The following is a 223,455-nucleotide window of genomic DNA, read 5'->3' as shown; positions in this document are numbered from 1 at the left end:
TGGCCGGTGTCCTGGGTGGGGAACAGGCCTTTGGGGATGATCATGTAGAGCACGCCGGTCAGGACCAGCGTGCCGACGGCGACGACGAGCGTCGCGACCTGGCGCTGCAGAACCCAGGCCAGGGCGACCTCGTAGCGAGCCTCGACCTTGGCGAACAGGTCCTGGGTCTTCTTGCCGATCCCCTTGGCCTCCTGGCCCTCGTGCGGCTTCAGCCAGCGGGCCGACAGCATGGGGGTGAGGGTCAGTGAGACCACGGCCGAAATCAGGATGGTGATGGCCAGGCTGATGGCGAATTCGCGGAACAGGCGCCCGACCACGTCGCCCATGAACAGCAGCGGGATCAGCACGGCGATCAGCGAGATGGTCAGCGAGATGATCGTGAAGCCGATCTCCTTCGCGCCCTTCAGCGCCGCCTCCATGGGTTTTTCGCCCTTCTCGAGGTGACGGGTGATGTTCTCGATCATCACGATGGCGTCGTCGACGACGAAGCCGGTGGCGATGGTCAGGGCCATCAGGCTGAGGTTGTTCAGCGAGAAGCCCATCAGGTACATCACCCCGCACGAGCCGATCAGCGAGATCGGCACGGCCAGGCTGGCGATCACCGTGGCGCGCAGGCTGTGCAGGAAGAAGAAGATCACCAGCACCACCAGCCCCACGGCCAGCAGCAGCTCGATCTCGACATGGTGCACCGAGGCGCGGATGCCGGTGGTGCGGTCGGCAAGCACCTGGACGTCCAGGGTGGCGGGCAGGCCGGCCTGAAGCTCGGGCAGCTTGGCCTTGATGGCGTCGACGGTCTTGATGACGTTGGCGCCGGGCTGGCGCTGGACGTTGACGATGATCGCCGGGGTCTTGCCGGCCCAGGCGCCCAGGCGGGTGTTCTCGGCGCTCTCGACGACCTGGGCGATGTCCGACAGGCGGATCGGCGCGCCGTCCTTATAGGTGACGATCAGGTTCTTGTAGTCGTCGACGCTGAGTAGCTGGTCGTTGGCGTTGATCGTGTAGCTGCGGGTCGGGCCGTCGAAACTGCCCTTGGCGCTGTTGGCGTTGGCGGCGCTGATCGCGGTCCGCACGTCCGACAGGGTCAGGCCGTAGCTGGCCATGGCCTGGGTGTCGGCCTGGATGCGCATGGCCGGCCGCTGGCCGCCCGACAGCGACACGAGGCCGACGCCCGAGACCTGGCTGATCTTCTGGGCCAGGCGGGTGTTCACGAGGTTCTGCACCTCCGTCAGCGGCAGGGTGTCGGAGGTGATGGCCAGGGTCAGGACCGGCGCGTCGGCGGGGTTGACCTTGGCGTAGACCGGCGGCGCGGGCAGGTCGGCCGGCAGCAGCGAGCCGCTGGCGTTGATGGCGGCCTGCACCTCCTGCTCGGCGACGTCCAGCGTCTCGCCCAGATTGAACTGCAGGGTGATCACCGAGGCCCCGGCCGTGCTGACCGAGCTCATCCGGGCCAGGCCCGACATCTCGCCCAGCTGGCGCTCCAGCGGCGCGGTGACGGTCTGGCTCATCACCTCGGGGCTGGCCCCGGGATACAGGGTCTGGACCTGGATGGTGGGGTAGTCGACCTGGGGCAGGGCCGACAGCGGCAGCAGCCGAAAGCCGACCAGGCCGGCCAGGACGATGGCCGCCATGAACAGGGCCGTGGCGACCGGCCGCTGGATGAAGGGACGCGAGGGGTTCATCGCGGCTGGGCCCGACTATTCCGGACGCTGCTGGCGCTGGCGACGGGCCTTGCCGTCGCCCTTGCCCTGCCCCGCCGGCTTGGCGCCCGGCAGTTGCACCTTGCCGCCGTCGCGCAGGCGGTCGCCGCCCTCGGTGATGACCTTGTCGCCGACCTTCAGGCCCTCGGTGATCTGCACCTGGACGCCCGTCGCCTGGCCGGTCTTCACCGGGGTCTTGGAGACGGTCTGATCGCCGTTCAGCAGCCAGACGAACGCGCCGTCGCCGCCCTGGCGCACGGCCGTGGCCGGCACGACGATCGCGCCCTTGATGGTGTCCAGCTCCATGCGGACATTGACGAACTGGCTGGGGAACAGGGTGTTTCCGCTGTTCGGGAAGCGGGCCTTGGCCTTCACCGTGCCGGTGCCGGTGTCCACGATATTGTCGAGCGTCGAGAACGAGCCGCGATCCAGGGTCTGGGCGCGGGTGCGGTCCAGCGCGATGACGGGCACATTGGCGCGGCCCTGGCGGGCGGCGATGCGCGGCACGTCGTCCTGCGGGACGGTGAACTCGACGTCGATCGGCGAGACGGTGGTGATCACCGCCACGCCGTTGGCGTCGCCCGCGCCGATATAGTTGCCGACGTCCGTGACGCGCAGGCCGACCCGGCCCGAGACGGGCGCGACGATGCGGGCGAAGCCGAGGTTCAGGCGCGCCGTGCCGACGGCGGCGCGGTCGGCCATGACCGTGCCTTCCAATTGCTTGACCGTGGCGGCCTGGGTGTCGACCTCCTGCCGGGCGATCGAGTCCTGGGTCAGCAGGGTCTGGTAGCGGCTCAGGGTCAGGCGAGCGGCGGTCAGTTGGGCCTCGTCGCGGGTCTGGTTCCCCTGCGCCTGCAGCAGCGCCATCTCGTACGGGCGGGGATCGATCTGGACCAGGGCCTGGCCGCGCTGGACCACCTGGCCTTCACGGAACATCACTTGGGTGATCGTGCCGCCGACCTGAGGACGCACGGTCACGGTCGCGGCCGGCTTCACCGTGCCCAGGGCCTCGATGACGATCGGCAGGTCCGTCGCGCTGGCCGTGGCCACCGCCACCGTGCTGGCCGGACCGCGCCGACCGCCGCCGCCGAAGCCGCCCCCAGGACCACCGGCTTCGCCGCTCGTGTCGCCGTGCAGCAGAGTCCAGGCCAGCCAGGCCACGCCGGCCAGGGCCAGGATCGCGATCAGTCCGCCAAGGATCAGCGTCCGGCGGCGCGGGGGCGTACGCGGGGCGTGAAAGTCAGTCATCGTCAGCCTTCGAACGGCCGCGCGCGGGGCGGCGTGAGCGGGCGGCGACTGGCCGCCCATAGGGAACGCGCCGTCGTGAGCGGACGGACCCTTAGTGCCCTAGAGGCCGAACATGTGCGCCGGTTTGCAGATCTGAAATGATCGAGCCTCGATATGGCTCCGCTTCAAGTCGGAAAGTCGCCACGGTCGCGCCGCCCGCGAGACCTCGATCAGCCCATGGGCTTGTCCAGCGTCGTCGGCGGCTTGCTGAACCACTGGGGTCCCTGCGGGGTCATGTGGATGCAGTCCTCCAGCCGCACCCCGAACTCGCCGGGGATGTAGATGCCCGGCTCGTCCGAGAAGCACATGCCCGGCGCCAGCTTCGTCGTCTCGGACATCACGAAGTTCACCGGCTCGTGGCCGTCCATGCCGATGCCGTGGCCGGTGCGGTGCGACAGGCCGGGCAGCTTGTAGCGCGGGCCCCAGCCGAGGCTGTCGTAATAGGCGCGGACGGCGCGGTCGACCGAGCCGGCCTCGACGCCGACCTGGGCGGCCTCGAACGCCACCTGCTGGCCGCGCGCGACGTCGTTCCAGACCTTGCGCTGGCGGGCGGTGGGCTCGCCGAACACGAAGGTGCGCGAGATGTCCGACTCGTAGCCGCCGACATTGCAGCCGCAGTCCATCAGCACGACCTGGCCCTCGCCCAGCACCTGGGGCTGGCGCGAGCCGTGCGGGTAGGCGCTGGCCTCGCCGATCAGGATCAGGTTGAAGCTGACCCGCGCGCCTTGCTTCACCGTGAACTCGGCCATCAGGGCGCCGATGTCCTTGGGACCCATGCCGGCTTTGACGTTGCCGTGGGTGTGGCGCAGGGCCGCGACGGTGATGTCGGCGGCGACCTGCATCAGGGCCAGCTCGGCCGGCGACTTGATCATCCGGCAGCCCCGGAACACCGCCGCGCCCGAGACCACCTGGGCCGAGGGCAGGGCGCCGGTCAGGCCGTCGACGATGAAGGTCCGGATCGTCTCCTCGACGCCGATCTTGCCGGACGCCAGCTTGCGGTCGGCCAGCAGCCCGGCGGCGATCGCGTAGGGGCTTTCGTCCTCCTCCCAGGTGCGGACCTCGGCGGGCACGCCCAGGCTCTGGCGGATCGAGGGTTCCTCGAACTTCGGCACGACCATGCCGACCTGGCCCTCGCGCGGGATGATCGCCAGGCACGGCCGCTCGCTGCGGCTCCATTGCGCGCCGGTGAAGTAGTCCATCGAGGAGCCCGGCTCGGTGACGATCGCCGACAGGCCCAGCTTGACCATCAGGGCCTGGGCGCGTTCCAGCCGCGCCTGCCGCTCGGCCGGGCCGATCAGGGCGACGCCGTCGGTCATCTTCTTGACGCCGGGCTGCCGGGCCCAGGCGGGCGCGCCCATCGCGGCCGCGCTCGCCGCGGCGCCGGCCAGGAAGCCGCGCCGGCCCAGGTCTTGAAATGCGGTCATGTCGGTCCTCGAAACCCTGTAAGCCCACGGCGACGCAGCGCGCGTCGAAAGGCCTTTTGTGAGCCCTGGAAGCTTGACCTGACAAGGCCCGGATCGACGGAGACCATCCGCCGACGGCGCGGTTCCAGCGCGCCCCTCGCACCAAGGGCGGCGCCCGGCAGGCTCCCTTCGCGGTAAGGCTTCTGCTACAGCCGCTTGCCCTTGCACGTCATCCGCGCTGCTATCGGGCGTTGTTTCGGGGGGAGTGCGTATGAACCACCAGTCGTTGTCGGCCTTCATCTGGTCGGTCGCCGACCTTTTGCGCGGCGACTACAAGCAGTCGGACTACGGCAAGGTCATCCTGCCGTTCACCGTGCTGCGGCGGCTGGACTGCGTGCTGGAGGCGACCAAGCCGGCGGTGCTGGAGGAACTGGCCAAACGCGAGGCCGCGGGGGTCAATCCCGAGCCGTACCTGCTGCGCGCCGCCAAGCAGAGCTTCTACAACACCTCCAAGCTCGACATGGGCCGGCTGATCGGCGACGCCGACAACATCGCCGCCAACCTCTACGCCTATATCCAGGGCTTCTCGGGCCCGGTGCGCGACATCTTCGAGCGCTTCGAGTTCTTCACCCAGGTCGACAAGCTGGCCAAGGCCGGGCTGCTCTATCAGGTCGCCGAGAAGTTCGCCGGCATCGACCTGCACCCCGGGGCGGTCGACAACCACCAGATGGGCCTGGCGTTCGAGGAGCTGATCCGCAAGTTCGCCGAACTGTCCAACGAGACCGCCGGGGAGCACTTCACGCCCCGTGAGGTCATCGGCCTGATGGTCAGCTTGCTGTTCGTCGAGGACGACGACGCTCTGTCCAGGCCCGGCGTGGTTCGCACCATCTATGACCCCACCGCCGGCACCGGCGGCATGTTGTCGGTCGCCGAGGAGCGTCTGACCCAGCACAATCCCGGCGCGCGCCTGACCATGTTCGGCCAGGAGCTGAACGACGAGTCCTACGCCATCTGCAAGGCCGACATGCTGATCAAGGGGCAGGACGTCGGGGCCATCATCCCCGGCAACACCCTGTCCGACGACGGCCACCCGGGGCGCCAGTTCGACTACATGCTGTCCAACCCGCCGTTCGGGGTGGAGTGGAAGAAGGTCGAGAAGATCGTCCGCGCCGAGCACGAGCAGCAGGGCTTCGCCGGTCGCTTCGGCCCGGGCCTGCCGCGCGTGTCGGACGGCTCCCTGCTGTTCCTGCTGCACCTGCTGTCGAAAATGCGCCCGGCCCAGGACGGCGGCAGCCGGTTCGGCATCGTCCTCAACGGCTCGCCGCTGTTCACCGGCGGGGCCGGCAGCGGCGAGAGCGAGATCCGCCGCTACCTGCTGGAGAACGACCTGGTCGAGGCCATCGTCGCCCTGCCGACCGACATGTTCTACAACACCGGCATCGCCACCTATGTCTGGATCGTCTCCAACAAGAAGCCCGCCGCCCGCAAGGGCAGGCTGCAGCTGATCGACGCCAGCGGCTTCTGGAAGAAGATGCGCAAGTCCCTGGGCTCCAAGCGTAAGGAGATGGGCGAGGACGACATCGCCCTGGTCACCCGGCTGTTCGGCGACTTCGTCGAGGCCAAGATCGCCACCCTGGTCGACGCCGCCGGCAAGGAGGCCGGCAAGGTCGTGGTCCGCGCCGGCGAGACGCCGCCGGCCGCGCCGGAGGGCGGCAAGGTCAAGCTGGCCCCGCTGTCGCGGATCTTCCCCAACGAGGCCTTCGGCTACCGCACCATCACGGTCGAGCGGCCGCTGCTCGACGACAAGGGCCAGCCGGTGGTCGGCCAGAAGGGCAAGGCCAAGGGCAAGCCGCTGGCCGACAGCGCCCGCCGCGACACCGAGAACGTGCCGCTGTCCGAGGACGTCGACGCCTATTTCGCCCGCGAGGTCCTGCCCCACGCCCCCGACGCCTGGATCGACGAGGACAAGACCAAGGTCGGCTACGAGATCCCGTTCAACCGCCACTTCTACGTCTTCGAGCCGCCCCGCGACCTGGCTGAGATCGACGCCGAACTGCTGCTGGTCACCGACCGGATCAAGGCGATGATCGAAGGGCTGGCGGCATGAGCTTTCCGGCCTATGGGAGCTACAAGGACAGCGGGGTCGAGTGGCTGGGGGAGATTCCTGCTCACTGGACAATAATGCCACTCAAGCGGGATCTCGATTTTCTCACGAGCGGTTCGCGGGGCTGGGCTGACCACTACGCCGACGACGGCGCCCTGTTTATCCGTATCGGTAATCTGACGAGAGATCGGCTCACGCTCGATTTGGACGATATTCAGCGCGTAGACGTCCCGCCTGGCGCCGAAGGTGAGCGCACGCAAGTGCAGCCGGGGGATCTGCTGTTTTCGATCACGGCCTATCTCGGATCGGTCGCTGTCGTGCCGGAAAAGTTGGAGACGGCGTATGTGAGCCAGCACGTTGCTCTTGCTCGCTTGCGCGCTGAGCGGCTGTTGCCGGCTTGGGTCGGCTACGTGGCGCTGTCGTGGTTGGGAAAGACCTACTTGGAAACGCGAGGGTATGGCGGGACCAAGATCCAACTAAGCCTGGATGACATCGCGGAGATGGTGATAACGGCGCCGCCGCTCGCCGAACAACGCGCCATCGCCGCCTTCCTCGACCGGGAGACCGCCAAGATCGACGCGCTGGTGGAGGCGCAGCGGCGGCTGATCGAGCTGCTGAAGGAGAAGCGGCAGGCCGTCATCTCCCACGCCGTCACCAAGGGCCTCGACCCGTCCGCCCCGATGAAGGACTCCGGCGTCGAATGGCTCGGCCAGGTGCCGGCGCATTGGGAGGTCGCCAGACAAGCTCAGCTCTTCCGAGAAATCGCGGAACCTGGAAACGACGACCTGCCGGTGCTCAGCGTTTCGATCCACACCGGGGTCTCCGACGGCGAGGTTGACCCGGAGGATGCAGATAGAAAGATCACGCGGAGTGAGGATCGCTCAAAGTACAAATCCGTCCAGCCGGGTGACCTCGTCTACAACATGATGCGAGCGTGGCAGGGGGGCTTTGGTACGGTCACCACGCTGGGGGCTGTTAGCCCAGCCTATGTCGTAGCGCGCCCGCTAGGCGATCTCGAAACACAGTTTGTGGAGTTGCTGCTGAGAACGCCACAGGCGGTTGAAGAGATGAGAGCCCGATCGCGCGGCATTACGGACTTCAGGCTGCGGCTATACTGGGAACAGTTCCGGGAGATCGTGATCGCAATCCCACCCAAGGAAGAGCGTATTGCCATTCTGGAGTTCGTCCTGGAAGAGGCGCGAAAGATGGAAGCACTTTCCACGCAAGCCGAAGCCGCCATCACCCTCCTCCAAGAACGCCGCGCCGCCCTGATCTCCGCCGCCGTCACCGGCAAGATCGACGTGCGGGGCCTGGTTAAGACGGCGGAGGCGGCATGACCCGGCTTTGGATCGTCCGCGCCGGCCGCCATGGCGAGCGGGAGCTGGACGCCATCACCCAGGGCAGGCTGCTGCCCGGCTTCAACGAGTTGGGCGACCTGTCGGGCCTGAAGGATCGCGAGGCCATCGGCCGCGTGCTGGCGGAAGCCGATCCGCTGGGCGGCAAGAACACCCAGCGCAACTTCGCCGCCCAGCTGAACCAGTTCGTCAATACGATCGCGGTCGGCGACCTGGTGGTGCTGCCGCGCAAGGTCACCAGCGGCGTCGCCATCGGCCGCGTGACGGGGCCTTACGTCTACCAGCCCGGCGGCGTGTGCCCGCACACCCGCGCCGTGACCTGGCTGAACGAAGCCGTCCCGCGCGAGGCCTTCGCCCAGGACCTTCGCCACTCGCTGGGCGCCTTCATGACCGTCTGCGAGGTCAAGCGCAACGAGGCCCTGGCCCGGGTCGAGGCGGTGCTGAACACCGGCCGGGACCCCGGCCCGCTGTTGGGCAAGCAGGGCGTCGTCGCGGTCAAGGCCGCCACCGAGGACGCCGAGGCCGAGGATGTCGAGCTGGACGTCGAGGACATCGCCCGCCAGCAGATCATCGCCCTGGTGAAGTCGGCCTTCGCCGGCCACGACCTGGCGCATCTGGTCGCCGAGATCCTGCGCATCGAGGGCTATGTCACCAAGGTCTCGCCGCCCGGCCCGGACGGCGGGGTCGACATCCTGGCGGCGGGCGGACGGCTGGGCCTGGGCGAGGACCGCATCTGCGTCCAGGTGAAGTCCGGCGACGCGCCCGCCAACCAGGAGGTGGTGCTGAAGCTGATGGGCTCGGTCCAGGCCGCCAAGGCCCGCACCGGCCTGCTGGTCAGCATCGCCGGCGTCAACGGCGCGGCCCAGAAGCTGATCGACAACGAGTTCTTCTCGGTGCGCCTGTGGCAGATGCCCGAGCTGCTGAACGCCCTGTTCGCCAGCTATGGTCAGCTCACGGACGAAACCCGCGCCAAGATCCCCCTCAAGCAGATCTGGTCCCCCGTGGCCGGCGTCGACGCCTAGGATCGCGACCATGGCCCTGCACACGGAAAACCGCTTCGAGGACGATGTCGTCGACCATCTGGCCGCCCACGGCTGGCTTTACGAGGTCGGCTCGGGCGCGCGGCACGACCGCTCGCGGGCCCTGTTTCCCGAGGACCTGATCGCCTGGGTGCGCGACACCCAGCCCGAGGCCTGGGACGCCCTGAGCAAGACCCACGGCGGCGCCGCCGAGGCGGTGCTGCTGGACCGCGTGCGCAAGTCGCTGGACGAGCGCGGCGTGCTGGACGTGCTGCGCGGCGGGCTCGACATGGTGGGGCTGCGGTCGCGGCTGTCCCTGGCCCAGTTCAAGCCGGCCATGGGCATGAACCCCGAGACCACCCGCCGCTACCAGGCCAACCGTCTGCGGGTGGCGCGGCAGGTGCGCTACTCGACCGGCAGCGAGAACAGCTTCGACCTGGTGCTGTATCTGAACGGCGTGCCGGTCGCGACCGTCGAGCTGAAGACCGACTTCACCCAGAGCCTTCAGGACGCCATCGACCAGTATCGCTTCGACCGCGATCCTCGTCCCCAGGGCCAGAGGGCCGAGCCGCTGCTCAGCTTCCCCGGCGGGGCGCTGGTGCACTTCGCCGTCAGCAGCAGCGAGGTGGCGATGACCACCCAGCTGGAAGGCAAGGCCACCCGCTTCCTGCCGTTCAACAAGGGCGACCACGGCGGCAAGGGCAATCCTCCCAATCCCGCGGGTCACGGCACGGCCTATCTCTGGGAGGAGGTCTGGGCGCGCGACAGCTGGCTGGAGATCCTGGGCCGCTACATGGTGACCCAGCGCGACGCCAAGAAGCAGATCACCGGCGTGATCTTCCCGCGCTACCACCAACTGGACGCCACCCGGAAGCTGGCCGCCAAGGTGCTGGAGGAGGGGCCTGGCGGGCGCTTCCTGATCCAGCACTCGGCCGGCTCGGGCAAGACCAACTCGATCGCCTGGGCCGCGCACCTGCTGTCGGAACTGCACGACGCCAAGGACGACAAGCTGTTCTCCAGCGTCATCGTGGTCTCGGACCGCAACGTCATCGACACTCAGCTGCAGGAGGCCCTGTTCGACTTCCAGCGCATCGCCGGCGTGGTGGCGACGATCAGGAACGAGGGCGGCTCCAAGAGCGGCCAGCTGGCGCAGGCCCTGGCGGCGGGCAAGAAGGTGATCGTCTGCACGATCCAGACCTTCCCGTTCGCCCTGGACGCCGTGCGCGAGCTGGCGGCCACCGAGGGCAAGGCCTTCGCGGTGATCGCCGACGAGGCCCACTCCAGCCAGTCCGGCGAGGCGGCCGCCAAGCTCAAGCAGATGCTGTCGGCCGAGGAGGCGGCGGCGCTGGCCGATGGCGGCGAGGTCAGCGCCGAGGACATCCTCGCGGCCCAGATGGCCGGCCGGGCCGCCGAGCGCGGCATCACCTATGTCGCCTTCACGGCCACGCCCAAGGGCAAGACCCTGCAGCTGTTCGGCCGTCCGCCGCATCCGGACCGGCCGATCGGCGAGGGCAATCTGCCGGAACCGTTCCACGTCTATTCGATGCGCCAGGCGATCGAGGAGGGCTTCATCCTCGACGTGCTGCGCAACTACACGCCCTACCAGCTGGCCTTCCGCCTGGCCCACGAGGGACGCGACCTGGACGATCGCGAGGTCGAGCGCGGCAAGGCCAAGAAGGAGATCATGCGCTGGGTGCGCCTGCATCCGCACAACATCAGCCAGAAGGTGCAGATCGTCGTCGAGCACTTCCGCGAGAACGTCCAGCCGCTGCTGGACGGCAAGGCCAAGGCGATGGTCGTGCTGGGCAGTCGCGCCGAGGCGGTGCGCTGGCAGATCGCCGTGCGGCGCTACATCGAGGAGCAGGGCTACAGGCTGGGCGCGCTGGTCGCCTTTTCCGGCGACGTGCCCGACGCCGACCTGGGCGAGGTCAGCGAGGCCAGCGCGGCGTTGAACCCCGGCCTGAACGGCCGCGACATCCGCGACGCCTTCAAGAGCGAGGCCTTCCACCTGCTACTGGTGGCCAACAAGTTCCAGACCGGCTTCGACCAGCCCCTGCTGTGCGGCATGTATGTCGACCGGCGCCTGGCGGGCATCCAGGCCGTGCAGACCCTGTCGCGCCTGAACCGCGCCCATCCGGGCAAGGACACCACCTACGTCCTCGACTTCGTCAACAGCTCCGACGAGATCCTGGCGGCGTTCCGGACCTATTACGAGACGGCCGAGCTGGAGAGCGCCACCGATCCGAACCGGATCTACGACCTGCGCGCCAAGCTGGACGGCGCCGGCCACTATGACGACTTCGAGGTCGAGCGGGTGGTGAAGGTCGAGCTGAACCCGATGGCGCGCCAGTCCGAGCTGATCGCCGCGATCGCGCCGGTCGCGCAACGCGTGGTCCACGCCTTCAACGCCGCCAAGCAGGCGCGGATCTCCGCCGAGGCGCGCGACGACGCCACGGCCGCCGCCCAGGCCAAGGACCACATGGACGCCCTGGCGCTGTTCAAGAGCGACATGGCGACGTTCCAGCGCCTCTACAGCTTCCTCAGCCAGATCCTCGACTACGGCAACACCGAGATCGAGAATCGCGCGATCTTCTACCGCCGGCTGCTGCCGCTGCTGGAGTTCGGCCGCGAGCGCGAGGGGATCGACCTGTCGGGCGTGAAGCTGACCCACCACAGCCTCAAGGCCGAGCGCAAGCGCGACCTGCTTTATGGCGATGGCGACGCGCCCAAGCTGAGCGGCATGGCCGAGGTCGGCTCGGGCAGCGTGCAGGACAAGGACAAGGCGCGGCTGGACGAGATCATCGCCCGCTTGAACGAGCTCTTTGGCAGCCAGGCCACCGACGACGACCAGCTGTACTACGTCAATGGCTTCCTGATGGGCCGCATGCTGGCGTCCGCGGAACTGCGGATGCAGGCCATGGCCAATACCAAGGCCCAGTTCGACAACTCGCCGACCCTACAAAGCCAGTTGCTCGACGCCGCCATGGACAGCGAAGAGGCCTTCACCTCGATTAGCCGCCAGGTGCTGGCGTCCGAGCGCGTTCGCGAAGAACTGCTGAAGATCCTGCTCGGACCTGGCGACCTCCACGGCGCGCTGCGGCGCATGGCCGGCGCGAACGAGGCTGAAGTCTGACGTTCGCCAGACCCGCGGCAAGTTCTGTCCAGGAATTAGGAGGACTTTCGGGGCGGCGCCCCAAGACGGCTTCAGCGGAAGCCTAGATCTCCAAGAGGAGAATGGTGGGTGTAGTAGGATTCGAACCTACGACCCGCTGATTAAGAGTCAGCTGCTCTACCAACTGAGCTATACACCCATTCGACGGTCCGAAGCACTTGCGAGCCCCGGCGGCGAGGCGCGGAACATACGCAATGATTTTGGGAGCGCAAGCGCTTTTTTCATGGCCAGACGAGATATTAGCGGAGCCGTGGATTTCGCTTACCTGGAAGGGTTCGCGGCGGGGGATTTCGGGGTCGTCGAGGAGGTGCTGGCGCTGTTCCGCGAACAGGCCGCGCTGTGGACTCCGATGCTGGATCCGACCCATGCCGGCTGGCGGGACGCGGTCCATACGGTGAAGGGCGCCGCGCGCGGGGTGGGAGCCTTTGCGCTGGGCGAGGTCTGCGAACGCTGCGAGGCGGGGCAGGACAGCCTGGAAGCGGTCAGGACGGCCCTGGACGTCGCCCTGATGGATATCGCCGCCTACGCCCACGAACAGGCCCTGCGGTCGCTGAAGGGATAGCGGCCAAAAGAAAGGGGCCGAAGCGAACTTCGGCCCCGCAGGCGAGAGGGTATCTGTTCGCGTCCTAGAACTTGGCGCGCATGGTCACCTGATAGGTGCGGCCGTCGTAGTCGATGCGGCGCGGCAGCATCGGGTCGTTCTCGTATTCCGAACGGGTCGCGTCGGTCAGGTTGAAGGCGTCGACCGAGATCGTCAGGTCCTCGGTCAGGTTGTAGGAGGCCGAGGCGTCCAGCTGGCTGCGCGCCTTGACGGTGCGGGCGTCGCCGACGAACGAGTTGCCGGCGGCCAGGTCGTACTTGTCGCGCCAGTTGTAGACCAGGCGAACGCCGAACTTGGTCGACTCGTAGTAACCGATCAGGTTCAGGTTGTTCTTCGAGACGCTGGGCAGGGTGATCTTGTTGCCCGCGGTGTCCTTGCCGTCGATCTTCGTATACGAATAGTTGAAAGCGCCACCGAAGTTCTTCCAGAAGCCCGGCAGGAAGTCGAGGTTCTGCTGGATGTTGAACTCGAAGCCCGTGACGGTCATCGGCGACTGGTTGGTCTTGCCGGTGACGTTGACCTGGGCCTGCTTGGTCGCGCCGTTGACCACGAAGGACAGCGAGCTCAGGCACTTGGGCGTGCCGGCCGAGCGGTCGACCGTCAGCGTGCCGAGATTGACGTCCAGGCCCGGGAAGCCGCCGGCCGGGCAGAGGACCGACTGGTCGGTGATCGGGCCGATATAGCCCTTGATCTCCTTGCGGTAGGCCGCGATCGAGATCAGGCCGCCTGGGCGATTGTACCACTCCAGCGACGCGTCATACGAGTCGGAGGTGTAGGGCTTCAGGTCCGTCGCGCCCAGCGTGACGGTGAACACCGGGTCGATGTTGGGGTCGACCGGCGCCTGGACAAAGCTGGTCGGCGTGTTGTCGCGCGGTTGCGGGCGGACATAGGTGCGGTAGGCGGCGGCGCGGAAGATCAGGTCGTCGCGCAGGTCGGCGACCAGGATCGCCGAGGGCAGCCAGTAGTCGTAATTGTTCTTGGTCGTCTGGGTCGACAGCGAGTGGTTGATCGCGCCGGGCAGGGCGGCCGGGCCGGTCGCGCAGTTCTTGCAGTTCAGGGCGACGATTTCCTGCTCGGTATATTCGTAGCGCATGCCGACCGTGCCGCGGACCGGGACGCTGAACAGGTCGGTCTTGAACTTGGCCGCCGCGTACGCCGAGAAGACGTCGTTCTGGTTGCTGAAGTTGTTATTCCAGTAGTTGCCGTCGGTGTAGTTGTTGACCACGCCGTAGGGCGTCAGGAACACGCCCGGCGCGCCCAGGGTGAACTGGTCGGGCAGGCCGTTCGGGTTGGTCACCGTGTTGCGGACGCCCGTGTTGACCGGCGTGATCGCCTTCAGCACCCGGTTGACGTCGACGTTCATCCAGTTGGTCGTCGGGCCGCCGGCCTTACCGCCGAAGAAGTCGTTCGCGTAGGACAGCTGGTAGGCCATGTCCGGCGTGATGTTCTGGGTCAGGGCGCCCAGGGCGGTGTTGCGCGAACCGCTCGAGGTGAACTTGTTGTGCTCGGCGCGGCCGCCGAACTGCAGGTTCGTGAAGAATGAGCTGTCCAGCGAACGGTCGAAGTCGAGCTGGGCCGCGTTCAGCACGTTTTCGGCCTCGCCGTTGGTGCCGGTGACGCCGAACTTGTCGCCAGCGATCCCGGTGGCTTGGCCCGGCATCTGGGCGCCGGCCTGGGTCGCGGAGGCCGGGGTGGACGGGATCAGGAAGCCGCCCGTCGGCAGGTGGGTGGCGTGCGGCGTAACCAGGGTGGCGTGGTAGTTCGACAGGTCCGAACCGCCCAGGTCGACCGTGGTGACGATGCCGTTCAGGCCCGCCGAACCCAGGTTGCGATAGGGATTCTGAACGACGTCCAGCTCGATCTGGTTGGCCAGGGCCTTGGCCTTCGACACGGTCAGGTTGGCCGTGGCCTTCCACTGGTCGTTCTTGAATTCCAGGGTCGGGTTGATGGCCCAGGTCCGGTTCTCGGCCGGCTCGGAACGGACCGAGTCGAACGTGTTGATGTTCTCGGCCTTGAACTTGTTGATGTAGGCGCGATTGCCGTTTGGCGTCTTGACGACATAGGGCGCACCGATGTCGCTGATCTTGGCCACGGCCGAGGTCGCGCCGAGGGCGGTGTTGGAGCCGTTGCCCGGACCGGCGTCGATATAGAGCAGGTTGTTGGTGCCCTCATCCAGCTTGCGCCTGGTGATGAAGGCGTTGGCGCCGAACTTCCATTCGTCGTTGATGCGCCACTCGAAGCCGCCGGCCGACGACAGGGTCTCGCCCTTGTTGAACTTCACCAGCTGACGGGTCTGGCTGGGATAGTAGACGCCGCCCGGATTGGCGGCGATCAGGGCGTCATAGACCGGGTTCGACCCTGCGGCGGCCTGGTTGCCGACCTGGATGGCGCCCAGGCGGTTGGCCCACGAGTTCACCGTGATCGAGTCGCGGCGGAACTTTTCTTTCTTCCAGGCCACCACGCCGAACACGGCGAAGTCGTCCGACAGGTGCTTGTTGTAGCCCAGCGAGGCCAGCGGGCTGCCGAGGTCGCCCAGGTCGTTGTACTCGTACGAGACCTTGGCGAAGCCGCCGTCCTTGCGGCTCAGGGCCGGATTGATGCGCAGGTCGACATTGCCCGACAGGCCGCCGGCCAGATTGGACGCCGACGGCGACTTGATGACGTTGATGGCGGTGAAGATGTCCGAGTTGAAGGCGCCCAGCGGGGTCGAGCCGTTCAGGATCGGGTCTGCGAACGCGCCGCCGTTCAGGGTGGTGCGGGCGAAGGTGCCGGGCAGGCCGCGCAGGCTGATGGTGGCGTTGCGGCTGTCGGCTTCGCGATTGATCTGGACGCCGGGGATACGCTGGATGGCTTCACCGACGTTCAGGTCGGGGAAGCGACCCAGGCCGTCCGACGAGATGCCGTCCGAGATTTCCAGGGTCTCGCGCTTGGTCGAGATGGCGTTGGCGTAGGCCTGGCGGAAGCCGGTGACGACGACGGCTTCGATGGTGTCCGACTCGGCCTTCTTGTCGCCGGCGGTGTCCTGAGCCTGGGCCTGGGCGGCCGAACCGACCACCAGAGCGGCGCACGACGCCATCAGCGCGGCGCGAAGAGCGAACGTGTTGCGAGCATGGTTCATGAGATTGCCTCCCCCGGCGCACTGAACTGGCGCCCTTGAGCCGAGTTATCCGACCAGTTGGGCGAATTGTCAATAATTGGTAATGCCACTTGAGCGGGGGCGGCGACCGCTTGGTCAGGCCAAACCCAAGGCGCGGGCGAACCTCCTGCGCGATAAAGACGCGACCGCGGCCAGTGCGATCCTACATGCTGAAATTTCGAAGAAAACACGATCGTTTGCGATCTTTGCAGGATGTCCGTGTGATGGGTTCGGTCGCCAATTGTCGGGCTAATGGTAAGGCCAACGCTTTCCGCCGACATAACCGGTAGCGACAGACGGCGCCGAAGTGCGGCCAAAAGGCAACGCTCCGTCCGGCCAATCCGGCGCCCGCGCCATGTGGATGAAGGATGCTTCATTGGCGCCGCGGCTGGCGGCTGGCTAGAACGGTGTTCCCCAAGATAAGGAGTCTCTCCCATGCCCCCTAGCCCCTGGAGCCATACCCGCAGCGCCAGCGTCGCCGACGACATCGACTTCGAGATCAAGGGCGAGGACCTGCAGTTCGTCGAGATCGAACTGGATCCGGGCGAGAGCGCCGTGGCCGAGGCCGGCGCTTTCGTCTGGAAGGACGCCAGCGTCCAGATGACCACCGTGTTCGGCGACGGCTCGGCCGACCAGGGCGGCGGCTTCATGGGCAAGCTGCTGGGCGCGGGTAAGCGCCTGGTCACCGGCGAAAGCCTGTTCACCACCGTCTTCACCCATCAGGGCTCGGGCAAGGCCCGCGTCGCCTTCGCCTCGCCGACGCCGGGCACCATCCTGCCGCTGAACCTGGGCCAACTGGGCGGGACGCTGATCTGCCAGAAGGACAGTTTCCTGGCCGCCGCGCGTGGCGTTTCGATCGGCATCCACTTCCAGAAGCGGGTGATGACGGGCCTGTTCGGTGGCGAAGGCTTCATCATGCAGCGCCTGGAAGGCGACGGCTGGGTGTTCGTGCAGATGGGCGGAACGCTGGTCGAGCGCGAGCTTGGTCCTGGCGAGGAACTGCACGTCGATACGGGCTGTCTGGCGGCCTACACGCCGGGCGTCGACTTCGACCTGGTGATGGCCGGCGGCGTGAAGAGCGTGCTGTTCGGGGGCGAAGGCCTGTTCTTCGCCCGCCTGCGCGGGCCGGGAAAGGTCTGGATCCAGTCCCTGCCGTTCGCGCGTCTGGCCGGTCGCATGATGCAAGCCGCCAACCATCAAGGCGGCAACCAGGGCGAAGGCTCGATTCTGGGCGGCCTGGGCCGGATGATCGACGGGAACTAGGAGCGGAAGCGCCCCTCGTCAGGGGGGCGCTTCTCGTCAGCCTTTGGTCTTGTCCCAGCTGTCGTATTCGTACGCGATGCAGCGGTCGATCAGCGTGCGCCAGACAGGCTCGGCTATGGCTTCCGACAGGCCGGACTCGCGGGCCGCGGCCTTGACCTTGGTCACCACGTCCTCGATCCGCGCGCGGTCGAACACCTTGGAGCGGTCGGCCTTGATGCGGGCCGCGGCGTTCATGAAGCCCTGACGTTCGGTCAGGAGCTGGACCAGGGCCCGGTCCAGGGCGTCCACGCCCTGGCGCACGTCGGCCATGGTCTGGCAGTCGGCGGGAGCAAGGTGCTCGTCGACGGTTAGAGTCGTGATTTTCATGCGCCCCTTTAAGCCGGTTCCGCGCCTCAAAACCAGAGCCGCAAAGGCTTAAATCCCTGAACCATTGTCCATGGTCTGGAGCGCCGCCTCGTGCGCCTCGGCCTCGGTTTTCAGCCAGGTCACGAAGGCCTTCACCTGCGGCAGGCGGCCCTTGGCCTTGGGGTGGACGACGTAATAGGCGAAGTCGACGGCCGTGGAGGCCTCGAACGGGATGACCAGGCGGCCCGAGTCGAGGTCGGCCTGGGCCAGGGTGCGCTTGGCCAGGGCCACGCCGCGTCCGTTGGCGGCGGCCTCGATCACCATGCTGGACTGGTTGAAGCGCGGCCCGCGCGCCCCGTCGACGCCCTTGATGCCGCGCGCCGCCAGCCACATCGCCCAGTCGGGGCAGCTGTCGTCGGCGTCGGGCGATCCGTCGTGCAGCAGGATGTGGTGGGCCAGATCCTCTGGACGTTCCAGGGCGTTGGTCTCCAGCAGTTCGGGGCTGGCGACCGGAACCACGGTCTCGTGCATCAGGCGGATGACTTCCAGCCCCGGATAGCGGCCCGAGCCATAGCGGATGGCCATGTCGACCTCGCCGGTGGCGAAGTCGACGACCTCCATGCCGGCCGACAGCCAGACGTCGACCTGCGGATGGGCCTGTTCGAACTTGCCCAGCCGAGGCACCAGCCACTTGGCGGCGAAGGAGGGCGCGGCGGTCAGGGTCAGGCGGCGCCCATCGACGGCGGCGGTCAGCAGGCTGGCGGCCTCGGCCAGGCGGTCGAAGGCCTCGCGCAGAGCGGGCAGGGCGGTCTGGGCCGCGTCGGTCAGCAGCAGGCCCTTGGGCGTCCGCTTGAACAGGGCCGCGCCGACATAGTCCTCCAGATTCTGGATCTGCTGGCTGACGGCGCCGGGGGTCACTGACAGCTCGTCGGCGGCGCGGCTGAAGTTCAGGTGACGGGCGGCGGCCTCGAAGGCGCGCAACGCGTTCAGCGGCGGCAGGCGGCGGCGCTCGTTGGGTCTTTCCATAGTTTTACTGAACGCCCCGGCAGAAGTCCTTGTTTGCGAATTGAGCCCTTCGCGTCGAGTTTGCAAGCGTTCGCTGGCGGATTGGCCCTTTTCGTCGGCGGGCAAAGCGGGGTGGTCCGAGAGGTCCGCCCCGTATTGCGTTTGAGCGTTTTATTCCAAGCGGCTTGATAGAGGTTCTAAACTCCATGGCCCGCCAGCCGGCCCGAAACGCTAAAGCCGGTCTCGCCAAACACGGCCTGGTGGTCGTCGGCGGGACGCGGGCCCACCGCGCGCTCGGCGCGGTGTGGCTGGTCGGCGCCGGTCCCGGTGATCCGGACCTCCTGACCTTCCGCGCCTTCAACGCCCTGCGCGCCGCCGACGTGGTCGTGCATGACGGATTGGTCTCCGACGAGATTCTGGACCTGGCGCCGCGCCGGGCCCGCCGGATCAATGTCGCCAAGCGCAAGTCGCGCCACACCCTGCCGCAGGACGACATCAACCAGCTGATCGTGGCCCTGGCCCTGGACGGCCTGAACGTGGTGCGCCTGAAAGGCGGCGACCCGTTCCTGTTCGGCCGCGGTGGCGAGGAGCTCCTGGCCTGTCGCGAGGCGGGCGTCGATTGCCATATCGTGCCCGGTGTCACCGCCGCCCTGGCCGCCAGCGCCGGCGCCGGCGCGCCCCTGACCCATCGGGGCATGGCCCAGGCCGTCACCTTCGTCACCGGCCATGCCGTTCACGGCGAGCCTGATCTGGACTGGGCCTCGCTGGCCCGACCGAACCAGACCGTCGTCGTCTATATGGGCGTCTCGACCGCCGGCCTGATCGCCGAGCGCCTGATCGCTGCGGGCCGCGCGGGCTCAACCCCGGCCCTGATCGTCGAGAACGCCAGCCGCGCCGACGAGCGCCGCGTGCTCACCGCCCTGTCGGGGCTGGCCGAAGCGGCCCAGGGCGTGACGGGCCCGGCGCTGCTGATGGTCGGCGAGTCGATGGCCATGGCCGACACATCCACCGATCTCCCTGGCGAAGGCCGGGGCTCAGGTGAAGCACAACAACCGCTCCGGATGAATCTGGGTCCCGGCCCTCGCCGGGAAAATCGGGTGAAGGAATGAAAGCGATCACCGCCAACCGCCTGCTGGACGGGGATGTCGTGTTCTGGAAAGCCGGCCAGTGGGTCGAGCGTTTCGGAGACGCCCAGCTGTTCGACGAGACCGCCGAGGCCGACCTTGAGGCCGCCGTCGCCACGGGCAAGGGCCAGCCGACCGTGGTCGTGGACGTCTATCCGATCGACCTGACCCCGTCGGAAAGCCACTGGGCGCCCGTCAGCTACCGCGAACGCATCCGGGCCCTTGGCCCCACCAACGAACCCACGCACGGCAAGCAGGCCGAGGGCGGCGACGTGGTCGAGGCTCTTCGCCACGCCTCCGGCGCGGCGCGCTCGACCGGCCGTGTCGACCTGATCCGCAGGAAGTAGGGCATGTACCAGTACGACCTCATCGATAAGGAATTCCTGGCCGACCGCTCGGCCGAGTTCCGGGGCCAGGTCGCCCGCCGCCTGGCCGGCGAGCTGACCGAGGACCAGTTCAAGCCGCTGCGGCTGATGAACGGCCTCTATCTGCAACTCCACGCCTACATGCTGCGGGTCGCCATCCCGTATGGCTCGCTGAACGCGGCCCAGGCTCGGCGTCTCGCCGAGATCGCCCGTGACTACGACAAGGGCTACGGCCACTTCACCACGCGCCAGAACATCCAGTTCAACTGGATCAAGCTGAAGGACGCGCCGGAGATCCTGGACAAGCTGGCCGAGGTCGACCTGCACGCCATCCAGACCAGCGGCAACTGCATCCGCAACACGACGTCCGATCCCTATGCCGGCGCCACGGCCGAGGAGGTCGACGATCCCCGCGTCTGGGCCGAGGTGATCCGCCAGTGGTCGACCCTGCACCCGGAATTCTCTTACCTGCCGCGCAAGTTCAAGATCGCCATCACCGCCTCGGCCAAGGACCGCACGGCCGCCAAGGTGCATGACATCGGCCTGCTGATGCGCCAGGGCCGCGACGGCCAGCTGGGCTTCGAGGTGATCGTCGGCGGCGGCCAGGGGCGCACGCCCTATGTCGGTCCGACCATCAAGGAGTTCCTGCCGACCGACCGGCTGCTGAGCTATCTGGAAGCCGTGCTGCGCGTCTATAACCGCCACGGTCGCCGCGACAATATCTACAAGGCCCGCATCAAGATCCTGGTCGCCGCCCTCGGCGCCGAAGAGTTCGGTCGCCAGGTCGAAGAGGAGTGGGCCAAGATCGACGCCGCGCGCGCCGACCTGCCGGCCGCGGAGTACGCGCGCATCCGCGCCGCCTTCGCCGCCACGCCGTTCGAGACCCTGCCGGCCCGCTCGGAGGCCTTCGAGGTCGCCAAGGCCAAGGACAGCGCCTTCGCCCGCTTCGTGCGCAACAACGTCAAGGCGCACAAGCAGCCAGGCTATGCGATCGTCGAGGTCTCGCTGAAGGCCGCCGACCAGACGCCGGGTGACGCCTCGGCCCACCAACTGGAGGTCGTCGCGGATCTGGCCGAGCGCTACGGCTTCAACGACCTGCGCGTGACCCACGTGCAGAACCTCGTCCTGCCGCACATCAAGCTGGACGACCTGCCGACCGTGTTCGCGACCCTGCAAGCCGCCGGCCTGGCCACCGCCAATATCGACCTGATCAGCGACATCATCGCCTGCCCGGGGCTGGACTACTGCGCCCTGGCCAATGCGCGCGCCATCCCGATCGCTCAGGACATCGCCCGCCAGTTCGCCGATCCCGATCGCGCCGAGACCATCGGCGAGCTGAAGATCAAGATCAGCGGCTGCATCAACGCCTGCGGCCACCACCACGTGGCCCACATCGGCATCCTGGGCGTCGATAAGAAGGGCGAGGAATTCTACCAGCTGTCGCTGGGCGGCTCGGGCGCGGAAGACGCCGCGATCGGCAAGATCCTCGGCCCGGCGCTGCCGGCCGACCGGGTCGCCACCGCCGTCGACCAGTTGGTCGGCGCCTATCTGAACGTCCGCGCCGACGGCGAGCGTTTCCTCGACACCTATCGCCGCGTCGGCCTCGAACCCTTCAAGGAGGCGGTCTATGCCCAGGCTGATTGAGCTGGCCGACGGCCAGGCCCGCTGGGCCGACGACGCCTTCGTCAACGTCACCGACGAGGACGCCATCCCGGAAACGGGCGACGTGATCCTGTCCCTGACCCGCTTCGAGGCCGAGGGGGACGGCCTGCTGTCCTCGAACAGCCGCCGTGTGGGCGTGCGGGTCGAGTCGGACCAGGAGATCGAGGTGCTGGCCTACGATCTGCCACGTATCGCGGTGGTGGCCCTGGCTTTCCCGAAATTCCGCGACGGCCGCGCCTACACCTCGGCCCGCCTGCTGCGCGAGCGCTTCAAGTATGAGGGGCAGATCCGCGCCGTGGGCGACGTGCTGCGGGAGCAGGCCGGCTTCATGGTCCGCTGCGGCTTCGACGCTTTCGAGCCGAACGACGGCGCCACGCCGGAGGCCTGGACCAAGGCCGCCAGCCGCTTCCGCCACGTCTATCAGCGCGCCGTCGACGACAAGCCGGTCGCGTTCGAGGAAAGGGCCTCCTGATGGCTTACGACCAGATCGGGGGGAGCGCCGCGGGTCTCGCCGCCCGGCTGGACGCCGAACTGCGTGACGCCCATCCGCTGACGATCCTGCGCACCGCCTATCAGCACTTCGGAAGCCGCCTGGCCCTGGTCTCGTCGTTCGGCGCGGAGTCGGCCGTGCTGCTGCACCTGGTCTCTCAGGTGTCGCCGGCCATCCCGGTCCTGTTCCTCGACACCGGCATGCTGTTCGGCCAGACGCTGGACTACCGCAAGAACCTGGCGTCGCGCTTCGCCCTGACCGACGTGCGCGACCTGCGCCCGGCGTTCGCGGACATCGCCACCCAGGACCCGAAGTCGGACCTGTGGCGCACCGACATCGACGGCTGCTGCAACATCCGCAAGGTGCTGCCGTTGGACCGCGCCCTGGGCGGCTTCGACGCCTGGATCACCGGCCGCAAGCGCTTCCATGGCGGCGACCGTCTGAGCCTGCCGGTGGTCGAGGCGGCCGACGGCAAGCTGAAGTTCAATCCCCTGGCCAACTGGGGCAAGGCCGAGCTCGAGGCCTATGTCGCCGAGCACGACCTGCCGTCCCACCCGCTGGTCGCCCAGGGCTATGCCTCGATCGGCTGCTGGCCCTGCACCCAGCCGTCGGAAGACGGTCGCTCAGGCCGCTGGGCTGGCCAGGAAAAGACCGAGTGCGGCATCCACGTCGCCCGCGCCCCGGGTGTCGCGCCGAACGTCGGCGGGGATATCTAGACTCCTTCGGCCACGAACCGCAGCTCGACCGCCGCGCCGCCTCCCCGCCGGTTGCTGATCGTGACCTCGCCGCCATGCGCGTCAGCCAAGGCCTTCACGACCGACAGCCCGAGACCCGAGCCGCCGGTGGCGCGGGTGCGCGAGAGGTCGGCGCGCCAGAAGCCTTCGAATGCTCGGTGCTCCGATGGGAAGCCGGGTCCCCGGTCGGCGACGCGAAGCAGGCAGACCCCGTCGCGCCGCTGGGTGCTGACCCAGAGACGACCGCCGTCGGCCGCGTAGCGCCTCGCGTTCTCCAGCAAGGCCAGCAGCATCTGTCGCACCCGAGCCGGGTCGGCCTGCACGAGGGTTGGGTCCAGCTCGGCCTCGACGCTCATGCCCGCCGCCTCGAACTGCGGTCGCATGGAGCGCAGCACCGAGCAGGCCTCGGCCGCCAGGTCGCAGAGGCCGATCTCCAGGGCCAGGGCCCCGGACGAGGCCAGGCTGACCGTCCGCAGGTCGTCGATGATCCGCGACAGATCCTCCACCTGGGTCAACAGGGCGCGCATGTGCTGGTCGTCGCGTGGGAAGACCCCATCCAGGGCTCCGTGGATGTAGCCGTTCAGGATGGTCAGGGGCGTGCGCAACTCGTGGGCGACGGCGGCGGTCTGGAAGCGCATGCGGCGCTCGGAGCGTTCCAGGGCCTCGGCCTGGGCGTTGAAGCCGTCGATCAGGTCTTGCAACTCGCGCGTCAGCTTGGGCGGCGGGGCGATGCGATGGCTGAAGTCGCCGGCCGCCACCTTGCGCGCGCCTTCGATGACGGCGTGGACCGGGGCGGCGAAGCGGCGAGCGATCAGGCCGGCCATCCAGACGCATACGGCGATGACCAGGAGAGAGAGTAGCGCGACGCCCATATAGCTGAGGACCGTCGCGCGCGGTTGTTCGACCGACATGGTGTTCATCAGCAGCATCATGTCCGCGTTGGACGGCACGCGATTCTGGTTCAGTTGGTCGACGGCGTGGATGAGACGAGCGGAGAGGCGGCCCTTGATCTCCAGCTCGATCAGCTTGTCGATCCCGGCCGACGCGGTGGCCACGAAGAGGACCGCGCCGGCCAGCATGGCGGCGATCGCGCTCCCCAGGCGGCGGGCGAAGGTGGGGGGCGGCTTCACGCGGCGACCAGGCGGTAACCGACGCCGCGCACATTGATCACGAAGCCCGTCGCGCCCGCCGCCTCCAGCTTGCGCCGCAGGTTGCTGACATGGCTGTCGACGGTGCGTTCCAGAGCGTCGCTTTCGGGCAGGCAGGCGTCGAGGATCTCGGCCCGGCTCAGCACCTTCATCGGCGCGCCCAGGAACTGCACGAGAATACGGAACTCGCTGAGTGTCAGGTTCAGCACCGTGGGCGGGGTCGCGCCCAGAATCACCCGCGCCACGTGGGCGGTCAGATCGGCTTCGATAGGACCTTGGCGTAGCAGCTCCGCGCGGGCGCCGCCGGCGGTCCGGCGCAGCACGGCCTTGACCCGCGCGACCACCTCGGCCGGGTTGAACGGCTTGACCACATAGTCGTCCGCGCCCATCCGCAGGCCGGTCAGGCGGTCGATGTCCTCGGCCATGGCGGTGGCGAAGATCACCGGCGTGTCGCCGCGACGTCGCACCTCGGCCAGCACGGCGTAACCGTCCTTCTTGGGGATATTGACGTCCAGCAGCATCAGGGCGGGGTTGAGGCTGCGATGTTGGGCCAGCGCCGCCTCGCCGTCGGCGGCGCAGACCACGCGCAGGTGTTCGCGCTCCAGGTAGGTCTGCAGGATGCGAGCGATGTCGGGGTCGTCCTCGACCACGCAGATCAGCGCGTTTTCCATCTTCGGGTCCTGAAGCGTGAGCGGCGGATCTTGGCGTCGGACTGTCGAAGTTTCGTGGAGGTTCGACGAACGTCGCGCGAGCCTCATGCAAGGCCCGCGGATAGGCGTTCTGGCAAATGAATTACTCTTAAGGTCGCCCCGACACGGTCTCCACACTTCCCTCGCGGACCCTCCATCACCGGCCGCCACCTAGGCTCCATCCAAGCCGGCTCCCGACCGGCGCAATCAACGAAGGTGGAGTCTCTCCCATGCTGAAAACCACGATCATCGCCGCGGCCTTGCTGAGCGCCGCGGTCGCCGCCCCCGCCATGGCCGAGGAAAGCGACGTGCTGAGCGGCTTCTACGGCGGCGCCGAGGTCGGCTATGGCAAGCCCAAGACCAAGCTGAACCTCACACCGAAGACGGGCGCGCCCGTGTCAGGCTCGGCCAACAAGACCGGCTTCGACTATGGCGGCTTCATCGGCTACGGCGCGGTGGTCGGCGAAGGGTTCTATTTCGGCGCAGAAACCAGCCTGGGCGCGGGCGGCGGCAAGGCCTCGCGCACCCTGTCAGGGACGAAGGTCACGATCGACCCGGGCCTGCGCTACGGCGTGGCCGCCCGCGCCGGCCTGGTCGTGGCCGATGACGCCCTGCTGTACGCCAAGGTCGGGCTGGAGCGTCGCAAGATCGAAACCTCGATCACCGGTTCCAAGAAGAAGGTCACCGAAAAGGGCCTAGTCTATGGCATCGGCTACGAGCAGCAGCTGACCGCCAACCTGGCCATGCGCGGCGAGCTGCTGCGCGTACGCTACGACGACAAGACCGTGAACTTCTCCACCGGCGATAAGATCAAGCTGGACGGGAACGAGACGCGCCTGAACCTCGGAGCCGTGATCCGGTTCTAAGGGCGCGTGGCGTCATCCCGCCCCCCGCCCCTCGCGGGATGGCGCCTACTCCCCCGGCTTGTACGTCTTCACCGCGTGGGCCTTCACGTCCTCCGGATAGAAATAGACGTCGCGCAGGTTGCCCAGGCTGTAGCGCAGGGCCTGGTCGTTGAAGTGCGGGGAGGCGGGGTCGCCGCTCTCACCGCCGGCCGAGACGGCGCGAGCGCGGACCTTGTCGCCGAACTCGACGACCGCCACGAAGCTGTTGCCCAGCGTGCCGTAGTACTTCTTGGTCCCCGGCCAGCGCTTGGCCCCGAACGAGGCCAGAGAGCCCCACTGAGCCGAGGTGAAGGCCACCGGGATGCTGGGCTTCTTGTCATCGAAGGTCTGGACGATCGCGCCGTCGTTGCGCTGGAAGCGGTTGATCTCGCCCCATGGCGTCTTCCACGAGCCGAAGTCGGCGGTCAGGCGATCCGAAGCCTCGGCCAGGGCGGCCAGCTTGTCGGCGGGCGAGAGCTTGTCGGCCATGTAGTCATAGACGTTCATGCCCGCAGCCTTGGCGGCCGGCGCGGCCTTGGCCCACATCGCCTCGCCCCAGAATACGGCCAGCGAGGTCTCGGTCGAGCGCGCCGACCACTTGCGGTCCCAGGCCTTCAGGGCGGCGACCTGCTCGGCGAGTTTCGGATCGGGCGCGGCGTCATACGCGGCGACCAGCGTCGGAACGAGCCGCGCGAAGGCGGTCAGGTACGGGTCGTAGGCGGCGGTGATCAGTCCGCCGAGGGTGAAGTCCTTGCGGTCCTTCAGCACCAGCGGCGCGTGGACGCCGCGCGGATTCTCACCGGCCTGGTCCATGTATTTCGGGAAGTCGGCCTTCTTCGGGCTGTAGGGCCCGGCCGCGCCGTAGGGCCAGTTGTTGCTGTTGAAGACCCAGCCGTTCTTCGGGTTCAGCACGTGCGGGGCCTTGTCCAGCGGCGTCAGGCCCTTCCAGTCGGTGTCCGGGTCCGAGCCATCCACCGGCTTGGTGTAGTCGAAGCGGTCGTCGCGCACGGGGATGAACTGCGGGTGCAGATAGGCGATCTGACCCTTGCTGTCGGCGAACAGGGTGTTGTTCGACGAATTGGCCTTCAGCTCGGCCACCTTCATGAAGCTGGCGTAGTCGGTCGCCTTGGTGCGCAGGAACGATTGCTCCAGCGCCGCCATCGGCTTGTTCATCAGGGCGATGCTGATCCACTTGCCGGCCTCTTCGCGGACGATCGGGCCGTGGTGGGTCTTGAAGACAGTGAAGCGTCTCGTGGCCAACGTCCCGTCGGCGGCGCGGTAGGGGACGGCGATCACCTCGCTCTTCAACGGGCGCAGTTCAGAGCCGTACTTGTAGAAGCGCTGGCCGTTCTTCTCGACGATGGTCTCGGCGAACTCGTCGACCACGTCGACGCCGCTGGAGGTGTGCATCCAGCCGGCCTTGGCGTTGAAGCCCTGGTAGATGAAGAACTGGCCCCAGGTCGTGGCGCCATAGGCGTTGAGGCCTTCATCGCTGGCCACCTGCATCTCCGAGCGGAAGAAGAAGCTGGTGTGCGGGTTGATCAGCAGCAGGGCGTGGCCACCCAGGGTGTTGGACGGGGCGATGGCGATACCGTTCGAGCCCTTGGGCTCCTTGAACAGCAGGCCCTTCTCGTCGGCGGTCATGGCCAGTTGGCGCTGGCCGTAGAAGGCTTCCAGCTGGGTCAGGGCGACGCGCTCGATGTCGCCGCCGATGCTGCCTTCCGAGAAGCTGAGCGCCATCCACGGCTCGAAATGGGTGATGACCTTAGGCTTCACGTCCGGATGGGTCGCCAGATAGTAGTTCAGCCCGTCGGCCCAGGCGTTCATCAGCGCCTTCAGCCAGGCCGGGCTCTTGGCGTAGTCGGCCTTCAGCACGACGGGATCGATGAACAGCTTCTGGCGCAGATCGGCCCAGATCGCCTTCTCGCCCTCGGCTTCGGCGGTGCGGCCCAGGGCGGTGATGAAGTTGGTCTCGACGCGGTTGAAGTCGTCCTCGGCCTGGGCGTAGGCCATGCCGAACACCGCGTCGGCGTCGGTCTTGCCGTGGATGTGGGCGATGCCCCAATCGTCCCGGATGATCTGGACCTTGGCGGCCCGCGTCTTCAGGCGAGAGAGGTCATCCGCCGCGTGGGCGGGAGCAGCCGCGAGCACGGCCGCCAGGGCCAGGACGCTGATGGACAGATTGCGCATGATAGACCCCGAACCGCTCATCCCCACGAAGGCGGGGATCCAAGCCGAGTCCGGAGAACAATTCTAGTGTGGACCGTGGTCCGGGCCCGCCTATTGCGGCGGGCAGCCCTTGAATTCGCCGACCTTGCTGACCGAGAGGTTGGAGAGGTCGAGACCGCGCAGAGCCTTCATCGAGCTGGCGCCGACGCCGCTGAACAGGTCGAGCTTGAGACCCTTGATCGCGCCGCCGATGTCGGAGGCGTACCAGTAGCCGTCGTGCCGGCCGCCGTCAGGCATGGGCAGGCCGACGGTTTCCTTGATGAAGATCACGGTGCGGCGCGGGATCACCTTGGGATCGACCGCGACGGTGCGCATGGCCGCGACCTTGCAGCCCAGCGAGTCGAACGCGCGGATGCCCTTGGCCCCGGCGTGGTACATCGTCGCCTTCATCGTGAACTCGACCGAGCCGGGCAGGGCGCCACCGCTGAGGGCCGAGGTGATCAGGTCGCCGAGCGGGTCTACACGCGTCGCCTGAGCGGGCGCGGAGTCCGCGGGAGCGGCATGAGCGAGGGCGGGAATGGCGAATGCGGAGATGACCGCGGTGGCCAAAATTCCGGCGAGCTTGCGTCGCATCGAGGGGGTCCTCTTATCGGCGTGTCTGTCGGTTGGCGGCTTGGATATTCGGATCACGGACCCGTGACAACCCCGAGAGTCGATACGCCGCGGGCCGCTTTCGCCAAACAGGCGAGAAAGTGACATGGATTCAGACGCTTGAAACGGGGCTGTAAGGGCGCGGATTTTTTGCTTTCGAGAGCCATCACAGATGGAACCGGGCCGAAAACCAAGCGTCCGCCGCGACTCGACTTTCCGTTCCGAAGAGCCGGGACGCGCGGAAACACCGCCGCAATACTGGACGTCTCAGGTCACTGGCGCGCGCGGCGCTGGCGGACATCGCCTCGGCGCCTTACACCCGGCTAGCCCGGCCTATCTGATCCTCGGAGCCTATCCCTTGCGACTGTCGTCCAGCCTGAAAGTCCTCGTCCTCGCCGCCGCCTTGTCAGCGCCGGCCGCCTCGGCGTTCGCCTGGGGGGCTTCGGGCCACCGCGTCGTGGGCGTCGTCGGCGCCGAGAGCTTGCCCGCCGACGTGCCGGCGTTCCTGCGCACCCCGACGGCCATCGCCGCGATCGGCGAATACGCCCGCGAGCCGGACCGCTGGAAGGGCTCGGGCAAGATCCACGACACCGATCGCGACGCCGCCCACTTCCTGGACATCGACGACCAGGGCCGCATGTACGGCGGCCCGATGTTCACGGTGGCGACCCTGCCGCCGACCCGCGCCGACTATGAGAAGGCCCTGCAGGCCGCCGGCGTCGACAGCTGGAAGGCTGGCTACCTGCCGTATGCGATCATCGACGGCTACCAGCAGTTGGTGAAGGACTTCACCTACTGGCGCGTGCTGACCGCCGCGGTGAAGCTGGAAAAGGACAAGACCCGCCTGGCCTATTACAAGGCCGATCTGATCCGTCGCGAGGCGCTGCTGCTGCGGGATCTGGGCGTCTGGGCCCATTATGTCGGCGACGGCAGCCAGCCGCTGCATCTGTCGGTGCACTACAACGGCTGGGGCGACTATCCCAACCCCAACGGCTACACCAACGCCCGCTCGACGCACTTCCAGTTCGAAGGCCCGTTGGCCAAGGCCCTGGGCGACGAGGCGTCGGTCAAGGCCCTGATCCCAGCCTACAAGGCCTGCGACTGCTCGATCGAGACCCGCGTGGTCGGCTATCTGACCGACACCTGGAAGCAGACCGAGCCCCTGTACCAGCTGGAAAAGGCCGGTGGGATGGTCGAGACCGACCCGCGCGCCAAGGCCTTCGTCCAGGCCCGCATCGCGGCCGGCGCCGCGGCTCTGCGCGACCTGGTGGTCGACGCCTGGAGCGCCAGCGCCAATGGCGCGATCGGCTATCGTCCCGAGATCAGCGTGGCGGACGTGGCGTCCGGCAAGGCCGATCCCTGGAACGACCTCTACGGCAAGGACTAAAGGATGCTGGCTTTCGGCGCGCCCGTCGCGGGCAAGACCTATATGGACCGCGCCGCCGCCTTCGGCATCGCCGAGAACAGCCTGGGCCAGATCGCGCTGGCCCAGGTCACCAAGCCCGGCAAGCCGCCGTACTTCGACCTGCCCGGTGGGGCGGTGGACGGCGATGAGACCGAACAGCAGGCGGTGGTCCGCGAGTTCGGCGAGGAGACCGGCCTGGTGGTCGAGGCCGGGGCGCTGATCGAGACGGTCTCGCAGCTCTTTTTGAAGTCCGATGGCCAGCCGGTGCGAAACTTCGGCGGCGTCTATGTCGTCCAGGTCACCGGTGAGGCGCCGGGCCTGAAGGTCGAGGACGACCACAAGCTGGTCTGGCTGGATCCGCGCGACGCGGTGGTCGCCCTCCGCCACGACGCCCATGCGTGGGCGGTCGCGGCCTGGCTGCGCAGAGGTTAGGACCGGGAGCCAGTTACGCGCCGGCGCGCTTGGCGACCCGCAGTTGGGCCGCCTGTTGCTTGGTCAGGGCGTGCCGCAGGTCTTCACGGAAGTCCATCATGCAGGCCCTGGCCGACAGGCCGCTGAAGCCCTTGGCGTCGCAGGCGCGGGTTCCGGCGGCATGGGCGCGGCGGGCGAACTCGCGCGCGTCGGCCGGATTCGACAGGGTCAGGTCGCCGACGCGGATGCGGGCGATGGGCGCGGACGACTCGGCGGCGTGGGCGGCGGTCAGGCCGATGATCGGGGTGGCGGCTAGGGCCAGGGCGGCGATGGCGGCGATGCGGTTGACGAGCTTGCTCATGATCTTGTCCCTCAATTCGTGTGGCCGCCCGTGGCGATCCGTTGAATGAGGGTGTAGTCGCCGGCGCCGCGGAACACCCGTTACGACTGCTTCATGACGTCGATTTAAGTCTATGAAACGAAAGTAATAATCAGCGCCTGCGCGTGGCCAGGGCCCAGACCGTCGCCGCGACCGACGAGGCCAGGGTCAGCGCGCCGACGACGTCCCAGGTCCCGTCGCCCAGCAGGGCGGCGACCAGGCCGAACAGGCTGAGCGCGGCGATCGCGGCCGGGGCGCGGAACACCTGCCAGAGGGTGTTGTGATGGCCGCTCTTGCTCATCGCGCGGGCTTCCGTTTGGCCAGCCACAGATAGAGACCCGAGCCCAGGATCACGATAGTGGCGATGTCCAGCAGCGCCCAAAGGATCTTCAGCGGGAGGCCGCCATAGTCGCCGAAGTGCAACGGCTGCGACAGCGACAGGGTCTTCACGTACCAGGGCGTCGGGGCGACGGCGGCGAGCTGGCCGGTGCGGGCGTCGATCAGGGCCGGGGTGGTCAGGTGCGCGGTCAGCGGCGTGTCGCCATGGAAGAACACCGCATAGTGGTGGTCGGTCGAATAGGTCGAGCCGGGGAAGGCGACGAACTGCAGCCGCATGCCGGGCAGGGCGGCCTTGGCCCGGTCGACGGCGGCCTGCAGCGAGCTGCGCTGGCGAGGGGGCGCGGACTTGTCGTAGGCCTGGGTCAGCGTCTTGAGGGCGGTGTTCTTCCAGTAGTCGATGATCGGCGTGGCCAGGGTGTTGACCACGCCCGTCGTCCCGACGACCAGCAGCCAGGACAGGGTCACCGCGCCCAGCAGGTTGTGGTAGTCCAGCCAGCGTGTGCGCGCCTGCTTGCTGGCCCGCACCGCGCCGAACGGCAGCCGGCGCATGAAAGGCGCGTACAGCACCACGCCCGAGACCAGGGCCACGATCAGCAACAGGCCCATCGCGCCCAGGAACAGCATCCCCGGCAGGCCCAGGAACATGTCGGTGTGCAGATGGAGCAGGAACTCCATGACCGGGTGGCCGGCCACCGACGGAGCGGGCTCGCCGCTGGTCTGGTCGATGGGCTGGAAGCTGTAGACGCCCGCCTTGTCGCCCGGCTTGACGCTGGTGACATTCACGACCGGCCGATCCTCGTCGAAACTCATGAAGGCCGGAACCTCGCCCGGCTTGCGGGCGAGGGCGGCGTTGAGCACCTGGTCGAGGTTCAGCCGAGGCCCGTCCGGATGAGCCGGGGCCCAGGCCTCGCGCATCAGGACGTGCTCGATCTCGTGCTTGAACACCAGCGGCAGGCCGGTGACGCACAGCATCAGCAGAAAAGCGGTCGAGACCAGGCTCGACCACTTGTGAACCCACGACCAGGCGCGGAGCGTCCGGGCCTTCATGCGGTCTAGAAGTCCGTGGTGAGCGACAGACGCAGGGTGCGCGGCGCGCCCAGCGTCAGGTAGTTGGCGTTGGGATAGCCGCCCACCGCGACCCACTGGTCCTTGTTTCCCAGGTTCTCGACCCGGGCGCGGACCGTCATCGCCTTGCCGCCGGCCTCGAAGGCGTAGCGGACGCCGGCGTCGAAGCGGGTGAACGCGGCCAGGTGGACCGTATTGGCGCCGTTGGCCGGCTGCGACCCGGTATGGACCATGCGGCCCTCGACGGTCAGTCCGGGGGCGGCCTTGATGTCCCACTCGACGTTCACATTGGCCTGGAAGTCCGGCACGCCGATCGGCGACTTGCCTTCCAGCGTGGCGTCCAGGGCGTGATTGACCTTGGCGTCCAGCCAGGTCGCGCCGCCCAGGACGCGCAGGCCCTCGGCGGGCTGGCCGTAGACGGTCAGCTCGACGCCCTTGTTCTCCTGTTCGCCGCCGGAAGTGTATTGACGGCTGCTGGCGACGAAGAATGCGTTGGGCTGCTTGACGCGGAACAGCGAGAGCGAGCCGCCGAACGCGCCGGCGTCGTACTTGGCGCCGACCTCGGCCTGCTTGCCCCGGAACGGCGAGAGGATGTCGCCGGCGTTGGCCACGGCGACGCCGTTGACCTGGGCCGGGGCGACTTGGCCGGGGACCAGGGCCTCGGCGTAGTTGGCGTACAGCGAGACCTGGCTGCTGGGCTTGAACACCGCGGCCAGGGCCGGGGTGGTGGCGTGGCCGTCATAGGCGGCGTTGCGGAGGCCGGTGTTGTAGTCGTAGGAGCGCGTCTCGACGTCCTGGTAGCGCAGGCCGGCGGTCAGCAGCAGCTTGTCGTCCAGGAACGACAGGGTGTCGGCGACGGCGACGCTGCGGTTCTTGGCGCGCTCGGTGACGTTCGGGTTCGACTTGCTGCCGCCGACGAAGAAGTTCGGGTTCGGGGCGGCGACATTGACCGGGCTATAGAGATCGCTGGCGAAGCCGGCGAAGTTCGAAAAGGCGTAGGCGTTTTTCGACTTCAGGCTGACCGAGGCGACCGAGGCCACCAGGTTGTGGCCGATCGAACCGGTCTGGAACTTGCCGCGCAGGCCGGCGTCGGCGGAGATGACCTCGTCCTTGCGGACATTGTCGAAACGGTAGGCGCTGATCACGCCGTTCGGCTGGGCCGTCGGATTGGCCAGGACGTTGCTTTCCTTGCCCTTGCGGCCGCCGATCGCGGCCCAGGCGCTGACGGCGTCGGTCAGGTCGAACTCGCCGCGCGCCGCGCCGAACAGCTGGCGCTCGTCGGTATAGGTCCAGGGCTGGGCGAAGTTGCCGCCAGCATCCGGGGCCTTGGGGATCGCCCCAGCCGGGGTGACGGTCGGGCGCGGAGCGTCGATATGGTGGTCCTGGAAGCCGAGGTCGGCCGAGAAGCGGGCGCGGTCGCCGCGACGGTCCAGACCCAGACCCACGACCTTCAGATTGCGCTTCTCGTTGTCGACGGCCGTTTCACCGTCGCGCAGGCCGAGATTCAGGCGCGCGCCATAGGCGTTGTTCTCGCCGAAGCGGCGAGAAACGTCGGCCGAGCCATAGAATTGCGAGCCGCCGTCCCAGCCGGCGGTGACGCGGGTGAGAGGCGCGGTCCCGGCGCGCTTGGGCATCAGGTTGAAGGCGCCGCCGACGCCGCTGCCGCCCGGCGCCGCGCCGTTCAGGAAGGCGTTGGCGCCGCGGAACACGTCCACGCGCTCGACCAACTCGGCCGCCACGAACTGGCGGGGCAGCACGCCGTAGAGGCCGTTGTAGGTCATGTCGTCGGAATAGACCGGGAAACCGCGAACGACGTACAGCTCCTGGAAGTTGCCGAAGCCCTTGGAGACCCGCACGGTCGGGTCGTTCTGCAGGACGTCGGCGATGCTGCGGGCCTGCTGGTTGCGGACCAGCTCCTCGGTGTAGCTGGTGATGGAGAACGGAGTGTCCAGGGTGTCCAACGCGCCGAGCAGCCCGACCCGGGCGCCGGCCGCCACCTGGCCGCCGGAATAGACGGGCGGCAGGCGCACCTGCGAGCCGGTGATCACCACCGCGTCGACCGTCGTCTCGTCCGCCTGGCGCGCGAGGGCCGGGCTGGCCAGGGCGCCGAGGAGGGCGGACGACAGGAGGAGGGCGAAGCGACGGGACATGATCGATCCTGATATTGCGAGTGCGTCGCAATATCCCCTATCTCGGACCGTGACAACAGCTCGATCCCCATCGCGAGCATCGAGCCGCGACTTCAACGACGTAAGAGGCGAGGGGCGAGGGGCGAGGGGCGAGGGGCGAGCGGCGGAGGTTAGGCCGCCACGAAGTCGCGGGCGGCTTTGTGCTCGCTCTGGCGGACGGGCAGGGTGAAGCTGACCGTGGTGCCTTCGCCGGGCTGGGAGTGCATTTCCAGCAGGCCGTCGTGCATGGTGATCAGCGACTTGGTCAGGGCCAGGCCCAGGCCCGTGCCCTGGGTGGTCTTGGAGAACTGGCTCTCGACCTGCTCGAACGGCTTGGCCAGGCGCGCCAGGTCTTCCTTGGCGATGCCGATGCCGGTGTCGGTGACCGACACCTTGACCTTGTCGCCGAACGGATCGCGGCGGAGCTCGGCGCTGACCGTGACGCTGCCGGCGCGCGGCGTGAACTTGATGGCGTTCGACAGCAGGTTCAGCAGCACCTGCTTGACCGCGCGATAGTCGGCCTCGATCTCCGGCAGGTGCGGGAACGCGACGTTCAGCTTCAGGCCGGCGGCCTCGGCGCGGTTGCGGACCAGGCGCACGGCGTCCTCGGCCACGTCCTCCAGGTGCATCGGCTCGAACTTGAGGTTCATCTTGCCGGCCTCGATCTTCGACATGTCGAGGATGTCGTTGATCAGGGCCAGCAGGTGCTGGCCCGACGAGTGGATGTCCTGGCTGTAGCCCTTGTAGCGGGCGTCACCCAGCGCCCCGAACATCTCGTTCATCATGATCTCGGAGAAGCCGTTGATGGCGTTCAGCGGCGTCCGCAGTTCGTGGGACATATTGGCCAGGAATTCGCTCTTGGCCTTGTTGGCGCTCTCGGCCTTGACCTTCTCGGTCTCGTACTTGCGGGCCAATTCGGCCAGCTGCTCCTGGCTGCGCTCCAGGCCGGTGATGGCGTTCTGCAGCTGCTCCTCATTGAGGCGGCGGGCTTCTTCCTGGGTCTTGATGGCCGTGATGTCGGCGGCGGTCATGACCAGGCCGCCTTCGGCCGTGCGGCGCTCGCTGATCTGGATCCAGCGGCCGTCCATCATTTCGGCCTCGCGCACCCCCTTGGCGCCGTCCGGCGCCGGGTAGTCCTGCTTGATGGCCAGGGCCGCGAAGCGGTTGACCTCGGCGCGGGCGGCGCCGGGCTTGAGCAATTTCGGCTCGAGCGAGAAGACGCTGCGGTAGTTGCGGTTGCACATCAGCAGCCGGCCCTGGCGATCCCACAGGACGAAGGCTTCCGACACGCTCTCGATGGCGTCGCGCAGGCGGTTCTCGGCGGCCTGGGCGCGGGCCTGGGCCAGGCGTTCCTCGGTGACGTCCAGGGCGACGCCGATGATACGGACATAGCCGTCGGCGCCGGGCTTGCCGAAGCCCTGGCCGCGGGCGTCGATCCACAGCGAGCGGGCGCCCTGCTCGGTGGCGGGCACGCGGAACGAGACGTCGAAGGCGCCGTACATGGCCGCGTTGGCCAGGGCCTGGCGAACGCGCTCGCGGTGGTCGATAGAAACCCGCTCCAGCAGGTCCTGGCCCGAGACGACGCCGCCGCCGCCCCAGCCGAACATCGCGCCGGTGACGTCGGACAGAAAGACCTGGTCGGCGTTCAGGTCCCATTCCCAGATGCCGCAGCGTGCGGCCTCGACGGCCAGGCGGAAGCGCTGCTCGCTGTCGATGAACTCGCGGTGGGCGAGCTCGGCCTTTCGGCTCTGGATCATCAGCAGCAGCGCGAGCGCGATGCCGACGGCCAGAGGGGCCAGTAGGTTGATCGCGCCTTCCATGACCTGGCGGTCGACATTGGCGACGCTGTGGGTCGGGGCTGCGGCCAGAACCAGCAGGGCGCCCTCGGCCACCGGGCGCACCGCGATATCCAGCGCCGCGCCATCGGCGGCCTGGCCGCGCAGGGCGACGGGGCCGCCGACGACATCGTCGGGCGACAGGGCGAAGGCCTCGCGGAAGGTGGTGGCGCCCTGGGCGGCGCGACCGCGGGCGGCGATCAGCGCGCCGCTGGGCAGGGCCAGGGCTCCGCTGTCGCCCTTCTCGGGTTCGTCGATCAGACGCGAGGCGTCGCCGCTGGCGATCACGAAGGCGCGGGTCTTGTCCAGGGTGGCTGTGGTGGCGACGTAGAGCCGGCCGGTCTCGCCGACCGAACCGGTCCAGGTTGTGCGGCCCGAGGCGGCGGCGGCCTGGGACGCGCCCTTCCAGTCGGCGCCGTCGTCGCGGCCGGCGACAGAGACGACGCCGGCGGGGCTGACCACGGCGACGGCCGCGGCCTCGCCGCCAGCCGCGCGTAGGGCGGTCTCGGCGGCGTCCATGGTCGCGCCCGGATCGCGCCTGAGCATGTCAGCGGCCGCTGACAGACCAGCGCGCTGAGCGGCGAGGTTGGCCTCGACGCGGCCGGCGATCAGCCCGGCCTTGGCCGACAGCGGCGCGCCGCCCGGCTGGGCCGAGGCCTCCTGCTGCAGGCGCTTGACGCCGAAGGCGGTATAGACGGCCAGCAGCAGCAGGGCCGCCAGGATGGCGATGCGGATGAACCCCTGCGACGGGGCCTGGACGGACTTGGCGCGCACGGCCGCGGGCGCGGTCGGTCCGGCGGACGCCGTCCCCCCGTGTCTCGCTAAGCCCCTGTCCAAACCGCGCGGCTCCCGTCGATCCCCGGAGCGCGCGTCGCGCGCTCCAATCCCAAATCCGAGACCTGTCAGGTACAGACCTCAGGGCGAGTCACTTCGCCGAGATGGTGAATCTACCGTACCGCAAACCGCTCCGTCACCGCCGGAAAGGCGGATTCGGTCCGTATGGGCCCATTGGTCGCAATATAGGGCCGAGCGAATCCCGAAAAGCGGCGTCAGCCAAGCGCCTTGGTCGCCAGTTCCAGCACGTTCTTGGACAGGTCCGGGTGGGCCGCGACCCGCTCCAGCTGTTCGCGCATCAGCTTGCCCAGTTCGGGTTTGTAGCGCCGCCAGTTGCCGAGCGGTTCGACCAGACGCGCGGCCGTCATCGGGTTGAACCCGTCCACCGCCAGGATCTGATCGGCCAGGAAGCGGTAGCCCGCGCCGCTGGGATCATGGAAACGCGCCGGATTGAAGTTGGCGAAGGTCGAGACCAGGGCCCGCAGGCGGTTGGGATTGGTCGGCTCGAAGTCCTTATGCTTCGTCAGGGCGATCACCCGATCAAGAGCGATTTCCGACGGATCCTGGGCCTGCACGGCGAACCACTTGTCGAGCACCAACGGCTCCTTGCGCCAAGCGCCATGGAAATTGGCCAGCGCTATCTCCCTCTGGTCGTCTCCGCTGGCCACCATGGCGTACAGGGCGCCGATCTGATCGGTCATGTTCCCGCCGGCGGTGTAGTGGCCGACCAAGCGCGACAGGTTGTCGGCGGTGGGATCGGCCGACAACATGTTGGCGCAGGCGTTACGCAGGGCGCGGCGACCGGCCGCTTCGGCGCTGACGGAAAACTCGGCGTCGCCTTGCATCTCGCCGTGCAGGCGGCGCAGCAGGTCGCCCAGGTGGATGGCGACGCGCGTGCGAAGGGCGTTCCGGGCTTCGTGCAGGGCCGGCGGGTCGGCTGGCTCGGACATCAGGGCCAGGTCCTGTTCGGACGGCAGGGCCAAGAGCAAGGCCTTGAAGGCCGGCTCGGCGGCGTCGTCGACCAGGGCGCGGCCCAGCGCGTCGGCGTAGCGCTCCTCGCCCACCTCGTCGGGGGCCCCGGCCGCGCGGGCCAGGATCAGGTCGCGGGCCAGGGTCTGTCCAGCCTCCCAGCGGTTGAAGAGATCCGGGTCGGCGGCGAACAGCACGTAGCTGTCGGGCGCTCGCGCGTCGGTCGACAGGTTCACGGGGGCCGAGAAGCCGCGCAAGGCCGACAGGACCGGTCTGCTGGGCACGTTCTCCCAGCGGACGGTCAGGGTATCCTTGTCCAGCAAGACCACCTCGGTGTCGCGCATCGGCTCACCGGCCTCCGACAGCAGGCCGATGGCGATCGGGATCGGCAGGGCCTTCTTGTCGGGCTGGCCCGGCGTTGGCGCGGTCGATTGGGTTAGGTTCAGGGTCAGGGCCTTGGCGGTCTCGTCATAGTTAGTCTCGATCGTCACCGCCGGGGTGCCCGCCTGCTCATACCAGGCGAAGAAGCCCGACAGGTCGCGGCCCGCCGCCTCGGCGAAGCAGGCGATGAAGGCCTCGACCGTGGTCGCCTGACCGTCGTGGCGCTGGAAGTAGAGATCGCTGCCCTTCCGGAACGCCTCGGCGCCGAGGATGGTCTTGAGCATGCGGATGATCTCCGAGCCCTTCTCGTAGATCGTCGCGGTGTAGAAGTTGTCGATCTTCATGTAGCTGGACGGCCGCACCGGGTGGGCGAGGGGGCCGGCGTCCTCGGCGAACTGGCGCGCGCGCAGAGCCCGGACGGCCTTGATCCGCTCCACCGTCGCGCCACGCTGGTCGGCGCTGAAGCTCTGGTCGCGGAAGACCGTGAAGCCTTCCTTCAGGCACAGCTGGAACCAGTCGCGGCAGGTGATGCGGTTGCCGGTCCAGTTGTGGAAATATTCGTGGGCCACGACCGCCTCGATGCGCTCGTAGTCCAGGTCCGTCGCTGTCTGCGGATCGGCCAGAAGCAGGGAGCTGTTGAAGATGTTCAGCCCCTTGTTCTCCATGGCTCCGAAGTTGAAGTCGCGGACGGCGACGATCATGAACAGGTCGAGGTCGTACTCGCGGCCGAAGGTGTCCTCGTCCCACTTCATCGCCCGCTTGAGGCTGTCCAGGGCATAGGCCGCGCGCGAGGCCTGGCCGGGATCAACGAAGACCCGCAGCGCCACCTCGCGGCCGCTCATGGTGATGAACTTGTCGGTCAGCACGTCCAGGTGGCCGGCCACCAAGGCGAACAGGTAGCAGGGCTTGGGAAACGGGTCCTCCCACTCGGCGAAGAACCGATTGTCCGCCAGGGCGCCCGAGTCGATCAGATTGCCGTTGCTGAGCAGGTGCGTGAACTTGCGATCGGCCTCGATGCGCACGCTGTAGCGGCTCAGGACGTCGGGGCGATCGGGGAAGTAGGTGATGGTGCGGAAGCCCTCGGCCTCGCACTGGGTGCAGAAGCGGCCGCCCGACATGTAGAGGCCCATCAGGGCCTTGTTGGCCTCCGGATCGATCTCGACCTCGGTGGTCAGGACGAACTGGTCGGGCAGGTCCGGGATGGTCAGCTGCTCGGCGTCGACGACATACTGGTTGGCGCTCAGGCTTTGGCCGTCCACGGCCACGGACACCAGCTTCAGCCGCTCGCCGTTCAGCATCAGCGGCTCGTCCTTCGCACCGGTCCGGCGCACCGCGAGCTCGGCCTTCACCCGGGTCTGGGACGGATGCAGGTCGAAGACCAGCCGGGTCGTCTCGATGGAGAACGGGAACGGACGATAGTCCGCCAGACGGACGGCTTGGGGCGTGTCGGTGCGCATCCGTCCAACTTAGTCGTACCGGACGACCTCCGCGAGAGGACCTTGACGGCCAAGCCCAAATTAATGGTCAGTGCCGGCTTGAGCTTAGGCGGGAGGGGGCTTGGCGATGACGAGCGAAATCACGGGCGGTCAGGCGGGGCTGGAAGTCGGGCGCAAGCGATTCCTGCACCCGGGGCCGCTGCGTTGGCTGCGAGCCCTGGGCTGGATGGTTCTGCTCTTCGTGTTGTTCAGCATCGTCTATGCGGGCGCCCAGATGGTGGCCAACCCGATGTTCAAGAAGGGCGGTCATCTCCTTGAAGTGCTGGAGGTGCTGGCGATCTGCTGCGCGGGCTTTGGCCTCTATGCCGGCGTGGTCAGGCTGGCCGAGGGGCGATGGCCCGAGGAGCTGGACCTGCGCCGGATGCCGGCCGAGCTGGCCATCGGCCTGGTGATCGGAGCGCTGATGCTGAGCGCGGCCGTGGGCGGGCTCTACCTGCTGGGCGTCTACGACATCAGCGGTCCGCGCGCGGCCTCGGCCTGGGCGACCATCGCCATGGCCATCGAGTCCGGCTTCATGGAGGAGCTGATCATGCGCGCCATCCTCCTGCGCCTGCTGATGCGGGCCTTCGGGATCTGGCCGGCGCTGATCGTGCAGGCGGCCCTGTTCGGGGCGTTGCACCTGGCCAACCCCAACGCCACGCCGGTCGCCGCCGCGGCTATCGCCATCGAGGCGGGGCTGATGCTGGCTGGCTTCTATCTGCTGACCGGACGCCTGTGGATGTCGGTCGGCGTTCATGCGGCCTGGAACTTCACCCAGGGCTGGGTGTGGGGCGCGTCGGTGTCGGGCATACCGGTCACCGAGAGCTGGCTGGTCAGCAAGCCCAAGCCCGGCGCGCCGGAGTTTCTCAGCGGCGGCGCCTTTGGTCCCGAGGCCTCGCTGCCGGCCATGGTCGTCGGCACGCTGGTGGCGATTATCGTGCTGTGGCTGGCCTGGAAGCAGGGAAACTTTAAGGCAAAGCCGGACGCGACTACGTAATAACCGCAAGCTTTTTGTGGTCTTTTCTTGAGCGGCGTCAACGAAACCGGCCGTACACAGGCGCAAACCCCTTTCGACACAACGAGGTCGTAAAGGGGATACCGATGACCACCAAACTCTTCCTGGCCCTGACCGTGGCGGCCGGCCTGAGCGCCGCGCCCGCCTTCGCCGCCGAGCCGGTGACGCCGAAAGCCAAGGGCGATATCGTCCTGAACGTTCGGGTGACCGACGTCGCGCCGGACGCGGGCAATCCGATCCTGACCGCCGCTGGCGCCGCCACCGGCCTCAAGGCCGACGTTAAGGACGACATCAAGCCGACGATCGGTCTCAGCTACTTCCTGACCGACAAGCTGGCCATCGAGGTGATCGCCGGCACCACCCAGCACACGGTCAAGGCCGTCGGCCCGGGCACGGACGTCGCGGTCCACAAGACCTGGGTCCTGCCGCCGGTCGTCTCGCTGCAGTATCACCCGCTGCCGGGCGCGCGCTTTAGCCCCTATGTCGGCGCGGGCCTGAACTACATGCTGTTCTACAGCGGCAAGGACAAGAACGGCTTCACGGTCGATCTGGACGACGGCTTCGGCTACGCCCTGCAGGCTGGCGCGGACATCCCGATCAACGCCGCCTACAGCCTGAACCTGGACGTCAAGAAGATCTGGTTCGACACCGACGCCAAGATCAACGGCGGCGCGCTGAAGTCCAAGGTCAAGCTTGACCCGCTGGTGTTCTCGGTCGGCTTCGGTCGCCGGTTCTAACTATCTAACTAGTCCGAGCTAGGTCCGGCGGCGGGCGCTTCCTGCAGGTAGCGCTCGATCGCCGCGATCTTATGGGCCAGGCCCGTCAGGGCCGGCGGCGCGTCCTCGGGATTGTCGGCCACCAGGGTCAGCAGTTCCCGGGCGATCGCATGCAGGCGCGGGGCGCTGGCGATCAGCCGGGCCTGATATTCCATCCTGTGCGGGTCGCGGTCGTACTCCGCGCCCGGGGTGCGCCAGCCGCCCCAGTCCTGGGCGTCGGTGACCACGACCGGATAGGTGCCCGGATAGGGATGGTGGGCGCAGTCGCCCTCCTGCTGCCATTTGTTGCGGGCCCGCAGCACCCGCCAGTTGGAGTCGAGGCCGCCATCCTGCGGATCGACCTTGTCCTCGGCCTTCAGTTCGTGGGCCTGGAACTCGCGGTTCAGCCCGACGTCGTAGGTGACCCGCACGGGCTCGTCGAAGCCCTTGGCCCAGATGGGCACGATCCTGTCGACCGTGGCCCAGCAGCCGACGCTCTCGACCCACACCCTCTGGTTCTTCTGGAAGACGGTCTTGGCCATGCCGTTGAGTAACGTCCGAATGCGCTGACAGACGCGCATAAGAACCTGAAATTCTTGACGCCGGGTCAATCTTTCCCTTCGCGTGAACGTCGTTCAGTGTGACTCCCGCGACCCGCCGAAGAGCGCGGTCCAGGGAGGCTCCAAGTGGATTTCGACTATTCCGACGACCAGAAGTTCCTGAAGGACGAGGCGCGCAAGTTCCTCGCCGGCAATTGCGACGTCGCCGTCGTGCGCGGCGTGCTGGACAATGCCGACCGTTCGTTCGACGAGAAACTCTGGAAAGGCGTGGCCGAGCAGGGCTGGCTGGGCGCCGCGATCCCCGAGGAGCACGGGGGGCTGGGCCTGGGTCGCATCGAGCTGTGCGCCATCGCCGAGGAGCTGGGCCGCGCCATCGCGCCGATCCCGTTCGCCTCCACCGTCTACATCCTGGCCGAAGGGATCATGGCCCACGGCGCGGACGGCCAGAAGGCCGCGATCCTGCCGCGCATCGCCGCCGGAGAGATGATCGGCTGCCTGGCGACCTCCGAAGGTCCGGGCGTCGTGGGTCCGAACACACTGCAGTGCCGGGTCGAGGGCGGCAAGCTCTCGGGGACCAAGATCCCGGTCACCGACGGCGACGTCGCCGACACCGCCCTGGTCCTGGCCAGCGAAGGCGGCCGCCCGGGCCTCTACCTGGTCGACCTGAAGCAGGCGGGCGTGAAGCGCGAGACCCTGAAGAGCCTCGATCCCACGCGCGGCGTGGCCAAGATCGTGTTCGACGGCGCGGTCGCCGAGCGGGTGGGGGAGGCCGGCGCGGGTTTCGACATCGTCCAGGCGATCCTCGATCGCGCCGCCGTGCTGCTGGCCTTCGAACAGCTGGGCGGCGCCGACCGGTGTCTTGAGATGGCCAAGGAGTACGCCCTGGGCCGCTACGCGTTCGGCCGCGTGATCGCCGGCTACCAGGCGATCAAGCACAAGCTGGCCGATATGTACGTCAAGAACGAGGTCGCCCGCTCCAACGCCTATTACGGCGCCTGGGCCCTGAACGACGACGCTCCCGAGCTGCCGATCGCGGCCTCGGCCGCCCGCATCGCCGCCTCGGAAGCCTTCTGGTTCGCCAGCAAGGAAAACATCCAGGTCCATGGCGGCATGGGCTTCACCTGGGACGTCGACTGCCACCTCTACTACCGTCGCTCGCGGCAGCTGAGCCTGGTGGCGGGCGCGCCGAAGCTCTGGAAAGAGCGGCTGGTGAGCGAACTCGAAAAGAAGAACGCGGCGTAAGGCGAGGAAACGACAATGGATTTCAACGATTCCCCCCAAGAAGCCGCCTATCGCGAGAAGGCTCGCGCCTGGCTGGCCGAGAACGCCGCCGCGCACCGCGCCAAGTTCGGCGAGCTCAAGCCCAACACGCCCGAGCACATGGCCGCCGCCAAGGACTGGCAGGCCACCAAGGCCGCCGCCGGCTATGCCTGCATCACCTGGCCCGCGGCCATCGGCGGGGGCGGCGGCACGCCGATCCAGTCGGTGATCTTCGGCCAGGAAGAGGGCAAGGCGGGCCTGGGCTACGGCTACTTCACGATCGGCCTGGGCATGTGCGTGCCCACCGTCATGGCCTTCGCCGACGGCGACACCAAGAAACGCTTCGTCTCCCCCGCCGTGAAGGGCGAGGAGATCTGGTGCCAGCTGTTCTCCGAGCCGGCGGGCGGCTCCGACGTGGCGGCCCTGCGCACCCGCGCCGTCAAGGACGGCGATGAGTGGGTGATCAACGGCCAGAAGGTCTGGACCACCGGCGCCCACTATTGCGACTACGGCATCCTCTTGACCCGGACCGACCCCGATGTGCCCAAGCACAAGGGCCTGACCATGTTCTGGATCGACATGAAGGACGCCGCCGTCGAGTGCCGGCCGATCCACCAGATGTCGGGCGGGCGCGAGTTCAACGAGGTCTATTTCACCGACCTGCGCGTCAAGGACAGCCAGCGCCTGGGCGAGGTCGGCGACGGCTGGAAGGTGGCCCTGGTCACCCTGATGAACGAGCGCCTGGCCGTCGGCGGCTCGGCCGGCCCGAACTATCGGGAGGTCATGAAGCTGGCTCAGGATCTTGCCGGCCCCACCGGTCCGGCGATCAAGGACCAGGCGTTCCGCGAGAAGCTGGCCGACTGGTACGTCCAGTCCGAGGGGCTGAAGTTCACCCGCTTCCGCACCATGACCGCCCTGTCGCGCGGCCAGACGCCGGGGCCGGAAAGCTCGATCGGCAAGATCATCTCGGCCAACCAGTTGCAGGAGATGGCCAACACCGCCGTCGAGATGGAGGACCAGTACGGCATCCTCGTCGATCCCGACCAGGCTCCAGCCGAAGCGGCGTTCCAGCAGAGCCTGATGTGGGCTCCGGGCCTACGGATCGCCGGCGGCACCGACGAGATTCTCAAGAACATCATCGCCGAACGGGTGCTGGGCCTGCCCGGCGACGTGCGCGTCGACAAGGACGTGGCGTTCAAGGACATGCCGACCGGACGCTGATTTCGTCGAATCTTCGTCTTCCGTCGATACGCAGAAGCCGGCAGCTGACGAGGTTAGCTGTCGGCTTTTCGATGTTTGGAAGATGTTCCGTGCGCGGTGAAGTCGCGCGAAATCCGGGAAATTCGCCTGCCGGGCGAACCCGGACTGTCGTGACAAAGTCTTCATTGCTGGATGGGTTGAGCTGAGCTTGACAGTCATCACTCCCGGGCACATGAGAGATCGTTGTTTTATGGTTAACGGGCTGGGCTGAAGGGGGATTCATGCGCGAGGCCGGCGACGCACTTGCGCGCCTTCGGATGCTCCGTGGAGCGGCCGAGCGCGCGTTCGCCAGCCGCTCCGCCCTGCTGCGTCGCGCCCCGGTGGGCGTGATCGTGGCGGCGGTGGTGATCCCGCTGGTGGGCTGCGACACGGGGCCCAGCTTCTGGTTCCACAAGCGCGCCAGCGCGTGCCCTCGTCCGCAGGCGGCGCAGGGGGTCTCGGGCCAGTTCAATCAGCAGCAGCAAGAGATTCGCGCCCTGCGCCAGGGCGGCTTCCGCGGCGACTTCTTCGCCCAGCTGGAGCTGGCCCGCCGCTACGAGGGCCAGCGCGCGGTCGACAAGAACCTCGAGGATGCGGTTGAGGCGGCCGTCTGGTACGCCATGGCCCTGTCCAACGACGGCGGCTATGCGCCGATCTCGTCCTATGAGCGCCGGGGCTCCGAATCGAAGGCTGTGTCGCGCTTCGACGACTGCCGCGCGTTCGAGCGCCGCAGCGCCTATTTCGCCCTCGACCGCCTGCTGTCGCGCATGTCGACCGAGGAGCGCGAGAAGGTCCGTAACCGGGTGATCTACGTGCTCTCGGCCCAGGGCGCCGGCGGGTTCCGAACCCTGGCGCGGATCCACGACGCCTATTTCGGCCCGTTCGGCGAGCCGTCCGACAATCTCCAGGCCATCCAGGCCTACGGCAAGCCCAGCCAGCCTGGCGCGCCGGCTGCGCTGGACCTGTTCCGCCGCAACGACGTCGACGCCTATCTCTACAACTACCTGGCGGTGCAGACTGGCGACGTGTCGGCCTATGTCATGCTCAAGGACTTCGAGCGCAGCTCGCCGCAGCGGGCCTCGTACGGTTCGTTCGTCGAGACCAAGGCCAAGCGCTGGATCCCGCCCTACGAGTTCTATCCGCCGGAGTCGCCCGACTCGGGCGTGCCGCACTCCGACGAGTCCGACCTGTCGGGCGAGGCGCGCGAGGCGGCGCTGAGCCGGATCAACGAACTGCCCTTCGTCCACGTGGCCGAGGCGCTGTCGTACCTGCGGGTGATCCCGTCGGCGGTGCTCGACGAGAAGCTGCTCAGCGTCAACGACGCCCAGACCCTGGAATCGATGCTGGGGCGGCCGGCCAACGGCCGCCTGTCCTCGATTGAAAAGGTGCGGGCGATCCAGTACGCCGCTGTCAACGGCTCGTCCAAGGCCCAGCTGGTGCTGGCGGTGATGTACTCCGAAGGCGTCGGCGTCCCGCGCGACTACGCCCGGGCCTATCACTGGTACGAGGAAGCCGAGCGCCAGGGCTCGGCCGAGGCCAAGTACGCCATGTCCACCTTCTTCTCCCTGGGCCTGCAGGGCGTGGCCGACCAGGATCGCGCCAAGGCGGTGGTCTACCAGATCGACGGAGCCCTCTCGGGTTTCAAGCCGTCGGCCTATCGGCTGCAGCAGCTGCTGGCCCAGGTCTCGCGTCCGCCCCGGCCCGCGGCCGATCGCGGCCGTCCGTACAGCGAAAGGGACTTCTAGATGCGCAGCCTCAGCCGCCTGCTGGCGCTTTGGGCCGCCTTGATCCTCGGCGTCGCGGCCGCCGCGCCCGAGATCGCGATCGCCTCGCCGGACGCCAAGATCGACCAGCAGATCCGCCCGTGCTTCGGCCTGCTGATCCAGCCGAACCTCTCGCAGGGCTGCAAGGTGCGCTACGCCAAGCCGCGCCCCTGCGCCCGCGGTTACTACCGCTCACGGGGCCGCTGCGTGGCGAGCGGCGGCTATGGTCCGGGCTATGGCGGCTACGCGCAGCGCGAGATCAACTGCGACTACGCCTATCCCGGCCAGGTCTCGCAGACCCTGGCGCGGCTCTATGACGGCGACACCCTGACCCTGACCTCGACCAATGGCGGGGCCTGCGTCGACTCGCTGAACATCACCCAGTCGGTCAGCATCGTCGTGCGCAACTACTCGCCCGGCCTGGATCGCCCGATCCTGGTGGCCCCGGCCGGCCAGCCCTGCATCCGCATCCAGCCGGGCGTGCAATATGTCGTGCTGGAAGGCCTGGGCATCGAGGCCTCGCGCGCCGGTTCTTCCTCGTGCATCACCGGCCGCGCCACCGAGATCGCCTTGAAGAACGTCACGGTTCGCTACGACGGCGACGCCTCGGCCTTCGACGTGGGCGACAGCCGCATTGAAATGGCCGGCGTGGCCTTCATCGGCCGCACCCGCTCGGCGGTGGTCAAGGCCACCGGCACGATCATGGCCCAGGACGTCGAGATCGCCGCCGCCGCCATCGGCGGGGCCTTCGAGACCTCGGGCGACAGCCGCCTGCGCGACATCCGCGTCGTCCGGCTGGGCGACTGGACCGGTTCTTCGCGCACCCGCAACTCGGCCGGCTTCGTGCTCAGCGGCATGAACCGCCAACAGTTGGTGACCATCGACGGCCTGTATGTCGATGGCTTCTCGCGCGGCGTCTATATCGGCGGCGGCGACGAGACGACCCTGCTTCGTCCCGTGGTTCGCGACAGCGACTGGGCCGTGACCGTCGAGAACGCCAATCTGCGCCTGAACGAGGGCGAGCTGGAGGCGACCGATGTCGGCCTCTACGTCGCTTCGGGGATCGTCTACGCCGCCAACAACAAGATCGTCGGCGTCATGCGCTCGGGCATCTATGCCGACGCCGGCGGCCAGATCCGGGCGGTCGACAACCGCATCTATGCCCGCCCCGAGGGCTGCAAGGCCCTGGTCAGCGGCTTCTTCGACGGCGAGCTGACCTGCCGGCCGTGGTTCGAGGCGCCGGAGCTCTATCGCACCCAGCGCGACCGCGCCCGTCTCGACTACGAAACCTACTGGCCAGCCCCATCGATCGGTCCCGCGCCGCTGGCCATGGGCTCGGGTCCCGCCGACCTCGCCAATGACGCCGCCGCGACGGGCCTGGCGGGCGCGCCGCCGCCTCGGTCCCTGGCGCCGCAACAAGGGGGAGCCCCCAAATGAGCAAGCTGGCCCATGGTCTGGTCGCCGCCGCCGTCGCGGCCTCGACCCTGATCTCGACGCAGGCCTTCGCCCAGCAGAGCGGCGGCGGCTACGCGCCGACCTACGCCGCGCCGCAGGGACAGCCGCAAGGCTACGCGCCCCAAGGCTACTCGCCCAGGCGCCGCGACATCTGCGGCGCGCCGATCACCGGCCAGGCGCCGGATATCATGACCTATGACAGCGCCACCGGCACCCAGGTGTTCGTCGGCGGCCAACGCGGCGGTGGCACGGACGTGGCCGCCTATAACGCCCAGACCGGATCGGCCGCGGGCCTGTCGGGCGACCTCAGCCGCCCGGGCCTGGTGTCGTCCTGCGCGGTCGACGGCCTGACCGGCGAGTCCTACGGCGTGACCTCCGACCGTCCGGGCCAGGTCACCCTCAGCGGCCGCGACGATCGCGGCGAGCGTTACCAGTTCACCCGCGCCGACGGCCGGACCGACGTCTGGGATCCGCGCTACGAGAACTACTGCTTCCGGTCGGGCACGGGCCTGTTCGGTCCGCCCAGCGCCGGCGGGCGTCGATGCTGAGGCCCGCGGCCCTGCTGATCCTGGCCGCGCTGACCGTGGCGGCCTGCGCGGACGGGCGTCCATACGCGCCGTACTACCCGCCGTCCGGCCCGCCGCCGCCCTCGGCCCCGAACCGGCACGAGGTCACGCCGCCCCCGCCGCCGATCGAGGTGGTCCGGCCGAAGGTCCCGTAGCCTCTACGGTGCGATCGTCTTGATGAAGGTCGGCGCCTTGCGATGGTGCGTCGCCTGCTCGTACGCGTAGCCCAGGCCCAGCAGCAGCTTCTCGCTCCAGGCCGGGCCGATGAACGAGAGGCCGACCGGCAGGCCGGTGACGGCGCCCATCGGCACGGTCAGGTGCGGATAGCCAGCCACGGCGGGCAGGGTGGTCGACGAGCCGCCATAGTTGTCGCCGTTCAGCGGATCGATGGTCCAGGCCGGGCCGGTGGTCGGGGCGACGATCGCCACCGCGCCGGTGTCCTTGAGAATCTTGTCGATACCCTCGGGGCCGGCCAGGCGCTTCGAATCCGCCAGGGCCTTCAGGTAGTCGGGATCGGAGAGGCCCTTGGTCTTCTCGGCCCGCTCGAAGCTCTCCTGGCCGAACCATTCGAACTCCTTGGGCGTCGCCTTGTTGAAGGCGATCAGGTCGGCCAGCGTGCGGCTGGGGACCTTCTTCGGATCGGTCGAGGAGAGATAGGCGGCCATGTCGGCCTTCAGCTCGGTGTAGAGCACCACGCCCTCGGCCTTGCCGATCGGGCCTTCATCGAAGTCCTTCACATCGACCAGGATCGCGCCCTGGTCCCGCAGGTCCTTCAGCGCCGCCTCGAACACGGCGTCGGTGTTGGGCGAATAGCCCGTGTAGAACCGGGCCACGGCCAGCTTGACGCCCTTCAGCGCGTCCTTGGAGAGGCCGGCCGCATAGTCGGTCTTGCGGGCGTCGGCCTCTCTGGTCGCGGGATCGGCGGGGTCGCCGCCGGCGATGATGGTCAGCACCTTGGCGGCGTCCTCGACCGTGGCGGTCATCGGGCCGGCGGTGTCCTGGCTGTGGCTGATCGGCACGATATGGGTGCGCGATACCAGGCCCACGGTCGGCTTGAGGCCCACCAGGCCGTTGATCGCGGCCGGGCAGGTGATCGAGCCGTCGGTTTCGGTGCCGATGGCCAGGGGCGCCAGGCCCGCCGCCACCGCCGCGGCCGAGCCGCTGGACGAGCCGCAGGCGCTGCGGTCCAGGACGTACGGATTGCGCACCGTGCCGCCCACCGCGCTCCAGCCGCTGATCGACTTGCCCGAGCGGATATTGGCCCATTCCGACAGGTTGGCCTTGCCCAGCATGACCAGGCCCGCGTCGCGCAGGCGCTTGGCGATCGGCGCGTCGCGGCCAGTGATGTTGTCCTTCAGCGCCAGTGAGCCGGCCGTGGTGGGCAGCGGATCGGCGCTCTCGATATTGTCCTTCAGCAGGATCGGCGCGCCGTGCAGGGGCGAGCGGACCTTGCCGGCCTTGCGCTCGGCGTCGAGAGCCTTGGCGTCGGAAAGGGCGTTTGGGTTGGTGGCGATCACCGCGTGCAGGACGGGGTTCTTGTCCTTGATGACCGCGAGATAGGCCTTGGTCGCCTGTTCGGCGGTCTGGGCTTGCGCGGTCCCGGCGAGCAGGGCGAGGGCGGCGGCGCCGGCCAGATACGCGGAAGGCAGGCAGGCGAACTTGGTCATGGACGTTTCCCCGAATTCGAGCCGGGACCGTGGCCCGAAACCTCGCCCTTCGACAAGCTCAGGGTGAGGTTTCCATCGAGCGGCTCAAAAGTAGCCCTCGCCCTGAGCTTGTCGAAGGGCGGGGGCGGCTGTTCAGGCGAAGACCGCCACGTTCTGGCGCGCCAGGACCAGCGGGAGGCCATTCCGGTCCCACAGGTGCATCTCCTGGGTGGAATAGCCTTCACCGACGGTCTCGGCCTTGGTGCGCAACAGGCGCCAGCCGTCGTCGTCCTCGGCGGGAAGGCCGACCACGTCCATCGCCCAGGTCATGGTCGAGATCGGGGCGAACTGAGTGAACAGGGCCATGGCCGGAGGCGGCGGCATGTCGGCCAGGGCGATCAGGGCCGATAGCGAGCGGGCCGCTGGGTCGCGGTGACGGATCCACAGCAGGTATTCGGGATCCCCGCCGGCCAGCGGTCGCGTGCCGCCCGCCTTGCGCACCTCGAACTGGGCCGAGAAATGCGGCGCGCCCTGGCGGCTCTCCGGAAAGAAGGATTCGCAGGCCTCGGGCGCCACGACGTCAGGGGCGGGGACCTCGCTGTGCGACAGCGTCGAGGCCCGCGCCGCGCCGAAGGTCAGGACCCCGTGGGTGGCCACGCCCTGCTCGCCGACCAGGTCGACGGCGACGAACAGGGTCGACTTGCCCTGGCGCAGCGGCTTGACCTGGATGGCCAGTTCTCCAGACGCGGGGCCGACGAAGGCGAACTGGGCCGAGCGCAGGGGCGGGGCCTCCGGGAAGGTCCGCAGCGCCGCTTCGACGCAGAGCGCCGCCGACAGCCCGCCATAGGTGGTCCGGCCCTGCTTCCAGTCGTCGGTGACGAAGGCGGAAAAGCCGGACTCGGTGGCGGCGACGGCGGCGATCAGGTCGGTATAGAGCGTCATGCGAAAGAGGTTCGTTTTCTTTCGCTACGGAAGTCAAGCGCCGTTGTCGCCCCGGATTGGGGGATCTCAGCTCGGCTTGCGCGACCGGGCTTCCAACTCGTCGGCTCGGCGCTCCATGTCCTTGGCCTTGTCCGGCAACGTCTCGGCCAAGTCGCGCAGTTCGGCGTCGGTGACCGTGCCGCCGCGCTCGCGGTTTTCGGCGATCTGCTTGGCGCGATAGGCCGGGTCGCGCAAGCGGACGGCTTCCTCGCGCATCTGCTGGGCGCCGCGCCGCATCTGCACGGCGCCGTTGGCCATGTGGATGCGGGCGTTGGCGACCTGACGCATGGCCTGTTCGCGAGCGCGTTCGCCGATGATGCGAGCCTGCTCGCCGGCGAGGCGGGCCTGTTCGGCGCCCATCCGCGCGCCCTCGGCGGCCTGGCGGGCGACGTCGGCCTGGGCGCGCGCCATGTCCGAGAGGCGACGGGCTTCGTCGGCGCGGACACGGTTCTGGTCGGCCTGGCGACGCTCGATATCGGCCTCGATACGGGCCTGTTCGGCCTCCTGGCGCGCCTGATCGGCTTCGGCGCGCGCCTGGTCGGCGGCCACACGCTCTGCGCCCGTGGGGACGCGGTAGTAGCTGTAGACGTAGCCGGACTTGTAGGTGGGCGGTTCGGGCGGCGGGGCAGGGGGCGCCGGCGGGGTCGGCGCGGCGGGCGCGCTGACCGGCGGGGCGGGGGGAGCCGGGGGCGCGGCCATCGGCGCGGGCGGCGACGGGGGAGCCGGAGCCGGAGGCGGCGGCGGAGCGACCCATTCCTGGTGCGTCAGGCCCAGGGCGGCCAGCGGCGTGGCGACGGCGGCCAGGGCGACGACGCTGAGGGCGACGGTCACGGGGCGGCGACGTAAAGCGGTATGGGTCATGATGTGGGCGATCCTTGTCTTCAGCGTGCGGGCGCTGGCGGCCATCGCGGTTGCGGGACGGGGGCTCATCAGGCGGGCGGTGGGGTGAGACGCCAGGCGCACCAGCGTCCGAGCATAGAGGGTGCGATCGACGGTCTCGAGCGCGACGGCGTCGGCGGTTTCTTCCGAGCGTTCGGCCAGCACGGCGTGCAGGCGCCAGACCAGCGGGTTGAACCAGAACAGCGCCAGGGCCAGGCGCGACAGGATCAGGAAGATCCAGTCCTGGCGACGCAGGTGGGCCAGTTCATGGGCCAGGATAGCGCGGGCGGCGTGACGCTCATCCAGGCTGGCGGGATCGACGACGATGAAGCCGGGCGCGACGCCCCAGCTCAACGGACTGGTGATGCGTTCGCTGGCGATCAGGCGCGGACGGTCTTCCTCGGGCGACAGGTCTTCCAGCGGTTCCAGCCAGGCCTGGTGCTCGACCGGACGGCCCTGGCGGGTCCAGCGGTCGAGGGTCAGCAGGCCCAGCAGCAACTGGCCGATCACGGCCGCCACGCCCAGCAGCCACAGGCCGCCGACCAACTGGGCCGACGGCGGCCAGGACGGGGCGACGGGAGTCGAAGCGGCGTCGGCGGCCATGGTCGCGCCTTCCACCGGGACGTAGGGCGCGATCGGCGGCAGCAGGGCCAGGTCCAGGGCCGGCAGAACGTTCATGATCACGGGAATGGCCAGCAGCAGGCCGACCGTGGCGCGCAGGATGTCCACGCGGTCGACCGGGCGCTGGGCCAGGAAGCGGGCGCAGGCCAGGCCCGCGCCAGCGACGACGCTGGACTTGACCAGCAGCGAAAGGAGAAGCGTCCAGGTCACGACCTGTCCTCCATGGGCCGCTCCACGGCCTTGTCGATGACCCGCTCCAGGGCGGCGGCTTCCTCGGTGGTCAGGCGCTGACCCAGGCCCAGGAGGGCGGTGGCGGCGCTGGCGGCCGAGCCGGCGAAGAAGGTGTCGATGACCCGCTTCAGCGCGCTGGCCGCGACGGCCTCGGGTTGCGGGGCGGGGCGGTAGACGAAGCCGTCGGGACCGGCCTCGCGCTCGACCAGGCCCTTGGCCTCCAGGCGCGAGAGCATGGTGCGGATGGCCGAGTCGCTGATCGGGTCGGACAGGGCGCTACGCACGTTGGCGACGGCGCCGGTCTCCAGGCGACAGAGGGTCTCGAAGACCTCGCGTTCGCGTCGGGGGAGGGATTCGATCATGGCGGCTTCCGTTATCCGGTGTCCGCTACATGTGTAGCGCTACGTCTGTAGCGCGGCTAGCCTGCGATGCGTGAATTCGGCGTAATGTCGGAGCGGCCTAGTGCAGCGTCGTGCTGGCCAGCATCCAGCTTGAGAACGTGCGGTTGTCACGTTCGTCGCGCTGTTCTTCCAGGCCCATCTCTTCCAGCATGATCGCCGCCAGCAGCCATTCCTCGAGTTCCGAGGCCGAGGCGCGGCCGTCCTCCAGCGCTTCCTTCACGGTCGCGATCAGCTGCTCGATGGCTTCGTCGGTCGTCTTCGCCACAACGCGCTCCTCGGGAATCCACTGTGGCGTAACGTAGAGCGTGGTTCGCGGTTCAGGCCTGCGACAAAGCGGCATGTGGGTGGAGCATTGAGTCGCAGGCCCCTCGCGCGCCCCTGTGTGACGGGACCGCGCGAGGGGCTTGGAGCCTACTGGCCCTTCAGCTTGCGGTCGAAGAACTCCAGGTGCGTGTTCAGCACGCTGAGTCCCTTGGTCTTGCTGCCGGGCGCGCTGTGGCGCTCGCCGGGATAGAGCGCCATCTCGAACGGGATGGCCTTCTTCTGCAGGGCCGCGATGACGCGGGTGCTGTTCTCGAAGATCACGTTGTCGTCGGCCATGCCGTGCAGCAGCAACAGGCTGCCGGGCTTCAGCTTGTCCAGGCGCGTGTTGATGTCCGAATAGGCGTAGCCGGCCTTGTTGTCGGCGGGCGTCCCCATGTAGCGCTCGGTATAGGCCGTGTCGTAGAGGCCCCATTCGGTCGGCGGAGCGCCGGCCGCGCCGGCCTTGAACGGGGTGTTGTCGGCGGTCAGCAGCATCAGGGTCATGAAGCCGCCGTACGACCAGCCCATCACGCCCAGCTTGTCGGCGTCGACATAGGGCAGGCTCTGCAGGAACTTGGCGCCCTGCAGCTGGTCGTCGACCTCCACCGTGCCGAGGTTGCGGTCGAGGGCGCGCTTGAAGGCCGCCGAGCGGTTGCCGCTGCCGCGATTGTCCAGCTTGAAGACCACGTAGCCGGCCTCGAGATAGGTGCGCTCGCTCGGGCTATGCCAGCTCTTGGTGACGCGCTGGGCGTGCGGGCCGCCATAGACCGAGACGATGGCCGGGTACTTCTTGGCCGGATCGAAGCCGGTGGGCTTGAGGATCTCGTAGTACAGGGCCGAGCCGTCGGCGGCCTTCAGCGAGCCGTATTCCGGAACCGGCAGGGTCGAGGCGTAGGGCCAGTAGGCGTGGCCCTCGGCCAGCTTGTTTTCCTCGATCCAGCGCACAAGCTTGCCGTCGGCCGAATAGAGCGCCGTCTGAGGCGGGGTCTTGGGATCGCTGTAGGAGCCGGCGAAGGCGCCGCCAGCCTCGGCCACCTTGGCCGACCACCAGCCGCCGCCCGAGGTCAGGGCCTTGGGCTTGCCGGGCTTGGCGTAGCTCACCTCATAGATGCGGCGCTCCAGCGGGCTGTCCATCGAGGCGCCGAAGATGGCGACCTTGCGGGCCTCGTCGACGCCTTCCAGCTTGTCGACCGGCCAGTCGCCCTTGGTGATCTGGGCGATCAGCTTGCCGTCGGCGGCGTAGCGGTAGAGGTGGCTGGCGCCGTCCCGTTCCGAACCCCACAGGAAGGTCCCGTCCTTCAGCGCCTTGAAGTTGTCGAGCAGCTCGATGAAGTGGGTGTCGGTCTCGGTCAGGATGGTCTTGCCCGCGCCGGTGGCCGGGTCGAAGGCGATCAGGTCCAGGGTCTTCTGGTCGCGCGAGAGACGCTGGACATAGACGGTCTTGCCGTCCTGGGCCCAGGCGACGCGGGCGACATAGATGTCCTTGTTGGCGCCGAGATCCAGCTGGACCACCTTGCCCGAGGCCAGGTCGCGGACGAACAGGTCGACGATGGCGTTGGGGCGGCCGGCGCGCGGATAGCGCTGGTTGACCACGGTGGCGCCGGTCGGGCCGATGTCCGCGCGCGGCACGATGTCGACGCCGTTCTCGTCGACACGGGCATAGACGATGCGGGCCTCGTCCGGGCTCCACCAGTAGCCGGTCGCGCGGGAGAGTTCTTCCTGGGCGATGAACTCGGCGACGCCGAACGACAGGGCGTTCTTGCCCTCGGTGGTCAGGGCCTTCTCGGGCCCGCCGTTCACGGGCTTGATGTAGAGGTTCTGGTCGCGGACGTAGCTGACATAGGCGCCCTTGGGCGAGACCTTGGCGTCGACCTCGTCGCCTGGGGTTTCGGTCAGGCGGGTGACCTTGCCGTCGGCGATGCTGTCCAGATAGAGGTCGCCATCCAGCGGCACCAGGATGAAGCGACCCTGCTTGTCCCAGCTGTATTCGACGATGCCGCGGGCCGAGACGCGGGCGCGTTCGCGACGGGCTTTCTCGGCCTCCGAAAGTTCCTTGGCCCCCGACGACAGCGCCGCCGAGTCGATCAGGCGATAGGGCTCGCCGCCCTTCACGTCGGCCGCCCACAGATCCTGGACATTGGCCGCCTCGGCCTTGCCCTTCAGATAGGTGACGCGCTTGCCGTCCGGCGACAGGGCCACGCCCTTGGCGGTCGGGCCGCTCAGGTTGGGGTCGGCGAAGACGCGCTGTGGGGTGAGTTTTTCCGCCATGGCGGGGGTAGCGAGGGCGAGGACGGCCGCGAGCGCCGTGAGCGAGGGCTTGATCATGGCGCGGGACGCTATGCGGGAGCGTCGCCGTTGTCAGCAGGGAAGTTGTTGCGACCTTGAAACGCTCAGCGGCACATTTCACCGACGGCCTTCACATCCACCGGATCGGGCGGGACCGGCAGGCCCTTGGCCTTCAGGGCGTCCTCCAGCGTGGTCGGTTCGGGCGGCAGGCCGGGGTCGACGTCGGTTCGATAGAACGGATGACCCTCGGCCTTGGCGAGGGTTGTGAAGCCGAAGCCCCTTCTGGCGTAGAGTTTGTAGAGGCGCGGCGCCATGCGCGCGTCGAAGGCGCCGCCATGCATCAGCAGGACATAGGGGATATCCGCGCCGTACAGCGTCTTGCTCATCGCCCGCGCCCGGTCGGCGACGGCGGCCGCGGCGTCCAGATAGCGCTTCTCCAACTCGGCCACGGCGGCCTTGTCGCCCTTGGCCACGCAGCGGGCATAGGGATCGTTGAAGGCGTAGTCGGCGAAGCTCATCGTCACGCTGGCGATCTTGTAGTGGTTGGCCGCCAGCCAGGCGCGCACAGCCAAGCGTTTCTCGGGCGTGTCGCCTTCGGACAGGAACGGATAGCGCAGCCAGCGCCAGTCCTCGGCGGCCATCAGGTTCTTCAACATCGGCTCGTTGCGGGCGGCCTCGGCGGCGAACTGTTCTGGCGTCAGGTCCTTCAGGTTCTGGTGCGACCAGGTGTGGTTGCCCAGGGGCTGGCCGGCGTCGCGCCACATCTTCAGCACCGGGGTCGAGGCCGGCTCGCGCTCGGTCTGGACGCCGTTGATAAACCCGAAGGCGGGAGCCTTGGCGTCGGCGGCGGCCTTCAGCAGGTCGGCGGCGATCTGGACGCGCGTCACACCCGACGGCAGGGCGCTGTGCGCGGGCAGGTCGTCCCAGGTGAAGGCGATGACGGGTTTGTCGGCCGCATGAGCGGTGGTGGCCATGAGCGCGACGCACGCAACGCCCACCCACTTCCCGATCTCCCCGGCGAAAGTCGGGACCCAGATCGCCCCTTGAGCGTTGGCGGGTTTGGCTGAGGTTTTGGGCGCGTACACGTCTGATTCCCCGGATGGATCTGGGCCCCGGCCTTCGCCGGGGAGATCGGATTATTTGTTGGTCGCGTTGAACAAACTCAGCGGCACCGCGTCCGCCATGGCCTTGTAGCCCGCCAGGTTGGGGTGCAGGCCGTCGTTGTCATAGGCGGACAGCAGGTGGGTCGGGTTGGCGGGGTCGCGCAGGGCCTTGTCCCAGTCGATCACGCCGTCGAAGTTCCCAGGCGCGCGGATCCAGGCGTTGATCGCCTGGCGGTCGGCCTCGCTCTCCGGGCCGGGATGGTAATAGGCCGAGCGGCCATAGGGCAGGATGGTCGCGCCGATGACCTTGATCCCCCGGCCATGGGCGCGGTCGATCATCTGGCGGTAGCCGGCGATGACCTGCTCAACGAGGGCCTTGTGCGCTTCGGGCGTGGCGGGCGCCTCGCGTGTCAGGGTTCCCAGATCGTTGACGCCTTCCAGCAGCACCACATGGGTGACGCCGGCCTGGGAGAGGACGTCGCGCTCGAACCGCGCCACGGCGTTGGGACCCAGGCCGTCGAGTAGCACGCGGTTGCCGCCGATGCCGAGGTTCAGCAGGCCGATGTTCTTGCCCTTCAGCCGTTCGATCAGACCGTCGGTCCAGCGCAGGTTGGTGTTGGGCTGGACGCCGTAGCCGTCGGTGATGCTGTCGCCCAGCGCCACGATGGCGCGAGCCTTGGCCGAGACCACGTCGACGCTGGAGATCTGCAGCCAGCGGTCGGCAGTCTTGGCGCCGGGCAGATCGGCGGCGGCCACGTGATCGCCGGCCAGGACGTAGGAGGTCGCCCGCGCCCCCGGATGGCCGGTCTGGACGCTGGGGGCGGCGGCGTAGTGGAGGCTGATGGCCAAGTTGGCCAGCGGCGAGACCTTCAAGGCGACCGGATCAGACCAGTAGTCGGCGCCGGCGGGAATCGTCACCTCGGCGCGGCCGGAGAAGGTGAGGACCCGGTCCGTGGCTGGGTCGATTCGGGCGCTGGCGAGATCGGCCGAGACGGCGACATGGGCGGCCTTGATCGTCAGGGGCGCGGTCCCGAAGGCGTTGGAGAGGCGCACCCGCAGCGTCTCGCCGCCCAGGGTCAGGCGCACGATCTGGCGCAGGGTGGCGTCGGGATAGTCCTCGGCGGCGAGGCGATTCTTCTCGTCCGGCGCCATCTGGGCGCTGGCCCAGGCGCCGACCCAGCGGGGGCTCTTTAGCGACTCGGCGTGGGCGGGGAGGGCCAGGACCAGGGCCGCGCCGAATACGGCTAGCCGCGCGAGCATCTTCATCGACGTTTCTCCCCACTCCGACCTTACGATATCGGTAGCGGTAACATTGGTATGACCTCTCGCGGCCGTCGTAAAGCGCCGCCGTGCGCGGACGATCGTCAAGGCACATGCGGCAGGCCGTCGCGGCCGTCGAAAAGAGGTTGCGCCATCCGAAGTGTTAGCGCTATCAGGGATCCGTGAGGTGCCGAGCGCCTCTGCCCTTCTTGGGCGTTTCCTCCCTATTGACTTCAAGCCCGGTCGTTTGGCCGGGCTTTCTTTTTGCGCGTCGCGGAAGATGATAGTCAGGGACGAACATCGCGAGGTTTCTCCACATGGCCGCTGGCAAGCCCAAGAAGAGCGAAGTGCTCGAGGTCCGTTTGCCGTACGAGACCAAGACCGCCTTCATGGCCCGCTGCCGCGAGACACACCGCACGGCCAGCGAGGTGGTGCGGGTCTTTATCGACCAGGAACTGGAAGGGCGGGTGGCCAAGTCCCGCGCCCCCGGTCTAGCGTGGCGAGCCGTGGCGGCGGCGCTGGCGGGCCTGGCCGTCGGCGCGGTGGCCGCGCCCTCGCTCGCCCGTCCGACCACGCCCTCGCACGCGGTCTTCGAACGCCTGGACGCCAACCACGATGGCAATCTGAGCTTCGAGGAACTCAGCGGGCGCTAACGGATCGGCTTCAGCAGCCGGTCCCACTGCAGGTCCAGCCACGTCCATGGCTTGAACAGCGACGCGCCCTGTCGCCACGACACCAGCACGAACTTCGCGCGGCCGACCAGGTTCTCGGCCGGCAGCAGGCCGACGCCGCCGGCTGACGGCGCGAAGCGGCTGTCCAGCGAGTTGTCGCGGTTGTCGCCCATCACGAAATACTGGCCCGCCGGCACCACATAGGCGCCGGTGTCGTCGCCCGGCTGGCCGGGCCCGCCGTCATAGGTGACATAGGCGCGGCCGTTCGGCGTCCGCTCGCCCAGTTGCAGAACGGTGCGGTCCGGCGCGTCGTGGTCCTGGGTCATGCCCAGCGGCGTCTGGGGTATGGCGACGCCATTGACGAAGACCTGACCGTTTCGCACGTGGATGCGATCTCCCGGCAGGCCGATCACGCGCTTTATCCAGGTCTGGCCGGGATCGCGCGGCAGGCGGAAGACGACCACGTCGCCGCGCTGGGCCAGGCGCTCCAGGAACCGGCCCTTGAACAGCGGCGGATTGAGCGGGAACGAGGCCCGGCTCCAGCCATACGACGACTTGGAGACCACGATGTAGTCGCCGGTCACCAGTCCCGGCTCCATCGAGGACGAGGGGATGGTGAAGGGCTGGAAGATCACGACCCGCAGGATCAGGGCGATGGCGAGCGCCAAGCCCACGGTGCGGAGAATCTCGACGAACTCGCGCCAAGCGTTGGCGGAGGGCGGGGCTATGTCGGGGGAGGTGATGTCGGTCATGTCTCGACCAAGCCTCGCGTCGACCGCCAGCGCCAGCAAAGGCCTGTCGGGACGTCCGTGAATTCGTGTCCGGACATGAAAAAAAGGGCCGGGAGACATGCTCCCGGCCCTCCACTTCTTCTTGTCATCCCGGCCGCAGCGAAGCGGAGAGTCGGGACCCAGGGGCGACCGAGGTGCGCCGGTCCTGGGTCCCGGACAGCCTCTGCGAGGCTTCCGGGATGACAAGTTTGGGTTCTAGAAACGCTTCTTGATCGTCAGGTAGCCCTGGCGCGGGGCGCCCGGCAGCAGGGTCATGGCCGTGCCGGCGCGGTCGGCCTTGGAGGCGCCGCCCGAACCGACCGTCGAGATGTAGTCCTCGTCGCTCAGGTTGGTGACGTTGGCCTGGATCTCCAGGCCGCGCAGCATCGGGGCGGCGTTGTCGCTGAAGCGATAGCCGACCGTCAGGTCCGCGACCGTGTAGCTGTCGACCTTGCCGCCGTCGTTCTCGAACGTGTACCAGCGCGAGCCGACGTAGGAGAGGCCGGCGCGGGCATAGAGGCCGCCGTTGTCGTACTTCAGCTCGGCCTTCAGCAGGTTCTTGGGCGTGTAGATCACGTCCTTGCCCTTGGTCTTCATGGCCACCAGGCCGCCGGCGCCCGGGACGTCGTCGTCGTACTTGGAGTCGTTGTAGCTGTAGGAGCCGTACAGCGACCACTCGTCCGTCATGCGGAACTCGCCGGCCACTTCGACGCCCTTGGTCGTGACCGAGCCGACGTTCGACAGCACGGCCGGCAGGCCCAGGATCGGCGGAGCCGTCGAGGCGCTGTCCAGGCGGTTGTCGAACTTGACGTGGTAGAGGGCCGCGACGCCCTGGAAGCGGCTGGTCTTGAGGCGCAGGCCGCCCTCGAAGGTCTTCGAGGTTTCCGGCTTCAGGTTCTTGGCGACGTAGTCGACGACCGTCTGGTTCTGCGAGGCGAACGGACCCGAGGTCGCGGCCGACACGAAGGCGGCCATGTTCTCGGTGTAGCCGCCGAACACTTCGACGCCGTTGTCCAGGCTGTAGACGGCGCCGACCTGGGGCAGGAAGCTGTCCTTGCTCTCGATCTTGCCGTTCATCTTGCCGACGACCGACTTGACCTCGTTCTCGACCTTCATGGCCTTGAAGCCGAAGTTGACCTTGAACGCGTCGGTCACCGACCAGACGTCCTGCAGGTAGCCGGTCGTGGTCTTGGTGTTGAACTTGTATTCCCACGAGGTGGTGAACGGGTTGGACTGGAAGTCCAGCGAGTCACGCGACGGCGCGGCCAGGGTCTCGGCGTAGAAGCGGCGCGCCTGGGCGAAGTCGTTGTCCTCGTGCCAGAAGCCGGCGCTGATCTGGTGGCTGGCCAGGTCGACGACCAGGTTGCCGATCAGGCCCTTGCGGTCGATGTCGTACTCGGTGGTGCGGATCGACAGCGGAGCGGCCGTCGAGCCGGCCGTGCCGTAGCCCGGGCTGACCGTGTAGGGCGTGTACCACAGGCCCTGGCCCTTGTTCTTGTGGCCATAGCCGGTCAGGTCGACGCGAACATTGTCGCCGATTTTCTGCTTGAAGGTGACGGCGAACAGGTCGTCGTCACGGATGCCGGCGCCGGCGTAGTAGGCGTCGTCCGGCGTGTCGACGCCGTAAGCGCGGTAGGGGTTCACGCCCGCGCCGGTCCAGTAGCCGCCGTTCAGCAGCGGCGTGGCGCCGGCGTAGTTGGCCGGGTTGTTCAGCACGGCGGCGACGCCGACGGCCTTGGCCCAGTCGGGCTGGAAGTTGTCGAAGTCGCGGCCCAGGCGCTTGATCATGTCGAACGACATGTCCTGGTAATCCTGCTCGCGGCGTTCCGAGTGATCCCACCACGCGGTCAGCGAGCCGTTGTCGCCCAGCGGCAGCTCGATCTTGCCGTCGATCTGCAGCTGCTTCTGCTTGGAGCCGCCCTTCCACTTGTCGGCCTGCTGCTCGGCGACCGAGAGATAGCCCTTCAGGCCGTTCATCGACTCGATGGCGCCGGTGTCCAGGCGACCGAACACGCGGTGCATGTTGTCCGAGCCGACCGTGGCGTTGGCCTGCAGGCCGAAGTCATCCGTCGGGTTGCGCGAGAAGAACTGCAGCGTGCCGCCCAGGTTCGAGGTCGAGGCGGTCGACAGGGCGCCGGCGCCCTGGGCCAGCTCGATCTTGCCGATGTCCTCGCTGGCGATGGCGCGGCTGATATGCAGGCCATTGTAGTTGCCGTAGCTCATGTCGCCCAGCGGCACGCCGTCCAGGGTGAAGCCCAGGCGGCTCTGGTCGAAGCCGCGGATCGAGATGCGGGTCGACCACTCGTACGCGCCGAAGGCGTCGGCCGACTGGAACGACACGCCGGGCAGCTTCTCGATGGCCTTGAGCGGGCTGGAGCCGGCGGCCTGCAGGGCGACCTGCTGGTCGTTGACGGTCTGGACCTGGCGGCTTTCGCCGCGGCCCAGGACGATGATCGCGTCGACTTCGGTGTTTTCGGGCGCGGCGGCCGGAGCGGCGGCGTCGGCGGCGGGCTTCACGTCATCGGCGGCGAAGGCCGGGTTCGCGAACAGGCCGAGCGCGCAGGCGGCGGCGCTCAGCAACAAGGCGTGCTTCTTCATGATTATCCCCAATCCGGCCCGGACAGAAGGGGAGGGGCCGGTTGGGAGCTTGCGGTAACAGCGGTCGGCGACGGCGAGGCGACGAGGCTGTGTCGACTGTCCGACAGTCTAATGACCGAACCATGACGGCCGCGCCGTCGCGATCCCGCCGCGCGGACCCCGCCACGATTGCGCGAAGCGCTCCGGACCGCTATTTCAGCGCCCAATCCCCGAAACCCTCGTCCAGCGAGAACGCGAGCCTCATGGCGCAGCAATATATTTTCCAGATGCAGGGCCTGACCAAGGCCTATCCCGGCGGCAAGAAGGTCTTCGAGAACATCTGGCTGTCGTTCTACTCCGACGCCAAGATCGGCGTGGTCGGCGTCAACGGCTCGGGTAAGTCGACCCTGCTGAAGGTGATGGCCGGTCTGGACACTGAGTTCTCGGGCGAGGCCAAGGCCGCCGAGGGCATCCGTCGTGGCTACCTCCCGCAGGAGCCCGTGCTGGACCCGACGCTCGACGTCTGGGGCAACGTCATCGCCGACTGCGAAGACAAGCAGATCTTCGACAAGTACAACGCCCTCGCGGCTCAGCTCGGTGAGGAATACACCGACGAGCTGATGGAGGAGATGACCAAGCTCCAGGAGATCATCGACGCCCGCGACCTGTGGGACATCGACTCCAAGGTCGAGATGGCCATCGACGCGCTGCGCTGCCCGCCGAACGACGCCAACATCGAAAGCCTGTCGGGCGGTGAGAAGCGCCGCATCGCGCTGGCGCGTCTGTTGCTCAGCAAGCCCGACATCATGCTGCTCGACGAACCGACCAACCACCTGGACGCCGAGTCGGTGGCCTGGCTGCAGCATCACCTGGAGACCTTCCCGGGCTGCGTCATCCTGGTGACCCACGACCGTTACTTCCTGGATCAGGTCACCAAGTGGACCCTGGAACTCGACCGCGGCAAGGGCATCCCCTACGAGGGCAACTACTCCGGCTGGCTGGAGCAGAAGCAGAAACGCGTCGTCCAGGAGCAGTCCGAATCCGAATCCCGCCAGCGCGCCCTGACCCGCGAACTGGAATGGGTCCGCAGCTCGCCCAAGGCCCGTCAGTCCAAGTCGAAGGCCCGTCTGGCGAGCTACGAGGAAATGGTCGCCGCGCAGGAGAACGCCCGCGCCGCTCAGACCCATGCCCACATCCAGATCCCGCCGGGCCCGCGCCTGGGCAATCTGGTGCTGGAAGTCGAGGGCCTGGAAAAGGAATACGGCGACAAGGTGCTGTTCAAGGATCTGTCGTTCCGCCTGCCGCCGAACGGCATCGTCGGCGTGATCGGCCCGAACGGCGCCGGCAAGTCGACCCTGTTCAAACTGATCACCGGCCGCGAGCAGCCCGACGGCGGCACGGTCAAGGTCGGCGAGACGGTGAAGCTCTCTTACGTCGACCAATCGCGCGACGCGCTCGACCCGAACAAGACCATCTGGCAGGAGATCAGCGGCGGCACCGACGTGATGATCGTCGGCAAGCGCGAGATCAACAGCCGCGCCTATGTCGGCTCGTTCAACTTCAAGGGCGGCGACCAGCAGAAGAAGGTCGGCCTACTGTCGGGCGGTGAGCGCAACCGCGTCCACCTGGCCAAGACCCTGGCCACCGGCGGCAACCTGCTGCTGCTCGACGAACCGACCAACGACCTGGACATTGAAACCTTGCAAGCGCTGGAAGAGGCGCTGGAAGAGTTCGCCGGCTGCGCCGTGGTCATCAGCCACGATCGCTGGTTCCTGGACCGTCTGGCGACCCACATCCTGGCCTTCGAAGGCGACAGCCACGTCGAGTGGTTCGAGGGCAACTTCGAGATGTACGAGGAAGACAAGAAGCGCCGCCTGGGCGCCGACAGCCTCATCCCCAAGCGCATCAAGTTCCAGAAGTTCGCGCGCTAAGGGCGGACCGAGGACTGAAATGGAGGGCGGCGGGAGCGATCCCGCCGCCCTTTTCTTAGGGCGATTGCTCGGTCGACGCCATTCCGGCGGTTGAGCCGCCGGGACGGCGCGCGCCGTCCCGGTTTAGGGCTCTACTTCGGGTCGACCGGCGTGGACATCGGCGGCGCGGTCGCGGCGCCGGGCTGGGTCATCTTGTCCTCGGTCATCGGCGCGTTGGTCGGCGGGGTCATCGGCAAGCTGGGCGGCGCGGCGGACGGCGCCGGGTTCACGGCCGTATCAGGCGCGCTCGACATGGCTGGGGCGGTGGCCGAGGTGTCGGTCGACATGCCGGTCGAGGCGCTGGCCGAGCCAGCCCACCAGTCCTTGCTGGCCTGGGCCTTGGGCGAGGCCTTGGCGTAGGCGTCGAGCTGCGAATAGGGGATCGGCTGCTTGGGGCCGAGCTGGGCCGACGCCTTGGCCTGGGCGGCCAGCGCCGAGCCGCCGCACGCCAGCATCGACAGGGCCGCGGTCGCGGCGAGCATCTTGGTCAACATCTGGAATTCTCCGGATCCGAAGCGCCTTGTGGCGCCGTTAGCAAAACCCCTCGCGGCGGTGGTTGTTCACAGCTTGGCCTTGCAAACCCGGCGCTTGGCGGAACCGCCGCCTCCGGACCGGGTTCTTGCCGGGCGCGCGCCTTCACGCGCGCCTCGTCACCACAGCGTGATGTTCCCGACACTGGCGCCAGCGCGGGGCTCTGCCTAGCTTCTCGAAATGGCGTTTCCACCGATGCGCCGGGGGCGAGACAAAGATCCGCCGCGGGCTCAACGACCCGCGCAGATGGAGGACATTGGATGCCCGATTCCACCCTTGCGAAGGCGCCCGTCGACAAGCCCTACATCCTGCTCTCGCACGAGATGCTGCTGCCGTTGCAGCCGCTGCTTGAGAGCGCCTACGAGATTTGCCGCCTGTGGGACTATCCCGACAGGATGGCGTTCTTCGAAGGGCCGGGACGTCGTGTGCGGGCCATCGTTCACGCTGGTGAATTCGCGCTGAGCCGCGACATGCTCTCGGAGATGCCGCAACTGGGCCTGATCGCCTGCGTCAGCGTCGGCTATGACGGCGTCGACGTGCCCTGGTGCAAGGCGCACGGAATCGCCGTCACCCATTCCACCGGCCTGAACGCCGCCGACGTCGCCGATCACGCGGTGGGCCTCGTCCTGGCCGCCTGGCGCGGCATCGTCGAGGGTGACCAGCGCCTGCGCTCGGGCCACTGGACCCATGCCGAGCGCATGGCCCCACGCCACGGCCTGCGCGGCCGCAAGGTCGGTATCGTCGGCCTGGGCCATATCGGCGAGGCCGTGGCCAGCCGCCTGCGGGCCTTCGAGATGAAGGTCGCCTGGTGGGGGCCGCGCCTCAAGGAGACCGACTATCCTCGCGCTGACAGCCTGCTGGCCCTGGCCCGCGACAGCGACATCCTGGTGGTCTGCTCGCGCTCGGACGCTTCCAACCATCACCTGATCAACAGGGCGGTCATCGAGGCGGTCGGGCCGCAGGGTCTGATCGTCAATGTCGCGCGGGGCGCCCTGATCGACGAGGACGCCCTGATCGAGGCGCTGAAGAGCGGCGCGCTTGGCATGGCCGCCCTTGATGTCTATGCGCAGGAGCCGACACCGCCCGCTCGTTGGGTGGGCGTGCCGCACACGGTGCTGACCCCGCACACCGCCGGCGCGACCCTGGACAGCATCCCGGCCATGGTCAGCCTGACCCTGGAGAACCTGCGCCGCTACTTCCACGGCGAGCCGCTGGCCACGCCGGTCGCGGCCTAGGAGGGGAACGGCGCGGCGAAGGGCTCGGGCTCCAGCCGCAGACCGTTCACCAGCAGGCTGACCGTCCGGTAGAAGCCGGCCAGCATCATCAGCTCGATCCGGGCCTCTTCGGAAAAGGCCTCGGCCAGGCGCGTCCACAGGGCGTCGTCGATGTCGGCGCGGGCGTTGACCGCGTCGCAGAAGCCGATCAGCAGCGCCTCGCGCGGACCCCAGCAGGCGGAGATCCCGGGCGCTGCGGTGGCGGCCAGTTGCTGGGCGTCGAGACCGGCCGCGCGGGCGAAGAGCGCCGCGTGGACGCCCCACTCATAGGCCGCGCCGTTCAGGGCGCAGACCCGGTGGATGACGATCTCGCGCTCGCGCAGGGTCAGATGACCTGGGTCCAGCAGCCCGCCGCCGGTAAAGCGGGCGAACAGACGCTCGTCGCGGGCCAGGGTGCGGAACAGCGACAGCGGCTGCTCACCAGGGGTCTTCAACTGCTCCAGCGTACTCGCGACGCTGGGCGGATAGGGCGCTTGGGCGGGTTCGATCCTCGGCGACATGGGCGGTTCTCCGTGCTACAAAATTTGTAACATGGGAAATTCCAGCGACGCTACAAAAAATGAAGCGCCCCAAATGGCCCCCTTGCCGGGGCGCGCCGTTCGAGGCTCGGACAGCGGCAAGCCGATCATGGCGGCGCTGGACCTGCTGGGCCGGCGCGGGGCGCTGCGGATCGTCTGGGAACTGCGCGAAGGCCGGGTCCTGACCTTCCGCGCTCTGCAGGCGGCGGCCGAGCTGCCGCCGGGGACGTTGAATACGCGGCTCTCGGAACTGCGGACGGCGGATATTGTCGCGGCCGACGGCGGCTATCGCCTCAGCCGGCGCGGGTCCGACTTGATCACGGCGTTGTGGCCCCTGCTAAGGTGGTCGGAGGATTGGGCGGACGCCCTGGGTGCTTGAGTTGGGGAGCTGAGCGATGGCCAAGGTGCTGGGTCTGGGCGGGGTGTTCTACAAGGCCGAGGATCCCAAAGCCGCGCGCGACTGGTACGCGCGGGTGCTAGGCTTCGAGATCCATTCGTGGGGCGGGGCTGTGTTCAAGTCGCCGCGCGCCGCGACCACCAACTGGGCGCTGTTCGGGGCCGACACTCAGTATTTCGCACCGTCGACCGCGCCGTTCATGATCAATTTCGTGGTCGATGATATCGACGGCGTGCTGGCCAAGGCCGCCGCCGAGGGCGTGGAGCCGACCGGCCGGCAGGACGAGGGCGGCATGGGTCGTTTCGCCTGGCTGATCGACCCGGCCGGGGTTAAAATCGAGCTCTGGGAGCCGCCCGCAGCCGACGCCGAGGCATAAATTCCCCTTGCCAAATCGGACATAAAGATATCTTTATGTCCTCATGAAGCTCACCGCCGAACAGGTTGTCGAAGTGCTGCGCGCCGCCGGCGAGTCGACGCGCCTGCGCCTGCTGGCCCTGCTGGCGGCCGAAGAGCTGTCGGTGCTGGAGCTGTGCCGGATTCTGGATCAGAGCCAGCCCCGCGTCTCGCGTCACCTGAAGCTGCTGGCCGAGGCGGGCCTCGTCGAGCGCTTTCCGGACGGGGCCTGGGTGTTCTACCGCCTGGCCGCCAAGTCGCCGGGCCGTTTCCTCGTGGAGCAGGCTCTGGACCTGATCGACGACGCCGATCCGATCGTGCGCCTGGACGCCGACAAGCTGTCGACGGTGCGCGCCGAGCGCTCGACCGACGCCCAGGCCTATTTCGCGCGCAACGCCGCGCGCTGGAACGAGATCCGCTCGCTCTATGTCGACGAGGCCGAGGTCGAGGCCGCGATCCTGCGCGCCGCGGGGGAGGGGCCCTTCGACGAGATGGTCGATCTGGGCGCCGGCGCGGGTCGTATGCTGACCCTGCTGGGCAAGCGGGTCAGCAACGCCCTGGGCCTAGACCTGTCGCAGCAGATGCTGAACATCGCCCGCGACGAGGTGACCAAGGCGGGGCTGACCCGCTGCGAACTGCGTCATGGCGACATCTTCCGCACGGGCCTGCCGGGCGGCTGCGCCGATCTGGTCACCGTGCATCAGGTGCTGCACTACCTGTCGGATCCCGCCCACGCGGTGGCCGAGGCCGCGCGGCTGGTGACGCCCGGCGGTCTGCTGCTGATCGCCGACTTCGCCCCGCACGACCACGAGTTCCTGCGCGAGGTTCACCAGCACCGCCGCCTGGGCTTCGACGACGTCGAGATCGTCACCTGGCTTCAGGCCGCGGGCCTGCATCTGGAAAGCAATATCGCCCTGCTGCCGGCCACGGCCGAGGGGCTGACCGTCAAGATCTGGACGGCCCGCCGCCCCGTCGCCGCCGTGGCCGAGAGGAACGCCGCATGACCCTTCCGCCCACCCGCCGCGTGATCGGTCCCGTCGCCCGCGCCGGCGAGCGCACCTCTCGTCCGCGCGTCTCGTTCGAGTTCTTCCCGCCCAAGACCCCGGCGATGGAGGAGAGCCTGTGGCAGGCGATCACCCGCCTGGCCCCTCTGGATCCGGCCTTCGTTTCGGTGACCTACGGCGCCGGCGGCTCGACCCGCGAGCGCACGCACCGCACGGTCAAGCGCATCCTGGACGAAACGAACCTGAAGCCCGCCGCCCACCTGACCTGCGTCGGCGCGAGCCGCGAGGAAGTCGACGAGGTGATCCGCGAGTACTGGGAGACGGGCGTGCGCCACATCGTCTCGCTGCGCGGCGACCCGCCTCCGGGCGAGGGCGGCATCGGAGGCGTCTATGCGCCACGCGCCGATGGCTACGCCAACGCCACCGAGCTGACCAAGGCCCTGCGCGGCATCGCGCCGTTCGAGGTGATGGTCGGCGTCTATCCCGAGAAGCACCCGGAAAGCCCGTCGCTGGAACACGACATCGACGTCCTGAAGCAGAAGGTCGACGCAGGCGCGACGCTGGGCATCAGCCAGTTCTTCTTCGATCTGGACGCCTTCCTGCGCTATGTCGACAAGGTTCGCGCCGCCGGGATCACCATCCCGATCGTGCCGGGGATCATGCCGGTGACCAATTTCGCGGGTCTCAAGAAGATGGCCGCCGCCTGTCAGACAGCGATCCCGTCGTGGCTGGGCAACCTGTTCGACGGCCTGGAGAACGACGTCGAAACCCGCCGCCTGATCGCCTGCTCGGTCGCCGCCGAGATGTGCGCCAAGCTGCAGGAACAGGGGTTCGAGGACTTCCACTTCTACACCCTGAACCGGGCCGATCTGGTCTATGCGATCTGCCGCGTGCTGGGCGTTCGCGAGACCGCGCCGGCCCCGGCGGAGGCCGCCGCATGAAACGCGCCCTGATCGCCCTGGCGGCGTCGGTCCTGGCCCTGGCCCCGGCGGCCCACGCCGACATGCCCGCCAACTGGACCAAGCCGACCAAGCCCTATCGCGTCGTGGGCAACATCTATTACGTCGGGACCGAGGGCATCTCGTCCTGGCTGATCACATCGTCCGAAGGTCATGTGCTGCTGGACGGCGGGCCGAACGCCGAGGTCGGCAAGCAGATCGAGCGGAACATCGCCGCGCTGGGCTTCCAGCTGGCCGATGTGAAGATCCTGATCAACACCCACGCCCACTACGACCACGCCGGCGGTCTGGCTCAGCTGAAGGCCGACATCCCGACGGCCAAGCTGTGGATCTCGCGCGGCGACGAGCCGGCGATCGAGCAGGGCCACCATATCGGCGACAACGAGAACGGCCCCACGCCCATGCCGGCGGCGAAGGTCGACAAGGCGTTCGGCGACGGACAGAAGCTGAAGCTGGGCGAGACGGCGCTGGTCGCCCACCTGACGCCCGGCCACACGATCGGCTGCACCAGCTGGACCACCGCCGTGATCGAGAAGGGGCGGCCGCTGACCGTCACCTTCCCGTGCTCGCTGTCCGTGGCCGGCAATGTGCTGGTCGGCAACAAGACCCACCGAAACATCGTCGCCGACTATCGTGGCAGCTTCGCCAAGCTGCGGGCCATCCCGACCGATGTGATGCTGCCGGCGCACGAGGAGCAGGGCGAGCTGCTGGCCAAGCGCAAGAAGCAGTTGCGCGGCGACCCTAATGCTTTCGTCGATCCGACCGAGCTGACGCGCTACGTCGCCGACTCGGAGGCCGCCTTCAATGAAGAGCTCGCGCGCCAGCAGGCGGCGGCTTCCGGAGTCCGGAAATGACCGACCTTTCCATCCGCGCGAACCGCGTGGCCGCCCTCAAGGCCGCCGCCAAGCAGAAGATCCTGATCCTCGACGGCTCCTGGGGCGTGATGTTCCAGAAGAAGGGCTTGACCGAAGCCGACTACCGGGCCGAGCGCTTCGCCGACTACAACGGCCAGATGAAGGGCAACAACGACATCCTGTGCCTGACCCGGCCGGATCTCGTGGCGGAGCTTCACGACGCCTATTTCGCCGCCGGCGCCGACATCTCCGAGACCAACACCTTTTCGGGCACCACCATCGCCCAGGCCGACTATCACCTGGCCGAGCAGGACGTCTGGGACATCAATTTCGAAGGCGCGAAGATCGGCCGCTCGGTGGCCGACCGCTGGAACGCGCAGAACCCGGCCAGCCCAAAGTTCATCGCCGGCTCGATCGGGCCGCTGAACGTCATGCTGTCGATGTCCTCGGACGTGAACGATCCGGGCGCGCGCAAGGTGACCTTCGACCAGGTCTACGCGGCGTATCGCCAGCAGGTGGACGCGCTCTACAAAGGAGGCGTCGACCTCTTCCTGATCGAGACGATCACCGACACCCTGAACTGCAAGGCCGCGATCAAGGCGATCCTCGACTTGCGCGACGAGGGCCATGAAGAGCTGCCGATCTGGATCAGCGGCACCATCACCGACCGCTCGGGCCGCACCCTGTCGGGCCAGACGGCCGAGGCGTTCTGGAACAGCGTCAAGCACGCCAAGCCGTTCGCCGTGGGCTTCAACTGCGCCCTGGGCGCTGATTTGATGCGCCCCCACATCGCCGAGATGGCCCGCATCGCCGACACCCTGGTCGCGGCCTATCCTAACGCCGGCCTGCCCAACGCCATGGGTCAGTACGACGAGGAGCCGCACCAGACCGGCCACGCCCTGCACGAATGGGCCAAGGATGGTCTGGTCAATATCCTGGGCGGCTGCTGCGGCACCACGCCGGACCACATCCGCCACGTGGCCGACGAGGTGCGCGGCGTGACCCCGCGCGCCATCCCCGAGCGCCCCAAGGCCATGCGCCTGGCGGGGCTCGAGCCGTTCGAGCTGGCGTAAGAACTTCGCGGCCCTCTTTCCTTCCCTTCCCCCTTTGATGGGAGAAGGGCGGGGATGAGGGTGTCAGCGTTTCAGAATTGAGCGCCGTGGTCAGGATCGACCGCCGCGTCACCCCACCCCTACCCCTCCCCATCAAGGGGAGGGGCGCGAGACCCGCTTATGAGACCCGTCTTCGTCAATATCGGTGAGCGCACCAACGTCACCGGTTCCGCCAAGTTCAAGAAGCTGATCGTCGAGGGCGACTATCCGGCCGCGCTGTCGGTCGCGCGCCAGCAGGTCGAGGCCGGCGCCCAGGTCATCGATGTCAACATGGATGAGGGCCTGCTCGACTCCAAGGTGGCCATGGTCACCTTCCTGAACCTGATGGCCGCCGAGCCCGATATCGCCCGGGTGCCTGTGATGATCGACAGCTCCAAGTGGGAGGTGATCGAGGCGGGCCTGAAGTGCGTCCAGGGTAAGGCCATCGTCAACTCGATCTCGATGAAGGAGGGCGAGGAGAAGTTCATCGAGCAGGCCAAGCTGTGCCTGCGCTACGGCGCGGCCGTGGTGGTGATGGCCTTCGACGAGGTCGGCCAGGCCGACACCGCCGCCCGCAAGATCGAGATCTGCGAGAAGGCCTACAAGATCCTGGTCGACAAGGTGGGCTTCCCGCCGGAAGACATCATCTTCGACCCCAACATCTTCGCCGTGGCGACCGGGATCGAGGAACACGACAACTACGCCGTCGACTTCATCGAGGGCACGCGCGAGATCAAGAAGCGCTGCCCCTACGCCCGTATTTCGGGCGGGGTGTCGAACGTCTCGTTCAGCTTCCGCGGCAACGAGCCGGTGCGTCGGGCCATCCACTCGGTGTTCCTGTACCACGCCATCAACGCCGGCATGGACATGGGCATCGTCAACGCCGGCGACCTGCCGGTCTATGACGCCCTGGACCCCGAGCTGCGCGAGGCCGTCGAGGACGTGATCCTCAATCGCCCGCAGCGGACCAACGTCTCCAACACCGAGCGCCTGGTCGACATGGCCCCGCGCTACAAGGGCGAGAAGGGTCAGGTCCAGACAGCCAACCTGGAATGGCGCAAGGGCACGGTGAACGAGCGCATCACCCACGCCCTGGTCCACGGCATCACCGAGTTCATCAACCAGGACACCGAAGAGGCGCGCCTGTCGGTCGAGCGGCCGCTGCACGTCATCGAAGGTCACCTGATGGATGGCATGAACGTGGTCGGCGACCTGTTCGGTTCGGGCAAGATGTTCCTGCCGCAGGTGGTCAAATCGGCCCGCGTCATGAAGCAGGCCGTCGCCTGGCTGGAGCCGTTCATGGAGGCCGAGAAGGCCGGCAAGCCGCGCGAGCAGGCCGGCCGCATCCTGATGGCCACGGTCAAGGGCGACGTCCACGACATCGGCAAGAACATCGTCGGGGTCGTGCTGCAGTGTAACAACTACGAAGTCATCGACCTGGGCGTCATGGTCCCGGCCGACCGCATCCTCGATGAAGCCCGCAAGCACAAGGTCGACATGATCGGCCTGTCGGGCCTGATCACGCCCTCGCTGGACGAGATGGTGTTCGTGGCCGCCGAGATGGAGCGCCAGGGCTTCACCATCCCGCTGCTGATCGGCGGCGCCACCACCAGCCGCACCCACACGGCGGTCAAGATCGAGCCGGCTTATCACAAGGGCTCGACCACCTATGTGCTGGACGCCAGCCGGGCGGTGGGCGTGGTCTCGGGCCTGCTGTCGCCGACCGAGCGCGACCGCCTGCAGGCCGAGACCCGCGCCGAATATGTCCGCATCCGCGAGCAGTACGCCCGGGGCCAGACCGCCAAGGCGCGCACCAGCATCGCCGAGGCGCGTCGCAGGAATTTCGCCATCGACTGGGAAAGTTACACGCCGCCCAAGCCGGCCTTCATCGGGACCCGGGTGTTCGAGCCCTCGCTGGAAGAACTGGTCCCCTTCATCGACTGGTCGCCGTTCTTCGCCAGCTGGGAGCTGATCGGCCGCTTCCCGCAGATCCTGGAGGATGACGTGGTTGGCCAAGCCGCCACCGACCTCTACCGCGACGCCCGCGCCATGCTGGACAAGGTGGTGGCCGAGAAGTGGTTCGGGGCCAAGGGCGTGATCGGCTTCTGGCCGGCCCAGGCCCAGGGTGACGACATCGTTCTCTATACGGACGAGACCCGCGCGGCCGAATATTCGCGCTTCCACACCCTGCGCCAGCAGATGGACAAGGGCGAAGGCAAGCAGAACGCGGCTCTGTCGGACTTCATCGCGCCGATCGGGCAGGGCGCGGACTATGTCGGCGGTTTCGCTGTCACCGCCGGCCACGGCGAGGACGAGATCGTCAAGACGTTCAAGGACGCCGGCGACGACTACAGCGCCATCATGGCCTCCGCCCTGGCCGACCGCCTGGCCGAGGCCTTCGCCGAGTGGCTGCACTACAAGGCCCGTGTCGAACTCTGGGGTTACGCCCCGGACGAGGCGGCCGACGCCGACGTGATGATCGCCGAAAAGTACCAGGGCATCCGTCCCGCGCCGGGCTATCCCGCCCAGCCCGATCACACCGAGAAGGGTACGCTGTTCAAGCTGCTGGACGCCGAGGCCGCCACTGGCCTGAAGCTGACCGAGAGCTATGCCATGACCCCGGGCGCGGCGGTCTCGGGCCTCTATTTCAGCCATCCGAAGGCGCACTATTTCGGGGTCGGCAAGATCGACGCCGACCAGGTCGAGGACTATGCCCGCCGCAAGGGTTGGGACGTGGCCACGGCCGAGCGCTGGCTATCGCCGATCCTCAACTACGACCCCGCCGCCCGGGCGCGGGGCGCGGCGGCTTGACGACGCCGCGGGGCCCGGCCAGCCGGCGATTTGGACACCGATCGGGCCGTTCCGGCGCGGATGTGTCGGGTGGCGGAAACCGTGAAACCCAAATCGCGTAACGCTGTGCGATAATTTGTCTACCGGGTCATCACGGTAAGGAATTCGGCAACGGTTCCCATGAAGGATGCGCCATCTCAGGGGAATGGGATGGATCGTCGGAACATCGAGGTCAAGATCTTTGGCCTGATCGCGGGCATGGCGGCAGGCATGATTCTGCTCGCCAGTGTCGCCTTGACCGTCGCCACACGCCACGCCGACGCGCGCGAGCGCCAGTATGAGCAGACCCTGGTCGGCAATGGCCTGCGCCAGCGCGGCAAGGAGATCCAGACCGCCCTCAATCCCTACGTCATCTGGGATGAGGCGATCATCAAGCTGGACAACCACTACGACCAGGCGTGGGCCAGCCAGAACATCGGCGCCTCGCTGGGGGGAGCCCTGGGCTACAAGGTCGCTTTCGTTCTCGACGCCGACGGCAAGCCGATCTACGGCCACATCAATGGCAGGGACGTCGCGCCGCAAGCCTATTCCCGATACGCGACCTCGACCGAACGTCTGGTCGCCGAAATCCGCAAGATCGAGACCGATCCCAAGAAGGTCGCCGCGCTGCGCGCCGTGCACGGGAGCCGCGTCGAGTTGATCGGCGACGAGCCCGTGCTGATCACCGTCTCGCTGATCCGCCCGGACCTGAAGGCCAAGACCCGCGGGCCCCGCGCGCCGCTGCTGGTGACGGGCATCCCGGTGGCCAACAGCGTCATCAAGACCTTTTCCGAACGCTTCCTGCTGCGCGACGCCCATATCGAGGTGGTCAAGCCGGACGCGGTCCGCATCGACGCCGCCCAGGCCGTGCTGGGCCAGGCCGCCGACGGTCGCCGCGTCGTCCTGAGCTGGACCCCGCGCAAGCCGGGCGAGGAGCTGTTGAAGTCGGCTACCCCGATGCTGGCCTTGGCGGTGCTGGCCGCGGCGGCCGGCTCGTTCCTGCTGTTCCGGGTCACCCGCCGCGCGGCCAAGAAGCTTCTGCTGAGCGAGGCCGAGGCCAAGCACCTGGCGCTGCACGACCCGCTGACGGGCCTGGCCAACCGCACCCTGTTCACCGACCGCCTGGTCCACGCCCACGCCCTGTTGCGTCGCAAGCCGGGGCACCTGGGCGTGCTGTGCATCGACCTCGACCGGTTCAAGGAGGTCAATGACAGCTATGGTCACGACGCCGGGGACCAGCTGATCCGCGAGGTCGCCCGTCGGCTGGTGAACATCTGCCGCGAGACCGACACCATCTGCCGACTAGGCGGCGACGAGTTCGCGATCATCCAGCCCGACACGACCCCGTCCGGCGCGGCCACCCTAGCCCAGCGCGTGGTCGACGGCCTGTCGGGCGAGGTGGATCTCTCCATCGGCCGGGCCCACCTGTCGTGCTCGGTCGGCGTGTCGGTCGTCTCCGACGCCGACCAGGGGCAGGCCGAGCTGCTGCGCCAGGCCGACGTCGCGCTCTACCGCGCCAAGGAAGCCGGCCGCGGCCGCTTCGCCTTCTTCGAGCCCGAGATGGACGCGGCCCTGCGCCTGCGAAAGGGGCTGGAGCGCGACCTGCGTTCGGCCTTGGAAAGCGAATCCCTAGCCGTCGCCTACCAGCCGCTGACCGACGCGCGCGGCGCGATGATTGGCGTGGAGGCCCTGGCCCGTTGGACCCATCCGGAACGCGGCGAGATCTCGCCGGCCATCTTCATCCCGCTGGCCGAGTCCAGCGGGCTGATCGGCCTGGTTGGAGCGGCCGTGTTCCGCCGCGCCTGCTACGACAGCCTGCGTTGGTCGGGCTTGGAGGTGTCGGTCAATGTCTCGGCCATCCAGCTGTCCAGCCCCAGCTTCGTCGACGAGATGGTCGCCACCCTGGCCGAGACCGGGGCCCGCGCCGACGTCTTCATGCTGGAGATCACCGAGACGGCCCTGCTGAAGGACAGCGACGGCGTCCACGAGGCCTTGCGTCGCCTCAAGCGCCTGGGTTTCCGTCTGGCCCTGGACGACTTCGGCACCGGCTACGCCAGCCTCGCCTATCTGCGCCGCCATCCGATCGACAAGCTGAAGATCGACCGCTCGTTCGTTTCCAGCCTGCCGGGCAACAGCGAGAGCATGGCTGTCGCCAGCGCCATCATCAGTCTGGCCAAGTCGCTGGGTCTGAAGACCACGGCCGAGGGCGTCGAGACCAAAGGCCAGTTGGACGCCCTGGTGAAACTGGGCTGCGGCGAGTTCCAGGGTTACCTGCTGGGTCGCCCTATGCCCGCCGACTCCATCGCCGGGGTGCGCGAAAACGCCAGGGTTCGGTAGCCCTTCCGCCTCATTGCGCGCTTCATGCGCGGGACCCGTCATTCCGCCGCAAGCACGCGGCGGAATGACGGGCGTGCGAACGCCGAAGGCTCAAGCCAAGCAGCCGTCAGTCCGCCTTGCAGATCAGCACGTCGCGGCCGCCACGCTTGGCGGGGACGAGGCTGCCGGCGCAGGGGATCGGGTTAACCGGGTCGACGATCACTTCATTGCCGCCGATCGGCGGCGGCTTGGCGGCCGGGGGCTTGGTCAGCGGCCCGGGGGCGGCCGACTTGGCCTCGGTCTTCGCCGCCTTGACCGGAGCGGGTTTCGCCGGCGCGGGCTTGGCGATCATCGGCTTCGGCGTGGGCGCCGCTTCGGCGGCCGGCGTCGGCGCGGGCGCTGGCGGCGCGGCGGGCTCCCGGGCGGGCGCCGGCGTGGCGTCGAATGCGGGGTTGGAGGTTTCCGGCTTGGTCTCGACCTTGGAGGCCGCTGCGGCGTTGTTGTAGTTCAGGGCCTTGCCCAGAATGGTCGAGCGGGTCTCCAGCGCCTTGGCGCGCTTCTCGCAATCGCCGGGCGGGCTCCAGCTCATCCACATCTGCGCCAGGCGCGCCTTGTCGACCGTGTCGGCGCCTTGCCAGACGGACTGGCCGCGCTTGACCTGGGCGCCGCCATATTCCGAGATCGGGCGCGGGCTGGCCTTCTCGGCCGCCGTGATCGCCGAGGCGAAGACCTTGAGGTCCTTCCGCGCCTGCTCGCGCATTTCCGGATAGGTCTTCAGCGAGGCGGCGACGCCGTCAGGACCCGGGAACGCCTTCTCGATCCGCGTCACCTCCGGCATCACGCGATCATAGAGATTGGCGTAGCCGCCCAGGGCGCCGTAGCACCAGGCGACATAGCCATACTCATCGGTCGGCGGAGCATTGGGCGACTGGCTGGCCTGACCGTCCTGGGCGAAGAGGGCGAGGGCGAGGAAGAGGGCGTTCGCCATGCGGGCGGATGTCCTTTTTACAATACGTCGAGTCTGACTAGAGCATTTCGATCGGGAATGGGACCGTTGCGTGGCGATGAAGCCAAGCGCGGCCATAACGAGCGAAGCGCCAATCGGCTCCCTCGTCGCGTGAATGCGGTTTCGCCGCATTGCACTAAAGTCATGTGAACGATCATTCTCATTGTGCTAGAAGCGAGCTGACGGGTGATCCGAGAGGGCCCGTCACGCGTATCTTCTTCGTCCGTCGCTGGTTTCGAGGCGCTTCATGACCTTCTGGCGCAACATTGCGAGTATCGCCGCCCGGCGTCTTGACCTGGCCGACTGCACGGAGTGTCCGAGCGGCCTGCCGGGCGAGGACCCGGCGTTCTCGACCGCGGTGACCGCCCTGGGCGCCAAGCTGGCCAAGGTCGACGGCCGCGCCGACGGCGGCGAGTTCCTGGCCTTCACCGAGGTGTTCCAGCCCGACCCGGCGTCGGAGCAGAACATTCACCGCCTGTACGACCTGGCGCGCCAGACGACTCACGGCTTCGAGAGCTACGCCAAGCGCCTGGCCAAGCGCTACAGCACCTGTCCGCAGTTGCTGGAAGACGTGGTCGACGGCCTGTTCCATATCGCCAAGGCCGACGGCGTCGTGACCCAGGACGAGCTGGACTATCTGGAGCGGGTCTCGGATCTGTTCGGCATGTCGCCGCTGTCCTTCCGCCGTCTGCGCGCCACCCATCTGGGCGTGGGCAAGGACGATCCCTACGCCATCCTGGAAGTGCCGGCCGACGCCGACGACGCCACGGTGCGCAAGGCCTGGAAGCTGGCCCTGTCCAACGCCCACCCGGATCGCGCTCGAGCGCGCGGGTTGCCGGCCGACTTCATCGCGCTGGCCGAGACCAAGGCCGCCGCCATCAACGCCGCCTTCTCGACGGTGATGCGCGAGCGCAAGGAACTGGGTCTGGCCGCCGCCGGTTGAGCCGAGACGATCCGCCGCTCCATAAGGAGCCGGAAAAGGGCTTTTCATCCGAAGCCGTCGGGTGTTCAGTTGCGGTTCAGCGCTTGTGAACCAACTTTGTTGATCATGAGCGTGGACGAGAGGATTACGATGAGCAGCCAAGGCGCCGCAGCTTCGCCCTTCCATAGCCTGGCCTGGATGGCCGGGGCTCTTGCGACCTCGGTTGCGGTGGTGATCGGCGCGGTGCTGGCGGTGGTGTTCGCCGCGACCGTGGTCGCCGTCGGTTTTCTGGGCAGCGCGCTTTTCGGCCTCGCCGCCTTCACCTTCCGCGGCCGCAAGGTCGCCAAGGCTCCGGCGGGTGATCCCAGCCTGATCGAAGCTCGCAATGTCGGCGGCCACTCCTGGGTCGCCTACGGCTGGAACGAGCGTCCCTAAAGCAAAGACTCAGCAGAATATTCCGTCATTCCAGCCCGTGGGGCGGGAATGACGGTTGAGAGGCTGGGCGCATGAAGGCGCGTTGCCGCCACGTCCCCCTTGCTCCCATCGCCTTGCTCCCGCATCCTGCCTTTCAAACAAACGTTGGGAGGCAAGCATGATTGGCGTCGTCGCGGTTCTGAAAGTCCAGCCGGACAAGTCCGGGGATTTCGAGAAGGTGTTCCTGGATCTCCAGAACAAGGTGAAGGCCAATGAGCCGGGCTGCCTCGTCTACCAGTTGACCCGGTCCAAGACCGAGGCGGGCCTTTACAAGGTGCTGGAGCTCTACGCCTCCGAGGACGCGCTGAAGCACCACGGCGGCACGGACTATTTCAAGGCCGCCGGCGCGGCGATGGGTCCGTTCATGGCCGGTCGCCCCGAGATCGAATATCTGGACGCCGTGGAGTAGGCGGCGATGGATCTGGCCTTCTCGCCCGAGGACCTGGCCTTCCAGCAGGAGGTTCGCGACTGGATCGCGACCGCCTATGACGAGGCCTTACGAAAGCAGTTCAGCCAGTCCAAGAACGGCTATCTCGACAAGGCCGGGCAGGTGACCTGGCAGAAGAAGCTGGCCGATCGCGGCTGGGCCGCGCCGGACTGGCCGGTCGAACTGGGCGGGGCGGGATTCACGACCTCGCAGCGCTACATCTTCAACATGGAGATGAGTCTGGCCGGCGTGCCGACGTCCTCGCCGATGGGGCTGAAGATGGTCGCGCCAGTGATCATGGCGTTCGGCACCCCTGAGCAGAAGGCCCAGCATCTGCCGCCGATCCTGAAGTCCGACATCTGGTGGTGCCAGGGCTATTCGGAGCCCGGTTCGGGGTCTGACCTGGCCTCCCTTCAGATGAAGGCCGAGCGAGATGGCGACGACTACGTCCTGAACGGCTCGAAGATCTGGACCACCCACGCCCAGTGGGCCGACTGGATGTTCTGCCTCGTCCGCACCTCGAACCAGGGCAAGCCGCAGGAGGGAATCTCGTTCCTGCTGCTGCGGATGGACACGCCCGGCATCCAGATCAAGCCGCTGCCCACCCTGGACGGTCCGCCCGACGGCGAGCAGGAGATCAACCAGGTCTTCTTCGACAATGTCCGCGTGCCGGTCGCCAATCGCATCGGCGAGGAGAACAAGGGCTGGACCTACGCCAAGTACCTGCTCGAGTTCGAGCGCGGAAACGCCTATGCGCCGGGCCTGATGAACATGCTCAAGAAGGTCAAGCGCATCGCCGCCCTGGAGCTGGCCGACGATGGCGGCCGGCTGATCGACGACGCCGACTTCCGCAACAAGATCACCAACCTGGAGATCCAGGTTGAAGCGCTGAACGCCACCGAGCTGCGGATCTTCTCCGGCCGCACCGCCGGCAAGGCGATCGGCCCGGCCTCGTCGATGCTGAAATGCGTCGGCTCGGAGTACCAGCAGGCGATCACGGAGCTGACCCTGGAGGCGGTCGGAACCTACGCCGCGCCGTTCGTCGAGGATCCCTGGTCCAAGAGCAACGAGCTGCGCGCCGGTCCGGACTACGCCGCGCCGGCCGCGCCGGCCTATTTCAACTACCGCAAGGCCTCGATCTACGCGGGGTCGAACGAGATCCAGCGCAACATCATGGCCAAGATGGTGCTGGGGCTCTAGCGCCTCAGTTTTTCTGCATGGCGCGGCGATCCAAACGCGTGTTTGGATCGCCAGCAACCTCTCCTGTTTCGGAATCCCTCATGTCGCTCGACGTCCTGTTCAAGCCGTTCGAATTCAAGTCGCTGAAGCTGCCCAACCGGGTGGTGATGGCGCCGATGACGCGGTCGTTCTCGCCCGGCGGCGTGGCCACCGACGAGGTCGCCGCCTACTACCGCCGCCGCGCCGAGAACCAGGTCGGATTGATCATCACCGAGGGCACGGGCGTGGCCCGTCCGGCCTCGCTGAACGACGCCAACGTGCCGCGCTTTCATGGCGAGAAGGAACTGGCCGCCTGGAAGAAGGTGGTCGACGAGGTCCACGCCGGCGGCGGGCTGATCGCGCCGCAGCTGTGGCATGTCGGCTCGGCCAAGGGGCCGGCTCAGCTGGGCAAGGTCGACAGCCCCTCGGGCATCTCGAAGGCGGACGGCGAGCCGTTCACCGAACCGATGACCGACGCCGACATCGCCGACACCATCGCCGCTTTCGGCCAGGCCGCGGGCGACGCCAAGCGCCTGGGCTTCGACGCGGTCGAGTTGCATGGGGCCCACGGCTACCTGATCGACCAGTTCTTCTGGGCGGGCACCAACGTCCGCACCGACAAGTGGGGCGGCCCGACGATCGGCGAGCGGGCGCGGTTCGCCGCCGAGATCCTGAAGGCGGTCCGCGCCGCCGTCGGCCCGGACTATCCGGTGATCATTCGCCTGTCGCAGTGGAAGCAGCAGGACTACACGGCCCGGAACGCCTCGACCCCGCGCGAGCTGGAGGCCTGGCTGCAGCCGCTGGCCGATGCGGGCGCCGACATCTTCCACTGCTCGCAGCGCCGCTTCTGGGAGCCGGAGTTCGAGGGATCCGACCTCAACTTCGCCGGCTGGGCCAAGAAGCTGACCGGCGCCCCGACCATCACGGTCGGCTCGGTGGGCCTGTCGGGCGAGTTCATCGCCGCGTTCGGCGGAGAGGGCAGCCAGCCCGCCTCGATCGACGGCCTGCTGGAGCGTCTGGAGCGCGACGAGTTCGACCTGGTCGGCGTCGGCCGCGCCCTGCTGCAGGATCCGGAGTGGGTCGTGAAGATTCGCGAAGGCCGCAATGACGAGTTGAAGAACTTCGAGCGCGCGGCGTTGGGGACGCTGTACTAGCCGACACCCCCCGTTCCGGGGCTGTGCCTAGCGCCAGCCCCGGACCATCGTCGTCCCACTCACGAGAAGGAGGCGTCGATGACTTGGTTGCCCTATCTGTCCGGCTTGCTTGCCTTGCTGGCCATGGCCCTACTGGTCGCCGGCGCGTTCCTGCGGGAGTAGGCGGGGGAGCGGGGGCTGACGCTCCTCCCGCCGCTTTATCTAGGCGATCGTGGTCACCAGACCGCCCTCGGCCCTCAGCGAGGCGCCGTTGGTGGCCGCCGACAGCGGGCTGGCGACATAGGCGACCAGACTGGCGATTTCCTGCGGCTCAATCATCCGCTGCAACAGCGACGAGGTGCGGTGCTTCTCGAAGAACTCCGCCTCGTGCTCGGCGGCCGTGCCGTTCGGATTGGTCGAGACGCTCTTGAGGAACTCGAAGATGCCGGCCGCGCGGGTCGGGCCGGGCAACACGGAATTGACGGTGACGCCCGTTCCCTTGGTCTGCTGGGCCATGCCGCGCGCGACCGCCAACTGGGCGCTCTTGGTCATGCCGTAGTGGACCATCTCGCCGGGGATCGCGAGACCCGACTCCGACGAGATGAAGATCACCCGGCCCCAGTTTCGCTCCAGCATGCCCGGGAAATAACCGCGCGACAGGCGCACGCCGCTCATCACATTGACTTCGAACAGGCGCAGCCAGTCCTCGTCCGGGATATCGGCGAAGGCCTTCATCTCGTAGATGCCGAGGTTGTTGACGAGAATGTCGACCGAGGGGACGGCCTTGAGAATGGCGCCGGCGCCATCGGCCGTGGCCGCGTCGGCGAGCACGCCCTCGACCTTGGCTCCGCCCGAAGCGCGGATGCTGGCCAGGGCCTCGTCCAGCTTGTCCTGGGTGCGGCCGGTCACGAACACCTTGGCGCCTTCGACGGCCAGGGTGCGGGCGATCTCCAGGCCGATACCGGCGGTCGAGCCGGTCACCAGCGCGGTCTTGTCGTTCAGTTTGAGGTCCATCGCTGGGCTCCGTTGCTTTGACGGCTCCACAGATGGGCCCGCCACGACGCGAAACTACGCCGTGGACAGGCACAGGACTTGTGACTTCAGTTCATGGATTGGATCGTCAGGCGTTGAAGTTCAGCTTCAGGCCTGGCCGCGGCCAGCGGGCCTTGTAGAGCTTGCCGGTGCCCGAGGCGGTGATCCACGCGTCGCGCATGTCGGCCCCGCCAAAGCAGATGTTGGTCACGATCACGTCCGGGAAGGCATAGTGCTCGGTCGACCCGTCCGGGTCGAAGGCGGTGATCCCGCCATTGATGATCGTCGCCACACAGACCTTGCCGCCAGCCTCGACCGCCAGGCTGTCCAGCAACTGGTAGCCCGGCAGGTTGCAGACCACGTTGCCGGGTTGTAGCGGCAGCGCGTCAGCCAGCACGCCCGGCGCGGTCACCTCGAACGACCACAGGCGGCCCAGCATGGTGTCGGCCATGTAGACGGTCTTCTCGTCGGGCGAGAGGCCCACGCCGTTGGGCGAGACGAAGTGGTCGCGCCAGCGCGTGATCTTCGAGCCGTCGGTCAGGGCGTAGTACAGCGCGCCATACTTGCGGCCTTCGGGCGTAGAGCAGCCGTGGTCGGTGAACCAGAAGCCGCCCTGCTTGTCGAAGACAAGGTCGTTGGGGCCGACTAGGTCCTTGCCGTCGCACGCGGTGTAGAGCGTGGTGATCGCGCCGGTGGCGATGTCGATCCGCTGGATCGAGCCGCCCGCATGGGTCGGCGGCGTGGGGCCGGGGATGTTCAGCCCGTTGGCCTCGAAGAACTGGAAGGCGCCGCCGTTGTTGGTGACGTAGAGCGCGCCGTCCGGCCCGATCGCCGCGCCGTTGGGACCGCCGCCGGTCTCGGCCACCGTCTCCTTGCGGCCGTCCGGCCAGACCCGGGTCAGGCGCTGACCCTGGATCTCGGTAAGGATCACCGAGCCGTCGGCCATGGCCACGGGACCTTCGGGGAATTGCAGACCTTCGGCGACCAGCTGGATGTCCATCGACGTCTCCCTGACACCTCTGAGCGGGTGTTGGGGATCACTATAAACGCTCGTTTGAACCTGGCGAGGGTTCCGTTCAGGGAGGGCTCAGCGCCGCTCCAGCACCCGGAACACGAAGGCGTGGTCGTCGCCTTCGCCGGCGGGATGTTCCTCGCGGCGGACCTCGGTCCAGGCGCTCTCGTCGAAGTCGGGGAAGCGGACATCGCCCTCGACCTCGGCGGCGACGTCGGTCAGGTACAGGCGCTTGGCTTTCGGCAGGGCGGCTTCGAACAGGCTGCGGCCGCCGATCACGCAGACCTCCGCCGCGCCGTCGTCCTCGGCCTGCTCGCGCGCCATCTGGACGGCTTCCATGAAGCTCTCACAGACCACCGCCTGCTCGGGCTCGAACGATCCGTCGCGCGACAGGACCACGTTCATGCGGCCGGGCAGGGGCTTGCGGGGCAGGCTGTCCCAGGTCTTGCGGCCCATGATGATCGGCTTGCCCAGGGTGTTGGCCTTGAACAAGGCCAAGTCCGACTTCAACCGCCAGGGCAGGTCGCCGTCACGACCGATCACGCCGTTGGCCGCGCGGGCGACGACGATGGCGAGGGGGATCAAACCGAGACCTCGGCCTTGATGTGCGGATGGGCCTGGTAGCCTTCCAGGGTGAAGTCCTCGTACTCGAAGGCGAACAGGTCACGCTTGTCGGCGATCTTCAGGGTCGGGAAGGGATAGGGCTCGCGAGTCAGCTGCTCGCGGGCCTGGTCCAGATGGTTCAGATAGAGGTGAGCATCGCCGAAGGTGTGGACGAACTCGCCCGGCTCCAGACCGACGACCTTGGCGACCATCAGGGTCAGCAGGGCGTAGCTGGCGATGTTGAACGGCACGCCCAGGAAGACGTCGGCGCTGCGCTGGTAGAGTTGGCAGGACAGTTTTCCATCCGCCACGAAGAACTGGAACAGGCAGTGACAGGGCGGCAGGGCCATGTCGTCGACATCGGCCGGGTTCCAGGCCGTGACGATGTGGCGGCGGCTGTTGGGATTGGTCTTCAGGTTCTCGACGAGGTTGGCGATCTGGTCGATCGACTGGCCGTTGGGCGCGGCCCACGAGCGCCACTGCTTGCCGTAGACCGGGCCGAGGTCGCCGTTCTCATCGGCCCACTCGTCCCAGATGCGCACGCCGTTGTCCTTGAGATAGGCGATGTTGGTGTCGCCCTTCAGGAACCACAGCAGCTCGATGAAGATCGAGCGCAGGTGCAGCTTCTTGGTGGTCAGGACCGGGAAGCCCTTGGCCAGATCGAAGCGGATCTGCCGGCCAAATACCCCCAGGGTTCCTGTGCCCGTACGGTCGCCGCGCTGGACGCCGTTCGCCAGGATGTCGGCGAGCAGGGCCAGATACTGCCGCTCGGGATGATCGGCGGCGGCTTTCAGGGCGTCGAGGACGGCGGTGGTCATGGTTGGCAGTCTGGTCGCGAATCGCGGGTTTGAACACTGCGGCGCGGGGAAGCGTCCACAGGGGGCGCTAACTCTCCTCCCCCTTTGGAGAAGGGGACCGCCGAACGGCGGTGGAGGGGGCGAGCGCCAGCTCAGAGATGCCGGGCCGTCCCCCTCCGTCTCGCTGCGTATCCGCAGCGATCCACCTCCCCCCCAGATGGGGGGAGGAGAAACCTACTTGCTCGGCGCCAGACCCGTGTTCAGCACCCAGCCGACGTTGTCGTTCTCGTCGGCCACTTCCCACCACAGGTCCTGCTGCTTGCCCGTCGGATAGACGATGGCGCCGGCGGGGAGGGTGCGGATCAGCTTGCCGCCGGCGACCGGGGTGGCGCGCATGGCGACGGGGCGCTGGGCGGCGAAGGTCTTGGTTGGCGCGGCGGCCGCGGCCGGGCCGGCTTCGGACAGCAGGCCCAGGTCGCCGATCATCTTCGAATAGGCGTTGATGAACGACAGGGTGACGATGCGGCCGATGTCGGTGTCCTCGTAGCCGCCGCCGACCGCGCCGGCGAAGCCGTAGCCGCCGCCCGCGCCCCAGCCGATGTCGTTTTTCACCGCATAGCCCTCGGCCACCGACATGGTCTCGGTGGTGCGGACATTGGTCAGCGACAGGACGGTGTTGGCTTCCAGCTTCTTGGTCTTGATGCCGCCGACCAGGCCGCCGACGCGACCGCCGATGATGCCGCCGAGGGCGCCGGCCACCGCGCCGCCGCCGACGTTGCTGTTGCTGCCCTGGACCTCGGCGACCAGCACGTAGTCGGCCGCCTTGACCTGACCCTGGCCGACGTTGGAGCCGCGCTGCAGGCCGAGATTGCCGCTGATCGCGCGCTCCTTCTCGGCCGCGCCGAGGCCCGCGCCCCGGTCGACCAGGTTGAAGCAGCCCGAACGCTGGACGATGGCGCGCAGCACCTTCTGCGGCGAGGCGAGGTTGTACTGGGTCCAGCCGCTGGAATCGTCGCCATCGACGATCGACAGCGTGCCCAGCTTGCGGGCGCAGCGCGGGACCTCCGCCGAGGCCTGGGTCTGCATGGTCTGGCCCTTGCTGGCCTTGGCCTGGGCGAAGACCGTGACAGGTGTCAGGGTGGTCAGCGCCAGACCAACGGCCAGCGCGCTACGGAAGGCTTTCATACGTGGTGTTCCCCGGTCGGTCCCCGAACTTGAGGCGTCACCCTACAGGCGAGGGGCGGTCGCGCCAAGATTGGCGGGGGCTAACCGGCGAACCCGCCTTCGTCGAGGAAGTCCTGCTCGGCCTCGGTGGTTTTGCGACCAAGGCCGGCGTTTCGGTGGGGGAAGCGACCAAAGCGGGCGATGATGTCGCGATGGAGCAGGGCGAACTTCATCGATTCCTCGTCGCCGGTGTCGGCCTGGAGGGCGGCGAACAGCTGGACGCTGAGCTCCTGGTCGACCAGCGATTCCGAGTGCTCGAACGGGAGGTAGAAGAACGGGCGCAGATCCGCGTCGATGGCCGGATCCGTGTCATGGCCGGCGGCGATGGCCTCGTGGGCGAACATCCGGGCCAGCGGGTCGGTGGCGAAGGCGTGCGGGGTGTTGCGGTACATGTTGCGTGGGAACTGATCGAGCAGGATCAGCAGGGCCAGCGAGCCCAGGGGCGTCTCGGTCCACTTGTCGTAGCGGCGCATGGAAGCGCGGTAATGGGTTTGCTCGAACTTCAGGGCGATCGCGCTGTCGAAGGCGGGATCCTTCTTGAACCACTTCTTGGGTCCGGCCCCGCGCCAGAAGACGACGATGTCGTTGTAGTGCGCGCTCATCGTGGCCCTCACGCGTTCCTTCGTTCAAGCACGGTTCATCGGGCGAGTCCGACACTGCTATCAAGGGACAAGCCCGGGCCGCGCTTCAAGGCCCTTCGGAGCAAGAAATGAAACGTCTGATCACGACCGCCCTGGCGCTTTCGCTGCTGGGCGGCGCGGCGGCCGAGGCCGGAGCCGCCGCCGGGGTGGTGGTTCAGCAGCAGCAGGGCGCCCCGCGCGAGCGCGGCGACGGCGGCCCCAGAGGTGATCGCGGCGGCGACCGTGGCGGTGATGGCGGCGGCTGGAACCGGGGCGGCGGCGGCGAACGTCCGCAGGCTCAGCCTCAAGCGCAACCCCAGGCCCAACCGCAGAACAACGGCGGCGGCTGGAATCGAGGCGATCGAGGCGATCGCGGCGGCTGGAATCGTGGCGACCGCCCGCAGACCCAACCGCAACAGCAGCCTCAGCCTCAACCGCAGGCCCAGCAGCAGAACAACGGCGGTTCGGGCTGGAACCGGGGCGGGAACGACAACCGTCCGGGCGGCTGGAATCGTGGCGACGACAATCGCGGCGGCCGGCCCGACTGGAACGACAATCGCGGCGAAGCCAACCGTCCAGGCAACTGGGACCGCAACGACAACCGCGGCTGGGATCGCAACGACAACAATCGTTGGGACAATAATCGTGGCGGCTGGGACCGAAACGACCGTCGTCCGGGGCAGGGCCAGTACCGCGATCGTGACCGCGGCCGCCACCAGTACAACCGCGGCTACTACCGCCCCAGCTATCGCGCGTCGCAACGCTACCGGGCTCCGGCCTATCGCTATCCGAGCGGCTGGTATGCGCGCAGCTGGTCGTTCGGCGATTACCTGCCGGGCGGCTGGTACGGCAGCTCCTACTACCTGAGCTGGGGCTCGTACGGCCTGCCGCTGCCGCCGATCGGCTGCGAGTGGGTCCGGGTCGGCTCCGACGCCGTCCTGGTCGACGTCTGGAGCGGCCAGGTCCTGAGCGTCTACTACGACCTGTTCTGGTAGGCGGAAATCTTCCCTGCCCCGAGCGGGGAAGGCCAGCGTAGCGGATGGGCGGGCCGCCAGGTCCGCCCATCCTTTTGGCTGTTGGCATGGCGTACGACCGCACGAGCGCCTAGAACGGGTCCGCGAAGGCTCCGGCTTTTCGGCGTTCTGTCGGCTTCACCTTGACGAAACGGCAAAAAAACGCTCAAACGCCCGGCCTTTGTCGCTCCGCCGTTGCGCGGTGCGGCCAAATTGACCAGTCCTTGGAGATAAAACATGCGCGTCTATTATGATCGCGACGCCGACCTCGCCCGCATCTTGGACAAGAAGATCGCGATCGTAGGCTATGGTTCGCAAGGTCATGCCCACGCGCTTAACCTTCGGGACTCGGGCATCAAGAACGTGGCCGTCGCCCTGCGCGCCGGCTCGCCGACCGCCAAGAAGGCCGAAGGCGAAGGCCTGAAGGTCATGACCGTCGCCGAGGCCGCCGCCTGGGCCGACCTGATCATGATCCTGGCGCCCGACGAGCATCAGGCCGCGATCTACAAGCACGAGATCGCCCCCAACATCCGTGACGGCGCGGCCCTGCTGTTCGCCCACGGCCTGAACGTTCACTTCGGCCTGATCGAGCCGAAGGACACCATCGACGTCCTGATGGTCGCGCCGAAGGGCCCCGGTCACACCGTGCGCGGCGAGTACCAGAAGGGCGGCGGCGTGCCGTGCCTGATCGCGGTGCACCACAACGCCACCGGCAACGCCCTCGACCTCGGCCTGGCCTATGCCTCGGCCATCGGCGGCGGCCGCTCGGGCATCATCGAGACCAACTTCCGCGAAGAGTGCGAGACCGACCTGTTCGGCGAACAGGCCGTCCTGTGCGGCGGCACCGTCGAGCTGGTCCGCGCCGGCTTCGAAGTGCTGGTGGAAGCCGGCTACGCGCCGGAAATGGCCTATTTCGAGTGCCTGCACGAGCTGAAGCTGATCGTCGACCTCATGTACGAGGGCGGCATCGCCAACATGAACTACTCGATCTCGAACACGGCCGAGTACGGCGAGTACGTCACCGGTCCGCGCATCATCACGCCGGAAACCAAGGCCGAGATGAAGCGCGTGCTGGAAGACATCCAGTCGGGCAAGTTCGTCCGCGACTTCATGCTGGAAAACCAGGTGGGCCAGCCCAGCTTCAAGGCGACCCGTCGCCGCGCGGCCGAGCACCAGATCGAGGAAGTCGGCGGCCGTCTGCGCGGCATGATGCCCTGGATCGCCAAGAACAAGCTCGTCGACCAAGCCAAGAACTAAGCTTCACAACCCATCAGATCCCACGAAGCCCTCGGCCCTCCCAGGCCGGGGGCTTTTTGTTTTGGGCTTGCGGGCGGCGGACTGGCGCTCCATACTGAACAATATGGTTCAGTATTCAGCCGTCCGCCTCGACGTCTCCTTCGCCGCGCTGTCTGACGCCACCCGCCGTGGCGTCCTGGAGCAGCTGGGACGTGGGGAGGCCTCGATCACGGCGCTGGCCGATCGGTTCAACATGACCCTCACGGGCATGAAGAAGCACGTCAGCGTTCTCGAGCAGGCGGGTCTTGTGGTCACCGAGAAGGTCGGCCGCGTGCGGACCTGTCGGCTGGGCGTGGGCGGGCTGGAGGACGAGGCGGCCTGGATCGAGCGCTACCGCCGCCGCTGGGAGCTTCGCTTCGACGGGCTGGACGAGATCGTCGAGGAATTGAAACAGAGGGAAGGTCAGAATGTCCGCGAAGAATGAGACGAGGGTGGAGCGCAAGTCCGACGTGGAACTGGTGGTCACCCGCCTGTTCGATGGCCCGGCGCACATCGTGTTCGAGGCCTGGAGCAAGCCGGAGCTGTTCCAGCGCTGGTGGGTCCCGAAGTCTTTGGGCGTGCCGCTGCGGGCCTGCGAGATGGATGTCCGCACCGGCGGCGGCTACCGCCTGGAGTTCGGGCTGGACGCGGCCAATTCCATGGCCTTCTTCGGCAAGTACATCGAGGTGACGCCGCCCTCGAAGATCGTCTGGACCAACGAGGAGGCCGGCGAGATCACGGTGACCACCGTCACCTTCGAGGACCAGGGCGGCAAGACTCTGCTGACCTTCAGCGAGCTCTATCCCAGCAAGGAAGCCTGCGACGAGGCCATCACCGGCTCCGCCGCCGGCCTGCCCGGACAGTTCGAGCAACTGGACGCGTTGCTGGTCGAGCTGGCGGCCTGACCGGCGCGAAGCTCTCGGCTTGGACCGGGGGCTTCGTTTCCCGCTTGCGCGGTGGCCGGGCGCGGGGAAAAGTCCGAGCCGGTCCCGTTGGGGGACAGAGGAACCGTTTCATGAAACGCCTGCTCGCCGCCATCGTCGCTGGCGCGGCCCTGACGGCCGCCGCCGCGCCCGCCTTCGCCGCCGAGGTCGCCTACGGCCTGGATTCGGCCCATACCGAGACCAGCTTTTCGATCGACCGCTTCGGCTTCACCTCGATCCTGGGCATCTTCGCCAAGTCGGAAGGCACGATCTGGCTTGACGAGGCCGCGCCCGAGAAGTCGCGCGTCGAGGCCACGGTGACCGTCGACAGCCTGCTGACCGCCAACCCGACCCGCGACGAGCACATCAAGGGCGAGCGCTGGCTGAACGCGGCCAAGAACCCGACCATGACCTTCAAGTCGACCAAGGTGGTCAAGACCGGCGCCGACACGGCCAAGGTCACCGGCGACATGACCATCATGGGCGTGACCCAGCCGGTCACCCTGGACGTCAAGCTCAACAAGATCGGCACGGGTCCTATGGGGCCGAAAAAGATGGCCGGCTTCACCATCACCGGCGCGATCAGCCGCAAGGCCTTCGGCAGCGCTGGCGCGGCCGGCGTGATCGGCGACAACGTCGCGATCCGCATCGAGACGCTGGCGGTGGCGCAGTAGAGGGGGCTACCCCAACACGAACACCGGCCCCCAGGCCACCTCGTAGCGGTGCTCGCCGGTCGATAGGTGCGGGCGCAGCTGCCAGGCGCCGGGGGCCAACACGCTTTCCGGACGACCCTCGACATAGGTGGCGGTCAGGATCTCGCCGCCCGGCTCGGATACCGAGAACTGCCGGATGGCCGGGGCCGCGTGCGACAGGGCCGCGGCGATCGCATCGGCCGAGGCCACCCGCAGCGGGGCGGGAGCGGCCAAGCGGGCGGCGACCTCGGCATAGGCTCCGACGGCGATGACGCGCTGGCCCTGGCGGTAGACGCCGTAGCCGACATGGGTGAAGCCCGGGGCCAGCAGGTTGGCGCGGTGGCCGGGGCTGGTGCGCCACTGCTCCATGATCTGGTCGGGCCGTACGATGGTGGCGACGTTGCGGCGCATGGCGATGTTCTCGCCCGGCGCGCCGACCAGGTCGCGGGCCAGCAGGCCGACGCGGCCGGCCGGGGAATAGCCCTCGCGCGTCATGTGGTCGAAGTCGCCGGTCACGGCCATGTCGGCGGCGTGGGCCCGGGCGGCCAGGGTCAGACCTTTGTCCCAGGCCAGGGCGCGGGGGCCCTGGCGGCTCCGGAAGATGTTGTTGAGGTCGAGCAGGGTCTGCTCGAAGTCGGTGTCGAAATCGCCGCCCTCGGGCGGGTCGGCCAGCAACGCCCGCAGGCGGCGATCATAGGCGATCCACGGCTGAGGCGAGGCGGCGAACCCGGATGTGGCGAACAGGGGCGCGGCGGCGAGGGCCAAGCCGCCGGTCAACAAGGTTCTGCGCGCGATCGACGCCATTGAATCTCCAACATACATTGACAGCGAGGGGCCGGGACCAGACCTAAGAGGGTATGCGCCCAGTCCGTTCCCTTTGGCTCGCCGGCCCTGAACAATGGCTCCCCGACAGCGAAGCCCAGGCGGCGCGTCAGCGCGCTCTGTGCCTGGAAGCCGGCCTGGAAGCCATTGTTCCCGCCCACCTGCCGCCCGGCGAGGGCGGCGACGAGATGGAGGCCCGGCAGTTCTATGCCGCCCGCATGGCGCAATTGCGCCAGGCCGACGCGGCCGTCGTCAACCTGACGCCGTTCCGCGGCCCCTCGGCCGACACGGCGACGGTGTTCGAGGCGGGCGTTCTGGCGGGCCTGGGCCGGCCGATCTTCGCCTATCTGAACGTCGCGAGCGAGGTTCAGGCCGAGTATGTCGCCCGGGTCGACACCCTGCTGGGCGCGACCCTGGACGCCACGCGGATCTGGCGCGACGGCGACGGCTGCATGATCGAGGACAACGGCCTGCCCGAGACCGTCATGCTGTGGGGCGAGGCCCGGCGGCTGTTCGTGATCGTCACCCAGGACCCGCTGCGGGATCTGACGGGGCTTGAGCTGTGCCTCGAGGCCCTGGCGCTCTACGCGGAGTAGGGCGCCTCACCAGTCCAGCGCCGCTTCCCCGCGCAGAATCGCCTCGGCCCGCGCCGTGTGCTTGCCGCCTTCGCGATCGTGCAGCACCAGCGGCGGCAACAGCGCCAGCGGCGCCTTGCCCGTCTTGATCGCCCGCACGATCACCCGCTTGGCCGGGGCGTCGGCGAAGGGGGCGATCGGACGAATCCTGAACGAGCCTGCCTTGGGGGCCAGCTGTTCGAGAAGGTCGGCCAGGCGGTCGGCGCGGTGGATGATCGTGATCGTCCCGCCCTCGCGCACGGCTTTCAGGCAAAAGCCCGTCCAGGCGGCCAGGCCCCCGTCGGCCATCCAGGCGCCGCTTTTGGCCGGGGCGGGGGCGCGCAAGGCGGTCGGGTCGTCGAAGAACGGGGGATTGGTCATCACCGCGTCGAAGACGGGCAGGGCCAGGGCGCGAAAACCGGCCTCGACGTCGCCCTCGACCACGCTGACGCGGTCGTCCAGACCGTTCAGCGCGGCGTTGCCGGCGGCCAGGGCGGCGGCGGCGGAATCACGCTCAACGCCCTGGAAGAACGACTCGGGCCGACGAGTCGCGGCGGCCAGCAGGGCGCCGCCGACCCCGCAGCCGGGCTCGATCACGCGCTGGCCGGGCAGGGCGTCGCAGGCGGCCGCCAGCAGGGCCGCGTCCATGCCGGCCCTGTATCCGTCGGGCTTCTGGCGCAGCCGTACGCGGCCCCCCAGAACCCGATCCTCCGTCACCTGCTGTTCGTCCAATGCTTTCTAGGCCTTGTGCTCGCCTTGACCGTGACCTATCCCGCCACCATTGTCCCTCGCAACGGTTCATCCCGGGGGGAGCCGCAAGGAGAGCATAGTCTTGGACGCAGCCGCAGCGACCCTCACCCGTAAGCCGGGTTCGGTGGATCGTCTCGTGCGCCTCGCCGAGGCCGACATGAAGGGCGTCAACGCCCTGATCACCGACCGCATGCAGAGCGACGTGCCGATCATCCCGGCCCTGGCCGAGCACCTGATCGCCGCCGGCGGCAAGCGCCTCCGTCCGCTGTTGACCGTCGCCGCCGCGCGGCTCGCCCGTGCAAGTGGAGAGGGCGCCGATAACGACCACTGCCTGAAGCTGGCCGCGGCCGTCGAGTTCATCCATACCGCGACCCTGCTGCACGACGACGTGGTCGACGGCAGCCAGCTGCGCCGCGGCAAGGTCGCCGCGCACCTGATCTGGGGCGCGGCGCAGAGCGTGCTGGTCGGCGACTTCCTGTTCGCCCGCGCCTTCGAGCTGATGGTCGAGACCAACTCGATGAAGGCGCTGGAAATCCTGGCCCGCGCCAGCCGGGTCATCGCCGAGGGCGAAGTGCTGCAGCTGATGCGCAGCCACGACCTGAACCTGTCGCAGGCCGTCTATCTCGAGATCATCCAGGCCAAGACCGCCGAGCTGTTCGCTGCGGCCTCCGAGGCCGGCGCGGTCTCGGCCGGAGTCGACGCCGCCAGGACCGACGCGCTGAAGGCCTATGGCCTGAATCTCGGCCTGGCCTTCCAACTGGTCGACGACGCGCTCGACTACGGCGGCACGACCGAGACCCTGGGCAAGAACGCCGGCGACGACTTCCGCGAAGGCAAGGCGACCCTGCCGCTGCTGCTGGCCATCGCCCGCTCGGGCCCCCGCGAGGCCGAGTTCTGGGAGCGCGCCATCGGCCGTCGCGAGCAGACCGAGGCCGACTTCCGCCGCGCCCGCGAGCTGATCGTCGGTTCGGGGGCCCTGGACGCCACGCTCGACCTGGCCGCCGACTATGCCGACAAGGCCAAGGCGGCGCTGGCGATCTTCCCGGCCAACGACTGGCGCGAGGCGCTGGAAGACCTGGCCGATTTCGCGGTCAGTCGCAGAGCCTGATGTTCAAGCGGAAGTCATCCTCCTACGGCGGACTTCCTCCGGTGCGGCCCGGCCAGACCCTGCCGCGTCTCCAGACCATCGTCGCGACGTCGCCGGAAAATCCCGGCGGCGATCCGAACATCCGGCCGCACGAGGCCGGAGAGGTCGCCGGCAAGGTGATCGGCGGCGGCTTGGGCCTGCTGATCGCCGCCGTGCTGATCATCCTCATGCTGGGCCCGATCCTGTGGGCGCCCGTCTGGGCCGGCCTGCGGGTCGCGCGGCTCGCGCCCGACCCCCTGTGGGGGTGGCTGGCGGGTCTGGCCGTCGGCGTCGTGGCCGTGCTCGTCCAGGCCTGGCTGCTGATCCAGCGCAGCCCGATCGTGCGCTATCCGGTCGTGGCGCTGTTCGCCTTGATCTGGGTCGGGGGCTTGTGGCTGGAGTTCACCTCGCCGCGGCACGACTGGATCACCACCGCGCCAGCCCTGCATATGCCGGGGATCTGGGGCTGGGTGCTGATCGGCGTCGGGACCGTGGTTTACGCCGGCATCTACCTCCTGACGCTCAGCCGCTTCGGCAAGGGGCGGTGGGCGCGCAAATGGCAGCTGATCAAGTCCTAGCCCTGAGGTGAATTCGCCGTAACGCCCTTCACAGAAAGGGCGGGCGGGGCCACGTCTAGGGCCGGGGCGCTTTGCCCTTGCTGGGGACTTTGGACGTGATCCGTTTCATCCTGAACGTGCTGTGGTTCTTCTGCGGCGGTCTGGTCACCGGCCTGGGCTGGCTTCTGGCCGGCGTGCTGCTGGCGATCACCATCGTGGGCCTGCCCTATGCCGGCGCGGCCTTCCGCATTGCCGGCTTCGCCTTCTGGCCGTTTGGCAAGGAGATCGTCGCCCGCGAGGTCGGCCTGGGCTCTGGGCCGCTGGGCGTGGTCCTGAACGTGATCTGGTTCATCCTGGCCGGCTGGTGGCTGGCCCTGGGCCACGTGGTGGTCGCCGTCGCCGAGGCGATCACGATCATCGGCATCCCGTTCGCCATCAAGGATTTGCAACTGGCCTACATCGCCCTGGCGCCGATCGGCCGCGACGTGGTGCGCGTCAACTAGAACCCGGTGAACAGGCGGTCGAGCGCGCGACGGATGGCGTCCTCGTGCTCGACCGCCGAACCGACCTGGCGACGCAGATCCGTGTGACGGATCGCGATCATGCCGGTGACGCTGATGAGCAGACTTTCATCATCGCGTTCCAATGGGATTTCGAAAGCGGTGACAGGCGCCGTCCTGCCTCTCAGAACCGGCGCGACGATCGCTTCGGTCAGTCCGGTCGCATAGTGCGACGAGAGGACGAGCACGAACGGCACGGCCGCCCGCATCGCGGAAATCGGGTTCTCGTACAGATCGAACTGGCGCACTCACCAAGTCCGCAGATGATCCGAGAGAAGGCCGTGCTCTTCGATGAAGAGATTGTGCTCCTTGATCGCTTCGGCGTTTTCCTCGGCCCACCGCCGGGCTCGTTCCTCTGCGCCGGCCGGGTCGACCTTCTGCAGATGCAACCGCAGCTGCGTCTCGCTCATGCCTGAGACGGAAATGCCCAGCCGCTTGGCCTGGGCCAGCAGTTCGGGGTCGATGCCGAGGTCGAGTTCGGGCGCGTCCATGGGCGGAGCATATCGCGGTTTGGCCGGCGGGAACATCGGACGCACAGGCCGTCAATTCCCGCCAACTCGCCGCCGCTGGAGCCTCAGCCCGGCGAGACCATCTTTTCCGGGCGGACGTACTGGTCGAACTCTTCGTTCGTCAGATAGCCGCCGCCGACGGCTTCCTCGCGCAGCGTGGTGCCGTTCTTGTGGGCCGTCTTGGCGATCTTGGCGCAGATGTCGTAGCCGAGGCGGCCGTTCAGGGCCGTGACCAGCATCAGGCTGTTCTCGACGCCCTTCTTGATGTTGTCGACGCGCGGTTCGATGCCGACGACGCAGTTGTCGGTGAAGCTGATCGCCGCATCGGCCAGCAGGCGGACCGACTGCAGGAAGTTGTAGGCCATCACCGGATTGTAGACGTTCAGTTCGAAGTGGCCCTGGCTGCCGGCGAAGGTCAGGGCGGCGTTGTTGCCGAACACCTGGACGCAGACCTGGGTCAGGGCTTCGCACTGGGTCGGATTGACCTTGCCCGGCATGATCGACGAGCCCGGCTCGTTTTCCGGCAGCGACAGCTCGCCCAGGCCGGCGCGCGGGCCCGAGCCCAGGAAGCGGATGTCGTTGGCGATCTTGAACAGGCTGGCGGCGACCGTGTTGATGGCGCCGTGGCTGAAGACCATGGCGTCGTGGGCGGCCAGGGCCTCGAACTTGTTCGGAGCGGTGGTGAACTCAAGGCCGGTGATCGCGGCGATAGCCTCGGCCACGCCTTCCGCGAAGCCAATGGGGGCGTTCAGGCCGGTGCCGACGGCGGTGCCGCCCTGGGCCAGCTGCATCAGCTTGGGCAGGGTGCTCTCGATGCGCTCGATGCCGTTGGCGACCTGCTGGGCGTAGCCGCCGAATTCCTGGCCGAGCGTGAGCGGGGTGGCGTCCTGGGTGTGGGTGCGGCCGATCTTGATGATGTCGGCCCAGGCCTTGGTCTTGGCTTCCAGGGCGGCGTGCAGGTGCTTCAGGGCCGGCAGCAGGTCGTGGACGATCTGCTCCGCGCAGGCCACGTGCATGGCCGTCGGATAGGTGTCGTTCGACGACTGGCTCATATTGACGTGGTCATTGGGGTGGACGGGCTTCTTGCTGCCCATCTCGCCGCCCAGCATCTCGATCGCACGGTTCGAGATCACCTCGTTGGCGTTCATATTCGACTGGGTGCCCGAGCCCGTCTGCCAGACGACCAGCGGGAAGTGGTCGTTCAGTTTGCCGTCGATCACTTCGTTGGCGGCCGCGATGATCGTCTCGGCGATCTTGGCGTCCAGCTTGCCCAGCTTCAGGTTGGTCTCGGCGGCGGCGCGCTTGACGATGCCCAGGGCGCGGACGACCGGCAGGGGTTGCTTCTCCCAGCCGATCTTGAAGTTGCCCAGGCTGCGCTGAGCTTGCGCGCCCCAATAGCGGTCTGCGGCGACTTCGATCGGGCCAAAGGTGTCGGTCTCGATGCGCGTGGCGGTCATGCGGCGATCTCCGGAAAAACGGTCGAGCGCGGTCTAGACCTTGAGCGGCGAGAGGGCAATGTTCGCAAGCGCGAAGGAGACCCCGCATGATCCCCTATTTGGCGCTGCCCCGTTCGATCAACACGGGTAAGCGCAAGGTGCTGAAGGAAGACCTGCTGGGCATCGCCAAGGACGTCGGCTTTACGGAGGCCAAGACCTATCTGGCCAGCGGCAATCTCCTGCTTTGGGGGACGCATGAGGGCGGAGCGGAGCTGGAACAGGTGCTTGAAGACGCCCTTGAGGCCCGCATCGGCCTGCGCACCGACTTCATGGTTCGCTCCCTGGCGGACCTGCGGGCGATCATCGACGGCAATCCGTTCAAGGCCGAGGCCGAGGACCATCCCAGCCACTTGATCGTCAATTTCCTGAAGGCGCCGCTGCCGAAGGGCGACGAAGAGATCCTGAGAGCGGCGAACACTGGACCGGAGCGGTTCGCGGTCGCGGCGCGGGAGCTCTATATCGACTTCCCGATCAGCATCGCCGACTCGCTGCTGGATCGGGATTGGAAGAAGACGAAGCGCAATCCGGTCGGCACGACGCGGAACTGGAACACCGTGCTAAAGCTGGCCGAAATGATGGGCGCCTAGGCGCTCGGTCCAAATGTCTGATTTTAGGGCCTGTTATCCCGTTTAGATGGTTCCATCTAAACGGGACAGGCTCATAGGCTCGAGGTTCTGAAAGCTTGTTCGAAGACGACTGGACCCACCACGGCAAGGTCCGCGCCCGCGAGGCCGGAGGCGAGCTGACCATCGTGGTCGACGGCCTGACCACCCAGGGCAAGTACTACAAGCCGCTGATCTACGAGTTTTTCCGCAAGTCGTGGCGCGGCTCTCGCCCGGCCTGGGGCGAATTCAGCGTCGAGATCGGCATGGAATATCTGGGCGAGCCGCCCTGGATGGATCTAGACAACCTGGCCAAGGCCCTGTTGGACGCCATCAAGGGCTACGCCTTCCACGACGACGCCCAGGTCGCCCGACTGCTGGTCGAGCGGCGTCCGGGCGAGCGCGAGCGGATCATCATCCAGGTGCGCAAGCTGAACTCAAGCCTTATGCGGCGAACGCTCGAAGACTGAGGCGGCCACGGCGACGTACAGCACCATCAGGAAGGCGCCATAGCGGCCGACGCTGACGGGATCACCCGACGGCATGATCTCGGCATAGCGCGAGACCACCAAGCTCCCGGCGACGAGGCCGGGCGTCGAGAACAGGATCATCGCGAACAGACGGCGGCGGCGCGGCGTGCGCGTCAGCCGCGCCACCGCCTGGAAGGCGAAGGTCACGGCGGCGGCGGCCGCGAATGCGTTGATCACGTAGAACCAGAAGGCGCTTTCCAGAAGTCCCCCGCCGAAAGCGGCATAGAACAGCGTCGCCGCCGACCAGGCCGCCAGTCCCGTTCCCCCAAACGCCAGACCGTCCAGTTTTGACACGTCGCGTCTCCCTCGCTCGTCTCCCGGAACGGCGATCTGCAAGCCGGGCGCCGGGAAACGAAGCGAGGGATGGACCGTGACAAGACTAGCTCTTGGGCAGCAGGTAACCCCACAGGCCCAGGAGAACGCTGAGCAGGACGAAGAGCAGGGCGGTGAAGGTGAAGGCCAGCTTGCGACCGCCGCTCCAGCTGTCGACCCGGCGGCCGCCGCGCCAGACCATCGGCAGGGCGCCCAAGGTCAGGACGCTCAGGGCGGCGGCGACCAGGGCGCAGGCCGAGCCGCTAAGCAGCCAGCCCGAGGGCCAGCCGAAGAAGACGGCGGTCTGATCCGAGGCCTTGGCCGCGAACACGCCCATGCAGCCGGCCGAGATCAGCCACAACACCGCCTGCATGGTCTGCATCTGGGCGGCGCGCGCCTGGACCGGCGTCTGGCGAGCCTCGCGGCGGTTGCGGAACAGGACGCCCAGAATGGTGGCCACGCTGGCGAAGCCCGCGATGATCGCCGTCCAGCGCAACAGGCCCGCCGAGCGGAAGAAGCCGATCCGTTCATAGGTCGAGAGGCCCCGCGCGGCGTAGAAGCGCGACGGCCGGTCGCCGTTGGCGTCGAACACTAGGATCAGCGGGCCGTCGACGGCCTTGAATACGCCGGGGCGTCCCGTGCCGTTATAGAGGCTGCTGACGCCGCCCTCGGTCACGGTCAGGCGGCCGTCGGCGGTGGCGCGGACATTGGCGCGGCCGATGATGCGGTTGGTGAAGCCCTCCAGCCCGCCATAGGCGCGGCGCGTGGTCAGATAGTCGCCTTCATAGGCCCTGGCCTGCTCGTAGCTGATGGCGCTGTCGGTCGGCACGGCCGGGGCGGGGGCGTAGAAGTGCTCGACGATGGTCGCGGGCAGGGTAGCGGGCAGGTTCGCGCCGCTGTCGGTATTGACCGAGACGAAGATGCCCAAGCCCAGGTCCGGCACGATCACCATGTTGGAATAGAAGTAGAGCGTCGCGCCCTGGTGGCCGTAACCGCGGCGGCTGCCGGGCATCGGGCTGTCCTGGAAGCCGGCGTTCCAGCCGGCCGCTTCCGGCGCGGGGCGGTACATCGGCGTGCGGAAGGCCAGGGCGGTCTTCGGTGAGAATATGGTCTTGCCGTCGATCACCCCGCCGTTCAGCAGCAGGGTCATGTAGCGCGCCATGTCGCCGGCCGTGCTCGAAGCCGAAGCGGCCGGGGCCACCTGTCCCATGAACTCGCGCGGCTGGGTCTTCCAGCCCATCGGCGTCCACGAGAAGCCGTCCGAAAGGTCGGCGGCCAGGGTCTCGTTCATCGGCGCGGGCAGGCCGTCGCGCCACGGACGGGCTTCGCGGAAGGTCGTGTGGTTCATGCCCGCCGGCAGGATGATCTCCTCGCTGACCAACTGCTCGTAGGGCTTGCCCGTGACGTTGGCGACAGCGGCGCCGGCCAGGGCCGCGCCATAGTTCGAATAGCTGGGCAGCAGGCCGGGTTCGCGCACCCGGCGCGGACGTTCCTGGCGCAGATAGTCGGCCAGGGTGCGGACGCGGCTCGGATCGCGCTCGAACAACTGGCCCATCGACCGGTCTTCGAACCCGCCGGTGTGGGTCATCAGGTCGCGCAGGCGCACCTGGGTCTTCTTGCCCTGATCCTTCAGTTGCAGCGGTTCGGGAAGATAGAGGTTCACGGGGCCGTCGAGGCGCATGTGGCCTGACTCGATCTGGTTCATCAGGGTGATCCAGGTGAACGTCTTGGAGATCGAGGCGACGCGGAACAGGGTCTTGTCCGGATCGACCGGCTTGCGCTGGCCCAGGTTCGAGAAGCCGTAGCCCTTCTTCAGCACCACCTGGCCGTTCTGGACCACCGACAGGGTGACGCCAGCGATGTGGTCGCGGCTCATGGCGCGGCGGACGACGCCGTCGACGAAGGCTTCCAGCTCCGGCGCCGACATTGGCGTATGGGCGGTGGGCGCCGGGATGGCGGGCGCGGCTGGAGTCGGCGTCGCCGAGGCGGCGGTTGGGGGCGCGACAGGGCGGGGCGGCGTCACCGCCTTCACGGCGGGACGGGGCCGCACCCGGCGCGGACGCAAGCTGTTATAGGGGCGAGGGGCGGAATCCAGCGTTGGTTCGCTCAAGACAGGGGGCGGCGAAGCGTCTTGCGCCCGCGCCTCCGATCCCGTGATGGACCATAGTGCGATGAAGGCCGCCGCAAGGGCGGCTGCGGGCGATACGCTCGACGTCAACGATGTCCCCTGGGTAAAGCGGAAGACTCTACATCTAACAGGCAGAGCATGATGGCCGCCGAAACCGGCAGCCACTTTCGGCTATCATGCTCTAGGGTTTGTGTAACGTGCTGGGCGCGGGGGTCAAACCCGATCACCGGTCAGGGTGAAGCCGGCTTGCTCCGGTTGAACGCATAGAGCGGCAGCATCGGCCGCAGGGCCGGGCCGATCCAGACCTGCGGCTCAGAGGCGGGCTCGGCCCCGGCCTCCTTCTCGCGGCGCGCCACGCAGGCCTGGACGCCAGCCCCCAGGGACGCGAAGTCGCGGGCGCTGGGCGCGGCCGACAGGAAGCAGTCGTCGAAATAGGGATACTTGTCGTCCTCGCCGCAGCCGAACGAGGCGCGATCGGGCCGGGCGGCGGTCAGGATCAGGCGGTTGGTCTTCTGCAATGGCGGAACGAAGACGCCCGAAAAACAGGCGGATATCACCACCACGCTGGGCCGGTTGGGACAGGCGTCGTTCAGCAGGGCGGCCAGCAGTTGGGGGCGCAGCATTTGCCGGCCCAGAATCACGCCTTCCGGACTGCCGTGCGTGCTGATGTAGAACAGGCAGCCCGCCGTGGCCGTCGAAGCCCGGGTCTTGAGGGCGTCGTAGATGGTCCGAGCTTCCGACTTGCCGGGTGCCTCGGCCGGATAGCGCTCGGGACGCACCGAGAACTGCTGGAGCGCGGCCTTGTCGAAGCCCAGTTCGACCAAAGCCTTGGAGACATCGCGGCGGGCGTTGTCGAACGCCTCGGTTGGGCCGCCGGAGTGGGCGTGGAAGTCGCCGGCCACCACGACCGCGCTCCAGTTGGCGAACGGTCCGGCGGCGAATGCGGATGAGAGCGGCGCGAGCAGGAAAGCCAGAAGTCCGATGACCGCCGCCGTCCCCCGCATGGCTCCGCCCCTATTTCTTCTTGAAGTTGGCGAAGGGCGTTGGAATGGCCGTGCCCGTGGACTTGGCCAGCGGGCGGCCCTCCGCGTCGTAGAGCTCGCCCTCCATGAAGCAGACCGTCCGACCCCATTTGACCACGCGGCCGACGCCGCGCAGCGACCCGGGCATGGCCGGGCGCAGGAAGCTGGTCTTCATCTCCAGGGTGGGAACCACGTGGGTCATGCCCGAAGTGATCATGCCGGCGACCGACATGCACTCGTCCAGCATGGCGCAGACGAAACCACCCTGGATCTGCCCCATTGGATTGCACAGGAGCTCGGCGCGCGCCGTGAAACCGACCTCGACCTCGCGATCGGCCTGGCGCACGGCCAGCAGTTCGAAGCCCAGGGTCTGGGATCCGGTGGGCGCGTTCTTGGACGCGCGGAAGCGCGCGAGGATCGCCTCGTCGCTCAGGGTCTGCGGAGCGTCGGAGGCCACATCGTTCATTTCTTACGGGCGCTCATTTCTTCCGGAACTGGTCCAGGGAGACGATCTTGGGGCCTTCTTCGCCAGTCGGGGCGGGGGTCTTGTCTTCGGCCTGGGGTTCGGGCTCTGGCTCGTCCTCGATGACCTCGGGGGCGGAGAACTGCAGGGCGAACTGCACCGAGGGGTCATAGAAGCGCGTGAGGGCCGTATAGGGGACCGACAGGCGCTTGGGCTGGCCGCCGAACTTCAGGGTCACCGAGAAGAAGGTCTCGCCCGGGGCGAGGTCCCAGTACTGATGCTGCAGGACGATGGTCATCTCGTCCGGGTACTTGCCCAGCAGATCCTGCGGGCCCGAGACGCCGGCCGCCTTGGTCTTGAAGGTGATGTACAGATGATGCGGCTCGGGCAGGCCACCGGGCGCGGCCGCCTTCTTCAAGGCCGCCTTGACCACGCCGCGCAGGGCGTCCTGGGCCATGGCCTCGTACTGCATGAGGTCTTCGGGCGGATTGGTCTGGGACATGCCTGGAGTCGGTACTTCGAACTGAGAGCGAAGCCGAGAACCTAGCGCGTCGAAGGCCTCGCGCAAAGCGGGCGGCGACGGAATCCGTCGGTGCGCAAACGATGTCGTTCTCGTCTATGTGAGGAAAGTGGAGGGATTCTGTTGGCAGGCTCCCGCACTCCTTCTCTTGGAAGAGAGGAGGGAGCCTCGGCGATGTCGTGGAAAGTGGAGGGATTCTGTTGGCAGGCTCCCCCATTGCTTCTCGGAAGAGAGGAGGGAGCCTCGGCGATGTCGTGGAAAGTGGAGGGATTCTGTTGGCAGGCTCCCTCCGGGCCCCGCCTAGGGATCTGAACCCCTAGGACTTAAGAGGCGAATTCACCTGCACCGCATTACGCGGCGACGGCGAACTCTTCAGCGAAGTTATCGTTCGCATTTAGAAAAATGACCCGAAACGGTGGATCAAGCCGAGAGAAAGCATACACCTTTACACGTCTGTCGATGCTGATCGGCCCCATGCAGTCCCATGATAACTTGGGAGAGATTGGTGGAGCCGCCGGGAATCGCACCCGGGTCCAGTCCGCTTATTACGTGCGCGTTTATCCCCATAGTCCGGCCGAAACCGGACATTTCCAATATAGGGGGTTCGACCCGCCAAGGGAAGGGCGGGCCCAGGCTTAGGCGGTTCCCAGGCTCAGGCGACCATCGATCAGCGTGCCGCTGATGACCGCGCCGCGATCCTCGAACAGCTTCAGCCGCTCGCCGACCAGGACATAGACGCCGGTGAAGACGTCGGGGAAGTCGGCGCGGGTCTCGATGAAGCGGCCGTCGGCGCGCAACTCCAGCGAGACGTGGCCGTCGGGCGACGACCAGACGCCGGCGACGGGGATGTGGGGAACGATGGCGGACATCATCATCGGGCGATGCTCCATGAAGAAGAGGGGGCCGGAGCGGCCGAAACGGTGGGAAGGGTGGCGGTCATGGCGGTCAGCGCGGCTGTCCCGCCCAGCAGGGCGGCGACGAACCAGCGCGGAGCCGCCACGCCGCGTCGGGGCGTGTAGCGTCTCAAGGCGCACCTGAATTTTGGGGGTTGCCGCGTTGGGGAGCGGAACGAGGCCAATATGGCGCACAGGCCCGTCCAGCCGGTAGATCGATGCTCCGGCATGATTGCACGAAAATCCAGAACCGAACGGCGTCCCGTGACGGAGGATCGTGCAAGGCTTATTGATAGCCTCGTTAGAACAAGAGAAATCCCATGAGCACGCGCGAGGCGCTGGCCGCCCTGATTGAACGATTCGCGCCGAACGAAGGTCCGGTTGAGACTTGTTGCCCCAGGGTCAACCTCTACCGCGTCCATGCGCCGAGCGAGCCCATGCACGCCGTGCACGATCCGTCGTTCTGCGTACTGGCCCAAGGCCGCAAGCGGGTGCTGGTCGGCGACGCCATCCATGAATACGACGACGTGAACTTCTTCCTGTCGTCGATCGACGTGCCGGTGGCCGGCCAGGTGATCGAGGCCTCGCCCGAGAAGCCCTACCTGGCCTTTCGCGTCGTGCTCGACGCCAACCTGATCAGCGAAATGATCATGGAGTGCGGCCTGGCCGCGCGGCTGGACGCCGCCGCGCCCCTGGTCGGCGGCATGTCGGCCGGGGCGATGACGCCGCAGTTGTTCGACGCCGCCTGCCGAATGGTCGGCCTGATGGATTGCCCCGAGGACGCGCCGATTCTGGCGCCGCTGATCGAGCGCGAGATGCTCTATCGCCTGCTGACCGGGCCGCAGGGGCCGCGGCTGGCCCAGATTGCTCGCCGCGACGGCCGCCTGCGCCAGGTCAACCGCGCCATCGGCTGGATCAAGCGCAACTTCGACCAGCCTTTCAGCATCGACGCCGTGGCCGACGAGGCGCGGATGAGCGCTTCGGCCCTGCACCAGCACTTCAAGGCGGTGACCTCGCTGTCGCCGCTGCAGTATCAGAAGCAGATCCGCCTGCAGGAGGCGCGGCGGCTGATCCTGATCCAGCGCCTGGACGCGGCCACGGCCGGCCACGCTGTCGGCTATGACAGCCCCTCGCAGTTCAGCCGCGAGTACGCCCGCCTGTTCGGCGCGCCGCCGCTCAGGGACGTGGCGCGCCTGCGGGAACAGCCGGAGCCGGTGGCTGGCGCCTAGGGGCAGTATAGATATTCTTAGACTTGCCGATAGAATGCATATTCATTCACATCGTACAGTGAATTTTATGAAATTCGATCGGGAGGTTCCAAAATGTCAAAAATTGTTGCCGAATTCATTGGTACATTTGCTTTGGTTCTATTCGGCTGCGGAGCCGCGGTCCTGGGCGGAGATCACGTTGGCCAGCTGGGCATCGCCCTGGCCTTCGGTTTCGCCATCATCGCCCTGGCGTATGGCATCGGCCCGGTCTCAGGATGTCACGTCAATCCGGCGGTCAGTCTCGCGGCGTTCGTCGCCGGTCGAATGAACGCCAAGGAGATGGTCCTCTACTGGATCGCCCAGTTCGTGGGGGCTTTGGCCGGCGCGGCGGTGCTGGCCAGCATCGCGGGAAGCACGGCCAATCTGGGCCAGAACGGTTGGGGGCCAGGCTATCTCGGCGCCTATCCGCTGCACGCGGCCTTTGTCTTCGAGGTCGTGATGACGGCGCTTTTCGTCATCGTCATTCTGGGCGCGACCGGCGCCGACGCCGCGCCTGGTTTCGCCGGCCTGGGGATCGGCATCGCCCTGGCGGTGATCCACATCGTCGGCATCCAGGTCACCGGCGTCTCGGTCAATCCGGCCCGCAGTTTCGGTCCGGCGGTCTTGGCTGGCGGGCAGGCGCTGGCCCAGCTGTGGCTGTTCTTTGTCGCCCCGGCGATCGGCGCGATCCTCGGCGCGCTGCTCTACCGCTTCAAGATCCTGAAGGTCGGCTGACGTCAGCTGGCGGCTCGTCGTCCGGCGGAAGCGGGACGGGGGGCGGCTGGGACCGGTCGGATGCGTCCGGCTTCAATCGGCCTCCCGACGCCAGCAGGTCGTCATAGGCCCTTTGCTGACGCGAGAAGTCGGCGCCTCGGGGCAGGACGGCGTCGAAGCGCGGGTCGCGTCCAACGGCCGCGCCGATCGCCGCCGACAGGATCCCGGCGATCGAGCCGACCTCCGCGTCGTCGCAGGCGCGGCGCAGATGGCGGGCCTGACCGGGGATGACCAGGGTCACGTCCCACGACACGCCGTCGACGCAGAGCGCCGACACCGCGCCGCCGCCATAGTCGACGATGACCGAGCGCGGCTGGCTCCAGGCCGGATCGGCGGGCAGGGCCTTCAAGCGCGCGATCAGGGGGGCGGTCAGTTCGGCGTCGATGTCGACGCGGCGGCCGATCTCGGGCGTGCAGCAGCCCAGGCCGGCGCGAGCCTGGACGAAGGCGCGACCGTCGCGGCGCAGGGTGACGCGGGTCACGGTCTGGCGCACGCCGCGGGCGGGGCGGGCCCACACCTCCAGGATCAACTCACCCCTGCGCAGGATCTGGTTCTGCAGCGGCTGCAGGCCCCAGAGGCGGTAGAGCAGGGGCTCGACGCCGTTGTCGATGGGAATGGGCTGTTCGGACTTGCCGAGCCGGCGGGTGTAGAGCGGCTCCTGCTCGGCGGTCGGGCGTGGAACCTCCGATGACCACCAGGTCGATGGATCAGAGGGGGGCGGGGCCTGCTGGATGGCGAGGGCCAGCCCCGCGATCAGTCCGGTCAGGCCGGTCATCCGCTACATCCCTTCGACGCCCCGCTCGATGGAAAGGACGCCCGTGCGGGAAAGTTCCACCAGCCCCAGCGGACGCATCAGGTCTAGGAACTTGTCGATCTTGGACGGCGCGCCCGAGATCTCGAACACGAAGCTTTCCAGCGTGGTGTCGACCGGCTTGGCGCGGAAGATGTCGGCGACGCGCAGGGCCTCGACGCGATCGGCGCCGGAGCCGCGCACCTTCACGAGGGCCAGTTCGCGCTCGACGCCGTTCGGGTCGCGGGTGACGTCATGCACGCGACGGACGTTCACGACCTTGTTCAACTGGGCCTCGATCTGGTCCAGCACCTGGCGGGTGCCGCGGGTCACCACGGTGATCCGGCTGGTGTGAGCCTTGCGGTCGGTCTCGGCGACCGTGAGGCTCTCGATGTTGTAGCCGCGCGCGGCGAACAGGCCGACGACGCGATGCAGGACGCCGGGCTCGTTGTCGACGAGCAGGGCGAAGGTCGCGGTCTGCTCGACCTGCTCGTTGGGGCTAAGGTCGTAGGCCGAGGCGGGGGCGGGTTGGACGTTGGCGGTCATGTATCGCTTCTATGCCAAATGAATAGGGAAGGGCGAGGGGCTTAGACCAACCCCGCGCCATCCTCGCCGATCACGTTGCCAATGTCTTCGATGTCGCCCATGATCATCTCGTTGTGGGCCTTGCCCGAGGGGATCATCGGCAGGCAGTTCTCGTCCTTCTCGACCAGGCATTCGAAGATCACTGGCCGGTCGCAGGCGATCATCTCCTGGATCTTGGCGTCCAGGTCGCCGGGATTGTCGCAACGGATGCCGACCGCGCCATAGGCCTCGGCCAGTTTCACGAAGTCGGGCAGGCTGTCGGAATAGGAGTGGCTGTAGCGCTCGCCGTGCAGCAGTTGCTGCCATTGGCGCACCATGCCCATCCGCTCGTTGTTCAGGATGAAGATCTTGACCGGCAGGTCGAACTGGATGGCCGTCGACAGTTCCTGGATGCACATCTGGATCGAGGCTTCGCCGGCGATGTCGATGACTAGCGAACCCGGATGGGCCAACTGGACGCCGATGGCGGCGGGCAGGCCGTAGCCCATGGTGCCCAGGCCCCCGGAGGTCATCCAGCGATTGGGCTCCTCGAAGCGGAAGAACTGGGCGGCCCACATCTGATGCTGGCCGACCTCGGTGGTGATATAGACGTCCTTGTCCTTGGTCAGCGCATACAGCCGCTCGATGGCGTACTGCGGCTTGATCGCCGTCTCGGAGCCTCGGTAGTTCAGGCACTGGCGCGCCCGCCAGACGTCGATCTGGGCCCACCAATCGCTCAAGGCGGCCTTGTTGGCCTTATGGCCGCCGGCCTTCCAGGCGACGATCAGGTCTTCCAGGACGCTGCCGGCGTCGCCGACGATCGGCAGGTCGACGCGGACGTTCTTGTTGATCGACGAGGCGTCGATATCGATGTGGATCTTCTTGCTGCCCGGCGAGAAGGCGTCCAGCCGGCCGGTGACGCGGTCGTCGAAGCGGGCGCCGACGCAGATCATCACGTCGCAGTCGTGCATGGCGTTGTTGGCCTCGAACGTGCCGTGCATGCCCAGCATGCCCAGCCAGGCCGGATCGGCCGCCGGGAAGGCGCCCAGGCCCATCAGGGTCGAGGTGACCGGCGCGCCGGTCAGGGCCGCGAACTCGCGCAGGGCCTGGCTGGCCTTGGGACCGGCGTTGATGACGCCGCCGCCGGTGTAGAAGATCGGGCGGCGCGCTTGGGCGATCATCCGGGCGGCGTCGGCGATGCGATTGGCGTCGCCCTTGATCTTCGGCGCATAGGCGTGGGTCGAGGCGATCTCGGTCGGGCCGTAATATTCGCCCTTGGCGAACTGGACGTCCTTGGGAATGTCGATCAGCACCGGGCCCGGGCGGCCGGTGGTGGCGATCTTGAAGGCCTCGTGGATGATCTTGGGCAGGTCGCGGACGTCTTTGACCAGGTAGTTGTGCTTGGTGCACGAACGGGTCATGCCGACGGTGTCGGCTTCCTGGAAGGCGTCGGTGCCGATCAGGTGGGTAGGGACCTGGCCGGTGATGACGACCATCGGGATCGAGTCCATCAGGGCGTCCATGATGCCGGTGATGGCGTTGGTCGCGCCCGGGCCCGAGGTGACCAGGACGACGCCCGGCTTGCCCGAGCTGCGGGCGTAGCCCTCGGCGGCGTGGGTCGCGCCTTGCTCATGGCGGACCAGGATGTGCTGCAGGCGCGGTTCATGGAACAGCGCGTCATAGATCGGCAGGACCGCGCCGCCCGGATAGCCGAAGAGAACCTCGACGCCCTGGTCCACGAGGCCGCGAACCACGATCTCGGCGCCGGTCATGGCGCGATCGATGGTGTCGGCGGGAGCTTGGCTCTCGATGGTTTGATGGGCGGTCATGGGGCAGGTCCGAGTGGGAAGGGGGCGGGAAAACTGAACTGGGGGGAAGCGGAAAAGAAAAAAGGTCCCGAAGGACCTTTGCGCGCGCGACCGAGCTACGACGTGACTTCAAGGTCACCCCGCGAACGGCCGCTCCATAAGTACGGTCATGGTTTTGCGCACGAGTCTTGCTCCAAAGCTACGGAATGGGTCATGACATGCGCCCGTTGGAGCGTCAAGGCGCTCTTTGCCGCAAGGTTGTGCCTTTGGTGCGGCGCGACCTTGCCGGACCTTCACTTGAGAGGGGCAGGTTTTCCCTCGCCCGGTCCTGGTTCTGGAACGAGGGCGCGCGTCGGCGTTCGGACGGCGTGAATTTGTAGCCGGCGCGGCGACGCGCGTGGTCGACGCTTTCCCGCGGATACGGTTCTAGGCTTCCAGCGCGTCCAGGGTCTGGGCCAGGAAGCCAAGCGCGCCGATGGCGAAGGCCTGCATGTTGGCGGCGCGCTGGTCGCTGCCGGTCTCGAGCGTCGTGCTGACCGACACCTCCTCGCCGACCACGGCCATGCAGCAGTGGCCGGGCGCGTCGCCATAACGGTTGCCGTCAGGGCCAGCCGCGCCGGTTTCCGACAGGGCCCAGGTCGCCTTCAGGTTCTTGCGGGCCACGCGGGCCAGCATCACCGCATAGGGCTCGCTGGCGGACCGCAGGCCGTCCATGGCCTTCTGCGGGATGTCCATCAGGGTCAGGCGCGCGCGGGCCGTGTAGACGACCGCGCCGCCGACATAGAACTTCGACGCCCCCGGCACGGCCAGCAGGGCCGCCGAGATCAGGCCGCCGGCCGAGGACTCGGCGATGGCGATCGTCTCGCCCCGGGCGATCAGGCTGGCGGCGACGCGTTCGGCGAGGGCGTGGAGGTCGGACATCATGCTTCTTTCGTAGGGACCATCACGGAGCGCCGATGCGCTCCCAGTCCGGCGTCTGGTTGCGGAACCAGGTCAGCTGGCGCTTGGCGTAGCGGCGGGTTTCCTGGCGGGCGGCGTCGAGGGCCTGTTCCAGCGTGGTCTCGCCCCGCAGGTGGGCGGCGAACTCGCGATAGCCGACGGCCTTGAGGGCGGGGAGGGAGGGATCCAGACCGCGCGCCTCCATGGCCCGCACCTCGTCCAGGGCGCCTCGCTCGACCATCACTGACAGCCGCGCGTCGCAGCGGGCATAGAGTTCGGCGCGGGGCGGATCGAGGACGCGGCCCTCCCATGTACCCGGCTTGAGCGCCGGCTTGGTGTCGGTCTGCCAGGAGGTCAGCGACTTGCCGGTGGCCACGGCCACGGCGTGGGCGCGGACCAGGCGCTGGCGGTCGCCGATCTCGATGCGGGCCTCGGCCTCCGGGTCTAGAGGTTTCAGAATCTCGCGAAACGCTTCCTCGCCCCGAGCGGCATAGAGCAGGCCGGAGATTTCGCGCTGGGTTTCTGACACCGGCGGCACGTCGGCCAGACCGTGGGTCAGGGCGCGGAAATAGAGGCCGGTGCCGCCGACCACGATCACGGGATTGCCACGCGCCTCGATCTCGGCGATGGCTTGGGTCGCCGCTTCCAGCCAGCGGCCGACCGACCAGCCGACGGCGGCGTCGGCCACTTCGAACAGGTGATGCGGCGCCTTGGCGCGCTCTTCGGGAGACGGGCCGGCGGTCAGGACGCGCAGGCCGGCATAGATCTGCATGGAGTCGGCGTTGACGATCTCCGCGCCCGTCCACTCGGCCAATTGCAGCGCGTGGGCCGACTTGCCGCTTGCGGTCGGGCCCGCGATCAGCCAGATGCGGGGCGCGATGTCCGAACTCTCCACCATTCCGACCGTCCTCACCGTCGTGGGGGCCGACCCCGACGCATACGCACAAGCCGTGTCGCGCGTCGAAGCCAGGCTGTCCAGCCGTCGCGAGGACTTGGGGCCGCTGGCCGCCGACTTCTTCGTCGAAATCGGCGACTTACCGTCGCTCAAGGCCGACCTGGCGGACCTGCCGGTCGACCTCGCGGTCCAGCCTGCCGCGAACCGCAGGAAGCGCCTGCTGATCGCCGACATGGACTCGACGATCATCAACGTCGAGTGCCTGGACGAGCTGGCCGACTTCGCCGGCGTCAAGGCGCAGGTCTCCGAGATCACCGAGCGCGCCATGCGCGGCGAACTGGCCTTCGAAGGCGCCCTGCGCGAGCGGGTCGGCATGCTGAAGGGCCTGGGCATCGAGGCGCTGCAGAGCTGCTACGACCAGCGGGTCCGGCTGAACCCCGGCGCGGAGATCCTGGTCCGCACCATGGCCAAGCACGGGGCGCGCTGCGCCCTGGTCTCGGGCGGCTTCACCTTCTTCACCAGCCGGGTGGCGAAGGCCGCGGGCTTCCACCTGAACCGCGCCAACACCTTGATCGAGCTGAACGGCGCGCTGACCGGCCACGTCGGCGATCCGATCCTGGGCAAGGAAGCCAAGCTGGCCGCCCTCAACGAGGAAACGGCGGCGTTGGGCCTGACCCCGGCCGACGCCCTGGCCGTGGGCGACGGCGCCAACGACCTGGCGATGATCGAGGCCGCGGGCCTGGGCGTGGCCTATCGCGCCAAGCCGATCGTGGCGGCCCAGGCGGACGCCAAGGTCGACCATACCGACCTGACCACCTTGCTCTACTTCCAGGGCTACAGGACCGAGGAGTTCCATCAGTGAGCTTTCCCCGTCGCGTGGAGGCCGTCGTCTTCGACATGGACGGCCTGCTGCTGGACACCGAGATCGTCTACCGCGCCGCCATGATCGAGGCCGGATCCGTCTTCGGCGTCCACTTCACCGGCGAGACCTACGCGGCGATGGTGGGCAAGACGACGCCCGAGTGCGGCCTCATGCTGCGCGACCTCTATGGCGATGAGTTTCCGGTCCAGGCCTATTTCGAGCGGGTCTGGGCGGATGTCGAGGACCTGCTGGCGGCCGAAACCAGGCTGAAGGCCGGGGTGATCGAAATCCTCGACTATCTGGACGACCGGGGCCTGCCGCGCGGCATCGCCACCTCGAACGGCATGATCGCGGTCGAAAAATATCTGGGCCGCTTCGACCTGCTGCGCCGCTTCAACGCGGTGGTCGCCCACCAGGACGTCACCCGGCACAAGCCGAACCCGGATCCCTATCTGCTGGCCGCCGAGCGCCTCGGCGTCGATCCGGCCCACTGCCTGGCGCTGGAGGACAGCCACCCGGGCGTGCGCGCCGCCCACGCGGCCGGCATGATGACGATCATGGTTCCCGATATCCTCGATCCGAACGAGGAGATGCACGACAAGTGCGTGCACATCGCCGACAGCCTGCATCACGTGCTGGACCTGCTGAAGGCGTCGGTCGAGGAGATGGCCGCCTAGCGCTCGGGCGCGACGTCACGCGTTACGCGGCGCTACGCACTTGTAAAGGCGGGCGGTCGCGCGGATATCAGGCTCTCCCAACCGGAGGCCTCGCCCGTGACCGCTACCCTCGACGACGCTCGCGTGGCGCTGGACCGCATCGCCGACCCGGCGAGCGGGCAGGGGCTGGTCGCCGCCGGCCTGGTGCAGGGCCTGGTGGTCCGCAATGGCCGCGCCGGCTTCATGCTGGAGGTCCCGGCCAGCCAGGCCGCCGCCTACGCCCGGGTCCGCGAGGCCGCCGAGAAGGCCCTGGCCGCCCTGCCGGGCGTCGAGACGGCCCAGGTCGTGCTCACCGCCCAAGCCGCCGAGGGTGCGACCCGGGTGCGCAAGGGCGCCAAGATCAGCGAGGATCCGCAGGCCCGCGTGGTCCCGCCGCCGGAAGCCGAGAAGCCCGCCCACGTCCGCCACGTGATCGCCGTGGCCTCGGGCAAGGGCGGGGTGGGCAAGTCCACCGTCTCGACCAATCTGGCCGTCGCCTTCGCCAGGATGGGCCTGCGCGTGGGGCTGCTGGACGCCGACATCTACGGCCCTTCCGCCCCCAAGATGATGGGCGTCGATGGGGATCCGCTGTTCGAGAACGAGAAGCTGCAGCCGCTGGAAGCCCACGGCGTCAAGCTGATGTCGATCGGCTTCATCGTCGACGAGGGCAAGGCGATGATCTGGCGCGGGCCCATGGCCTCTTCGGCCGTCCGCCAGATGATCCACGACGTGGCCTGGGGCTCGGAAGCCCAGCCGCTGGACGTGCTGGTCGTCGACCTGCCGCCCGGCACCGGCGACGTCCAGCTGACCCTGGTCCAGAAGCTGCGGATCGACGGCGTGGTGCTGGTCACGACGCCGCAGGAAATCGCCCTGATCGACGCCCGCCGCGCGGCTTCGATGTTCCAGAAGACCGCCACCCCGATCCTGGGCCTGATCGAGAACATGGCCTTCTTCCCCGATCCCTCGACCGGCGCGCCGATCCCGATCTTCGGCGAGGGCGGCGGCGTGGCCGAGGCCGAGCGTCTGGGCGTGCCCCTGCTGGGCCGCGTGCCGATCGAGATCGCCGTCCGCCTGGGCGGAGACGAGGGCGTTCCGGCGGTGATCTCCGAGCCCAAGGGCCAGGCGGCCGAGGTGTTCGTCGCGGCGGCGGAAACGCTGTGGAAGTCGATCAGCCACTAATTCTTGTCATCCCGGAAAGCCCGCAGGGCTTGTCCGGGGCCCAGGGGCCACCGCACTGCATTGGCCCCTGGGTCCCGGCTCTCCGCTGCGCTGCGGCCGGGATGACAAGCTTGGGAGCATGAAAAAGGCCGCTGGATCGCTCCAGCGGCCTTTCCACTTTCAACGTTGCGTCAGCCTTAGAAGCTGAAGCGGGCGCCGGTCGCCAGGACGACGGCCGAGCCGGTGACGTCGCCGTTCAGGCGGACGGTCGAGCTGGTCGCGGTCACGTCGGTGCGGTTGATCTTGCTGTCATCGAAGCTGATGTAGCTGATCGCGGCGTCCAGCTTGATGTTGTCGGTCGCGGCCCAGGTGGCGCCGGCGGCGTACATCATGCGGTCGCCGTCCGGCACGCGGGCGGTGCGGCCGACGTCCGGGGTCGGGGTCGGATCGTACTGGACGCCGGCCCGCAGGGTCAGGCGCGGCGAGGCCTGATAATCGACGCCGGCGGCGTAGGTGGTGACGTTCTTGTAGTTCTGGACGCTAGTCGAGCCGCCACCCGGGAAGCTGACGCGGATGGCGTCGAACTCTTTCCAGCCGACGCGGCTGACCGAGGCGTTCAGGGTCCACTGGTCGTTCACCGCCCAGCGGGCGCCGACATTGGCGATCCAGGGCAGGGTGATCTTGGCCTGGCCGTCGACCGAGAAGTTGTTGGCGGCCGGGATCGGGGCCAGCAGGCCGCCGACGGTCACGGTGCCGTCCAGCTTCTGGTCGATCTTCGAGCGATAGCTGGCGCCGATGGTCAGGGCCTTGTTCGGGTGGATCTGCGCGCCGACCGTGTAGCCATAGGCCCAGCCGTCGCCCTTCAGCGCCTGCACGCCATCGGCCTGCAGCGGCGAGATGTTCGGCAGGGCGTTGGTCAGCTTGGCGTCGGCGTAGAGCGCGGTGACGCCCACGCCCAGGTCGATCATGTCGTTGACGCGATAGGCGACGACGCCGTCGACATTGACCGTGCGCAGCTGCGACTTCAGGGCGTCGTAGCGCGTCCAGCTGTCGGCGTTGTACTCGGTGGTGAAGTTGTAGGGCGCGGCGACCGAGACGCCGAACGCCAGCTTGTCGTTGATGCGGAACGCGGCGCCCGCGTTCGGCACGATGCCATCGTTGATCGGGTCATAGGCGGTGTTGGCGCCGCCGATCGGGGTGGTCAGGCCGGCCGGCGGAACCGGACGGGTGATGGTCGAACCGGTGTTGGTGACCTTGGAGTCCACCTGGATCATGTTCAGGCCGATATAGCCTTCGTTGCGCTGGATGCCGGCGATCGAGGCCGGGTTCCACCACAGGCTGCCGACGCCCTTGTCGGCGACTTCACCGGAATAGGCGCGGCCGGTGCCGCGCACCGATTGTTCCTGGAGGTAGAAGGCCGAAGCGGAGGCCTGGGACGCGGCGGCGAGCGCCAGCAGAGCGACGCCGGCGGCGAGGCTGGTACGCGAGAGAGACATTTTGACGTGCGACCTTCTTGGGGAGGAAGAGGCTCGCCGAACGCTTGTTGGGCGCTCGAGGAGCGCCGCGTTTAACGCATCTGTTCAAATACCGTTGCTATAAATTGTCCAGAACATGAATTTTGTCAGTTTTGATAAAGATACGGGGCCGTGAAGGCCCCGTATCAATCGTCGTTATGTCAAAAACCGCGCCGTGACTTGGCGAGAAAGCGGCAATGCTTATGCCAATTTAGCCGCCAGCCATCTTGCGGAAGAACTTCTGGCCCTGTTCGCCGCCGTTGAAGTAGGCCTTCTGGCCGTCCTCGGCGGTGATCTTGTCCCAGTTGTCGCGGACCTCCTCGGCCGACAGTCCGTCCTCGCCCAGATAGACGCCCTCGGTCTCGTAGATGCGCGACAGGGCGAAGGCGCCGGCGCCGGCAGTCAGGATCGCGCCGGTGGGGGCCTCTTCCGAGCACAGGTAGACGACGCCCGGGGTGACATATTCCGGGGCCAGCTTGGCCAGCACTTCGGGCGGCATCAGGCCCTCGGTCATGCGGGTGGCCGCGACCGGGCTGATGGCGTTGACCTTCACGTCGTTCTTGGCGCCCTCGAGCTTGAGGGTGTTCATCAGGCCCAGAACCGCCATCTTGGCCGCGCCGTAGTTGCTCTGGCCGAAGTTGCCGTACATGCCCGACGACGAGGTCGTCACGACGATGCGGCCGTAGTTCTGGGCCTTCATGATGTCCCAGACCGCCTTGATCGGCTTGAAGGTGCCGAACACGTGCACCTGCATGACCAGCTCGAAGTCGGCCAGCTCCATCTTGGTCAGGGTCTTGTCGCGCAGGATGCCGGCGTTGGCGACGAGGATGTCGATGCGGCCCCACTTGTCCATGGCCGTCTGGACCATGTTGGCGACGCCGGCGTCGTCGGTCACCGAGGCGCCGTGGGCGATGGCCTCGCCGCCGAACGCCTCGATCTCTGCGACCACCTTCTGGGCCGCCTCCGACGAGCCGCCCGAGCCGTCGACGCTGCCGCCCAGATCGTTGACCACGACCTTGGCCCCGCGCCGCGCCAGCTCCAGGGCGTGCTGCCGGCCAAGGCCGCCGCCGGCGCCCGTCACGATCGCCACCTTGCCGTCGAAGCGGATGTCCGCCATGCCCAAGTCTCCCTCAAACGCATGTTTGGTTTGGCCGTGTTGTGCGGCGCGGGAGAGGGGGCGTCAAGGGGAGCGATCCTCCTGCATGAGGCGCACGCGCGTTCGACTTCACGCGGCTGGCCGCTGAAGGCAGGGAAGGGAAGCGGAGCGCCCCGGGCGACGCCCGGAGGATTGGATTCAGCTCAACTCGCTTCCACCAGCGCCCGCACCCGCTCGAACTCTTCCGGCGTCGCTGGATTGTAGACGATCATCCCCAGGTCCGGCCGGCCATCGATCGCGAAGGCGGAGTATTCGAAGGCGATCTGGCCCAGGGCCGGATGGCGCAGATGCTTGATCCCTTCGCCGTAGTAGCGGACGTCGTTTTCCGCCCACATGGCCGCGAAGTCGGGACTGCGCCGGCTGAGCTCATCGACCAGGGCGTTGACCGAGGTCTCGGCCCCCGCACCGGCGCGCGCGACATCGGCGCGGAAGGCGGCGACCACGAAGCGGGCCACGTGCTCCCATTCCTCGTTGATCGCCCGGGCCCGCGGATCGCAGAAGATCCGCCGCAGGATGTTGCGCTCCTCGACGGGCAGATCGCCATAGTTGGCCAGCACCATGGTGGCGGCGCGGTTCCAGGCGACGACATCCCAGGTCAGGGTCTTGATCATGGCCGGGCTGGGGTCCAGCGCGTCGAGCACCCGCTGCAGGCGCGGCGACACGCCTTCGGCCTCACGGTAGCGGACCTCCGGCGGTCGACCCAGACCCAACAGGAACAGGTGCTCGCGCTCGACTTCGGTCAACATCAGGGCGCGGGCGATGCGGTCCAGCACGTCGGCCGACGGACCCCCGCCTCGACCCTGTTCAAGCCAGGTGTACCAGGTGGCGCTGATGTGGGCGCGCTGGGCGACCTCCTCGCGGCGCAGGCCCGGCGTGCGGCGGCGCGGACTGGAAAAGCCCAGGGCGGCGGCGTCCAGCCGGGCCCGGCGATCACGCAGATAGGCGCCGAGCTTGTTTTCACCGAGGAGAGGCGCGTTCATCCTGTTAGGCCTTATACCTGTATAAGCTCACTACTTTAACAGGATGAGCTTAGCGCGCAGTCTGGCCGAAGTGAAATCCTCCGAGGTTTCTCCCATGCGTGTTTTCGTCACCGGCGCCACCGGATTCGTCGGCTCGGCCGTCGTCCAGGAGTTGATCGCCCACGGGCATCGGGTGCTGGGTTTGTCGCGCTCCGACGCCGGCGCGGACCAACTGGAAGCGGCCGGGGCGGAGGTCGCGCGCGGCACGCTCGACGACCACGACGTCCTGGCCCGGAGCGCGGCGGCCTGCGACGGCGTCATTCACACCGCCTTCAACCATGACTTTTCGAAGTTCGCCGAGAACGCTCGGCAGGACCGCCGCGCCATCGAGGTTCTGGGCGGCGCGCTGGAAGGCACGACCAAGCCGATCCTGGTGACCTCCGGAACGGCCATGCTGGCGCAAGGCCGCGTCGCGACCGAGGCGGACCGGCCGTCGGGCCCGTCGCCACGCATGTCGGAAAGCGGCGCCGATGATCTGGTCGCGAAGGGTGTTCGCGCCTCGGCCGTTCGCCTCGCGCCGACGACCCATGGCGCGGGTGATCACGGCTTCGTGCCGATGCTGATCGGCCTGGCCCGCGAGAAGGGCGTGGCGGCCTATATCGGCGAGGGCGACAACCGGTGGTCGGCCGTCCATCGGTCGGACGCCGCCCGCCTCTACCGCCTGGCCATCGAGCGCGGCGCGGGCGGCGAGCGCTATCACGCCGTCGCCGAGGAGGGCGTCCTGTTCAAGGACATCGCCGCCGCGATCGGGAAGGGTCTGTCCCTTCCCGTCGAAAGCCGTCCTAGCGATCATTTCGGCTGGTTCGCCATGTTCGCCGGCATGGACGCGGCGACCTCGGCCGCCTGGACGCGTGAGACCTTGGGTTGGACGCCGACTGGCCCGAGCCTGGACGAGGACCTGGAGAACGCCGGCTACTTCTAGGCCGGCGAACGCCCCACAGGGAGCGTGACCGGACCTCGAAGCGCGCCGGAGCATGGCTCAAAGACCCTTTTGGAAGCCCTCTCTGTTGGAGAGGGTATCCTTCTTTGGGCCGCTCGCCTGTTCTCCGTCCTACGCCTTCTTCTTCGTCATCCCGCCGGCCACCGGCTGGGTCGGCTTGTCGCGCTTGATGCCAGCCTTCTGGCCGGGCTTCATGAACTTCACCAGCACGCGCTGGCCGACCAGGAAGGGGGCGCTGTCGGCGCTGACCACGACCTCGACGACGCGTTCGTCGCTGCGCTGGCTGGGGTCGTCCGAGGCCAGCTTGCGGGCGCCGAACACGCGGGCGGTGCGCAGGACCTTGCCGACATAGGTCTTGTCGGGATCGCCTTCCGGCTGGATCTCGACTTCCTGACCGGGGGTCACGTTGGGGATGTCGGCCTCGACGATCTCGGCGCGGACGATACGCGGGGTGTTGGGCTCGAGGTCGAACATCGAGGTGACGTTCAGGGTCGAGGCGCCGGCGCCCGGATTGGCGTAGCGGCGGGCGATGCGGCCGTCGGCCGGCGCGCGGATCACCGTCAGCTCCTGCTGGTACTTCGACTGGCTGAGTTGGGCGCCGGCGACCTGGATCGCGGCCGACTGGGCGCCGATATTGGCGTTGGCCTGCGAGATCGCGTCCTGGGCGGCGTCGAGCTTCTGGGCGGCGACGTAGTTCGAGGCGGCCAAGCCTTGCAGGCGCTTGTACTCGCGCTGGGCCGTGCGCAGCTGCACCTGGTAGAGCGCCAGCTGGGCGCGGGCCGAGGCCAGGCTGGCCGTGGCCGTCTGGGCGGCCAGGCGCGGCTCGTCGTCTTCCTGCTTGGCCAGGGGCTGGCCGGCGACGACCTGGTCGCCTTCCTGAACATAGACGTCGCGGACGATGCCCTGGCGGCGCGCGGCCACCTGGATCACGCCGCCCTCGACGTCGGCCTTGCCTTGGGCGATGGCCGCGTAGGGGGAGGGCTCCTCCTGGGCGGCGGCGGCTTCGAGCTTCTTCTTCTTCTCGGCCGCCTGGCCCTTCATGTAGAAGAAACCGCCGCCGAGCAGCACGACGACGATGATGGCGATCCAGAAGGCGGGTCGGCGCAGAAACGCGGGCATTCTAAGGTTCCCCCAGGAAATCAGTGGCTGAGCGACGCGGGATTGGCGTCGGGCGTTCTACGCACGTCGTCCAGGATCCGGCCGTCTTCGATGTGGATGACGCGGTCGGCATAAGCCTCGAGCCGCGGGTCGTGGGTCACGCAGATCACCGCCGCGCCGCGCTCGGTGGCGGCCGCGCGCAGCAGCTTGATCACGATCTCGCCGCTCTTGCCGTCGAGGGCCGAGGTCGGTTCGTCCGCGAAGATCAGGTTCGGGTTCTTGGCCAGCGCCCGGGCGATGGCCACGCGCTGCTTCTCGCCGCCCGACAGCTCCGACGGGCGCTGGTTGACGCGGGGGCCCAGGCCCACCGACTCCAGCGCCGCCTGGGCGCGGCGCGAGGCCTCGCCCGGACCGACGTCCTGGTACTTCAGGACGGTCATCACCTGCTGCTTGGCGGTGAGGGCCGGGAACAGGTTGAAGCCCTGGAAGATGAAGCCGCAGTGGTCGAGGCGGAACTTGTCGATCTTGCCTTTCGGCAGAGCCCACAGGTCCTTGGCCTCCAGCGCCGAGACCTTGCCCTCGTCGGGCATCAAGAGGCCGGAGAGGGCGGCCACCAGGGTCGACTTGCCCGAGCCGGAGGGGCCCATGACCATGGTCACGTCGCCGTGCTTGGCGTCGAAGTCCACGCCCTTGAGCACCTCGATGAAGGTCCGGCCGGTCTTGAAGCGCTTGACCAGGCCCTTGGCGGTGAGCGCGCTCTGGCCGCGCTTGTGGCTGTGATCGTTGCTCATCGCAGCAGGTCCGCCGGCTGGCTGTTCTTGAGGATGCCCAGCGACAGGAAGCCGGAGAGCATGGCGATGATGATCAGGAACACGGCGACGATGATCACCAGCGTCGGCGGGAAATACATCGGCACGCCGCCGGCCACGGCCAGCAGCGAGACCAGCCAGGTCAGCAGGCCCGCGGCCAGCACGCCGACGCAGCCGACCCAGAAGCTGAGCTCCATGACGATGTTGCGCAGGTCGCCCATCGACACGCCCAGGGCGCGCAGGGAGGCGAACTCCTTGATGTTGGCCATGATCGCGCCGCGCAGGGTCTGCCAGGTGATGGCCACGCCGATCAGCAGGCCCAGGAAGGCCGAGAAGCCCAGCATGATGCCGATGATCTGGTCGTCCAGCATGGCGCCGGAATTGGCGTCGGCCAGCTCCTGGCGGGTCCAGGCGCGGAACTTGCCGTCGGCCTTCTTGTTCAGCTGGGCCGCGACGATCTCGGCGCGCGACGGATCCTGGATCTCGACCATCAGCGGGCCGACGCGCTGGCCGGTGTCGGCCTCGCCCAGCATCCGCAGGGTGTCGCGCGACATGACGAGCGTCGGCTGGATGATGTTGGGATAGCCGCGGGTGACGACGGCGATGTTGATGGTCTTGCCGTTGTAGAGGGCCTTGTCGCCCTTCTTGACGCCCAGGCGCTTGAGGGCCGTCTCGTCCACCGCCACGGCGTAGGGGCGGCGCAGGGCCTCGATCATCGACTGGGTGTAGTCGGTGGGCACGGTCACGTAGCCGGGGATCGCGTCGATCACCGTGACGTTGACGAACTCGCTCTTGCGGGCCGAGCTGCCAGCGCCCTTGCCTTTGCCCTTGCCGGCCTTCTTGGCGCGGGCCTCTTCCTTGGCCTGCTGCTCGGGGCTCAGGATATTCTGGAAGCGGCCGCCGGAGCCGTCCAGCGGGGCCACCTGGGTGACTTCGGGATGGCTGTAGACCAGCGGAATCATGCGGCGCGGCAGGCCCGAGGGGCCGCCGAACAGCGCCTTGGCGCCAGGGCCCAGCACCATGACGTCGGCGCGGGCGCGGTCGATCTGGGCGGTGAAGCCCTTGCCGATGCCGACGAACATGCCGACCTGGGCCAGGACGAGAAGGCCCGAAAAAGCTAGAGCGACCACGGCCGCCATGTAACGACGCCACTCATAGAGAAGTGTGGCCAAGGCCAACGACATTCGAAACCATGCTCCCCCAAACCGATGGTTGCAGCAATGAACGGCGATCGTTGAGCGGCCAAGTTAAATCGGGGTAAGGCGGCGTTGCGGGCATGAAATATTAGACAGGTGCGCGGAAGAAGGCTGGCTAGTCCTCGGCGCCGGCGCTAAGCGGCGAACGGAGTGCAACGATCCACGGGCCCATGACGGTTCTTCGCACAGCGTCCGCTCAGTTCAGCGTCGTGGCCCTCGCCCTGGCCGCGACGGCGCCGGCGCGGGCGGACGAGGGGATGTGGACCTTCGACAAGGTCCCGGTCGAGGCGATCCGCCAGGCCTATGGCGTCACCCTGGACCAGGCCTGGCTGGACGCCGCCCAGGCCGCGGCGGTGCGGCTGACCAACGGCTGCTCGGGGGGGATCGTCAGCCCCGAGGGCCTGGTCGCCACCAACGCCCACTGCCTCGCCGACTGCGCTCAGGCCCTGTCGGACGGCGGGAGCGACTACGCCCAGGACGGCTTCCTGACCGATGGCCGCGACGAGGAGCGCAAGTGCGCCGGCCTGCAGGCCGAGGTGCTGCTGACCATCACCGACGTGACCGACCAGGTGCGGGCGGCGGCGGAGGGTAGGGCCGGCCGCGACTTCGTCCAGGCCCGCGAGGGCGCGCTGGCGCTGGCCGAACTGGCCGCCTGCGGCCAGGACCAGACCCTGCGCTGCCAGGCGATCGGCTTCTTCCGGGGCGGCCAGTACAAGGTCTACAAGTACCGCCGCTACGACGACGTGCGGCTGGTCTTCGCGCCGGAAAGAGCCTCCGCCGCGTTCGGCGGCGACCCCGACAACTACAACTTCCCCCGCTACGCGCTCGATGCGGCGTTCGTGCGGCTCTATGCCGACGGCCAGCCGGCCGCGACGCCGGGCTTTTTCGGCTTGCGGACCAGCGCCCCGGTCGAGGGCGAACCGACCTTCGTGGTCGGCAATCCCGGCGCGACCGACCGGCAGCTGACGGTTTCCCAGCTGGAAACCCAGCGCGACCTCGTCCTGCCGATGCAGCAGCTGCAGCGGGCCGAGCTGCGCGGCCGCCTGCTCCAGCTGCGGCGACAGGACGACGACCACGCCCGCGCCGCGACGCAAGGCCTGGCCTGGGTCGAGAACGGCTATAAGGTGGGGCTGGGCAAGCAGGCCGCGCTCAACGACAAGGCCTTCATGGCCGCCAAGCGCGCGGTCGAGGACGCCTTGCGCGCCAAGGTGGCCGCCGATCCGAAGCTGGCGGCGGAGACCGGCGCGGCCTGGGACCAGATCGCCGCCGCTCAAGCCCAGGCGGCCGAGCTCTATCCGGCCTGGCGGATGCTGGAGAGCGGGGCGGGCGGCGGTTCGGATCTCTACTACTATGCCCGCCTGCTGGTCCGGGCGGCGCGGGAGCGGACCAAGCCCAACGCCGCGCGGCTGCCGGAATACGCCGACACGCGCCTGCCGATGATCGAGCGCAAGCTGGCCGACCTGCCGCCGGTCGATCCGGTGCTGGAGCGGGTCTATCTGGAGCACTGGCTGCTCAAGACCCGCGAGGTCCTGACCGTCGACGCGCCGCAGGTCCGGGCCCTGCTGGGCCAGGAAAGCCCCGAGGCCATCGCCGAACGCCTGGCCGAAAGCCGGCTCGGCGATCCCGAGGTGCGCGACGCCCTGTGGAAGGGCGGACTGGACGCGGTCGAGGCTTCGGACGACCCGCTGATCCAGTTCGTCCGCCGCGTCGATCCGCTGGCGCGCGCGGCCCGCGCCGCCTACGAGGCCGAGGTCTTGGGGCCCGTCGACAAGGCCGCGGAGAAGATCGCCTGGGCCCGGTTCGCCGTGCTGGGCGAGGCGGTCTATCCGGACGCCACGTTCTCGCTGCGCCTGTCCTACGGCCAGGTCGCCGGCTGGCGCGAGCAGGGGCGGGCGGTTCCGGCCGTCACCACCTTCGCCGGCTTCTACGACCGCGTCACCGGCGCCGAACCGTTCGCCGCCGCCCCGCGCTGGCTGGGCGCCAAGGACGACCTGAAGCCCGACACGGTGTTCGATTTCGTCAGCACCAACGACATCATCGGCGGCAATTCCGGCTCGCCGGTCCTGGACGCCAAGGGGCGGCTGGTCGGCGTGGCCTTCGACGGCAACATCCATTCGCTGGGCGGCGCCTATGGCTACGATGGAACCCGGAACCGGACAGTGTCGGTGTCGTCGGCGGCCATCCTCGAGGCGCTGCGCGAGGTCTACGACCGCACGGCCCTGGTCCGCGAACTAACTGGCCGGTAGCGCGCGCTCCGCGCGAGCTGGAGGGGCGTGTTTCGCGGCGGCCGTGCAGCATCAACCTTGCCCGCGAAATGCCTCATGTCTTAACCGCAACATGCTGGAAACTGGAATGTTTCTCGCGTGATCCCTCGGGCGTCGACACTCGGCGCGATGGAAGGGGCTCGCCCACGCAGGCGACCTCCCAACAGAGGGTGAGCACTATGACCATAACCAGCGCTGGCTCATCGACGAGTCTGGCCCAGCTTCGCCAACTGCAGCAGGCGGCCTTCAAGACCGCGGACGCCGACGGCGATGGGCAGCTTTCGCTGACCGAATTCCAGTCCATCGGGCAAAATGTGCAGGGGACGGAAGGCCAGCAGGGCCCGCCGCCGATGCGCGGAGGCGGCGGGCCCGGCCAACATTTCAAGGGTGAGACGCTTTCGTCGCTGCTCGACCCAGTCGGTCGACGACCTGACCAGCGCGCTGATTAAGGCCGGCGACGCCGACGGCGACGGCAAGATGAGCGCCAGCGAGCTCTCCTCGGCCCTGGCCGCCAACGCCCCCGATGGCGCGAAGGGCAAGGGGATCGAGGACAAGATGGCGTCGGACATCATGTCGGCTCTCGACACCGATGGCGACGGCGGACTGTCGTCGTCCGAGATCTCGTCGGCGATCACGACGGCCGCCGCGAACCAGTCGTCCACCCAGGCGACGCGCGGCGCGCACGGGCATCACCACGGTCCGCCCCCCTCCGGCGGCGCGGAGGGGGCGTCGGCTTCGAGCGGCGTGTTCGAGAGCCTGGACACCAACAAGGACGGCACGGTCTCGGCCGAGGAGCTGGCCGCCGCCAACAGCAGCGACAGCACGAGCGGAACCAGCGCCGCCTCCGACCTGATCAAGACCGCCGACCAGGACGGCGACGGGACGCTGAGCGGCGGCGAGTTCGCGGCCTTGCTCGACCAGGGCAAGTCGACCGGGACCGATGCGTCCTCGACCCTCGCCAGCCTGATGTCGGGCTCCACGGCCGCCGCCGACCTGATGCAGAAGCTGCTGGCTCAGCTGGACAAGGCGATGACGACCTCGTCCTCGACCAGCACGGCGGCGAGCGGCGGGACGAACGTTACGGCTTGATACTCCAGCTTGTCATCCCGGCCGTAGCGAAGCGGAGAGCCGGGACCTAGGAGCAACCGCACTGCGCCGGCCCCTGGGTCCCGGATCGCCCCTACGGGCCGTCCGGGATGACGACCATGACTGGTAAGAGGTCTCTGACTTAGGCAATCGACGCCTTCCTTAACCATTCCTTACGCAAGCCGCTTGCGTGCGACGGCTGACTTGGTGTCATTCTTCGCCCCTTGATCGGCGTCGCGGGGGCGTCGCCTCTTTGTAAGGTTGTCGTCTTGATGTTCCGTCCCGAGAACGTTCAGGCCCTGGCGGGTCTGGCGCTCACTTTGGGCCTCTGCTGGCTCGTTTCCGAGAATCGCAAGCGATTCCCGTGGGTTCTGGCGATCGCCGCCCTTGTCGTGCAGGTGCTTTTGGTGGTGGTGCTGTTCGGCCTGCCCCAGGCGCGCCAACTGCTGCAGGGCGTCAACGGGGCCGTCGAGGGGCTGGCCAGTTCGACTCAGGCCGGCACCGCCTTCGTGTTCGGCTTCCTGGCCGGCGGCGACCAGCCGTATCCGGTCAGCAATCCGGGCGCGGGCTTCATCTTCGCCTTTCGTGTCATGCCGGTGATCCTGGTGGTCTGCGCTCTGTCGGCGCTGCTGTGGCACTGGAAGATCCTGAAGTGGCTGGCCCAGGGCTTCGGCTTCCTCTTCCAGAAGACGCTGGGCCTGCGCGGCCCGCCGGCCCTGGCCACCGCCGCGACCATCTTCATGGGCCAGATCGAAGGCCCGATCTTTATCCGCGCCTATCTCGACAAGCTGAGCCGCTCGGAGCTGTTCATGCTGATCACGGTCGGCATGGCCTGCGTCTCGGGCTCGACCATGGTCGCCTACGCCACCATCCTGGCCGGCGTGCTGCCCAACGCCGCCGCCCACGTGCTGACCGCCTCGATCATCTCGGCCCCGGCCGGCGTGCTGCTGGCCCGCATCATCGTGCCGTCCGACCCGATGGAGAAGGGCGGCGACCTGGATCTTTCGGTCGAGGACAAGACCTACGGCTCCTCGATCGACGCGGTGATGAAGGGCACCACCGACGGGCTGCAGATCGCGCTGAACGTCGGCGCGACCCTGATCGTCTTCGTGGCCCTGGCGACCATGGTCGACAAGATCCTGGGCGCCATGCCGCCGATCGGCGGTCAGCCGCTGAGCATCGCGCGCGGCCTGGGCGTGGTCTTCTCGCCCCTGGCCTGGTCGATGGGCGTGCCCTGGAAGGAAGCCGGCACGGCCGGCGGCCTGCTGGGCGTCAAGCTGATCCTCACCGAGTTCACCGCCTTCATCCAGATGGCCAAGATCGGCGTCACCACGCTGGACGAGCGCACCCGCATGATCATGACCTACGCCCTGTGCGGTTTCGCCAATATCGGCTCGGTCGGCATGAACGTGGCCGGCTTCTCGGTCCTGGTGCCGCAACGCCGCGCCGAAGTGCTGAGCCTGGTCTGGAAGGCCATGATGGCCGGCTTCCTGGCCACCTGCCTGACCGGCTCGCTGATTGGCCTGATGCCCCGGGCGTTGTTCGGGCTGTAAATCACGCGCTTCCGTTCCGTCGCGGAATGAGATCATCCTCCTGGTCAAAAGCCGGGAGGATTTTCTTTTGAAACTCTACGACTGTCTCCGCGCGCCCAATCCTCGGCGCGTCCGCTGGTTCATGGCCGAGAAGGGGATCACCGACATCGAGGTCGTGACGCTGTCGATCATGCGCGGCGAGCACAAGTCGCCCGAATACCGGACGAAGGTTGGCGTGGCCCATATGCCGGCCCTGGAGCTGGACGATGGGACGGTGATCACCGAGTCCGTCGCCATCTGCCGCTATCTGGAAAGTCTTTATCCCGAGCCGAACATGTTTGGGCGCGACGCTCGGGAGGCCGCCGTCATCGAGATGTGGCAGCGGCGCACGGAAATGATGATCGTGACGCCTCTGGCGCTCGCCGTGCGCCACACCAACCCCAATATGGCGGCCCTGGAGCAGCAGGTGCCCGAAGTCGGTGAGAACAATCTGGCCGGCGCCAAGCGGGCCTTGAAGTTCCTGGACAAGCGGCTCGCGGAAAGTCCGTTTGTCGGAGGCGACCGGGTGACCATCGCCGACGTCGTCACCGTCACGGGCGTCGACTTCGGCCGGATGATCGACTTCCGGCCCGACGAGGATCTGGTCCACGTCAACCGCTGGCTGGCCGAAATGCTGGCGCGCCCCGCCGCGGCCGCCGGGATGCCCGCCCCTAAACCCGCGGCCTGATCTTCTTCACCACGCCCGAGAAGTTCAGCATCGGTCCGGTCCCGGTTGAGATCAGGCCGCGGATGAACAGCAGCGAGCCGCCGGCCTTGATCACCTCGCCCCCGCCGGTGATCAGGTCGCCGGGGCGGGCGGGGCCGATGAATTCGCCGTTCAGGCTGACCGTCACCGCGCGGCTGTCGGCCAGTTCCTTCCAGGCGATGGCGAACAGGGAGAAGTCGGCGAAGGTCATCATGCAGCCGCCGTGCATGAAGCCGCCACCGTTCATGTGCTTGGTCTCGGCGCGGAAGCCGGTGGTGACGCGGCCGTTGTCGTCTTCGCGGAAGTAGAAGGGGCCAGACTGGTCCTCGAACGGGTCCTGACCCGACCAGGTTCGCCAGCCGGCCCAGTCGCCCGCCTCGACGAGGCGCGGGCCGCTCGAGATTTCGTTTCCGCCGTCCATGACGCATCCCCTCCGCGTGTTCTTATCGTTGTTCAGTTAGAAGGGCGCGTCGCTGGGCGCAAGCGGCCAAGTCCTGTCCACGCTCTCGCCTCTGCTGACAATCCATGGCAAGGGAGCGCTCATGACCTCCCCGATCCAAGACACCATCCTGTCCCAGTTGGCGGCGCTGCCCGAGGGCAAGTCGATCGACCCGATGAACGTCGCCAAGGCCATCCAGCCCGAGCGCTGGCAGCAGCTGCTGGGCCACGTGCGCACCAACGCCATCGAACTGGCCCGCGAGGGCAAGGTCGTGATCTTGCGCCACAACAAGCCGGTCAATCCGGAGAAATTCCGCGGCGTCTACCGCATCCGCGCGCGGCTTGAGGGCGACCCGACCAGCTTCGAGGATACCGTCCCGGACGATATCGAGGGCGACGAAGACTAGTCACGCTTGGCATCCGGAGGCGCGCGCCTAAATCCTCGCTGATGCCGCTCGACCAGATCCTCTCCGACATCGCCGCCTGCCGGGCGTGCGCGCCTTACCTGCCGCATGTGCCCAGGCCGGTGACGCGGGTGCGCGAGGAGACTCGCATCCTGATCGCCGGTCAGGCGCCGGGGCGGCTGGTCCACGAGACCGGCCTGCCGTTCAACGACCCGTCCGGCAACCGCCTGCGCCAGTGGATGGGCGTCGACCGCGAGACCTTCTACGGCCGGCCCGAGATCGGCGTGGCCGCCATGGCCTTCTGCTTTCCAGGAACCAATCCCAAGGGCGGCGACTATCCGCCGCCGCCGCGCTGCGCGGCGATGTGGCGGCCTCGGTTGCTGGCGGGGCTGCCGAACGTCGAGCTGACTCTGCTGGTCGGCAGCTATGCCCAGAACTGGGCGCTGCCGGGCCGGACCAGCAAGACCATGACCGAAACCATCGCCCGTTGGCGCGAGTTCGGGCCCAACCTGTTGCCGATGCCGCATCCGTCCTGGCGCAACACCGCCTGGCTGAAGCGCAATCCCTGGTTCGAGGCGGATGTCGTGCCTTTCCTTCGCCAACGGGTCGCGGACATTCTGGGACGATGAACCGCCGCGCCCTGATCGTGACCGCGTCCGCCGCCGTGCTCTCGGCCTGCGCACCGCTGCGACAAGGGCCAGGCCTTGGGCCGCTGGGCTTTCGCGGGCCTCGGATCGAGACCGACGCCTTCGTCAGTTTCGACGGCGCGCGCCTGGGTCTGATGCGCTGGCTGCCGGCCGGCGAGCCCGAGTGGGTGATCGTCGGTCTGCACGGCATGAACGACTATTCGAACGCCTTCCACCTGGCCGCCGGCTGGTGGGCGGGGAAGGGGATCGCGACCTACGCGCTGGATGTCCGGGGCTTTGGCCGTTCGCCCGGGCGCGGCGTCTGGGCGCCGACCGAACTGGTGCTGGACGATGTTCGGGCGCTGATCACGGCGGTGCGCGAGCGTCATCCGAACGCCCGGCTCGCCCTGGCTGGGATCAGCATGGGCGGCGCGCTGGCGATCAGCGCCATGGCTTCCGACAATCCGCCGCCGGTCGACAGGCTGATGCTGTTCGCCCCCGCCGTCTGGGGTTGGTCGAACCAGCCGCTGCCCAACCGCATGAGCCTGTGGGTCAGCGCCCACGTGCTGGGCCAATGGGTGGTCAAGCCGCCGGACTGGCTGGTCCGCAACGTCATGGCCTCGGACAATATCGACGAGCTGCGCCGCATGGGCCGCGACCCGCTGATGATCTGGGGCGCGCGGTCCGACGCCATCTACGGCCTGGTCGGGCTGATGGAGCGGGCCTGGAAGTCGACGGGTGACATCCATGTCCCGGTCGCGTGGTTCTACGGCGCCAACGACCACATCATCCCGCGCGAGCCGACGGTCGAGGCCGTGGGTCGCCTGAAGCCGGGTGCGCGGACAGCCTACTACGCCAAGGGCTATCACCTGCTGCTGGTCGACCGGCAGGCCGCCAAGGTCTGGGGCGACGCCGAGGCCTTCCTGCGCGACGCGCCAGGGGCCTGGCCGCCTTCGGGCGCGCCAGCCATTCCGTCGAGCGTCGCGGCGATGACAGCGTTGGATCCGCCCAAACCCGCCAAACGCAAGGGGACGCGACGTCAGTCTTCGGGCTTGTGAGGCGTCGCCAGGGGGCGTAAAGCCGCCACGTTCATTCTGGCATAGGCGAGACAGACGGCATGACCTTGTTCGATTCCCCCGATTTCGAGGGACACGAAGGCGTCCACGCTTTCTTCGATGAAAAAACTGGTCTGAAGTCGATTATCGCGATCCACTCGACCGCGCGCGGCCCGGCCGCCGGCGGTTGCCGCATGTGGGACTACTCCAGCGCCGACGCCGCCGTGACCGACGCCCTGCGCCTGTCGCGCGGCATGTCATACAAGAACGCCATGGCCGAGCTGGACCTGGGCGGCGGCAAGGCCGTGATCATCGGCGACAGCCGCAGCCAGAAGACGCCGGAACTGTTCGAGGCCTTCGGCCGCGCGGTCGACAGCCTGAACGGCCGCTACTGGACGGCCGAGGACGTCGGCGTCTCGCCGGCCGACCTGGAAAGCACCCGCAAGACCACCCGCTTCGTCGCCGGCCTGGAAGGCCACGCGGCCGCCTCGGGCGACCCGTCGCCGGTCACCGCCGAGGGCGTGTTCCGGGGCGTGCGGCTGTGCGTCGAGCGCGCCCTGAACCGTGACCTCAAGGGTGTCCACGTCGCCATCCAGGGCGTTGGCCATGTCGGCGGCTATCTGGCCGAGAAGCTGCACGCGGCCGGCGCGGTCCTGACCATCGCCGACGTCAACCAGACCGCCCTGAACGCGGTCGCCGCCAAGACCGGCGCGACGATCGTTTCGACCGACGCCATCTTCGACGTCGAGGCCGACGTCTTCGCCCCCTGCGCCCTGGGCGGCGCGATCTCGGCGGCGACCTTGCCGCGCCTGAAGGCCAGGATTATCGCCGGCGCGGCCAACAATCAGCTGGCCGACGCCATGATCGGCCAGGCCGTGTTCGATCGTGGCGTCCTCTACGCCCCCGACTATGTCATCAACGGCGGCGGCATCATCAACGTGGCCGCCGAGATCCGTGGCCTGGAAGCCGGCGCCGCCTTCGACGGCGACTGGGTGGCGGCCAAGCTGGACCGCCTGGCCCAGACCCTGGCCGAGGTCATCGACCAGTCGATCGCCGAGAAACGTCCGGCCAATCTGGTCGCCGACGAGATCGCCCGCGCCCGCATCGCGGCGGCGCGCGGCTAAAAAACCGGCCTCAGGCGTTCTTCCTGGTGGCCCCATGGAGAACGTCATGTCGCACATTGATGACCTGAAAACGCAGATGGAAGAGGCTATCGCCGCTCAGGACTTCGAGACGGCGGCCAAGTTGCGCGACGAGATCGGCGGCATCCAGCACAGCGCGCTGGTGCGTGGCGTGGAGGACGCGCAGCAAGCGTCCTATTTCCAGCGCCAGGTTCCCGGCCGCATGGGCCTGGGGACGGACCAGCCGGTCCCGAAGACCCCCGAGGGCTGGGTTCCGCCGAAGAAGCCGGACCCGATGACCGCCAACCACTCCCGGGGAGGCCGCCGGACCAAATCCTAGGCCGGCGCCCGGCTGCGGCCGCTGATCGCCGCGCCGGCGTCTTTGTCCAGCGACAGGTAGACGGGCAGGGCCAGCAGGGTCACCAGGCCGATCGCTACGAACGGAAAGGTGAAGCGGTCCGGCGTCAGGGCCCCGTCGGCGCCGCGCGCCAGATGCAGCATCATGCCGCCGAAGCTGACCCCCAGGGCCAGGCCGACCTGCTGGGTCACGGCCGACAGAGTCGAGGCCGCCGCCGTAGAAGTTTCGGGCACGTCGGCATAGGCGATGGTGTTGGCGGCGATGAACTGGTTCGAGCGGCAGAACCCACCCAGGGTCAGGGCCGCGATCATCAGCGCCATGGGCGTGGCCGGACCGAAGAAGCCGGGGGCGGCGGTGAACAGCGCCGTCAGGCTGACGAACACCGCCAGAGAGGTGCGGAAGCCGAAGCGCTTGAGCCCCGCCGCCGCGAACGGGCGGGCGGCCAGCACGCCGACGCCGGTGGCCAGGGTGACGAAGCTGGCCTTCAGCGGGCTCCAGCCCAGCGCCACCTGCAGCAGCAGGGGCATCAGGAACGGGCTGGCCCCGATGCCCAGCCGCACCAGCGTGCCGCCGACCAGGCTGGCGCGGAAGGTCGGATAACGCAGCAGGGTGAGGTCCAGGATCGGTCGGCCGGTCTGCTTGGCGATACGCAGATAGACAAAGCCGCAGCCAACGGAGAGGGTCAGCAATGTGATCTGGGCCCAGGGTGGCAGCAGGTTGACGCCCGCCGTCTCGGCCACGATCACCAGGCCGCTGACCGCCAGGGCCGATAGGACGAAGCCGGCGGTGTCGAAGCGGCCCAGATCGCGCTTGGGCTCGCTCCTGGGCACGAAGCGCATGACGGCGGTTACGCCCAGCAGGCCGACGGGCAGGTTGATGTAGAAGATCCACGGCCAGTCGGCGACGCTGAGCACCAGACCGGCGATCGGCGGGCCGATCAGCGGGCCGACCAGGGCGGGCATGGTGAACCAGCCCATGGCGGTCAGCAGCTTGTCCTTGGGCGTGGCGCTGACCACGATCAGCCGCGCCACCGGCGTCATCATCGCCCCGCCGATCCCCTGAACGATCCGGGATGCGACCAGGGCTTCCAGGCTGCGCGACTGGCCGCACAGGGCCGAGCCCAGCAGGAAGACGGTCATGGCCGAGAGGAACACCCGCCGCGCGCCAAACCGTTCCGCCGCCCAGCCACTGGCCGGCGTGAACACCGCCAGCGCCAGAATGTAAGAGGTCAGGGCCAGCTTCAGGTGGATCGGATCGACCGCGAAGGCCCGCGACAGGGTCGGCAGGGCGGTGGACAGGGCCGTGGAGTCGATGAACTCCATCAAGAGCGCGCTGGCCACGGCGATGGAGATCAGGCGCGTCGCGAGCGGCGAGGATGCTGGAGACTGATCGGACACGAGGGCGCTTTACGCCCCTGGACGACGAGGGTCCAGACGCGCGTGCGTTACATCCTTGCAGAACCGAAACAGGCGGCGGCTAGAGGAATCCGTCCCCAACTTGTCATCCCGGCCGCAGCGAAGCGGACAGCCTCTGCGAGGCTTCCGGGATGACAAGGCTTGGAGGGCTCTATTTGCTGAAGAAGCTCTATGGCTCAGCGGCCGCGCACCGAGACGCTGACGCCGACGACCGTGTCCTTGTCGGAATAGTCGATCGAATTGAGCTTGCGGCGCGTGGCGCTCAGCGAGATGAGGCTGTTGCCCTTGCGATAGCCCAGGCCGATCTGGCGGCTGCCGAACCGGGCCATCTTCTCCTCGCTGTAGCCGGCGTTGCGCCAGCCGCCGAAGGTGTCGCGGATCAGGTTCAGACCATAGGCCTTGCCCGAACTGGCGGCGTACAGCATCCAGCGGCCGCGGCGCAGGTCCTCGGCCGAGGCGCTGGCTTTGGATATTAGGTTCGAGGCGTTCAGCGTCAGGCGCTTCACCGCGCCCGACTGCAGGCCCATGGGCGTGAAGGCCAGAGGCTGGTCGTCGACCCGCATCTGCAGAATCTTGCCGGCCGGGCGGCGATGCTCGACCCGCGTGAGGGCCAGCACCGGACGGTGCGGGGCGGTTGAGGTCTCGGCCAGAATTCGCGCGGCCGGACGCGCGGCGGCGGGAGGGGAAGGGGGCGTTGTCCGCGCGTCGGCGACGGCCACGGCGGGCGCGGCGCTGGCCAGGCTGACGTCTTGCGGCCCACCGGCCAGGGCCAACGTGGCGACGGTGGGAACGGCGTGGGTTTCGGCGGCGATCGCCACTGGTGCGGCGACACGCGAACGCTCGCCGCCGTAGCGGGCCGTGGCGATCGGTGCGTCGGGATCGTCCGCCGGGGCGCGGACTTCAGGTCCGCCGGCCTCGGGTCCGCCCGCCAGGGTCAGGGTCTGGTTGAATTCCTCAGGGGCGCGAGTCGACAGGGCGGTCGCGGCGCTTACCACCGCCAGACCGGCCGTCGCCAACAGACATCCGAGCGCGACGCGCCGCATGCTCGTGGTGCTCCCCCATTCCCCTGGCGTCAAAAATTAACGGCGCCGTGGGTGTCTGTACAGGTCGCTCGCGCGACAGGGGTGGCGGAAGGCGCTCGTCTTCACGCTTATTTACAATTCAGTGGCCCGGTCTGGGTTCGAAGGTCCGTCGTTCCTTCACCTTCAGGCACTCCTGGTCGGGTTTCTGGCCATGCTGGGCCTTGGGCTCCGATTTCGGGAAGCTGACGTTCCGCATGGGGTCTTGGTTCTGGAAGCCGCTGGTCATGGCTTTTCCTCCCGTACGCACACTCATTGTATCACGCCGCATGGTCGATTGGATCGATGAGGCGCACCTCCACGGAGACGTGAAGACGCGACGAACCCGGATCGCCGATGATCGCCCCGGATACCGGTAGCGCTTGCGTGGGCGTTCGGGTGGCGGCGACGCGGATCAAGTCCGGCGACTCGGCCAGGCCGTTGGTCGGGTCGAATTCCAGCCAGCCCAGGTCGGGCAGGAACACCTCGCACCAGGCGTGGGTGGCGCCGGCGCCGCGGATCATCGTCCCGGGCGAATGGATGTAGCCGGTGGCGAACAGGGCTGCGTAGCCCAGGCGTCGCAGGCCCTCGACCATCAGCCAGGCCAGGTCGCGGCAGGCGCCGCTGCGCTTCCGCAGGGTCTCGACCGGGGTCTGCACGCCTTCTTCCATGCGGGTGCGATATTCGAACTGGCTGTGGATCAGCTCGTTGATGCGCAGCAGGAAGGCCAGGGCCGGCTCGTCGCGATGGGCCCGGATGTCGCGCAGCCAGCGCAGCAGCACCGCGTCCGGGTCGTCGGTGACCGGGGCGATGAACGGCTCCAGGGTCGTCCGATCCTCGCGGGAATAGACGATCGGGGTCAGGGTGTCGGGGTTCTCGATCCGCTGCGGGACCAGGGGGGCGGGGTAGCGGTCGATGACCAGCTCGCTGGCCACCCGCATGGCGTCGGCCTGGCTCGCCGGCTCGAAGATGCAGACGCAGTTGCCGTTGGCGTCATAGCTCCAGCGTGTCGCGCCAGGCGGAAACAGGCGCAGCGAGGCCTCGACGATGCGCAGGGCGTGGCTGTCGCGCGGGCGCAGCATCAGCCGTTGCGGCCCGAACCGCACCGGCCGCTCATAGTAGTATCGGGTCTCGTGAAGGATCCGCAGCCGTCCCATGCCGGAGCGACAACGCGCCGGCCGGGAGGAGGTTCCAGCTACTCGCTAAGCGAGAAAGCCGGCCTCGGCGAAGGCCAGCATCCGGCTCAGCAGCGCCACGACGTCGGACTCGCTGGTCTGGCCTTCCGACAGCACGTTCAGGCGGTCGAACTCGGCGAAGCGGTTGTTGTGCAGCATCCCCAGGGTGAAGTGCAGCCGCCAGTAGACCTCTTCCGGCGACAGATCCGGGCGGGCGCGCAGCAGGGCGTCGGAGAAGCGGCGCAGGTGCGAGACGTCGGTCTTCAGCACGGCGCGGATCTCGTCGGTGCCTTCGCTGCGGGCGCGGATCAGGAACTGTAGCGAGATGCGGCGCTCGTGGTCCGGGGCCAGCCAGCGCAGGGGCGGGGTCAGCAGGGCGGCCAGGATCTCGCGCAGCGGCGGGGCGCCGTCGTTGCGGTCGTTGGCCTCGTGCAGCATCTTGGCCCGCTCGCGATTGAGCTCGGCCGTGCGGCGCCGGAAGATCTCGAACAGCAGGGCGTCCTTGGACCCGAAGTGATAGTTCACCGAGGCCAGGTTCACGCCGGCGGCGGCGGTGATGTCGCGCACCGAGACATTCTGGAAACCGTGCAGCGCGAACAGGCGCTCGGCGGCGACGAAGACCAGGTTCTTGGTGGCGGCTTCGGTCTCGGCGGCCTCGACTTCGTTAGAAGCGGCGGCGTCGGTGGTCGGACTCACTACATGTTCCCCTTTACCCGTGGGGAAGTCTTACGGGCGTTCGAATTTGGCGCAAGCGTCAAGATCATCGTCTGAACGCGGATGGACGGTTGTTTGTGGCGTTTTCCGCCAAACGCGTGCTGTTTCCGATGGATGGCGGGCGTCTCAGCCGATGGCGGCGAGGCGCTCGACGGAGCGGCCCATCCGACCGCGACGCAGCTGGCGCAACAGCGGCCGGCCCACGGCCACGCCCAGGATCAGGGGCGCCAGCAGCAGCGCCAGGGCCTTGCGCGGCAGGCTGTCGGCGCGCTTGAGGAAATAGCGCACCAGACCGCGGCCCTTGTGCCATTCGACGACCAGCGGGTTCTCCTTGCTGGTCGAGCCCACATGGACGATGCGGGCGTCGGGCTGGAACAGCACGCTGCCGCCCCGGCGGCGGGCCCGCCAGCACAGGTCGATGTCCTCGACATGCAGGAAATAACCCTCGTCGAAGCCGCCGAGGACGTGGAAATCGGTGGCCCGCATGTAGAAGCAGGCGCCCGAGATCGTAGGGGTGTCCACCGGGTGCGAAGGGGGGAGTTCGCTCTCCCGGTGGATCTCGAAGCGGCGCAGCGGGGGCAGAAGGGCGCTAAGCTTCGAGAGGGTGAGCAGGGTCGTGACGGGCGTGATCTCGCCGCGCCGCGCGCCCCGCTGTTCGGTTCCGTCGGTATTGAACACCCGGGCCCCGATCACGCAGGGCGAGGGGCGGTCGCGGGCGGCCTCGGACAGGGCCGCCACCGCGCCGGGGGTCAGGAAGGCGTCGGGATTGAGGAAGACCAATTCCTCCCCCTTGGCCGCGGCCGCGCCCAGATTGGCGGCGCGGGCGAAGCCGATATTGCCCAGGCCTTGCAGCAGGCGCACGCGCGGCTCGCGGCGAGCCAGGTCGCGCAGCCAGGCCGCGTCGGCAAGGGACGAACCGTTGTCGACAACGACGAACTCCTCGACCCGGGGCTCGGCCAGGGCGTGACGCACGCTCTCCATCAGCGCCGGACCGGTCATGTAGACGACCATGATCAGCGACAGGCGCGGCCGGATGGCCCAATCCTGCTGGAAGGGGGGCGCGGTGCGGGCGTGGGCGGGGTCGATCGAAACGTACATGCGGCCCGATACATTCAAAATAGTTGCATAAAAACTGTATGTGGGTCGAAGGTGATCCGCAAGGCCTCTTCGCGAGACCCGCGATCGATTGTTGCGTTTTTACGCATTGTGTAACAACTAGGGGAGCGCCCGCGTATGGGGCGAGGAAGCGGCTTAGCGATGTCCAGAACGGCGATGAATCCCGCCAAGGCGGCCCTGACCAAGACCCTGCGCCGTGAGGCGGGACGTTGGCTGAAGTCCGCGCGCGAGGCCGCTGGCCTCACTCAGGCGGAACTGGCCGAGAAGACGGGGTTGCGTTATTACACCTTCGTCTCGCAGGTTGAGAACGGTCTGGGTCGCGTTCCGATCGAGGCTCAGGCCGTTTGGGCGGAAAGTCTGGGTCTTGATCCCGGCCAGTTCGCCCGCACCCTGCTGCGATATTACGAACCCGAGCTGTACCGGCTTCTGTTCGACGGCGCCGCCGAAGAGGCTGAGCCGGTCGTGACCGAGCGGGCGGCCCAGGCCTAACGAGCGACGACGAGATGGGTGAGATCCTAGCCTTCAGCCCGCGGCCTCCGGCCAGCGACTGGTCCGCCAACGAGCGCGGTCTGCTGATGCTGCTGACGCAGCAGCTGGAGACGGCCTATGGCGAGGTCGACGGGATCTTCGGCCAGACCGACTCGGGCGACCCCTGGTACGTGGTCACCGATTCCAACCAGGACGTGCTGGTCCACATCGCCCGCATCGACGGCCAGTTCGTCGTCCACGACGCGGCGATCGACATGTTCCACCAGGTGGGCAGCCTGTGGGGCGCCCTGCGCCAGGTGCTGGCCTCGGGCATCCCGGAGCAGAACGGCACGGTCGTCGCCTTCAATCCCGCCAGCCGCGAGGCCCAGTCCTTCCTGTCGCTGGTCATCGCCGTCGGCCTCTATCTCGAATTGCGCGGCGCCGACCTGGGCGAGGCTGGCCGCCTGACTTTCGAGAACCTGCCGCGCGCCGACGATCCGGCCATCGAGACGATGGCCTCCAAGCTGATCGCCGCCCTCAACCTCGAGGCCGACCGGACGCAGGCGCATAAGCCCGTCCCCATGGCCGGTGAAGCCATGCCGCAGCCGGCGGTCAAGCCGGAAGGCGTCGCGGCGATCGCGGTCCAGGCGCCGAGCGAGGCTCCGCAGGGCCTATCGGTGTTCAAGATCGCGCATCTGGCCGCGGCGTCGGCGCCCGCCCCGGGCTCCGGCCATGCGCCTGCCGCGTCGGATGACAAGACGGTGGTCGAGGACCTAGGCGGCCAGGGCTTCGCCGCCACCAGGACCGTCATGGTCGGCACCTCCGGCAACGACGTCATGTACGGCACGGCCGGCGGCGACACGATCCGCGGCGGCGCCGGCGACGACTATATCGACGGCCGCGGCGCGCCGAAGGGCGAGGTCGATCACCTGGACGGCGGCGAAGGCGCCGATCGCATCGTCATGAACGCCCGCGTGGTCGCCAAGGGCGGGGCCGGGGCCGACACCTTCCTGATCTCCGCCGCGCCACCGGCCGACAAGCTCGCCGCCCTGCTGGGCGTCGTGCTCGACTACTCGGCCGCCAAGGGCGACCACCTGGCCGTGATGGGCGAGGGGCGCGCGACCGTGATCAGCACCGCCGCCGTCAGCAACGTGCTGACGGCTCAGGCCCAGGCGCTGAACGACGCCGCTGTCACGCAGGCGGCCGATGTCAGCCAGGCGGTGTCAGGCGCCCGGATCGGCTTCGACATCGACGGGGATGGGCGCGAGGACGTCTTCATCCTGCTGGGCGGGGCCACCAGCTCCACCTTCCGGATCGGGACGATGATCGCCAACGATCATACCGCGCCGCCGGAGGTGCCGCTGATCGGCCAGCCGTCGAACGACGCCGGCCACTTCGGCGACGCGGCGCCGGTCCGCTGATCTAACCGCGAACCAGTTCGCGCATGGCCTTGTCCAGGCCTTCCAGGGTCAGCGGGTACATGCGGTCGGACAGGATCTGCTTCATGACGCCGATCGACTGGGTGTAGTCCCAGTGCCGCTCGGGCGTCGGGTTCAGCCAGATGCAGCTCTGATAGATGTCGGTGACCCGCTGCATCCAGATCGCGCCGGGCTCCTCGTTCCAGTGCTCGACGCTGCCGCCCGGATAGGTGATCTCGTACGGGCTCATGGTCGCGTCGCCGACGAAGATCACCTTGTAGTCGGCCGGGAACTTGTGGAGCACGTCGAAGGTCTGGATCTTCTCGGTGTTGCGACGCCTGTTGTCCTTCCACACTGTCTCGTAGAGGCAATTGTGGAAGTAGTAGAACTCCAGGTTCTTGAACTCGGTCTTGGCGGCGCTGAACAGCTCCTCGCAGAGCTTGATGTGGCCGTCCATCGAGCCGCCGATGTCGAAGAAGATCAGCACTTTGATGGCGTTGCGGCGCTCGGGTCGCAGCTGGATGTCCAGATAGCCCTTCTCGGCCGTGCCCTTGATCGTGCCGTTCAGGTCCAGCTCGTCGGCCGCGCCGGTGCGGGCGAACTTGCGCAGGCGCCGTAGGGCGACCTTGATGTTGCGGGTGCCCAGCTCGACCGAGTCGTCGAGGTTCTTGTACTCGCGCTTGTCCCAGACCTTCACGGCGCGGCCGTGGCGGCTCTTGTCCTGGCCGATCCGCACGCCTTCGGGATTGTAGCCGTTGTTGCCGAACGGCGAGGTGCCGCCCGAGCCGATCATCTTGTTGCCGCCCTCGTGACGCTTGTGCTGTTCGCGCAACCGCTCCTGCAGCGTCTCCATCAGCTTCTCGAAGCCGCCCAGGGCTTCGATCTGGGCCTTTTCCTCGTCGGTCAGGAACTTCTCGGTCAGGGCCTTGAGCCATTCTTCCGGAATGTCGGCGGCGAGGCCGTCGTTGACGGTCTCAAGCCCCTTGAAGACGTGGCCGAACACGCGGTCGAACTTGTCGAGGTTCTTCTCGTCCTTCACCAGGCTGGCGCGCGACAGGAAATAGAAGTCCTCGACCGAGCGGTCGATGACGTCCTTGTCCAGGGCTTCCATCAGCAGGAGATATTCGCGCAGGCTGACCGGCACCTTGGCCTGGCGGAGCTCGGAGAAGAAGCGAAGGAACATCGGCGCGGCTTTCGAACAGATGTTCGATTGTGGAGGGTTCTGAAAGCAGACGCAATCCAATCCTCCCCCTAGCGGGGGAGTTGGCGCGAAGCGCCGGTGGGGGAAGTCCTGCTACCTTGCTTCTTCCCCCTCCGTCGTCTCTTCGAGCCGACACCTCCCCCGCTAGGGGGAGGATTTCACCCTCGCCGCAGGATGAACTCCAGGTCCCGCGTTTCGCCGACCGGGAAGTGGTATTCGCCGACCTTCTCGAACCCCAGCCGACCGTAGAGCCGTTGCGCGCCGAAGTTCTCGGACCAGACGCCGATCCACAGCGGGCGCGGGCCGTCCTTTTCCAGCCAGTCGAGGGCGGTGTTCAGCAGGCGCGAGCCGCGACCGCCGCCCTGGTGGCTCTTCAGCACGTAGACCCGTTTCAGTTCGCCATGGTCGGGGCCGGCGTCGTCATGCGGCAGGTCGCAGGGGCCGGCCAGGGCGTAGCCGATGGCCTCGCCGTCCTCGTCCTCCAGCAGCCAGGTCGCCTTGTCGGGATGGGCCAGGTCGTTGCGGGTCCGCTCCAGGCCGTAGGCATAGGCCAGGAAGGTCTCCAGGTCCTCGGGCGGATAGAGATGGGCGAAGGTCTCGGTGAAGGTGCGCGCGCCCAGGCTGGACACGGTGTCGGCGTCTTCGATCGTCGCACGGCGGAGCTTGTCGGTCATGGCGACTTGAGTAGCCGCCATGACCCCCGCCTTCAATATGGGCCCTTCAACAGTCAGAAGCCTTCCAGCGCCACCTTGCCGATGGTGCGGGCGCTCTCGACGATGCGATGGGCTTCCAGCAGGTCGGCGGCGCGGATCTTGCCGACGACCTGGGTCAGGGTGGTGCGCAGGATCCCCTGGTCGACCAGGGCCGAGACCTCCGTCAGCAGCCTATGCTGCTCGATCATGTCCGGCGTGCCCTGCGGCCGGGCGAACATGTACTCCCAGTGGATCGAGGCGGCCTTGGCCTGCAGCGGGCGGATGTTCAGGTCGCCGTCGGCCTCGATGATCCCGATCTTGCCCTGCAGGGCGATGGCCTCGGCGACCTGCGGGAAGTGCTGGGCGCTGTGGGTCAGGCAGGCGATGTAGGCCGGGGCGTCCAGGCCCAGGCGCGCCAGCTCGTCGGCGAGCGGCTTGGTGTGGTCGAAGGTCTGGTGCGCGCCCAGGTCCTCGACCCAGCGGCGGGTCTCGTCGCGCGAGGCGCTGGCCACGACGTTCAGCCGGGTCAGTTTGCGCGCCATCTGGATCAGGGCCGACCCCACGCCGCCCGCCCCGCCGATGATCACCAGGCTCTGGCCCTCGCCGCCGTCGCGCGCCACGCCGAACCGGTCGAACAGCAGTTCCCAGGCGGTGATAAAGGTCAGCGGCATGGCGGCGGCCTGGGCGAAGTCCAGGCTCTTGGGCTTCCTGCCGACGATGCGTTCGTCGACCAGCTGCAGCTCGGCGTTCGAGCCCTGGCGGCCGATGGCGCCGGCGTAGAACACCTCGTCGCCCGGCGCGAACAGGGTGACGGCCTCGCCGACCGCCTCGACCACGCCGGCGGCGTCGAAGCCCAGCACCCGGACCTCGCCCGGCGCCGGCTGGGCGCGGCCGCGCACCTTGGTGTCGACGGGGTTCACCGAAACGGCCTTCACCCGCACCAGGATGTCGTGGCCGCTGGCCACGGGATCGGGCGCTTCCAGGTCGAGCAGGGCGTTGGGATCGGTGGCGGGCAGCAACTCACGGAAGCCGACGATCTTCATGATGGTCTCCAGCAAAGAAGGGCGGTCTCAGGCCCCGACCAGGAGATCGCGCCACGCTACGATCTTCGCAAGTACGGTCATTTTCTGTATGTAGTACCCTAATGGATACCGTGAGGCGGCTGTGGAAGATCCCAAGGAGTGCGGCGTCGAGGCGGCGCTGAACCTGATCGACGGCAAGTGGAAGGGCGTGATCCTGTACCACCTGCTCAGCGGCCGCCTGCGCTTCAACGCCCTGGGGCGCAAGCTGGGGGCGGTGACCCAGCGCATGCTGACCAAGCAGCTGCGTGAGCTGGAGAGCGACGGCCTGATCGTCCGCACCGTCTATGCCGAGGTGCCGCCCAAGGTCGAATACGCGTTGTCGAGCAAGGGCAGGAGCCTGGAGCCGGTGATCTGCGCGCTCAAGGCCTGGGGCGACGCCAATGTGCTGGGCGTTCAGGCCGAGCCGGTCCGCAAGGTGGGCTGACCCATGGCCCTGTCGCTCTACACGCATCTCGACATGCTGGATCACCAGCCCGGCCACGGCCACGTCGAGAGCCCCGAGCGGCTACGGGCCGTGGTCGATGCTCTGAACGACGATCCCAATCTCCAGCTGGAGGCGCTGGACGCGCCGCTGGTGGAGGTCGAGGATCTGCTGCGGGTGCATCCCAAGGCCTTCGTCGACGCCGTGTTCGCGGCCGCGCCCAGGTCAGGTCGCTTGGCGCTGGATCCCGATACGGTGATGTCGAGCGGCAGCCTGGCCGCCGCCCGGCGCGCGGCCGGGGCCGGCGTCGCGGCCGTGCGGGCGGTGGCGGCGGGCGAGACCAACCGCGCCTTCTGCGCCGTTCGGCCGCCCGGTCACCACGCCGAACCGGGCGTGGCCATGGGCTTCTGTGTCTTCTCCAGCGTCGCCGTAGCCGCCCGCGCGGCCCAGGCGGCCGGGCTGAAGCGGGTGGCGATCGTCGACTTCGACGTCCACCACGGCAACGGCACCCAGGCGGTGTTCGAGAACGATCCCACCGTGTTCTTCGCCTCGATCCACCAGTCGCCGCTCTATCCCGGCACGGGCGATCCGTCCGAGACGGGCCTGGGCAACATCGCCAACGCCGCCGTGGGGCCCCACGCGCCGCGCGAGACCTGGCGGTCGCGATTCGAGGGGCTGATGGACAAGGTCGACGCCTTCGCGCCGGAGCTGCTGATCGTCTCGGCCGGTTTCGACGCTCACGTCCGCGACCCGTTGTCGGCGCAGAGCCTGGACGAGGAGGATTTCGCCTGGGCGACTCGCGCGATCGTCTCGGTGGCCAACGCCCGCGCCAAGGGCCGGGTTGTGTCCTCGCTCGAGGGCGGCTACGACCTCCAGGCGCTGGGGCGTTCCGCCGCCGCGCATGTGCGGGCTCTTCAGGAGGGGTGAGGGGACGGGACGGGCTTGCCGCCCACCGACTTCTCTTCAATATGGCCGACGTCACCATCGCCGACCAAGCGTCCTCGCCCGTGAAATCGGGGACCATCACCCTGGCCCGCCACGGCGAACCCGCGCTGTCGCGTAAGGTCCGGCTCAATGCGCCCGAATACGGCGAGTGGTGGGCCCGCTACGAGGTTGGCGGCCTGAAGGCGGACCAGATCCCACCGGACGGACTGATGCGGATCGCCCGCGACGCCGACGCGATCATCGTCTCGACTCGTCGCCGCGCCATCGAGACCGCCAATGCGGTGGTCGCCGGCCGCGCCTTCATCACCGACGAAACCTTCATCGAGGCCCCGCTGCCGCCGCCGCCCTGGCCGTTGTGGCTGAGAATGTCGCCCAAGCGCCTGGGGTTCTTCGCCCGCTTCTGGTGGTGGTTCTTCAACAACCACGGCGGCCAGGAGACCCGCGCCGAGGCCGAGGCCCGGGCCGGCCAGGCCGCCGACCGGCTGGTCGCGCTGTCCGACCAGGGCCAGGACGTGCTGGTCGTGGCCCACGGCTTCTTCAACTGGATGATCGCCGATGCGCTGAAGGCGCGTGGGCTGACGAAACTGGTGGATGAAGGCCACGCCTATTGGAGCCTCAAGAGCTTCCGTCGCGGCTGACTGGCCAAAGCCTCTTCCCTTAACCATGCCTTGGCTCTACGCCGTTGCCCGCACGGCCTTGCGCCACTAGGCTGAGCGCTGTTCACCTGAGAGTTGAAATGACCGACGCCGCCAGCAATCCCGCCGATATCGCCGCCTTGAGCTTCGAGGAAGCCCTGGCGCAGCTGGAGCGGATCGTGGCCGAGCTGGAATCGGGCCAAGCCCCTCTGGAGCGCTCGATCGACATCTACGAGCGCGGCGCGGCCCTGAAAGCTCACTGCGAAAAGAAGCTGGAAGCCGCGCGCCTGAAGGTCGAGAAGATCGTCCTGGGCCAGGGTGGGGCCGTGACCGCCGAAGCGGCCGAGTTCAACTGATGGCGGGCGTTCGTTCGGAGACCGAGGGGAGCCGCTCTTGACAGATCTTGCCAAGCGGATCGTCCAGGCCGCCGACATCGTCACCGTGGCGCTCGACGAGCTGCTGCCGCGGGCCGACGGTCCGGAAACCCGTCTGACCGAGGCCATGCGCTACGCGGCCCTGGGCCCAGGCAAGCGCCTGCGTCCGTTCTTCGCGCTCGAGACCGGCAAGATGTTCGACCTGCCCGAGCGGCCGGTGCTGCGCGCGGCCTGCGCGCTGGAGTGCATCCACGCCTACAGCCTGGTCCACGACGACTTGCCGGCCATGGACGATGACGCCGTCCGTCGTGGCCGTCCGACCGTGCACAAGCAGTATGACGAGGCCACGGCCATCCTCGCGGGCGACGCGCTGCAGACGGCGGCCTTCGAGATCATGGCTCACCCCGACACCCACGACGACGGCCACGTCCGCTGCGAGCTGGTGCGCAAGCTGGCCATCGCCTCGGGCGCCAAGGGCATGGCGGGCGGCCAGATGATCGACATTCTCGGGGTTCGCGACGACCTGGGCGCCGTGGCCCGCATGCAGCGCCTGAAGACCGGGGCCTTGATCGCCTTCGCCTTCGAGATCCCGCTGATCATCGCCCGCGCCAAGGAAGCCGAGCGCGCCGCCCTGATGGCCTTCGCCCAGGACCTGGGCCTGGCCTACCAGATCGTCGACGACATCCTGGACGCCGAGGGCGATCCCAAGACCATGGGCAAGGCCACGGGCGGCAAGGACGCCGCCAAGGGCAAGGCCAACTACGTCACCCTGCTGGGGCTGGACGCGGCGAAAGAGCGCGTGGCGCTTCTGGCCGACCAGACCCGCTCCCATCTCGAAATCTTTGGCGAACGAGCCGAACATCTGCGCGAAAGCGTCGATTTCGTGCTGGACCGCCGCAACTGACCGCGCTTTCTTCCAACATGCCCTCCAAAACACCACTGCTCGACACCATCGCTTCGCCGGCCGACACGCGAGGCCTCTCCGTCGCGGAGCTGAAACAGCTCGCGGCCGAGGTGCGCGCCGAGACGATCGACGCTGTGTCGGTGACAGGCGGCCACCTGGGCGCGGGCCTCGGCGTGGTGGAGCTCACCGTGGCGCTGCACCACGTCTTCGAGACGCCCAAGGACATCTTGATCTGGGACGTCGGCCATCAGGCCTATCCGCACAAGATCCTCACCGGCCGACGCGACCGGATCAAGACGCTGCGCCAGGGCGGCGGCCTGTCGGGCTTCACCAAGCGAGCCGAGAGCGCGTACGACCCGTTCGGCGCGGCCCACGCGGCCACCTCGATCTCGGCGGCCCTGGGCTTCTGCGCCGCGCGCGATGCGAAAGGCGAGGACAACAGCGTCATCGCCGTGATCGGCGACGGCTCGCTGGGCGCGGGCATGGCCTATGAGGCGATGAACGCGGCGACGGACACCACCAAGCGCCTGATCGTCATCCTCAACGACAACGACATGTCGATCGCCCCGCCGGTGGGCGGCATGAGCGCCTATCTCGCCAACCTCGTTTCGGGCGGCGCCTATCGCTCGGTGCGCAAGCTGGGCAAGACGGTGGTCGAGAAGCTGCCGACCCCGATGCGCGAAGCCGCCCGCAAGGCGGAAGAATATGCCCGGGGCATGGTCACCGGCGGCACCTTCTTCGAGGAGCTGGGCTTCTACTATATCGGCCCGATCGACGGCCACGACATGGACGCCCTGGTCAGCGTGCTCAAGAACGCCAAGGCCTTCGGTGACAAGCCGGTGCTGGTCCACTGCGTCACCCAGAAGGGCAAGGGCTACGCCCCAGCCGAGGGCGCCGACGACAAATTGCACGCGGTGGCCAGGTTCGACGTGGTCACCGGCCAGCAGCACAAGGCGGCCGCCGGTCCGCCCAGCTACACCAAGGTCTTCGCTCAGGAACTGATCAAGCAGGCGGAAAAGGACGACAAGATCGTCGCCATCACCGCCGCCATGCCCTCGGGCACGGGCCTGGACCTGTTCCAGAAGGCCTTTCCGGACCGCACCTTCGACGTCGGCATCGCCGAGCAGCACGCGGTGACCTTCGCCGCCGGCCTTGCCGCCGATGGCATGAAGCCCTTCACGGCGATCTATTCGACCTTCCTGCAGCGCGGCTACGACCAGGTGGTGCACGATGTCGCGATCCAGGGCCTGCCCGTGCGCTTCGCCATGGACCGCGCCGGCCTGGTCGGCGCCGACGGTCCGACCCACGCCGGCAGCTTCGACATCGGCTTCATGGGCGCTCTGCCCGGCATGGTGCTGATGGCCGCCGCCGACGAGGTGGAGCTGGCCCGCATGGTCGCCACCGCCGCCGAGATCGACGACCGCCCCAGCGCCTTCCGCTATCCGCGCGGCGAGGGCCTGGGCCTGGACCTGCCCGCCATCGCCGAGCCCCTTGAGATCGGCAAGGGCCGCATCGTCCGCGAGGGAACCAGCGTCGCCATTGTCTCGTTCGGCACGCGTCTGTCGGAAAGCCTGAAGGCCGCCGATCTCCTGGCGGCGCGCGGCCTGTCGGCCACTGTCTGCGACGCCCGCTTCGCCAAGCCGCTCGACCTGGACCTGCTGCTGCGCCTGGCGCGGGAGCACGAGGCGATCATCACGGTCGAGGAAGGCGCGATGGGCGGCTTTGGCGCCTTCGTGCTGCAGGCCCTGGCCCAGCACGGCGCGCTGGACCGCGGCCTGAAGATCCGCACCCTGTGCCTGCCCGACGTCTTCCAGGACCAGGACAAGCCCGACCTCATGTACGCCCAGGCCGGCCTCGACGCCGAGGGCATACTGCGCGGGGCCTTGTCGGCCCTGGGCATGGACAATGTCAGCGCGGCGGGCGCCGGCCGTCGGGCCTAAACCCCGCAGGCCTTGAAGAAAGCCCTTACCTGGCCCTGGTCGGCAGGGGCCGCCGCCAAGCTGTGGCGCTCGCCCTGGGTCAGCAGGGCCAGGTCGCCTGATTTCCGGAAACCGTCCAGCGCCGGAGCGCTGGCCTTGCCGCGCCCTTCCAGGAAGCCGCCCTGGCTCAGCGCGTCGTCGACCTTGGCGGCGGCGAAGCGGCTTTCCGTGCGGCCCGAGGCCAGGACGATCTCGCCGCCGGACAGGCCCACGGCCGAGATCTCGACCTGATCCTGACCCGGGCGGCAGCTGATCATCAGCACGACATCGTCGGTGTTGGGGCGGCCATAGGCGAGGCGAGGGGTTTCAGAACCTTCCGCCAGATAGGCCCAGCGATAGCCGTCCAGCGCGACCTTCTCGTGCGCGCAGCCGGCCAGCAGGACGGCCAGGCTCAGGGCGGCGAAAGCGACGATGCGGGACGCCATGGCGGTCCTCCTCGCCCGGATCAACGCAGGTGGAACCTGAATGGCTCCTGAAACGCATCGGGCGCGACCACCTTGCGATGGTCGCGCCCGACGATCTTGCAGCCCTATGCCAGGGCTTGGATATCCGCGCTTAGAACGGCGAGAACTTCTCGACCAGCGACTGGCCGGCCGGGGTCTTCTGGACGCGGCTGATGTCGCCGCGGCCGCCGTAGCTGATGCGGGCCTCGGCGATCTGGGTGTGCTTGATGGTGTTGGCCGAGGAGATGTCCTCCGGACGCACGATGCCGGCCACGGTCAGCTGGCGCAGCTCGGCGTTGGTGCGGACTTCCTGGGTGCCCTGGATGACCATGTTGCCGTTCGGCAGCACCTGGCTGACCACGGCGGCGATCGTCAGGCTGATCTTTTCCGAGCGCTGGACGCTGCCCGCGCCGGCGTTGGTGGTGGCCGAGTTGGTGTTCACGGCGTTGGCCGGATCGAAGCCGCCCGGCAGGACCTTGCCCAGGCTGGACTCCAGGCCCAGGAAGTTCGGCACGCCGGCCTTCATGTTCGAGGTGCGCGAGCTGGCGGTCTGGTTCTTGGTGCTGGCGCTGTCGTCGATGTCGATCATGACGGTGACGATGTCGCCGACGCGGCTGGCGCGCTGGTCGTTGAAGAACGCGCGGGCGCCGACGCGCCACAGCGAGTTGGCCGAGGCCGCCTGCGGGGCGGGTTCACGGGCCGAGACGTATTGCTGCTGCATTGGGGCCAGTTCGGCCGGATAGCCGACCGGCGCCAGTTGCGGACCCTTCACGGCTTCGGTGACGGTGGAGCAGGCGGCCAGCGGCGCGAGCAGGACGGCGGCGGCGATGATGACGGGGCGACGCATGGGGTGGGCTACCTCTTAGCGAGCGGCGAAACGGACGGGTTGCGAACGGGCTTGCAAGGCTTGGGCCTGCGGACCGACCGCTGCGGAGCCAGGGCCGGTGGCGACGGCCTGGATGATCTTCTTCGAGAGCGTGTTCTGAACGGCGAAGAGGTCGCCCGTCGCGGCGGCGGCCATGGCCTTGCCTTGAAGCGAAAGGGAAATTCCGCCGTCGTCGTAGGTGATGGTGACCAGGTCGCCGGTCTTGATGACCTGGGCGGCGGCCACGTCGCGGCTCTGGACTGCGGCGCCTTCACGCAGGGGGCGCTTGGCGGCCAGGCCGATCACGGCGTCGGCGTCGCGGGGGGCGTCCATCGGGGCGCCGGCCATCTTTACCCAGACGAGGTCCTGAGGCTGGACGATCTCGCCGGCCATGATGCTGCGGGCGTAGGCAAGAACTTCCACATTGCCGCGCGCCGCGCCGGCCAGGGTCTTGCCGCCGGCCGAGACGCCACCGTTGTCCTGGCCTTCGCGGACGATGATGCGGCGGATGCCGTTGCTGTTGGTCCAGTCGAAACCGGCGCGGCGGGCCGAAACCTGCACCTGGCCGGCCTCGAGCACGGCCGTCGGACCCATGCGGGCGGCGACGACGATGTCGGCGGCCGGGCCGCTGACGCCGTCGAACAGGTCGCCCAGGGTGATGCGGCCGTCGGCGTCGGTGGTGTCCATCCGCAGGCTGACCGGCGCGCCGGCATGGGCGGGGGCGGAGAGGGCGCTGATCACCAGCGTGGCGGCGGCGGCGAGGAGGAAGGCTTTCATGCGCTTACGACCGCAGCTGCGAGGTGGCTTGGAGCATCTGGTCGGCCGTGGTGATCACCTTCGAGTTCATCTCGTAGGCGCGCTGGGCCGTGATCAGCGAGGTGATTTCCGTCACCGCGTCGACGTTCGAGGCTTCGGTGTAGTGCTGCATCAGGACGCCGAAGCCCGGCTCGCCGGGGGCGGCGAGGGTGGCGGCGCCCGAGGCGGCGGTTTCCAGCAGCAGGTTGTCGCCGATCTGCTCCAGGCCGCCTTCGTTCATGAAGGTGGCCAGTTGCAGCTGGCCGATGGTCTGCGGCTGCGGCTGGCCGTCCAGCTTGACCTGCACCAGGCCGGTCTTGCTGATCGTGATGTCGGTGGTGTTCTGCGGGACCGTGATGCCCGGCTGGACAGTGTAGCCGTCCTCGGTGACGATCTGGCCCTGGTCGTTGGTCGAGAAGTTGCCGGCCCGGGTATAGGCCGTTTCGCCCGAGGGCAGCAGAACCTGCAGGTAGCCCTTGCCCTGGATGGCGACGTCCAGCGGGTTGTCGGTCAGGGTCGGGGTGCCCTGCTCGGTGATACGGTAGACCGAGCCGGCCTTGACGCCGCCGCCGACCTGGACGCCGGTCGGGACGATGTTGCCGTTGCTGGACGACTGCGACCCGGCGCGCTCCACCTGCTGGTAGAGCAGATCCTGGAACTCGGCCCGCTGGCGCTTGAAGCCAACGGTGTTCATGTTCGCGATGTTGTTGGAGATGACTTCGACGTTCAGCTGTTGCGCTGACATGCCCGAAGCGGCGGTGCGGAGAGCTTGCATCGGCTAGGCCCCTTAATTCAGCTTGCCCAGACGCTCGACGGCGCTGCGCGAAAGTTCTGCGGTGTTGTCCATCATCTTGGCGACGCCCTCGTAGGCGCGCTGGATCTCGATCAGCTTGGTGATCTCGACAACCGGTTGGACGTTCGAGGATTCCAGCATGCCCTGGTGGACGCGGGCGTCCGGCGCGGCTTGCAGGGTGGTGTTGGCGGTGTTGCGGTAGAGGTTGTCGCCGTCCTTGGCCATCGAGGCCAGGTCGTCGGGACGGACCACGCCCAGGCGGCCGACGCGGACCGCGCCCTGGCTGACCGTGCCGTCCTTGCCGATCGAGACAGGGCCCAGGGTCGGGTCGATCAGCAGCGGGCCGCCGCCGTCGTCCAGCACCTGAGCGCCTTCCTGGGTGACCAGCTGGCCTTCCGGATTGGTGGTGAAGCGGCCGTCGCGGGTATAGCGATCGCCGGCGGCGGTCTGGACGTGGAAGAAGCCGGTCCCCTCGATGGCGAGGTCGAAATCGCCGCCCGTCTTGGTCATGGCGCCCTGCGTGAAGTCGCGGGCGACGCGGTCGTCCAGCACGAACTTCACCGGCGAGGCGCCGTCCAGGGTCTTGGCCGGCTTGGCCTGTTCCGTGCGGACCATCAGGTCCTCGGTCTTGAAGCCGGTCGTGTTGGCGTTGGCGATGTTGTTGGCCACGATGTCGAGCTGGCGGCGCAGCGTCATCTGACGCGAGAGGCCGACGTAGAGCGCGTTGTCCATGGCGAGTTAACTCGGGCGGCTGGCGCGACAAATGCGCCGAAACCCTTGAAGCAACCTTCGTGCCAGCGCCAAAAATCTTTATAATTCAACGAATAGGAAGGTTAACGACCGGGTGTTGGTCGGAGTCTGCCGGGCAGATTCAGCCTGCGACCAAATGGCCTCAAGAACAGATCGTTAACCATGTGCCCCGCATGTGTACGGGTATAGATTCCAAGGAACCGCGCGCGTGGCCAAGAAACCCGAAAAGGAAGCTCCGGCTCCCGAAGGCGAAGACGGCGCCGAGGGCGAAGCTCCGGCGAAAAAGAAGCCGCCGATCCTGATCATCGCGATCGCCGCGGGCGTCCTCGTTCTGGGCGGTGGCGGGGCTGCGGCCTTTTTCCTGATGAAGCCGAAGCCGGCCGCCGAAGCCGGCGAGCACGGGGCTGAAAAGAAGGAAAAGAAGAAGGAAAAGAAGGAAGAGAAGGGCGGTCACGGCGAGAAGAAGGAAGGCGAGGGCGGCGCGGCCGCGGCCGGCGGTCCCGCGCCGGTGATCAAGGAAGGCCCCGACGGCGTGGTCTTCTACACCCTGCCCGACATCGTCGTGAACATGCAGACCGCCGACGGCAAGTCGACCTTCCTGAAGCTGAAACTGACCTTCGAGCTGCCGGACGAAGACACGGCCGAGGAGCTGACGCCGAATCTGCCCAGGCTCCAGGACATGTTCCAGGCCTTCCTGCGCGAGCTGCGCCCGGAGGATCTGAACGGCAGCCAGGGCACCTACCAGCTGCGCTACGAGCTGCTGCGCCGAGTGAACCTGGTCGCCGCGCCGGCCAAGGTGAACGCGGTCCTCATCGAGGAGATGCTGATCAACTAGCCTTCGGGCCGGTTGGGCGAACCATCATGGCGGACGAAATCGACGATCAGGCCGCGATGGCCCAATGGGCCTCGCAAAATCCCCCCGGCGCCTTCGGTGAAGGCGACGCAGGCGGCGGCACGAACGAATTCGGCGACTTTTCCGGCGGCATGGGCGGCTGGGACGACGGCGCCGGCGAAGGCGGCTCCGAGCGCATCCTGAACCAGGACGAGATCGACAGCCTGCTGGGCTTCGATCTCTCCGGCGACGGCGGCGAGGACCGCACGGGCATCCGCGCCATCATCAACTCGGCGCTGGTCTCGTACGAGCGCCTGCCGATGCTGGAAATCGTCTTCGACCGCCTGGTGCGGTTGATGACGACCAGCTTGCGGAACTTCACGTCCGACAACGTCGAGGTCAGCCTCGACAACATCAGCTCGATCCGCTTCGGCGACTATCTGAACTCGATCCCGCTGCCGGCCATCCTGGCGGTGTTCCGGGCCGAGGAGCTGGACAACTACGGCCTGCTGACGGTCGACTCCAACCTGATCTATTCGATCGTCGACGTGCTGCTGGGCGGCCGTCGCGGCACGGCCGCGATGCGCATCGAGGGCCGTCCCTACACCACGATCGAACGCGTGCTGGTGCAGCGGATGATCGAGGTGGTGCTGCATGACCTGAAGAGCGCCTTCGAGCCGCTGCATCCGGTCAGTTTCTCGCTGGACCGCCTGGAGACCAACCCGCGCTTCGCCGCCATCGCCCGGCCGGCCAACGCCGCGATCCTGGTCAAGCTGCGCATTGACATGGAGGACCGCGGCGGCCGCATCGAGCTGCTGCTGCCCTACGCCACGCTGGAACCCATCCGGAAGATGCTGCTGCAGCAGTTCATGGGTGAGAAGTTCGGCCGCGACAACATCTGGGAAGGCCACTTGGCCACCGAGCTGTGGACCACGCAGATGGAGGTCCGCGCCGTGCTCGACGAACAGCAGGTGCCGCTGTCGCGCGTGCTAAACATGCAGATCGGCGATACGCTGATGCTGAACGCCACGCCCGACAGCCTGGTCGAGCTGCGCGCGGGGGCCATCCCGCTGACGCGCGGCCGCATGGGCCGCCGCAACCACTCGATCGCCGTGCGGGCCGAGGCGCCGCTGACGCCCGCCGCCAAGAAGGCCGTGCAGAAGCTGAAATGAGCCTCGTCGCCTTCGCCATGAACGGGTTCCTGGCCGTGCTGCTGATCGCGGCGCTGGCCTTCGGCTGGCGTCTCGATCGTCGCCTGAAGGCGCTGCGCGACAGCCATGAGGGCTTCGCCAAGGCGGTGGCCGATCTGGACAACGCCGCGGCCCGCGCCGAACAGGGCCTGGCCGACCTGCGCGCGGCCACCGACGAAGCCGCCGAGACCCTGGCGATGCGGATCGAGCGCGCCCAGGCCCTGGCCGCCCAGCTGGGCGAGATCGTCGACCGTCCGCCGTCCGCGCCGACTTTGGGGGCGAAGCCGCGGGCGCAAGCTCCGGACGAGCGTCCCGCGCCGCGCCTGAGCCGCGAGACGCCGCCGGCCCCCACCCCGCAGGAGGAGCGCCGCCTGTCGGCCGCCGACTTCGAGCGCCTGCTGGACCGCGAGGACCGCGTCGAGCGCGCCGCCCGCGGCGAACCCGTTTCGCGCCCGACTTCGCGTCCCGGCGTCGCGCCAAGACAGACCAACGAAACGCCGCGTTCACGGGCGCGGATCGATGATGACCTCTTCGACGGACCGGGCGAAAGCCCGTCCGCCAACCCCAGGGCTCCCCGCCGATGAAGAACGTTCCGCGCATCCTCCCCCTGGTCGGCGTCGCCGTCGGCGGGGTGCTGGCGATCAACGCCATGGCCGGCGCCAAGTCGCTGCCCGACCTGATGAGCGGGGCCAAGGCCTTCGCCGAGGGCGTCGCCGACAAGAAGGACGCCAAGGGCGGCGAAGAGGCTCCGTCGGCCGAGGGCACCGGCCAGCCAGCCGCCGCCAACGCGCCGCCGCCGCGCGTCTGCGCCCCGTCGGCCGACGCCCTGGCCAAGGAGGCCGGCCTTTCGCCCGCCGAGCTGCGCGTGCTGCAGAGCCTGGGCGCCCGTCGCGGCCAGCTGGACCAGCGCGAGCAGGACATCGACGTCCAGCTGCAGCTGCTGGCCGCCGCCGAAGCCAAGCTCGACGCCAAGATGAAGGCCCTGACCGGCCTGAAGGGCGACATCTCGGGCCTGCTGGGCCAGGTCGACGCCCAGAAGCAGGCCGAGGTCGATCGCCTGGTCACGGTCTATCAGGGCATGAAGCCCAAGGACGCCGCCGCCCGCATGACCCTGCTGTCGGACGAGGTGCGCCTGCCGATCGCCGCCAAGATGAAGGAACGGGCCCTGTCGCAGATCCTGGCCAACATGACCCCGGGCGACGCCAAGATCCTGACCGAACGCCTGGCCTCGCGCATGGCCAATCCGGTGGTCGAGAAGGGCAAGGCCGCGATCGCCGACAACGCCGCCACGCCAGCCGCTCCCGGCGCCGCGCCGAACAAGCAACAGGCGGACGCCGGCCTCGCCGGTGCGGCGGATCCCGCCGCGCCCAAGGCCAAGTCCGCCCCCAAGAAGGCCGGTTAAGGGAGGCCCATGACCCTTCGCCAGCTCCTGCGCTCCAGCGTCGCCGCCGCGGTCATCGCGGGGACGCTGGCGCCGTCCGTGTACGCCGCGCCGCCGCCGCCCGCGGCGCGCGCGTCGCTGGACGTGCGCGTGGCGCAGGCGGCGGACTTCTCGCGCATCGAGTTCCACTGGAGCGGCGGCGCGAAGCTCGTTTCCCATCGCGAGGGCCAGACCCTGGTGCTGCGGTTCAGCCGCGACGCCAATCCCGATCTCTCGACCCTGAAGATCGCGCCGCCGCGCTGGCTGAAGGCCTCGGAGGCCCGCCACATCAATGGCGCGCTGGAAATTATCATTACACTGACGGATGACGCCGACGCCCGGCTCGGCAACGCCGACGGCGTCGACTTCGTCAATCTGTTCGCCCGTCCCGGCGCACCGCCGGCCAGCCAGACGCCGCCGCCGGCCGCTCCGATCGGCCGTCCCAATCCGATGCCCGCCGGCGGCGTGGTCAAGGTCGGCTTCGACCGCGAGGACCAGCAGGTCACGCTGTCGTTCGACTGGGCCGCGCCGGCCGGCGCCGCTGTCTTCCGGCGCGGAGAGGCGGTGTGGATCGTGTTCGACACGCCCGCGCGGCTGGATATTTCCAAACTGCCGTCGTCTAGCATCCGCTATTCCAAGATCCAGGCCTTGAAGGGCGCGGACTACGCGGCGCTGCGCATCGTCACCCCGTCCGGCACGCCCTACGTGGCCGAAGGGCAGGGTGGGTTGTGGAAGATCAGCCTGGGTCCGGGGACGCAGGAAGCGCCGGACGTCATCAAGGTGGCGCGCGACGAGAGCGTGCGCCCGGCCACCCTGTCGGCCGCCGTCTCGGGCGTCACCAAGCCGGTCTGGGTCGACGATCCCGCCGTCGGTGACAAGCTGATGGTGGCCCCGGCCCTGGCGCCGTCCAAGGGGCTGCCGTCGCGCCGTGACTATGTCGAGATGGCGCTGTTGCAGTCGGCGCAGGGCTTGGCCGCCGAGGCCTATGCCAGCGACCTGGTGGTCCAGGCCAGCGGCGACCTGCTGCGCATCGGCCGCCCCAAAGGCTTGATCCTCTCGCCGATCTCGGCCAACACCCCGCCGGAAGCCGCCGCCGCCGGCGCGCCGCAGCCGATGTCGATGCCCGCCCTGATCGACCTCGACAACTGGCCCAAGACCGGTTCGGGCGGCTTCCTGGCGCGCTACAACGCCCTGCAGGGCGCCGTCGCCGCCGCGCCCGACGGCGAGGGCAAGGACAGCGACCGCGCCGCCCGCATGTCGCTGGCCCGCTTCCTGGTCGGCTCGCAGATGTCGTTCGAAGCGATCGGCGTGCTCAACGCCGCGGGCCGCAAGCACCAGACCCTGCTGGGCGACGCCGAGTTCCGCGGCCTGCGCGGCGTGGCCAAGGTGTTCGCTGGCCGCCTGACCGAGGCCGACGCCGATTTCTCCTCGCCCGTGCTGTCCGACGATCCGTCCAGCGCCCTGTGGCGTGGCTACATCTCCGCCAAGCAAGGCCAGTGGGCCGACGCTCGCGCCAAGTTCGCCGGCGGCGGCCGGGCCCTCGATCTGTTCCCGCCGACCTGGCGCGCGCGCTTCCTGCACGCCCAGGCCCAGGCCGCGCTCGGCGTCGGCGACGTGACCGGCGCGATGCAGCTGATCAACCAGGCCCTGGCCGTGCCCAAGGTCCCGGTCGAGGACCAACTGGACATCCGCCTGACCCAGGCTCGCGCCTTCGAGGCCAAGGGCGAGAAAGTCCGCGCCCGCCGCATGTTCGAGGCCATCGCCAAGGCCCCGTACGACCGCATCGCCACCCCGGCCATGCTGCACGCGACCGAGCTGGGCTACGCCAAGGGCCAGATCACCGCCCAGAAGACCGCCGAGACGCTGAACCAGTTGCGCTATCGCTGGCGCGGCGACGGCGTCGAACTGGAGGTGATCCGCTCGCTGGGCCGTCTCTATATCGACCAGGGCCGCTATCGCGAGGCGTTGGAAGTGCTGCGCTCGGCCGGCCGCCAACTGCCCGACCGCCCCGAAGCCGTGGCGCTGCAGAACGACCTGTCGAACACCTTCCGGCAGTTGTTCCTGCAAGGCTTGGCCGACGGCATGCAGCCGGTCCAGGCCGTGGGCCTGTTCTACGACTTCCAGGACCTGACCCCGATCGGCGCCGACGGCGACCAGATGGTCCGCAACCTGGTGCGCCGCCTGGTCGACGTCGATCTGCTGGACGACGCCGGCAAGCTGCTGAAGTACCAGGTCGACAACCGCCTGAACGGCGTGCCCAAGGCCCAGGTCGCCACCGACCTGGCCTGGATCTACCTGATGAACAAGAAGCCGGAGGACGCGCTGGACGCGATCAACGCGACCCGCACCACCATCCTGCCGCCGGCCCTGAATGTCGAACGGCGCCTGGCCACCGCCCGCGCCCTGATGGGCCTGGGCCGCTTCGACGACGCGCTGGAGCTGATCGACAAGGACAACAGCCGCGACGGCCAAGAGATCCGCGCCGAGATCGCCTGGAAGCAGCACACCTGGCCGACAGCCGGGGCGCTGTACGAACGCTCGCTGGGCGATCGCTTCAAGACCCCGGGCGCGCTGAGCGCGGGCGACGAAGCCCGCCTGCTGCGGTCGGCCGTGGCCTACAGCCTGGCCGACGACGACGCCTCCCTGGCCCGCCTGCGCGCGCGCTGGTCGGGCTTTGTCGACAGCGCCGGCAACCCCGACGGCCTGCGCGTCGCGCTGCAGGGCATGAACGTCGAATCGCTGTCGCCTTCGGACTTCAGTCGCGTCACCGCCGACAACGAGGCCTTCAACGGCTGGATCGGGCGGATGAAGGACAGGTTCCGCACCGGCCAGCCCGCCGGCTCGCCCGCCCGCGCGGGCAAATAGGGCAGGGGCTTCCACGGAAAGCCGTTTTTGGCCGGATGACGAGGCACGACCGCCCTCTCGCCGGCCCGCGTCATCGAAAATTCACCCGCCAAAAGCGGATTGGTCTTATGGCGGGCGCCAGGCGTTTAGCCTAGTTAGGGCCGGCGCGAAGGCCCGGAGGGGCTGGCGGCTGGCGACCGCTTGCCTTTCCGCCGCAAGCATGTCATGACAACGTTGTCATAGGGTGGACGACATTGGCTAAGAAGAACCAAGACGCCGATAACGGGCGCGAAGTGCTGGTGCTGCTGGGCGGAGCGGGGGATCTGGCCCTGCGAATGCTGTTGCCTTCGCTGTATTTCCTGGAAGTCGACCGACTGCTGCCGCACGACTTGCGCATCGTCGGCGTGGCCCGCGCGGAGCATACGCCCGAGAGCTACAAGGCCCTGGTCCGCGAACAGCTGGGCAAGCGCGCCACGGTGGAGGAGGCGGCCTGGAACCGCCTGGCCGCCCGTCTCGACTATGTCGCCGTCGACATCACCAAGGAAGAGGACACCAAGCGTCTGGCCGATCGGATCGGCCCGCATGAGACCATGGTCATCTTCTTCTCGCTGTCGCCCAGCCTGTATGGCGCGGCCTGCGTGGCGCTGCAGGCGGCCGGCCTGACCGGTCCGACCACCCGTCTGGTTCTCGAAAAGCCGATCGGCCGCGACCTGGAAAGCTCCAGGAAGACCAACGCAGCGGTCGGCGCGATCGTCGACGAAAGCCAGATCTTCCGGATCGACCACTATCTGGGCAAGGAGACGGTCCAGAACCTGACCGCCCTGCGCTTCGCCAACGTGCTGTTCGAGCCGCTGTGGGATCGCAACACCATCGACCACGTGCAGATCACCATTGCCGAGACCGAGAAGGTCGGCGACCGCTGGCCCTATTACGACGAGTACGGCGCGCTGCGGGACATGGTGCAGAACCACATGCTGCAGCTGCTGTGCCTGGTGGCCATGGAAGCGCCGTCGGGCTTCGACGCCGACGCCGTCCGTGACGAGAAGGTCAAGGTTCTCCGCAGCCTGCGTCCCTTCACGCGCGACAGCGTCGCCCACGACACCGTGCGCGGCCAGTACGTGGCCGGCGTCGTCGAGGGCTCCGCGCGGGTCGGCTATGTCGACGAAGTCGGCAAGCCCACCAAGACCGAGACCTTCGTGGCCATGAAGGTGGCGATCGACAACTGGCGCTGGGACGGCGTGCCGTTCTTCCTGCGCACCGGCAAGAACCTGCCCGACCGTCGCACCCAGATCGTCGTGCAGTTCAAGCCACTGCCGCACAACATCTTCGGCGCGGCGACCAGCGGCGACCTGTGCTCGAACCGCCTGGTCATCGACCTGCAGCCGGACGAGAACATCATCCTGACCGTGATGAACAAACGCCCGGGCCTGTCGGAAGAGGGCATGCGCCTGCAGTCGCTGCCGCTGTCGCTGTCGTTCAGCCAGAGCGGCGGCCGCCGCCGCATCGCCTATGAGAAGCTGTTCCTGGACGTCTTCCGCGGCGACAGCACGCTGTTCGTGCGCCGCGACGAGGTCGAGGCCGCCTGGAAGTTCATCGACGACGTCTCGGCCGCCTGGGCCGACGCCAATATCGAGCCGGCGCACTATGCGGCGGGCACCTGGGGGCCGCAGTCGGCGCAGGGTCTGATCTCGCCCGGCGGTCGGTCCTGGAAGGCGTGATCATGGCCCAATCCTCGCTTCCCAAGCCCGAGATCGAAGCCTTCCCGACCCGCGAGGCGCTCTACGACGCCGCCGCCTCGACCATCGTCGAGGCCCTGACCACGGCCGTGGCCGAGCATGGCCTGGCCGGCTTCGCGGCGACGGGCGGCTCCACGCCGGCCCCGGTCTATGATCGCCTGGCGACCCTGACCGCGCCCTGGGACAAGGTCATGGTCACCCTGACCGACGAGCGCTGGGTCCCGCCGACCGATCCCAGCAGCAACGAAGGCCTGGTGCGCCGTCACCTGCTGAGGGGGCGCGCGGCCAGCGCCGGCTTCTCGCCGCTGTATTTCGAAGGCGTCGGCCATGAGGAGGCGGCGCTGAAGGCCCAGGCCGGCGTCGCGTCCGCCACGCCGTTCGGCGCGGTGCTGCTGGGCATGGGTCCCGACGGCCACTTCGCCTCGCTGTTCCCCGGCTCGCCGGTGCTGGCGCGCGGTCTCGACCCTGAGTCCGACCGACTGGTGCTGGCCGTGCCGCCGGGCGATCCGGCCCCTGACATTCCCCGGATCAGCCTGACCTTCCAGGCGTTGACCCAGTCGGCGCTGATCGTGCTGCTGATCACCGGCCAGGCCAAGCGCGCCCTGCTGGACGGCGAGGTCGACCCGACCCTGCCGATCGCCGCCATTCTGAACCAGGACCGCGCCAAGGTCCGCATCCTCTGGGCGGAGTAATCGCCATGAGCCTGAACCCGGTCATCGCTGAAGTCACCGCCCGCATCGTCGAGCGCAGCAAGGACAGCCGCGCGGCCTACCTTGCCAACATGCAGCACGCGATCGACAGCCAGCCGGGGCGGGCCAAGCTGTCCTGCGCCAACTGGGCGCACGCCTTCGCCGCCTCGCCGGGCGTTGACAAGGTCCGCGCCCTGGACCCGAACGCGCCGAACATCGGCATCGTCTCGGCCTATAACGACATGTTGTCGGCCCACCAGCCGCTGGAAGCCTATCCCGCGCTGATCAAGGCCGCGGCCCGCGAGGTCGGCGCCACCGCGCAGTTCGCCGGCGGCGTGCCGGCCATGTGCGATGGCGTCACCCAGGGCCGTCCGGGCATGGAGCTGTCGCTGTTCTCGCGCGAGGTCATCGCCATGGCCACGGCCGTGGCCCTGACCCACGACGCCTTCGACGCAGGCCTCTACCTCGGCGTCTGCGACAAGATCGTGCCGGGCCTGGTGATCGGCGCCCTGACCTTCAGCCACCTGCCGGCCCTGTTCGTGCCCGCCGGTCCGATGACTTCCGGTCTGCCAAACTCGGAGAAGGCCCGCATCCGCGCCCTCTACGCCGAGGGCAAGGTCGGCCGCGCCGAGCTGCTGGAAGCCGAGCAGGCCAGCTACCACGGTCCCGGCACCTGCACCTTCTACGGCACGGCCAACACCAACCAGATGCTGATGGAACTGATGGGCTTCCATCTGCCCGGCTCCGCCTTCGTGCATCCGAACACGCCGCTGCGCGAGGCCCTGGTCAAGGAAGCCGCGCGCCGCGCCGCCGCCGTGACCAACAAGGGCAATGAGTTCATCCCGGTCGGCCGGATGATCGACGAGAAGTCGATCGTCAATGGCGTGGTGGGCCTGATGGCCACCGGCGGCTCGACCAACCTGGCCCTGCACATCGTCGCCATGGCGCACGCGGCCGGTGTCCAGCTGACGCTGGAGGACCTGGACGACATCTCCAAGGCCACGCCCTTGCTGGCCCGGGTCTATCCGAACGGCGCCGCCGACGTGAACCACTTCCAGGCCGCCGGCGGCATGGCCTTTATCATCCGTGAGCTGCTGAAGGCCGGTCTCGTCCACGAGGACGTCCAGACCATCGCCGGCCGAGGCCTTTCGCTCTACGCCCAGGAGCCGCACCTCGAGGACGGCGTTCTGAAGTGGCGCGAGGGCGCGACCGAGAGCCTGGACACCGCCATCGTCCGTCCGGTCTCCGATCCGTTCAGCCCCGAGGGCGGCCTGCGCCTGCTGGCCGGCAACCTCGGCCGGGGCGTCATGAAGATCTCGGCCGTGAAGCCCGAGCACCACGTGATCACCGCCCCGGCCGCCGTGTTCCAGGAGCAGGAAGACTTCATCGCGGCCTTCAAGCGCGGCGAACTAGACCGCGACGTCGTGGTGGTCGTCCGCTTCCAGGGCCCGTCGGCCAACGGCATGCCGGAACTGCACAACCTGTCGCCGTCGATCTCGGTGCTGCTGGACCGGGGCTACAAGGTCGCCCTGGTCACCGACGGCCGCATGTCCGGCGCCTCGGGCAAGACCCCGGCCGCCATCCACGTGACGCCGGAAGCCGCCAAGGGCGGGCCATTGGCCTATGTCCAGGACGGCGATGTGATCAGCGTCAACGCCGAGACCGGCGAATTGAAGATCCTGGTGGACGAGGCGGTTCTGCGCGCCCGTACGCCAGCGAACGTCCCGGCGTCCAAGCCGGGCTTTGGTAGGGAACTGTTTGGATGGATGCGCAGCGGGGTCGGCGCCGCCGACGCCGGCGCGTCCGTCTTCGCTTGAGGAAGCGCATCGTCATGGACGGCAATCACAGCGTGGGGCTCGGCCTCGTCGGCGACATCGGCGGCACCAACGCCCGCTTCGCCCTGGTCGAATTCGACGGTCAGGACCCGCGCCTGATCGAGCCGACCACCTACAAGGGCGAGGATTACGGCACGGCCGAGGACGCCATTGAGCACTACCTGCAGAAGGTCGGCGTCCGCCATCCCGACCAGGCGGTGGTGGCCGTGGCCGGCCCGATCGAGCACGGCTCGGTCCATATGACCAATCTTGACTGGCGGATCTCGGAGGACAGCCTGCGTCGCGCCGGCGGTTTCCGGAACGCCAAGCTGATCAACGACTTCACCGCCCAGGCCCTGGCCGCGCCGCGCCTGAGTCCCAAGGACCTGCGCCAGGTCGGTCATCTGCCGACCTCGGGCGAGGGGGATCTGGCCATCCTCGGTCCGGGCACCGGCTTCGGCGTCGCTGGCCTGGTGCGTCGTCACGGCCAGGAGATCCCGCTGGCCACCGAGGGCGGCCACGTCGCCTTCGCGCCGGTCGACGCGATCGAGATCGAGGTGCTGCGCGCCCTGACCAAGCAACTGGACGGCGGCCGCGTGTCGGTCGAGCGCATCCTGTCGGGGCCTGGCATGGAAGACCTGCACGTGGCCTTGGCCGAAGCCGAGGGGCGCAAGGTCGAGACCCTTGCCGCCAAGCAGATCACCGAGCGCGCGATCGAGGGCTGCGCCGACAGCCTGGCCACGGTGAACCGCTTCTGCGCGGTGCTGGGTTCGACGGCCGGCGACATCGCCCTGACCCTGGGCGCGCGCGGCGGCGTGTTCATCGCCGGCGGCATCGCCCCCCGGATCATCGACATCCTGGAGACGAGCCCGTTCCGCGAGCGCTTCGACGCCAAGGGCCGCCTGTCGCACTATACCCAGTCCATTCCGACCCACGTCATCCTGCATCCGCACACCGCCCTGATCGGCGCGGCGGTGGCGATGACGCCGGAGGGCCGGGCGGCGGTTTCGTAGTCGTCTTCTTGGGGCTCGCCATGACAACCCTGTCATGGCTTAGTATCCGCCACGCCGGAGAGAATCGGCGCGACGAGGGACGGAATTGAGCGCCAAAGTCACGATCCACGATGTGGCCCGCGAGAGCGGAGTCTCGATCAAGACCGTTTCGCGGGTCCTCAACCGTGAGCCCAACGTCAAGGCCGACACCCGTGACAGGGTGCAGGCCGCCGTGGCGGCGCTGAACTATCGGCCCAACATCTCGGCCCGCAGCCTGGCGGGCTCGAAGGCCTATCTGATCGGCGTCTTCTTCGACAACCCCAGCCCCGGCTACGTCACCGACGTGCAACTGGGGGCCATCGCGCGGTGCCGGCAGGAGGGCTTCCACCTGATCGTCGAGCCGATCGACTCGACGGGCGACATCCAGGAACAGGTCCAGCCGATGCTGGCCACCCTGCGCATGGACGGGGTGATCCTGACCCCGCCGCTCAGCGACCATCCACTGGTGCTCTCCGCGTTGGAGCAGGCGGGCGTCGCCTATGTCCGCATCGCGCCGGGCGGCGATATGGACCGCGCCCCGTGGGTCAGCATGGACGATCGCCTGGCCGCCTACGAGATGACCAAGCACCTGATCGGGCTGGGCCACCGCGACATCGGCTTCATCATCGGCCACCCCGACCACGGCGCCTCGCACCTGCGCCACCAGGGCTTCCTGGACGCCATGCGCGACAGCGGCCTGATCGTCCGCGATGACCGGGTGGAGCAGGGCTTCTTCTCGTTCCGCTCGGGCTTCGACGCGGCCGAGAAGCTGTTGGGCGGCGCCGATCGTCCGACCGCGATCTTCGCCTCCAACGACGACATGGCCCTGGGCGTGATGGCCGTGGCCAACCGCATGCGCCTGGACCTGCCTGCCCAGCTGTCGGTCGCCGGCTTCGACGACACGCCGGGCGCCAAGATCACCTGGCCGCAGCTCACCACCGTGCGCCAGCCAATCTTCGCCATGGCCGGCGCCGCCGCCGACATGCTGATGCACGGCGTGGAACAGGAGGAGGGCGCGCCGCCGCCCTCACGGGTTCTCGACTTCGAGCTGGTGGTCCGAGAGTCCACCGGACAGGCGCCCCGCTAAGGCGATGGAGCCGTCCGTTAGGTGTTACCGCAATCATATTGACCTTGACAGCGCTGTCCCATCGGCGCGACATCAGTTCGATCAAGACGGTCGTCCACGAAGGCGGCGTCGGAGGAAACGCCAATGACTTCGCCCGACAGCGCCCGTCGCGTCGTTCTGTTCGACGCACGATCACTCCCCTCCAAGCGGGCCTGAACCGCTTTATCTTTCGCTCGGCGCGGTTTCCCGCAAGCGCCGCGTCGAGCGCTTTTCCCCTTCAATTCACGCGATCCGCCCGGGGGCGGCGTATCCTTGGGAAGAACCATGTCCGCATCCAGCCTCGTCCGCGCGTCCGCCCTGGCCCTGATCCTGGCCGGCGGCCTTACGGGAACGACCCTGGCGCAGAACGCCGCGACGGCCCATCCGAGCGTCTGGCCCAAGGCCCACAGTCCCGCGACGATCACCGACGCCCGAACCGAGGCCTTCATCACCAAGCTGATGAGCCAGATGACCGTCGAGGAGAAGGTCGCCCAGACCATCCAGGCCGATGGCGCGTCGATCACGCCGGAAGAGCTGGCGAAGTATCGCCTGGGCTCGGTGCTGGTCGGCGGCAACAGCGCGCCGGACGGCAATGACCGCGCCACGCCCCAGCGTTGGGTCGAGTGGATCCGCGCCTTCCGCGCGGCGGCGCTGGAGAAGCGCGGCGGTCACCAGGAAATCCCGATCATGTTCGGCGTCGACGCCGTGCATGGCCACAACAACGTCGTGGGCGCGACGATCTTCCCGCACAATGTCGGCCTGGGCGCGGCGCGCGATCCGGACCTGATCCGCCGCATCGGCGAGGCGACGGCGGAGGAGATGGTCGCGACCGGCGCGGACTGGACTTTTGGTCCCACCGTGGCCGTCCCGCGCGACGAGCGCTGGGGCCGCGCCTATGAGGGCTATGCCGAGGACCCGGAAGTGGTGAAGGCCTATTCCGGCCCGATGACCCTGGGCCTGCAGGGACCTTTGATCGCCGGCAAGCCGTTGGGCGCCAACCATGTGGCCGGCTCGGCCAAGCACTTCCTGGCCGATGGCGGCACCGTGGGCGGCAAGGACCAGGGCGACGCCCAGATCTCCGAGGCCGATCTCGTCCGCCTGCACGCCGCCGGCTATCCGCCGGCCATCGACGCGGGGATCCTGTCGGTGATGGTCTCTTTCTCCAGCTGGAATGGGGTCAAGCACACGGGCAACAAGAGCCTGCTGACCGACGTGCTGAAGGGGCGGCTGGGCTTCGAGGGCTTCGTGGTCGGCGACTGGAACGCCCACGGCCAGGTCGAGGGCTGCACCAACACCAACTGCGCCCAGGCCTATCTGGCCGGCATGGACATGATCATGGCCCCCGACAGCTGGAAGGGCCTCTACGACAACACCCTGGCCCAGGTGAAGGCCGGCCAGATCCCGATGGCGCGGATCGACGACGCCGTGCGGCGCATCCTGCGGGTCAAGGTCAAGGCGGGCCTGTTCGAGGACAAGCGCCCGCTCGAGGGCAAATATGAGCTGCTGGGCTCGCCCGCGCACCGCGCCGTGGCCCGCGAGGCGGTCCGCAAGTCGCTCGTTTTGCTGAAGAATAGCGGCGTCCTGCCGCTGAAGAGCTCGGCCCAAGTGCTGGTCGCCGGCGACGGCGCCGACGACATCGGCAAGGCCGCCGGCGGCTGGACCCTGACCTGGCAGGGCACGGGCAACAAGAACAGCGACTTCCCCAACGGCCAGTCGATCTATGCCGGCGTCGCCGAGGCGGTGAAGGCCGGCGGGGGCGGCGCCGAGCTGTCGGTCACGGGCGACTACAAGCAAAAGCCCGACGTCGCCATCGTGGTGTTCGGCGAGAACCCCTATGCCGAGTTCCAGGGCGACATCGCCAATGTCGAGTACCAGCCCGGCGACAAGACCGACCTGGCCCTGCTCAGGAAGCTGAAGGCGGCCGGGATCCCCGTGGTCTCGGTGTTCCTGAGCGGCCGCCCGCTGTGGACCAATCCCGAGATCAACGCCTCGGACGCTTTCGTGGCGGCCTGGCTGCCGGGCTCGGAAGGCGGCGGTGTCGCCGACGTGCTGATCGGCGACAAGGCGGGCAAGCCGCGCCATGACTTCCGGGGCAAGCTCTCGTTCTCGTGGCCCAAGCGGGCCGACCAGGAGCCGCTGAATATTGGCGACAAGAACTATGATCCGCAGTTCGCCTACGGCTACGGCCTGAGCTACGCCAAGCCCGGCAAGGTCGCGGTGCTGTCCGAAGACGCCGGCGTCGCTTCGACGGCGGCGGTCAATGTGGACCGCTATTTCGCCGCCGGCCGCGCGCCGCCGCCGTGGGCCCTGAACGCCAGCGGGGCCGTTTCGCTGAAGACCATCGACGCCGGCGCGCAGGAGAACGCCCGTCGGGCGACGTGGAGCGGGGAGGGGCCGGGGAGCCTGACGATCGCCGGCCCGCCGGTCGATCTCTCGCGCCAGACCACTGGCGACATGGCGGTGACGATCCGGTACAGGGTGGATGCGTCCCCAGAGAAACCGGTGTCCCTGGGTTTGGCCTGTGGCGAATCCTGCGGTGCGACGGTAGACGTTACGTCAACGTTGTCAGGTGTGAAACGCGGCGAATGGCATACGGCCAAGATCAAACTTTCCTGCTTCAGGGCCAAGGGCGCGGACATGACGCATGTTTCGTCCCCCTTCGCGCTGTCCACCGCCGGACGCATGACGTTGTCATTCACCGAAATCAGGCTGGCCTCCAACGAGGGCGACGCCTTCTGTCCGCCGGGCTGACCCAAGACCAGGAAGGAGCGACGGCATGATCCGCGCCCGTCGCTCGCGCATCGTCGCCACCCTCGGTCCGGCCTCGAGCACGCCGGAAATGATCGTCACCCTGGCCAGGGCCGGGGCGGACGTCTTCCGCCTGAACTTCAGCCACGGCGCCCACGAGACCCACGCGGCCGTCTATGCGGCGATCCGCGAGGCCGAGAAGACCGTGGGCCGCCCGCTGGGCATCCTGGCCGATCTGCAAGGCCCCAAGCTGCGCGTCGGCAAGTTCGCCGAAGGTCCGGTCATGCTGAAGGCCGGCCAGGCCTTCCGCTTCGATAGCGACCCCACCCCGGGCGACGAAACGCGGGTGCATCTGCCGCATCCGGAGATCCTGACCGCCATGCGGCCCGGCGCGACCCTGCTGCTGGACGACGGCAAGCTGCGCATGACCGTGACCGACGCCGGTCCGGGCTATGCCAACACCACCGTGGTCAATGGCGGCAAGCTGTCCGAACGCAAGGGCGTGGCGGTGCCGGACGTCGTCATCCCGATGTCGCCCCTGACGCCTAAGGACCGCGAGGACCTGGCCTTCGCGCTTCGCCTCGGCGTCGACTGGATCGCCCTGTCGTTCGTGCAGGCCCCGGAGGACATGGCCGAGCTGCGCCGGATCGTCGAAGGCCGCGCCGCCGTGCTGGCCAAGATCGAGAAGCCCCAGGCCCTGAAGGTGCTGGGTCCGATCCTCGACCTCTGCGACGGGGTGATGGTGGCCCGTGGCGACCTCGGCGTCGAAATGGCCCCGGAAGAGGTGCCGGTGGCCCAGAAGGAAATCCTGCGGGCGGCGCGCGAGCGCGGCATCCCGGTGATCGTCGCCACCCAGATGCTGGAGTCGATGATCAGCTCGCCGACCCCGACCCGCGCCGAAGCCTCGGACGTGGCCAACGCCGTCTACGAGGGCGCGGACGCTGTGATGCTGTCGGCGGAGTCGGCGGCCGGCGACTATCCCGAGGAGTCGGTCTCGATGATGAACCGCATCATCGAGCGCGTCGAACGCGACCCGCGCTGGCCCGAGCTGATGCAGGCCGAACAGCGCCACGACGATGACGACGCCGACGTGCTGGTGGTCGCCGCCGCCGGCGCGGCCAAGTCCGGCTCGACCAAATGCCTGGTGGCTTTCACCACCACGGGTGCGACCGCGCGTCGCCTGGCCCGCGAACGCCCGCTGCAGCCGGTCCTGGCGCTTTCGCCCGACATCAACGCCGTGCGCCGCATGACCCTGTGCTGGGGGATCGAGCCGCGCGTCAGCGCCCAGCCCGACAGCCTGGAGGTCGTGACCACCGACGCGTCGAGCAAGGCGCTGGAGCTGGGTCTCGTCGCGCCGGGCGAACGCCTGCTGGTCGTGGCCGGGACGCCGTTCGGCGCGCCGGGCGCCGCCAACCTGCTGCGGCTGGCCCACGCGCCCGCGCCGTCTCGCCGGCGCTAGCCCCGGCTCTAGCCGGCGAAAGACGCCGGCAGGAGCCGCTCGTAGCCGCGACGCACGGCGCCGTAGCACTCGCAGGCCATCGCTTCGAGGCCGTCGCGGTCCAGGATGTCGACCACGCCGCGGCGATAACGGATCAGGCCCTTGCTCTGCAGCGAACCGGCGACGGCCGTGACGGTCGTGCGCTGGACGCCCAGCATGTCGGCCAGGAACTCCTGGGTCAGGTTGACCGTGTTGCTGTCGATGCGGTCATGGCAGCCCAGCAGCCAGCGGCAGAAACGAGCCTCGACGGCGTGCAGGGCGTTGCAGGCCACCGACTGGATGGCGTGACCGAACAGCGCCTCGTTATGACGATCCACCAGATCGCGCAGCGCGGCGCTTCGCCTCCAGACCTCATGCAGGGGCGCAGCGGCGATCCGCAGGGTCGAGCCCGGAGCCTGGACGATGGCGCGGCTCAGAGCTTGTCGCGGCGCGACGGCGGCCATCAGGCCCAGAGCGCCTTCGCGGCCGATGGTGGCCGACTCGATGGCCGCGCCGTTTTCCATCAGGGTCATCAGCGAGATGACGCAATCGTTCGGGAAATAGACCTGATCGATCTGGTCGCCCGGATCATGGAGAAGACGCCCCTTCTCCAGATCGATCGCGGACAGATGTGGCGCGAGAAGGGCCCTGTCCTCGGACGGCAGCGCGGAAAGCAAGCGGTTCTTCAAGGTCGCCAACGGCCCAGTCATGCGGAATCGAACGCCGTCTCACGGCAAGGGTTTCAAGCTATAGGTGGGGGCGTTGCTGGGCGCCGTCGCTTAGCCGACACAATGCAGTCAGGACGGTCGTAAAAACAGAAGAGTCCACGAAACAGTCTGCTTTTCGCCATCATTTGGCATTTTGAGTGTCTGTCGGGTGGTCGACATAACTACTCAATCTAGGTGCGTGGCGACTTGAATTGATCTGAAACGGGCAAAGGAAAAGCCGCCTCGAAAGGGCGGCTTGAAGATGGTGCGGAACAAGGAATGGGACGGGCGGGGAGCTGTTGGCTCCCGCTCTGGCGGTCGGTGGCGAGGTCGCCCCTGGCCCTGTCTCGCTCTTGCCTTGACCGGCGTCGGGCATGGGCGGCCTTCCTGCGATCGGGGAACCGCAAGGAAGAGCCGTTGGCGCGGGCGGCGGTTCCCGCGCCCCAGGCCGCCGAACCTGACCCGGGGACGGGAGGGATTCGAGCGATCTGGTCCCACGCGTGCGAGCCCTCGTCAGCTACCCGGAAGGCGAAGGTTCGTACGCCACGGGCCTTGTTGGAGGCGCACCGCCGAGCACCTCCGCCGTTCAGAACTACTTCGGCTTGGCGAAGGCCGAGGACATCCAGCCCCGGGCGCCGTTCTCGTCGTCGACTTCCATCCAGACGCCGTTGCGCTGGCCGGTCGGATAGACCGCGCCGCCGGCCTTGACCTTGCCGACGATCGCGCCGGTCGGCGAGGCGGCGCCGCGCAAGGAGACTTCCTGGGTCGTGGCCAGCAGGTTCGGCGCGGCGGACGCGGTCGGCGCGGCGGTGGTCATGGCGGCCGAGACTTGCGTGACGGCGGCCGCGCCGCACTTGCCCTGATAGAGGCCGCCCATGACCGCCCGGCGCTGCTGGGCGAGCTGGATGTTCTGGGCTTCGCGCTGAGCCTTGGCGGCCGCGGCGGCCTTGGCCTGGGCCGCGGCGGCGTTGGCGAACATACCCAGACCCGGGACGCGGCCCAGAGCCCCGCTGTACAGGGCGGCGTTGACGCCTAGGCTGGCGGCCGTCTCGGCCCCGCGCGCGCCGGCCTCGGCGCTGGCGATGGCGTTGTTGGAGACGCCCATCATCTGGTCCATGCGGACCATCTCGGCGCTGATCTGGTCGCAGGTCATGGTCGCGTCGGCCGGGTAGCTGAGCTGCAGCTGGGCCCGGGCGCTGGTGGCGATGAGGGCGAGGCCCAGCATGGCGCCAAATCGGGCAAAATTGGCGGCGATGGTCTTGGTCATGATGGCTCCCCTGGACGGAAGCCGTCTTTGGCCCGCTCCCCGCGAGACCCGCTCCGTCAGTACGAGAACGACGGTATCCGGACCTCGCGGAGGCGGCCTATCCCCAGGGCTGGGGGTAGCTTTGGGTCAAAAACCCATCAGCCGCGCGTAGCGGTCGCGGTGGAAGCTGGCGCCGCCGAACAGGGCCTCGGTGACGCGGGCGCGCTTCATGTAGAGGCCGGCGTCGTGGGCGTCGGTCATGCCGATGCCGCCGTGCATCTGGACCATCTCGTTGCTGGCCAGATGGACGAGTTCGCTGGCCTTGGCCTTGGCGAGGGAGGCGAGCGCCCGGGTGTCGCCACCAGCATCAAAGGCTTCCAGGGCGGCCTCGACGCACGAGCGCGTGGTCTCGATATCGGTGAACCACTTGGCGGCGCGGTGCTGCAGGGCCTGGAACGTGCCGATGACCTGGCCGAACTGGGTGCGGGTCTTGATGTAGTCCAGGGTGATATCGAAGGCCGCCGAGGCGCTGCCCAGCATCTCGGCCGCCAGGCCGGCATAGGCGCGGTCCAGGACCGGCTCCAGCACCGCCCAGCCCTTGTCGACCTCGCCCAGCACCGCGTCGGCGCCGACTTCGACGCCATCGAAGGCGATCCGGGCCGCGCCGCGCGAATCGATCAGTGAAAGGTGCGTGCGGACGACGCCGGGCGCGTCGCCGGCGACCAGGAACAGGGTCAGGCCCTCGGTCGAGCCCACCGCGCCGCCGGTGCGAGCGACGACGATCAGCAGGTCGGCGGCCTCGCCGTCCAGCACGAAGGTCTTGGTCCCGTTCAGCACGAAGCCCGAAGCGCCCTTGGTCGCGGTCAGGGCCGTGCGGGCCGGATTGTGGTGCGAGCCCTCGTCGACGGCCAGGGTGGCGACGGCCTCGCCGGTGGCGATCTTGGGCAGCCAGGCCGACTTCTGTGCGTCCGAACCCCCCAGCTGAAGCGCCGAGGCGGCGATCATGGCGGTGGAGAGCAGCGGAGAGGCGGTCAGGGTCCGGCCGGTCTCCTCCAGGATCAGGCCCAGGCCGAGATAGCCGAAGGCCGAGCCGTCATAGTCCTCCGGCACGATCACCCCGGCCCAGCCCATCTGGCCCATCTCGGCCCAGGCGTTGGGATCGAAGCTCTGCTTGGATTTGCCATCGCGCAGCTTGCGCAGGGCGCCGACGGGGGCGCTTTCGCTGGCCCAACCCTTGGCGGCGTCGCGCAGCATGGTCTGTTCTTCGGTCAGGACGGCCATCAGGCGTGCTCCCTGGATTGATGACGGACGGCCCAGTCGAGGGCCTGTTCCAGACGGTCGTTGCCCCAAAAGAGCTCGCCGTCGGCGGTGAGGAAACTGGGCGCGCCGAACAGGCCGCGCTCCTTGGCCATGCGGACATGGTCCTTCAGCAGGGCCTTGATCGGATCGGACTGAGCGGCGGCCAGGACGTGTTCAGGACCCGCGCCGACCTCGGCGATCAGCGGGGCGAGAACCTCGGGACTGGAGATATCCAGGTCGTCGACGAAGTTGGCCTGGTAGACGGCGCGGCTGAACTGAGGCGTCCAGCCATCCTCCAGTCCGACCAGGGCCACGCGGGCGGCCAGCAGGCTGTTGCGCGGGAACTGGCTGGGGTGATGCAGGGGCAAGCCCTGCTGCTCGCAGACCCGCTCCAGGTCGCGCCACATGTACTCGCCTTTCACGGGGAAGGCGTTGAAAGGACTGTCTTTCAGCCCCTGCTGTTCATGGAATAGCGGGCCGACGATGAACGGCCGCCAAGCCACGGCCACCCCCTTGTCGGCGGCCAGCCGCTCGATGCGCATGGCCGCCGGATAGGAGTAGGTCGAGGCGAATTCGTACCAGAACTCGATCATCGGACTATTGGTGGTCCAGCAGGCCCAGAACCCGCTTGGCGACGACGTTGAGGTTAACCTCGCTGGTGCCGCCCTCGATCGAGTTGCCCTTGGCGCGGAGCATGGCGCGGGGGGCGGCCAGTTCTTCCGACGTGAAGCCTTCGCCTTCCCAGCCGAGGCCCTGCAAGCCGAGCGCCTCGACCAGCAGCTCGGTGCGCTCCTGGTTCATCTTGGCGGCGGCGTACTTGATGATCGAGACGGCGGCGCTGGGGCCCGAGCCCTGCTTGGACTCGGCTTCGGCGCGGCGCACGGTCAGCATGAAGGCGTGGGCGTCCATCGAGTGGGCGGCCAGGCGGGCGCGGAAGTCGCCATCGGCGATGCGGCCTTCGCTGTCGACGCCGATCTCCTTTTTGGCCGCGTCGACGGGCGACAGGCCGCCGCCGCCGCCGAAGCCCGAGGCGCTGATGTTCTGACGCTCGTACTGGAGCAGGCGCTTGGCGATGTCCCAGCCGCCGTTCAGCTTGCCGACCAACTGGTCCTTGGGGACCTTCACATTGTCGAAGAAGGTCTCGCAGAAGGGCGAGGAGCCGCTGATCAGCTTGATCGGTCGGGCCTCGACGCCCGGCGAGGTCATGTCGAACAGCACGAACGAAATGCCCTCGTGCTTCTTGCTGGTGTCGGTGCGCACCAGGCAGAAGATCCAGTCGGCCTGGTCGGCGTAGCTGGTCCAGACCTTCTGGCCGTTGATCAGGTAGTGGTCGCCCTTGTCCTCGCACTTGGTCTGCAGGGAGGCGAGGTCGGAGCCGGCCCCGGGTTCGCTGTAGCCCTGGCACCAGCGGGTCTCGCCACGCACGATCTGCGGCAGGAAGCGCTGCTTCTGTTCCTCGGTGGCGTATTCCAGCAGCACCGGGCCCAGCATCCAGATTCCGAAGCTCATCAGGGCCGGGCGGGCCTTCAGGCGACGCAGCTCCTGCTCCAGCACCTTGTTCTGGGCCTTGGAGAGACCGCCGCCGCCATATTCCTTGGGCCACATCGGCGCGGTCCAGCCGCGCTCGGCCATGCGGTCCAGCCACAGCTTGGCGTCCGGGTTTTTCCAGACCATCTTGCGGCCGCCCCACGGGGCTTCGTCCTCGCCCATCGGCGCGTTCAGGGACGGCGGATAGTTAGCCTCGAGCCAGGCGCGGGTCTCGGCGCGGAAGGCGTCGAGCTCGGTTCCCCCGAAGTCGGCCATCGTCTCATCTCCCTAGTCGGACGGTTATTGGCCGCCACACTACGCCGCCCGGCGACGGCGGCAAGTCGATTCAAACGGTCGTTCGCATCTTCCCTCGAACCGCGACGGTGACCCTGTCATGGTTTGCGCGGTATAGGAGGTGTCATTGCTGGATCCCGCGAGGGATTCGTCCTTCCGGGATCTGGATGTCCTCGACAGTTTTCAGGCCCGCGGCCCTGGCGATCGCTCCGACCCTGGCGGCGATCCTGACCGCGTCGGCTGGCGTCATGCTGCTGGCCTCGGGGGCGACTCCCTCGGAACCGACCCGCTTCCTGCTGTTGCTGGCCTTCGCGCCGGACCTGCTGATCGAGATCAGCCACTTCTTCTCCTCCATCCTGGGCCTGGTCCTGCTGTTGCTGGCGTTCGGCCTGCGGGCGCGGCTGGGCGCGGCCTGGTGGGCGGCGCTGGCCGTGCTGGCCGCCTCGGCGGTGTTGGCGATCTTCAAGGGCCTGAACTGGGAAGAGACCGCCATGCTGTCGGTGTGCTTCCTGGCCATCCTGCCGTTCCACGACGCCTTTCCGCGCAAGGCGGCCCTGACCAAGATGGAGATCACGCCCGGCTGGCTGCTGTCGGCCGCCGCCGCCATCATCGGGGCCAGCCTGCTGGGCTGGTGGTCGTTCCACCACACCGAATTCGCCGACAAGTCCTGGATCCGGGTGCTGCAGGACCATGACGAGGCCGCCCGCGCCATCCGCTCGTCGATCGCCGCGGCCATCGCGCTGCTGGCCGTCGGCGTCTGGCGACTGGTCGCCACGGCCGCCACGCCGGCCGTGGTCGACGACACCGATCCGGAATTCGACCGCGTCCGCGCCATCCTGGCCAAGGCCCAGGACGCCGAGCCCAGCGCCAACCTTGCCTTGCTGGGCGACAAGCGCTTCCTGTTCTCGGCCTCGGGCGAGAGCTTCCTGATGTTCGGCGTGCGAGGGCGGTCGTGGATCGCTCTGGGCGCGCCGGTCGGCAAGGAAGAGGAGCGCATGGAGCTCTTCTGGCGCTTCCGCGAACTGGCCGACGCCCACGCCGCGCGGGCCGGCTTCTACGGCCTGGGTCCCGATGATCTGCCGGACTCCGTGGACCTGGGTCTGGCCATCCAGAAGACAGGCGAAAGCGCCGCGGTGCCGCTGGAGGCCTTCAGCCTGGCCGGTCGCCGCCGCGAGGTCCTGCGCCGCAACTGGCGCAAGGCCGGGGAGGGCGGGGCGGCCTTCGAAATCCTGCCGGTCGGCGCCGCTGTGGCGATCATGGACGAGCTGAAGGCGATCTCCGACGCCTGGCTCAGCCACCACGCCGGCGGCGAGAAGAGCTTCTCGATGGGCGGCTTCGATCCGCGCTACGTGGCCGAGTTCCCGGTCGCGGTGGTGCGTGACGAGGAGGGCAAGATCGTCGCCTTCGCCACCCTGTGGCTGACGGCGTGCAAGACCGCGTTCTCGATGGACCTGATGCGCTACTCCGACGAGGCACCCAAGAACGTCATGGACTACCTGTTCGTCGAGCTGCTGCAGTGGGGCAAGGACGAGGGCTACCAGGCGTTCGAGTTCGGCATGGCCCCGCTGGCGGGGCTCGAGGATCGGCCGCTGGCGCCGATCATGTCGCGCGTGGGCCGGCTGCTCTACGAGCGCGGCGAGGAGATCTACAATTTCCAGGGCGTGCGGCGGTACAAGGACAAGTACGACCCTGTCTGGCAGCCGCGCTACATTGCCGCGCCCCACAAATGGGCGATCCCTTTCCTGCTCGCCGACATCGGTCTGTTGTCCTCTGGCGGGATGTCCGGCCTGACCAAACGGCCCAAGAAGGCCGCTAACTAGCCTTGCGACGCCCGCGACCTAGTATCGCGGCGGGTTACCGGTCTGGACGCCCAACAGGTTGAACAGGTGCACCAACATCAGCATCAGGCCGACCACGCAGACCATCATCAGCGGACGCCAGGGCACCATGCGCGGGCCCTTTAGGACATTGATCGGACGCGCCCCCAGCCACCCGAAGACGAGGGCAAGAGTCAGGAACACAACCGCGGCGGAAATGGTCAGGGGTAGATCCATGGCCGCTTCTAGGCCTGCGACAATCCGCCTGGCAAATGGTTAACCTGCGTTAACCCTCTTGCGTTTTAACCACGCTACAGAACCTTGGGACTCTGTCCCGATTCCTCCACAGTGAATCGTGCAGCCACTACATCTGGCGTTTTGGTCGCGTTTACACCCCAGGAATCGGTGACTAGCGTTTTCCTCAGATGCGAGGAGATCGATTCGCAATGACTGCGGCGTCGCCATGGAGCGTTAAGGGGATCGACCCCAAGGCACGGGAGGTCGCAAAGGACCTCGCGCGTCGCTCTGGCATGACTCTGGGCGAATGGCTCAATCGCATGATCATCGAGGGCGATGGTCAGGCGGCGGAGCAGTTCGCCGACAAGCCCGCGGATCGGGACGAGGCGCGCAGCCGCGCCTATCTGGAAGTCGTCAAGGAGGATGCGCCCCCGCGTATCGAGATCGCCGAACATCCGGCGGACGAGGTCGGCCGCGTGGCCCTGGCCCTGGACCGCCTGACCCAGCGCATCGAGGCCGCCGAAGGCCGCAACGCCGCCGCCATCTCCGGCATCGACCATTCCGTCCGCGACGCCCTCACGCGCCTGGGACGGTCCGAGCGTGAACAGATCGCCGTGGCCGCCCGTTTCGAGGGCGCCGTCGACGAGTTGAAGACCGAGCAGGCGCGCGCCGCCGAGCGGACGCGCCGCATGGAAGCCGAAGCGGCCGGGCCGCGCTCGGCCGAGGCGCTTCGCGCGCTAGAAGGCGCCTTGGGCAAGGTCGCCAGCCACCTCTATGACGGCGAGGCCCGCACCCGCGAGGCGATCGCCGCGTTGGAAGCCCGCGTCAACGCGACGTCGGCGCCGCAGGATCCCACCGCCCTGGTCGACGCCGTCGTGGCGCGCCTCAGCGAACGCCTGGAAGCCGCCGAGACCCGCACCAGCGAGGCCCTGCGCGACATGAGCTCGTCGTTCTCGGCGCTGGACCAGCGCCTGGGCGCGGTCGAGGGCGCCAATCCGGCCGCCGGCGTGCAGGAGCGCCTCGACAGTCTGGCCGTCAGCCTGACCCAGAAGATGGAAGCCGCGCGCCTGGAGATGGCCGCCAAGCTGAAGGAATCCGCCGACGGTCGCTTCGACCGCATGGAGCGCAAGCTGGGCGAGATGGCCGCCCACGTTCAGGCCGCCGAGCAGCGCTCGGCCCAGGCCATCGAGCGCATGGGCCGCGAAGTGGTCGGCGTCGCCGACGCCTTCAATCGTCGCGTCCAGGCCGCCGAGCAGCGCAACGCCACGGCCATCGAGCAGGTCGGCGGCGAAGTGGCGCGCATCGCCGCCACCGTCGAGCACAAGCTGAACCGCGCCGACAGCGTCCAGGCCCAGGCCCTGGAAAAGCTGGGCGCGGAAATCGCCCGCATCACCGAGAAGCTGGCCGAGCGGATCGGCAGCGCCGAGCGCCGCAACGCCCTGGCCATCGACGATGTCGGCGAGCAGGTCGCCCGCGTCACCGAGCGCCTGAACCAACGCCACGAACGCTCCAGCCAGGAGCTGGTCGACCGCATCCGCCAGAGCGAGGAGCGCACGCTCCGTATGCTGGAAGAGGCGCGCGAAAAGATCGACACCCGCCTGCACGACGCCCAGCGCAAGCTGGAAGCCGCGCCGCCGCCGGTGGCAGCGGCCCCCGCGCCGGCCCGGGTCGCTCCGGCCCCGGCGGTCTCGCCGTTCGATGATCCCTATTTCGGCCGGTCGGCCTCGTTCAGCCAGTCGGCTTCGTTCGACGACGACCAGGACGTCTTCGATGCGCCGGCCGCTCCGTCGCGCGAGCCCAGCTTCGAGATCGCCGAGTTCCCGGCCGCCGAGCCGGAAGAGCGCGCCTTCGCGCACGACGACTACGCCATGGCCGACGGCTTCGAGCCGGAGGCGCCGCGCTACGAGGAGGTCGAGCCCGAGGTTTCCGACTTCGCTCCTGTCCAGCCTACCCGGCCTATGTCGACCCGCGACATCATCGAGCAGGCCCGCGCCGCCGCGCGCGCCGCCGCGGCCGCCGACGCCAAGACCGTGGGCAAGGCCAAGCCGGAAAAGAAGGCCAAGGCCCCCAAGCCCGCGAAGGGTGAAAAGACCGGAACGCCGCTGTTCAGCGGCTTCGGCTTCGCCAGGAAGTCCAAGAGCCGCCTGGGGGCGACTGTCGCCACCGCCGTGATGGTGTTTGGCGGCGCCGGCGCCCTGGGCGCCATGGTCGGCGGCTTCATGCTGCTCAGCGCCGACGGCAGCGGGGCGACCCCGACCCGCGTCGCCGACGCCATCGCCGGCCGCAAGTCGGACGTCGAGGTCACCCGTCCGGAAGCCGACACCACGCCGGGCCAGCCGCGCGCCGCCGTGGCCCTGACCACGGGCGTCACGCCCATTCAGGCCGACGCCGCGGCCGCGCCGGTCGCCACCGACAACGCCAAGGCCCTGTTCGAGGACGGCGTCCGCAAGATCGAGATCGGCGACCGCTCGGGCCTCGACATCCTGCGCAAGGCCGCCAACGGTGGCTATCCCGCCGCGCAGTTCTACCTCTCGAAGATGTATGAGGCCGGCAAGGGCGGCGTGAAGCAGGACATGCCGGAAGCCCGCCGCTGGAGCGAACGCGCGGCCGCCGGCGGTGACCCACGCGCGATGCACAACCTGGCGCTCTACTACTTCAAGGGCGAGGGCGGCCCGCGCAACTCGACCACGGCGGCGACCTGGTTCCGCAAGGCCGCCGACACCGGTCTGGTCGACAGCCAGTTCAACCTGGCCCAGCTCTACGAAAGCGGCCTGGGCGTCAGCCAGAACCCGGCGGAAGCCTACAAGTGGTACGTGATCGCCGGCCGTTCGGGCGACGCCACCGCCCGCAGCCGCGCCAACGCCCTGCGCGCCCAGCTGACGGCCGAGGCCCAGCAGACCGCCGATCGCTCGGCCCTGGCCTTCCGTCCGCAAACCCAGACCCAGACGGCCAGTCTGACCGCGTCGGCCCCGGCCGCCAACGCCAACCTGGGCATGGCCCAGAAGGTGCTGTCGCAGCTCGGCTACTACCAAGGTCCGCGCGATGGCGTCGCTTCGCCGGCCCTGCGCCAGGCCATCGCCGCCTACCAGCGCGACCAGGGCCTGCCGGCTTCGGGCGGCATGGATGGCGAAACCCTGAACCGCCTGTCGGTCTACGCGCGATAGGTTGATCTTCCCGCGCAATGCGGGAGAGCATCTATCGCGTTGACCCTCCGGCCTTCACCCGGCAATCAGGGATATCCCGGACGCCGAAAGGGCCGCGCGCGCCTTGCACTTCTACCTGCCCATCGCCGAGGTGTCGGTGAACGCGCTGCTGCTGGTGGTGCTGGGCGGGCTCGTGGGCTTCATCTCCGGCATGTTCGGCATCGGCGGCGGCTTCCTGATGACGCCAGTTCTGGTGTTCATGGGCATCCCGCCGGTCGTGGCCGTGGCCAGCGAGGCCAACCACGTCGCCGCCTCGTCGGTCTCCAGCGTCATCGCCTACAGCAAGAAGCGCTCGGTCGATTTCCGCATGGGCGGGGTGCTGGCCTGCGGCGGGGCGATCGGCTCATTCATCGGGGTCGAGGTGTTTCGCTGGTTGCGCCTGATCGGCCAGGCGGACTTCGCGGTGTCGCTGTCCTACCTGTTGTTCCTGGGCGTCATCGGCGGGCTGATGCTGACGGAGTCGGTGGGGACGATCCTGCGCCGCCGGAGCGGCCAGCCGCCCAAGCCGCGCCGCGACCGGCGACCGGCGCTGCTGTACGCCCTGCCGTTCAAGGTCCGCTTCCCGCGCTCGCGGCTCTATATCAGCGTCATCCCGCCGGTCCTGCTGGGCGTGTTCGTCGGCGTCCTGTCGGCGGTGATGGGCGTCGGCGGCGGCTTCATCCTGGTGCCGGCCATGATCTACCTGCTGCGCATGCCCGCGCCGGTGGTCATCGGCACCAGCCTGTTCCAGATCGTCATCACCACCTCGCTGACCAGCGTGTTGCAGGCCGGCCGCAACCAGACGGTCGATATCGTGCTGGCGACCCTGCTGCTGATCGGCGGGGTGATCGGGGCGCAGCTGGGCGCGCGGGCCTCGGGCCGCTTCCGCGCCGAGGAGTTGCGGGCGCTTCTGGCCGTGCTGGTGCTGGTCGTTGGCCTGCGCATGGGCGCGGACCTGTTCATCAAGCCCGAGGAAGCCTTCGTCCTGATGACGGGAGCGGCGCGATGATTCCGTTGGTCGCCGCCCCGCCCGCGCCGGCGGTTTCGGCCGCCCTGACCGACACCGAGATCCGGGTCAGCTCCGGCTTCCGGGGCGCGCGGATCGTGCTCTATGGCGCGGTGTTCGATCCGACGGACCGGCCCAGCGACATCGTCGTCATCGTCCGCGGCCCCGACCAGCCGCTGCGTATCGCCCGCAAGACCCAGGTCGCCGGCCTGTGGCTGAACAGCCGTCCCGTAGTGTTCCGCGGCGCCCCGGGCTTCTACCGCGTGGCCTCCACCCGCAAGCTGCAGGACATCGCCGGCTTCGCCCCCTTGCGCCACCTGGGCGCGGGGCTGGAGCACCTGGCCATCGCCGCGCCCCTGGAGCAGCGGGTCGAGACCACCTATGGCGTCCGTGATGTCGTGGTCAGCCGCTTGGGCGCGGACTACCTCGACTGGCGGCGCGCCGTGCTGCGCCTGAAGGAGAAGGCCGGCCTCTACGCCGCCGACCCGCAAGGCGTCCGCTTCGTCGACAAGGGCCTGTTCCGCGCCGAGCTGGACCTGCCGGCCGAGGCGCCGATCGGGCGGTATACGGCCCGCATCGTGCTCTTCCAGGACGGCAAGCCGGTGTCGATCCGCGACCGCACCCTGGTGGTCGAGAAGGCCGGCGCCGAGCGGGCGCTCTATGTCTTCGCCAAAGATCGTCCGTGGACCTATGGGCTCGTGTCGGTAATAGTCGCGCTCGGGGCAGGGTGGGCGGCTTCGGTCGCCTTCCGAAGGAGTTGAGCATGAACGAGTCCGCGGGCGAGCGGACGCCGGTTCCGCCGGCGGTGTGGGTCTTTGGTCTATCGACCCTGATTCCTTTCTTCATCTCGTCGGTGTTGTTCTGCTACGGCCCCGACAGCATCCAGAAGTCGTCTCTGACGGCGCTGCTGGCCTATTCGGCCGCCATGGTCTCGTACTTCGGGGGCGTGCGTACGGGGCTGGAGATCGAGAACCCCAGCCCACGCTGGTCGGTCCTGGGCATCTCGCTGCTGTTCCCGTTGTCGGGTTTCGGCCTGCTGCTGGGCGAGCTGAAGTTCGAGCCGGCCTGGCAGCTGTCGGGTTTCCTGCTGGTCTTCCTGCTGCAGTGGGTCTGGGACGTCACCGACCACGAGGGCCCCAGCTGGCGCCCGCGCATGCGCACCCTGCTGACCGCCGGCGCGGCGATCTCCCTGGCGTTCGCCCTGGAGCAGGCGCTGCATATGTAGCGGTCGCGCTTGCTGGCGCTCGGTCGATAGGATTTAATCCTACTAGATGCGAGGGCCCGTTATGCGATCGACCAAGCAGCTCGGCGTAACCCTTCCCAATGAGACGGCCGCCCAGGTTCGAGCCAAGGTCGAGTCTGGCGCCTATGCCAGCGAGAGCGAAGTCATCCGGGAGGGCCTGCGCGCGCTTCAGGCCCAGGAACGGGCGCTTGAAGCCTGGCTGCACGGCGAGGCGGCCAAGGCCTATGACGCCTTCGAGGCTGATCCTTCCCGAGGACGTTCCAGCCAGGATGTGCGAGCCGCGCTCGCCGCCGCGCACGCACGCGGCTCCAAGGCCTGATGAGTATTTAATTCGGTCGTCTAACGCCCGAAGCAGAGGGCCACCTCCTCGCGCTCTATCACTATCTGTCTGTCGAGGCGTCGCCGAGGACGGCGGCGCGCTTCACGGATGAGATCGTCGATCGCTGTGAAGCGCTTAGTAGCTTTCCCGAACGTGGCGCGCCGCGGTTTGACGTGCGGCCGGGTCTTCGCACGCTCTCTTTCCGGCGGGTGACGATCACCTACGCCTTGAAGGGCCGACAGGTGGTCATTGTCGGCATCTTCTATGGCGGCCAGGACTACGAAAGCATCCTGGGGCAGGACTAATCCGGACGCAGAGACTTCCGCCCCACCGGGTGGACCCGCTTCGGCCCCAGCGCGCCCGCCAGCAGCGGCCCGGCGAACAGGTTAGAGAACGCCTCATCCAGAATGTTCAGCCCGCCGGTGAAGGCCCCGAACGCCGGCAATACCAGGCGCTGGCCGTCCGTCACGAAGCAGCGGCGGCGGGTGGTGGCGCGGCCGCTGGTGATCTTGGCGGCCGGGTGCAGGTGGCCGGCGACCTCGCCTAGCTGGACGCCGGGCAGGGGCTCGTGGCGTAGGGTCAGGCCCGACACCGACGCCTCGTCGATGATGTCGCCGGGCAGGATCCTGGGCCCATCGGCGTCGTGGTTGCCCACGGCCCAGACCAGTTCGCGGCCCAGCGCCAGGCCTTCCAGCCGACGGTAGTCGTCCGCCGCCAGCCGCGACTCGCCGCCGCCATCGTGGAAGCTGTCGCCCAGGAAGATCAGCCGCGCGGGCGAGAGCAGGGCGAGCTCGCGGTCCAGGCGGTCCAGGGTCTCGCGCGTGTCATAGGGCGGCAGCATCTGGCCGAAGCGCGCGGCGTAGCTGCTGCCCTTCTCGAAATGCAGGTCGGCGACCACCAGCGTGTTCTCGCGCTCCAGCCACAGGGCCCCGGACCAGCGCAGCATGACCTCGACATTGGCCAGGTCGACCCGCAGGCCGCCGCAGAGGGAGGGTTCGAAACGCGTCACGACATGGCCTCGGCGATCAGGTCTTCCTCGGCCTCGGCCAGGATCATTTCGCCGGCCGCGTCGCCCGGCGCGCGCTCGCGGCCGATCTCCAGCATGATCGGCACGGCGAACGGCGAGACGCGATCCAGCCGCATGTGGCGGATGCGGCCCTGCACGCGGGTCAGCATGTCGCCCAGGCGCGCGATATCGAGCATGCCAGTGGCCGCGTCATGGCGCGCGCAACGGAGCATCAGGTGGTCGGGTTGGTGTCTACGCAGCACGTCATAGATCAGGTCGGTTGAGAAGGTCACCTGCCGCCCGGACTTCTCGGCGCCGGGGTGGCGGCGCTCGATCAGCCCGGCGATCAGGGCGCAGTGCTTGAAGGCCCGCTTCATCATGAAGCTCTCGTCCAGCCAGGCCTCCAGGTCGTCGCCGAGCATGTCCTGGGCGAACAGGTCGTCGAGATCCAGACCGTCCATCGGCCGCAGCGACCAGATATTCAGCGCGTAGTCGTTGCAGACGAAGCCCAGCGGTCCGACGCCCAGGCGGTCGAGCCGCCGGGTCAGCAGCATGGCCAGGGTGGTGTGGGCCAGCCGGCCGTCGAACGGATAGCAGACCAGGTGGAAGCGCTTGCCGCGCTGGAAGGTCTCCAGCAGCATCTCGCCATCGCCGGGGATGGCCGAGCGGACCTTCTGCCAGCTCAGCCACTCCTGGACGTCCGGCGGCAGGGCGGCCCATTCACGCTCGTCGTGCATCATCTGGCGCACGCGGCTGGCCAGATAGGTGGAAAGCGGGAACTTAGAGCCGCCCCAACTGGGCATCTTCGGGTCGTCGTTCGGCGCGGGCGAGACAAAGGCGTCGGCGCCCACGAGGCTGTTGTAGCGCCAGACCTGCCCGGCGAAGACGAAGGTGTCGCCCGGCGTCAGTTGCTCGAAATAGCCCTCTTCCGCCTCGCCGATTTTGCGGCCGCCCATCGGCCTCTTGCCGCCGCCGATGCGGATGTTGATCATGCCCGGCGAGACGATGGCCCCGACGTTCATCCGATGCTGTTGGCGGGCTTGGGCGTTGCGGGCGGTCCACAGGCCGTCGGCGTTCTGCACGATGCGCCGGAACTTGTCGTAGGTGCGCAGGGCGTAGCCGCCGGTCGAGACGAAGTCGACGACGGTCTCGAAGTCCTCCCAGCTGAGCTCGGCATAGGGACCCGCTGAGCGGACCTCGTCATAGAGGGCGGTCAGCGCGAACGGCTCCGAGCAGGCGCAGCCCATGACGTGTTGAGCCAGGACGTCCAGCGCGCCGATGCGCGGCGGATCGCCGTCCAGGTGGTTTTCCAGGATGGCGTCGGCGGCGGCGCGGCATTCCAGCATCTCGAAGCGGCTGGCGGGCACGAACAGGGCGCGGCTGGGCTCGTCCAGGCGGTGGTTGGCGCGGCCGATGCGCTGGACCATCCGCGAGGCCCCCTTCGGCGCGGCCAGCTGGATGACCAGGTCGACGTCGCCCCAGTCGATGCCCATGTCCAGAGTCGAGGTGCAGACGACGGCCCGCAGCGCGCCGCGCGTCATGGCCGCCTCGACCTTGCGGCGTTGCTCGGCCGACAGGCTGCCGTGGTGCAGGGCGATCGGCAGGTCGTCCTCGTTCAGCTCCCACAGGCGCTGGAAGGCGAACTCGGCCTGGAAGCGGGTGTTGACGAAGATCAGCGCCGTCTTCGACGACTTGATGATCTCGTAGACCTCGGCCATGGCGTGCTCGGCCGTATGGCCGGCCCACGGCACGCGGCCGCCGGAGACCAGGACTTCGACCACCGGCTGCGCGCCGCCCGAGCCGAGGACGAGGTCGATGCTGTCGCGGCCGCTGTCGCCAAGCCACTTCCGCACCAGGTCCGGATCATCCACCGTCGCCGACAGTCCCACCCGTCGCATCGACGGCGCGAACTGCTGCAGGCGCGCGAGACCCAGCGCCAGCAGGTCGCCCCGCTTGCTCGGCCAGATCGCGTGGGCCTCGTCGATGATCACGCAGCGCAGGTCGCTGAAGTATTCCCGCGCGCCCTCCCAGGCGCAGAACAGGGCGAGTTGCTCGGGCGTGGTCAGCAGGATGTCCGGCGGTCTCACCCTCTGACGCGCCTTGCGGGCCTCGCCGGTGTCGCCCGTGCGGCTCTCGGCCACGATCTTCAGGCCCATCTCGCGGATGGGGGTCAGCAGGTTGCGCTCGACATCGACGGCCAGGGCCTTCAGCGGCGAGATGTAGAGGGTATGCACCCCGGCCGGCGTGTTGCGCGGCGGGCGCTCGGACAGCTCGATCAGGCTGGGCAGGAAGCCGGCCAGGGTCTTGCCGCCGCCGGTCGGGGCGATCAGCAGGGCGCCGCGTCCCTCGCGGGCCTTCTCCAGCATGGCCAGCTGATGCTCGCGCGGGCTCCAGCCACGGGCGGCGAACCAGTCTCGAAACCTGGGAGGAAGGGCGTCAGCCGCGAGCATTGACCGCGATATAGCATGTTCCCCTTCTGTTTCATCCGTCTTTTGAACCCGTATCGGGCGAGTCCGGTTGCGCGCGGCCGGGCGGACGGGTGTCTGCCTTGACGCTCCCGCGGTCGATGCCACGATCCCGGGACGGTGGGGACGTGATGCGTAGCAGAGTGCCGCCCTTGATGTTGGTGTTGGCCTTGGCGTTGTCGCCGTCGTTGCTGATGGGCGGCGGCGCGGCGTTCGCACGGGCAGACGGTTCCTCCGAAGCCAAGGCGACCTTCGCGGCGACCCTGAAGGACGCCCAGGACGGCGACGCCACGCGCTATGTCGACCTGGCCAAGCTGTACCTGGACGGCGAAGGCGTCGATCGCGACGTGACCCAGGCCTTGGCCTGGCTGCGCAAGGGCGTGGCCGGCGGCGATCCCGACGCCATGGTCGAGCTCGGTAATATCTATTTCGACGGCGCTGACGGGGTGAAGATCGACCGCCGCGCCGCCATGAAGCTCTACGCCCAGGCCGCCCGGTTGGGCGATCCCAATGGGATGTACAATCTCGGCGTCGCCTACGAGGGCGGCGAGGGGCTGCCCGAGAACCCGCGCCTGGCGCTGGCCTGGTACCTGAGGGCCGCCGCCGCCGGGTCCGCGCGCGGCTATTATAGCGCCGGCGAGGCCTATCTGGACGGCGATGGCGCGCCGGTCGACACGGCCAAGGGCGTGGCCCTGCTGCGCAAGGCGGTCGAGCTGGGCTCGCCCGACGCCATGAACGAGATGGGCCGGCTGCACTCGGAGGGGACGGGCGTGCGCCTGGACCAGGCCGAGGCCCTGAAGTTCTACCGCGCCGCCGCCGCCAACGATCTGGCGGCCGGCATGTCGAACCTGGGCGTCGCGCACCACAACGGCGAGGGCGTACCGATCAACTACACGGAGGCCATGCGCTGGTTCCAGATGGCGGCCGAGCGGGGCTATCTCGAAGCCTGGTACGACCTTGGCGTCATGTGCGAGCGCGGGCAGGGCATCAAGGCCGACGATGACCTGGCGCTGCTGATGTATCGCAAGGCGGCCGAGAGCAAGGACGCCGACCTGCGCCAGAAGGCCCAGAAGGCGATCAATCGCATGGAGGGCGTCGACGACGATGACGAGGTCCCTGTCGTCTGAGGCGCTAGGGAAGCGCTTGTTCTTATTCTGTTTCGTCGCGGTTTCTGCTAACGGAGTCGGGTGACCGCTTTCTCGCCGACTCTGGATCTCGCCCCCGCGCTCGTCGTGCTGCCGGGGCCGCGCGCGGGCGTGGCCGACGGGGCGGGCGAGGGTCGGATGCTGCGCCCGCCGGACGCCCGCGACCTGTTCGAGCATGGCCCGGTGCTGGTGGCGCATGCGGCGATGACCGCCCGCCGCCTGAACCTGTCGCCGCCCTCGCGCCATGCCCGCCTGTTCGACGTGCTGGAGCTCTATGCCTTCGTCCGGCCGGCGACCTTCTGCGCCCCGTCGGCCGTGGGCCTGGCCATGGCGCTGGGGTTGCGTGAACCGCATGGCGCCGCCGAACAGGCCCAGAGCCTGCGCGAGAGCGCCGACGCCCTGCTGCGCGACCTGGCCCTGACTCCAGTCCCCTCGCGGGAGGAGGCCCTGGCCGTGGCCGAGACCCTGGCCAAGGCTGGCTGGTCGTGGGGGCCGGCCGTGATCGGCGCGCTGCGCTCGGTTCAGGCCGGCAACCAGTTTCGCGGCTCGGGCCTGGACGTATGGGCGCGGCTGGTCGAATGGGAGGATCAGGCCCCGCCCGGCGAGCCCGGCTCGCGGCCGATCGATCCTGAACGGGCCGGGGAGCGGCTGGCCGAGCTGCTGAAACGCTCCGGTCTGGACGAGGTGCGCGAGGCCCAGGTGACCTTCGCCAAGGAGGCGGCCTTCGCCTTCCAGCCGCGCGAGCGCGAGGGCGAACCGCGCATGATGCTGGCGGAGGCCGGCACCGGCGTCGGCAAGACGCTCGGCTACCTGGCGCCCGCCTCGCTGTGGGCCGAGGCCAACGGACCGTCGGTCTGGATCAGCACCTATACCCGCGCCCTGCAGCGCCAGATCGAGCGCGAGAGCCGGTCGATCTATCCCGATCCCAAGGAGCGGGCGCGCAAGGCGGTGGTTCGCAAGGGGCGTGAGAACTATCTCTGCCTGCTGAACTTCCAGGAGCAGATCAACGGCGCCCAGCTGGGCAATGGCGATCTGATCGGCCTGGCCCTGACGACGCGCTGGGCGCGCGCCACGCGGGATGGCGACATGACCGGCGGCGACTTCCCCGCCTGGTTGCCGACGCTGTCGGCGGTGCCGCCTTCGGCCCAGGCCAGCCCGTCGAATCTGGTCGATCGGCGCGGCGAGTGCATCCACGCCGGTTGCCAGCACTATCGCATCTGCTTCATCGAGAAGGCCGTGCGGGCGTCCAAGCGCGCCGACATCGTCATCGCCAACCACGCCCTGGTCCTGACCCAGGCCGCCTTCGACGGCGCGCGGACGGCGCGAGGCCTGAAGGGCGACAACGAGACCACCAGCCTCAAGCGCATCGTCTTCGACGAGGGCCACCACCTGTTCGAGGCCGCCGACAGCGCGTTCTCGGCCGCCCTGTCCGGCGCCGAGGCCGCCGAGCTGCGCCGCTGGATCCGTGGGCCCGAGGGGCGCGGTCGCCGTGGTCGGGGGCTCGAGGCGCGCCTGCTCGACATCCTGGGCGACCGCGAGGGCGCGCGGGGGGCGATGACCCAGGCCCTGCATGCGGCGGCCGCCCTGCCGGGCGAGGGCTGGTCGGGCCGGGTCGCGCCGCCGGACGGCCAGATCAATCCGATCGGACCGATCGAGAACTTCCTGGTCGCGGTGATCGAGCAGCTGCGGGCCCGCACCAGCGAGCGGGGCGGCGGCGCGGATCTCGGCCTGCAATGCGACGCCCGGCCGGCCACCGACCTCGTCCGCGAGCGCGCGCCGGAGGCCGCCAAGGCCCTGGCCGCCATCGAGGCGCCGTTGCTGGCCCTGGCCCGCGCCCTGGAAGACGTGCTGGACGAGGACGCAGAGCACCTGGGCCCCTCCGAACGCGCCAGGATCGAAGGCGCGCTGCGCGGCCTGGACCGTCGCGCCCGCATGACCCTGCCGGCCTGGCGCTCGATCCTGAAGGCGATCGAGGACGACGACGTCGAGCCCAGCGAAACCGATCCGGACTTCGTCGACTGGTTCGAGGCGACGTTCCTGTATGGCCGGGTCGTCGACGCCGCCTGCCGCCGCCACTGGGTGGATCCGACCGAGCCGCTGCGCGCGGCGGTGCTGTCGCCAGCCCACGGGGTGCTGGTGACCAGCGCCACCCTGGTCGATCCGGCGCTGGAGGATCCGTTCGCCCTGGCCGAGATGCGCACTGGCGCGGCCCGCCTGCCGACCGCGCCCAAGGTGCTGCGGTTGGTCTCGCCGTTCGACTACGAGAACAACGCCAAGGCCTACGTCGTCACCGACGTGAACAAGGAGGACCCGCGCCAGGTCTCGGCCGCCATGCGCGAGCTGTTCCTGGCGTCCGGCGGCGGGGGGCTTGGTCTGTTCACCGCCATCCGCCGGCTGAAGGCCGTGCACGAGCGCATCGCCGCGCCGCTGGCCGACCAGGGCTTGGCTCTGTACGCCCAGCACGTCGATCCGCTGGAGGTGGGGGCGCTGGTCGACATCTTCCGGGCCGAGGAGGACGCCTGCCTGCTGGGCACCGACGCCATCCGCGACGGTGTCGACGTGCCGGGCCGATCCCTGCGGCTGCTGGTTTTCGACCGCGTGCCCTGGCCGCGTCCGGACGTGCTGCACAAGGCCCGCCGCCTGCGTTTCGGCGGCAAGGGCTATGACGACGCCGTGGCGCGGGCCCGCATCAGCCAAGCCTTCGGCCGCCTGATCCGCCGCGCCGACGACAAGGGCGTGTTCGTCATGCTGGACGCCGCCGCGCCGACCCGGCTGTTCTCCAGCCTGCCCGAGGGCGTGACCCTGGAGCGGGTCAGCCTGGTCGAGGCGATCGAGGCCACGGGGGCGTTCCTCGCCAAACAAGGCGCCTGAAGACTTCGCCCTGACTCAAAGCCGTCGAATTTCTGCAATCGACGGAGCCTAGAAGCTCTCCTCGGGGATAGGCCGTAGGAGCGTAACGATGATCAGACCCGCCGACCCCGCGATCGATGAAGCCGCCGCTCCGTCGCGTTGGCGTTCCGCCCGCGCCTTGGTTCAGGCCGTGCGCTGGCGCACGGGGCTCAGCCAGGCGGACTTCGCCCGCGTCTTCCACATCGATCGGACGCTGCTGGAAGACCTGGAGCACGGCGACGCCCGCCCCGACGCCGCCCTGACCGCTTACCTCCGCGTGATCGATCATGCCCCCGATGTGGTGCGCGAAGCGCTGGCCGTAGCGCGACCGTAGCGTCCATCAGCCCGCCGCCGACGTAGCTGCTCCAGGCAAGGAGCGGACGCATGCGGCGATGGATGACGGCGGCGGCGATGGTGTGGGCCCTGAGCGGGTCCGCCCACGCCTTCGAATTGACGGCCAAGGCCCAGGCGGCCCTGGCCAGGGGCGAGGCCTATGCCGAGGTCTCGCCTGATCCCGACGGCGTCTCTGGCCGCGTTCGGGCGGTGGTCGACGTCGCCGCGCCGCCGGAAAGGGTCTGGGCGATCATGACCGACTGCGCCACGGCGGGGCGGATGATCAGCAACCTGGCCAGCTGCCGCGTCGTCTCCGGCGACCAGCGCAGGGGCTGGGATATCCGCGAGCACGTCACGCGGCGCACCTTCGTCTTTCCGGGGATGCGGATCGTGTTCCGATCGGACTACGAGCCGGTCAGTCGGATCCGTTTCCATCTCGTGGAGGGCGACCTGAAGGTCGAGCAGGGCGAGTGGCGGCTGCAGCCGCTGGATGGCGGGCGCGGCACGCGGGTGTTCTACGACAACCGCCTGGCGGTCGACTGGCCTGTCCCCAAGGCCATGATGCGCGAGGCGCTGCGCAAGGACACGCCGAAGGTCCTGATGAACCTCCGGCGGGCCTGCGAGTAGGTCTTAAGCCACGTCGATATATTTGATCAGCGTGGCCATGTTGGCGATGAACGCGGCGGTCGAGACGCCGATCTTCGGGTTCGGATCGGGATAGGGCGAGGTGTCGTACTTGTCGCCGACCTTGGTCTCCGAGAAGTCGCCGGGAGTCGGCTCGGCCGGAGGCTCGCCGGCATAGGGATGGCTGGTCGAGGTCAGGGGCGTGGGCCACCAGCCTTCGGCGTTGAGCTCCAGGGTCAGCTTGGCGACCTTGTCGGCGTCGGCGGACACGGCCTTGAGGGCCGAGCTGGACAGGTCGCCGCCGACCGACAGGTCCTCGACCGAGATGTCCTTGACCATGAAGTACTTGGGCAGCGGACGCTGGCCCTTCAGTGGCGAGTGCCTGCTGGCCTCTTCCGGCGGCGTGGCCCTCAGTGTCTCGTAGCGGGCGCGCAGGCCCTTCACATCGACGTTCCGGAACGACGAGTAGTGGGTGACCGTGTTGTGCGGGTTCTCGTCGGTGAAGTAACGGCCGCTGACCACGTTCGAGCCGGTGCGATGCACGTACAGCGGACGGCCGTTGCCGATCTGGATGAAGGTCGGATAGCGCGGCTTGCCGGGCATGACGTCGTCGGGCAGGCGCACGGAGTCCAGCCAGGCCAGGGCCTCGGGTACGCGGGCAAGATACTTCGGATCGCCGGTCAGCTGGTAGAAGGTCATCATCTGCGACAGACAGCTGGCCGTGGCGTGGGTGGCGAAGGCCTTGGGCTCGTAGGTACGGGCACCGGCCGGCTTCAGGTCGGCGACGGTGTGCTGCAGGCCCCAGGCCGGCTGCGGCTGCGGCTGCTGGCAGGCGATATAGCAGTCCATGGCGCGGCGGATCGGGTCCAGGACGGTCTTATCGCCCAGGGCCTGGTAGACCATGATCAGGAACTCGATGTTCTCACCGATCACGTCGTCATTGAACGTGATGAAGCTGGTGTAGTCCGGGTTGCCGTGGTGGTGGAACTCGTCCTTCAGCGGATAGCGCTGCGGCCAGCCGCCGATGGGATACTGGCTCTCCAGCACGAACTTCAGGGCCTTCTCGAAGGCGGCCTTGTACTTCGGATCCTTTTTCTCGACGTACATGCGCAGCATGAACTTGCAGCACTCGGCGGTGCCTTCGTCGTCGAAGGTGCAGTTGCCGTAGTAGTGCTGGAATTCCTCGAGCCGCCAGCCGTTCTTGCCGATGGTGTCGTACCATTTCTTGAGCGAGGCCTCGCCGGCCATGTCGCCCAGATAGTTCCAGCCGCCGGCCGGGTTCTGGATGGCGATCAGGGCGTCGGCGGCCTTGCGGGCGGCGTCGTAGTAATACTCGTCGCCCGTGGCGTGATAGGCGTCGAGGAACAGGTGGCCGACCGTGCCGGTGCCGGGCGGCTGCACCCAGATCATCGTCGGAAAGGCTTCCATCTCGCCCCAGCGGCGCGTCAGGTCGGCCGAGTAGGACCAGACGTAGCCGCCCTTGTAGGCGGCCTTCTCGACCATGAATCTGGCCGCCTTCTTCATGGTCCCCAGGGCGTCCGCCTTGGTCGGCGCGGCCAGGGCCTTGAGCGGCAGGCCGGCGGCGGCGAAGGCGGCGGCCGTGGTGGCCATCAGGCGGCGACGGGAGAGGGGGGCGAGCGGCATGCGGGACTCCGGATGAGGCGGAGCCGTCAACGAACGGGAAGCCACTAGAGCCTGTTTGGACAGGCGCTGTCTCAAAGCTTGGAGCATGACGGCGCCGAAACCGGCATCCAATATCGGCTGTCGCGCTCGACGGCTTTTGGCGTTCCTCCCGGCCCTGACGGCCCCGTCGTCTGATGCAACGGTTTCAGCTACCATGCTACCGGTGTCATAGCTTTGGCCACCCACTTTTGCGACGAGTTTCCTCATTCTGGGATGGCTGCGTCAGCGCGCCGCAGCCGGGACGAGGCCCTTGTATGCAAAGGATTTCAGCGCTGCGGCGTCCTCAAAATGGGGGGCTGCGACAGGGCGACGCGTTGCTTAAGGATCCGCGTTCGGCGAAAGCAGGGTCACCAGTTTAAGAGGCGACGCCGCAGCGCTCGATGCTAGCGCAGCCGACGCCGTCCTGTTGGGGAACAGGACGACACCCCCAGGCCTTCTAGGTCCGGGGGTGTTTTCATTTATGCGCCATGCTTGCGATTTAACATTCTGTGACAATTTGGCGCGCGCAAAACGATGGTTAATGAACGGTGTGCGTCCAGCGGTCGCATGGTGGCTCTGTTCATGTCCTGTAAATGTTCGCCCCATGGGGAACCGCAACGATCATCTCAGCGAAGCCGAGCGTCTCGAGCGCCAAGCCGAGATCGCCGAAACCACCCAAGCCCGGGCGGCGTTGCTACGCATGGCCCAGGCCTCGCGCGGCGCGGCGGCCCTGCTGGGGCTGTTCGAGGCGTCGCGCGAAGACGGTCAGCCCTCGGCTATGCGCTGACGTCCTCGAGGCAGACCGCCACGCAGCGCCTGGCCAACTCTTCCGTCGCATCAAGAAATGGGACCGACAGGTCCGCCGCGCTCAGCACCAGCGGCACTTCCGTACAGCCCGCCACCACGCTTTGCGCGCCCTTGCCGACCAGGCGGTGGGCCAGGGCGGCCATGGACTCGCGAGAGTCGGGGCCGACGTGACCCTGCTTGATGCGGTAGAGCAGGGCCATGAACTCGACCTGCTCGTGGTCGTCCAGCATCACCACTTCCAGGCCCATGTGCGAGAAGCGATCGCGATAGAGGCCGAGCGCAAGGCCGGTGCCCAGCACGCCGACGACGCTGGCGCCCTTGGCCTGGGCGGCCAGTCCCGCCGTCTCCAGCATGTCGACCAGCGGCAGACCCGAGGCGCGGACCTCCTCTGCATAGGCATGGGCGGTGTTGCAGGCGATGGCCAGCACCTGGGCCCCGCCATCGCGCAGTCCAGCGGCCATGGCCGCCAGCACCGGACCAGGATCGGATGCCGAGACGTTGCGGTCCGGGACCTTGGGATTGATGTCGACCAGCACCCGCAAGTGATCCTGCTCGCGCTTGACCGGCGTGGCGGCCTGCAGCTTGGCGAGGAAGTCCAGGGTCGCCGCCGGACCCATGCCGCCCAGAACGCCCAGAACCTTGCTTTGGGTGACCTTGCTCATCACAGAGCCGGCTCCAGCACCGACTGATAGCCGAACAGGCCTTGCGCGCCGCCGGTGTGCAGGAACACCACGCGCTCCCCCTCGAACGCGCCCTTGCCCGCCTGGTCGATCAGCCCCTTCAGGGCCTTGCCCGAATAGACCGGATCGAACAGCAGGCCCTCGGTTCGGGCCGCCAGGGCCAGGGCGTCGATCACGCCCTGGTCGACCAGGCCATAGCCTTCGCCGACATAGTCGCAGTCGGCCACGACCATCTCGCGTTTGACGCGGCCGGCCGCGCCGATCTTCTCGGCGGTGGCGACGGCCAGGTTGAAGACGTTCTCTTCCTGCTTGGGCTTGGGCGCGCGAACGCCAAAGCCCAGGATCGGAATGTCGACCGACAAGGCCGCGAAGCCCGCCACCAGACCCGCGTGGGTGCCGGCGCTGCCAGTGGCGGTGACCAGGCGGTCGATCCTGAGGTCCATCTGGTCGGCCTGGACGACCAGTTCACGGGCGCAGTCGACATAGCCCAGCGCGCCGACCGTGTTCGAGCCGCCGCCGGGGATGACATAGGGCTTGCCGCCGCGCTGACGGACGCTCTCGGCCGTGCTTTCCAACTCGGCGACCATGTCCGTGCCGCCCGGGACGTAGCGGATCGCCGCGCCCATCAGCTTGTCGAGCAGGACGTTGCCGTTGCCCATGTAGTCGCTGGCCTTGGAGCCGGTACGTTCCTCCAGGATCACTTCGGTCCTGAGGCCAAAGCGGGCGCCAGCGGCGATGGTCTGGCGCACGTGGTTGGACTGCACCGCGCCTTGAGTGACGAGCGTGTCGGCGCCCTGGGCCAGGGCCTCGCCCAGCAGGAACTCCAGCTTGCGGGTCTTGTTGCCGCCGCCGGCCAGGCCGGTGCAGTCGTCGCGCTTGACCCAGAGGTCGATGCCGAGCGCCGCGCCCAGGCGGGGCAGGGGCTCCAGCGGGGTCGGCAGGTGGGCGAAGCGGGCGCGGGGAAAGCGGGCGAGGTGCATCGGTAAGGTCCCTGACGGAGTCGCCGCCTCTGTTAGCACGACCCGCGCGCGATGCGAGGGCGAGGCTTCGATGGACCGCGCGACGGTGCTATGATCGCCTCATAAACGGCCGGCCACAGAGACCGGCCCCATGGGAGGAAGACACATGCGAGCGATCCCTCTCGCCGCGCTCTGCGCCACGGCCGTCCTGGCCGCCGCCGGAGCCGCCGGCGCTTCGGACCTGATCATCGGCGGCGGCTCGGCCCAGGAGTGTTCCGACGCGGCCGAGAAGGGCCGGACGGACGACCGCGCCGTCCTGGCCTGCACCACGGCCCTCGAGGTCGAGACCCTGAACTTCCGCGACCGCGCCCGGACCTTCGTGAACCGCGGCGTGCTGCAGATGCGCCAGCGTCAGTTCGGCGCCGCCCGCGCCGACTTCGACCAGGCCTCGACCATCGACCCGAACCTGGGCGAGGCCTATGTGAATCGCGGCGCGACCTTCGTTGGCGAGGAGCGTTATCGTGAAGGCGTCGAGCAGATCGACAAGGGCCTGGGCATGGGCGTGAGGGCGCCGGAAAAGGCCTTCTTCAATCGCGGCCTAGCCCATGAGGGGCTGGGCGACCTGACAGCCGCCTACAAGGACTATTCGCGGGCGGCGGAATTGAAGCCGGGCTGGCTGGCGCCGAAGACCGAACTCGCGCGTTTCACGGTCAAGCGGCCCTGACGCGCGGCGCGTCGTCGGCTCGCTCCGGCTGGTAGGAGTATCCCGATGGCGCGCACGGTTCTTTTGCTCACGGTTGGCTTGGTGGCGCTGGGCGGCGCGGCCCAGGGCCAGACGACCTTGCGCGACATCCAGGCGCGGAACGCCGCCGCTCAAGCGGTGGACGACGTAAGACGCGACGCGTTGGCCAACCAGATCGAGACCTCGAACGCCAACGAGCGGGCCAGGACCCAGGTGATCCTGCGCGACCTCAGCGATCAGCGGAACGGGACAATCCCGCCGCGTGACGAGGCCGCGCGCCGTGACGCCGAGCTTTCGGCCTCGGTGAGCCGAATGGAACGCTTGACGCAGGACGCGCTGGACCAGAGCAATGCGCGCATGAGGGCGATCAAGCCCGCCAGCGAACCGAACTGAGCGAGGACTGCATGGAGTGGGAAGGCGGTCGCCGATCCGGCAATATCGAGGATCGGCGTGGTCTGGGGCCTGTCGGCGTCGTCGGCGGCGGCATCGGCGCGGTGGTGCTGGCCGCCATCGGCTATTTCGTGTTCGGCATCGATCCGCGCACGACCATGGAGGCGACGCAGGGCCTGCAGCAGCCCGCCCAGCAGGAGGGGACGCGCGGTGAGGTCTCCGACCGCGAGGGTCAGTTCATCGACGTGATCGAGGCGTCCAACCAGGATGTCTGGACGCCGATCTTCCGCAACGAGGGCGTCGACTACCGGCCGCCCGAGGCGATCGTGCTCTATAATCAGGCCACGGGCACCGGCTGCGGCACGGGCCAGTCGGCCATGGGGCCGTTCTACTGCCCGGCCGACCAGAAGGTCTATCTGGACCTGTCGTTCTGGCAGGAACTGGAAAGCCGCTTCGGGGCCAAGGGCGAGTTCGCGCGCGCCTATGTCGTCAGCCACGAGATCGGCCACCATGTGCAGCATCTGCTGGGCGCCGACCAGCAGGCCCGCCGCCTGGGCGCGCGGGGCGAGGAAAGCGGCTCGGTGCGGCTGGAACTGCAGGCCGACTGCTATGCCGGCGTCTGGGCGGCCCATGCGGGCGAGGCCTCCGGCGGCAAGATCGTCATCAACCGCGCCGACATCGAGGATGGCCTGGGCGCCGCCGCCGCCGTGGGCGACGACACCATCCAGAAGCAGACCCAGGGCCAGGTCGTGCCCGACAGCTTCACCCACGGCAGCAGCGCCCAGCGGATGCGCTGGTTCACGCGCGGCTATGACCAGGGCGACCCGTCGGCCTGCGACACCTTTTCGGCCAGCCGTCTCTAGGGGCTACTTCCTCGGGGCGTAGGCGATCAGCTGGATCTCGACGATGCCGCCGGCGGGCAGCAGGCCGCTGGTCCCAACGGCGGTCCAGGCCGGATGGGCGCCCTTGATGAACTCGCTCTTGACGGCGTTGATCATGGCCAGCTGCTCCCAGCGCGGGGCGGGCTGATCGGGCCCTTCCCAGACGTGGAAGCTGTTGATCATCACCACGTCGTCGAAGGTGGCGCCCGAGGCCTTCAACGTGTTGTCCAGGGCGACGAAGGCGCGGCGGACCTGTCGCTTGAACGACTCCGGATCCGTGCCTTCGTCCTTGCCCCGGCCGGCGACCGCGCCCGAGACGTAGAGCATATCGCCGGCCCGGCGGGCGGGGGCGTACTTGTACTCGTCATAGGCCTTCTGATTGCGCTCGGAGGGGATGATCACCTCGCCGCCCGAGGACGGGATCGTCTTCGGATAGGTCTCCTGCGCCAGGACGGGCGTGGCGACCAGGGCGCAGAGGACGGGCAGGGCGAGGCGGCGGAAGGTCATGGGCGGATCTCCATAGAACGCGGGTCACCCGATCGCGTGGCCGGCCGCCGGCCGCAAGTGAATTTCCCGTCACCCGGCGGCGCGGATGACTAGGTCGGTGATCGCCTTGGGATGCGAGATCATCGACACGTGGCTGGACGGCAGCTCGATGGTCGTCGCCTTCATGCGCTTGGCCAGGAAGCGCTCTAGGTCCGGGTTGGTCGTCTGGTCGTTGGCCGAGACAGCGTAGAAGCTGGGCTTGTCGCGCCAGGCCGCGACCGTGGTCTTGCCGGCGAACAGGCTGGCGGCGATCGGCTGCTGGGTCGCGAAGAGCGCCAGGGCGCGCGCCGGTTCGACGTCGCCGGCGAAAAAGCGGACGAAGGCGTCCTGGGTCAGCCACGAATAGCCGTCGGTCGTCACGACTCCGGCCCGCACCGGCATGGTCGGATAGGTCGCCGCCAGGGCGTTGAAGTCCTCGCCGGCGTCCGGCGCGCGGGCGGCGACATAGACCAGGGCCGTGACCTTCGGGTCGACGCCGGCCTCGGTGATCGGTACGCCGCCCCACGAGTGGCCGACCAGCACGGTTGGGCCGTCCTGCCGCGCGAGGACCCGCCGGGTGGCCGCCACGTCGTCGGCCAGCGAGGTGAGGGGGTTCTGCACCGCCGTGACGTTGAATCCCTTGGCCTGCAGCGAAGGGATCACCTCGTTCCAGCACGAGCCATCGGCCCAGGCTCCGTGGACCAGAACGATGTTTTTCGCCGGTGTTCGAGCCAGGGCCGGCGTGGCGAGGCCTGCGGCGAGCGCGCCCAGCAGGACGGCGCGGCGATTGGGGATGGCGTTCATGGATATGCTCTCGGCGGTGGTGACCAGAGGCGGTCACGCTCCATTCGCGCCGGCAAGGCCAAGGGTAACGAGGTTGACGACTTCGTGATCGCCAGGGCACGCGACGCTTGACCTCAGCGTCAACGCGCCTAGTGTCCAGCCGTTGTTCACCGGGGGGTCGCTCGCGCGGCTGAGATTGGGCTCTGGCCCTGACCCGTAGAACCTGATCCGGGTCATGCCGGCGAAGGGAGGGAACGCGGTCGGCGCTCGCAGCCCGTCCGTAAACCGACTCAAGCGCGCACGTCCGGGTCTCCTCGAAGCCGAAGGAGCGCCCGAAATGAACATCCAGACCACCATCAAGTCCGTGGCCGAGACCATCTCCACCGGCCCCATCCCCGGCTCGCGCAAGGTCTACCAGGCCGGCCAGCTGTTCCCCGACATCCGCGTGCCGTTCCGCGAGGTGGCCGTCCACCCGTCGGCCAACGAGCCGCCAGTGACGATCTATGACCCGTCCGGTCCCTACAGCGACCCGACCGCGACCATCGACATCGAGAAGGGCCTGGAGCGCACGCGCGAAGCCTTCGTCGTCGCCCGCGGCGACGTCGAGGTCGTCGCTGAGCCTCGCGCCGTGAAACCCGAGGACAACGGCTTCGCCCAGGGCAAGCACCTGGCTCCGCAGTTCCCCGCCATTGGCCGCACCATCTATCGTGGCAAGCCCGGAGCGCTGATCACCCAGTACGAATACGCCAACGCCGGCAAGATCACGGCCGAGATGGAATATGTCGCCATCCGCGAGAACCTGCGCCGCGAGCAGGACCGTCCGTGCGTGCGCGACGGCGAGGACTTCGGCGCCTCGATCCCGGACTTCGTGACGCCCGAGTTCGTGCGCCAGGAAATCGCCCGCGGCCGCGCCATCATCCCGGCCAACATCAACCACGGCGAGCTGGAGCCGATGGCGATCGGCCGCAACTTCCTGGTCAAGATCAACGCCAATATCGGCAACTCGGCGGTGCTCAGCACCGTCGCCGACGAGGTCGACAAGCTGGTCTGGGCCACGCGCTGGGGCGCCGACACGGTCATGGACCTGTCGACGGGCCGCAACATCCACAACATCCGCGACTGGATCATCCGCAACAGCAGTGTCCCGATCGGCACGGTGCCGATCTACCAGGCGCTGGAAAAGGTCAACGGCGTGGCCGAGGACCTGAACTGGGAAGTGTTCCGCGACACCCTGATCGAGCAGTGCGAGCAGGGCGTCGACTACTTCACGATCCACGCCGGCGTGCGCCTGCCGTTCATCCCGATGACCGCCAAGCGGGTCACCGGCATCGTCAGCCGCGGCGGCTCGATCATGGCCAAGTGGTGCCTGGCGCACCACAAGGAGAACTTCCTCTACGAGCGCTTCGAGGACATCTGCGAGATCATGCGCGCCTACGACGTGTCGTTCAGCCTCGGCGACGGCCTGCGTCCGGGCTCGACCGCCGACGCCAATGACGAGGCCCAGTTCTCGGAGCTGCGCACCCTGGGCGAGCTGACCAAGGTGGCCTGGAAGCACGGCGTCCAGGTGATGATCGAAGGGCCGGGCCACGTGGCCATGCACAAGATCAAGGCCAACATGGACGAGCAGCTCAAGCACTGCCACGAGGCTCCCTTCTACACCTTGGGCCCGTTGACCACGGACATCGCGCCTGGCTACGACCACATCACCTCGGCGATCGGGGCGGCGATGATCGGCTGGTTCGGCACGGCGATGCTCTGCTACGTCACGCCCAAGGAGCACCTGGGCCTGCCCGACCGCGACGACGTCAAGACCGGCGTCATCACCTACAAGCTGGCCGCCCACGCCGCCGACCTCGCCAAGGGCCACCCCGGTGCGGCCATGTGGGACGACGCCATCAGCCGCGCGCGGTTCGAGTTCCGCTGGGAAGACCAGTTCAACCTGGGTCTTGATCCGGAAACGGCCCGCAAGTTCCACGACGAGACCCTGCCGAAGGAGGCGCACAAGACCGCCCACTTCTGCTCGATGTGCGGTCCCAAGTTCTGTTCGATGAAGATCAGCCACGAAGTCCGCGACTTCGCGGCCGGCATCGCGCCCAACGACGCGGCGCTGGGGATGGCCGAGATGAGCGAGAAGTTCAAGGAACAGGGCTCGGAGATCTATCTGAAGACCGAATAGGGCGGGTTTGACTCACCGCAAGGTGAGGCAAGAGGCGGCGGCTACAGCTTGGGCTTTCGGAGCCGCCGCCATGCCCACCCGTCGCGCCCTGATCGCCGCCATGCCGCTGCTGGTCGCGGGATGTTCCGGCGGTGAAAGCCCCTACGACCGCGCGGTCCGGGACCTCTGGCGGCTGCCGGATCTGGGCGGCGGCGGCGTTCCGATGATCGCCCTGATCCATGCGGCGACTCTGGCCGCGAATGGACACAACACCCAGCCCTGGCGCTTTCGGATCGAGCCTCGCGCGATCGAGATTCTGCCGGACTTTTCGCGGCGGACCCCGGTGGTGGATCCGGACGACCATCACCTGTTCGTCAGCCTCGGCTGCGCCCTGGAGACTCTGCTGCAGGCGGGCCTCGGCTATGGCTGGGCGGGCGAGCCGGAGATTCTGCCCGGAGGCGGCGTCCGTATAGCGCTCTCCAGCGCGCCGGCTCGCCCGGACGCCCTGTTCCAGGCCATACCCCGCCGCGCATCGACGCGGACCAAGTATGATGGAAGACCTGCGGACGCGGCCACGCTCCGTCGACTTGAAGCCGCCGTGGGACAGGACGTGGCGCTTCGATGGGTGCTGGAGCCCGACGAGCGGTCTCGCCTGACGGACATGATCGTCGCCGGGAATAACGCTCAGCTCGCCGATCCCGCCTTCATGCGCGAACTCACCGACTGGATCCGCTTCGACGCCGGAGAAGCCTTGGCGCGACGGGACGGCCTGTTCACGGCCGCTTCCGGCAACCTCACGGCGCCGCGCTGGCTGGGCGAGCGGCTGCTGCCCATGGTCATGACGAAGAACGGCGAGGCCGATCGCCTCGCGGGCTGGATGAGGAGCTCGGCGGGCGCGGCGATCTTCACTGGTCCGGCCGAGACGCCCGCCAGCTGGATCGCCGTGGGGCGCGCCTTCACCCGGTTCGCGCTGACGGCGACCGCCGCGGGCTTAAAGCTGGCCTTCCTCAATCAGCCGGTCGAGGATCCGGCGACGCGCCGCCGGATGGCCGCGTGGCTGGGGGAGCCGGCCAAACGCCCGGATCTTGTGGTCCGCTTCGGCTACGGACCCGAATTGCCACGGTCCCTGCGCCGCGGCCCTCAGGCCGTTCTGCTCCGCTAGCGTCGGGCGTCGCGGCGATTTCACTGGCGCGGCGGCGGAGACGCCTCCACCGTCGCGCCCATGAAACGCTTGAGTCTTCTGGCGGCCGCCGCCGTTCTCGCCTTCGCCGCGCCGGCGCTCGCCGAAAGCCCGTTCTGGCCGGTGCAGGCCAAGGGCGCGCCGGTCGCGGCCGAGCTGCGCGGCGCCTGGAAATCGCGCGGCTACGGCTGGATCGTGCTGTTCGGCCCCGACGGCGCCCAGCTGTTCCAGACCGCTGGCGAGGCCTGCTACCCTGACCCGCGCCGGGAGCCCGATCCCGACGGCGTCATGACCCTCTGGCGCGCCGAAGGGCAGGGGACGATCACCCTGACCGGCAGTCAGGACGGCACGCGCTACCTGTTCGACAAGCTGCCCAACCTGCCAACGCCCTGCATCGCGGCGGCGGCCTGGACGCCGGACCGCATCGTCGCCTTCGCCGCCGACACCTTCGCCGCCTACTACCCGCGTTCGGTCGAGCGGAAGTTGGACTGGCCGGCGCGCAAGGCAGCAGCCCTGGCCCAGGTAGGCCCAACCGCGACCGACGCTCAGCTGTGGACGGCGCTGTCGGGCTTGATGGCGGGGCTCGACGACCCGCATGTCGAGCTGCACGGCATGGTCGCCGGTTCCCGGCGCGACCTGGAGCCCGGCGAGTCTCCGACCCTGAACCGTGTCCACGCCGCCGATCCGCAGGGCGACGAGAAGGCGTGGCTGCAGGCCTATCGCGAGGGGATTCTGACGGGGATCCTGCAAGGGCGCGGGCGACAGGCGGCCAACAACCGCGTCTTCTGGGGCCGGGTCGACGACATCGGCTATCTGAACATCGTGACCATGGGCGCCTTCGCCCGCAACGCCGCGCCGGATGATCCCCGGCCGCTGGATCCCGTGCTCGACGAGGCCATGGCCGCTTTCGCCGGGGCCAAGGCGGTGATTGTCGACGTCAGTAACAACCGCGGCGGCTACGATACCATCGGCCAGCGCATCGCCGGGCGCTTCGCCGCCCAGCCGCGCGCGGCCTACGCCAAGGTTCCTGTCGGGGCCAAGGCGCCGCCGCAGCCGGTCAAGGTCGAGCCCGCCAGCGCGGCCACCTTCACCGGGCCGGTCTATCTGGTCACCAGCGACATCACCGTCAGCGCCGGCGAGACCTTCACCCTGATGATGAAGGCCCTGCCCAACGTCACCCAGGTGGGCGCGACGACGCGCGGCGCGTTCTCCGACCAGTTGCCCAAGCCGCTGCCGAACGGCTGGACGATGGCGTTGCCGGCCGAGCTCTACAAGGGACCAGAGGGCCAGGACCTAGAGGGTAGGGGGCTGGTTCCCGACATCCCCATGGCCGTGTTCCCTGATGACAACCTCTCCAACGGCCACGCCAAGGCCATCACCAGCCTGATCGCGAAAATTCGAGAAGGGACTGTCGGAACGGCGGGTCGCTGAACGTCCTTGTCTCCGACAACGCCATTTGAAGCGGAGGAAACGTCATGGCCTATGTGGATGGTTTCGTGCTCGCCGTGCCGAAGGACAAACTGGACGACTACAAGGAGATGGCCCGGCTCGGGGCCGAGGTCTGGATGGAATACGGCGCGTTGTCATATGTCGAGTGCATCGGCGACGATGTGCCCTATGGCGAACTGACCTCGTTTCCGCGCGCCGTCCAGGCCAAGGAAGACGAGATCGTGATCTTCTCGTGGATCACCTACAAGGACCGCGCCAGCCGCGATGAGATCAACGCCAAGGTCATGGCCGACGAGCGTCTGAAGGCGGGCATGGCCAACATGCCGTTCGACGGCAAGCGGATGATCTATGGGGGGTTCCAGGCGTTCCTGGAGAGGTAGCACGTTCCGGTTGCGTCGCCGTGGTGAGGCTCCGCCGCGCGACGCCTCGAATCCGCCCGGCACGCCCCGTGCGACATGGTGGCGCGGTTTATTGCCAAGCTGCAATATCGTTTCGAAGGCAACACGGCGCGGCCGAAAATGTGACGATATTTCAATGCCTGAGCGCTCTTTGAGCGTCGGAAGACACACGAGTGTGCGCTTTATGGCGCATTGCCTTTTCTTAACGCCGGGGGGCGTTGCGGAGGGCGTCGCACCCCCGTAAGGAGCGGCAACCCAGCGTTGGCGCGGCCGAGCGTCGACGTTCCTGTCACTCGTGTTTTCGTGGGCCTAATGACCCTTTCGACCATCCTCCTGTATGGGCTGGCCTCGGCCGCGCTCGACCCCATGACCGCCGCCTCGGCCGGGCCGGCGATCCCCGTCTCCTCCCCGCCCGAGGCGGCCGCCGAGGCTGATCCGAAGAAGCCGCAGGTTAAGGACGACGGTCCCAATGAGGTCGAGGGCCTGGTCATCCAGGCCGATCCGCGCGGCAAGGTCGAGGGCAATATCGAGCCCGAGCTCGAGCTGAACGAGGAAGAGATCAAGAGCTTCGGCGCGGGCAGCATCGGCGAACTGCTGACCATGCTGACGCCCCAGACCACCAGCACGCGCGGCCGAGACGGCGGCGGCGGGCCGGTGCTGCTGATCAACGGCCGCCGCATCTCGGGCTTCCAGGAGATCCAGGGCATCCCGCCGGAAGCCATCGAGCGCTTCCAAGTGCTGCCCGAGGAGGTCGCGCTGAACTACGGCTACAAGGCCGACCAGCGGGTCGTGAACATCATCCTCAAGAAGAACTACAACGCCCTGCAGACGCAAGGCGCGGTCACGGTCGCCACCGACGGCGGCCGGGTCTCCGGCGGCGGTGGCGGCAACCGCGTGAACATCAACGGCGACAAGCGCTGGAACGTCGACGTCCAGTTGTCGCACGACCCTTATTTGCTCGAAACCGACCGCAACATCGGCCGCGCGCCGAACGGCCAGCCGTTCGACCTGGTCGGCAACGTCGCCAGTCTCAACGGCGCGGCCCTCGACCCGACGATTTCCGCCAGCTTCGCGGGCGCGCCGGACTCGGCGGTGAACGGCCGCGCGCCGCTGGCCGACTTCGGTCCGCTGGCCGGCCGCTACAATACCGGCGACCTGACCGCCAGCCGCTCGCTGATCTCCAAGTCCGACAAGGGCACCTTCCGGGGCTCGATTAGCCGCGACCTCAACAAGCAGACCCAGCTGACCCTCAGTGGCAACCTGGAAGACTCCAGCAGCCACGCCCTGCTGGGCCTGCCGGGCGTGAGCTTCACCCTGCCGGGCGGCAGCCCATTCTCGCCGTTCTCGCAGGCCGTGACCGGCTATCGCTACATCGACGCGCCGGGCGCCCTGTCGCGCGACGTGGACACCCTGCGCACCCAGGTCAGCATGGCCGCCAACGGCCGGGTCAAGGACTGGCGCTGGAACGTCACCGGCGACTTCGACCGCACCAACACCGACACCGAGACCGGCCGGGGCCTCGACGCCTCGGCGTTCCAGGCGGCGGTGGCGGCGGGCGATCCGACGGTTAATCCGTTCGGCGTGATCGCGCCCAGCCTGTACAAGGCCGTGGCCCCGGACACGGCCCACTCGATCTCGACCGCGGCCAGCGCCGAGCTCGTCCTGAACGGCAACCTCTTCATGCTGCCGGCCGGCGGCCTGCAGACGACGTTCAAGGTCGGGGCAAACAGCAAGGGCCTGAACTCGGAGACCGTCCGCTCGGGCGTCACCACCAAGCGCGACATCACCCGCACGACGGAGAGCTTCCAGAGCAGCTTCAACCTGCCGATCACCAGCACGCGCAACAACGTTCTGGCCAAGCTGGGCGACCTCTCGGCCAACGTCAACGCCGGCTATGACAACCTGTCGGACCTGGGCGGACTGACGACCCTGGGGGGCGGCTTCAACTGGTCGCCGATCAAGCCGATCAGCTTCATCGCCAGCTACACCGACGAAGAGGGCGCGCCCACGACCAACCAGATCAACGATCCGCTGGTGGTCACACCGAACGTCTCGGTGTTCGACTTCACGACCGGCCAGACGGTGATCATCAGCCGCACCGACGGTGGCAACGCCAACCTGCTGAACGACAATCGCCGGGTCAGCAAGTTCGGCGTCAACTACAAGCCGTTCACCAGCATCGAGCTGACCTTCAACGCCACCTACACCCGGGCCGAGACCAAGAACGTGATCGCGTCTTTCCCCGCGATCACGCCGGACCTGGAGCGCGCCTTCCCGGATCGTTTCGTGCGCGACGCCTCGGGCCGCCTGTTGTCGATCGACGCCCGGCCGGTGAACTTCGCCAGCGCGCAGAACGAGAACATCCGCTGGGGCTTCAACCTGTTCAAGGCGGTCGGCAAGCCGGCGCCGGGCTCGGCTGGCGGTCCCGGAGGGCGCTTCGGCGGCCCGGGCGGCGGCCCGCCCGGCGGCGGCATGATGCGCGTGGGAGGCGGCGGTCCTGGCGGTCCCCCGGGCGGCGGCGGCATGATGGGCCCGCCTCCGGGCATGATGCGTCCAGGCCAGGGTCTGTTCCAGCTGTCAGTCTATCACACCTGGCGCCTCAGCGACGAGATCACGGTGCGCAAGGGGATGCCCGTTCTGGACCAGCTGGACGGCGCGGCGATCAGCGCCCGCAACGGCCAGGCGCGCCACGAGGTCTCGATCCAGGGCGGCTACTTCAAGGACGGCCTGGGCTTCCGCTTCAACGGCGCCTGGAAGGCCTCGACCTGGGTCGACGGCGGCTCGACCGGCGGCCAGACCCTGTACTTCTCGGACCTGGCGACGCTGGGGGTGAACCTGTTCGCCAATTTCAGCGCGCCCGCGCGCAAGCCGATGGTCGACAAGTTCCCGCTCCTGAAGGGCGCTCAGCTGTCGCTGAACTTCGAGAACCTGTTCGACTCCAAGCAGTCGGTGCATGACCAGAGCGGCGCGACGCCCCAGGCCTACCAGCGCGACTATCTGGACCCGCTGGGCCGGACGGTGCGCCTGGGCTTCCGCAAGCTGCTCTAGACCCTAGGGCTTGGCCGGGGCGGCGTCGCCGTCCTTGGCCAAGCCGCAGGCGGCCTAGCCAGTGCGATCAACCTGCGCGTCAGTCCATAGGTCACATCGTGGTTCAACGCGTCATTAAACTCTCAAGCGCACGCTTCCAGCTAGAACGGCCGGCTCTCGGCCGGATCGGAGGCCGTCATGGCGACCATGACTTCCAGCACCCGCCGCACCGGCGACCACTTCGAGCCCACCGACGCCGATCCCCTGGTCCAGCGCCGCCTGCGTGGGTATCTGGAGCAGATCGACTACACCGCCTACGCCTCGAACAGGGCGGTGCTGGGGGCGACCGTGCCGAACGCCGACGCCGGCCGCTTCCAGCGTCTGGCCGTGGCCACCGCGACGGCTCGCGCCAAGTGGGTGGCCGAAGCCGCGTCGATGGCCGAGGCCAGCGCGTCGCTGTCCGAGGCCCAGGTCGCGCGCCTGGCCCACCTGAGATCGGCGTATGAGGAGCTGGTGGCGGTCTACGAGGCGACCCGGCGCCTAGTCGAACGGGGCTACGTGCCCTTCCGCGCTCCCGAGGTATAATTATCCGGGCAATATTGACTTAACATTTTATCCGGGTAAAAGACGCGCAAGGCGGTTCGCCTCCGGAGAAGATTGCATGTCCGACCGCAAGGCGCTGCTGCGCGAATACAAGGAACGCAAGGTCGAGGCCGGTGTCTACGCCGTGCGCTGCGTCCCGACGGGCGAGGTCTGGATCGGCGTCGCCCCCGACCTGTCCAACCGTCAGAACGGCGTCTGGTTCTCGCTGCGGCTGGGCTCGCATCGCGAGAAGAGCCTGCAGGCCGCTTGGAACGCCCATGGCGCGGACGCCTTCGTGTTCGAAGCGGTCGAGGCGGTGGACACCGAGGGCCTGGAAGGCTCCATGCGCGCCTCGAAGCTCAAGGACCGTCGCGCCCACTGGATCGCGACGCTGAACGCCACGGGGCTGAACTGATGTCTGTCGCCGCCGGCGAAGAGCCCTATGTCGTGTTCCATGGCCAAACGCGCATCGCGGTCGGCTCGCGCCTCGACGCGGCCCTGGCGGCCCAGAGGCTGATCGGCGAGGCGGGGGTGCTGATCTTCGACCCCACGGGCCGGTCGGTGGACTTCGATCTCGGCGGCGGGCCGGACGCCCTGGCCGCGCGTCTCGCGCCGCCGGAGGAGACGCCGCGCGGCCGTGGCCGGCCCAAGCTGGGCGTGGTGGCGCGCGAAGTGACCCTGCTGCCCCGGCACTGGGACTGGCTGGCCGCGCAGCCTGGTGGGGCTTCGGTGGCGCTGCGCAAGCTGGTCGAGGCCGCGCGACGGGCCAGCGAGGGGCCGGACCGCATCCGCGCCGCCCGCGAAGCGGCCTACCGCTTCGCCTCGGCGATCGGCGGCGACCTGCCGGCGTTCGAGGAGGCCATGCGCGCCCTGTTCGCTGGCGATGACGCGGCTTTCGAGGCGCGGATCCAGGCCTGGCCGGAGGATATCGCCGCCCAACTGCGGACCTACGCGGCCGAGGCGTTCGGGGAGGCTTAGCCGCCGGACTTCGCCACGACCTCGTCCAGCACGGCCTTGTACGCGGCGTCGAACGGAGCCTTGTCGCTGTCGGGCTTGGCGGGCCAAAGCGGTCGCAGGGCGGCCGTGCGGGCGGCGGCGTCGCGCAGCCAGGCCGGATCGGCCTTGGCCAACCTGGTCAGGCGCGCCTCGATCTCGGCCTTGGGGCGATTGTCATAGGCCAGCAGCGAGCGCAGGGCCCACAGAGCCTGCTCGTCCGGATTGGGCTTGGCCGCGCCAGGCTTGCAGTGGGCGGTCCAGCGCACGGCGTCCAGGATCTGGGCGCGATAGAGCGGGTCGTTCCAGGTGCTGGGCGTATGGCCCAGGTTGGTCTGGAACAGGCGACCCTTGCCGATCTGGCGCGTCCAGGTGATCGGCACGAACCATGGACGCTTCAGGGCCATGTCGGTGAAGTCCAGCGCCTGCAGGGCGCGGACCTTGGTTGGGTCATAGTCCGAGTACTGATAGATTTCCTCGGCATAAGGGAAGCGGTCCGGCCAGGCGGTGTTGACGGGATCCTTGCCGCCCCCCGCCTTCTGACCGAGCGCCTGGACGGTGATCGGCGTGCCCTGGGTCCAGGGATGGCCGGCGAACTTGCCGTTGATGAAGGCGGTATAGGTCTGGCCGGGGCCGCTGTAGTCCCAATGGGTGTCGGTGGCGCTGTGCAGGCCCACGAAGCCGCCCTTGCCGCTCTCGACCCACCGCTGCACGGCGGCCCAGTTCTCGGCGGAGATTGGCAACTCGCCGGTCGTGTAGAAGATCAGGACGTCGACCTCCTTCAGCCTTTCGGGCGTGATCACGCGCGCGTCCTGGGTGGACTCGACGGTGAAGGCGCCGGTCCTGGCCCCGATCTCGGCCAGGGCGATCTCGGATTGCGTCGGGCCGTTGCTGTTGGCGGGACGCGTGACCGGCTTGTGCACGAACCCGACAGACTGATCGAGATAGAGCACCCGGATCTTGGCCGGCGCCGCGTGGACGGCGATAGGGGCGGCCATCGAGACAGAAAGCGCGGCGACCGCCGCGAACAGAGGCAGCAATCGGCGCATCGTCGTTTCAGTCCTTGGGTTGCAACAGGTCCCAGCGATTGCCGGAAAGATCCTCGAACACCGCCACCGTGCCGTAGGCCTCGTGGCGGGGTTCCTCCAGGAAGGTGACGCCGGCGGCGCTCATGCGGGCGTGGTCGCCGGCGAAGTCGTCCGTGTGCAGAAAGAGCCAGACGCGTCCGCCGCCCTGGCGGCCGATCGCCTCGGCCTGATCGCCGGTGGCGCGGGCCAGCAGGAAGTTCGTGCCGTCGCTCCCGGGCGAGACCACGACCCAGCGCTTGCCGTGGCCCATGTCGGTGTTCTCGACCAGGGTGAAGCCCAGCTTGCCGACATAGAAGGCGATGGCCTCGTCATAGTCGGCGACCAGCAGGGAGACGAGGGCGACGCGGCGGGCCATTTGCGACTCCTTTTGGGGAGCCAAGCCATAGCACGGCCGGCGGGGCAGTCCTCTTCCTTAGACAGGCTCAGGATGAGGACTGGCTGCTACGGCGGTTCACGAGAACCTCATCCTGAGCCTGTCGAAGGAAGAGGTTCGGTTGTGAGGCCTAGCCGCCCGCATAACCGCCGATGATCGGCAGGATCTCGCCGGTGATGTAGCTGGCCGTCTGGGGCGAGGCCAGGAACACATAGGCCGGCGCGATCTCTTCCGGCTGGGCGGCTCGCCTCATCGGGGTCTTGGCGCCGAACTGGGCGACATCGGGTCCCAGCTTGTCCGACGGGTTCAGCGGGGTCCAGACGGGGCCGGGCGCGACGGCGTTCACGCGGATGCCCTTGTCGATCAGATGCGTGGCCAGTGAGCGGGTGAAGGCGTGGATGCCGCCCTTGGTCATCGAGTAGTCCAGCAGGTCCTTGTTGCCCAACAGGCCGGTCACCGAGCCGGTGTTGATGATCGAGCCGCCATTGGGCAGATGCTTCACCGCCGCCTTGGCCATGTGGAAATAGCCATAGAGGTTGGTGCGCAGGGTGCGATCGAAGTGCTCCTCGGTCAGGTCCTCGAAGTCGAGCACATGCTCCTGGAAAGCGGCGTTGTTGACCAGGATGTCGAGGCGGCCGAACGCGGCCACTGTCCTTTCCACGGCCGCCTTGGCGTAGGCCGGGTCGGCGACATCGCCGGGCAGCAGGATGGCGCGGCGGCCTTCCTGCTCGACGGCCATGCGGGTCAGGTTGGCGTCGTTGTTCTCGCTGAGATAGCCGATGGCGACGTCCGCGCCCTCGCGGGCGAACAGCACCGCCACGGCGCGGCCGATGCCGCTATCGGCGCCGGTGATCAGGGCCACCTTGCCCTCCAGCTTGCCGGAGCCCTTGTAGAACGGGGCGTCGTACATCGGGGCAGGATCCAGCGCGGCCTCGTCGCCAGGCTTGGTCTGATGCTGTTCGGGGTACGGCGGAGCGGGGTAGGGGCGAGCGCCGGCCTGCATGGCGTCGCTACGCTTTTTGTCCTTCGCATCGTCCTTGGACTGGAAGGAACGTTCCTCCTCGGCGTCCAGCGGGGCCTGGATCTCGCGATAGGCTTTGGCGACCTGCTCGCTGGTGTGCTCGAACTCGGGGGTCTGGGTCTCGGCCATGGCGCGTTCCTCAAGGGCTGAGCCCGAAGAACCGTTGGCCGCGTCCGATGTTCCAAGCCTTGCCGAAAGCGGGTTGCCCACAAATCGAGCATGAGCCACTTTGCGCGCCTTTCTTTGACACCCACCTTTTTGACTTGGGGTGACGACCATGCCGCGCGACGCGGCCGGAACGGCGCTCTTCTCTGAGCGCCCGCGCGGCCCCATCCTGACCGACCTGCTCGAACTGCTCCGCCTGGCGGGGCCGGTCGTGCTGTCGCGCCTGGGCATCATGGTCATGGGCCTGACCGACGCCATCGTCGTCGGCCATTTCTCCGCGAGGCAACTGGGCTTCCACGCCATGGCCTGGGCCCCGACCTCGGTGTTCGTGACCGCCACGGTCGGCCTGCTGGTCGGGGTGCAGGTGATGACCGCCCGCGCGATCGGCGCCGGCAAGCCGCACGAGACCGGCGCGGTGCTGCGGCGCGGTCTCAGCTACGGCGCGTGGCTGGGCGTTGGCTCGGCGGCGCTGCTGGCCCTGTTCGGGCCCTTGTTCCTGCACGCCATGGGCCTCAAGGACGGACTGGCCGACGGGGCGACCGCGCCGCTGATCGTCTTCTCGCTGTCGCTGCCGGTCTATGCGATCTCGGTGGTGCTGACCTTCTGGCTGGAGGGCCTGGCGCGGCCGACGCCGGGGGCGGTGATGATGTGGCTGGCCAATGTCGTGAACCTGGCCGCCAACCTGCTGTTCGTGCCCGGGACCTTCGGCCTGCCAGCCATGGGTGCGGTCGGCGGCGCCTGGTCGACCTTCGTGGCTCGCACCGCCCTGGCGATCGCCCTGGCGATCTACGTCCTGCGCATGAAGGACTCCCGCGAACTGGGCGTTTTCGACAAGCCGGCCCACAACAAGGCCGCCGAGATCGAGCAGCGCAAGATTGGCTACGGCGCCGGGGCGTCCAATTTCTTCGAGGTCTCGGCCTTCGCCGGCATGAACCTGATCTGCGGCTGGATCGGCAGCCTTGCCGTGGCCGCCTACACCGTGGTGCTGAACGTCTCGGCCATCGTCTTCATGGTCCCGCTGGGCGTGGCGACGGCCACCGCCGTACAGGTCGGCCGGGCCTATGGCGCGCGCGACCCGGAAGGCATGAAGCGGGCCGGCTGGATCGCCTTCGCTGTTATCGCGGTGATCGGGACGCTGTTTGGCCTTCTGCTCTATCCGGCCAAGCACTGGGTGGCGCTGGCCTACACCACCGACCCGGCGGCCATGACGCTGATCCTGCCGGCGATGGCGTTGGCCTGCCTGTTCTTCGCGCCCGACGCGGTGCAGGTAGTGGCCGCCCAGGCGCTACGGGCGCGCGGCGAGGTGTGGATCCCGACTGTGACTCACCTGATCAGCTACGCGCTGGTCATGGGCCCGCTGGCCTGGTGGCTGGCGATCCCGCGCGGCATGGGCCTGAACGGGGTGCTGATCTCGATTATTATCACCAGCTTCCTGGCCGCCGGCTTCCTGCTGTTCAGGTTCCGGATGCTGGACTGGCGGGATCGGAGGCTGGCGGAGACCTCATAATTCTTGTCATCCCGGCCGTAGCGAAGCGGAGAGCCGGGACTCAGGGGCCAATGGCAGGGCGGTTGCCCCTGGGTCCCGGACAGCCTCTTCGAGGCTTCCGGGATGACAAGTTTAGGGCGGCTTAGGCCCCGAGGATCCAGCCTTCTTCGGTCGAGGCGGCTTCCAGCGCGTCCTCGGAGAGGCCCTTCGGCGCGTCGAACAGCGCTCCCAGCTTGCCGGCTTCGTCCAGCTTGGCGAAGTGTTCGGCCAGGGTGCGCACCTGGGTCAGGTCCTTGACCTCGCCCGGCGCGGCCGTGATCTTCAGCAGCGACGGATAGACCTCGGCCGCCACCACGGCGACGCCCTCGAGGTCGGCCTCGGTCAGGGCCTTGAAGCCGGTCTCGAACGGCCACACCCGCACGGCCTCGCCACGCGCATCCTTCAGGCGGCGCACGGCCGGGATGCCCATGATCGCCTGACCGCCGACCGAGCCGTTGTAGTAGAGCTTCCAGATCGAGTGAGCCCCTTTGGCGGCTTCGTCGGCATGGCGGAACTCCGGCAGGTCGCCTTCGCCGTGCTCGCGCGGGCGCTTGGGCTGCAGGGTGGTCAACGCGTCCTTGGGCGGGCAGCCCCAGAACGGGAAGGGGCCGCCGGTCAGGCGACGGTTGATCTCCGAGCCGACGCCGAAACGGTTGTTGGTGTTGTCGGCCTTGTCCTTGACCATCTTGGCCAACTGGTCCCAGACCGCGCGCCAGGGCGTTTCGCCCGGCAGCGAGAGGGCCTTGGAAAGCCCGCGCGGGAAGCCTAGCGGGAAGTCGAAGCCCACCAGGGCCCGCTCGCCGCGCTTCTTTAGGTCGTCCAGAACGGCCGCCAGCTTCGCCTCGGCCTCGCCACGCGTGGCGGGGTTGTAGCTCTCGAAGATGAGACGGAAGCGCACGTCGCGCTTGAGCACGCCGATCCAGATGGAGTCCGCGCCCGTCGTCGGCTTGGCCGCGGCGCTCCAGTCGACGATCACATAGGCGCTGAACAGACGCGACACGATACGCGGCTCCCCGGGAAGGACAGGAGCCGCGCTTCTACTCCGGCGCGAACCCCACGGCCAGCCCGCCGCTAAGCCCAAAAGAAAAAGAGCCTGTCCTTTCGGACAGGCTCTCGGGCGTTTGAGCGGAGGATCAGGCCGCGTCGCGGATCCGGGTGGTCGGGCCGATCGGGCGACCGTCGCGGGCGAACCAGCGGATCGGCGGCTCGCAGGCGCTGCCCAGGGCCGCGCGGACGATGGCCGGCGGGCGGCGTTCTTCCGGCGTCATGAACAGGCCGTTGGTCTTGACCTTAAGGCCGGCGACCTTGTGGGCGCCCAGCATGGTCAGCGGCACGGCCAGGACCAGGCCCAGCAGGATCGGGGCGGTCGAGGTGAACAGGTCCGGGGTGAACCAGAACACGCCGCCCAGGATCAGGCCCGTGACGCTGATCCAGCCCATGGCGGCGGTGGCCTCCTTGAAGGCGACCTTGTCGGCGTCGCGGCGCTGGGTGGCCCAGCCGCCGACCTTGCCGGCCATGATTTCCACGATGGCGCGGGTCTGGGTGAACATCAGCATCGGGGCGACGAGCGCCGAGAGCAGCATCTCGACGGCCAGGCCGGCGGCGACGCGGCGCTTGCCGCCAAAGCCCTTGATCTCGGCCTTGCGGCTGAAGACCAGGATCGAGCCCATGATCTTGGGGCCGAACAGCAGCAGGAAGGTGATGATCATGGCCCAGGCTGTGGCCTGGATCTCGCGCCAGTCGATCAGGGCGTGCGCCGCGGCCTGCAGGTCGGCCATGGTGAAGGCGGCCTTCTTCAGCTCGGGCATCAGGGCGCGCGAGGTGATGCCGGCCGTCAGGGCGATGAACCACAGCGGCGACAGGGCGTAGCTCAGCACGCCGATCACCAGGTGCAGGCGGCTCATCCAGTGCAGGCCGGGCAGGGCGATCAGCGGCACGTGCTGAACATTGCCCCGGCACCAGCGGCGATCGCGCGTGGCGAAGTCCAACAGGTTCGAGGGGCTCTCCTCGTACGAGCCTTCGAGATAGGGCGCCAGGTGGACGCTCCAGCCCCCCCGGCGCAGCAGGGCGCTTTCCAGGGCGTCGTGGCTCATCACCTCGCCGCCGAAGGGCTTGGGGCCATTGAGGTGCGGCAGGCCGCAGGTCTCGGCGAAGGCGCGGGTGCGGACGATGGCGTTGTGACCCCAGAAGGAGCTCTCCGAGCCCGACCACCAGGCCAGGCCCGTCCAGGCGACGCGGCCGTACAGGCGCGTGGCGAACTGCAGGGTGCGGGCGAAGATCGTCTGGCCGTTGATGATCATCGGCATGGTCTGGATCAGGCCGGCGCCCGGGTGACGCTCCATGGCGTCCGCCAGGCGCACCATGGCCTCGCCGGTCATCAGGCTGTCGGCGTCCAGCACCAGCATGTGCTCGTAGGCGCTGCCCCAGCGGCGCACCCAGTCGGCGACATTGCCGGCCTTGCGGCCGGTGTTTTCCTTGCGGACGCGATAGAAGACGTTGCTGTGGGCCTCGCGGCGGAAGCGGGCGAAGCAGGCCTGCTCGGCCAGGGCCACCTGAGCGTCGCGGGTGTCGCTGAGCACGAAGATGTCGAAGTGGCGGCTCATGCCCGTCTCGGCGATCGAGGCGTCCATGGCGCGCAGGCGGGCGAAGACGGCGGCGGCGTCCTCGTTGTGCACCGGCATCAGAATGGCCGTGCGCGTGTGCAGCTTGGGCATCGGGGCCTCGCCGTCGATGCCAAGCGGATCCTTGGGCTTGCCCAGCAGGATCACGAAGCCGGCGACGGCGGTGCAGAACCACAGCGACAGGGCCAGGAACAGCGGGGCCAGCAGGGTCAGGACCACGCCTTCCAGGCGGGTGACGCCGCCCAGGGCGATGGTATCGAAGGTGGCCTTCCAGCCGGCGAAGCCCATGGCGATCGTCGCCAGCGCCACGATCCAGCGGCGGAAGGTCATGTCGGCGACCAGGGCGGCGGCGCGGCGCGAACCGCCCTGCCAGAAGCCCAGCGGCTGAACCGGCATGGCTAGCGGCGCCTCGGCGGGGATTTCCACCGTCTCACGGCGAACGACCTGATCGAGGGTCACGCTCGTTGAGGAGCGCACGTCGAAGAGGCTGGAGCGATCGCTCATGTCTTGGAACTCGGGCTGTTTCGGCGTGGAGAGCGCCGACTTCCCTTAGAGTAAAACCTCGATCACAAATTCGCTACCGGAAATCACGCGAATTTCGCAGTTGCGAGAAAAAACCTCCGCCACGGTTTGGAGTCAGGATGCTCGCCCGTCCGGGGAATTTCAATAAGTCATTGAATTTGGGGAATTTCAGTGGTGGAGCGCAAGCTTGGCTATTGGAAATCCGTTCGCAAGCTTGGCCGCGCGGCTTATCACGTTCACCCCTCACGGGAGCGCCTTCGAGCGCCGATTTGCCGCTGAAAGGCGCATCGCCGCGCGGGATTTCGGACCCTGGGCTCCGGATTCTCACGCGCGATCACGGAGCCGCGAGGTCAGGCCCGCACGACCTCATGCAGAACCTTCAGCGTCTTCAGCAGCGCCGCCGCGCCGTCCAGCGGCAGGCAGCTGGGGCCGTCGCAAAGGGCCTTGTCCGGATCGGGGTGGAATTCCAGGAACACCGCGTCGGCGCCGGCCGCCACCGCGGCCTTGGCGATGATCGGCACGCCGGAGCGGCGGCCGCCCGTCGAGGCGCCGCCCGTGCGGGGGTCAGCGCCCGGCAGCTGCACGGCGTGGGTGGCGTCGATCGAGACCGGCACGCCCAGGGCCTGCATCTCGGCGATGCCCAGCATGTCGACCACCAGGTTGTTGTAGCCGAACGAGGCGCCGCGCTCGCACAGCACGATCTCCAGGTCCGGCGCGGCCTCGCGGGCTTTGCTGATGATGTTCTTGCAGTCCCAGGGCGCGATGAACTGCGCCTTCTTGGCGTGCATGATCCCTTGCTGGGCGGCCGTGGCCTTGGCGGCGGCGACGATCAGGTCGGTCTGGCGCACCAGGAAGGCGGGGATCTGGACCAGGTCGGCGACGGCGGCGACCGGTTCGGCCTGGTCGACCTCGTGCAGGTCGGTGGCGATCGGTACGTTCAGCTGACGCTTGACCTCGGCCAGGATCTTTAGGCCCTCGGTCAGGCCCGGACCGCGATAGCTCTTGATCGACGAGCGGTTGGCCTTGTCGAAGCTGGCCTTGAAAATATAGGGCAGGCCCAGCTCGGTCGTGACCGCCTTCAGTTCGCGGCCGACCTCCAGCGCCAGGTCCAGGTTCTCCAGGACGTTCAGGCCCGCGATCACGGCCAGCGGCTGGCCGTCGCCGATCGCGATGTTCCAGCGCTTAAGGTGGGCGACGGGCATGGGAATCTCCAAGGGCGTAGAGGCGAGGGCCGCATCTACGCCCAGGAGCGGGGCGGGAACTAGCCCAGTTTCACCAGCATCTTGCCCATGTTCTCGCCCGAGAACAGCTTGATGAAGGCGTCCTGCGCGCGTTCGACGCCGTCCTCGACGGTCTCCTTCCAGGTGATTTTCCCGGCCTTGATCCACTCGCCCATGTCCTTGGCGAACTGCGGATAGAGGTCGTAATGGTTGGAGACGATGAAGCCTTCCAGGCGCAGGCTCTTGCCGACGGCCAGGATGATGTTGGACGGACCTTCGGCCTTACCGGTCTCGTTGTATTGCGAGATCATCCCGCACAGGGCGAAGCGGGCGAACGGGCGGGCCGAGTTGATGGCCGCCTCGAGGTGGATGCCGCCGACGTTCTCGAAATAGACGTCGATGCCCTTGGGGGCGACCTTGGCCAGTTCGGCGACGACGTCGGGGGTGGCCTTGTAGTCGATGACGTGATCGACGCCGATCGACTTCAGGAACGCGACCTTCTCCGGGCCGCCGGCCGAGCCGATGACGGTGTGGCCCTTCAGCTTGGCGATCTGGCAGACCACCGAGCCCACCGCGCCGGCGGCGGCCGAGACGAACACCACGTCACCGTCCTTCAGCGCCGCGATGCGCAGCAGGCCGACATAGGCGGTCAGGCCGGGCATGCCGGCCACGCCGAGGAAAGCCTGGGGCGGCACGCCGTGGGTGTCGATCTTGGTGATCGCGCCCATGCCGGCGGCGGCCAGCGCCTTGGGGTTGGCGTTGAACGCCTCGCGCCAGCCGAACATCGAGTTGACGATATCGCCCGGCTTGAAATCCGGATCGTTGGAGACGATGACCTCGCCGATCGCGCCGCCCTGCAGGGCCTGGCCGATCTGGAACGGCGGCACATAGCTGGGACGATCGTACATGCGGCCGCGCATATAGGGATCGACCGACATCCAGAGGTTCCTGACCTGGACCTCGCCGTCGCCCGGCGCGGGCAGCTCGACGGTGGCCAGGTCGAAGTCGGAGACCTTGGGCACGCCCACGGGACGGCTCTTCAGGCGAATTTCGCGCGACGTGGTCATGGTCTTCCTCCAGCGGCTCTTGGCGAGCGTTGCTAATTTAAACGGATGTTTAGCGCGTCCTTACGGAAGGCTCCAGTGCTTCTAAGCGTCGCCGAAGCGGAGTAGACAGCGGGCCATGACCCAGACTCTGAAAGCGGGCGTCGTCGGCGCCGGAGTGTTCGGCGGCTATCACGCCAAGAAGTACGTCGAGCTGGACGGCGTGACCCTGGTCGGCGTGTTCGACATCGACCTGGCGCGCGCTCAGGCGCTGGCCGAGCCGCTGGGCGCCCAGGGCTTCGACGACATGGACGCTTTCCTAGCCGCCGTCGACGTGGTCACGGTCGCCGCGCCCGCCGTCCACCACGCCGAAGCGGCGCTGAAGGCGCTGAAGGCGGGCAAGCCGGTCTATTGTGAAAAGCCCCTGGCCGTGACGCCCGAGGACGCCGACCGGATGGTCGCCGCCGCCGCCAAGGCCGGGGTCCCGCTGGCCTGCGGTCACCAGGAACGGGTGGTGTTCCAGGCCATGGGCCTGCTGGACATTCCCGAGCAGCCGCTGCGCCTGGAAGCCGTGCGACGGGGTGTGCCTTCGGACCGCAATCTCGACGTCTCGGTGGTGCTGGACCTGATGATCCACGACATCGATCTCGCCCTGGCCCTGTGCGAGGCCCAGCCCATGACCGTGGACGGCGAAGGGGGGATCACCCGCTCGACCTCGCTCGATTGGGTGAAGGTCGAGGCGATGTTCGAGAACGGCTTCATCGCCGTGTTCGACAGCTCCCGCGTCGCCGAGGCCCGCGAGCGGACCATGAAGGTCGTCTACCCGTCGGGCGAGGTCGAGATCGACTTCCTCACCCGCGCCTTCCGCAACACCACGCCGTTCCCGCTGATCGAGAACTTCACCGAGACCCCGGCCGGCAAGGACCCCCTGGGCCTGTCGGTCGCCGGCTTCCTCGCGGCCGTGCGCGGCGAGGCCCCGCGTCCGGTCGTGACGGGCGAAGAGGCCGCCCGGGCGCTGGACCTGGCGCTGGCGGCGGAGCAGGCGGCCGAGGGCTGACCCGCCCCGCTACAGGCTGACCTGAGCCCCCAGCTCCACCACCCGTCCCGGCGGCAGGTGGAAGAAGGTGGTGGGGTCGGCCGCGTTGCGGGTCAGGAAAGTGAAGAGCTTACGCTTCCAGGCGGGCAGGGCGTCGGCGGCCACCGACGGCACGATCGTGCGGCGGCTGACGAAGAACGACGTGCTCATGATGTCGAACTTCAGGCCCTGCTTGCGGCAGGCCGCCAGGGCCTGCGGGATGTTCGGGCTCTCCATGTAACCGTAGCGCACGGTGACCAGCGAGAAGCGGTCGTCGAGGGTCTTGATTTCGATGCGCTGGTCGTCAGGCACATAGGGCGTGGTCTCGTTGACGACCTTCAGCAGCACATTGCGCTCGTGCAGGACCTTGAAGTGCTTGAGGCTGTGCATCAGGGCCGGCGGCGTCGTCTCCGGGTCCGAGGTCAGATAGACGGCCGTGCCGGGCGTCGCGGCGGCCGGGCGGCGGGCGATCATCTCGCGGAAGTCGGCGAAGGGCAGGCCGTCCTTGTTGAGTTTCCTGCGCAGGCGCTCGGTGGCGCTGACGAAGATCGACATCAGCAGGCACAGACCCGCGCCCAGGGCCAGCGGGGCCCAGCCGCCGGTCAGCACCTTCAGCAGATTGGCGACGAAGAAGGTCAGGTCCAGAGCGAACAGCGGCACGATCAGGGCCAGGGCCGCCAGCAGGCTCCAGTTCCAGACGTGGCGCACGACGATGTAGGCCAGCAGGGTGGTGACCACCATCGTGCCGGTCACCGAGATGCCGTAGGCGTGCGACAGGGCGCTGGACGAGCGGAACGACAGCACCACCAGGACGACGCCGACGAACAGCAGCCAGTTGATCGGCGCGACATAGATCTGGCCGGCCTCGGTGGTCGAGGTGATCTTGATGTCCATGCGCGGCAGGAGGCCCAACTGGATCGCCTGCTGGGTCAGGGAGAACGCCCCGGTGATCACTGCCTGGCTGGCGATGACGGTGGCGACCCCGGAGAACAGCACCAGGGCCAGTCGCCATTGGTGGGGCGCCAACTGGAAGAACCAGTCGGCGTTCGGCAGGGCCGTTCCCGCGGCCTCGGCGGCGGTCAGGGCCTGTGAGGCCAGGGCGGCCTGGCCGAAATAGTTCAGGGCCAGCATCGGCAGGGCCAGGCCGAACCACGACATCTGGATCGGGCCACGGCCGAAATGGCCCATGTCGGCCGTTAGGGCCTCGGCCCCGGTGACGGTCAGGAACACCGCGCCCATGACCAGGAAGCCGGTCAGCCCGTGATGGGTCAGGAAATAGATGGCGTAGGTCGGCGAGATCGCCGTCAGCACGCTGGGATCGTCCTTAATGTGCCAGACGCCCAGGGCGCCCAGGCACAGGAACCAGCACACCATGATCGGACCGAAGACGCCGGCCACCTTGGCCGTGCCCTTGGCCTGGAAGGCGAAGAGGGCGGTCAGGATCACCAGGCTGGTGACGATCACCTCCTGGGCGCCGAACCAGCCGGAGAAGCCGCGCACCGACTTCAGGCCCTCGACCGCCGATAGCACCGAGATGGCCGGGGTGATCACGCCGTCGCCATAGAACAGCGCCGCGCCGATGGCGCCGAGGGCGAAGATCAGGCCCGTGCGGCCCTTGGCGCCCTGCTGGGCCAGGGCCATCAGCGACAGCACCCCGCCTTCGCCCTTGTTGGAGGCGCGCATCAAGAACAGGACGTACTTGACCGTCACGACCAGGATCAGCGCCCACAGCGCCAGGGACAGCACGCCCATGATCTCGGGACGGACCAGGCCATCGCGGGCGGCCTCCTCCAGCGCGTCGCGGAAGGCGTAGAGGGGGCTGGTGCCGATGTCGCCGAACACGACGCCCACGCTGCCCAGCGCCAACGGCCAGAAACGCGACGCCGCGTGGCCGTGGTTGGGAGCTTGAGTTGTCGGGGTGGCAGAGTCGGACGCGGCGAGGGGGTCTTTACCCGCCATGCAAGCTCGAAGCTCCAAAGCGCCAGCTCACGGCCGGCGGCGGCGATTTACCCTCGTCGCCGCGTCGCAGCAATCAAAATTCGACGGATCGGCGTTTCCGTTGCCATAAGCGTGATCAGTCGTCGAGATCGAAGGGCAGTTCATCCTGATCGACGGCGGTGTCGCGGCGGGCCTTGGAGACGGGCTTGTAGGTCGGGGCGGGCGGTGGGGTGGGGACGTCGTCGTCCGCGTCGTCCCACGGCGGATCATCGAACATGTCGGGCTCGGCCACCGGCTTCGGCGCGGGAGCCGGGACTGGAGCCGTCGGCCGCGAGACCGGACGCGCCGGCGCGGCGCGCGGGGCGTCGTCGAACGACGAGCGTCGGGCCAGCGGCGGCGGGGTGTCGGGCAGAGGCGGGGGGGCGCGGAAATCGTCCTCGTCGTCTTCGTCGTATTCGAAGGACTCGGGCGGTTCGGGCGGCGGCGCGGGGCGGGCGGCGACCACTGGGGCGGGCTCCGGCTTCGTGGGGCGCGGCGGCAGCGGCCGGCGAACGATGGCCTCGCAACGGGCCAGCCAGCGGTTGGCCTCCTGCATCAGCTCGCCGGGCGAACGGCTCTCACGACGCTGTTCGTCGCCGGGGGCCCAGAGCTCGAGGGCGAAGTCCGGATGGCGCGGATCGTCGAAGACCAGGCGCAGGGTGACCGACTGGGCCTGGGGCGCGACATGGTCGATGGCCCGGCGGCCTTCGCCCCGGAAGACGCGGCCCATCACCTGGCCGTCGACCAGCAGCTCGGCCCCCATCAGCTCGTCCAGGCGATAGATCAGGCACCAGGCGCCCCGGTCCCAGGCCACCGCCAGCAGGTTGGTCGAGAACGAGAAGCCCGCGCCCCGGCCCCGGCCGCGCGCCACGATGAAGCCTTCCGGATCGCTCTTCAGCACGTTGCGCAAGGCTCGGCGCAGACGCCGGTCCTCGTCGCCGTACCAGATGGCCAGGCTGCCCAGGAACGTCACCGCCGAGCCGGCGATGGCCACGAACAGCAAAAGACGCGCGAGTTCGCTCATAGTAAGGCCAGGCTAGCGGGAGTCCTGATTCCGCGACAGAGGGGCTATGGGGCCCTTAGTCGCGGAAGTGGCCGACGACCGGCACGTGGTCTGACGGCTTTTCCTTGTCGCGCTCGTCGCGGTGGATGACGACGTCGGTCAGGCGGTCGACGGCCTGGGGCGAGCACAGCAGGTGATCGATGCGGATCCCCAGGTTCCGGGGCCAGGCGCCGGCCTGGTAGTCCCAGAAGGTGTAGCCGCCCGGCGCGCCGTCGACCTGCATGTAGGCGTCGGTGAAGCCCAGGTTCTTCAGCGCCCGGAACGCGCCGCGGCTCTCGGGCTGGAACAGGGCGTCGCCAAGCCAGGCCTCGGGATTGGCCACGTCCTCGGCCTCGGGGATGACGTTGTAGTCGCCCAGGATGACCAGCGGCTCCTCGAAGGCCAGCAGGCGTTGGGCGTGAGCGTGCAGGCGGCGCATCCAGGCCAGCTTATAGTCGAACTTCTCGGTCCCGATCGGATTGCCGTTGGGCAGATAGATGCCGACCACGCGGAATGGGACCGGCGCGGCGATCACCGCCTCGACATAGCGCGACTGCTCGTCGACTTCGTCTTCCGAGAGGCCGGGCAGCCCCTTACGGACGTCCTCGATCGGGAACTTCGAAAGCAGGGCGACGCCGTTATAGGTCTTCTGGCCGTGGACGACGACATTGTAGCCCAGCCGCTCGAAGGCTTCGGTGGGAAACTTCTCGTCGACGCACTTGATCTCCTGCAGCACGGCCACGTCCGGGGTTTCCGATTCGAACCAAGCCAGCACGCCTTCCAGGCGAGCGTTGATCGAATTGACGTTCCAAGTGGCGATACGCATTGACGGCTCCAGACTGCGGCGGGAGGCTAGGGCGCATGAAGGTCGCGCTCAAGTCAGCTGGCAAGCCAATCGATCGAAGACAGCTCGCGCTCATGGTGCTGGCCACCGGCGCGTGCTTGGCCTTCGCCGCGATCGGCGCGATCCTGGCCATCTTCACGCCGCTGGTCTTCGACCGGGCGGGCAACATGCTGAACCCGATCGCCTGGCTGGGCTTCGTGTTCGGCGCTCTGTTCTGGGCGGTGTGCCTGCTGTCGCCGCTGGCCGGCTGGATCCTGTGGCGCAAGGGCCAGATGACCTTCGCCTGGGCCGCCATGGCCGCGCCGCTGGCCTGGGGCGCGCTGACGCTGACCCTGCTGCAGTTCGTGCCGGCTTAGGTCTTGGCGCGCCTTCCGGGCGGCGAACCGGTTCGCCTGAAGGCGCTTGCTAGATCGAGAAACTGACCCCACAGCCGCAGCTGGACTTGGCGTTCGGGTTGCGAACGCGGAACTCCGCCCCGGCCAACTCGTCGACGAAGTCGATCTCCGAACCCTTCAACAGGGCCAGGGAGACGACATCGACCAGCGCCACGGCGTCGTCGCGCTCGACCTTGAGGTCGTCGTCCTCGACGGCGTCAACCAGGTCGAAACGATACTGGAAGCCGGAGCACCCGCCGCCATCGACGGCGACGCGCAGCATCAGGGGGCGGCCCTCGCTGGCGGCGATGGCCTTGATCCGACGCGCGGCGTTTTCGGAAAGCGTTAAGTCTACTTGGGTCATGGCTGTGGAAAACTCACCTCAGGCCTATATGAGGGTGACGCGGCCTCTACGGAAGGGGCCAAATCGTCCAACGCGATAAAGGCGGTTCATGACCTCGACCCCGTACTTCGTCCCGCGCGCGCCCTACGCCGAAGATCCGTTCAAGTCTCGGGGCCGTCGGTTCAAGGAGGACGAGAGCCGCACGCGCACGCCGTTCGCGCGCGATCGCGACCGCATCATCCACACCTCGGCCTTCCGCCGGCTGAAGGAAAAGACCCAGGTCTTCGTGGCGCATGAGGGCGACAATTTCCGCACGCGTCTTACCCACTCGCTGGAAGTGGCGCAGGTCGCCCGCTCGCTGGCCACCGCCCTGGGCCTGGACAGCGACCTGGCCGAGACCATCGCTCTGGGGCACGACATCGGCCATCCGCCGTTCGGCCACGCCGGCGAGGACGAGCTCGAGCAGCAGATGAAGGATTTCGGCGGTTTCGACCACAACGTCCAGACCTTCCGGGTCGTGACCGAGCTGGAGCACCGCTATCCGGACTTTCTGGGCCTGAACCTGACCTGGGAGACCCTGGAAGGGATCATCAAGCACAACGGCCCGGTCACGAATAAGCTGGGCAAGCCCTCCTGGAAGGCGATTCAGAAGTACGACGCCGAGTACGACCTCGGCTTGAACACCTGGGCGTCGGCCGAAGCGCAGGTCGCGGCCCTGGCCGACGACATCGCGTATAACAATCACGACGTCGACGACGGCGTGACGGCGGGTCTGTTCACCCTGGACGAGCTGATGGACGTGCCGCTGATCGGCCCGATCCTGGCGGCCGTGAAGAGCGAACGTCCCGACCTCGACCCGCGTCTGACCCACCTGGAAGCCATCCGCCGCATGATCGGCGCGATGATCGACGACGTGATGGGCGAGACCCTGCAGCGCGCGGCGGCCACCGGCGTTGGTTCGGCCGACGACGTCCGGGCCCTGGACCACGCCCTGGTCGCCTTCTCGCCGGACATGGCCGAGGACCTGGCTCGCCTGCGCGCCTTCCTGCACGAGCGCATGTACCGCCACTGGCGCGTCAACCGCACGCGCAGCCAGGCTCGCCGTATTCTGGGCGAAATGTTCGCGCTATTCCTGAAGGAGCCGGAGGTCCTGCCGACCATCTGGTTCGCCAAGTCGCAGAACCGCGACGAAGCCGGCCGCGCCCGCGTGGTATGCGATTACATCGCGGGCATGACCGACCGCTTCGCGATAGAAGAACACCGCAAGCTGTTCCACCTGGACGTCTGGAACTAGGCCTTCGGGCCAGGGATCCGGAACGTGGGCGCGAGCGGCCGATCGTCTGCCACCTGAGCGGGGCGGACGCTTCTTGGACGGGCCGCCGTTGGGTAACCTAGGGTCGCGCGCGTCTGATTCGATGCGTTCGACCTGTGCGTCCTTGTGTGGACGCCCGAGAGTATCTGGAGCCTAGCCGAGATGTCCGATCCGCACCGCGGGGCCTATACGCCGCCCACCGACGCGCCGCTGTCGTTCGATGCGCGTCAGCCCGTGCGAGGCGCGCGCCCGCTGCCCATGACCCTGATCATCAGCGCGGTGGTGCTGGTGACCCTCGTTGTCGGGGTGATCCTGGTCTATCGCGGCGGCGTGCGGAACCCGAACGATCCGCCGCAGGCCGTCGGGACCGAAGTGGCCCAGATGAAGACCCCGCCGCCGGCCGGCAGCCAGCCGCAGGATCCGGCCGCGGGTCTGCAGATCTATCACAACGAGGACCCGCAGCCGTCGGCCACCTTCGCCGCGCCGCCCGAGGCGCCGCAGGCCCGTCCGGCCGCGCCGGTCGCCAGCGCCCCGGTGCAGACCGCCGCCCTGCCGGCCGCCAAGCCCGCGCCGACCGCGCGGCAGCCGGCCCCAACCATCGAATCCCTGGCGACCGCCGCCGCCCAGAAGCCGGCGCCCAAGCCTGTGCAACTGGCCGCCGCCGCGCCCGCCAAGCCAGTCGCCGCGACTCCGGCCGCCGCAACGGGCGGCCCCGCCATGGTGCAGATCGGCGCCCTGTCGTCTCCGGCCCTGGCGGACAAGGCCTGGACTGACGCCACGCGCCTGGCCCCGGGCCTGGCCGCCGGCAAGGGCAAGAAGGTCGAGGCGATCGACAAGAACGGCACGACGCTCTACCGCACCTCGGTGACGGGCTTCGCCTCGCGTGAAGCGGCCAAGGCCTTCTGCGAGGCGATCTCGGCCTCGGGCAAGTCCTGCTTCGTGAAGTAAGGAGTTACCCCTTTGAGCACCTCTTCCGCCGCTATCCTCGGCTGCGCCGGGACCACGCTGACGGCCGAAGAGGTCGCTTTCTTCCGGGACGTGAAGCCATGGGGCTTCATCCTGTTCAAGCGTAACATCGCTGATCCGGAGCAGGTGAGGGCGCTGACCGCCGCCCTGCGCGCCACGGTCGGCCGTGACGACGCCCCCATCCTAATCGACCAAGAGGGCGGCCGCGTCGCCCGTCTGCAGCCGCCGCACTGGCGCATCTATCCGCCCGGCCGGGCCTACGGCGAGCTGGTGGCCAACGATCCGTTGACGGCGCGCGAGATCACCCGCCTGGGCTCGCGGCTGATCGCCCACGACCTGCGCTCGATCGGGATCAATGTCGACTGCGTGCCGGTGCTGGACGTGCCGGACCCCCAGGGCCATGAGATTATCGGCGACCGCGCCTATGGCGACACGCCCGAGCAGGTGGCGACCCTGGGCCGCGCCGCGGCCGAAGGCCTGCTGGCCGGCGGCGTCCTGCCGATCATCAAGCACATCCCCGGCCACGGCCGCGCGCTGAGCGACAGCCACCTGGAGCTGCCGGTGGTCAAGGCCAAGCTGCTCGAGCTGGAAATCCGCGACTTCGCGCCGTTCCGGGTGCTGTCCGACATGCCGATGGCGATGACCGCCCACGTCGTCTACTCGGCCATCGACCGCAACCGCCCGGCCACGACGTCGAAGAAGGTGATCAAGAAGATCATTCGTGAATCCATCGGCTTCGACGGACTTCTGATGAGCGACGACCTGTCGATGAAGGCGCTTAGCGGCGACTTCAAGCAGCGGGCCAAGGACAGCCTGTCGGCCGGCTGCGACGTCGTCCTGCACTGCAACGGCG

General features: G+C 68.2%; 208 protein-coding genes, 1 tRNA gene, 1 other RNA gene, 8 pseudogenes and 1 riboswitch (2 of these 219 cut by a window edge). Of the genes and pseudogenes, 116 read left to right on the top strand and 102 right to left on the bottom strand.

The genetic code is table 11. The features are described from left to right. From AC07R7_RS01710 to AC07R7_RS01700, 3 genes are all read right to left on the bottom strand, one after another. A protein-coding gene (locus AC07R7_RS01710) for a multidrug efflux RND transporter permease subunit (RefSeq protein WP_494633847.1) crosses the window boundary here: on the bottom strand, window positions 1-1,679 show its 5' portion. It extends 1,453 nt beyond the left edge of the window; 1,679 of the gene's 3,132 nt are visible here — the first part of the coding sequence; the start codon lies at window positions 1,677-1,679; its stop codon lies off the left edge, out of view. A gap of 15 nt (window positions 1,680-1,694) precedes the next feature. Beyond that, window positions 1,695-2,945 (bottom strand): efflux RND transporter periplasmic adaptor subunit, encoded by a 1,251-nt coding sequence (locus AC07R7_RS01705; RefSeq protein ID WP_494633845.1) that lies wholly within the window; start codon window positions 2,943-2,945, stop codon window positions 1,695-1,697. Between the two features lie 209 nt (window positions 2,946-3,154). After that, window positions 3,155-4,408: a M24 family metallopeptidase gene (locus AC07R7_RS01700; RefSeq protein WP_492883400.1), complete on the bottom strand. Its 1,254-nt coding sequence runs from the start codon at window positions 4,406-4,408 to the stop codon at window positions 3,155-3,157. A gap of 250 nt (window positions 4,409-4,658) precedes the next feature. On the opposite strand from AC07R7_RS01700, the gene AC07R7_RS01695 reads away from it, so the two are divergent. The 4 genes and pseudogenes from AC07R7_RS01695 to AC07R7_RS01680 all read left to right on the top strand — a co-directional run. Then, window positions 4,659-6,494, top strand: a complete 1,836-nt coding sequence (locus AC07R7_RS01695; RefSeq protein ID WP_494633843.1) for a type I restriction-modification system subunit M — start codon at window positions 4,659-4,661, stop codon at window positions 6,492-6,494. Beyond that, window positions 6,491-7,225, top strand: a pseudogene (locus AC07R7_RS01690) (restriction endonuclease subunit S); the annotation flags it as partial. The gene AC07R7_RS01695 and the pseudogene AC07R7_RS01690, both read left to right, overlap by 4 nt. 599 nt (window positions 7,226-7,824) lie before the next feature. Beyond that, window positions 7,825-8,868, top strand: coding sequence for a restriction endonuclease (locus tag AC07R7_RS01685; RefSeq protein ID WP_494633841.1), 1,044 nt, complete (start codon window positions 7,825-7,827; stop codon window positions 8,866-8,868). A gap of 10 nt (window positions 8,869-8,878) precedes the next feature. Then, window positions 8,879-11,713: pseudogene (locus tag AC07R7_RS01680) on the top strand (type I restriction endonuclease subunit R); the annotation flags it as partial. A gap of 387 nt (window positions 11,714-12,100) precedes the next feature. Here AC07R7_RS01680 and AC07R7_RS01675 read toward each other — a convergent pair. After that, window positions 12,101-12,176: transfer RNA gene (locus tag AC07R7_RS01675), tRNA-Lys, on the bottom strand. An 84-nt stretch (window positions 12,177-12,260) separates the two neighbouring features. Here AC07R7_RS01675 and AC07R7_RS01670 point away from each other — a divergent pair. Continuing rightward, window positions 12,261-12,599 (top strand): Hpt domain-containing protein, encoded by a 339-nt coding sequence (locus AC07R7_RS01670; RefSeq protein WP_494633839.1) that lies wholly within the window; start codon window positions 12,261-12,263, stop codon window positions 12,597-12,599. A 64-nt stretch (window positions 12,600-12,663) separates the two neighbouring features. Here AC07R7_RS01670 and AC07R7_RS01665 read toward each other — a convergent pair whose 3' ends face one another. Beyond that, complete coding sequence (locus AC07R7_RS01665) at window positions 12,664-15,756, bottom strand: TonB-dependent receptor (protein ID WP_494633837.1); 3,093 nt, start codon at window positions 15,754-15,756, stop codon at window positions 12,664-12,666. Between the two features lie 453 nt (window positions 15,757-16,209). Between AC07R7_RS01665 and AC07R7_RS01660 the strand changes: the two genes are divergently transcribed. Beyond that, window positions 16,210-17,037 carry a TIGR00266 family protein gene (locus AC07R7_RS01660; RefSeq protein ID WP_494633835.1) on the top strand — a complete coding sequence of 276 codons (828 nt, stop codon included), beginning with the start codon at window positions 16,210-16,212 and terminating at the stop codon, window positions 17,035-17,037. Between the two features lie 36 nt (window positions 17,038-17,073). Here AC07R7_RS01660 and AC07R7_RS01655 read toward each other — a convergent pair whose 3' ends face one another. Then, window positions 17,074-17,403: a chorismate mutase gene (locus AC07R7_RS01655; RefSeq protein WP_492834950.1), complete on the bottom strand. Its 330-nt coding sequence runs from the start codon at window positions 17,401-17,403 to the stop codon at window positions 17,074-17,076. A 48-nt stretch (window positions 17,404-17,451) separates the two neighbouring features. Beyond that, entirely contained in the window at window positions 17,452-18,408 is a 957-nt protein-coding gene (gcvA, locus tag AC07R7_RS01650) for a transcriptional regulator GcvA (protein WP_099580047.1), read from the bottom strand. Window positions 18,409-18,593: 185 nt separating this feature from the next. On the opposite strand from gcvA, the gene cobA reads away from it, so the two are divergent. The 5 genes from cobA to AC07R7_RS01625 are packed head-to-tail and all read left to right on the top strand — an operon-like array spanning window position 18,594 to window position 22,744. Next, window positions 18,594-19,496: a uroporphyrinogen-III C-methyltransferase gene (cobA, locus tag AC07R7_RS01645; protein WP_494633833.1), complete on the top strand. Its 903-nt coding sequence runs from the start codon at window positions 18,594-18,596 to the stop codon at window positions 19,494-19,496. Next, window positions 19,493-19,858, top strand: coding sequence for a DUF2849 domain-containing protein (locus tag AC07R7_RS01640; protein WP_492883416.1), 366 nt, complete (start codon window positions 19,493-19,495; stop codon window positions 19,856-19,858). The genes cobA and AC07R7_RS01640 overlap by 4 nt, the downstream gene beginning before the upstream one ends. Before the next feature lie 3 nt (window positions 19,859-19,861). Then, on the top strand, window positions 19,862-21,520 hold the full coding sequence (locus AC07R7_RS01635; protein WP_494633830.1) for a nitrite/sulfite reductase: 1,659 nt from the start codon (window positions 19,862-19,864) through the stop codon (window positions 21,518-21,520). Further along, window positions 21,504-22,010 (top strand): DUF934 domain-containing protein, encoded by a 507-nt coding sequence (locus AC07R7_RS01630; protein WP_492883420.1) that lies wholly within the window; start codon window positions 21,504-21,506, stop codon window positions 22,008-22,010. Before AC07R7_RS01635 ends, AC07R7_RS01630 begins: the two co-directional genes overlap by 17 nt. Continuing rightward, on the top strand, window positions 22,010-22,744 hold the full coding sequence (locus AC07R7_RS01625) for a phosphoadenylyl-sulfate reductase (protein WP_494633828.1): 735 nt from the start codon (window positions 22,010-22,012) through the stop codon (window positions 22,742-22,744). The genes AC07R7_RS01630 and AC07R7_RS01625 overlap by 1 nt, the downstream gene beginning before the upstream one ends. Here the strand turns inward: AC07R7_RS01625 and AC07R7_RS01620 are convergent. Together AC07R7_RS01620 and AC07R7_RS01615 are read right to left on the bottom strand one after the other, a co-directional pair. Further along, window positions 22,741-23,892 (bottom strand): ATP-binding protein, encoded by a 1,152-nt coding sequence (locus AC07R7_RS01620; RefSeq protein ID WP_494633826.1) that lies wholly within the window; start codon window positions 23,890-23,892, stop codon window positions 22,741-22,743. The genes AC07R7_RS01625 and AC07R7_RS01620 overlap by 4 nt on opposite strands. Further along, window positions 23,889-24,581, bottom strand: coding sequence for a response regulator (locus tag AC07R7_RS01615; protein ID WP_494633824.1), 693 nt, complete (start codon window positions 24,579-24,581; stop codon window positions 23,889-23,891). Before AC07R7_RS01615 ends, AC07R7_RS01620 begins: the two co-directional genes overlap by 4 nt. Before the next feature lie 248 nt (window positions 24,582-24,829). Here AC07R7_RS01615 and AC07R7_RS01610 point away from each other — a divergent pair, with 248 nt between their 5' ends. After that, a complete protein-coding gene (locus tag AC07R7_RS01610; RefSeq protein ID WP_494633822.1) occupies window positions 24,830-25,465 on the top strand; it encodes an outer membrane protein in 636 nt (211 codons plus the stop codon). A gap of 45 nt (window positions 25,466-25,510) precedes the next feature. Here AC07R7_RS01610 and AC07R7_RS01605 read toward each other — a convergent pair whose 3' ends face one another. Both AC07R7_RS01605 and AC07R7_RS01600 read right to left on the bottom strand, forming a co-directional pair. Next, window positions 25,511-27,673, bottom strand: coding sequence for an acylase (locus AC07R7_RS01605; protein ID WP_494633820.1), 2,163 nt, complete (start codon window positions 27,671-27,673; stop codon window positions 25,511-25,513). A gap of 90 nt (window positions 27,674-27,763) precedes the next feature. Continuing rightward, entirely contained in the window at window positions 27,764-28,285 is a 522-nt protein-coding gene (locus AC07R7_RS01600) for a 3D domain-containing protein (RefSeq protein WP_492883432.1), read from the bottom strand. Between the two features lie 376 nt (window positions 28,286-28,661). On the opposite strand from AC07R7_RS01600, the gene AC07R7_RS01595 reads away from it, so the two are divergent. Both AC07R7_RS01595 and AC07R7_RS01590 read left to right on the top strand, forming a co-directional pair. After that, a complete protein-coding gene (locus tag AC07R7_RS01595) occupies window positions 28,662-29,690 on the top strand; it encodes a phospholipase C/P1 nuclease family protein (protein WP_494633818.1) in 1,029 nt (342 codons plus the stop codon). Between the two features lie 3 nt (window positions 29,691-29,693). Beyond that, complete coding sequence (locus tag AC07R7_RS01590; protein WP_494633816.1) at window positions 29,694-30,140, top strand: NUDIX domain-containing protein; 447 nt, start codon at window positions 29,694-29,696, stop codon at window positions 30,138-30,140. A gap of 13 nt (window positions 30,141-30,153) precedes the next feature. Here the strand turns inward: AC07R7_RS01590 and AC07R7_RS01585 are convergent, their stop codons facing one another. The 6 genes from AC07R7_RS01585 to pepN form a co-directional block, all read right to left on the bottom strand. After that, window positions 30,154-30,480 carry a UrcA family protein gene (locus AC07R7_RS01585; protein ID WP_492834931.1) on the bottom strand — a complete coding sequence of 109 codons (327 nt, stop codon included), beginning with the start codon at window positions 30,478-30,480 and terminating at the stop codon, window positions 30,154-30,156. Window positions 30,481-30,610: 130 nt separating this feature from the next. Then, window positions 30,611-30,826 carry a hypothetical protein gene (locus tag AC07R7_RS01580; RefSeq protein ID WP_494633814.1) on the bottom strand — a complete coding sequence of 72 codons (216 nt, stop codon included), beginning with the start codon at window positions 30,824-30,826 and terminating at the stop codon, window positions 30,611-30,613. Beyond that, window positions 30,796-31,980: a PepSY-associated TM helix domain-containing protein gene (locus tag AC07R7_RS01575; protein WP_494633812.1), complete on the bottom strand. Its 1,185-nt coding sequence runs from the start codon at window positions 31,978-31,980 to the stop codon at window positions 30,796-30,798. Before AC07R7_RS01575 ends, AC07R7_RS01580 begins: the two co-directional genes overlap by 31 nt. Beyond that, a complete protein-coding gene (locus AC07R7_RS01570) occupies window positions 31,890-34,052 on the bottom strand; it encodes a TonB-dependent receptor (protein ID WP_494633810.1) in 2,163 nt (720 codons plus the stop codon). The genes AC07R7_RS01575 and AC07R7_RS01570 overlap by 91 nt, the downstream gene beginning before the upstream one ends. A 149-nt stretch (window positions 34,053-34,201) precedes the next feature. Continuing rightward, complete coding sequence (gene pleC, locus AC07R7_RS01565) at window positions 34,202-36,742, bottom strand: cell cycle histidine kinase PleC (RefSeq protein ID WP_494633808.1); 2,541 nt, start codon at window positions 36,740-36,742, stop codon at window positions 34,202-34,204. 212 nt (window positions 36,743-36,954) lie between these two features. Then, window positions 36,955-39,546, bottom strand: a complete 2,592-nt coding sequence (gene pepN / locus AC07R7_RS01560; RefSeq protein WP_494633806.1) for an aminopeptidase N — start codon at window positions 39,544-39,546, stop codon at window positions 36,955-36,957. Window positions 39,547-39,652: 106 nt separating this feature from the next. Between pepN and AC07R7_RS01555 the strand changes: the two genes are divergently transcribed. Together AC07R7_RS01555 and AC07R7_RS01550 are read left to right on the top strand one after the other, a co-directional pair. Next, the gene (locus tag AC07R7_RS01555; RefSeq protein ID WP_492883450.1) at window positions 39,653-40,561 is read left to right on the top strand and encodes a CPBP family intramembrane glutamic endopeptidase; all 909 of its coding nucleotides are present in this window, start codon (window positions 39,653-39,655) and stop codon (window positions 40,559-40,561) included. Window positions 40,562-40,665: 104 nt separating this feature from the next. After that, the gene (locus tag AC07R7_RS01550) at window positions 40,666-41,316 is read left to right on the top strand and encodes an OmpW/AlkL family protein (protein WP_492834917.1); all 651 of its coding nucleotides are present in this window, start codon (window positions 40,666-40,668) and stop codon (window positions 41,314-41,316) included. Between the two features lie 8 nt (window positions 41,317-41,324). Here AC07R7_RS01550 and AC07R7_RS01545 read toward each other — a convergent pair whose 3' ends face one another. Then, entirely contained in the window at window positions 41,325-41,876 is a 552-nt protein-coding gene (locus AC07R7_RS01545) for a hypothetical protein (RefSeq protein WP_494633803.1), read from the bottom strand. Window positions 41,877-42,020: 144 nt separating this feature from the next. On the opposite strand from AC07R7_RS01545, the gene AC07R7_RS01540 reads away from it, so the two are divergent. The 6 genes and pseudogenes from AC07R7_RS01540 (at window position 42,021) to AC07R7_RS01515 (ending at window position 48,332) form a co-directional block, all read left to right on the top strand. After that, window positions 42,021-43,136 carry an acyl-CoA dehydrogenase family protein gene (locus AC07R7_RS01540; protein WP_492883454.1) on the top strand — a complete coding sequence of 372 codons (1,116 nt, stop codon included), beginning with the start codon at window positions 42,021-42,023 and terminating at the stop codon, window positions 43,134-43,136. A gap of 15 nt (window positions 43,137-43,151) precedes the next feature. Then, entirely contained in the window at window positions 43,152-44,375 is a 1,224-nt protein-coding gene (locus AC07R7_RS01535; protein ID WP_494633802.1) for an acyl-CoA dehydrogenase family protein, read from the top strand. A 260-nt stretch (window positions 44,376-44,635) separates the two neighbouring features. Beyond that, a pseudogene (locus AC07R7_RS01530) lies at window positions 44,636-46,269 on the top strand (tetratricopeptide repeat protein); the annotation flags it as partial. Further along, on the top strand, window positions 46,178-47,593 hold the full coding sequence (locus AC07R7_RS01525) for a hypothetical protein (RefSeq protein WP_494633801.1): 1,416 nt from the start codon (window positions 46,178-46,180) through the stop codon (window positions 47,591-47,593). The pseudogene AC07R7_RS01530 and the gene AC07R7_RS01525, both read left to right, overlap by 92 nt. After that, window positions 47,590-48,159 carry a hypothetical protein gene (locus AC07R7_RS01520; protein WP_494633800.1) on the top strand — a complete coding sequence of 190 codons (570 nt, stop codon included), beginning with the start codon at window positions 47,590-47,592 and terminating at the stop codon, window positions 48,157-48,159. Before AC07R7_RS01525 ends, AC07R7_RS01520 begins: the two co-directional genes overlap by 4 nt. Beyond that, window positions 48,153-48,332 carry a hypothetical protein gene (locus tag AC07R7_RS01515; protein WP_492883461.1) on the top strand — a complete coding sequence of 60 codons (180 nt, stop codon included), beginning with the start codon at window positions 48,153-48,155 and terminating at the stop codon, window positions 48,330-48,332. The genes AC07R7_RS01520 and AC07R7_RS01515 overlap by 7 nt, the downstream gene beginning before the upstream one ends. A 3-nt stretch (window positions 48,333-48,335) precedes the next feature. On the opposite strand, the gene AC07R7_RS01510 is transcribed toward AC07R7_RS01515, so the two are convergent. From AC07R7_RS01510 to AC07R7_RS01475, 8 genes are all read right to left on the bottom strand, one after another. Further along, entirely contained in the window at window positions 48,336-49,844 is a 1,509-nt protein-coding gene (locus tag AC07R7_RS01510; protein WP_492883462.1) for an amidase, read from the bottom strand. 132 nt (window positions 49,845-49,976) lie between these two features. Next, window positions 49,977-50,765, bottom strand: a complete 789-nt coding sequence (locus AC07R7_RS01505; RefSeq protein ID WP_494633798.1) for a thioesterase family protein — start codon at window positions 50,763-50,765, stop codon at window positions 49,977-49,979. Window positions 50,766-50,831: 66 nt separating this feature from the next. Then, complete coding sequence (locus tag AC07R7_RS01500; protein WP_494633797.1) at window positions 50,832-52,514, bottom strand: M56 family metallopeptidase; 1,683 nt, start codon at window positions 52,512-52,514, stop codon at window positions 50,832-50,834. After that, window positions 52,511-52,897 carry a BlaI/MecI/CopY family transcriptional regulator gene (locus AC07R7_RS01495; RefSeq protein WP_492883468.1) on the bottom strand — a complete coding sequence of 129 codons (387 nt, stop codon included), beginning with the start codon at window positions 52,895-52,897 and terminating at the stop codon, window positions 52,511-52,513. Before AC07R7_RS01495 ends, AC07R7_RS01500 begins: the two co-directional genes overlap by 4 nt. A gap of 97 nt (window positions 52,898-52,994) precedes the next feature. Then, the gene (locus tag AC07R7_RS01490; RefSeq protein ID WP_492834897.1) at window positions 52,995-53,201 is read right to left on the bottom strand and encodes a hypothetical protein; all 207 of its coding nucleotides are present in this window, start codon (window positions 53,199-53,201) and stop codon (window positions 52,995-52,997) included. A gap of 146 nt (window positions 53,202-53,347) precedes the next feature. After that, window positions 53,348-55,564 (bottom strand): S9 family peptidase, encoded by a 2,217-nt coding sequence (locus AC07R7_RS01485; protein WP_494633795.1) that lies wholly within the window; start codon window positions 55,562-55,564, stop codon window positions 53,348-53,350. A gap of 65 nt (window positions 55,565-55,629) precedes the next feature. Continuing rightward, window positions 55,630-56,499, bottom strand: coding sequence for a polysaccharide deacetylase family protein (locus AC07R7_RS01480; protein WP_492883472.1), 870 nt, complete (start codon window positions 56,497-56,499; stop codon window positions 55,630-55,632). 162 nt (window positions 56,500-56,661) lie between these two features. Further along, window positions 56,662-57,894 (bottom strand): SGNH/GDSL hydrolase family protein, encoded by a 1,233-nt coding sequence (locus AC07R7_RS01475; RefSeq protein ID WP_494633793.1) that lies wholly within the window; start codon window positions 57,892-57,894, stop codon window positions 56,662-56,664. Between the two features lie 311 nt (window positions 57,895-58,205). Here AC07R7_RS01475 and AC07R7_RS01470 point away from each other — a divergent pair, with 311 nt between their 5' ends. After that, a complete protein-coding gene (locus AC07R7_RS01470; RefSeq protein ID WP_494633791.1) occupies window positions 58,206-58,541 on the top strand; it encodes a hypothetical protein in 336 nt (111 codons plus the stop codon). On the opposite strand, the gene lepB is transcribed toward AC07R7_RS01470, so the two are convergent. Then, on the bottom strand, window positions 58,538-59,311 hold the full coding sequence (lepB, locus tag AC07R7_RS01465; RefSeq protein ID WP_494633789.1) for a signal peptidase I: 774 nt from the start codon (window positions 59,309-59,311) through the stop codon (window positions 58,538-58,540). The genes AC07R7_RS01470 and lepB overlap by 4 nt on opposite strands. Window positions 59,312-59,427: 116 nt before the next feature. On the opposite strand from lepB, the pseudogene AC07R7_RS01460 reads away from it, so the two are divergent. Then, window positions 59,428-59,549: pseudogene (locus tag AC07R7_RS01460) on the top strand (hypothetical protein); the annotation flags it as partial. On the opposite strand, the gene AC07R7_RS01455 reads toward AC07R7_RS01460, so the two are convergent. Beyond that, complete coding sequence (locus AC07R7_RS01455; protein ID WP_494633787.1) at window positions 59,546-61,927, bottom strand: TonB-dependent receptor; 2,382 nt, start codon at window positions 61,925-61,927, stop codon at window positions 59,546-59,548. The pseudogene AC07R7_RS01460 and the gene AC07R7_RS01455 sit on opposite strands and share 4 nt — an antisense overlap. A gap of 242 nt (window positions 61,928-62,169) precedes the next feature. Here AC07R7_RS01455 and ettA point away from each other — a divergent pair, with 242 nt between their 5' ends. Further along, window positions 62,170-63,837: an energy-dependent translational throttle protein EttA gene (ettA, locus tag AC07R7_RS01450; protein WP_492883481.1), complete on the top strand. Its 1,668-nt coding sequence runs from the start codon at window positions 62,170-62,172 to the stop codon at window positions 63,835-63,837. A gap of 131 nt (window positions 63,838-63,968) precedes the next feature. Here ettA and AC07R7_RS01445 read toward each other — a convergent pair whose 3' ends face one another. Further along, entirely contained in the window at window positions 63,969-64,370 is a 402-nt protein-coding gene (locus AC07R7_RS01445) for a hypothetical protein (protein WP_494633785.1), read from the bottom strand. 297 nt (window positions 64,371-64,667) lie between these two features. Between AC07R7_RS01445 and AC07R7_RS01440 the strand changes: the two genes are divergently transcribed. Further along, complete coding sequence (locus AC07R7_RS01440; protein ID WP_494633783.1) at window positions 64,668-65,642, top strand: 2-hydroxyacid dehydrogenase; 975 nt, start codon at window positions 64,668-64,670, stop codon at window positions 65,640-65,642. On the opposite strand, the pseudogene AC07R7_RS01435 reads toward AC07R7_RS01440, so the two are convergent. Together AC07R7_RS01435 and AC07R7_RS01430 are read right to left on the bottom strand one after the other, a co-directional pair. Beyond that, window positions 65,639-65,949 (bottom strand): annotated as a pseudogene (locus AC07R7_RS01435) (carboxymuconolactone decarboxylase family protein). The gene AC07R7_RS01440 and the pseudogene AC07R7_RS01435 sit on opposite strands and share 4 nt — an antisense overlap. Next, a pseudogene (locus tag AC07R7_RS01430) lies at window positions 65,897-66,181 on the bottom strand (carboxymuconolactone decarboxylase family protein); the annotation flags it as partial. The pseudogenes AC07R7_RS01430 and AC07R7_RS01435, both read right to left, overlap by 53 nt. A 73-nt stretch (window positions 66,182-66,254) precedes the next feature. Between AC07R7_RS01430 and AC07R7_RS01425 the strand changes: the two are divergent. From AC07R7_RS01425 to AC07R7_RS01390, 8 genes are all read left to right on the top strand, one after another. Beyond that, window positions 66,255-66,578 carry a winged helix-turn-helix transcriptional regulator gene (locus AC07R7_RS01425; RefSeq protein WP_492834874.1) on the top strand — a complete coding sequence of 108 codons (324 nt, stop codon included), beginning with the start codon at window positions 66,255-66,257 and terminating at the stop codon, window positions 66,576-66,578. 16 nt (window positions 66,579-66,594) lie between these two features. Next, entirely contained in the window at window positions 66,595-66,972 is a 378-nt protein-coding gene (locus AC07R7_RS01420) for a VOC family protein (RefSeq protein WP_494633781.1), read from the top strand. A gap of 43 nt (window positions 66,973-67,015) precedes the next feature. Continuing rightward, window positions 67,016-67,993 (top strand): metalloregulator ArsR/SmtB family transcription factor, encoded by a 978-nt coding sequence (locus AC07R7_RS01415; protein ID WP_494633780.1) that lies wholly within the window; start codon window positions 67,016-67,018, stop codon window positions 67,991-67,993. Beyond that, entirely contained in the window at window positions 67,990-68,934 is a 945-nt protein-coding gene (metF, locus tag AC07R7_RS01410; protein WP_494633778.1) for a methylenetetrahydrofolate reductase [NAD(P)H], read from the top strand. Before AC07R7_RS01415 ends, metF begins: the two co-directional genes overlap by 4 nt. Further along, window positions 68,931-69,806, top strand: coding sequence for a CAU/MBL1b family subclass B3 metallo-beta-lactamase (blaCAU, locus tag AC07R7_RS01405; protein ID WP_494633776.1), 876 nt, complete (start codon window positions 68,931-68,933; stop codon window positions 69,804-69,806). The genes metF and blaCAU overlap by 4 nt, the downstream gene beginning before the upstream one ends. Then, complete coding sequence (locus AC07R7_RS01400; protein WP_494633774.1) at window positions 69,803-70,879, top strand: homocysteine S-methyltransferase family protein; 1,077 nt, start codon at window positions 69,803-69,805, stop codon at window positions 70,877-70,879. Before blaCAU ends, AC07R7_RS01400 begins: the two co-directional genes overlap by 4 nt. A 159-nt stretch (window positions 70,880-71,038) precedes the next feature. Next, a complete protein-coding gene (gene metH, locus AC07R7_RS01395; protein WP_494633772.1) occupies window positions 71,039-73,708 on the top strand; it encodes a methionine synthase in 2,670 nt (889 codons plus the stop codon). A gap of 189 nt (window positions 73,709-73,897) precedes the next feature. Next, entirely contained in the window at window positions 73,898-76,063 is a 2,166-nt protein-coding gene (locus AC07R7_RS01390) for a bifunctional diguanylate cyclase/phosphodiesterase (RefSeq protein WP_494633770.1), read from the top strand. Window positions 76,064-76,169: 106 nt separating this feature from the next. On the opposite strand, the gene AC07R7_RS01385 is transcribed toward AC07R7_RS01390, so the two are convergent. Continuing rightward, window positions 76,170-77,030, bottom strand: a complete 861-nt coding sequence (locus AC07R7_RS01385) for a hypothetical protein (RefSeq protein WP_494633769.1) — start codon at window positions 77,028-77,030, stop codon at window positions 76,170-76,172. Between the two features lie 265 nt (window positions 77,031-77,295). On the opposite strand from AC07R7_RS01385, the gene AC07R7_RS01380 reads away from it, so the two are divergent. From AC07R7_RS01380 to AC07R7_RS01360, 5 genes are all read left to right on the top strand, one after another. Next, window positions 77,296-77,991, top strand: a complete 696-nt coding sequence (locus AC07R7_RS01380; protein ID WP_492834856.1) for a TerB family tellurite resistance protein — start codon at window positions 77,296-77,298, stop codon at window positions 77,989-77,991. Between the two features lie 99 nt (window positions 77,992-78,090). Then, window positions 78,091-78,405 carry a hypothetical protein gene (locus tag AC07R7_RS01375; RefSeq protein ID WP_492883505.1) on the top strand — a complete coding sequence of 105 codons (315 nt, stop codon included), beginning with the start codon at window positions 78,091-78,093 and terminating at the stop codon, window positions 78,403-78,405. 157 nt (window positions 78,406-78,562) lie between these two features. Further along, entirely contained in the window at window positions 78,563-78,853 is a 291-nt protein-coding gene (locus tag AC07R7_RS01370; protein WP_492834850.1) for a putative quinol monooxygenase, read from the top strand. A 6-nt stretch (window positions 78,854-78,859) separates the two neighbouring features. Further along, window positions 78,860-80,071, top strand: coding sequence for an acyl-CoA dehydrogenase family protein (locus AC07R7_RS01365; RefSeq protein WP_492883507.1), 1,212 nt, complete (start codon window positions 78,860-78,862; stop codon window positions 80,069-80,071). 80 nt (window positions 80,072-80,151) lie between these two features. Beyond that, entirely contained in the window at window positions 80,152-81,243 is a 1,092-nt protein-coding gene (locus AC07R7_RS01360; RefSeq protein WP_494633767.1) for an NADH:flavin oxidoreductase, read from the top strand. Between the two features lie 201 nt (window positions 81,244-81,444). Here AC07R7_RS01360 and AC07R7_RS01355 read toward each other — a convergent pair whose 3' ends face one another. The 6 genes from AC07R7_RS01355 to AC07R7_RS01330 all read right to left on the bottom strand — a co-directional run bounded on the left by AC07R7_RS01355 (window position 81,445) and on the right by AC07R7_RS01330 (window position 86,492). Continuing rightward, window positions 81,445-82,236, bottom strand: coding sequence for an SDR family NAD(P)-dependent oxidoreductase (locus AC07R7_RS01355; protein ID WP_494633765.1), 792 nt, complete (start codon window positions 82,234-82,236; stop codon window positions 81,445-81,447). A 106-nt stretch (window positions 82,237-82,342) separates the two neighbouring features. Then, on the bottom strand, window positions 82,343-83,254 hold the full coding sequence (locus AC07R7_RS01350) for an SMP-30/gluconolactonase/LRE family protein (protein WP_494633764.1): 912 nt from the start codon (window positions 83,252-83,254) through the stop codon (window positions 82,343-82,345). Between the two features lie 87 nt (window positions 83,255-83,341). After that, a complete protein-coding gene (locus tag AC07R7_RS01345; protein WP_492834841.1) occupies window positions 83,342-83,851 on the bottom strand; it encodes a dihydrofolate reductase in 510 nt (169 codons plus the stop codon). Then, on the bottom strand, window positions 83,848-84,687 hold the full coding sequence (locus AC07R7_RS01340; RefSeq protein ID WP_494633763.1) for a thymidylate synthase: 840 nt from the start codon (window positions 84,685-84,687) through the stop codon (window positions 83,848-83,850). The genes AC07R7_RS01345 and AC07R7_RS01340 overlap by 4 nt, the downstream gene beginning before the upstream one ends. A gap of 213 nt (window positions 84,688-84,900) precedes the next feature. Then, window positions 84,901-85,851 carry an SH3 domain-containing protein gene (locus AC07R7_RS01335; protein WP_494633761.1) on the bottom strand — a complete coding sequence of 317 codons (951 nt, stop codon included), beginning with the start codon at window positions 85,849-85,851 and terminating at the stop codon, window positions 84,901-84,903. 80 nt (window positions 85,852-85,931) lie between these two features. Further along, window positions 85,932-86,492 (bottom strand): DUF924 family protein, encoded by a 561-nt coding sequence (locus AC07R7_RS01330; RefSeq protein WP_492834835.1) that lies wholly within the window; start codon window positions 86,490-86,492, stop codon window positions 85,932-85,934. Between the two features lie 107 nt (window positions 86,493-86,599). On the opposite strand from AC07R7_RS01330, the gene AC07R7_RS01325 reads away from it, so the two are divergent. The 5 genes from AC07R7_RS01325 to AC07R7_RS01305 all read left to right on the top strand — a co-directional run bounded on the left by AC07R7_RS01325 (window position 86,600) and on the right by AC07R7_RS01305 (window position 90,395). After that, window positions 86,600-87,505, top strand: coding sequence for an RcnB family protein (locus AC07R7_RS01325; protein WP_494633759.1), 906 nt, complete (start codon window positions 86,600-86,602; stop codon window positions 87,503-87,505). Between the two features lie 255 nt (window positions 87,506-87,760). Beyond that, window positions 87,761-88,780 (top strand): ketol-acid reductoisomerase, encoded by a 1,020-nt coding sequence (gene ilvC / locus AC07R7_RS01320; protein WP_492883523.1) that lies wholly within the window; start codon window positions 87,761-87,763, stop codon window positions 88,778-88,780. A gap of 103 nt (window positions 88,781-88,883) precedes the next feature. Next, entirely contained in the window at window positions 88,884-89,243 is a 360-nt protein-coding gene (locus AC07R7_RS01315) for an ArsR/SmtB family transcription factor (RefSeq protein WP_494633757.1), read from the top strand. After that, on the top strand, window positions 89,227-89,703 hold the full coding sequence (locus AC07R7_RS01310; RefSeq protein WP_494633755.1) for an SRPBCC family protein: 477 nt from the start codon (window positions 89,227-89,229) through the stop codon (window positions 89,701-89,703). The genes AC07R7_RS01315 and AC07R7_RS01310 overlap by 17 nt, the downstream gene beginning before the upstream one ends. Window positions 89,704-89,813: 110 nt before the next feature. Then, entirely contained in the window at window positions 89,814-90,395 is a 582-nt protein-coding gene (locus AC07R7_RS01305; RefSeq protein WP_492834827.1) for a YceI family protein, read from the top strand. Between the two features lie 6 nt (window positions 90,396-90,401). Here the strand turns inward: AC07R7_RS01305 and AC07R7_RS01300 are convergent, their stop codons facing one another. After that, complete coding sequence (locus AC07R7_RS01300) at window positions 90,402-91,217, bottom strand: CAP domain-containing protein (protein ID WP_494633753.1); 816 nt, start codon at window positions 91,215-91,217, stop codon at window positions 90,402-90,404. Window positions 91,218-91,270: 53 nt separating this feature from the next. On the opposite strand from AC07R7_RS01300, the gene AC07R7_RS01295 reads away from it, so the two are divergent. Beyond that, window positions 91,271-91,831, top strand: a complete 561-nt coding sequence (locus AC07R7_RS01295) for a nucleoside 2-deoxyribosyltransferase (RefSeq protein ID WP_494633751.1) — start codon at window positions 91,271-91,273, stop codon at window positions 91,829-91,831. A 6-nt stretch (window positions 91,832-91,837) separates the two neighbouring features. On the opposite strand, the gene AC07R7_RS01290 is transcribed toward AC07R7_RS01295, so the two are convergent. Then, window positions 91,838-92,497, bottom strand: coding sequence for a methyltransferase (locus tag AC07R7_RS01290; protein WP_494634265.1), 660 nt, complete (start codon window positions 92,495-92,497; stop codon window positions 91,838-91,840). Between the two features lie 184 nt (window positions 92,498-92,681). On the opposite strand from AC07R7_RS01290, the gene AC07R7_RS01285 reads away from it, so the two are divergent. From AC07R7_RS01285 to AC07R7_RS01275, 3 genes are all read left to right on the top strand, one after another. Beyond that, window positions 92,682-93,707, top strand: coding sequence for a polyprenyl synthetase family protein (locus AC07R7_RS01285; protein ID WP_492834823.1), 1,026 nt, complete (start codon window positions 92,682-92,684; stop codon window positions 93,705-93,707). After that, a complete protein-coding gene (locus tag AC07R7_RS01280) occupies window positions 93,707-94,303 on the top strand; it encodes a hypothetical protein (RefSeq protein WP_494633749.1) in 597 nt (198 codons plus the stop codon). Before AC07R7_RS01285 ends, AC07R7_RS01280 begins: the two co-directional genes overlap by 1 nt. A 95-nt stretch (window positions 94,304-94,398) precedes the next feature. Beyond that, window positions 94,399-94,785: a YccF domain-containing protein gene (locus tag AC07R7_RS01275; RefSeq protein WP_492883534.1), complete on the top strand. Its 387-nt coding sequence runs from the start codon at window positions 94,399-94,401 to the stop codon at window positions 94,783-94,785. Here the strand turns inward: AC07R7_RS01275 and AC07R7_RS01270 are convergent. The 3 genes from AC07R7_RS01270 to fumC form a co-directional block, all read right to left on the bottom strand. Next, window positions 94,782-95,090, bottom strand: coding sequence for a CcdB family protein (locus AC07R7_RS01270; RefSeq protein WP_494633747.1), 309 nt, complete (start codon window positions 95,088-95,090; stop codon window positions 94,782-94,784). The two genes, AC07R7_RS01275 and AC07R7_RS01270, sit on opposite strands and share 4 nt — an antisense overlap. Beyond that, window positions 95,091-95,333: a type II toxin-antitoxin system CcdA family antitoxin gene (locus tag AC07R7_RS01265; RefSeq protein WP_492883538.1), complete on the bottom strand. Its 243-nt coding sequence runs from the start codon at window positions 95,331-95,333 to the stop codon at window positions 95,091-95,093. 83 nt (window positions 95,334-95,416) lie between these two features. Further along, window positions 95,417-96,808 carry a class II fumarate hydratase gene (fumC, locus tag AC07R7_RS01260; protein ID WP_125156429.1) on the bottom strand — a complete coding sequence of 464 codons (1,392 nt, stop codon included), beginning with the start codon at window positions 96,806-96,808 and terminating at the stop codon, window positions 95,417-95,419. 86 nt (window positions 96,809-96,894) lie between these two features. Between fumC and AC07R7_RS01255 the strand changes: the two genes are divergently transcribed. Together AC07R7_RS01255 and AC07R7_RS01250 are read left to right on the top strand one after the other, a co-directional pair. Beyond that, complete coding sequence (locus AC07R7_RS01255) at window positions 96,895-97,434, top strand: DUF1697 domain-containing protein (protein WP_494633745.1); 540 nt, start codon at window positions 96,895-96,897, stop codon at window positions 97,432-97,434. Between the two features lie 95 nt (window positions 97,435-97,529). Continuing rightward, entirely contained in the window at window positions 97,530-97,919 is a 390-nt protein-coding gene (locus tag AC07R7_RS01250; RefSeq protein ID WP_125156431.1) for a RusA family crossover junction endodeoxyribonuclease, read from the top strand. On the opposite strand, the gene AC07R7_RS01245 is transcribed toward AC07R7_RS01250, so the two are convergent. From AC07R7_RS01245 to AC07R7_RS01215, 7 genes are all read right to left on the bottom strand, one after another. Then, on the bottom strand, window positions 97,887-98,273 hold the full coding sequence (locus tag AC07R7_RS01245; RefSeq protein ID WP_492834815.1) for a hypothetical protein: 387 nt from the start codon (window positions 98,271-98,273) through the stop codon (window positions 97,887-97,889). The genes AC07R7_RS01250 and AC07R7_RS01245 overlap by 33 nt on opposite strands. Before the next feature lie 85 nt (window positions 98,274-98,358). Beyond that, on the bottom strand, window positions 98,359-100,509 hold the full coding sequence (locus AC07R7_RS01240) for a serine hydrolase domain-containing protein (RefSeq protein ID WP_494633743.1): 2,151 nt from the start codon (window positions 100,507-100,509) through the stop codon (window positions 98,359-98,361). Window positions 100,510-100,649: 140 nt separating this feature from the next. Further along, window positions 100,650-101,423, bottom strand: a complete 774-nt coding sequence (locus AC07R7_RS01235) for a C13 family peptidase (RefSeq protein WP_494633741.1) — start codon at window positions 101,421-101,423, stop codon at window positions 100,650-100,652. 10 nt (window positions 101,424-101,433) lie between these two features. Beyond that, window positions 101,434-101,907: a PaaI family thioesterase gene (locus AC07R7_RS01230; RefSeq protein ID WP_492883548.1), complete on the bottom strand. Its 474-nt coding sequence runs from the start codon at window positions 101,905-101,907 to the stop codon at window positions 101,434-101,436. 13 nt (window positions 101,908-101,920) lie between these two features. Beyond that, the gene (locus AC07R7_RS01225; protein ID WP_492883550.1) at window positions 101,921-102,406 is read right to left on the bottom strand and encodes a ClpXP protease specificity-enhancing factor SspB; all 486 of its coding nucleotides are present in this window, start codon (window positions 102,404-102,406) and stop codon (window positions 101,921-101,923) included. A gap of 278 nt (window positions 102,407-102,684) precedes the next feature. Beyond that, window positions 102,685-103,049, bottom strand: a transfer-messenger RNA (tmRNA) gene (ssrA, locus tag AC07R7_RS01220). A 10-nt stretch (window positions 103,050-103,059) separates the two neighbouring features. Beyond that, complete coding sequence (locus AC07R7_RS01215; RefSeq protein ID WP_492834806.1) at window positions 103,060-103,299, bottom strand: Atu4866 domain-containing protein; 240 nt, start codon at window positions 103,297-103,299, stop codon at window positions 103,060-103,062. Between the two features lie 338 nt (window positions 103,300-103,637). Here AC07R7_RS01215 and AC07R7_RS01210 point away from each other — a divergent pair, with 338 nt between their 5' ends. Next, entirely contained in the window at window positions 103,638-104,546 is a 909-nt protein-coding gene (locus AC07R7_RS01210) for an AraC family transcriptional regulator (RefSeq protein WP_494633738.1), read from the top strand. Window positions 104,547-104,639: 93 nt separating this feature from the next. Further along, a complete protein-coding gene (locus AC07R7_RS01205; protein ID WP_494633736.1) occupies window positions 104,640-105,299 on the top strand; it encodes an aquaporin in 660 nt (219 codons plus the stop codon). Here the strand turns inward: AC07R7_RS01205 and AC07R7_RS01200 are convergent. From AC07R7_RS01200 to miaA, 6 genes are all read right to left on the bottom strand, one after another. Next, on the bottom strand, window positions 105,277-106,113 hold the full coding sequence (locus tag AC07R7_RS01200; RefSeq protein ID WP_494633734.1) for a hypothetical protein: 837 nt from the start codon (window positions 106,111-106,113) through the stop codon (window positions 105,277-105,279). The two genes, AC07R7_RS01205 and AC07R7_RS01200, sit on opposite strands and share 23 nt — an antisense overlap. Before the next feature lie 3 nt (window positions 106,114-106,116). Then, window positions 106,117-106,674 (bottom strand): acetolactate synthase small subunit, encoded by a 558-nt coding sequence (gene ilvN / locus AC07R7_RS01195; RefSeq protein WP_492883558.1) that lies wholly within the window; start codon window positions 106,672-106,674, stop codon window positions 106,117-106,119. Between the two features lie 41 nt (window positions 106,675-106,715). After that, a complete protein-coding gene (locus AC07R7_RS01190) occupies window positions 106,716-108,521 on the bottom strand; it encodes an acetolactate synthase 3 large subunit (protein WP_492883560.1) in 1,806 nt (601 codons plus the stop codon). Between the two features lie 114 nt (window positions 108,522-108,635). After that, entirely contained in the window at window positions 108,636-108,683 is a 48-nt protein-coding gene (locus AC07R7_RS01185) for a hypothetical protein (RefSeq protein ID WP_175582080.1), read from the bottom strand. Window positions 108,684-108,926: 243 nt separating this feature from the next. Further along, window positions 108,927-109,421, bottom strand: coding sequence for a CinA family protein (locus AC07R7_RS01180; RefSeq protein WP_494634264.1), 495 nt, complete (start codon window positions 109,419-109,421; stop codon window positions 108,927-108,929). A 22-nt stretch (window positions 109,422-109,443) separates the two neighbouring features. Next, a complete protein-coding gene (gene miaA, locus AC07R7_RS01175) occupies window positions 109,444-110,337 on the bottom strand; it encodes a tRNA (adenosine(37)-N6)-dimethylallyltransferase MiaA (RefSeq protein WP_494633731.1) in 894 nt (297 codons plus the stop codon). Here miaA and serB point away from each other — a divergent pair. The 3 genes from serB (at window position 110,318) to AC07R7_RS01160 (ending at window position 113,070) form a co-directional block, all read left to right on the top strand. After that, window positions 110,318-111,196 carry a phosphoserine phosphatase SerB gene (gene serB / locus AC07R7_RS01170; RefSeq protein ID WP_494633730.1) on the top strand — a complete coding sequence of 293 codons (879 nt, stop codon included), beginning with the start codon at window positions 110,318-110,320 and terminating at the stop codon, window positions 111,194-111,196. The genes miaA and serB overlap by 20 nt on opposite strands. Continuing rightward, window positions 111,193-111,873 (top strand): HAD family hydrolase, encoded by a 681-nt coding sequence (locus AC07R7_RS01165; protein ID WP_494633729.1) that lies wholly within the window; start codon window positions 111,193-111,195, stop codon window positions 111,871-111,873. Before serB ends, AC07R7_RS01165 begins: the two co-directional genes overlap by 4 nt. 96 nt (window positions 111,874-111,969) lie before the next feature. Beyond that, window positions 111,970-113,070, top strand: a complete 1,101-nt coding sequence (locus AC07R7_RS01160) for an Mrp/NBP35 family ATP-binding protein (protein ID WP_494633727.1) — start codon at window positions 111,970-111,972, stop codon at window positions 113,068-113,070. On the opposite strand, the gene AC07R7_RS01155 is transcribed toward AC07R7_RS01160, so the two are convergent. The 4 genes from AC07R7_RS01155 to AC07R7_RS01140 form a co-directional block, all read right to left on the bottom strand. Then, a complete protein-coding gene (locus tag AC07R7_RS01155) occupies window positions 113,067-113,207 on the bottom strand; it encodes a hypothetical protein (protein WP_494634263.1) in 141 nt (46 codons plus the stop codon). The genes AC07R7_RS01160 and AC07R7_RS01155 overlap by 4 nt on opposite strands. Window positions 113,208-113,246: 39 nt before the next feature. Next, a complete protein-coding gene (locus AC07R7_RS01150) occupies window positions 113,247-114,545 on the bottom strand; it encodes an outer membrane protein transport protein (protein ID WP_492883569.1) in 1,299 nt (432 codons plus the stop codon). Between the two features lie 229 nt (window positions 114,546-114,774). Next, a complete protein-coding gene (locus AC07R7_RS01145; protein ID WP_494633725.1) occupies window positions 114,775-115,680 on the bottom strand; it encodes an SDR family NAD(P)-dependent oxidoreductase in 906 nt (301 codons plus the stop codon). A 182-nt stretch (window positions 115,681-115,862) separates the two neighbouring features. Next, the gene (locus AC07R7_RS01140; RefSeq protein ID WP_494633724.1) at window positions 115,863-116,699 is read right to left on the bottom strand and encodes a helix-turn-helix transcriptional regulator; all 837 of its coding nucleotides are present in this window, start codon (window positions 116,697-116,699) and stop codon (window positions 115,863-115,865) included. Between the two features lie 94 nt (window positions 116,700-116,793). Between AC07R7_RS01140 and AC07R7_RS01135 the strand changes: the two genes are divergently transcribed. Next, the gene (locus tag AC07R7_RS01135; protein WP_494633722.1) at window positions 116,794-117,660 is read left to right on the top strand and encodes an SDR family oxidoreductase; all 867 of its coding nucleotides are present in this window, start codon (window positions 116,794-116,796) and stop codon (window positions 117,658-117,660) included. A 129-nt stretch (window positions 117,661-117,789) separates the two neighbouring features. Here the strand turns inward: AC07R7_RS01135 and AC07R7_RS01130 are convergent, their stop codons facing one another. From AC07R7_RS01130 to AC07R7_RS01120, 3 genes are read right to left on the bottom strand one after another with little or no spacing between them, the layout of a single operon-like run. Beyond that, window positions 117,790-118,797 carry an HlyD family secretion protein gene (locus AC07R7_RS01130; protein WP_492834776.1) on the bottom strand — a complete coding sequence of 336 codons (1,008 nt, stop codon included), beginning with the start codon at window positions 118,795-118,797 and terminating at the stop codon, window positions 117,790-117,792. Window positions 118,798-118,817: 20 nt separating this feature from the next. Beyond that, window positions 118,818-119,567 carry an ABC transporter ATP-binding protein gene (locus AC07R7_RS01125; protein WP_492883577.1) on the bottom strand — a complete coding sequence of 250 codons (750 nt, stop codon included), beginning with the start codon at window positions 119,565-119,567 and terminating at the stop codon, window positions 118,818-118,820. After that, window positions 119,564-120,769 carry an ABC transporter permease gene (locus AC07R7_RS01120; protein WP_494633720.1) on the bottom strand — a complete coding sequence of 402 codons (1,206 nt, stop codon included), beginning with the start codon at window positions 120,767-120,769 and terminating at the stop codon, window positions 119,564-119,566. Before AC07R7_RS01120 ends, AC07R7_RS01125 begins: the two co-directional genes overlap by 4 nt. Before the next feature lie 182 nt (window positions 120,770-120,951). Here AC07R7_RS01120 and AC07R7_RS01115 point away from each other — a divergent pair, with 182 nt between their 5' ends. From AC07R7_RS01115 to AC07R7_RS01090, 6 genes and pseudogenes are all read left to right on the top strand, one after another. Continuing rightward, the gene (locus AC07R7_RS01115) at window positions 120,952-123,027 is read left to right on the top strand and encodes a S46 family peptidase (RefSeq protein ID WP_494633719.1); all 2,076 of its coding nucleotides are present in this window, start codon (window positions 120,952-120,954) and stop codon (window positions 123,025-123,027) included. A 197-nt stretch (window positions 123,028-123,224) separates the two neighbouring features. Continuing rightward, a complete protein-coding gene (locus tag AC07R7_RS01110) occupies window positions 123,225-123,494 on the top strand; it encodes an EF-hand domain-containing protein (RefSeq protein ID WP_494633717.1) in 270 nt (89 codons plus the stop codon). Then, entirely contained in the window at window positions 123,433-124,134 is a 702-nt protein-coding gene (locus tag AC07R7_RS01105; protein ID WP_494633715.1) for an EF-hand domain-containing protein, read from the top strand. The genes AC07R7_RS01110 and AC07R7_RS01105 overlap by 62 nt, the downstream gene beginning before the upstream one ends. Before the next feature lie 7 nt (window positions 124,135-124,141). Further along, window positions 124,142-124,261 (top strand): annotated as a pseudogene (locus AC07R7_RS01100) (hypothetical protein); the annotation flags it as partial. Window positions 124,262-124,403: 142 nt separating this feature from the next. Then, the gene (locus AC07R7_RS01095) at window positions 124,404-125,684 is read left to right on the top strand and encodes a NupC/NupG family nucleoside CNT transporter (RefSeq protein WP_492834767.1); all 1,281 of its coding nucleotides are present in this window, start codon (window positions 124,404-124,406) and stop codon (window positions 125,682-125,684) included. A 67-nt stretch (window positions 125,685-125,751) separates the two neighbouring features. Next, window positions 125,752-126,390 carry a glutathione S-transferase family protein gene (locus tag AC07R7_RS01090; protein ID WP_494633713.1) on the top strand — a complete coding sequence of 213 codons (639 nt, stop codon included), beginning with the start codon at window positions 125,752-125,754 and terminating at the stop codon, window positions 126,388-126,390. On the opposite strand, the gene AC07R7_RS01085 is transcribed toward AC07R7_RS01090, so the two are convergent. Continuing rightward, complete coding sequence (locus tag AC07R7_RS01085; RefSeq protein ID WP_494633711.1) at window positions 126,374-126,829, bottom strand: PaaI family thioesterase; 456 nt, start codon at window positions 126,827-126,829, stop codon at window positions 126,374-126,376. The genes AC07R7_RS01090 and AC07R7_RS01085 overlap by 17 nt on opposite strands. Before the next feature lie 121 nt (window positions 126,830-126,950). On the opposite strand from AC07R7_RS01085, the gene AC07R7_RS01080 reads away from it, so the two are divergent. Genes AC07R7_RS01080 through AC07R7_RS01060 form a run of 5 tightly spaced genes read left to right on the top strand, consistent with a single transcriptional unit; the run spans window position 126,951 to window position 130,392 of the window. Continuing rightward, on the top strand, window positions 126,951-127,253 hold the full coding sequence (locus AC07R7_RS01080; RefSeq protein ID WP_494633709.1) for a DUF3253 domain-containing protein: 303 nt from the start codon (window positions 126,951-126,953) through the stop codon (window positions 127,251-127,253). Between the two features lie 41 nt (window positions 127,254-127,294). Then, window positions 127,295-127,879 carry a uracil-DNA glycosylase family protein gene (locus tag AC07R7_RS01075; protein ID WP_494633708.1) on the top strand — a complete coding sequence of 195 codons (585 nt, stop codon included), beginning with the start codon at window positions 127,295-127,297 and terminating at the stop codon, window positions 127,877-127,879. Continuing rightward, window positions 127,876-128,934: an alpha/beta hydrolase gene (locus AC07R7_RS01070; protein ID WP_494633706.1), complete on the top strand. Its 1,059-nt coding sequence runs from the start codon at window positions 127,876-127,878 to the stop codon at window positions 128,932-128,934. The genes AC07R7_RS01075 and AC07R7_RS01070 overlap by 4 nt, the downstream gene beginning before the upstream one ends. Window positions 128,935-128,993: 59 nt before the next feature. After that, window positions 128,994-130,055, top strand: a complete 1,062-nt coding sequence (locus AC07R7_RS01065; protein ID WP_494633704.1) for a Leu/Phe/Val dehydrogenase — start codon at window positions 128,994-128,996, stop codon at window positions 130,053-130,055. 46 nt (window positions 130,056-130,101) lie between these two features. Continuing rightward, entirely contained in the window at window positions 130,102-130,392 is a 291-nt protein-coding gene (locus AC07R7_RS01060) for a UvrB/UvrC motif-containing protein (RefSeq protein WP_492883597.1), read from the top strand. On the opposite strand, the gene AC07R7_RS01055 is transcribed toward AC07R7_RS01060, so the two are convergent. From AC07R7_RS01055 to AC07R7_RS01030, 6 genes are all read right to left on the bottom strand, one after another. Beyond that, window positions 130,389-131,807 (bottom strand): MFS transporter, encoded by a 1,419-nt coding sequence (locus tag AC07R7_RS01055; RefSeq protein WP_494633702.1) that lies wholly within the window; start codon window positions 131,805-131,807, stop codon window positions 130,389-130,391. The two genes, AC07R7_RS01060 and AC07R7_RS01055, sit on opposite strands and share 4 nt — an antisense overlap. Window positions 131,808-132,001: 194 nt before the next feature. Beyond that, window positions 132,002-132,868 carry a hypothetical protein gene (locus tag AC07R7_RS01050; protein WP_494633700.1) on the bottom strand — a complete coding sequence of 289 codons (867 nt, stop codon included), beginning with the start codon at window positions 132,866-132,868 and terminating at the stop codon, window positions 132,002-132,004. A gap of 118 nt (window positions 132,869-132,986) precedes the next feature. Next, window positions 132,987-133,133: a hypothetical protein gene (locus tag AC07R7_RS01045; RefSeq protein ID WP_492834748.1), complete on the bottom strand. Its 147-nt coding sequence runs from the start codon at window positions 133,131-133,133 to the stop codon at window positions 132,987-132,989. Between the two features lie 31 nt (window positions 133,134-133,164). Continuing rightward, window positions 133,165-134,040, bottom strand: a complete 876-nt coding sequence (locus AC07R7_RS01040) for a transglutaminase family protein (protein WP_492834746.1) — start codon at window positions 134,038-134,040, stop codon at window positions 133,165-133,167. A gap of 45 nt (window positions 134,041-134,085) precedes the next feature. After that, window positions 134,086-134,754 (bottom strand): TetR/AcrR family transcriptional regulator, encoded by a 669-nt coding sequence (locus tag AC07R7_RS01035; RefSeq protein ID WP_492834744.1) that lies wholly within the window; start codon window positions 134,752-134,754, stop codon window positions 134,086-134,088. 144 nt (window positions 134,755-134,898) lie between these two features. Continuing rightward, complete coding sequence (locus AC07R7_RS01030) at window positions 134,899-135,870, bottom strand: glycosyltransferase (protein WP_492883605.1); 972 nt, start codon at window positions 135,868-135,870, stop codon at window positions 134,899-134,901. A gap of 159 nt (window positions 135,871-136,029) precedes the next feature. On the opposite strand from AC07R7_RS01030, the gene AC07R7_RS01025 reads away from it, so the two are divergent. Together AC07R7_RS01025 and AC07R7_RS01020 are read left to right on the top strand one after the other, a co-directional pair. Beyond that, on the top strand, window positions 136,030-136,377 hold the full coding sequence (locus tag AC07R7_RS01025; RefSeq protein ID WP_125156468.1) for a helix-turn-helix domain-containing protein: 348 nt from the start codon (window positions 136,030-136,032) through the stop codon (window positions 136,375-136,377). 14 nt (window positions 136,378-136,391) lie between these two features. Further along, window positions 136,392-137,777 carry a calcium-binding protein gene (locus tag AC07R7_RS01020; RefSeq protein WP_494633697.1) on the top strand — a complete coding sequence of 462 codons (1,386 nt, stop codon included), beginning with the start codon at window positions 136,392-136,394 and terminating at the stop codon, window positions 137,775-137,777. 1 nt (window position 137,778) lies between these two features. Here AC07R7_RS01020 and AC07R7_RS01015 read toward each other — a convergent pair whose 3' ends face one another. The 3 genes from AC07R7_RS01015 to AC07R7_RS01005 all read right to left on the bottom strand — a co-directional run bounded on the left by AC07R7_RS01015 (window position 137,779) and on the right by AC07R7_RS01005 (window position 140,710). Then, window positions 137,779-138,957, bottom strand: a complete 1,179-nt coding sequence (locus AC07R7_RS01015) for a vWA domain-containing protein (protein WP_492834736.1) — start codon at window positions 138,955-138,957, stop codon at window positions 137,779-137,781. Between the two features lie 176 nt (window positions 138,958-139,133). Further along, the gene (locus AC07R7_RS01010) at window positions 139,134-139,670 is read right to left on the bottom strand and encodes a GNAT family N-acetyltransferase (RefSeq protein WP_492883611.1); all 537 of its coding nucleotides are present in this window, start codon (window positions 139,668-139,670) and stop codon (window positions 139,134-139,136) included. Window positions 139,671-139,702: 32 nt separating this feature from the next. Further along, window positions 139,703-140,710 (bottom strand): zinc-binding alcohol dehydrogenase family protein, encoded by a 1,008-nt coding sequence (locus AC07R7_RS01005; protein ID WP_494633694.1) that lies wholly within the window; start codon window positions 140,708-140,710, stop codon window positions 139,703-139,705. Window positions 140,711-140,831: 121 nt separating this feature from the next. Here AC07R7_RS01005 and AC07R7_RS01000 point away from each other — a divergent pair, with 121 nt between their 5' ends. The 6 genes from AC07R7_RS01000 to dxs all read left to right on the top strand — a co-directional run bounded on the left by AC07R7_RS01000 (window position 140,832) and on the right by dxs (window position 145,968). Continuing rightward, entirely contained in the window at window positions 140,832-141,173 is a 342-nt protein-coding gene (locus AC07R7_RS01000; protein WP_494633692.1) for a winged helix-turn-helix transcriptional regulator, read from the top strand. 3 nt (window positions 141,174-141,176) lie between these two features. Continuing rightward, window positions 141,177-142,097: a histone deacetylase family protein gene (locus AC07R7_RS00995; RefSeq protein ID WP_494633690.1), complete on the top strand. Its 921-nt coding sequence runs from the start codon at window positions 141,177-141,179 to the stop codon at window positions 142,095-142,097. Next, the gene (locus tag AC07R7_RS00990; RefSeq protein WP_494633688.1) at window positions 142,094-142,753 is read left to right on the top strand and encodes a histidine phosphatase family protein; all 660 of its coding nucleotides are present in this window, start codon (window positions 142,094-142,096) and stop codon (window positions 142,751-142,753) included. The genes AC07R7_RS00995 and AC07R7_RS00990 overlap by 4 nt, the downstream gene beginning before the upstream one ends. A 98-nt stretch (window positions 142,754-142,851) precedes the next feature. Beyond that, complete coding sequence (locus AC07R7_RS00985) at window positions 142,852-143,106, top strand: exodeoxyribonuclease VII small subunit (protein WP_125156475.1); 255 nt, start codon at window positions 142,852-142,854, stop codon at window positions 143,104-143,106. 37 nt (window positions 143,107-143,143) lie between these two features. Then, window positions 143,144-144,028 (top strand): polyprenyl synthetase family protein, encoded by an 885-nt coding sequence (locus AC07R7_RS00980; protein WP_492834723.1) that lies wholly within the window; start codon window positions 143,144-143,146, stop codon window positions 144,026-144,028. Between the two features lie 17 nt (window positions 144,029-144,045). Next, a complete protein-coding gene (gene dxs, locus AC07R7_RS00975) occupies window positions 144,046-145,968 on the top strand; it encodes a 1-deoxy-D-xylulose-5-phosphate synthase (protein WP_494633685.1) in 1,923 nt (640 codons plus the stop codon). On the opposite strand, the gene AC07R7_RS00970 is transcribed toward dxs, so the two are convergent. The 5 genes from AC07R7_RS00970 to flgF all read right to left on the bottom strand — a co-directional run bounded on the left by AC07R7_RS00970 (window position 145,965) and on the right by flgF (window position 149,635). After that, the gene (locus AC07R7_RS00970) at window positions 145,965-146,432 is read right to left on the bottom strand and encodes a hypothetical protein (protein WP_494633684.1); all 468 of its coding nucleotides are present in this window, start codon (window positions 146,430-146,432) and stop codon (window positions 145,965-145,967) included. The two genes, dxs and AC07R7_RS00970, sit on opposite strands and share 4 nt — an antisense overlap. 130 nt (window positions 146,433-146,562) lie before the next feature. Beyond that, window positions 146,563-147,297: a flagellar basal body L-ring protein FlgH gene (gene flgH, locus AC07R7_RS00965; protein ID WP_125156479.1), complete on the bottom strand. Its 735-nt coding sequence runs from the start codon at window positions 147,295-147,297 to the stop codon at window positions 146,563-146,565. Window positions 147,298-147,312: 15 nt separating this feature from the next. Next, window positions 147,313-148,092, bottom strand: coding sequence for a flagellar basal body P-ring formation chaperone FlgA (flgA, locus tag AC07R7_RS00960; protein ID WP_494633682.1), 780 nt, complete (start codon window positions 148,090-148,092; stop codon window positions 147,313-147,315). A 4-nt stretch (window positions 148,093-148,096) separates the two neighbouring features. Further along, window positions 148,097-148,885 carry a flagellar basal-body rod protein FlgG gene (flgG, locus tag AC07R7_RS00955; protein WP_492834715.1) on the bottom strand — a complete coding sequence of 263 codons (789 nt, stop codon included), beginning with the start codon at window positions 148,883-148,885 and terminating at the stop codon, window positions 148,097-148,099. 12 nt (window positions 148,886-148,897) lie between these two features. Beyond that, the gene (gene flgF, locus AC07R7_RS00950) at window positions 148,898-149,635 is read right to left on the bottom strand and encodes a flagellar basal-body rod protein FlgF (protein ID WP_492883627.1); all 738 of its coding nucleotides are present in this window, start codon (window positions 149,633-149,635) and stop codon (window positions 148,898-148,900) included. A gap of 226 nt (window positions 149,636-149,861) precedes the next feature. Between flgF and fliL the strand changes: the two genes are divergently transcribed. From fliL to pyk, 12 genes are all read left to right on the top strand, one after another. Then, window positions 149,862-150,488, top strand: a complete 627-nt coding sequence (gene fliL, locus AC07R7_RS00945; protein ID WP_099579784.1) for a flagellar basal body-associated protein FliL — start codon at window positions 149,862-149,864, stop codon at window positions 150,486-150,488. A gap of 26 nt (window positions 150,489-150,514) precedes the next feature. After that, entirely contained in the window at window positions 150,515-151,657 is a 1,143-nt protein-coding gene (gene fliM, locus AC07R7_RS00940) for a flagellar motor switch protein FliM (RefSeq protein ID WP_492883629.1), read from the top strand. Continuing rightward, complete coding sequence (locus tag AC07R7_RS00935) at window positions 151,654-152,259, top strand: DUF6468 domain-containing protein (RefSeq protein ID WP_494633679.1); 606 nt, start codon at window positions 151,654-151,656, stop codon at window positions 152,257-152,259. Before fliM ends, AC07R7_RS00935 begins: the two co-directional genes overlap by 4 nt. After that, the gene (locus tag AC07R7_RS00930) at window positions 152,256-153,077 is read left to right on the top strand and encodes a MotE family protein (protein ID WP_494633677.1); all 822 of its coding nucleotides are present in this window, start codon (window positions 152,256-152,258) and stop codon (window positions 153,075-153,077) included. The genes AC07R7_RS00935 and AC07R7_RS00930 overlap by 4 nt, the downstream gene beginning before the upstream one ends. Window positions 153,078-153,086: 9 nt before the next feature. Beyond that, on the top strand, window positions 153,087-155,960 hold the full coding sequence (locus tag AC07R7_RS00925; protein ID WP_494633675.1) for a tetratricopeptide repeat protein: 2,874 nt from the start codon (window positions 153,087-153,089) through the stop codon (window positions 155,958-155,960). A gap of 233 nt (window positions 155,961-156,193) precedes the next feature. Further along, on the top strand, window positions 156,194-157,657 hold the full coding sequence (gene zwf / locus AC07R7_RS00920) for a glucose-6-phosphate dehydrogenase (RefSeq protein ID WP_494633673.1): 1,464 nt from the start codon (window positions 156,194-156,196) through the stop codon (window positions 157,655-157,657). A 2-nt stretch (window positions 157,658-157,659) separates the two neighbouring features. Then, window positions 157,660-158,367, top strand: coding sequence for a 6-phosphogluconolactonase (gene pgl, locus AC07R7_RS00915; RefSeq protein WP_492883639.1), 708 nt, complete (start codon window positions 157,660-157,662; stop codon window positions 158,365-158,367). Between the two features lie 5 nt (window positions 158,368-158,372). Further along, on the top strand, window positions 158,373-160,181 hold the full coding sequence (gene edd, locus AC07R7_RS00910) for a phosphogluconate dehydratase (RefSeq protein WP_494633671.1): 1,809 nt from the start codon (window positions 158,373-158,375) through the stop codon (window positions 160,179-160,181). A gap of 14 nt (window positions 160,182-160,195) precedes the next feature. Continuing rightward, window positions 160,196-161,191 (top strand): glucokinase, encoded by a 996-nt coding sequence (gene glk / locus AC07R7_RS00905; RefSeq protein ID WP_494633669.1) that lies wholly within the window; start codon window positions 160,196-160,198, stop codon window positions 161,189-161,191. 85 nt (window positions 161,192-161,276) lie between these two features. Next, window positions 161,277-162,296, top strand: a complete 1,020-nt coding sequence (locus tag AC07R7_RS00900; protein ID WP_494633667.1) for a LacI family DNA-binding transcriptional regulator — start codon at window positions 161,277-161,279, stop codon at window positions 162,294-162,296. A 303-nt stretch (window positions 162,297-162,599) separates the two neighbouring features. Further along, window positions 162,600-165,065, top strand: a complete 2,466-nt coding sequence (locus AC07R7_RS00895) for a glycoside hydrolase family 3 protein (protein ID WP_494633665.1) — start codon at window positions 162,600-162,602, stop codon at window positions 165,063-165,065. Between the two features lie 25 nt (window positions 165,066-165,090). Further along, entirely contained in the window at window positions 165,091-166,521 is a 1,431-nt protein-coding gene (gene pyk, locus AC07R7_RS00890; protein WP_492883649.1) for a pyruvate kinase, read from the top strand. 8 nt (window positions 166,522-166,529) lie between these two features. Here the strand turns inward: pyk and AC07R7_RS00885 are convergent, their stop codons facing one another. From AC07R7_RS00885 to AC07R7_RS00865, 5 genes are all read right to left on the bottom strand, one after another. Continuing rightward, complete coding sequence (locus AC07R7_RS00885) at window positions 166,530-167,216, bottom strand: Crp/Fnr family transcriptional regulator (RefSeq protein ID WP_492883651.1); 687 nt, start codon at window positions 167,214-167,216, stop codon at window positions 166,530-166,532. A 622-nt stretch (window positions 167,217-167,838) separates the two neighbouring features. Beyond that, the gene (locus AC07R7_RS00880) at window positions 167,839-168,513 is read right to left on the bottom strand and encodes an SH3 domain-containing protein (RefSeq protein WP_494633662.1); all 675 of its coding nucleotides are present in this window, start codon (window positions 168,511-168,513) and stop codon (window positions 167,839-167,841) included. Window positions 168,514-168,639: 126 nt separating this feature from the next. Continuing rightward, complete coding sequence (locus AC07R7_RS00875) at window positions 168,640-169,773, bottom strand: acyl-CoA dehydrogenase family protein (RefSeq protein WP_494633660.1); 1,134 nt, start codon at window positions 169,771-169,773, stop codon at window positions 168,640-168,642. Further along, complete coding sequence (locus AC07R7_RS00870) at window positions 169,773-170,384, bottom strand: 2-hydroxychromene-2-carboxylate isomerase (RefSeq protein ID WP_494633658.1); 612 nt, start codon at window positions 170,382-170,384, stop codon at window positions 169,773-169,775. Before AC07R7_RS00870 ends, AC07R7_RS00875 begins: the two co-directional genes overlap by 1 nt. A gap of 4 nt (window positions 170,385-170,388) precedes the next feature. Beyond that, window positions 170,389-171,594, bottom strand: a complete 1,206-nt coding sequence (locus AC07R7_RS00865) for an acyl-CoA dehydrogenase family protein (protein WP_494633656.1) — start codon at window positions 171,592-171,594, stop codon at window positions 170,389-170,391. A gap of 185 nt (window positions 171,595-171,779) precedes the next feature. Here AC07R7_RS00865 and AC07R7_RS00860 point away from each other — a divergent pair, with 185 nt between their 5' ends. Then, the gene (locus tag AC07R7_RS00860) at window positions 171,780-173,432 is read left to right on the top strand and encodes a phosphatidylglycerol lysyltransferase domain-containing protein (RefSeq protein WP_494633654.1); all 1,653 of its coding nucleotides are present in this window, start codon (window positions 171,780-171,782) and stop codon (window positions 173,430-173,432) included. Window positions 173,433-173,450: 18 nt separating this feature from the next. Here the strand turns inward: AC07R7_RS00860 and AC07R7_RS00855 are convergent, their stop codons facing one another. Then, window positions 173,451-173,666, bottom strand: coding sequence for a hypothetical protein (locus AC07R7_RS00855; protein ID WP_492834675.1), 216 nt, complete (start codon window positions 173,664-173,666; stop codon window positions 173,451-173,453). 209 nt (window positions 173,667-173,875) lie between these two features. Between AC07R7_RS00855 and AC07R7_RS00850 the strand changes: the two genes are divergently transcribed. The 6 genes and pseudogenes from AC07R7_RS00850 to AC07R7_RS00825 all read left to right on the top strand — a co-directional run. Next, window positions 173,876-176,830: an SEL1-like repeat protein gene (locus AC07R7_RS00850; RefSeq protein WP_494633652.1), complete on the top strand. Its 2,955-nt coding sequence runs from the start codon at window positions 173,876-173,878 to the stop codon at window positions 176,828-176,830. 103 nt (window positions 176,831-176,933) lie between these two features. Further along, entirely contained in the window at window positions 176,934-177,857 is a 924-nt protein-coding gene (locus tag AC07R7_RS00845) for a sulfite exporter TauE/SafE family protein (protein ID WP_492883662.1), read from the top strand. Then, window positions 177,854-178,615 (top strand): TIGR02186 family protein, encoded by a 762-nt coding sequence (locus AC07R7_RS00840; RefSeq protein WP_492883664.1) that lies wholly within the window; start codon window positions 177,854-177,856, stop codon window positions 178,613-178,615. Before AC07R7_RS00845 ends, AC07R7_RS00840 begins: the two co-directional genes overlap by 4 nt. 2 nt (window positions 178,616-178,617) lie before the next feature. Next, window positions 178,618-179,079, top strand: coding sequence for a DUF3429 domain-containing protein (locus tag AC07R7_RS00835; RefSeq protein ID WP_492834667.1), 462 nt, complete (start codon window positions 178,618-178,620; stop codon window positions 179,077-179,079). 61 nt (window positions 179,080-179,140) lie between these two features. Then, window positions 179,141-179,416 carry a ribbon-helix-helix domain-containing protein gene (locus AC07R7_RS00830; RefSeq protein WP_494633650.1) on the top strand — a complete coding sequence of 92 codons (276 nt, stop codon included), beginning with the start codon at window positions 179,141-179,143 and terminating at the stop codon, window positions 179,414-179,416. A gap of 29 nt (window positions 179,417-179,445) precedes the next feature. Next, a pseudogene (locus tag AC07R7_RS00825) lies at window positions 179,446-179,721 on the top strand (type II toxin-antitoxin system RelE/ParE family toxin); the annotation flags it as partial. Here AC07R7_RS00825 and pdeM read toward each other — a convergent pair. After that, window positions 179,718-180,425: a ligase-associated DNA damage response endonuclease PdeM gene (gene pdeM, locus AC07R7_RS00820; RefSeq protein WP_494633648.1), complete on the bottom strand. Its 708-nt coding sequence runs from the start codon at window positions 180,423-180,425 to the stop codon at window positions 179,718-179,720. The pseudogene AC07R7_RS00825 and the gene pdeM overlap by 4 nt on opposite strands. Further along, the gene (locus AC07R7_RS00815; RefSeq protein WP_494633647.1) at window positions 180,422-182,872 is read right to left on the bottom strand and encodes a ligase-associated DNA damage response DEXH box helicase; all 2,451 of its coding nucleotides are present in this window, start codon (window positions 182,870-182,872) and stop codon (window positions 180,422-180,424) included. The genes pdeM and AC07R7_RS00815 overlap by 4 nt, the downstream gene beginning before the upstream one ends. Window positions 182,873-183,018: 146 nt before the next feature. Between AC07R7_RS00815 and AC07R7_RS00810 the strand changes: the two genes are divergently transcribed. From AC07R7_RS00810 to AC07R7_RS00795, 4 genes are all read left to right on the top strand, one after another. After that, a complete protein-coding gene (locus tag AC07R7_RS00810; RefSeq protein ID WP_494633645.1) occupies window positions 183,019-184,014 on the top strand; it encodes a tetratricopeptide repeat protein in 996 nt (331 codons plus the stop codon). 60 nt (window positions 184,015-184,074) lie between these two features. After that, on the top strand, window positions 184,075-186,903 hold the full coding sequence (locus AC07R7_RS00805; RefSeq protein ID WP_494633644.1) for an ATP-dependent DNA helicase: 2,829 nt from the start codon (window positions 184,075-184,077) through the stop codon (window positions 186,901-186,903). Window positions 186,904-186,991: 88 nt separating this feature from the next. Beyond that, on the top strand, window positions 186,992-187,255 hold the full coding sequence (locus AC07R7_RS00800) for a helix-turn-helix domain-containing protein (protein ID WP_494633643.1): 264 nt from the start codon (window positions 186,992-186,994) through the stop codon (window positions 187,253-187,255). Window positions 187,256-187,305: 50 nt separating this feature from the next. Further along, window positions 187,306-187,881, top strand: a complete 576-nt coding sequence (locus tag AC07R7_RS00795) for an SRPBCC family protein (RefSeq protein ID WP_494633641.1) — start codon at window positions 187,306-187,308, stop codon at window positions 187,879-187,881. A gap of 3 nt (window positions 187,882-187,884) precedes the next feature. Here AC07R7_RS00795 and AC07R7_RS00790 read toward each other — a convergent pair whose 3' ends face one another. Then, entirely contained in the window at window positions 187,885-189,522 is a 1,638-nt protein-coding gene (locus AC07R7_RS00790; RefSeq protein WP_494633640.1) for a pectate lyase, read from the bottom strand. 622 nt (window positions 189,523-190,144) lie between these two features. Here AC07R7_RS00790 and AC07R7_RS00785 point away from each other — a divergent pair. Further along, window positions 190,145-190,327 carry a hypothetical protein gene (locus tag AC07R7_RS00785; protein WP_494633638.1) on the top strand — a complete coding sequence of 61 codons (183 nt, stop codon included), beginning with the start codon at window positions 190,145-190,147 and terminating at the stop codon, window positions 190,325-190,327. Here AC07R7_RS00785 and cuyB read toward each other — a convergent pair. Both cuyB and cuyA read right to left on the bottom strand, forming a co-directional pair. Then, on the bottom strand, window positions 190,317-191,009 hold the full coding sequence (cuyB, locus tag AC07R7_RS00780; RefSeq protein WP_494633637.1) for a cysteate racemase: 693 nt from the start codon (window positions 191,007-191,009) through the stop codon (window positions 190,317-190,319). The genes AC07R7_RS00785 and cuyB overlap by 11 nt on opposite strands. Beyond that, window positions 191,009-192,007, bottom strand: a complete 999-nt coding sequence (gene cuyA, locus AC07R7_RS00775) for a D-cysteate sulfo-lyase (protein WP_494633635.1) — start codon at window positions 192,005-192,007, stop codon at window positions 191,009-191,011. The genes cuyB and cuyA overlap by 1 nt, the downstream gene beginning before the upstream one ends. Window positions 192,008-192,152: 145 nt before the next feature. On the opposite strand from cuyA, the gene AC07R7_RS00770 reads away from it, so the two are divergent. The 3 genes from AC07R7_RS00770 to ypfJ are packed head-to-tail and all read left to right on the top strand — an operon-like array spanning window position 192,153 to window position 193,981. Then, entirely contained in the window at window positions 192,153-192,710 is a 558-nt protein-coding gene (locus AC07R7_RS00770) for a tetratricopeptide repeat protein (protein WP_492883684.1), read from the top strand. Window positions 192,711-192,755: 45 nt separating this feature from the next. Continuing rightward, window positions 192,756-193,121: a hypothetical protein gene (locus tag AC07R7_RS00765; RefSeq protein WP_494633634.1), complete on the top strand. Its 366-nt coding sequence runs from the start codon at window positions 192,756-192,758 to the stop codon at window positions 193,119-193,121. 11 nt (window positions 193,122-193,132) lie between these two features. Beyond that, a complete protein-coding gene (gene ypfJ / locus AC07R7_RS00760; protein WP_494633633.1) occupies window positions 193,133-193,981 on the top strand; it encodes a KPN_02809 family neutral zinc metallopeptidase in 849 nt (282 codons plus the stop codon). A gap of 3 nt (window positions 193,982-193,984) precedes the next feature. On the opposite strand, the gene AC07R7_RS00755 is transcribed toward ypfJ, so the two are convergent. Beyond that, on the bottom strand, window positions 193,985-194,506 hold the full coding sequence (locus tag AC07R7_RS00755) for a RidA family protein (RefSeq protein ID WP_494633631.1): 522 nt from the start codon (window positions 194,504-194,506) through the stop codon (window positions 193,985-193,987). Window positions 194,507-194,575: 69 nt separating this feature from the next. Continuing rightward, window positions 194,576-195,328 (bottom strand): alpha/beta hydrolase, encoded by a 753-nt coding sequence (locus AC07R7_RS00750; RefSeq protein WP_494633630.1) that lies wholly within the window; start codon window positions 195,326-195,328, stop codon window positions 194,576-194,578. A gap of 140 nt (window positions 195,329-195,468) precedes the next feature. After that, window positions 195,469-195,574: riboswitch (TPP riboswitch) on the top strand. A 70-nt stretch (window positions 195,575-195,644) separates the two neighbouring features. Between AC07R7_RS00750 and thiC the strand changes: the two genes are divergently transcribed. The 8 genes from thiC (at window position 195,645) to AC07R7_RS00710 (ending at window position 205,076) form a co-directional block, all read left to right on the top strand. Next, window positions 195,645-197,483, top strand: coding sequence for a phosphomethylpyrimidine synthase ThiC (gene thiC / locus AC07R7_RS00745; protein WP_494633628.1), 1,839 nt, complete (start codon window positions 195,645-195,647; stop codon window positions 197,481-197,483). Between the two features lie 70 nt (window positions 197,484-197,553). Then, window positions 197,554-198,624, top strand: a complete 1,071-nt coding sequence (locus tag AC07R7_RS00740; RefSeq protein ID WP_494633627.1) for an Acg family FMN-binding oxidoreductase — start codon at window positions 197,554-197,556, stop codon at window positions 198,622-198,624. 60 nt (window positions 198,625-198,684) lie between these two features. Then, the gene (locus AC07R7_RS00735) at window positions 198,685-200,073 is read left to right on the top strand and encodes a S41 family peptidase (RefSeq protein ID WP_494633626.1); all 1,389 of its coding nucleotides are present in this window, start codon (window positions 198,685-198,687) and stop codon (window positions 200,071-200,073) included. Between the two features lie 44 nt (window positions 200,074-200,117). Next, window positions 200,118-200,471, top strand: a complete 354-nt coding sequence (locus AC07R7_RS00730) for a DUF1428 domain-containing protein (protein WP_494633625.1) — start codon at window positions 200,118-200,120, stop codon at window positions 200,469-200,471. Window positions 200,472-200,801: 330 nt separating this feature from the next. Beyond that, complete coding sequence (locus AC07R7_RS00725) at window positions 200,802-203,537, top strand: TonB-dependent receptor (RefSeq protein WP_494633624.1); 2,736 nt, start codon at window positions 200,802-200,804, stop codon at window positions 203,535-203,537. A gap of 177 nt (window positions 203,538-203,714) precedes the next feature. After that, window positions 203,715-204,101, top strand: coding sequence for a hypothetical protein (locus AC07R7_RS00720; RefSeq protein WP_492883704.1), 387 nt, complete (start codon window positions 203,715-203,717; stop codon window positions 204,099-204,101). Window positions 204,102-204,177: 76 nt separating this feature from the next. Then, window positions 204,178-204,513 (top strand): GIY-YIG nuclease family protein, encoded by a 336-nt coding sequence (locus AC07R7_RS00715; RefSeq protein WP_492834616.1) that lies wholly within the window; start codon window positions 204,178-204,180, stop codon window positions 204,511-204,513. Further along, window positions 204,513-205,076, top strand: a complete 564-nt coding sequence (locus tag AC07R7_RS00710; protein WP_494633622.1) for a DUF2239 family protein — start codon at window positions 204,513-204,515, stop codon at window positions 205,074-205,076. Before AC07R7_RS00715 ends, AC07R7_RS00710 begins: the two co-directional genes overlap by 1 nt. Here the strand turns inward: AC07R7_RS00710 and AC07R7_RS00705 are convergent. The 3 genes from AC07R7_RS00705 to AC07R7_RS00695 form a co-directional block, all read right to left on the bottom strand. Further along, window positions 205,073-206,140 (bottom strand): ThuA domain-containing protein, encoded by a 1,068-nt coding sequence (locus AC07R7_RS00705; RefSeq protein WP_494633620.1) that lies wholly within the window; start codon window positions 206,138-206,140, stop codon window positions 205,073-205,075. The genes AC07R7_RS00710 and AC07R7_RS00705 overlap by 4 nt on opposite strands. Before the next feature lie 7 nt (window positions 206,141-206,147). After that, the gene (locus tag AC07R7_RS00700) at window positions 206,148-206,534 is read right to left on the bottom strand and encodes a VOC family protein (RefSeq protein WP_492834610.1); all 387 of its coding nucleotides are present in this window, start codon (window positions 206,532-206,534) and stop codon (window positions 206,148-206,150) included. Window positions 206,535-206,682: 148 nt separating this feature from the next. Continuing rightward, window positions 206,683-207,702: an SDR family oxidoreductase gene (locus AC07R7_RS00695; RefSeq protein ID WP_494633618.1), complete on the bottom strand. Its 1,020-nt coding sequence runs from the start codon at window positions 207,700-207,702 to the stop codon at window positions 206,683-206,685. Between the two features lie 148 nt (window positions 207,703-207,850). On the opposite strand from AC07R7_RS00695, the gene AC07R7_RS00690 reads away from it, so the two are divergent. Further along, window positions 207,851-209,245 (top strand): MATE family efflux transporter, encoded by a 1,395-nt coding sequence (locus tag AC07R7_RS00690; protein ID WP_494633616.1) that lies wholly within the window; start codon window positions 207,851-207,853, stop codon window positions 209,243-209,245. A gap of 121 nt (window positions 209,246-209,366) precedes the next feature. Here AC07R7_RS00690 and AC07R7_RS00685 read toward each other — a convergent pair whose 3' ends face one another. The 4 genes from AC07R7_RS00685 to AC07R7_RS00670 form a co-directional block, all read right to left on the bottom strand. Next, on the bottom strand, window positions 209,367-210,263 hold the full coding sequence (locus AC07R7_RS00685; RefSeq protein WP_494633614.1) for a cobalamin biosynthesis protein CbiG: 897 nt from the start codon (window positions 210,261-210,263) through the stop codon (window positions 209,367-209,369). Between the two features lie 133 nt (window positions 210,264-210,396). Continuing rightward, complete coding sequence (gene mdoH / locus AC07R7_RS00680) at window positions 210,397-212,388, bottom strand: glucans biosynthesis glucosyltransferase MdoH (RefSeq protein WP_494633612.1); 1,992 nt, start codon at window positions 212,386-212,388, stop codon at window positions 210,397-210,399. A gap of 368 nt (window positions 212,389-212,756) precedes the next feature. After that, window positions 212,757-213,608 carry a 3-deoxy-8-phosphooctulonate synthase gene (gene kdsA, locus AC07R7_RS00675; RefSeq protein ID WP_494633610.1) on the bottom strand — a complete coding sequence of 284 codons (852 nt, stop codon included), beginning with the start codon at window positions 213,606-213,608 and terminating at the stop codon, window positions 212,757-212,759. Window positions 213,609-213,667: 59 nt separating this feature from the next. Next, the gene (locus tag AC07R7_RS00670; RefSeq protein ID WP_494633608.1) at window positions 213,668-214,693 is read right to left on the bottom strand and encodes an NADP-dependent oxidoreductase; all 1,026 of its coding nucleotides are present in this window, start codon (window positions 214,691-214,693) and stop codon (window positions 213,668-213,670) included. 115 nt (window positions 214,694-214,808) lie between these two features. Here AC07R7_RS00670 and AC07R7_RS00665 point away from each other — a divergent pair, with 115 nt between their 5' ends. Next, entirely contained in the window at window positions 214,809-215,726 is a 918-nt protein-coding gene (locus AC07R7_RS00665) for a Gfo/Idh/MocA family protein (RefSeq protein ID WP_492883718.1), read from the top strand. 9 nt (window positions 215,727-215,735) lie between these two features. Here the strand turns inward: AC07R7_RS00665 and AC07R7_RS00660 are convergent, their stop codons facing one another. The 3 genes from AC07R7_RS00660 to xth all read right to left on the bottom strand — a co-directional run bounded on the left by AC07R7_RS00660 (window position 215,736) and on the right by xth (window position 219,589). Continuing rightward, on the bottom strand, window positions 215,736-217,703 hold the full coding sequence (locus tag AC07R7_RS00660; RefSeq protein WP_492834594.1) for a potassium transporter Kup: 1,968 nt from the start codon (window positions 217,701-217,703) through the stop codon (window positions 215,736-215,738). Between the two features lie 115 nt (window positions 217,704-217,818). Continuing rightward, on the bottom strand, window positions 217,819-218,745 hold the full coding sequence (locus tag AC07R7_RS00655; RefSeq protein WP_492883720.1) for a hypothetical protein: 927 nt from the start codon (window positions 218,743-218,745) through the stop codon (window positions 217,819-217,821). A 55-nt stretch (window positions 218,746-218,800) separates the two neighbouring features. Next, window positions 218,801-219,589, bottom strand: coding sequence for an exodeoxyribonuclease III (xth, locus tag AC07R7_RS00650; RefSeq protein ID WP_492883722.1), 789 nt, complete (start codon window positions 219,587-219,589; stop codon window positions 218,801-218,803). On the opposite strand from xth, the gene AC07R7_RS00645 reads away from it, so the two are divergent. Then, window positions 219,589-219,963, top strand: a complete 375-nt coding sequence (locus AC07R7_RS00645) for a hypothetical protein (protein WP_492883724.1) — start codon at window positions 219,589-219,591, stop codon at window positions 219,961-219,963. The genes xth and AC07R7_RS00645 overlap by 1 nt on opposite strands. Before the next feature lie 49 nt (window positions 219,964-220,012). Here AC07R7_RS00645 and erpA read toward each other — a convergent pair whose 3' ends face one another. Beyond that, on the bottom strand, window positions 220,013-220,345 hold the full coding sequence (gene erpA, locus AC07R7_RS00640; protein WP_125156543.1) for an iron-sulfur cluster insertion protein ErpA: 333 nt from the start codon (window positions 220,343-220,345) through the stop codon (window positions 220,013-220,015). Between the two features lie 88 nt (window positions 220,346-220,433). Here erpA and AC07R7_RS00635 point away from each other — a divergent pair, with 88 nt between their 5' ends. The 3 genes from AC07R7_RS00635 to nagZ form a co-directional block, all read left to right on the top strand. Further along, entirely contained in the window at window positions 220,434-221,618 is a 1,185-nt protein-coding gene (locus tag AC07R7_RS00635; RefSeq protein ID WP_492834586.1) for a deoxyguanosinetriphosphate triphosphohydrolase, read from the top strand. A 180-nt stretch (window positions 221,619-221,798) separates the two neighbouring features. Continuing rightward, window positions 221,799-222,584, top strand: a complete 786-nt coding sequence (gene ftsN / locus AC07R7_RS00630; protein ID WP_494633605.1) for a cell division protein FtsN — start codon at window positions 221,799-221,801, stop codon at window positions 222,582-222,584. Window positions 222,585-222,596: 12 nt separating this feature from the next. Next, window positions 222,597-223,455, top strand: partial view of a beta-N-acetylhexosaminidase gene (gene nagZ, locus AC07R7_RS00625; RefSeq protein WP_494633603.1) — the 5' portion only. The gene runs 167 nt beyond the window's last position; only the first 859 of its 1,026 coding nucleotides appear in the window; the start codon lies at window positions 222,597-222,599; its stop codon lies beyond the right edge, outside the window.

The organism is Caulobacter sp. GW821-FHT05F04 (assembly GCF_059419665.1).
Note: the sequence above shows the minus strand (reverse complement) of the source record. Positions and strands in the feature narration are given on the sequence as shown.

Excerpts from the sequence above, each read along its gene's own strand:
- AC07R7_RS01705 (WP_494633845.1), bottom strand. The coding sequence starts at position 2,945 with ATGACTGACTTTCACGCCCCGCGTACGCCCCCGCGCCGCCGGACGCTG.
- AC07R7_RS01700 (WP_492883400.1), bottom strand. The coding sequence starts at position 4,408 with ATGACCGCATTTCAAGACCTGGGCCGGCGCGGCTTCCTGGCCGGCGCC.
- AC07R7_RS01695 (WP_494633843.1), top strand. The coding sequence starts at position 4,659 with ATGAACCACCAGTCGTTGTCGGCCTTCATCTGGTCGGTCGCCGACCTT.
- AC07R7_RS01685 (WP_494633841.1), top strand. The coding sequence starts at position 7,825 with ATGACCCGGCTTTGGATCGTCCGCGCCGGCCGCCATGGCGAGCGGGAG.
- AC07R7_RS01670 (WP_494633839.1), top strand. The coding sequence starts at position 12,261 with ATGGCCAGACGAGATATTAGCGGAGCCGTGGATTTCGCTTACCTGGAA.
- AC07R7_RS01665 (WP_494633837.1), bottom strand. The coding sequence starts at position 15,756 with ATGAACCATGCTCGCAACACGTTCGCTCTTCGCGCCGCGCTGATGGCG.
- AC07R7_RS01660 (WP_494633835.1), top strand. The coding sequence starts at position 16,210 with ATGCCCCCTAGCCCCTGGAGCCATACCCGCAGCGCCAGCGTCGCCGAC.
- AC07R7_RS01655 (WP_492834950.1), bottom strand. The coding sequence starts at position 17,403 with ATGAAAATCACGACTCTAACCGTCGACGAGCACCTTGCTCCCGCCGAC.
- gcvA (WP_099580047.1), bottom strand. The coding sequence starts at position 18,408 with ATGGAAAGACCCAACGAGCGCCGCCGCCTGCCGCCGCTGAACGCGTTG.
- cobA (WP_494633833.1), top strand. The coding sequence starts at position 18,594 with ATGGCCCGCCAGCCGGCCCGAAACGCTAAAGCCGGTCTCGCCAAACAC.
- AC07R7_RS01640 (WP_492883416.1), top strand. The coding sequence starts at position 19,493 with ATGAAAGCGATCACCGCCAACCGCCTGCTGGACGGGGATGTCGTGTTC.
- AC07R7_RS01635 (WP_494633830.1), top strand. The coding sequence starts at position 19,862 with ATGTACCAGTACGACCTCATCGATAAGGAATTCCTGGCCGACCGCTCG.
- AC07R7_RS01630 (WP_492883420.1), top strand. The coding sequence starts at position 21,504 with ATGCCCAGGCTGATTGAGCTGGCCGACGGCCAGGCCCGCTGGGCCGAC.
- AC07R7_RS01625 (WP_494633828.1), top strand. The coding sequence starts at position 22,010 with ATGGCTTACGACCAGATCGGGGGGAGCGCCGCGGGTCTCGCCGCCCGG.
- AC07R7_RS01615 (WP_494633824.1), bottom strand. The coding sequence starts at position 24,581 with ATGGAAAACGCGCTGATCTGCGTGGTCGAGGACGACCCCGACATCGCT.
- AC07R7_RS01610 (WP_494633822.1), top strand. The coding sequence starts at position 24,830 with ATGCTGAAAACCACGATCATCGCCGCGGCCTTGCTGAGCGCCGCGGTC.
- AC07R7_RS01605 (WP_494633820.1), bottom strand. The coding sequence starts at position 27,673 with ATGCGCAATCTGTCCATCAGCGTCCTGGCCCTGGCGGCCGTGCTCGCG.
- AC07R7_RS01600 (WP_492883432.1), bottom strand. The coding sequence starts at position 28,285 with ATGCGACGCAAGCTCGCCGGAATTTTGGCCACCGCGGTCATCTCCGCA.
- AC07R7_RS01590 (WP_494633816.1), top strand. The coding sequence starts at position 29,694 with ATGCTGGCTTTCGGCGCGCCCGTCGCGGGCAAGACCTATATGGACCGC.
- AC07R7_RS01585 (WP_492834931.1), bottom strand. The coding sequence starts at position 30,480 with ATGAGCAAGCTCGTCAACCGCATCGCCGCCATCGCCGCCCTGGCCCTA.
- AC07R7_RS01570 (WP_494633810.1), bottom strand. The coding sequence starts at position 34,052 with ATGTCCCGTCGCTTCGCCCTCCTCCTGTCGTCCGCCCTCCTCGGCGCC.
- pepN (WP_494633806.1), bottom strand. The coding sequence starts at position 39,546 with ATGCGCACCGACACGCCCCAAGCCGTCCGTCTGGCGGACTATCGTCCG.
- AC07R7_RS01555 (WP_492883450.1), top strand. The coding sequence starts at position 39,653 with ATGACGAGCGAAATCACGGGCGGTCAGGCGGGGCTGGAAGTCGGGCGC.
- AC07R7_RS01550 (WP_492834917.1), top strand. The coding sequence starts at position 40,666 with ATGACCACCAAACTCTTCCTGGCCCTGACCGTGGCGGCCGGCCTGAGC.
- AC07R7_RS01545 (WP_494633803.1), bottom strand. The coding sequence starts at position 41,876 with ATGGCCAAGACCGTCTTCCAGAAGAACCAGAGGGTGTGGGTCGAGAGC.
- AC07R7_RS01535 (WP_494633802.1), top strand. The coding sequence starts at position 43,152 with ATGGATTTCAACGATTCCCCCCAAGAAGCCGCCTATCGCGAGAAGGCT.
- AC07R7_RS01520 (WP_494633800.1), top strand. The coding sequence starts at position 47,590 with ATGAGCAAGCTGGCCCATGGTCTGGTCGCCGCCGCCGTCGCGGCCTCG.
- AC07R7_RS01515 (WP_492883461.1), top strand. The coding sequence starts at position 48,153 with ATGCTGAGGCCCGCGGCCCTGCTGATCCTGGCCGCGCTGACCGTGGCG.
- AC07R7_RS01510 (WP_492883462.1), bottom strand. The coding sequence starts at position 49,844 with ATGACCAAGTTCGCCTGCCTGCCTTCCGCGTATCTGGCCGGCGCCGCC.
- AC07R7_RS01505 (WP_494633798.1), bottom strand. The coding sequence starts at position 50,765 with ATGACGCTCTATACCGACCTGATCGCCGCCGTCGCCGCCACCGAGTCC.
- AC07R7_RS01495 (WP_492883468.1), bottom strand. The coding sequence starts at position 52,897 with ATGATCGAATCCCTCCCCCGACGCGAACGCGAGGTCTTCGAGACCCTC.
- AC07R7_RS01485 (WP_494633795.1), bottom strand. The coding sequence starts at position 55,564 with ATGATCAAGCCCTCGCTCACGGCGCTCGCGGCCGTCCTCGCCCTCGCT.
- AC07R7_RS01480 (WP_492883472.1), bottom strand. The coding sequence starts at position 56,499 with ATGGCCACCACCGCTCATGCGGCCGACAAACCCGTCATCGCCTTCACC.
- AC07R7_RS01475 (WP_494633793.1), bottom strand. The coding sequence starts at position 57,894 with ATGAAGATGCTCGCGCGGCTAGCCGTATTCGGCGCGGCCCTGGTCCTG.
- AC07R7_RS01470 (WP_494633791.1), top strand. The coding sequence starts at position 58,206 with ATGGCCGCTGGCAAGCCCAAGAAGAGCGAAGTGCTCGAGGTCCGTTTG.
- lepB (WP_494633789.1), bottom strand. The coding sequence starts at position 59,311 with ATGACCGACATCACCTCCCCCGACATAGCCCCGCCCTCCGCCAACGCT.
- AC07R7_RS01455 (WP_494633787.1), bottom strand. The coding sequence starts at position 61,927 with ATGAAGAAGCACGCCTTGTTGCTGAGCGCCGCCGCCTGCGCGCTCGGC.
- ettA (WP_492883481.1), top strand. The coding sequence starts at position 62,170 with ATGGCGCAGCAATATATTTTCCAGATGCAGGGCCTGACCAAGGCCTAT.
- AC07R7_RS01445 (WP_494633785.1), bottom strand. The coding sequence starts at position 64,370 with ATGTTGACCAAGATGCTCGCCGCGACCGCGGCCCTGTCGATGCTGGCG.
- AC07R7_RS01440 (WP_494633783.1), top strand. The coding sequence starts at position 64,668 with ATGCCCGATTCCACCCTTGCGAAGGCGCCCGTCGACAAGCCCTACATC.
- AC07R7_RS01425 (WP_492834874.1), top strand. The coding sequence starts at position 66,255 with ATGGCCCCCTTGCCGGGGCGCGCCGTTCGAGGCTCGGACAGCGGCAAG.
- AC07R7_RS01420 (WP_494633781.1), top strand. The coding sequence starts at position 66,595 with ATGGCCAAGGTGCTGGGTCTGGGCGGGGTGTTCTACAAGGCCGAGGAT.
- AC07R7_RS01415 (WP_494633780.1), top strand. The coding sequence starts at position 67,016 with ATGAAGCTCACCGCCGAACAGGTTGTCGAAGTGCTGCGCGCCGCCGGC.
- metF (WP_494633778.1), top strand. The coding sequence starts at position 67,990 with ATGACCCTTCCGCCCACCCGCCGCGTGATCGGTCCCGTCGCCCGCGCC.
- blaCAU (WP_494633776.1), top strand. The coding sequence starts at position 68,931 with ATGAAACGCGCCCTGATCGCCCTGGCGGCGTCGGTCCTGGCCCTGGCC.
- AC07R7_RS01400 (WP_494633774.1), top strand. The coding sequence starts at position 69,803 with ATGACCGACCTTTCCATCCGCGCGAACCGCGTGGCCGCCCTCAAGGCC.
- metH (WP_494633772.1), top strand. The coding sequence starts at position 71,039 with ATGAGACCCGTCTTCGTCAATATCGGTGAGCGCACCAACGTCACCGGT.
- AC07R7_RS01390 (WP_494633770.1), top strand. The coding sequence starts at position 73,898 with ATGGATCGTCGGAACATCGAGGTCAAGATCTTTGGCCTGATCGCGGGC.
- AC07R7_RS01385 (WP_494633769.1), bottom strand. The coding sequence starts at position 77,030 with ATGGCGAACGCCCTCTTCCTCGCCCTCGCCCTCTTCGCCCAGGACGGT.
- AC07R7_RS01380 (WP_492834856.1), top strand. The coding sequence starts at position 77,296 with ATGACCTTCTGGCGCAACATTGCGAGTATCGCCGCCCGGCGTCTTGAC.
- AC07R7_RS01370 (WP_492834850.1), top strand. The coding sequence starts at position 78,563 with ATGATTGGCGTCGTCGCGGTTCTGAAAGTCCAGCCGGACAAGTCCGGG.
- AC07R7_RS01365 (WP_492883507.1), top strand. The coding sequence starts at position 78,860 with ATGGATCTGGCCTTCTCGCCCGAGGACCTGGCCTTCCAGCAGGAGGTT.
- AC07R7_RS01360 (WP_494633767.1), top strand. The coding sequence starts at position 80,152 with ATGTCGCTCGACGTCCTGTTCAAGCCGTTCGAATTCAAGTCGCTGAAG.
- AC07R7_RS01355 (WP_494633765.1), bottom strand. The coding sequence starts at position 82,236 with ATGGACCTCAAACTGAACGACAAGACCGCGCTGGTGACCGGCTCGACC.
- AC07R7_RS01350 (WP_494633764.1), bottom strand. The coding sequence starts at position 83,254 with ATGGACATCCAGCTGGTCGCCGAAGGTCTGCAATTCCCCGAAGGTCCC.
- AC07R7_RS01340 (WP_494633763.1), bottom strand. The coding sequence starts at position 84,687 with ATGACCACCGCCGTCCTCGACGCCCTGAAAGCCGCCGCCGATCATCCC.
- AC07R7_RS01335 (WP_494633761.1), bottom strand. The coding sequence starts at position 85,851 with ATGAAAGCCTTCCGTAGCGCGCTGGCCGTTGGTCTGGCGCTGACCACC.
- AC07R7_RS01330 (WP_492834835.1), bottom strand. The coding sequence starts at position 86,492 with ATGAGCGCGCACTACAACGACATCGTCGTCTTCTGGCGCGGGGCCGGA.
- AC07R7_RS01325 (WP_494633759.1), top strand. The coding sequence starts at position 86,600 with ATGAAACGTCTGATCACGACCGCCCTGGCGCTTTCGCTGCTGGGCGGC.
- ilvC (WP_492883523.1), top strand. The coding sequence starts at position 87,761 with ATGCGCGTCTATTATGATCGCGACGCCGACCTCGCCCGCATCTTGGAC.
- AC07R7_RS01315 (WP_494633757.1), top strand. The coding sequence starts at position 88,884 with ATGGTTCAGTATTCAGCCGTCCGCCTCGACGTCTCCTTCGCCGCGCTG.
- AC07R7_RS01310 (WP_494633755.1), top strand. The coding sequence starts at position 89,227 with ATGTCCGCGAAGAATGAGACGAGGGTGGAGCGCAAGTCCGACGTGGAA.
- AC07R7_RS01305 (WP_492834827.1), top strand. The coding sequence starts at position 89,814 with ATGAAACGCCTGCTCGCCGCCATCGTCGCTGGCGCGGCCCTGACGGCC.
- AC07R7_RS01300 (WP_494633753.1), bottom strand. The coding sequence starts at position 91,217 with ATGGCGTCGATCGCGCGCAGAACCTTGTTGACCGGCGGCTTGGCCCTC.
- AC07R7_RS01295 (WP_494633751.1), top strand. The coding sequence starts at position 91,271 with ATGCGCCCAGTCCGTTCCCTTTGGCTCGCCGGCCCTGAACAATGGCTC.
- AC07R7_RS01290 (WP_494634265.1), bottom strand. The coding sequence starts at position 92,497 with ATGGACGCGGCCCTGCTGGCGGCCGCCTGCGACGCCCTGCCCGGCCAG.
- AC07R7_RS01280 (WP_494633749.1), top strand. The coding sequence starts at position 93,707 with ATGTTCAAGCGGAAGTCATCCTCCTACGGCGGACTTCCTCCGGTGCGG.
- AC07R7_RS01265 (WP_492883538.1), bottom strand. The coding sequence starts at position 95,333 with ATGGACGCGCCCGAACTCGACCTCGGCATCGACCCCGAACTGCTGGCC.
- fumC (WP_125156429.1), bottom strand. The coding sequence starts at position 96,808 with ATGACCGCCACGCGCATCGAGACCGACACCTTTGGCCCGATCGAAGTC.
- AC07R7_RS01255 (WP_494633745.1), top strand. The coding sequence starts at position 96,895 with ATGATCCCCTATTTGGCGCTGCCCCGTTCGATCAACACGGGTAAGCGC.
- AC07R7_RS01235 (WP_494633741.1), bottom strand. The coding sequence starts at position 101,423 with ATGCGGGGGACGGCGGCGGTCATCGGACTTCTGGCTTTCCTGCTCGCG.
- AC07R7_RS01230 (WP_492883548.1), bottom strand. The coding sequence starts at position 101,907 with ATGAACGATGTGGCCTCCGACGCTCCGCAGACCCTGAGCGACGAGGCG.
- AC07R7_RS01225 (WP_492883550.1), bottom strand. The coding sequence starts at position 102,406 with ATGTCCCAGACCAATCCGCCCGAAGACCTCATGCAGTACGAGGCCATG.
- AC07R7_RS01215 (WP_492834806.1), bottom strand. The coding sequence starts at position 103,299 with ATGATGATGTCCGCCATCGTTCCCCACATCCCCGTCGCCGGCGTCTGG.
- AC07R7_RS01210 (WP_494633738.1), top strand. The coding sequence starts at position 103,638 with ATGAGCACGCGCGAGGCGCTGGCCGCCCTGATTGAACGATTCGCGCCG.
- AC07R7_RS01205 (WP_494633736.1), top strand. The coding sequence starts at position 104,640 with ATGTCAAAAATTGTTGCCGAATTCATTGGTACATTTGCTTTGGTTCTA.
- AC07R7_RS01200 (WP_494633734.1), bottom strand. The coding sequence starts at position 106,113 with ATGACCGGCCTGACCGGACTGATCGCGGGGCTGGCCCTCGCCATCCAG.
- ilvN (WP_492883558.1), bottom strand. The coding sequence starts at position 106,674 with ATGACCGCCAACGTCCAACCCGCCCCCGCCTCGGCCTACGACCTTAGC.
- AC07R7_RS01190 (WP_492883560.1), bottom strand. The coding sequence starts at position 108,521 with ATGACCGCCCATCAAACCATCGAGAGCCAAGCTCCCGCCGACACCATC.
- AC07R7_RS01180 (WP_494634264.1), bottom strand. The coding sequence starts at position 109,421 with ATGTCCGACCTCCACGCCCTCGCCGAACGCGTCGCCGCCAGCCTGATC.
- serB (WP_494633730.1), top strand. The coding sequence starts at position 110,318 with ATGTCCGAACTCTCCACCATTCCGACCGTCCTCACCGTCGTGGGGGCC.
- miaA (WP_494633731.1), bottom strand. The coding sequence starts at position 110,337 with ATGGTGGAGAGTTCGGACATCGCGCCCCGCATCTGGCTGATCGCGGGC.
- AC07R7_RS01150 (WP_492883569.1), bottom strand. The coding sequence starts at position 114,545 with ATGTCTCTCTCGCGTACCAGCCTCGCCGCCGGCGTCGCTCTGCTGGCG.
- AC07R7_RS01145 (WP_494633725.1), bottom strand. The coding sequence starts at position 115,680 with ATGGCGGACATCCGCTTCGACGGCAAGGTGGCGATCGTGACGGGCGCC.
- AC07R7_RS01140 (WP_494633724.1), bottom strand. The coding sequence starts at position 116,699 with ATGAACGCGCCTCTCCTCGGTGAAAACAAGCTCGGCGCCTATCTGCGT.
- AC07R7_RS01135 (WP_494633722.1), top strand. The coding sequence starts at position 116,794 with ATGCGTGTTTTCGTCACCGGCGCCACCGGATTCGTCGGCTCGGCCGTC.
- AC07R7_RS01130 (WP_492834776.1), bottom strand. The coding sequence starts at position 118,797 with ATGCCCGCGTTTCTGCGCCGACCCGCCTTCTGGATCGCCATCATCGTC.
- AC07R7_RS01125 (WP_492883577.1), bottom strand. The coding sequence starts at position 119,567 with ATGAGCAACGATCACAGCCACAAGCGCGGCCAGAGCGCGCTCACCGCC.
- AC07R7_RS01120 (WP_494633720.1), bottom strand. The coding sequence starts at position 120,769 with ATGTCGTTGGCCTTGGCCACACTTCTCTATGAGTGGCGTCGTTACATG.
- AC07R7_RS01115 (WP_494633719.1), top strand. The coding sequence starts at position 120,952 with ATGACGGTTCTTCGCACAGCGTCCGCTCAGTTCAGCGTCGTGGCCCTC.
- AC07R7_RS01110 (WP_494633717.1), top strand. The coding sequence starts at position 123,225 with ATGACCATAACCAGCGCTGGCTCATCGACGAGTCTGGCCCAGCTTCGC.
- AC07R7_RS01095 (WP_492834767.1), top strand. The coding sequence starts at position 124,404 with ATGTTCCGTCCCGAGAACGTTCAGGCCCTGGCGGGTCTGGCGCTCACT.
- AC07R7_RS01085 (WP_494633711.1), bottom strand. The coding sequence starts at position 126,829 with ATGGACGGCGGAAACGAAATCTCGAGCGGCCCGCGCCTCGTCGAGGCG.
- AC07R7_RS01080 (WP_494633709.1), top strand. The coding sequence starts at position 126,951 with ATGACCTCCCCGATCCAAGACACCATCCTGTCCCAGTTGGCGGCGCTG.
- AC07R7_RS01075 (WP_494633708.1), top strand. The coding sequence starts at position 127,295 with ATGCCGCTCGACCAGATCCTCTCCGACATCGCCGCCTGCCGGGCGTGC.
- AC07R7_RS01070 (WP_494633706.1), top strand. The coding sequence starts at position 127,876 with ATGAACCGCCGCGCCCTGATCGTGACCGCGTCCGCCGCCGTGCTCTCG.
- AC07R7_RS01065 (WP_494633704.1), top strand. The coding sequence starts at position 128,994 with ATGACCTTGTTCGATTCCCCCGATTTCGAGGGACACGAAGGCGTCCAC.
- AC07R7_RS01060 (WP_492883597.1), top strand. The coding sequence starts at position 130,102 with ATGTCGCACATTGATGACCTGAAAACGCAGATGGAAGAGGCTATCGCC.
- AC07R7_RS01050 (WP_494633700.1), bottom strand. The coding sequence starts at position 132,868 with ATGCGGCGCGTCGCGCTCGGATGTCTGTTGGCGACGGCCGGTCTGGCG.
- AC07R7_RS01045 (WP_492834748.1), bottom strand. The coding sequence starts at position 133,133 with ATGACCAGCGGCTTCCAGAACCAAGACCCCATGCGGAACGTCAGCTTC.
- AC07R7_RS01040 (WP_492834746.1), bottom strand. The coding sequence starts at position 134,040 with ATGGGACGGCTGCGGATCCTTCACGAGACCCGATACTACTATGAGCGG.
- AC07R7_RS01030 (WP_492883605.1), bottom strand. The coding sequence starts at position 135,870 with ATGTACGTTTCGATCGACCCCGCCCACGCCCGCACCGCGCCCCCCTTC.
- AC07R7_RS01025 (WP_125156468.1), top strand. The coding sequence starts at position 136,030 with ATGTCCAGAACGGCGATGAATCCCGCCAAGGCGGCCCTGACCAAGACC.
- AC07R7_RS01020 (WP_494633697.1), top strand. The coding sequence starts at position 136,392 with ATGGGTGAGATCCTAGCCTTCAGCCCGCGGCCTCCGGCCAGCGACTGG.
- AC07R7_RS01015 (WP_492834736.1), bottom strand. The coding sequence starts at position 138,957 with ATGTTCCTTCGCTTCTTCTCCGAGCTCCGCCAGGCCAAGGTGCCGGTC.
- AC07R7_RS01010 (WP_492883611.1), bottom strand. The coding sequence starts at position 139,670 with ATGGCGGCTACTCAAGTCGCCATGACCGACAAGCTCCGCCGTGCGACG.
- AC07R7_RS01005 (WP_494633694.1), bottom strand. The coding sequence starts at position 140,710 with ATGAAGATCGTCGGCTTCCGTGAGTTGCTGCCCGCCACCGATCCCAAC.
- AC07R7_RS00995 (WP_494633690.1), top strand. The coding sequence starts at position 141,177 with ATGGCCCTGTCGCTCTACACGCATCTCGACATGCTGGATCACCAGCCC.
- AC07R7_RS00985 (WP_125156475.1), top strand. The coding sequence starts at position 142,852 with ATGACCGACGCCGCCAGCAATCCCGCCGATATCGCCGCCTTGAGCTTC.
- dxs (WP_494633685.1), top strand. The coding sequence starts at position 144,046 with ATGCCCTCCAAAACACCACTGCTCGACACCATCGCTTCGCCGGCCGAC.
- AC07R7_RS00970 (WP_494633684.1), bottom strand. The coding sequence starts at position 146,432 with ATGGCGTCCCGCATCGTCGCTTTCGCCGCCCTGAGCCTGGCCGTCCTG.
- flgH (WP_125156479.1), bottom strand. The coding sequence starts at position 147,297 with ATGCGTCGCCCCGTCATCATCGCCGCCGCCGTCCTGCTCGCGCCGCTG.
- flgA (WP_494633682.1), bottom strand. The coding sequence starts at position 148,092 with ATGAAAGCCTTCCTCCTCGCCGCCGCCGCCACGCTGGTGATCAGCGCC.
- flgG (WP_492834715.1), bottom strand. The coding sequence starts at position 148,885 with ATGCAAGCTCTCCGCACCGCCGCTTCGGGCATGTCAGCGCAACAGCTG.
- flgF (WP_492883627.1), bottom strand. The coding sequence starts at position 149,635 with ATGGACAACGCGCTCTACGTCGGCCTCTCGCGTCAGATGACGCTGCGC.
- fliM (WP_492883629.1), top strand. The coding sequence starts at position 150,515 with ATGGCGGACGAAATCGACGATCAGGCCGCGATGGCCCAATGGGCCTCG.
- AC07R7_RS00935 (WP_494633679.1), top strand. The coding sequence starts at position 151,654 with ATGAGCCTCGTCGCCTTCGCCATGAACGGGTTCCTGGCCGTGCTGCTG.
- AC07R7_RS00930 (WP_494633677.1), top strand. The coding sequence starts at position 152,256 with ATGAAGAACGTTCCGCGCATCCTCCCCCTGGTCGGCGTCGCCGTCGGC.
- AC07R7_RS00925 (WP_494633675.1), top strand. The coding sequence starts at position 153,087 with ATGACCCTTCGCCAGCTCCTGCGCTCCAGCGTCGCCGCCGCGGTCATC.
- pgl (WP_492883639.1), top strand. The coding sequence starts at position 157,660 with ATGGCCCAATCCTCGCTTCCCAAGCCCGAGATCGAAGCCTTCCCGACC.
- edd (WP_494633671.1), top strand. The coding sequence starts at position 158,373 with ATGAGCCTGAACCCGGTCATCGCTGAAGTCACCGCCCGCATCGTCGAG.
- glk (WP_494633669.1), top strand. The coding sequence starts at position 160,196 with ATGGACGGCAATCACAGCGTGGGGCTCGGCCTCGTCGGCGACATCGGC.
- AC07R7_RS00895 (WP_494633665.1), top strand. The coding sequence starts at position 162,600 with ATGTCCGCATCCAGCCTCGTCCGCGCGTCCGCCCTGGCCCTGATCCTG.
- pyk (WP_492883649.1), top strand. The coding sequence starts at position 165,091 with ATGATCCGCGCCCGTCGCTCGCGCATCGTCGCCACCCTCGGTCCGGCC.
- AC07R7_RS00880 (WP_494633662.1), bottom strand. The coding sequence starts at position 168,513 with ATGACCAAGACCATCGCCGCCAATTTTGCCCGATTTGGCGCCATGCTG.
- AC07R7_RS00875 (WP_494633660.1), bottom strand. The coding sequence starts at position 169,773 with ATGGCCGTCCTGACCGAAGAACAGACCATGCTGCGCGACGCCGCCAAG.
- AC07R7_RS00870 (WP_494633658.1), bottom strand. The coding sequence starts at position 170,384 with ATGATCGAGTTCTGGTACGAATTCGCCTCGACCTACTCCTATCCGGCG.
- AC07R7_RS00865 (WP_494633656.1), bottom strand. The coding sequence starts at position 171,594 with ATGGCCGACTTCGGGGGAACCGAGCTCGACGCCTTCCGCGCCGAGACC.
- AC07R7_RS00860 (WP_494633654.1), top strand. The coding sequence starts at position 171,780 with ATGTCCTCGACAGTTTTCAGGCCCGCGGCCCTGGCGATCGCTCCGACC.
- AC07R7_RS00855 (WP_492834675.1), bottom strand. The coding sequence starts at position 173,666 with ATGGATCTACCCCTGACCATTTCCGCCGCGGTTGTGTTCCTGACTCTT.
- AC07R7_RS00850 (WP_494633652.1), top strand. The coding sequence starts at position 173,876 with ATGACTGCGGCGTCGCCATGGAGCGTTAAGGGGATCGACCCCAAGGCA.
- AC07R7_RS00840 (WP_492883664.1), top strand. The coding sequence starts at position 177,854 with ATGATTCCGTTGGTCGCCGCCCCGCCCGCGCCGGCGGTTTCGGCCGCC.
- AC07R7_RS00835 (WP_492834667.1), top strand. The coding sequence starts at position 178,618 with ATGAACGAGTCCGCGGGCGAGCGGACGCCGGTTCCGCCGGCGGTGTGG.
- AC07R7_RS00830 (WP_494633650.1), top strand. The coding sequence starts at position 179,141 with ATGCGATCGACCAAGCAGCTCGGCGTAACCCTTCCCAATGAGACGGCC.
- AC07R7_RS00815 (WP_494633647.1), bottom strand. The coding sequence starts at position 182,872 with ATGCTCGCGGCTGACGCCCTTCCTCCCAGGTTTCGAGACTGGTTCGCC.
- AC07R7_RS00810 (WP_494633645.1), top strand. The coding sequence starts at position 183,019 with ATGCGTAGCAGAGTGCCGCCCTTGATGTTGGTGTTGGCCTTGGCGTTG.
- AC07R7_RS00800 (WP_494633643.1), top strand. The coding sequence starts at position 186,992 with ATGATCAGACCCGCCGACCCCGCGATCGATGAAGCCGCCGCTCCGTCG.
- AC07R7_RS00795 (WP_494633641.1), top strand. The coding sequence starts at position 187,306 with ATGCGGCGATGGATGACGGCGGCGGCGATGGTGTGGGCCCTGAGCGGG.
- AC07R7_RS00790 (WP_494633640.1), bottom strand. The coding sequence starts at position 189,522 with ATGCCGCTCGCCCCCCTCTCCCGTCGCCGCCTGATGGCCACCACGGCC.
- AC07R7_RS00785 (WP_494633638.1), top strand. The coding sequence starts at position 190,145 with ATGGGGAACCGCAACGATCATCTCAGCGAAGCCGAGCGTCTCGAGCGC.
- cuyB (WP_494633637.1), bottom strand. The coding sequence starts at position 191,009 with ATGAGCAAGGTCACCCAAAGCAAGGTTCTGGGCGTTCTGGGCGGCATG.
- cuyA (WP_494633635.1), bottom strand. The coding sequence starts at position 192,007 with ATGCACCTCGCCCGCTTTCCCCGCGCCCGCTTCGCCCACCTGCCGACC.
- AC07R7_RS00770 (WP_492883684.1), top strand. The coding sequence starts at position 192,153 with ATGCGAGCGATCCCTCTCGCCGCGCTCTGCGCCACGGCCGTCCTGGCC.
- AC07R7_RS00765 (WP_494633634.1), top strand. The coding sequence starts at position 192,756 with ATGGCGCGCACGGTTCTTTTGCTCACGGTTGGCTTGGTGGCGCTGGGC.
- ypfJ (WP_494633633.1), top strand. The coding sequence starts at position 193,133 with ATGGAGTGGGAAGGCGGTCGCCGATCCGGCAATATCGAGGATCGGCGT.
- AC07R7_RS00755 (WP_494633631.1), bottom strand. The coding sequence starts at position 194,506 with ATGACCTTCCGCCGCCTCGCCCTGCCCGTCCTCTGCGCCCTGGTCGCC.
- AC07R7_RS00750 (WP_494633630.1), bottom strand. The coding sequence starts at position 195,328 with ATGAACGCCATCCCCAATCGCCGCGCCGTCCTGCTGGGCGCGCTCGCC.
- thiC (WP_494633628.1), top strand. The coding sequence starts at position 195,645 with ATGAACATCCAGACCACCATCAAGTCCGTGGCCGAGACCATCTCCACC.
- AC07R7_RS00740 (WP_494633627.1), top strand. The coding sequence starts at position 197,554 with ATGCCCACCCGTCGCGCCCTGATCGCCGCCATGCCGCTGCTGGTCGCG.
- AC07R7_RS00735 (WP_494633626.1), top strand. The coding sequence starts at position 198,685 with ATGAAACGCTTGAGTCTTCTGGCGGCCGCCGCCGTTCTCGCCTTCGCC.
- AC07R7_RS00730 (WP_494633625.1), top strand. The coding sequence starts at position 200,118 with ATGGCCTATGTGGATGGTTTCGTGCTCGCCGTGCCGAAGGACAAACTG.
- AC07R7_RS00725 (WP_494633624.1), top strand. The coding sequence starts at position 200,802 with ATGACCCTTTCGACCATCCTCCTGTATGGGCTGGCCTCGGCCGCGCTC.
- AC07R7_RS00720 (WP_492883704.1), top strand. The coding sequence starts at position 203,715 with ATGGCGACCATGACTTCCAGCACCCGCCGCACCGGCGACCACTTCGAG.
- AC07R7_RS00715 (WP_492834616.1), top strand. The coding sequence starts at position 204,178 with ATGTCCGACCGCAAGGCGCTGCTGCGCGAATACAAGGAACGCAAGGTC.
- AC07R7_RS00710 (WP_494633622.1), top strand. The coding sequence starts at position 204,513 with ATGTCTGTCGCCGCCGGCGAAGAGCCCTATGTCGTGTTCCATGGCCAA.
- AC07R7_RS00705 (WP_494633620.1), bottom strand. The coding sequence starts at position 206,140 with ATGCGCCGATTGCTGCCTCTGTTCGCGGCGGTCGCCGCGCTTTCTGTC.
- AC07R7_RS00700 (WP_492834610.1), bottom strand. The coding sequence starts at position 206,534 with ATGGCCCGCCGCGTCGCCCTCGTCTCCCTGCTGGTCGCCGACTATGAC.
- AC07R7_RS00695 (WP_494633618.1), bottom strand. The coding sequence starts at position 207,702 with ATGGCCGAGACCCAGACCCCCGAGTTCGAGCACACCAGCGAGCAGGTC.
- AC07R7_RS00690 (WP_494633616.1), top strand. The coding sequence starts at position 207,851 with ATGCCGCGCGACGCGGCCGGAACGGCGCTCTTCTCTGAGCGCCCGCGC.
- mdoH (WP_494633612.1), bottom strand. The coding sequence starts at position 212,388 with ATGAGCGATCGCTCCAGCCTCTTCGACGTGCGCTCCTCAACGAGCGTG.
- kdsA (WP_494633610.1), bottom strand. The coding sequence starts at position 213,608 with ATGCCCGTCGCCCACCTTAAGCGCTGGAACATCGCGATCGGCGACGGC.
- AC07R7_RS00670 (WP_494633608.1), bottom strand. The coding sequence starts at position 214,693 with ATGACCACGTCGCGCGAAATTCGCCTGAAGAGCCGTCCCGTGGGCGTG.
- AC07R7_RS00665 (WP_492883718.1), top strand. The coding sequence starts at position 214,809 with ATGACCCAGACTCTGAAAGCGGGCGTCGTCGGCGCCGGAGTGTTCGGC.
- AC07R7_RS00660 (WP_492834594.1), bottom strand. The coding sequence starts at position 217,703 with ATGGCGGGTAAAGACCCCCTCGCCGCGTCCGACTCTGCCACCCCGACA.
- AC07R7_RS00655 (WP_492883720.1), bottom strand. The coding sequence starts at position 218,745 with ATGAGCGAACTCGCGCGTCTTTTGCTGTTCGTGGCCATCGCCGGCTCG.
- xth (WP_492883722.1), bottom strand. The coding sequence starts at position 219,589 with ATGCGTATCGCCACTTGGAACGTCAATTCGATCAACGCTCGCCTGGAA.
- erpA (WP_125156543.1), bottom strand. The coding sequence starts at position 220,345 with ATGACCCAAGTAGACTTAACGCTTTCCGAAAACGCCGCGCGTCGGATC.
- AC07R7_RS00635 (WP_492834586.1), top strand. The coding sequence starts at position 220,434 with ATGACCTCGACCCCGTACTTCGTCCCGCGCGCGCCCTACGCCGAAGAT.
- ftsN (WP_494633605.1), top strand. The coding sequence starts at position 221,799 with ATGTCCGATCCGCACCGCGGGGCCTATACGCCGCCCACCGACGCGCCG.